The following is a 226,002-nucleotide window of genomic DNA, read 5'->3' on the forward strand; positions in this document are numbered from 1 at the left end:
CTGGTGGGGGGGAAGTAGGCGTTGCCCTTGTCCCACTCGATGGCGGCGAGCTCCGCCAGCGCCGGGGCCGCCTTGTGGATAGGGTTGTCCGCCAGATGGGGGTAGGCGACGTGGCCCTGCACCCCGCGCACCAGCAGATCGCCGGTGATGGAGCCGCGACGGCCGTTCTTCACCACGTCCCCGACCTGGGCGGTGGAGGAGGGTTCGCCGACGATGCACCAGCGGATCTTCTCGTTGCGTGCCTCCAGGGTGTCGATGACGCGTACCGTGCCGTTGATGAAGGGCCCCTCTTCATCCGAGGTGATGAGAAACGCGATGGAGCCCTTGTGGTCCGGGTGCTCGGCCACAAAGCGCTCGGTCGCCACCACCATGGCGGCCAGGGACCCCTTCATGTCGGCGGCGCCCCGGCCATGGAGCATGCCGTCCTTGATGGTCGGCTCGAATGGCGGGGTGTCCCACTTCTCCAGGGGGCCGGCGGGTACCACGTCGGTGTGGCCGGCGAAGCAGAAGAGGGGACCCTCGCTGCCACGGCGTGCCCAGAGGTTGGTGGTGTCCTCAAAGACCATGGGTTCGATGACGAACCCCAGGCGCGCGAGGCGCTCCGCCATCAGGGTCTGGCACCCTTCATCCAGGGGGGTCACGGAGGGGCGGCTGATCAAATCCTTGGCCAGTGTGATGACGTCCGACATCGGTGTTCCTTAACAGAAAAAGTTAACGGGAGAAGAGGGATTGATAGAGGTCTGCCTTGAAGCCCAGGGTCAGGGTACCGTCCTGGTCCAGCAGCGGGCGCTTGATCATGGCCGGGTGGGCCAGCAGCAGGTCACGGGCCTTGGCGGTGTCGAGCCCCTGTTTTTCTGCTTCCGGCAGGGCGCGGAAGGTGGTGCCACGGGTGTTGAGCAGGGCTTCCCAGCCCAGCTTGGCGAGCCAGAGATCGAGCTGTTCCGGGCTCAGACCGTCGGCGCGGTGATCATGAAAGCGGTAATCGATACCCGCCTCCTCCAGCCACTTGCGGGCCTTCTTGATGGTGTCGCAGTTCTTGATGCCATAGAGGGTGGTGGCCATGGGGGATCCTTTGTCTGCGGGCCGGCGGCCCTGAAATCGTGCAAGGGCCCGATTCTGGCATTGTGGCCCCCCCATGGCAACGCTCATGGCCGGATGGGCTGGTTTTACCAGTCAGGCCGAGTGGAGAAGGGAGGGGGCCGCGCGCCAGCACACGCTGGTCTGGGACGGGATGCGCTGCGGCATCAAAGGGGGAGACCGAGGGAGGAGGCCCTTATGCTGCACACCTGGCCGGATAGGACGACAGGGGGCAGGGAGCCTCACAGGGAAGCACACCTGGCCGCTGGGGCCTGGGAAGAAACGGCGGGGGCCAAAAACCAGAACGCGCCTGCTGGTCTGGGCGCGTTCCGGATTCAGGGGGCGGCACTCAGTGCAGGGTGGTCCACTCGTGATCGAAGACCCGTGCCCGCTCCCAGGGGGCATCCGGCAGGCTGGAGGAGAGGCCGGCGTATTTGCCCACGTCATCCATCACGATGGCGGAGAGAATGGGCAGGTGATTTTCGGTGCAATACATGCGGATGCGTTGCAGCAGGGTACGCAGTTCATCCTGGCACTGCTCCAGCCCGGCCTGCCTGGCCAGTTTGGAGTAACGAATGGTGGTGCGTTCCTTTGCAGACTCGACGAGGATGTCCCACAGCTTGCAGTCGCAGGTCGGGGTGCCTGCGGTGGCTTGGTTTGTCATAACTCTCTCCGGTGCGAAATGGTCGCTCTGTGTCGACGGGCATCTTGGCCAGTTCACCCCGGCGGGATGTTGATCCAACGCAAACAAAGTGGCGGTTGTCGGTCAGGGATACCCTGGGGAGCATTCTAGATCCAGTTCCTTGATGTTAAATGTCGTTTTTAATTTTATTTTCGGAATAAAAATCTGCAAACGTTTGCTTTTTCCATCTTTATTGATGGTGATCAAGAGGAAAGGGGAGATCCCCCACTAGATTGCGCTTCTCGATAATCTTGTCAGGAGTGCACATTGGAACTCGTCTTCGTCTTGCTCGTGCTGATCGCCGTGGTCTACGGCATCATCAAGGATTACAACCCGCAGGCGGTGTTGGCGCTGGCGGGCATGGCCCTCTTTGCGGTGGCCTACTGGCTGGGATTGCACCCCATTCTGCCCGCTGACAAGAGCACCGGCTTCGCCCTGTTCGACCTGTTCGAGGTGTTCAAGGGGATCTTCTCCTACCGGGCGGCGGGCCTTGGCCTCACCATCATGGCGGTGGCGGGCTTTGCCACCTACATGTCCCATATCGGCGCCTCCCAGGCCCTGGTGCGGGTGGCGGTCAAACCGGTGGCGGGCATCCAGTCCAGCTACCTGATGCTGGCCATCTGCTACCTGGTGGCGGTCTTCGTCTCCCTGTTCGTCACCTCCGCCACCGGCCTTGGCCTGCTGTTGATGGTCACCATGTACCCTGTGATGCGCAACCTCGGCATCAGCCCGGCTTCCGCCTGCGGCGTCATCGCCACCTCCCAGGCGTTCGAAATCGGCCCGACCCAGACCAACGCCATCTTCTCCGCCGGTCAGTCCGGCATGGATCCCACCAGCTACTTCGTCGATTACCAGATCTGGCTGGTGGCCCCCATGCTGCTGGTGACCATGGTGCTGCACTTCTTCTGGCAGCGGCACTGTGACCGTCAGGAGGGCTGGGATCCGGCCCTGCATCGCGGCGAGCACGCGGAGCTTGACGAAAAAGGGGCGGACGAGGTGGCCGCGCCAACCTGGTACGGCCTGCTGCCCATCATCCCCTTCGTACTGATGATGACCTTCTCCAAGCTCCTGGTGACCAGCATCAGCGTCAGCGTGGAGGTGGCCATGCTGCTGTCGGTCTTTATCGGCATGCTGTGCGAGCTGCTGCGCACCCGCTCGGTGCGCACCGCCTTCGCGGGGCTCTCCAGCTTCCTCGACGGCATGGGCAAGGTGTTCGGCCCCGTGGTGGCGCTCATCGTCTGTGCCGAGCTCTTCGCCGAATCCCTCAAGGCCATCGGCGCCATCGATACCCTGCTGCACTCTGCCAGCAATGCCGGCATCGGCAGCGGCCTGATGACCCTGGTGATGGTGGGGCTCATCATGGTGGCGGCGGTCATCATGGGCTCGGGCAACGCAGCCTTCCTCAGTTTCTCCTCCCTGGCCCCCGCGGTGGCAGCCAAGTTTGGCGTGCCAGCGGTGACCATGCTGCTGCCGATGCAGCTCGCCTCGAGCATCGGCCGCACCGTCTCCCCCATCGCGGCGGTGCTCATCGCCTGTGCGGGCATCGCCAAGGTCTCTCCCTTCGTGGTGGTCAAGCGCACCAGCGTGCCCATGGCGGGGGCCCTGGTGACGGCGCTGCTCCTCAACTATCTGCTGTTCATGTAAAGGCTCTGGTGTAGTAGAGGCGGCGGCCAGTTGATCCACGCTGGCCGACCGCCGTTGACGAGGCGGCGTCGAGTGCCCGCCCACTCTTATCGTTGCAAAAACAGTCTGTGTTTTACGCAGATTGTTCCATGGAGAAGACAATGAACGACCTCACGCGCCCGTTTTCCCTCGATACCTATCTGGCGGATCTCGCCCCGCTCATCAACCTCGACTGCGGCACCCGCACCCCGGCCGGGGTGGCCCGGGTCGCCGACATCATGACCGAGAAATATGAGGCCATCGGCTGGCAGGTGACCCGCCACCAGTTCGCCGCCGAGTGCGGCCCCTGCCTCGAGGCAACCAATGCCCCGGGGGCGGATCACTACGACGTCATGCTGGTGGGCCACATGGACACCGTCTTCCCCGAGGGGACGGCGGCCAAGCGACCGCTGAAAATCGAAGGCAATCAGGCCTTTGGCCCCGGCGTCTCGGACATGAAGAGCGGCCTGCTCTCTACCTGGTATGCCTTGAAAGAGCTGGACCCGGCCGTGCTGGCCAGGCTCAAGGTGCTGGTTTGCTGCAACTGCGACGAGGAGATTGGTTCCCCCTGGTCCAAAGAATGGCTGGTGAAAAAAGCCAAACAGAGCGGCTGCGTGCTGGTGGCCGAGGCGGCCCGCCCGAGCGGGGATCTCATCAGCGCCCGCAAGGGCAATGCCAAGTACCGCATCACCTTCCACGGCAAGGCCTCCCATGCAGGCTCGGCCCTGGCACAAGGGATTTCCGCCATCACGGAGCTGGCCCACTGGGTGCTCGCCATCAACCAGCAGGTCAACATGGAAACCGGCACCACCATGAACGTGGGGGTGGTGCAGGGGGGCACCGGCGTCAACGTGGTGCCCGACTTTGCCGAGGCGATCGTGGATTTGCGCTTCTGGCGCAACGAAGAGGCGCAGGCGGTGCACGACCGGCTCACCTTCATGGCCAACATCCCCTTCCTCGCCGGTTGCCGGGTCGAGGTGGCGCGCCAGAGCTTCAAGCCCGCGATGCGCCCGAGCGGCGACACCGAGGCCCTGATGGCGCTGGTGGAGGCGGCAGGCAGGGAGGAGGGCGTCCCCTTCACCTGGCTGGAGGCCGGTGGCGGCTCGGATGCCAACTTCACCGCCGCCGCAGGCGTGCCGTCCCTCGATGGCTTCGGCCCCATGGGGGGTGGCTTTCACTCGGAGGCGGAATTCCTGCTGCTGGACAGCATCGAGCCGCGCATCCGCCTGCTTAAGCGGGTGCTGGGCAAGCTGGCCAGATAGGCCGGCGTCATAGACAAGCAAAACGGGAGGCCATCGCCTCCCGTTTTTTATGTGTCGCCCTCGTGAGACGTCATTCCTCGTCCTCCTGCAGATAGGCGAGGTGCTCCTGGCGCGCCACCTGCCAGTGGCCGAGTGTCAGCGGCGCCGCAAACCCGGAGCCGTCGGTCACCATGGTGTGGTACTCCCCCTGCTCGCCGCAGGCATCGAAGCCCCGGCTTGCTGCCAGTTGCTGCAATTCGGCCAGGGTGGCCGCATCGAGCCTGCGCCCCACCCACTCGGGGGCCAGCACCCGGGTATCGACGCAGGAGAGGTGGGCGACGATGCCGCGGGTCAGCATGTCCGCCAGCAACGCCTCGCGGGGTTGTTGCCAGAGCGGGGTGTGAACGGTGAGCCCCAGTGGGCGACAGCGCTCGCGGATCCAGTTCGGCGCGCCCCCCACGCTGTCGATGTCGCCGGTGACGACCCCATCGAGTTGCCACTCCTCTTTCAATGCCGCCAGGGCCTGCTCATAACCGAGATCGAAGGGCGCCTCTATGGTGACCAGCCGATGGGGCAGTACGAGGGCCGCCGCCTGACGGCGAACCTGTGACAGGGGATGGGCGAGAAAGCGGGGCGCTGGCGGGGCAAAGGTGATCAGGACCACCACCTGATGGCCCGCTTCCCGGGCGTGGCAGAGGGCCTGCATGGCATCTTTGCCGCCGCTCCAGAGCAGGATGACGCGAGACATGGGGGATTTCCGCTGAATAAAAGAGAGCTCATGCTACCCAGAGTGGGGGGCGATGGCAAAGCGGGGGCCGGGGATGCGGGGATAAAAAAGCGGCTCCCACGGGGGAGCCGCTCGCACTGGATGCCTGTTACAGCAGGATGCTGGTCAGGATGAAGCCCAGGGTACAGGAGGTCACCACCCCGATGAGGCCCGGAATGATGAAGCTGTGGTTGATGATGAACTTGCCGATGCGGGTGGTGCCGGAGCGGTCGAAGCCGATGCAGGCGAGATCGCTCGGGTAGGTCGGCAGCACGAAGTAGCCGTAGCTCGCCGGCAGGAAGGCGATCAGCAGTTTGGGTTCGACCCCCAGCGCCAGCCCCATGGGGGCGATGGCGGTGAGCGCCGCGGCCTGGCTGTTCACCAGCTTGGAGATGAGGAAGAGCACCAGGGCGTAGGTCCAGGGCTGGGCCTGTACCACGTGGGCCAGGGTCTCCTTGAGCAGCGGCATGTGGGCCTGGAAGAAGGTTTCACTCATCCAGGCGACCCCGAATACGGAGAAGATGGCGACCATGCCCGCCTTGAAGACGGCGCCGTTGGCGATCTCCCCCGGCTTGACCTTGCAGCGCATCAGGATGATGGCGCCGGCGATCAGCATCATCATCTGGATCACCAGGTTCATGGAGAGGGGGCCTGTCTTCTCCTTGATGGTGAAGACGGGGCGCAGCGCCTCATCGGCCCCCAGCAGCACCACGGCAGCGATGGCGGCGAAGAAGATCCAGGTGGACCAGTAGGCTTCTTTCGGGAACTTGGTGTTGAGCAGAGTTTCACCACCGCCGTAGATGAAGTCCCGCTGGGCAGGGTCCTTGATCTTGGCCTGGAACTCCTCGTCCTTGTCCAGATCCTTGCCGCGGCGCAGGCTCCACAGGGCCGCCATCATGACCCCCGTGAGCGAAGAGGGGATGGCGACCATCAGGATGTCGAGCAGACCGTAGGCCTGACCCACGCCGTGAGCCGCCGCCAGGATGGAGACCATGGAGACCACGGCCACCGAGACCGGCGAGGCGCAGATGGCCATCTGGGAGGCTACGGACGCCACTGCCATGGGGCGCTCCGGACGGATGTTCTTCTGCAGCGCGATGTCGGCGATGATGGGGAACATGGTGTAGACCACGTGGCCGGTGCCGCACAGGAAGGTGAGGGTCCAGGTAGTGAGCGGCGCCAGCAGGGTGATGTACTGGGGGTGACGGCGCAGCAGACGCTCGGCCACCTGCATCATCAGGTTGAGACCGCCGGCGGTCTGCAGGGTGGCGGCGCAGCCAATGACCGCCAGTATGGTCAGCATCACCTGCACCGGCGGCTCGCCCGGCACCAGGCCGAAGACGAAGGTCAGCAGGAACAGACCAATGCCGCTGATAAGACCCAGCCCCATGCCCCCAAAGCGGGTACCCAGCAGCAAGCAGCCGAGTACCACCAAAAATTCCATCAAGATCATTCCATTACCTCGTGTGTTTTATCCATGTCCCCATCGGCCAGCTGCCCGGGATCCGCTCATTAATTACCCCTGAAGGGTTAATGGATATTTTGTCACCCCTAAAGGGGTAAAAAATTGCGTTGCTTCAACAACCGGCTTTTTTCCGATTTAAGTGCATAAAAACTACGGTTCAGCCCTTGAACAGGGGCCGCGTCCTGGCGCACACCAGATAAATGACGGGAAAGATGGAGGAGATCACAGGGTTGGGCATGCAAAAGGCGGGAATAACGGGGGCGGGAAGAGCGAGGCGGGCATAAAAAAAGCCGACCCCGGGGGTCGGCTTTTGCACGGTGCGAGTGGGCGGGTCGCCTTAGAACTCGGCAGTGCGGGGAGTACGGGGGAAGGGGATCACGTCGCGCACGTTGCCCATGCCGGTCACGTAGACCACCAGGCGCTCGAAGCCCAGACCGAAGCCGGAGTGGGGCACGGTGCCGTAGCGACGCAGATCGCGGTACCACCAGTAGTCTTCCTTGTTCAGACCCATCTCGGCCAGACGGGCATCCAGCACCTCGAGACGCTCTTCACGCTGGGAGCCGCCGATGATCTCGCCGATCCCCGGGGCCAGTACGTCCATGGCGGCAACGGTCTTGCCGTCGTCGTTGAGGCGCATGTAGAAGGCCTTGATGTCCTTCGGGTAGTTCTTCACCACCACCGGGGACTTGAAGTGCTCCTCGGCCAGGTAGCGCTCGTGCTCGGAGGAGAGATCGATGCCCCAGGAGACCGGGAACTCAAAGCTCTTGCCGCAGTTTTGCAGCACGTCGATGGCATCGGTGTAGTCAATCTGGGCGAAGTCGGAGGCGACGAAGCGCTCCAGACGGCCGATGGCGTCCTTGTCCACGTGCTGGGCGAAGAACTCCAGATCGTCGCGGCGCTCGGTCAGCACGGCGTTGAAGACGTACTTCAGCATGGCTTCGGCCAGGGCGGCGTTGTCTTCCAGATCGGCGAAGGCCACTTCCGGCTCCACCATCCAGAACTCGGCCAGGTGGCGGCTGGTGTTGGAGTTTTCGGCGCGGAAGGTCGGGCCGAAGGTGTAGACCTTGGACAGGGCGCAGGCGTAGGTTTCGACGTTCAGCTGGCCGGACACGGTCAGGAAGGTCTCCTTGCCGAAGAAGTCCTTGTCGTAGTCCACCTTGCCTTCGGGGGTGCGCGGCAGGTTTTCCATGTCCAGGGTGGAGACGCGGAACATCTCGCCGGCCCCTTCAGTGTCGGAGGCAGTGATGAGGGGCGCCGCGATCCAGAGGTAGCCCTGTTCGTGGAAGAAGCGGTGAATGGCCTGGGAGAGGCAGTTGCGCACCCGGGTCACGGCACCGACGATGTTGGTGCGGGCACGCAGGTGGCCCTGCTCGCGCAGGTACTCGATGCTGTGGCGCTTGGCAGACATGGGGTAGGTGTCCGGATCTTCGACCCAGCCCACCACCTTGACCTCGGTGGCCTGCAGTTCGAACGCCTGGCCGCTGCCCTGGGACTCGACCACGGTGCCGGTCACTTCGACGGAGCAAGCTGTGGTCAGACGTTGCACTTCATTCTCGTAATTGGCCAGGGTATTGGGGGCGACGGCCTGCACCGGATGGAAGCAGGAGCCATCGGAAACGGCCAAAAATGAGATTCCCGCCTTGGAATCGCGGCGGGTCCGGATCCACCCTTTCACAGTCAGGGTGGTGCCGACCGAATACTTACCGGCCAGCACATCAACTACGGATGCGTGCGTCATCGAAATATTGTCTCCAGCTTGTTCTTGCAGCGCTATTTGCAACACTAGGGGTCTAGCCCGGGCGCAGTTGGCCCACCATGGCAGACTAAGCCGTTCATCTTACCCGCGCAGGTTTGATAAACAAGCAAAAATGTCGGACCCTTGCGGGGATTTCCCCATGCATCGTGCATGGATCATGGCGGCTGGACGGGGGTGAGGGTGAAGGAGCGCAGGCGGGGGCCGGATGGCTGGATACGGGTGTTGCAGGGGCTGGTGATCCTCTGCTGGGGCGGCTTTGTCGCCCTGCTCTCCCTCTATCACTTCGCCCGGCCAGAGGTGGCTTACGGCTTTCTGGTCTATGGGGGCGTCAAGGTGCGCCAGAGCTGGGACCCCCTGCTTACCCCCTGGCTGGAGCGCGGGCTCTGGGGTTGCTGCCTGCTGACCCTGGTGGTGCTGGTGCTGGCCCGTGGCCGCAGCCGCCGGCAGGAAGATGCCCGCCACGTCAATCTCTTCATCCTGCTGCTGATCCTGGTGGCCTGCCTGCTGCTTTACTACCGGGGCTGAGGGCCGTCGCCGTCATCCATCCCCTGAGAGGCGGGGCGCTTGCCTATCTGGCGCTCCACGCTGTCGAGCATCTGGTTGTAGGCGAGCGCCACCCGGCCAATCTCGTCCCCTTCATCCCCCTCCAGCCTGTGGCCGAAGTCGTTGCGATCGGTGGCCTCCTCCATGGAGCGGGTCAGCTGGTTGAGAGGGCGGACTATCCAGGTGCGGATGACCCAGAGGGTGAGCAGGAGTCCCAGCCCGAAGATGAGGGTGAGGCTCAGGGCCGAGGTGAGGATGTTCTGCTCCACCCGGGTAAACAGGGTGTCGAGGGAGTAGTCAAAACGCACCGCTCCCAGTACGGTGTTTTCCGGCACCTGGTGGCAGCTGGTGCAGTCGGTACCGCGAAAATCCTTTCTGGCCAGCAGCGGGCGGGTCACCACCAGCCGGCTGTGCATGCCGTCATGTTCTACCTCCAGGCTCCCCTTGCCCGCCAGCGCCAGGGCATCGTACCTGTCCTTCGGGGCCTCGACGTCACGGCCCGGCCCGTACTGCTTGTTGACCGCCGCCCCGCGCACGATGCGGGCATCTTCCACGTGGGCGTGATCGAGAAACTTGGCGCGCAGGGTGTCGCGGGCGTCCATCTTGCCGGTCAGCATCAGCATGTTGAGGCCGTCGAAGTAGGCCCCGGTCTGCTCGCGGCTCTGTTCCTTGATGAGGGTCAGGATGAGGTCACGCTCGCGCACCGCCTGATAGGCCGCGGAAAACACCAACACCATGGAGAAGATGAAGAGCAGGAAGAAGTTGATCTTGGCAGCAATGGAGAGGCGCATGGGACTGGTACATCTGTTGGGTAAAACCCGCGCAGTCTACTCTCCTCGCCGGACGGGTTTTGGTGTCTTGCTCACATTCTGATGAAAAAGCGCCGAAAGGCCCTGCGTTCTCATGCAGGGCCCGTTCAACCGGACTCAATATTCGCCGCTGGTGATGGCCTCGTGGATGGCGCCGGTCAATACTCGCAGCGCGTCGGACGTGATGACGAAGGGGGGCATCAGGTAGATGAGCTTGCCAAAGGGACGGATCCAGGCGCCCAGCTCCACGAACTTGCGCTGGATTCGCGCCACGTCCACCCGCTCCTTCATCTCCACCACCCCGATGGCGCCGAGCCCCCGCACATCCGCCACCGCCGGGTGCAGGGTCAGCTCCACCAGTTCGGTTTTGAGTTGGTGTTCGATGGCTTGCACCCGCGCCTGCCACGGGGAGGCGAGCAACAACTCGATGGAGGCGTTGGCTACCGCGCAGGCGAGCGGGTTGCCCATGAAGGTGGGGCCGTGCATAAAGACGCCCGCCTTGCCGTCACACACGGTGCGAGCCACATGCTCGGTAGTGAGCGTGGCCGACAGCGTCAGGTAGCCGCCGGTGAGTGCCTTGCCCAGGCACATGATGTCGGGGCTGATCCCCGCCCAGTCGCAGGCAAAGAGCTGGCCGGTGCGGCCAAAGCCGGTGGCGATTTCATCTGCTATGAGCAGTACGCCGAATTCGTCGCACAGGGCGCGCACCCACTGCAGGTAGCGGGGGTGGTAGAAGCGCATGCCGCCTGCCCCCTGGACGATGGGTTCTAGCACGATGGCGGCAATTTCCTCGTGATGATCCGCCACCAGGGTGGCCAGCTCCACCACGCTCTGCTCGTCCCACTGAGCGTGGAAGCGGCAGCTTGGCGCTTCGACGAAATGGTGTTCGGGCAGGAAGCCCTGGTAGAGCTCGTGCATGCCGCCATCCGGGTCGCACACGCTCATGGCGCCGAAGGTGTCGCCGTGATAGCCGCCCCGAAGGGCAACGAATTTGGCGCGGGGCGTCCCTTTGGCATGCCAGTACTGCTGGGCCATCTTGAGGGCCACCTCCACCGCCACCGAGCCGGAATCCGCCAGAAAGACCCGATCCAGCCCCTTCGGGGTGATCTCCACCAGTTTGCGGCAGAGCTCGACCGCCGGGGCATGGGTCAGGCTGCCAAACATCACGTGGGACATCTTGCCGAGCTGGGCGGTGGCGGCAGCGTCCAGTTCCGGCACCTGATAGCCGTGAACGCAGGCCCACCAGGAGCTCATGCCATCCACCAGCTCGCGCCCGTCCGTCAGGGTGAGGGTCACCCCTTTGGCGCTGGCCACTTCATAGCAGGGCAGGGGATGGGTAAGGGAGGTATAGGGGTGCCAGACGTGGTGCAGGTCGAATTCTTGGTTGGTCATTTTGTGTTCTGTTGTCAATTGATTTGATCTGGTCGGTGTTGACAGTCTACGCGTGCTCTCTACACTAGCCAACAATTTCAGCCACTTGGCTTCGCGAACGCCCTGGCGTCGCGCTGTCCAGCTGGCGGGTCTTGCGGCGAACGCTCTCTTGCAGCGCGGCGCAGGATCCCACCAATAACAACCGGAAGCCATGTATGAATGCTCTCACCGCGGGTGCCCACGCCCTTCGTCACGACTGGACCCTGTCCGAGGTTCAGGCTCTCTTTGCCCTGCCATTCAACGATCTGCTGTTCCAGGCCCAGACGGTACACCGCGCCCATTTCGACCCGAACGAGGTGCAGGTAAGCACCCTGCTCTCCATCAAGACCGGGGCCTGCCCGGAAGATTGCAAATATTGTCCCCAGAGCGCTCGCTACCACACCGGGCTCGAGACCGAGCGGCTGATGGAGGTGGAAAAAGTGCTGGAGCGGGCCCGGGAGGCCAAGGCCAACGGCTCGTCCCGCTTCTGCATGGGGGCGGCCTGGCGCAACCCGAAAGAGAAGGACATGCCCTACATCCTGCGCATGATTGAAGAGGTGCGCGGGCTCGGCATGGAGACCTGCATGACGCTCGGGATGCTGACCGCCGATCAGGCGGCGCGTCTCGGGGCTGCGGGGCTCGATTACTACAACCACAACCTCGACACCTCGCCGGAGTTCTACGGCGACATCATCACCACCCGCACCTATCAGGACAGGCTCGACACCCTGGAGCATGTGCGCGGCGCCGGCATGAAGGTCTGCTCCGGCGGCATCGTCGGCATGGGGGAGCAGGCGAAAGACCGTGCGGGCCTCTTGATGGCGCTGGCCAATCTGCCGCGCCACCCGGAGAGCGTGCCCATCAACATGCTGGTCAAGGTGAAGGGGACGCCCCTGGAGAACCAGGAGAACCTGGACCCGTTCGAATTTATCCGCACCATCGCCGTGGCGCGCATCATGATGCCGGCCTCCCACGTGCGCCTCTCCGCCGGGCGGGAGAAGATGAACGAGCAGATGCAGGCCATGTGTTTTATGGCGGGGGCCAACTCCATCTTCTACGGCTGCAAGCTGCTGACCACCCCCAATCCGGACGAGAACAGCGACATGCAGCTCTTCAAGCGCCTCGGCATCCGCCCCGCCCAGCGAGCCCAGAAGCCGGATCAGGTTCAAGAGGAGGAGCTGCTGGCCGAGGTGAACCGCCAGAGCGAGCCGAGCGAACTCTTCTACGATGCCACCCGTTCCCGCGCAGATGTCCTCCGTCCATGATGACGTCCGTTGTTACCGGCCCCTTTGCCCTGGGGGAGGCGCTGGCCGAGCGTGAACAGGCCACCCTGCTGCGCCGACGCACCCCGGTGGATGTGGCGAGCGGCGGGCGGATCCGGGTCGGGGGGCGCGATTACCTCAATGTCTCTGGCAACGACTACCTGGGCCTTGCGGGTCACCCCGCCATCAAGGCCGCCTTCACGGCGGGGGTGGCGCAATATGGCGCAGGGGCAGGCGCCTCGCCCCTGGTGACCGGCTACAGCCGCGCTCACCAGCAGCTGGAAGAGGCCCTTGCCGACTGGCTCGGCGTGGAGGCGGTGCTGCTGTTCAACTGTGGCTTCTCCGCCAATCAGGCGGTGCTCAAGGCCCTGCTCGGCAAGGATCACCTGCTGTGGCAGGACAAGCTCAACCACGCCTCCCTGCAGGAGATGGGGAGCCAGCTCCCCTGCAAGATGAAGCGCTTTTGCCACAACGACATGGCGGCCCTTGAGCGGCTGCTTGAGCCAAACCGGGGCCTGATCGTCTCGGAAGGGGTCTTCAGCATGGACGGGGATCAGGCCCCCTGGGCTGAGCTGGCCACACTCGCATCCCGAAGCGGCAACTGGCTGATGATTGACGATGCCCACGGCCTCGGCGTGCTGGGTGCCGAGGGGCGCGGCACCCTGGCGGCCCAGGGGGTTGCTCCTGCCAGCGTGCACATCCAGATGGGGACCTTCGGCAAGGCGCTCGGGGTGGCCGGCGCCTTTGTGGGGGGCAGTCGCGAGCTGGTGGAGTACCTGGTCAATTTTGCCCGCCACTATGTCTACAGCACCCATATGCCCCCCGCCCAGGCGTGCGCCGTGCGCCAGAGCATCGAGCTGGTACGCGTAGCCGACGAGGCCCGTGCCCATCTGGCTCGCCTTGTCGCCCGGTTCCGGCAGGGGGCGCAGGCGCTCGGCTGGCGGCTTGGGGCAAGCGATACCCCCATCCAGCCGCTGCTGGTGGGGGAGAGCGTCGCTGCCCTGCAACTGGCCGAGCGGCTGCGGGAGTGCGGTGTCTGGGCCGGCGCCATCCGCCCGCCCACGGTGCCGGTCGGCACGGCGCGCCTTCGCATCACCCTGTGCGCCGCCCATGGCGAAGATGACGTGGATCGCCTGCTCGAGGCCCTGGGACCCCGCCCATCCACCGACGAGAGAGGGGGCGCCCATGGTGCATGAGCGTTTCCAGTCGGTGGACAAGGCACAGCTCGCCCGCCGCTTCGGGGCGGCGGCCCGCCACTATGACGCCCACGCCCGCTTCCAGCAGGAGGTGGGGCAGTCGCTGCTGGCGCGCATGGACGAGGGGGGCGTGAAAGAGGTGCGCTCAGGGGCCGGGCTGGATCTGGGCTGCGGCACCGGTTTCTTCCTGCCTGCCCTGGCGCCGCGCTGCGAGACGCTGACCGGGCTGGATCTCGCTCCCGGCATGCTGGCCCAGGCGGCCCTTCGCGGCAGCGGAGCCCGCCTGGTGTGCGGCGATGCGGAGGGGCTGCCCTTTGCCGACCAGAGCCTGGACTGGGTCTTCTCCAGCCTGGCCCTGCAGTGGTGCGAGCGGCCGGCCCAGGCCTTTGCCGAGCTCAACCGGGTGCTCAAACCCGGTGGACAGGTCTTCTTCTCGACCCTGCTTTCGGGGTCACTGTGGCAACTGCGGGAGGCCTGGCGGGCCGTGGATGGTCGTGACCATGTCAATCGCTTCCTGACGTTGCCCCAGTTGCAGCAGGCGGCCCGTGACGGGGGCTTCGAGGCCCCGGCACTCTGCCCGCTGACCTGGTCCCTCGCCTACCCGGCGCTCAGCGGACTGCTGCGCGACCTCAAGGGGATAGGTGCGAGCCAGGTCAACGACGAGCGGTCTGCGGGCCTGGGTCATCGCCAGCGCCTGGTGCGACTGGGGGAGGCCTACGAGCGCCACCGTCAACCGGACGGCCTGCTGGCCGCCAGCTACGAGGTCTGCCTCGGGCGCCTGGTGCGGCGCTGACACAAAAAGACCCGGCGCACCCACCCCTTCAGCGGCAGGACGCGCGCCTGCCTTTCACCATGGATATCGGGGCGCCTCTGCGCCCCTGCACTGCATCGAGGAATCATCATGGGGACATCCTATTTCATCACGGGCACGGACACCGACGTGGGCAAGACCCTGGTGGCCCGCACCCTGTTGCTGGCGCTTGCCGCCAGAGGCATTCGCTGCGCCGGGTACAAACCGGTGTCGGCGGGCTGCACCCGCACCCCGGAGGGGCTTCGCAATCTGGATGCCTTGCTGTTGCAGCGGGCGGCCACGGTTGCGCTGCCCTACGAGCAGGTCAATCCCTATGCCTTCGAGCCGCCCATCGCCCCCCATATCGCCGCCCGTGAGCGAGGGGCGAGCATCCCCTTCGAGGGGCTGTCCGCCGGCTTGCGGGAGATTGAGGGAGCTGGGGCCAATCTCGTCATTGTCGAAGGGGCGGGGGGCTGGTTCCTGCCGCTGGATCATCAGCGTCTGCTCTCGGAGTGGGTCGCCCAGGAGCGGCTGCCGGTGATCCTGGTGGTGGGGGCCAGGCTGGGCTGCCTCAACCATGCCCTGCTCACCGTCAGCGCCATTCGCCAGCAGGGGTTGACCCTGGCGGGCTGGGTCATCAACCGGGTGGATCCGCACATGAGCCGCTACGAGGAGAACCTGGACACCTTGAAAGCCATGTTGCCGGCCCCATTTCTGGGGGAGCTCCCCTTCGTGGACGCGGTGAATGAGGTGGATTTGCACCACTGTCTCGATGTGTCGCCCTTGCTCTGAGGCCAGACATTCAGCAAACATTCATCGAGTCTGTCTATTATCTGGGGCAAGTGTGGCATCGGTCGCCCCTGGGGGGCACCGAACCATGCATCCATATCTCACAAGGAGTCAATATGAAGCGAATTATGCTATTCCTGGTGACCAACCTGGCCGTCATGCTGGTGCTGGGGGTGGTACTCAATATCCTGTTCTCGGTTCTGGGGATCAACAAGTCCAGCATTTCCGGTCTGTTGGTGTTCTGTGCCGTGTTCGGTTTTGGGGGTTCCTTTATCTCCTTGCTGATGTCCAAGTGGATGGCCAAGCGCAGCTATGGCGTCCAGGTCATCGAGCAGCCCCGCAACGAGACCGAGCACTGGCTGGTGAGCACTGTTGCCCGTCAGGCCCGTGAGGCTGGCATCAAGATGCCGGAAGTGGGGATCTACGACTCCCCCGAGATGAACGCCTTTGCCACCGGCGCCCGCCGTGACGACTCCCTCGTCGCCGTCTCCTCCGGTCTGCTCTACAGCATGAGCCGCGACGAGGCGGAAGCCGTGCTGGCCCACGAGGTGAGCCACGTGGCCAACGGCGACATGGTGACCCTGACCCTGATCCAGGGGGTGGTGAACACCTTCGTGATGTTCTTCGCCCGCATCGTGGCCGGCGTCATCAGCAACTTCTTCAGCTCCAACAACGAGGAAGAGAGCAGCAGCACCGGCGGTTTCGCCTACATGATCACCGTGTTCGTGCTGGAGATGGTGTTCGGCGTGCTCGCCTCCATCATCGTCATGTGGTTCAGCCGTCAGCGCGAGTTCCGTGCCGACGCCGGTGCCGCCAAGCTGGCCGGCCGCGACAAGATGATTGCCGCGCTCCAGCGTCTCGCCCGCGGTGCCGAGCCGCAGATGGAGGGTTCCATGATGGCGTTCGGCATCAACGGCAAGCGCTCCATGAGCGAGCTGTTCATGAGCCACCCGCCCATCGAGCAGCGCATCGCCGCCCTGCGTGGCTGATAGCCAGTCATCTAAAGAAAACGGCTGCCCTCGGGCAGCCGTTTTGCATTCCGGGGACGGGGTTTTGCCCCCCGATCACCCTATTTGATCACCAGATCCGTCAGGGGCACGGCGCAGCAGGCGAGGATCTTGCCCTCGGCACGCTCGGCGGCGCTAATGGCGGGGGCATCGGGGTGATCCACCTCGCCCGAGACCAGGGTCTGCTTGCAACTGCCGCAGATGCCGGCACGGCAGCTCCAGGGCAGCTCTACCCCCTGCTTGTTGGCCTGATCCAGCACGGTGCCCTGGTTGTTGCCCGCAAACTCCCGCTCGCCGATACGCAATTGCACCGCCTGATGGGGGCGGGCCACCGAGAGCAGGGCCCCGCCAAAGCTCTCCTGGCGGATGCGCCCGGCCGGTACGCCGAGGGCGGTCAGCCGGTTGGCTGCATCGGCCATGAAGCCGTGGGGGCCGCAGATGAACACCTCCCGCTCCTGCAAACCCCGGATCCGGCCCAGATGATCGTCATTCAGACGGCCGCTGAGCCCCTGCCAGTGTTTGTCAGGCTGGCTCAGGATCAGGGTGAGGGTCATTCCCTGCTGCGCCATGGCGTGTAACTCGCTGGCGGCAGGAATGTCTGCCTCGCTGCGACACAGGTGCATGAAGTGGACGTCACCGAGCTCCCCCCGTAGTGCCAGAGTGCGGGCAATGGAGAGCATGGGGGTGACACCGGATCCCGCCGAGAGCAGCAGCAGCCTGCGCTCGGACCCTAAGTGAAACTCGCCGGCCGGGGGGGCGGCCAGCAACCGGTCGCCCACTTTCAGCTCATGGTGCAGCCAGGGGGAGAGGCGGCCATCGGCCAGCTTCTTGACGCTGATGCTGTAACGCTCGGGCCGCTCCGGCGTGGAGCTCAGAGTGTAGCGGCGCTGAACCCGTGTGTTTTTGATATCGAGGCTGATGGGCAGGTGCTGTCCAGGCAGGTAGTCGGGCAGGGGCTCGCCGTCGGCGGCCTCGAACCAGAAGGTTTCCAGATCCCGGGCCAGGGGTTCCCGGGCGACGCACACCAGCTCCCGTTTTTTCGGGGCCGCGTTGGGGTAGACCGGCGCCCGGGCCCGCTCCAGCACCTCGATCTCGCTGCCCGCGTCAATCCACCCCTCGTTCAGGGCCACCAGATTCTGGCCGAAATAGACCTCACCATCTTCGCCACGGCGGTAGCGGGTGAGGGTGGCCAGCGGCTCTTTCAGGGCATTGAAGCGCTCCGTGCCTGCCTCCACCGTGGTCATGATGCAGCGGCTGCACGGCTTGTCCACCCGAAACTCCACCTCGCCGATGCGGATCCGCTTCCAGCCATCCTCTTCGAAGGGGCGGGTGCCGCTCGCCACCAGGTTGGTACGAAACTGGCTCATCTGGTGCAAGGCATCGGATCTCAGGTTGAGATCCTCAAGGGAAGCCTGGCTGATGAGCAGCAAGGGGTAGCCGTCCGCAAAGCTCACCCGGGTGCCGGTCTTCTCCCGAAAACGATCGGATGCCTCCCCGAGCCAGAGCAGGCGCACCGGCTCCCTCGCCACCCGGCTCAGCCACTCATCGGCGTCGGGCCCGGTGTGCAGGGCGGTAAAGCGATCCCCCCAGACACCGGTGTGCTGAGGGGCGCGACTGAACGCCGCCTCCATGAGGGCAAGGGGGGGCAGACCTGGATAGCGCAGTTGCAGCCCCCCCTCGACGGGGGTGGCCACCACCTGCTGCAACTGGGGATGGGTGCGGGCGGTGATAAAGGTGCCATCCGGTTTGACCACCATGTAGCGGCGATCCCCGGCAAGCCCCTCCTGGGTCACCCGGGCGCGCTCCAGCGGCATGCCTGCCGTCGATTTGATGGGGTAGAGATGTATGCTGGCGAGGGTCGGCATGTCCTGGTCCTTGTGCTGTGGCGATTCCTGTGAAGAGGGGAAGATAACGATTCCTGTCCCGGGCGGCAATCTTCTCCTGCTGCCCACGTCGAGGGCGGCGAGGGGGCTCGGGCAACAGGCCCGAATGGCTGCGGGGTGTGACGGGGATCCGGTTGTGAAGGGGGCGACCCATAAAGCGCAACATTTATTGATCCTGATCCACCATGTCTTACAAAAAACGGCCCATCATCGGGCCAGTTTCCAGTTTCTGACGCTTTCGCTTCTTCCCTCTCCGGCCACCGTCTGCCCAGGCAAAACGGTATCAAGCGCATTCGGATGGGGCCTGTCACACAAAAAGAAGAAAGCAATGTATGAGCAAACAACTGGATATGACCCCACAGCCGGATCTCTCCCAGAAAACGGGAACAGGCCCGGTCCGTACCCGGCTGCCCGTCTGGCGGCCGGCCCTGCCACCTTGCAACCATGCCTGCCCGGCTGGCGAGAACATCCAGGCCTGGCTCGCCCTGGCCGAAGCGGGCCGCTTTGAGGCGGCCTGGCAACGACTCATCGAAGAAAATCCCCTGCCTGCGGTCCACGGGCGGGTCTGTTATCACCCCTGCGAAAGCGCCTGCAACCGTGCCCAGGTGGATGATGCCGTCTCCATCCACGCCATCGAGCGTTTCCTCGGCGACGAGGCGCTGGCCCGTGGCTGGCAGCCTGCGCCCCCCGCACCCGCCAGCGGCAAGAAGGTGCTGGTCATTGGCGCCGGTCCCTCCGGCCTCTCCTGCGCCTGGCACCTCAATCGGCTCGGCCATCAGGTGGAGATCCGCGAAGCGGGGCCGCTGGCGGGCGGCATGCTGCGCTTCGGTATCCCCGCTTACCGTCTGCCTCGCGATGTGCTGGATCGGGAGGTGGCCCGCATCGTGGCGGCCGGGGTGACGCTGACCCTCAACCACAAGGTGGAGGACGTGCTGTGCGAGCGCGACGAGGGGGGCTTTGACGCCGTCTTTATGGCCATCGGCGCCCATCTGGCCAAGCGGGTCGATATTCCGGCCCGGGAGGCGGGCAAGATCCTCGATGCGGTGAGCTTCCTAGAACAGGCGAGTCTGGCCGAAGAGAAAGGACTACCACCGCCCAAACTGGGACGGCGGGTGGCCATCTACGGCGGTGGCAATACCGCCATGGATGCGGCCCGTACCGCTCGTCGCCTCGGTGTGGAAGAGGCGATGATCATCTACCGCCGCGACCGGGACCATATGCCGGCCCACGCTTTTGAAGCCGATGAGGCCGAGGAGGAGGGGATCAAGATCAACTGGCTGCGCACCATCCGCCAGCTCGATAACACCAATATTGAAGTGGAGGTGATGACCCTCGACGAGCATGGCAAGCCGGTGCCCACCGGCCAGTTTGAAACCCTCGAAGCGGACTCCCTCATCCTGGCGCTCGGTCAGGAGGTGGACTTGAGCGTGCTGGAGAGCATCCCCGGCGTGCGGGTCAACAAGGAGGGGGTGGTGCAGGTTGGCGAGAACCTGATGACGGACGTACCGGGTCTGTTTGCCGGCGGCGACATGGTGCCCTCCGAGCGCACCGTCACCATCGCCACCGGCCACGGCAAGAAGGCGGCGCGCCATATGGATGCCTGGCTGCGCGGTCGCCTCTACCACAAGCCGCTCTCCCATTTGCAGGCAGGGAAGCCGCTGGTGGGGCCCGAGCAGTTGCAACTCTGGTTCCAGACCCATGCTCCCGCCAGCAGCCAGCCGGTCAAACCGCCCTCGGCGCGGGATGACTTTGGCGAGATCATCGGCGGGCTGGACGAGACGGCGGCTCGCTACGAGGCGGCGCGCTGCTACTCCTGCGGCAACTGCTTCGAGTGCGACGGCTGTTATGGCAGCTGCCCCGAGCAGGCCATCGCCAAGCTGGGGCCGGGTCTGGGGTATCAGGTGGATGTGGATCGCTGCACCGGTTGCGGCGCCTGCCACGATCAATGCCCCTGCCACGCCATCGAGCTGCGCCAACCGGAGGAGTACCAATGAAACATGAACTGATCATGGTTGACGGCAACGAAGCCGCGGCCCGGGTGGCGTACCAGCTGAGTGAAGTGTGTGCCATCTATCCCATTACCCCGAGCTCGACCATGGCCGAACTGGCCGACGCCTGGGCGGCACAGGGGCAGACCAACTTGTGGGGCAACATCCCCACAGTGGTGGAGATGCAGAGCGAAGGGGGGGCGGCCGGTACGGTACACGGCGCCCTGCAGGCAGGGGCGCTCGCCACCACCTTCACCGCCAGTCAGGGGCTGATGTTGATGTTGCCCAACATGTACAAGATTGCCGGGGAGTTGACCGCTGCTGTGTTCCATGTGGCGGCCCGCTCACTGGCGGCGCAGGGGCTCTCGATTTTTGGCGACCATCAGGATGTGATGGCGGCGCGCAGCACCGGCTTTGCCATGCTCGCCTCCGGCTCGGTGCAGGAGGCGCAGGATCTGGCGCTGGTTGCCCACAGTGTCACCTTGCAATGCCGGGTGCCCTTTATCCACTTCTTCGACGGCTTTCGCACCTCCCACGAGGTGAACAAGATCACTGCGCTGCATAAAGATGAAATTCGGGCGCTTATCGACAACGACTGGGTGCGCGCTCACCGTGCCCGGGCGCTCAACCCGGATCATCCGGTGATGCGTGGCACCGCCCAGAACCCGGATACCTATTTCCAGTCCCGCGAGAGCGTCAACCCCTTCTACGAAGCGGTACCGGCCCGGGTGCAGCAGTGCATGGAGAGCCTCGGCGAGCTTACCGGCCGCCACTACCGGCTGGTGGAGTACCACGGCGCGCTCGATGCCACCGATGTCATCGTGCTGATGGGCTCGGGGGCGGCCACCGCCCGTACTACGGTGGATTGGCTCAACCGGCAGGATCGCAAGACCGGGGTGCTGGTGGTGCGCCTCTATCGCCCCTTCCCGGTACAGGCGCTGCTCGATGCGCTACCGCAGAGCGTGCGGCGCATGGCGGTGCTGGATCGCACCAAGGAGCCGGGGGCAGGGGGAGAGCCGCTGCTGCTGGATGTGCAGAGCGCCCTTATCGACGGTTTGCAGCGCGGCCTTATCAAGCGGCTGCCCTGGCTCAGCGGCGGTCGCTACGGCCTCTCTTCCAAAGAGTTCACCCCCGCCATGTGCGCGGCGGTGTTCGAGGAGCTGGCATCCGATGCGCCGCGTCCGCGCTTTACGGTGGGGATCGTCGATGATGTGTCGGGCCTCAGTCTGGCCTGGCACCCCATAGGCGATCTGGAACCCCCTAGCCGGGTGCGGGCGCTCTTCTTCGGTCTCGGTGCCGACGGCACGGTGGGCGCCAACAAGAACAGCATCAAGATCATCGGCGAGCTGGAGGGGTTCCACGCCCAGGGCTACTTCGTCTACGACTCCAAGAAGTCGGGCTCGCGCACCGTCTCCCACCTGCGCTTTGGCCCCGAGCCCATCGACGCCCCCTGGCTTATCGAGCAGGCGAGCTTTATCGGCTGCCACCAGTGGGGCTTTGCCGAATCGGTCGATCTGCTGGAGCACGCCGCCGAAGGGGCGACCCTGCTGCTCAATGCTCCCTATGAGCCTGACCGGGTCTGGGCCGAACTGCCCGAGCGGCTGCGTGCCCGCATCCGCGCCCTCGATATCCGCCTCTATTGCATCGACGGCGATCGGGTGGCCGAGCGTAACGGCATGGGCAATCGCATCAACACCATCATGCAGACCTGCTTCTTTGCCCTGGCCGGAATCTTGCCGCGGGACGAGGCGATTGCGCTGATCAAGGAGAGCATCGAGAAGAGTTATGCCCGCAAGGGGCCCGAAGTGGTCGAGCGCAACTTCGCGGCGGTGGATGACACTCTGGCTCATCTCCATCAGGTGGCCATCCCGGCCGGTGAGGAGCAGATCAGCGACTATCCGCTGCCGCTGGCACCGGGTGGCAGCGAGTTTGTCCAGCGGGTCACTGGCGAGATGCTGGCGGGGCGCGGCGATCTGATCCCCGTCTCCATGCTGCCGGTGGATGGCACTTACCCCACCGCCACCAGCCGCTTCGAGAAGCGGGATATCGCCCGCGAGATCCCGATTTGGCACTCCGATATCTGCATCCAGTGCGGCAACTGCGTCTTTGTCTGCCCCCATGGGGCGCTGCGGGCCAAGTTCTACCATCAGGACTGGCTGGCGACCGCCCCCGAGGCAGCGCAGTCGGTGCCCGTCACCGCCAAGGGCTTCCCCGACAGCCGCTACACATTGCAACTCTATCCGGAGGATTGCACCGGTTGTGGCCAGTGCGTGCAGGCCTGTCCGGTGCGGGCCGGAGCGGATGCCCGCCATCAAGGCGAGCGCGCCATCACCATGATGGACAAGGCGCCGCATCTGGCTGGTCAGAAGCAGGCGCTGCGCTGGTTCGAGAGTCTGCCGTGGCCTGCTCGCGAGCGGGTGGACTTCTCCACGGTGCGCGGCACCCAGTTCCTCGAACCCCTGTTCGAGTTCTCCGGTGCCTGCGCTGGTTGTGGCGAGACCCCCTACCTCAAGTTGCTGACCCAGCTGTTTGGGGATCGCATGCTGGTGGCCAACGCCACCGGCTGCTCCTCCATCTACGGTGGCAACCTGCCGACCACCCCCTGGGCCAAGAACGGCGAAGGGAAGGGGCCGGCCTGGTCGAACTCATTGTTCGAGGACAACGCCGAGTTTGGCTTTGGTTTTCGCCTCACCGCCGATCAGCATCACGGTCAGGCGGTGGCGGCTTTGCAGGCGATGAAGGGGGAGCTGGGCCCAGAGCTAGTCGAGTCGCTGATCAGCGCCCCCCAGCGGCTGGAGTCTGAGATCCGCGCCCAGCGTACCCGGGTCGCGCAAGTGCGGGAGCGGCTGGAAGAGGTGAAATCCGGCAAAGCTCGCGAACTGCTCTCCTTGATTGATCAGCTGGTGCGCCGCTCGGTCTGGATAGTGGGCGGCGATGGCTGGGCCTACGACATCGGCTCGGCGGGGCTCGATCATGTGCTCGCCTCCGGGCGCGATGTGAACGTGCTGGTGATGGATACCGAGGTCTACTCCAACACCGGTGGCCAGATGTCGAAATCGACGCCGCTCGGCGCCGTCGCCAAGTTCGCGGCGGGAGGCAAGACCCTGGCCAAGAAGGATGTAGCCTTGCAGGCCATCTCCTACGGCAACGTCTATGTTGCCCGCATCGCCTTTGGGGCCAACCCGCAGCAGGCGCTGCAAGCCTTGCGTGAGGCCGAGGCCTATTCGGGCCCGTCGCTGATCATCGCCTACAGCCACTGCATCGCCCACGGCATCGACATGGAGCAGGGATTGGCCCAACAGAAGCGTGCGGTCGATTCGGGCCACTGGCCGCTGATGCGCTACAACCCGGTACTGCGCAGCGCCGGGCAGAACCCCTTCAGCCTCGACAGCCTGCGCCCCTCCATCCCCCTTGCCGAATATCGGCAGCAGGAGACCCGTTATCGGGTGCTGGCCCAGAGCCACCCGGAAGAGGCACAGCGGCTGATGCAGGTGGCGCAACAAGTGGCGTGGCAGAAGTGGGCCACCTACGAGGAGATGGCCACCCGCGAGGCCAGCCATTTCCATCCGCCGGTGTGATCATGGGATGAAACAGGTAAGACAAAGCGGGCCATTGGCCCGCTTCGTTTTCCGGTGCCAAGGGAAGTGGCCGTTGCCGCGCCTTGGGGCGGCCAATAAAAAGCCCGGCGTCGGGCCGGGCTGGCAGGATAAGTTGCTTATCCAGGTATTCGTCGAGGCGTCTAGTGTGGATGTTGTTTGAGGATGTCGTATATCTCCTCTTTCAGTTTAAGTTTCTGTTTTTTCAGATCCTTCACCTCGGAGCTGTAGTCGCTGGCGTGGTGTTTCTCCAGCTTTCTGATCTCCGCATCCAGGTCGTTGTGCAAGTCAAACTTCTTCTGGAAATGGACATCACTGCTCTTCAGTTTCGAGATGAGATCTCTGTACTCCGGAAACATGTAATGAAGCCTCCTTGTTGTCGTTTGATTGTGCCTGCAAGACCAAAGTACCCCTTACTGCCGGGGAGAAACGTGATCCCGATCCAATTCGGGGCCACGGAATTGCTGCATGGGAAGGGTGATTTTTAACTGTTTGAATTACATGATGATTGCCTGCTGACCCTGGGGCAGCAGAGGAAAGAAGCGGGATCCGCTTCACATTCGGGAGAGGGGGGCTGCAACGGGGCGGGCAACAAAAAGGGGCGCGAGGCCCCTGACTGGAAACGGGTGAGCCGTTTACTCTTTTTTCTTTTTCTTCTCGGGCAGGGGCTTGCCGTCTCTGGCGATCACCTTGCCCGCCTCGAAACCGATCTGCGCCGCCAGCTCTTCCAGATCCGGTGCCTTGGCCTCGTTGCCGATGGCGTACTGGTAGTTGGCGATGGAGATCTTCTCCGCCACCGGTGTGCCCGGCACGATGGGTTCACGCCAGCCCTGACCGATGTGGGCCACCAGGGTGCCGTTCATGATGAGCTCGCCGACGATCTCCTGGGTGGGGATGCCCTTGCCGTAGGTGAGGCCCTGCGGGTGCTTCTTGCCGACCAGAGGCTCTTGGCTTGCGGGCATCAGCTTGGTGCGGATCAGCCACTTGGGCGATTTGGTCTTGCCCACCGCCTTGCCGGTCTGGTACTCGTTGATCTTGATGGTCTTGATCATCTGGGCCGTGAACTCCTTGGTCAGGGCCTTCTGGGCTTCGCTGGTCTCGTCGATGACGATGGGGGCCACATACCAGGTCTGGGGAGCCTGCGCCTTGGGGGTCGCCGGGGCGGTTTGCGCCATGGCGAGCGGGCTGAGCAGGATGGCCGTCAACAAGAGTCCGATTTTCTTCATGGTGATTCCGCTTATGTTTCGACAAGAATTTTGTTTTGCCAGCGACGACTGCGCCAGCGCCAGAACATGGCCAGACCGCGCACCCACTCGTCGCAGGCGAGGGCCAGCCAGATGCCTACCAGGCCATAGCCCTGCATGATACCAAGGAAATAGGCCAGGGGAACGGCAATGCCCCACATGGAGACGAGCGCCATGTAGAGCGGGAAACGGGCATCCCCGGTGGCGCGCAGGGCGTTGATCACCACCAGATTGAAGGTGCGACCGGGTTCGAGGATGAGGCTGATGAGGAAGAGCTGCGCCACCTGGGTGATGATGTCGGCGTCGTCGGTGAACAGGCTGATGATGGCGCGGCCGTTGAGGGCGGCGGCGATGGCGATGGCGGTGGTGACGATGAGGCCGAGTTTCAGGCTCTTCATCAGTTGGCGATAGGCTTGATCGAAGCGTCGGGCCCCCGCCAGGTGGCCGATGATGATCTCGTTGCCAAGGCCGATGGAGAGGCCGAACAGCAGGATGAACAGGCAGATCTGGAAGAAGTAGGACTGGGTCGCCAGCGCCTTGTCGCCGAGCAGGCCGACGAAGGCGGTCACCACCATGAACTGCAGCATCCAGGAGAGGTTCTCCCCCGCCGCTGGCAGCCCGATGTGCAGCACCTTGTCCAGCATGGCGCGGCTTGGGCGGACGATCTCGGGCAGACGCAGCCGGATGCCGGTCTTGCGCGCCACCAGCCACACCAGCACCACCACCCCGACAATGCGCCCGGCCACCGTGCTGATGGCGACCCCGGCGACCCCGAGCTGGGGCAGGCCGAACCAGCCATAGAGCAGCAGCAGGTTGCCGACGAAGGTGATGAGGTTGACGATGAGGGTCACGTACATGGCCTGGCGGGTGTGGCCGTGGGCCCGCAGGGTGGCGGCCAGACAGAGGGCCGCCGCCTCCGGCAGCAGGCAAAGCCCGATGATCTGCAGGTAGAGGCTGCCGTCGCTCATCAGGTGGGCAGGCAGGTTCATCAGCGCCAGCATGGTGCCGGCCCCCGCCATGACGCCGACCGCGGCCACCAGTCCCACCAGCAGGTTGAAGCCGATGGCGGTGTGGATGACGACGCGGGCTTTTTCCTTGTCTCCCGCCCCCAGATACTGGGTGATCACCACGCTGGTGCCGATGCTGACGAAGCTGAACAGGGTGATGGCGAGATCGAAGACCTGGTTGCCCACCGCGAGGGCCGCCACCCCCTGATAGGAGACGTGGCCCACCATGAAGGTGTTGAGGGCCCCGGTCAGAAAGTGGAGGGCCAGATCGATGAACAGTGGCCAGGTCAGGGCGAAGAGGGAGCCCGGGCCCGCGTGGGATTGAGTCTGCATGGGATATCCAGGTGCTGGCGATGGCCCTCGTCAGGGCCAACTGGAGGGGCATTTAACACCAAGCGGGGGCGGGGTGCAATCCTGGTCGCAGGAGGAGGGGGCCTGTGACCGGGGGATGTCTCTCAGACCGGCGTGGCGCCGGCCTCCTGCTCGCTGGGGCGGGTGAGGCGCGCCGAGTCGGGCAGGTCGTCATCGTGCGGCCAGCGGGTGAGCAGGGCATCCGTGGTGCTCTCCACCCCCTCGTCGTCCCGGAACACCGGCTCCCGGTAGCAGCGGGTCATGCGCAAGGCCTGGTACATGTCGGGGCAGAGGATGATGCCATCCTCGCCGACCCGGATCCCCGCCTGTTTGAACCACTGGCTCATCTGGCCGTGCCGACCGGCCATCACCATGTGGATGCCGCGCCGCTTGAGCTCCTTGTGCAGCTCTCCCACCATGCTCATCACGCTGATGTCCTGATGGGTGAAGCAGGCCACCGCATCCACCACCAGGCACCTGGGATTGTGGGGATCCTGCACCAGGAGTGCCAGCACCCGCCGCTTGAAGTAGGGGGCGTTGAAGTAGGTGAGCGGGGAGTTGAAGCGGTAGACCAGGATGCCGGGAATCGCCTTGGCCTGCTCGTTGTCCCCCAGGGTGCGCACCACGCCCTCGTCGTCCATGCCGAGCAGCTGGTCGGTGGGGCGCATCACGTTGCGCAGGAACTGGAACAGCCCCAGCAGGACCGCGAGGGTGATGCCCGGAATGACCCCCATGGTGAGCACGCTGACAAAGGTCACCAGGGCGAGCCAGAAGGCGGCGCGATCCGAGTCGCGCAGGGCCCAGAGGCCGCGAAAATCCGTGAGCGACAGGGAGGCCATCACCAGCACCACGCCGAGGGCGGCGGTGGGAATGTATTGCAGCGGCGCCGTCAGGTAGAAGGTGACCAGGGCGATGACGGCGGCGGCGATGATGGAGACCAGCTGGCTTTTGCCGCCGTTGGCGTCGTTCACCGCGGTGCGCGAATCCGCCCCGCTGATGGCAAACCCCTGGGAGGCGGCGGCGGCCAGGTTCGCCATGCCCAGCGCCCTAAACTCCTTGTCCGCATCAATCTCGTAGCCATTCTTGGCGGCGAAGCTGCGGGCGGTGAGCATCATGGAGACGAAGCTCACCATGGCGAGGTTGAGGGCGGGCAGCACCAGCTCACGGATAAGCCCGGGGGGAAAGTCCGGCATCTGGAAGGCGGGCAGCCCCGAGCCGATGGTCCCCAGGGTGGCGATGTCGACACGGCCGAGATTGAACAGCCACACCAGGGCCGCCGTCACCACCATGGCCACCATGGAGGAGGGCCAGGCCGGTCTGTAGCGCTTGGCCAGCAGCAGGGTGAGCAGAGCGGTCAGGCTCATGGCCAGGGTGGGCAGATGGGTCTGGGTAATGTAGCTGGTGCCGTTCAGGATCCGCTCTATCAGGTAGCGCTCGCTGAAGGTGAAGCCGAAGATCTTGGAGAGTTGGCCCACCATGATGGTGATGGCCACCCCGTTGAGCAGCCCCATCAGGATGGGGCGAGAGAGAAAGTCTGCCAGCACCCCCAGTTTGAAGCGGCTGGCGATGAGGCACCAGAAGCCGGTCATGGCGGTCATGGTCATCACCAGTTGCCAGTGACGGGTGGGATCCCCGGCGGCGAGCGGCGTTACCACGGCGGCGATCACAGCGCAGGTGGCAGCATCCGGACCGACGATGAGCTGACGGGAGGTGCCAAAGAGGGCATACACCACCATGGGCAGGATGCAGGAGTAGAGGCCGACGATGGCGCCCACCCCGGCGAGCTCCGAATAGGCGATGGCCACGGGCAGGGCCACGGCCGCGACCGAGAGGCCAGCGCGAAGATCCGGCATCAGCCAGGCCCGCTGGTATTGCAGCAAGGCGGCGAGCCCCGGCAGCCAGCGCTCGAGAGAGAAGAAGTCGCGCATTATTTAACCCATTGAGTTACAAACATCTTTTTCTTAGTGTGCCCAAGGTCGTCGACCCTTTGCAATCCGCTCATGGCCAGTTCACCACAAGGTCAGGCCAGATGCGTTGCCACTCCTTGGCCCTGACCCGTTCGCTAAAGATACGGCTCTCCTGGCGACAGCGCGGATTGGGGCTCACCACCAGGGACCAGTTGGGGGCAAAGCCGTAGGGGGCCAGCCACTCGAACCCGTCATCTGCCAGCAGGCGGACCCCGATGCAGGTGGGCACCTCTACCCAGTGGCTGAGGGCCGAGAGCGAGCTGGCAAAAGGAGGCACCTGCTGGCGCAGATGCATGCGGGCCTGGTTGCGCACCTCCCACTGCTGGCCCGGCATCCTGGCGGCGAGCCAGGCTTCGTGATCGGCCTCCTTCAATCCAGTCGGATCAGCGCTGTCCAGATAGATAAGATCGATGTCGTTGAGCGGGGTGGGCTCGGCCTTGTCATGGAGGTGATCCCAGATTAGGTTGCGCACAAACCCCGCCCCCAGGGCCCAGTCGGGCAGCGCCAGCTCCCGCGCAGCCCGGAGGCAATCCATGCGCGGGTGATCAGCTCGCAGCAGGGCCTCGGTGCAGGCTCGCAGGTGCGCCTCCCGCAGCGGCCCGGCTTCAACCTGCATTGCGGCGCAACCAGACGTCGATGTAGCTGCAGCTCGGCACTATGGTGAGCCCCTCAGAGAGGGCCCAGTCGTAGAAGCGGCGGGCCAGCCTGTCGGCAATCCCCTGTCCGCGCAGCTCGGGGGGAACCTGGGTGCTGTAGGCGTCCACCGTGGTGGCGTCCAGCCGGCGATAGGCAAGGCGGGAGAGCTTGCCGTCCACGGTGCAGACAAACTGCTGCTGATCGGCCTGGTGAAGGATGTCGCTCATCGGGAGTCCTCTCTGGGTGAATGGGAAGATCAGAACATGGCGGACAGGGTTTGCCAACGCCATTCTTTGCGCCCATGGTGGGCTCGCTTACACTGGCCAGCCTGCGAATGGTCGCAAGGCAAGGTATAGAACATTGAGAGAGGATGGATCCGTCATGGCCTTCGCCACCCTGGACGATCTGATAGGCAACACCCCGCTGCTGGCGCTGCGCCGCATCAATCCGCACCCCGGCGTCACCCTGCTGGTGAAGCTGGAGGGCAACAACCCCGCCGGCTCCGTCAAGGACAGGGCGGCGCTGAACCTCATCAGGCAGGCAGAGGCGAGTGGTCACTTAGTGCCAGGAGCCCGGCTCATCGAGGCCACCTCCGGCAATACCGGCATCGCGCTGGCCATGGTGGCGGCGTCCCGGGGTTACCGGATGCGGCTCATCATGCCGAGCAACATGAGCCAGGAGCGGCGCGATGCCATGCAGGCCTACGGCGCCGAGCTGGTGCTGGTGGAAGAGGGCATGGAAGCGGCGCGAGACCTCGCCCTGGTCATGCAGGCGCGGGGGGAGGGGCTGGTGCTCGATCAGTTCAACAACCCCGCCAACCCGGATGCCCACTACCGCTCCACCGGCCCCGAGATCTGGCGCCAGAGCGGCGGGGCGGTCACTCACTTCGTCTCGGCCATGGGCACCACGGGCACCATCATGGGGGTCTCCCGCTACCTCAAGGAGCAGAACCCGGCGGTGGCGGTGATCGGCCTGCAACCGGCCGAGGGGAGCCAGATCCCCGGCATTCGTCGCTGGCCCGAGGCCTACCGGCCCGCCATCTTCGAGCCTGCGCGGGTCGATGGGGTGCTGGATGTGACACTGGAAGAGTCCCTCGTCATGATGCGCCGCCTGGCGCGGGAAGAGGGGATCTGCTGCGGCGTCAGCTCGGGTGGCGCCGTGGCCGGGGCCTTGCGGGTGGCGGCAGAGATCGGGCAGGGGGTGGTGGTGGCGATCATCTGCGATCGGGGGGATCGCTATCTCTCCACTGGGGTCTTCACCCCCGATGCCTGACGGGCAAGGGGCCTGCTACTCCCAGGCCCGCTCCAGCAGGGCCAGCAACTGGTCCCTGTCCGCATCCTTGCGGTTGTAGAGCAGGGCGCCGTCGTTGATGGCGAGATCCCGGATCCCGGGCAGCAGCGTCTTGTCGGTGAGGCCCGCCTCCCGCAGGGTGCGGGGCAGCTTGACCGTCTGCCACAGGGTATCGCGCAGTGCCTGCAACGCCTCGATGGTGGCCTGGGGTCTCCCCTCGGCCGGGGTCGCGGCAAAGCACTCCGGCCCCACCAGGGGCAGCAGCAGGCGGGCGAGCTCGGGGTCGATGCCGGGCCGGTTGTAGTCGAGCACGGTGGGCAGGAAGAGGTTCATGCAGAGGCCATGGGGCAGGTGGCAGCGTGCCCCCAGACTGTGGCCGAGGGCGTGCACCAGCCCCACCATGGAGTTGGAAAACGCCATGCCCGCCAGGGTGGAGCCCTCTGCCAGTTGCAGCCGCAGGCCCTTGTCCGTCGGGTGGGCCAGCACCCTGGGCAGGGCGGTGGCAATCTTCTCCACCGCCATCAGGGCCAGGGCGTCACTGACCGGGTTCTTGCCGTTGCCGATGAAGGCCTCGATGGCGTGGGTCATGGCATCCATGGCGGTGGCGGCGGTGATGGGCAGCGGCAGCCCCAGGGTGAAGCGGGGATCCAGCACCGCCAGCCGGGGCAGCAGGAAGGGGGAGGTGAAGGGCACCTTGCGCCCGCTCCCTTCGTCCTTGATCACCGCCACTAGGGTCACTTCGGAGCCGGTCCCCGCCGTGGTGGGGACCACCGCCAGGGGGTTGAGGGGACGGGTCAGGCAATCCGCTCCGGCATAGTCGAGCAGCCGCTCGCCCCCCAGGGTCGCCAGTATGTTCACCGCCTTGGCGGTGTCGATGACGGAGCCGCCGCCAAGGGCGAGCAGGCTGTCACAGCCCAGCTCCCGGTAGTGGCGGGCGATCCGCTCCACCACGGCGGTGGAGGAGTCCGCCGGGATCTCGTCCCAGATGGCGGCGACCGGCAAGGCCCCTTCGGCCATCACATCGGCCAGCAGGGTGGCGAGCCCGCTGCCGCTGACCCCCTTGTCGGTGAGAAGCAAGGGGCGGCCAGCTCCCAATCCCCTCAAGGCATCCGGCAACTGTTCCAGTGCCAGCTCCCCCGCCATCAGCTTGACCGGGCAGAAAAAATCGTAATAACGGCTCATCCCGTTCTCCTCGTGTTCAACCGGTCAGCAGACCCAGATAGATGTGGCAGGCCCGCGCGAGCTTGCGATGCGGGTCCGGGTAGTGGCGAAGCAGGGGCCGCGCGATGAAGGCGGGCAGGATCAGGCTCTGCAACTGCTCAAGCGCTCGCACCAGGTGCATGGCCGCGTCGAGATCCCCCTCCACCAGCAGCCGGTTTTCGCAAAAGGCCTGGTTGATGCCGAGGCGAAAGCTGAGGGCGCGAAAGGCGACGGCGGGGTGCTTGAAGCGCACCCGCAGGGGGTGGGGGCCGTCATGGGCACAGGTCGAGTGCGCCCTGCCAGCCTCCTCACCGCAGTGCCAGCGCCCCGCGAACTTGTAGAGACTCAGCCCCCGGGTCATGCCGTTTACCTCCAGCCTGATGGTGAGGCCGTCCGGCAGGGGGGCAAGCTCGCGGTGCACCGCCTCGTCGACCCGGGCGGCGCGGCACAGGGTGCGGCCGATGATCCAGAGCAGGCTGCCAATCCAGAGGCGCCTGCCGGTGGCAAGCAGGGCGTCAGGGCGCATGGGAACCTCCGCTGATGGCGGACCAGAAGAGGGCGAAGGCGCTCTCCTGCCAGTGGGGGTCTTCTCCCAGTTCAGGCTGATCGACAAAGAGGGAGGCGCAGGCCAGAAACTGGCCCTGGCACACCTCCAGCATCAGGGCCGGCGGGGCCGACATCAGCTCGCCACTGGCCTGGCCCCGGGCGAGCAGGCTCGGCAGAAAATGCAGGGTCTCCGCCAGGATCTGGCTGCGCAGGGGGCGGGCCAGCAGGGGGGAGTGGAAAAAGCCCAGCACGAACCTGAGCTCACGGGGGTGGGCCTGCATCCAGCCCATGGCCTGGTGCCAGTAGTGGCGGGCCTGCTCCTGGAGCGGCAGGGCGGCATCGGCCTCGGTGATGGCGGCGCCAAGGCGTGTCTTGATGTCCTGGTAGAGGCTCTGGATCAGCACCTCCTTGCTGGGAAAGTGATGAAACAGGGTGCCATTGGCCACCCCGGCCGCCTTGGCGATGCGGGCGGTGGCGGCGCCCTGCAGGCCATCCTCGGCGCACAGGGCCAGGGCGGCATCCAGGATCTGGCGGCGTTTGTCGGTCATGGTCTCTCGCATCTCGCCTCCTAGCGCAGGAACAGGGCCATCATCAACCGCTGGTACCAGCGCCGATAGGGGGGGTGAATGAGGGAGCCTGTGCTGAAGCGCCCGCGGCGCAGCACGGTTTTCGCCTTGGAGAAGGTGAGAAACCCCTCGCGGCCGTGATAGTGGCCCATGCCGGAGGGACCGATGCCGCCGAAGGGGGCATCGTCCGCCGCCACCTGGAACAGACTCTCGTTGATGGCCATGCCCCCGGCGTGGGTCTCCCGGATGAGGCGGCGCTGCAGCGTCTCGTCCAGGCTCATCAGATAGAGCGCCAGGGGGCGGGCCCGGGCCGCCACATAGGCCAGGGCTTCCTCGATGTCGTCATAGGGCACCAGGGGCAGCAGGGGGCCGAAGATCTCCTGCTGCATCACCTGGCAGTGGCCGGGCACCTCGGTCAGCAGGTGGGGCACCAGTTTGCGGGTGGCGTCATCCCGGGCGGGCGTGACGCAGGAGTGGATCTGGGCGCCGGCCTGCCTCGCCTCCTCCAGCCAGGCGATGAGCCGCTCGTACTGGGGGGGGTTGATGATGGCGCCATAATCCGGGCTCTCGAGCCCCTGGGGGTAGAGGCGGCTAAAATGGGCCTGATAGGCCTCGATAAAGGCCTGCTCCTGCCCCCTCGGCAGCAGCACGTAGTCGGGGGCCACGCAGATCTGGCCGGCGTTGAGGCTCTTGCCGAAGATCATCCGCTCCACCGCCAGGGCCAGGGGCATGTCGGGGGCGATGAGACAGGGGCTCTTGCCGCCGAGCTCCAGGGTGAGGGGGGTGAGCTGGGGGGCGGCCGCGGCCATCACCAGCCGACCCACCGCCGTGGAGCCGGTGAAGATGAGATGGTCGAAGGGGAGGGCGCTGAAGGCGGCCGCGATCCCCGCATCCCCCTCGATGACCACCACCTCGTCACCGCCGAGGGCCTCATCGAGCAGGGTGCGCAGCACGGCGTTGGTGTGAGGGGTGAACTCGGAGAGCTTGATCATGGCGCGGTTGCCGGCGGCGAGGGCGCCGATGAGGGGCCCGAGGCTCAGCATCACCGGGAAATTCCAGGGCACCATGATGCCGACCACGCCGAGGGGCTGATAGTGCACCTCGACCCTGGCGGGGGCCAGCAGCAGGCCGGAATGACGGCACTCCGGTTTCATCCACCCCTTGAGCCGTTTCAGGGTGTAGTTGATCTGCATGACGCAGGGGAGCACATCGGCGATCAGGCTGTCGTAGTCGCTGCGCTGGCCGTAGTCCCGGGCCAGGGCCTGACACAGTGCCTGTTTGTGGCGCAGCAGCCCCTGCTTGAGGGCATCAAGTCTGGCGCGGCGGGACGCCAGATCCGGCATGGGGGTGGCCTGGCTGGCCTGCCTGAGCCGATGCAGCTGCTCGGGGAGGGAGAACTTGTCCGGTGAGGCGGGGGTGACGGTGGTGTCCATGGCATGCTCCGCACGAAAAGTGACCGACTGATTAGTCGGTCCAAATCTAGCGATTCGTTGCCGACTTGTAAACTGGGCGAGGGCAGAGGGTGGCTGCCAGTGGGCAGCGTTGCCCGGAACTGTGTCCGGGCTCCCATTTTTGAGGCATCCGGATTGGTCTTCTATCTAATAAGGGGTAATTGTGGGTCACCAACTCGGAGGGAGAACCGCACATGACCAGGGAATTGCATAGCTTGCTGGCCCGGCTGGATGACGTGATCGCGCGCATGCCGGACAGTTTCAATACCTATGAGTTTGCCCAGAAGCTGGCGCTGCAACATCAGCAGGAGTATTTCGCCGCAGGCCACTCCCTGGCGGGCCAGGAGAAGAACCTGCTGCGCCTGCTCCACGAGAAGATTGCCCTGGCGCTGGCGAGCCATGAGGGCGTCATCGAGGGGGCACTGCTGCCCTGCATGACCCCCTGGGGAGAGCGCGCCACCTCACCCCGCTGGCACCGCAAGCACTGACCCGACAACAACATGAAAAGGCCCCGAGGGGCCTTTTCATGTTTGGGGTCGCACCTACTGGACCAGCCTGCGGGCCTGCCAGTAGCGGCTGTTCCAGTAGACGTTGTCGAGGCGAGAGCGGATCACGCCCTTGCTGGTGGAGGCGTGGATGAACTCACCTGCCCCGGTGTAGACCCCGACGTGGTACTGCTGCCAGCCGGTCTTGAAGAAGACCAGGTCCCCGTGCTGGAGACGGTATCTGTCCACCGGGCGGCCGAGGCTCGCTTGGGATTCCGTGGTGCGGGGCAGGGTGAAGCCCAGCACCTGGCTGTAGGCGAGCTGGGTGAAGGCGGAGCAGTCGAGACCGGCGCGGCTGGTACCGCCCATGCGATAGGGCACGCCGCGCCACTGCTGATAGAAGTTGTCGAATGCGCCGCTCTGGCGCACGGGAGGGGGAGGCTCCGGCGTGCTGGAGCAGGCGGCGAGAAGCAGGGCCAGCAGGGGCAGCAGCAAGGTGCGAAACATCTCAACTCCTTGATAGGGCACGGGGTTCATCATAGACGATGATCCTGCCTGGAACCTGAATGACAACGGCATTGACGAGTGGCCGCCTGTGGGGCAGCCACTGGATCACCCCGCCGGTTTGGGGGTAATGAGCGGCGTCAGCAGCTCGGCAATCTTGTAGAAGGTCTGTACCCGGGTGGTGCTGGGGCGCCACACCAGGCCTATCTCCCGATAGGGTTTCTCCCCGGGCAGGGGAATGGCCACCAGGTCCGTGTTGTCGAGGATGCCCGCATCTATGGCCATCTGGGGCAGGAAGGTGGTGCCAAGACCGGCCCCCACCATCTGCACCAGGGTGTGCAGGCTGGTGGCGGCGAACGGGTTGATCTTGCTCTTGTCCCGCAGCCGGCAGGCGCTCACCGCGTGCTCCGTCAGGCAGTGCTCCCGCTCCAGCAGGAAGATGCTCTGGTTGGGCAGCTCCTTGTAGTCGAACGGCATGTGCAGGCCCGCCGCCATGTGGGAGGGCATCACCATGTGGAAGGGATCCTGGCCGACGGTCTTGCTGTGGAAGCCGCCGATCTCAACCGGCAGCGCCAGGATCAGCAGATCGAGCTGCCCCTGCTCCAGCTGCTTGAGCAGATTGGTGGTGGTGTCTTCCCGCAGCAGCAGCTCCAGATCCGGATAGGCCTTGCCGCACACCTGCAGCAGCTTGCTCAGCAGGAAGGGGGCGATGGTGGGGATGCAGCCAAGGCGCACCGTGCCGTGCATGACGCCCCCCTGCTGCTGTCCCAGCTCCATCAGGTCCCGGGCGTCGGAGAGCAGGTTGCGCGCCCGCGCCACGATTTCCATGCCGACCGGCGTCATGATGAAGCTCTTGTGATCCCGCTCCACCAGTTGCAGGTTCATCATGTCCTCCAGGGTCTGGATCCCGGTACTCAGGGTCGACTGGCTGACATGGCAGGCCTTGGCGGCGCGGTTGAAATTCTTGTGCTCGTCCAGAGCGACCAGATACTGGAGCTGCTTCAGGCTGGGCCAACGTTGCATAGGAGAAACCCGATCGATGCTATCTATTTGATTTGATTAATCTACCATCGAGAAGCCCCGTTGTCGTCGACAAATCGGTGCCCCCTGGCAGGCGCACTGCCTCACGCACATGGGTGGCCTGCGCCGATGAGCTGGTCACCCCTCATTGGTCAGGAGCTTATCCCCTTGTGCCGCGCCATTGAAGGGGCGCCGCCATGGGATGTGACGGGGATCGGCCTTCGGGCGGGGCGCCCTGCGCGCAGGAGCGGCCATAAAAAAACGCGCCGGTGGGCGCGTTTTTGCAGAAGGGGGGGGCGGACTATTCGTCGAAGATACCGAAGTGATCCTTGGCGAAGTTGACCCGCTGCTCCACGTTCATCTTGACCTGACCCAGCTTCTCGATGGTCTTGAGGTTGGGCACCAGGCCGCGACCGTTGGCGATCTGGATGGCAAGGCCCGGACGGGCGTTGAGCTCCAGCAGCATGGGGCCGCGGAACTTGTCCAGCACCATGTCGGTCCCGATATAGCCAAGACCGGACATCTCGTAGCAGGAGGCCGCCAGGTTGAGCAGGGTGTCCCAGTGGGGCACCTTCAGATCGTAGAGATCCAGGCCGGTGTCCGGGTGGTGGCGCAGCGGGTTGCCAAACTGCACCGCCCGCAGGGCGCGGCCGGTGCGCAGGCACAGGCCCACCCCCACGGCGCCCTGGTGCAGGTTCGCCTTGCCGTCGGAAGCCGAGGTGGAGAGGCGCATCATGGCCATCACCGGGAACCCCTTGAAGATGATCACCCGGGCATCGGGGACCCCTTCGAAGGAGTAGCCGTCGAACACGTCGTCGAAGTTGATGAGCCCTTCCACCAGCGCCACGTCGGGCTTGCCGCCGAGGGAATAGAGCCCCGCCAGGATGTTGGAGACATGGCGCTCCAGATCCTGGCCGTTGGCGGCGCTGCCGTTGGGCTTGTAGAAGAGGCCGTCCTCCTGGCGCAGGATCACCAGGATCCCCTTGCCGCCGGAGCCGCGGGCCGGCTTGATGCAGAAGCCCGGCCAGTCCTTCACCAGCTCGGTGATGCGAGTCACGTCGTGCTGCTCGCGGATGGTGCCGATGAGTTCAGGCACCGTCACCCCCGCATCCAGCGCGATGCGCTTGGTCTTGAGCTTGTCATCCACCAGCGGATAGAGGCGGCGCGGGTTGTAGCGGCTGATATAGGAGTGGTTACGCTTGTTCATGCCGAGGATGCCTGCCTGGGACAGGCTCCACGGACTGGTGTATTTCTGCCAGAACCACATCTGTTACTTGTCCTTACCCGGGGTGGCACCAGACTTCATCTCGTCCACCAGCGGCTTGAAGCGCTTGAGCTCGCTCAGCTTGTAGCCGGTGTAGTTACCCATCAACAGCACGGTCGCCATCAGCACCAGCTGCAGGCCGAGGAAGTTGAAGGTGAGGTGGCGAATGAGCTCGTTGTCCATGGCCAGGTAGGCGATGACCGCCACCAGCAGGGAGCCGCCACCCTGGCGGAACACCTCTTTGGGACCCTCTTCTTCCCACAGGATGGACATGCGTTCGATGGTCCAGGAGAGGATGATCATCGGGAAGAAGGTGATCTTCATGCCGTCGGTCAGCCCCAGCTTGAAGGCGAACGCCGAGAAGATGCCGATCATCGAGATCACCATGATGATGATCGCCGATATTCGGGCGACCAACAGCAGGTTGAGCCTCGAGAGGTAGGAACGGATCACCAGGCCGGTGCCGACGATCAGCAGGAAGCCGATGAGGCCGGTGACCAGCGAGGTCTGGATGAAGGCGACCGCGATCAGCACCGGCATGAAGGTGCCGGAGGTCTTGATCCCCACGATGACCCGCAGGAACACCACCATCAGCACGCCGATGGGGATGAGCAGCAGACCCTTGAACAGGGCTTGCTCTTCCAGGGGCAGGCTGTGGATGGAGAAGTTCATCATCTCGGATTTTTCGAACTTCTGGGCCAGGGCCACGTTGACCGGTTGCTCCTGCTCGATCATCGAGAAGGTGACGCGGGAGTTGTGACCGCCGGTGACGTCCAGTAGGGCGCCGGAGTTGTACTCCCACAGCAGCAGGTTGGCCGGTTGACCCTGTTCACCGCTTTGCGGGTTGAACAGCTTGTAGTCGGTCGGGCTGTTGAAGACCTGCAGGTAATCCACCAGCTCCTGACGGCGACGGCCATCTTCCAGGCTGAGGGCGTGAACCACCCGGGCCGGGACGTCCGCGTTGTTGAGCAGCTCGGCAATCAGATTGGCGCGGCTCTTGTGGGACTTGAGCAGCTCGGCATTCTGTTCCTGCTTCTCGATCTCCTTGATGATCTCGCGGGTCAGGGTGTAGCCGTCGGCGGAGCGCTCCTGGGCGCGCTCCAGGATCTGCTTCATGGCCGTGGCGTAGGGCTCGCTCTCGATCTGCTTCTCGATGGCGGGCGGCTGCGGGTTGGCGGCGGGCTTGGCATGGGCATCGGCCATCATGTCGACCCGGTAGTAGAGCTCCTGACGGCCGGAGGCGGCGCGGATGGACCACTCGGCGCGGGCATCCCCGTCTTTTTCCACGAACGACAGACCATAGCCCGGGCTCGCGGCGTTCTCGTTCATCAGGGTGAAGCCGGGCTGGGTGCCCGGAATGGCCAGGGAGGCGATCACCGGCTCGCCGGTGGCCTCGAACTCGAGCTTGGCTTCGATGGACCAGATCTGGCGCTTTTCACCCGGCGTGAGCGGGACGTCCAGCGCGATGTGATGATAGAAGGTCATCCCCAGGCCGACGATGTAGAGCAGGGCGACCAGCAGATAGAACGGCTTACGGGAAACCATGGATTATTTCACATCCTTGAGCTTGGGTTTGGGTTGGATATATTCGCGGGCCACGTCGACCACGGCGATGTCTTTGAGGAATTCACGGCCCAGCAGCACGGGGAAGGTCATGTCGCTGCGGTCCTTCAGGGTAAATTCCGCCTTCTCGGTCATGTCGCCGATGCGCACGGCGAGGCGGACCACGGGGCGACGGTCGAGATCGTCGGCGGAAGCCTGACGGACCCGCACGTGACGCACCAGGGGGGCTTCAATCTGGATCTTGTCGTCCATCTCCTGGTGGCTCAGGAAGAAGCGCACCCAGTTCTTGCCGTTGCGCTCGAAGATGGTGATCTCCTGAGCGCTGATGGAGGAGGTGGTGGCGCCGGTGTCGACCCGGGCCTGGAAGGCGTCGTTGGCGGCGTCAACCCAGATCCACTCCGCTTCACCCACCAGCAGCTTGCCATCGACGGTGTGGCCCTGGCTCGGCGCCGGGCACTTCTCGGTGGGAATGGGCATGGCCTTGGGCGGCTCGGGAGGCAGGGTAGCCAGCTTGCTGTCGACTTTCTTCACGGACTCTTTCATGTTGGTGACATCGGTGTTGAGCTGAACCAGCAGGTGCTGTTGCTGCACATACTGCTTCTGTTGCTGTTCCATGGATGTTTGCAGACGTTGCTCGCTCAACGAGATCTCGTTGCGCAGCTCGGCCAGCGTCAGGGTCGGGGCCGGGGGGGCTTTTTCCATACTGACACACCCGCCGAGACTGAGCAGGGAGAGCAGGGTCATTCCTTTTAATTTGCTTTTCATGTCATTCATTTAACTGTGCTTCCTGGAATTGGGTCAGTGTAACTTCCACAGCCGCCATCGGCTAGTCTTTGGCCTTTCTGGCGATCAGTACGGCACGTTTGGGTGCCGGGTATCCTTCGACCGTGAGTGCAGGATTGTGTGGATCCAGATAGTCACTCAGGGACTCGTTAATCATCCAGTCGGTACGACGCTGTTCGTCGGTGCTGGTCATATTCTCGTCGACGATGCGCACATCGGTGAACCCGCAGCGCTCGACCCAGCGTGTGAGGGCCGCGCTCGAGGGGAGGAACCAGACGTTGCGCATCTTGCCGTAGCGATCGGAGGGCATCAGCACCTGGTTTTCGTCGCCGTCCACCACCAGGGTCTCGAGCACCAGCTCCCCATCGTCTTTGAGCTGGTTGCGCAACTGCTCGATGTGCTCGATGGGGGACTTGCGATGATAGAGCACCCCCATGGAGAAGACGGTGTCAAAGGCGCGCAGCGCCGGCAGCTCCTGGATACCGAGGGGCAGCAGGTGGGCGCGCTGGTCGTTGTCCATGAAGTGGCGAATGGCCTCGAACTGGCAGAGGAACAGCGGGCTCGGGTCGATGCCGACCGCCAGTTTCGCCCCTTCCCCCACCATGCGCCAGAGGTGGTAGCCGCTGCCGCAGCCCACGTCCAGCACGTAGCGGCCCTGGAGCGGGCTGATGTGGGGCAGCACCCGATCCCACTTCCAGTCGGAGCGCCACTCGGTGTCGATGTGGATGCCGTGCACATGGAAGGGGCCCTTGCGCCAGGGCATGAGCTGGCGCAACAGGCTCTCGGTCTTCTTGCGCTCACCCTCTCCCAGGCTATCGGAGCCGCCGATGGCGACCCGCTCTTTGAGCTCGATCCGGCCGGGGGCCACGACGGGCAGCTTGGCGAGGGCGCGGTTCCAGCGCGGCAGATCCCCGTGCAGGTTGTCGTGCTGCCAGGCGTGCAGCTGGGCGGGCAGGGTGTGCAGCCAGTGGCTCAACCTGTTCTTGGCGATCAGTTGATAAAAATGGGCGAAATCGATCATGGCTTAGTTGGTGTCGCTGGCTTTGATGGCAATCATGGAGCCGAAGTTGAAGCACTGGAACCAGAGGTCCAGGTGGGTGAAGCCGGCGTCCCGCAGGCGCGCCTGATGGACCGCCAGGGTGTCGGTGCGCATCACGTTCTCAAGGGCGGTGCGCTTCTGGCTGATTTCCAGTTCGCTGTAGCCGTTGGCCCGTTTGAAGTCGAGGTGCAAGTCGATGAGCAGCTCGTTGACCTGCTCGTCATCGAAGCGGAACTTCTCGCTCAGGATGAGGATGCCGCCGGGGCGCAGGCCGTCAAAGATGCGCGCGATGAGGGCGGCCCGCTTCTCGGGGGCGACGAACTGCAGGGTGAAGTTGAGCACCACCACGGAGGCGTTCTCGATGGGGATGTCGCAGATGTCCGCCTCCACCAGCTCCACCGGCACCTCGGACTTGAAGCCCGAGAGGTGAGCGCGGGCCCGCTCGATCATGGGGTGGGAGAGATCCACCGCCGTGATCTGGCAGCCGGGCTGGGTGACGTGGCGGCGCATGGCCTGGGTCGCGGCGCCGAGGGAGCAGCCGAGATCGTAGAGGCGGCTCTGGGGCTGGGCGTAGCGGGCGGCCATCATGCCGATGGCGGAGATGATGTTGCTGTAACCGGGCACCGAGCGCTGGATCATGTCGGGGAAGACGTCGACGACCTGCTCGTCAAAGCAGAAGTCTCCCAGACGGGCAATGGGGGCGGCAAAAATCTGATCGTGCATGCTGACGCAACCTGACAGCCGGTGTGGTGGGCGGCTGTTTTATTCAATTGAATCTTGGGTGGACGGGCATCGAAATGGCGTCGTCACCGGTTGACGAACGGGGTGGCTTGCTCCGGGATCCTTCGGGCTGCCCCTGTTCGCAACGGGCCATGGTCCGGGCCCTCAGGGTGCCGGGCTGGGGTGGGCAACGCATTGCCATGCACCCAGGCCCGGGACCTTACTTGGGGCGCTAGTGTAGAGGAAAGGCGGGCGTTTGTCTTGACGCCAACCCCGGTGGGACCACAAAAAAGCGGCTTTTTTTGGGGATGGAGAAGGGGCGGGGAGGGGGCCGCTCAAAAGGGCAGCACCCCCTGGCGGGCGCGATCGTTTTCTCCCGGCCAGGGGGCCATCTCCTGGCCGAGCAGGCGGCTGATCTGCCGTGCGAGTTCGGGGGCCCGGGCATTGTCGGCGGTGTGGACAAAGAGGTAGAGATCCTTGCCCTCCTGGAGCCATTGTTTCCAATGTGGCAACCATGGTGGCAAAAAAGGGTGATTGTCCTCGATTTGAGGCAAACCAATCAGGCGCACCACCGGGGCACCCCCTGTGGCCAGCAGATGGACCGGCAACCTGGGTTTCTTGCCCTGGGCATCGATCATGGCGGCCGTGGTGGCGGGCACCGAGAAGAGCGGGCGGCTGTCGAGCATGATGCGATTGATGCCCCGCGCCATCAGCATCCGGTTGAGGGCCCGTTCCGCCTCCCCCTTGGCGAAGAAATCGGGGTGGCGCACCTCGAGGGCATAGGTGAAATCCTGGGGCAGCCGCGCGAAGAAGGCATCCAGACGGGCCAGCCCCTCTGGCCCGAAGCGGGCGGGCAGTTGCAGCTTGAGCAGCCCCAGCTTGTCGTGCAGGGGGGTCAGCAGGCGGATAAAGTCGCTGACCTGTTTGTCCGCGCTCACCAGATCGCTCTGGTGGCTGATCTCCTTGGGAAACTTGAAGCTGAAGCGAAAGTGGGCGGGGACCGCATCGGCCCAGCGCCGCACCGTCTCGGGGGTCGGCGAGGCGTAGAAGGTGGTGTTGCCCTCCACGGTGTTGAACACCCGGGCGTAGTGGGCGAGGTGTTCGGCGGGTTTGGCATTCACACCCAGAAGTTGACCGGGCCAGGCCGGATGTGACCACTGGGGCAGGCCCAAATAGAGGCTCATGACGGTTCCTGTCTGCGTGGTGAGGGCTTTTCTCCTCCTTTTTGCGCGAGAACAACAAAAAACAGGGCAAAGGAGGCTGCGGGCCATTTTACCCAAATGGAGGTTTTCCTCTATAATGCCAACCCTTTTGTTTGCCACATTGTCGTAATGCGCGCGACCGAGCCCCCGGGTGGCGATGATCGCGCCCCGGCAGTTGCCAGACAACGACGCTTGCCAACGCCTTCGCCCCCAGTCGTCATCCCCGCCGGGATCGCGGGGACGCGCCGGCATTGGCGGCAAGAGTCCGGCTCGGGGAGCCGGACGACCCGAGACAGATTTCAAACCGGGCAGGAAGCAGGATCTGGCCAGCTGTGAGACAGACGGTGCTTGCCAGTCGTGCCCGGCGACCCAGGATGAACCGTCTCTCTACCATTTCGAAGGAAGAAGTCCATGCGCTCTATCTATTGCGGACAGGTCAATGAGGCCCATGCCGGGCAGACCATTACATTGTGCGGTTGGGTCCATCGTCGTCGTGATCTCGGCGGCCTCATCTTTATCGACATGCGCGACCGCGAGGGCATCGTGCAGGTGTTCTTCGATCCGGACAAGCCGGACGCCTTTGCCCTGGCCTCCGAGCTGCGCGGCGAGTTCTGCATCCAGGTGACCGGTGTGGTGCGTACCCGCCCCGACTCCCAGCGCAACAGCGACATGGCCACCGGTGCCATCGAGGTGTTCGCCCACGAGCTGACCATCATCAACCGTGCCGAGCCGCTGCCCCTTGACTTCAACCAGGTCAACAGCGAAGAGGTGAGCCTCAAGTACCGCTACCTGGACCTGCGTCGCCCCGAGATGGCCAAGTACCTGAAGACCCGTGCCAAGGCCAGTGCCTTCGTGCGCCGCATCATGGACGAGCACGGCTTCCTCGACATCGAGACCCCGATGCTGACCAAGGCGACCCCGGAAGGGGCCCGTGACTACCTGGTGCCGAGCCGCGTGCACAAGGGCAAGTTCTACGCCCTGCCGCAGTCCCCCCAGCTGTTCAAGCAGTTGCTGATGATGTCCGGGTTCGATCGCTACTACCAGATCGTCAAGTGCTTCCGCGACGAAGACCTGCGTGCCGACCGCCAGCCGGAATTCACCCAGATCGACGTGGAGACCTCCTTCATGACCGCGCCCCAGGTGCGTGAAATCATGGAAGAGATGATCCGCAAGCTCTGGCTGCACATCCTGAACGTGGACCTGGGTGACTTCCCCATCATGACCTTCGACGAGGCCATGCGCCGCTTCGGCTCCGACAAGCCGGACCTGCGCCTGCCCATGGAGCTGGTCGATGTGGCCGATCTGCTGACCGAGGTGGAGTTCGCCGTGTTCGCCGGCCCCGCCAAGGATCCGAAAGGCCGTGTGGCGGCCCTGAAGGTACCGGGCGGCGCGGAGCTGTCTCGCAAGCAGATCGACGAGTACACCAAGTTCGTCGGCATCTACGGTGCCAAGGGCCTGGCCTGGATGAAGGTCAACGACGCCGGGAGCGGCATCGAAGGGGTGCAGTCCCCGGTGGCCAAGTTCCTCTCTGATGCCATCGTGCGCGAGATCCTGGCCCGTACCGGCGCGATGGATGGCGACATCATCTTCTTCGGCGCCGACTCCAAGAAAGTGGTGTGCGATGCCATGGGCGCCCTGCGCCTGAAGGTGGGCCGCGATCTGGGCCTGGTGGAGAACGTCTGGAAGCCCCTGTGGGTCATCGACTTCCCCATGTTCGAGGAAGATGGCGAAGGCGGCCTGGCGGCCATGCACCACCCCTTCACCGCCCCGAGCAACCTGGGCCCGGCCGAGCTGAAAGCGAACCCGGTGGGCGCTTACGCCAACGCCTACGACATGGTGATCAACGGCTACGAAGTGGGTGGCGGTTCTGTCCGTATCCACAACAGCGAGATGCAGTCCACCGTGTTCGACATCCTGGGGATCACCCCGGACGAGCAGCGCCTGAAGTTCGGCTTCCTGCTGGATGCCCTGAAATACGGCACCCCGCCCCACGCCGGCCTGGCCTTCGGTCTGGACCGCCTCAGCATGCTGCTGACCGGCACCGACAACATCCGGGATGTCATCGCCTTCCCGAAAACCACGGCGGCCGCCTGTCTGATGACAGACGCCCCGAGCTTTGCCAACCCGGCCCAACTGGGCGAGCTGGCGATTGCGACCACCGTCAAGGGTGACGAATAAGCCGTTATCGGCAACAAAGGCCGCAGCGATGCGGCCTTTCCCGTTTCCCCCTGGGCGCAACCAGTGTTACTGAAATTTCCAACTATAACGGAGAGTCCCTATGGCAGGTCACAGTAAATGGGCCAACATCAAACACCGCAAGGCGGCGCAAGACGCCAAGCGCGGCAAGATCTTCACCAAGCTGATCCGCGAAATCACCACCTCCGCGCGTCTGGGTGATGCCGATCCTGCCAACAACCCCCGCCTGCGTGCGGCGGTGGCGGCAGCCCTGACCAGCAACATGACCCGCGACACCATCAACCGCGCCATCGCCCGTGGGGCCGGCGGCGGTGACGGCGAGCAGCTCGAGACCATCGTGTACGAAGGGTACGGCCCGGCCGGTTCCGCCGTCATGGTGGAGTGCCTGACCGACAACCGCAACCGTACCGTGGCCGAAGTGCGTCACGCCTTCAGCAAGTGCGGCGGCAACCTGGGGACCGACGGCTCCGTGGCCTATCTGTTCACCAAGAAGGGGGTGCTGACCTTCGTGGGCGCCGATGAAGACGCCCTGATGGACGCCGCGCTGGAAGCCGGTGCCGACGACGTGGTGACCGAAGAGGACGGCTCCATCGAGGTGTATACCACCCCGAACGATTTCGGCACCGTGCTGGACGGTCTGGAAGCTGCCGGCTTCAAGCCCGAGAGCGCCGAAGTGACCATGATCCCCTCCACCGAGGCGGAACTGGATGCCGAGACCGCGCCCAAGCTGATGCGCCTCATCGACATGCTGGAAGATCTGGACGATGTGCAGGAGGTGTACCACAACGGCTCCATCTCCGACGAGATCGCCGCGACCCTGTGATTGCCTCTCGGGAACGCTGTGATCCCCAAGGGCAAGGGGAGGGCGACCACAACGGTCCTCTTCCCCTGCTCCGACGAGATTGCCGCGACCCTGTAATTGCCTCTCGGGAACGCTGTGAGACCCAGGGCAGGGGGGAGGGCGACCACAACGGTCCTCTCACCCGGCTCCGACGAGATTGCCGCGACCCTGTTCAGGTTCGCGAACACACAGGTGCGACACCTTGTTTACCTTCGCAAGAACGGCAGCTCGGGCTGCCGTTTTTTTATGTGCCAGACCGCGCACCTCCCCTTGTGGTTCGATTTCCTCTCTTAATGTTCGCTTAAGTTTGCCGTCCTAGGATGACCCCGTATCTGGACCTCCCTGGCTCTTGTCCTGTTTTTCAGGGCCGAGTGTCGGGATGGTCACCACGAAGCCTGCTGGCAGGTTGTTAGTTCCACTGGTTTGTCGGAGTCTCTCTATGCGTCTCACTCTGGGAGTGATGAAGGTCAATCTGTTGCTGGTGCTGCTGTTTGCACTGGTCTTCAACTGGCCCATTTTCCTGCACTTTTATCGCATTCTCAGCGCCCTTGAACACGTCAAGGCGGGGTTTGTCCTCTCCATTCCCCTGGTACTGGTGGCGGCCCTCAACGCGGTGTTCCTGCCCTTTACCTTCCGTTATCTGCTCAAGCCCTTTTTCGCCTTGCTCATCCTGACCGGCTCCCTGGTCAGTTACGCCATGCTCAAGTACGGGGTGATCTTCGACATGGGCATGATGCAGAACATCATCGAGACCAACAGCGGGGAGGCGGGCTCCTACCTCAACGGCTCCGTGGTGCTCTGGTTCCTGCTGACCGGCCTGCTGCCGGTGCTGGTCCTGCTGTGGGTGAAGATTGAGTACCCCCGTCCCTGGTACAAGGGACTGGGTCTACGCCTCGGTTCCATCGCCCTCTCCTTGCTGTTTCTGATGGGGGCTGCCGCCCTCTATTACCAGGATTACGCCTCGGTCGGGCGCAACAACAAGTCCCTCGGCAAGGAGATAGTGCCCGCCAACTATGTGCACGGGCTCTACAAGTACGCCCGGGATGTGGTCTTCGCCACTCCCATTCCCTACCAGCAGATCGGCACCGATGCCAGGGTGATCGGCCAGCATGAGAAGCCGACCCTGATGTTCCTGGTGGTGGGGGAGACGGCCCGCAGCCAGAACTACTCCCTCAACGGCTACAAGAAGGAGACCAACGGCTTCACCGAGAAGGAGGCCAATGTGGTCTCGTTCAGGAACGTGCGCTCCTGCGGCACCGCCACGGCGCTCTCCGTGCCCTGCATGTTCTCGAACATGACCCGGCGCGGCTATGACGAGGCCAGGGCCCAGTCCCAGGATGGCTTGCTGGACGTGCTGCAACATGCCGGGATCTCGGTGCTCTGGAAGGAGAACGACGGCGGCTGCAAGGGGGTGTGCAAAAACGTTCCCACCATCGAGATTGAGCCCAAGGCATTCCCCGCATACTGCTCCGGCAATGCCTGTCATGACGAGGTGCTGTTGCAGGGGCTGGATCAGCAGATCGCCGACATGCAGGGCAAGCAGGGCAGCAAGCTGGTAGCCTTCCACCTGATGGGCAGCCACGGTCCGACCTACTATCGCCGCTACCCGGCCGCCGATCGCGTCTTCCTGCCGGACTGCCCGCGCAGCGACATCGAGAACTGCAGCAACGAAGAGCTGGTGAACACCTATGACAACACCATCCGCTATACCGACAAGGTGCTGGCCCAGCTCATCGACAAGCTCAAGAGCCTGGAGAGCCAGTACAACGTGGGGCTGGTCTATCTGTCGGATCACGGTGAATCCCTCGGCGCCATGGGGCTCTATCTGCACGGCACCCCCTACAAATTCGCACCGGACGATCAGACCCGGGTGCCGCTCCTGACCTGGTTCTCTCCCCAGTTGCAGGCAGACCGTCAGCTCAATCTGGATTGCCTGCAACAGGAGGCAGCCAGCAAGCGCTTCTCCCACGACAACCTGTTCCACTCCATGCTTGGCATCATGGACGTGCAGACCCAGGTCTATGACGGCAAGCTGGATCTGTTCAAGCCGTGCCGGGCGGGGTAAACCTGCGAAAACAGACCATAAAAAAACGGCAGCCACCGGCTGCCGTTTTCGTGTCCGAAGGGGTAGGCCTTACTTTTGCTCCATGATGATCTGCAGCAGATCCCCTTCCAGCAGGGAGCGCTTGACCAGGGCGAAGCCGCCGATGGTGGGCTGGTTCTGGAAGCGCGCCTTCACGATGGGCAGGCCGCGATGGAAACTTGGCAGAGACTGGTGCTCGACACAGCGGCGGATGGCCGGGATCAGGATCTCTTCGGCGGCGGTGATTTCACCGGCGATGAGCACCTTCTGGGGGTTGAACAGGTTGACCGTGATGGCGATGGCGCGCCCCAGGTGCTCCCCTACGTTCTCGATCACGCTGCGGGCCAGCTCGTCACCGGCCACCGCCGCCTTGCACACCTCCTGGATGGTGATGTGCTTCTCTTGCAGCGAACTCAGGTGACCGCGGCTGATGAGTTCCTTCACCTTGTCGACGATGGCCTCGTTGGAGGCGATGGTCTCGAGGCAGCCGAAGTTGCCGCAGTGGCAGCGCTTGCCGAGCGGTTCGACCTGGATGTGGCCTATTTCACCGACGTTGCGGTTCTGGCCGAGAAACACCTTGCCCTTGGTGATGATGCCAGATCCCGTCCCTTGGTGGACACTCACCAAGATGGAGTCCATGCAGTCGCGGGACTCGCCGAAGAAGTGTTCGGCCAGCGCCAGCGAACGGGTGTCGTTGCCCACGTAGCAGGGGAGGTTGAAGTGGTGCTCCAGGAGCTTGGCGAGCCCCAGGTTGCGGATCTGGTAGGTGGGGGTGTAGATGACCATGCCGGATTCCGGGTTGACCAGACCCGGCATGGTCAGCGCGATGCTGATGAGGTTGCGGCTGCGATCCTGATTGGCGTCGATGAAGGCGCCAATCTCCCGCAGCAGCATGTCCACCACGGGTTGCTGCTCGATCTCGGTCACCTGGGTGATGTGTTGATCGAGCTCCTTGCCGTCGAGGTCATACAGGGAGAGCTGCAGGTAGCCGCGACCCAGCTTGGCGGACACAAACTGGAAGCGATGCTTGATGGTGGTCAGGGAGATGGCGCGGCGCCCGCCAGTGGAGGCTTGCGGCGAGGTTTCCCTGATGAGACCGTGCTCGATCAGTTGCCGGGTTATCTTGGTCACGCTGGCCGGGGCCAGCTGACTCAACTCGGCAATTTTGACCCGCGAGATGGGCCCCTGCAGGTCAATGAGGCGATAGACGACCGCACTGTTTACCTGCTTGATAAGATCTACGTTTGCTATTTGTCCGCCAGTCATAGTGTCACTGTGTTGTGTAGTGTCCGTTAACCACGGTCCCGCAGACCGCGAAGGCCTGATCAAAGACGGTGAGGTTGGCAATTTTTCCGACCTGGATACTACCGAGACGCGAGTCCCATCCAATGGCGCGAGCGGGGTAAAGGGTGGCCATTCTCAGTGCTTCGTCGAGCGGCAATCCGACCTGTTTGACCAGATTTTCCACCCCTTCGATCATGGTGAGGGCGGAGCCGCCGAGTGTACCATTCTCATCGACGCACTGACCATCGCGGAAATAGACGGTTGCGCCGCAAAAATCAAATTTCTCAAAGCCTTCCGGTGCACCTGCCGCCGCGGTGGCATCGGTGACCAGCACCAGCCGCTCCCCCAGCATCCTGTGCGCCAGGCGCACGTTGGCCCAGTGTACGTGGTGGCCGTCGACGATGATGCCCGCATAGACATCCTTGCGATCGTAGATGGCACCGACCACGCCGGGCTCGCGACCGTTCAGGGTCGGAGTCATGGCGTTGTAGAGGTGGGTGGCAAAGCGCATGCCGTTGTCAAAGCCCGCCATGGCCTGGTCGTAGTTGGCGGCGGTGTGGCCGGCGGAGACCAGGATGCCGGCTTCCACCAGACGGCGGATGTGCTCGGGCTTGTTGCGCTCCGGCGCCAGGGTGATCTTGGCGATGGCGTCCGCGTTGTCGCAGAAGAAGTCGATCATCTCGTCGGCGGGCTGGCGGATCTGTTCGGCCGGGTGGATCCCCTTGCGCTTGAGGTTGGTATAGGGCCCTTCCAGATGGACGCCAAGCACCTCGTTGGGGTGGGCGGCCATGTAGTCGCGGGTGACGGCGACGGCCTGCTTCATGTCCGCATCCGGGCTGGTGATCAGGGTCGGCAGGAAGCTGGTGGTCCCGGATTTCAGGTTGGCCGCCTGCATGGTGGCCAGGGTGTCCGTGGTGATGTGACCGTTGAACATGACGCCACCGCAGCCGTTGAGCTGCACGTCGATGAAGCCGGCGCTGAGGTTGGCGCCCTGGAGGTCAATCTGCTCGATGCCGGCGGGCAGTTCTGCCTGGCGGGAGATGGCGACAATCTTGTCGCCATCGATGACCACGCCATAACCGGTCAGCACGCAGCTGCCGGTGTAGAGAGTGCAATTAGTCAGAGCGTACATGGGGGCTCCTCAGAGGTGTTTGATGTTGTCGGCTTCCAGTTGCTGGAAGTAGCGCACCGTCTTGACCTTCAACTCCATGGTGGAAGGTTCGTCGCACACCACAATCCCTTTCGGATGCAGTTGCAGGGTGGAGATGGTCCACATGTGGTTGACGCTACCCTCCACGGTGGCCTGCAGGGCCTGGGCCTTGGCGTGACCGACCACCAGGATCAGGATCTCTTCGGCGTCCATCAGGGTGCCGACACCCACGGTCAGGGCCAGCTTGGGCACCTGCTCCATGTCGCCGCCAAAGAAGCGGGAGTTGGCGATGCGGGTGTCTTCGGTCAGGGTCTTGACCCGGGTACGGGAAGCCAGGGAAGAGGCCGGTTCGTTGAAGGCGATGTGGCCGTCATTGCCGACGCCGCCCATGAACAGGTGGATTTTGCCGTAGGACTTGATCTTGTCTTCGTAGCGCTGGCACTCGGCCACCAGATCCTCGGCGTTGCCATTGAGGATGTTGATGTTTTCCGGGCGAATGTCCACGTGATTGAAGAAGTTGTTGTGCATGAAGCTGTGGTAGCTCTCCGGATGTTCCTTGGGCAGCCCCACGTACTCGTCCATGTTGAAGGTGACCACGTTCTGGAAGCTCACCTCGCCGGCTTTATGCAGCTCAATCAGGCGCTTGTAGGTGTTGAGCGGGGTGCCGCCAGTGGGCAGACCCAGCACGAAGGGGCGCTCGGCAGTGGGTTTGAACGCATTGATGCGGTCAACGATGTAACGGGCAGACCAGAGACCCACCTGGCTGGCAGACTTCAACGGGATCAGGCGCATTCTATATACCTCAGTACGGTTGCCGCACAGGGAATGACGGCAAGGGACCAGACACGGATTCAAGTTGTTTTATAGCGTAAATAAAGATTGCGAACTAAGCCACATCTATCGGCTACCTTTATCTCTGTTGAGTGATAATGATCACGAAAGCTGGTTTATTAATTTGCGCAGCGAAATAAAACACATAGACTGCCAATCAAGCCTTGATGGCTTATGCGTCGAACGTGATAAGCACTTAATTTCTAGAAAAACACCAACTAAGGAGAGGAACCGTGAACATTCTCGGTTATTTGCAAAAGATCGGCCGTGCCCTGATGGTGCCGGTAGCGGTATTGCCTGCCGCCGCGATCCTGATGGGGATTGGCTACTGGATTGACCCGAACGGTTGGGGTGGCGGAAGCCCTCTGGCTGCGTTTCTGATCAAGGCGGGCGCCGCCATCATCGACAGTATGCCCATTCTGTTCGCCGTCGGCGTCGCTTACGGCATGTCCAAGGATAAAGACGGTTCCGCCGCGCTGGCCGGTCTGGTCGGCTTCCTGGTGGTCACCACCCTGCTGAGCCCGGGCGCCGTGGCCCAGATCAAGGGTATCCCGGCCGACCAGGTGCCGGCAGCCTTTGCCAAGATCAGCAACCAGTTCGTCGGCATCCTGTGTGGTGTCATCGCTGCCGAGCTCTACAACCGCTTCAGCAGCGTGGAGCTGCACAAGGCGCTGGCTTTCTTCTCCGGTCGTCGTCTGGTGCCGATCGTGACCTCCGTGGTGATGATCGTCGTCTCCTTCATCCTGATGGCCGTCTGGCCGGTCATCTACGGTGGCCTGGTGAGCTTCGGTGAATCCATCGTCAGCATGGGCTCCACCGGTGCCGGCATCTATGCCTTCTTCAACCGTCTGCTGATCCCGGTCGGTCTGCACCACGCCCTGAACTCCGTGTTCTGGTTCGACGTGGCCGGCATCAACGACATCCCGAACTTCCTGGGTGGCCAGTCCTCCATCGACGCCGGCAAGGCTGTCGTGGGCGTGACCGGCATGTATCAGGCCGGCTTCTTCCCCATCATGATGTTCGGTCTGCCGGGTGCCGCACTGGCCATCTACCACAGCGCGAAGAAAGAGAACAAAGAGAAGGTTGCGTCCATCATGATCGCTGCCGCCTTTGCCGCCTTCTTCACCGGGGTGACCGAGCCACTCGAGTTCTCCTTCATGTTCGTGGCGCCGGTACTGTACGTCATCCACGCCCTGCTGACCGGTATCTCCGTGTTCATCGCAGCCTCCATGCAGTGGATTGCCGGTTTCGGCTTCAGCGCCGGTCTGGTGGATATGGTGCTCTCCAGCCGCAACCCGCTGGCGACCCAGTGGTACATGCTGCTGGTACAGGGTCTGGTCTTCTTCGGCCTCTACTACGTGGTCTTCCGCGCCGTGATCGCCAAGTTCAACCTGAAAACCCCGGGTCGTGAAGATGACGAAGCCGTGCCGGTACAGGCTCAAACCACCGACCGCACCGAGCTGGCCAAGCAGTATCTGGAAGTGCTGGGTGGTCAGGAGAACCTGGTGACCATCGATGCCTGCATCACCCGTCTGCGTCTGACCCTGAAAGACCGCAGCATCGTTGACGAGCGCAAGCTCAAAGCCCTGGGCGCGGCCGGTGTGGTCAAGCTCGGTGAGCAGAACCTGCAGGTGATTCTGGGCCCATTGGCCGAGATCATCGCCGGTGAGATGAAAGCCCTGCGTTAATCGAGCGACTCGCTCACCTCAAGTCTAAGTCCATTGTTGACATAACTAAGGGCCCCGCCTCGGGGCCCCATATAAAAAAAGCCAAGAAAATCCAACCTTTACTTCAAATGAGAGCAGCAGTTATGAACTTGAAACATTCTCTGTTAGCCATTGCCATGTCTACCGTTTTCGCCGCTCCCGCACTTGCAGCCGATGCTGCCAGGCAAGCGGTGGTCGACGCCCTCGCCAGCAACCTCGTCGTCAAGTACGAAGTCGTCACCAATGACGGTGCCGGCGCCGGTCTTGACTGCCAGGCGCTGGGCTCCGAGTGGGCGAGCTGCGGCGTTGCCAAGCTGCACCTGACCAATACCGGTGCCGACGTCACCTCCAAGGACTGGAGCATCTATGTCTCCTCCATCCGCCGCATCCAGCGGGTGGACAACGACCAGTTCACCATCACCCACCTGACCGGCGACCTCTATCGTTTGACGCCGACCGAGAAGTTCCAGGGCTTTGCCAAGGACGCCACGGTCGAGGTGCCCCTGGTGGTGGAATACTGGGTATTGTTCGAATCTGACATCATGCCGAACTGGTATGTCGCCAGTGAAGGGGCCGAGCCGAAAGTGCTGGCCAGCATGAGCAACATCGACGATGCCAGCACCTACGAGAAGCCGATGCCTGCCGATGGCTGGAAGCGCACCAAGGATGACAACAACATCCTGATGAACAGCGAGACCCGTTTCGCCGCGAACCAGACCAGCACCCTGCTGCCTGCCGGCAAGATTGACGACCGCATCCTGCCAAGCCCCATGAAGCAGGTGGTCAAGGCCGGCCCGCAAATCGACTTCTCCACCATCAAGCTCAATGCCCTTGACCTGCCAAGCGATCGCGCCGAGGCCCTGAAGGCGCAACTGACCAAGCTGGGTGTTACCCTCTCCGACACCGGCTACCCGGTCACCATCAAGCTCGGCAGCAAGCTCAAGCAGGCCGAAGGCTACGACATGACCATCGGCAAGAAGGGCACCGTCATTCAGGGGCACGACGTTGACGGCGCCTTCTGGGGCGCCCAGTCCCTGATCTCTCTGCTGGGGGTTGACGACAAGCTGGTGAGCCAGATGAGCGTTGAGGATGCGCCGCGCTTTGAATACCGTGGCATGCAGACCGACGTGGCCCGTCACTTCAGAAGCCCGGAGACCATGAAGAAGCTGGTTGACCAGATGTCCGCCATGAAGCTCAACGTGCTGCACCTGGGGCTGACCAACGATGAAGGCTGGCGTCTGGAGATCCCGGGCCTGCCGGAGCTGACCGACGTCGGCAGCCAGCGTTGCCACGACGAGTCCGAAACCAAGTGCCTGATGCCGCAGCTTGGCTCCGGTCCGACCAACGACAACCAGGGCTCCGGTTTCTACAGCAAGGCGGACTACATCGACCTGGTACGCTATGCCAAGGCGCGCGGTGTGACCGTGATCCCCGAGATCAACATGCCGGCCCACGCCCGTGCCGCCGTGGCCTCCATGGAGGCGCGCTACAAGCGTCTGATGAGCGAGGGCAAAGAGGCCGAGGCCAACCAGTTCCGTCTGACTGACCCGGCCGATACCTCCAACGTCACCTCGGTGCAGTTCTACGACAAGATGTCCTTCATCAACCCCTGCCAGCCGGGTGCCGCCACCTTCGTGGCCAAGGTGATGGACGAAGTGGCCCAGATGCACCAGGCCGCCGGCCAGCTGCTGACCGCCTGGCACTACGGTGGTGACGAGGCGAAGAACATCATGCAGGGCGGTGGTTACCAGGATCCGGCCGTCACCAAGAAAGAAGATCTGGTGGCCTGGAAGGGCAACGTCGACTCCAGCAAGCAGGACAAGCCGTTCGGCAAGTCCCCCATGTGCCAGAAGATGATCGACGATGGCAAGATCAAGGACGTGGCCGAGCTGCCGGTCTACTTTGCCAAGGAAGTGAGCGAGATGGTCAAGGGCCACGGCTTCTCCACCCTGCAGGCGTGGGAAGATGGCCTGAAGTACGCCACGGATGCCAGCGTATTCGCCACCGACAAGACCCGGGTCAACTTCTGGGAAACCCTCTACTGGGGTGGTTTCAACGAGGCGATGAAGTGGGCGCACAAGGGCTATGACGTGGTGCTCTCCAACCCGGATTACCTCTACTTCGACTTCCCGAACGAGGTACACCCGGCCGAGCGCGGCTACTACTGGGCAACCCGCTTCAACGACACCCGCAAGGTGTTCGCCTTCGCCCCGGAAAACCTGCCGCAGAACGCCGAGACCTCGGTTGACCGCGACGGCAACGCCTTCGTGGCCAAGGGTGACCAGGATCCGGTCAAGTTCAAGGGGATCTCCGGTCAGCAGTGGAGTGAAACCGTGCGCACCGATGCCCAGTACGAATACATGGTCTATCCGCGCATCTTCTCCGTGGCCGAGCGCGCCTGGCACAAGGGCGGCTTCGAGCTCGATTACGTGAAGGGTCGCGAGTTCTCCGGCACCACCAAGCATGTCAACAAGGCCACCCTGAACAAGGAGTGGAACCAGTTTGCCAACGTGCTGGGCCAGCGCGTGCTGCCCAAACTGGACCAGGCCGGGGTGGAATATCGCCTCTCCGTACCGGGTGCCAAGGTGGTGAACGGTGTGCTGGAAGCGAACGTGGATCTGCCGGGTCTGCCCATCCAGTACAGCCTGGATGGCAAGAGCTGGAGCGCCTACGACGCTGCCGCCAAGCCGACCGTGGATGGCAAGGTCTACCTGCGTACCACCAGCTTCGATGGCAAGCGCACCAGCCGCGTCACCGAGCTGAACTGATAGCTAGCCTTCAATCCATAACGCAAGGTGGGTCGCAAGACCCGCCTTTCCCAAGGTCGATGGCCATCGGGTTTGGGAAAGGTTGACTCTGCGTGTGAACCTTTGTTGTGTGTTTTTTGTCTGTTTTTCATCACTTGAGACCCCGCCCCGTGCGGGGCTTTTTTTGACCAGGATCTCTGCAATTTCTCCCGTTTCGCCGTTTTTGGTGCGCCAATGACCCGAATTGGCCAAATTCAGGTTGAGGCAGGGCGCGTAATGAGGGATCATACCCGGCTTGACGGCGGGGGTATGAGGGTGCCAGCCGGCACAACGTCCGCCAGTGACGCATTTTTGAGGTGAGCCATGAGTCAGGCGAACAGCCCAACTAACTTTATTCGTCAGATCATTGATGAAGATCTGGCCAGCGGTAAGCACAGCAGCGTGCATACCCGTTTCCCGCCGGAGCCGAACGGTTATCTCCATATCGGCCACGCCAAATCCATCTGCCTGAACTTCGGCATCGCCCGCGACTATCAGGGTCAGTGCAACCTGCGTTTCGATGACACCAACCCGGCGAAGGAAGACATCGAGTTCGTGGAGTCCATCAAGCAGGACGTCCAGTGGCTGGGCTTCCAGTGGAGCGGCGAGATCTGCTACTCCTCCGACTATTTCCACAAGCTGCACGGCTACGCCATCGAGCTCATCGAGAAGGGACTGGCCTATGTGGACGAGCTCTCCCCGGACCAGATGCGCGAATACCGCGGCACGCTGACCGCCCCTGGCAAGAACAGCCCGTTCCGCGATCGCAGCGTGGAAGAGAACCTGGCCCTGTTCGCCAAGATGAAAAACGGTGAGATGGCCGAAGGCTCCGCCTGCCTGCGCGCCAAGATCGACATGGCATCCCCCTTCATGGTGATGCGCGATCCCGTCATCTATCGCATCAAGTTTGCCCACCACCACCAGACCGGTGACGAGTGGTGCATCTACCCGATGTATGACTTCACCCACTGCATCTCGGACGCCCTGGAGGGGATCACCCACTCCCTGTGTACCCTGGAGTTCCAGGACAACCGTCGCCTGTATGACTGGGTGCTGGACAACATCAGCATCGACTGTCACCCCCGTCAGTACGAGTTTTCCCGTCTGAACCTCGAATACACCGTCATGTCCAAGCGCAAGCTGAACCTGCTGGTGACCGAGGGGCACGTGAACGGCTGGGACGATCCGCGCATGCTGACCGTCTCCGGTCTGCGCCGCCGTGGTTACACCCCGGCCTCCATCCGCGAGTTCTGCAAGCGCATCGGTGTGACCAAGCAGGACAACATCGTTGAGATGAGCATGCTGGAAGCCTGCATCCGCGACGATCTCAACGAGAACGCCCCGCGCGCCATGGCCGTGCTGCACCCGGTGAAGGTGGTGATCGAGAACCTGGCGGCGGACGAGGTGCTGACGGCGCCAGCGCACCCGAACAAGCCGGAGATGGGGACCCGTGAGCTGCATTTCTCCCGCGAAATCTTCATCGACGAGGCGGACTTCAAAGAGGAAGCCAACAAGCAGTTCAAGCGTCTGGTGCTGGGCAAGGAAGTGCGCCTGCGCAACGCCTACGTCATCAAGTCCGAACGGGTCGAGAAGGATGCGGACGGCAAGGTCACCTGCATCTACTGCTCTTACGACCCCGAGACCCTGGGCAAGGATCCGGCGGACGGCCGCAAGGTGAAAGGGGTGATCCACTGGGTCAGCGCCACTCACTCCCTGCCGGCCGAAGTGCGTCTCTACGACCGTCTGTTCAAGGTGCCGAACCCGGGCGCCGAGGATGACTTCGAAGCGGCTCTGAATCCGGAATCCCTGGTGATCATCGAAGGGGCCCGGGTGGAAGCTTCCCTGAAAGATGCCAAGCCGGAGTTTGCCTACCAGTTCGAGCGTGAAGGTTACTTCTGCGCCGACAACAAGCTCTCCAGCGCCGAGCGCCTGGTGTTCAACCGCACCGTGGCCCTGCGTGACGTCTGGGGCAAGGCCGAGGTCTGATAGAAGAGGGCAGGGGAAACCCTGCCGCTTCTGGTCCGGATTGCGGACACAAAAAAGCCAGCATGATGCTGGCTTTTTTATTGCGCCGACCCGGCCGAATCAATCGTCGTGCTTGCAGTCACCGTTGGCGCAGTGGCCATACAGGTAGAGGCTGTGGTTGGTCAGGCGGATGTTGTGCGCCTTGGCGATGTCGCGCTGGCGCTGTTCGATCACCTCGTCGGAGAACTCGATCACCTTGCCGCAGTCGAGGCAGACCAGGTGGTCGTGGTGCTCCTGGGTGGCCAGCTCGAACACCGACTTGCCCCCTTCGAAATGGTGACGGGTGACGATACCGGCATCATCAAACTGGTTGAGAACGCGATAAACGGTAGCGAGACCAATCTCCTCGCCCTGATCGATCAGCCGTTTGTACAGATCTTCCGCACTGGTGTGCTGGCAGTCCGGCTGTTGCAGGATTTCCAGGATCTTGACACGGGGCAAGGTTATCTTGAGCCCGGCCTTTTTTAACGCTTGGTTGTTGTCTGCCATTTCTATTTATTCGCATTCTCGAAGGTGTGGTTATTCTGATTGACTGCCGCTGTAATGGCAACCACGAACTCGCTTGGCCTGTCATTATAGGTCGTAGCCAAGTTAAAAATAAACCCAGCAATTCAAGGGCTTTAGCTCATCAAGCCCGTCATGGGAATATTCAGGCCCGCTTGCTCGACCAGAGAATGTTGATACTATGTGACTTCTTTATAGTCTGGTCGGATGAGATCCATGGATTGGCTTTTCGGCAATGCCGCCTGGGTGCGCTGCGCCCTCAACGCCTGGCCCCCCTTCTGGGGCGCAGGCATCAAGATAGAAACCCTGAGCCCCGATTTTCGCTTCTGCCGGGTCACTCTCAAGTCCCGCTGGTGGAACAAGAATGCCAACCGGACCCAGTTCGGCGGCAGCATGTTCGCCATGACGGATCCCATCTACCCGTTGATGCTGATGGGCTATTTCAAGAACCGCTACTACGTGTGGGACAAGGCGGGCAGCATCAATTTCATCAAGCCGGGTAAGGGCAAACTGGTGGCGGAGTTCACCCTGAGCGACGCCAAGCTGGCATCGATCGTGGCGGCGACCGAGGGGGGAGACAAGCACTTTCCCGAGTTCGAGGTGCAGGTGCAGGATGGTCAGGGCGAGCTGGTGGCCCAGGTGAAGCGCACCCTCTATGTCAGATCCAAGCCCCAGCACAGGGGTGGCTGAATGCCTGCTGCAGATGCAACAAGGGCCCCGTCGGGGCCCTTGTTGCATGAAGAGGGAGGGAGATCAGATCACTCCAGCTCGCCCAGGCACATCTCTTCGTGCAGCTGTTTGCACCAGCCCTTGACGCGCTCGGCGGTCAGCTCCGGCTGGCGATCTTCGTCGATGCCCAGGCCCACGAAGTGCTTGTCATCCACGAGCGCTTTGGAGGCTTCGAACTCGTAGCTCGCGGTCGGCCAGTGGCCGATGATGATGGCGCCCTTGGCTTCGACGATGTCACGCAGGGTGCCCATGGCGTCGAGGAAGTACTCGGCATAGTCTTCCTGATCGCCGCATCCGAAGATGGCCACCAGCTTGTTGTTGAAGTCGATCTCTTCGAGTTCGGGGAAGAAGTCGTCCCAATCGGCCTGGGCTTCGCCGTAGTACCAAGTCGGGATGCCGAACATCAGCAGATCGAAGCTGTCGATGTCGGCCTTGCTGCTCTTGGCAATGTCACGGACTTCAATCAGTTGTTTGCCCAGTTCTTTCTGGATCATCTTGGCGACAGCTTCGGTATTACCGGTATCGCTGCCGAAAAACAGACCTACACTAGCCATAGTGTTTCGTTACCCGTATCTGGTGTTGATGCTTGACGGTTCAGATTGCGATGCCTGCTGCATGAGCAGACTCGATCTGTTGCTTCAGGATAGATTGGATCAGCTCGGCTCGGCTGACGTTCTGTTGCAGCGCAAGTTGGTTCAGGCGCTCCAGCAACTCGGCTTCCACCTTTAACTCGACCCGTTTCAGCCCGTTCTCACGATCGCGCTTGAGCTGGTTGCGCTTGTTGATCTTGAGCTGGGTCTCGCGGGGGAGTGGATTGGTCTTTGGCCTGCCGGGGCGCTTCTCAGTTGCGAACAGATCCAGTGTTGTTCGATCAGTTTGCTGTTTGGCCATACATCACAGATGAAAAGTAGTTAGCCGATCCCTGAGCCTTCCCAGCCCATTTCGATCAGCCCCTTGGCGACAAAACCCGCGCAACCCAGAAACAGCACTAGCCAGACGATGAAGCGGCCGAAGCGGGGCACATTGCCCCGTTTGAGCACGTCCTGAATGGCCAGACCAATCAGCAGGAAGATGGCCACGAAGAACAGTTTCAGGCCCAGACTCTCGATGAGATCGATGTGTTCACTCAGCATGGATTGCGCGCACTCCTTAAGACGGGCGCACTATATCACAAAGGATTTGAAACTGTTAACCGCCTGTCGACAGGAAATCCACAACCAGTTTGTTGAACAAAACCGGCTTTTCCGCGTGCAGCCAGTGACCCGTGCCGGCGATGACGCGGGCCTTGGCGGCCGGGAACTGGGCCATCGCGGCCCCGGTGTATTCGGGCAGTATATAGTCGGAGTCGCCCCCCTTGATGAAGAGTGTCGCGCCTTCGAAGCGGCGTTCATCGTCGGGCCAGCCCATGATGTTGGCGTAGTTGCGCTCAAGGGCCGGCACGTTGAAACGCCACCCCCATCCAGACTCCCCTTTGGCGAAGGATTTGAGCAGGAACTGGCGCACCCCGGCGATCTCGATGTGCTCGGCCAGCATGGCTTCCGCCTCGCTGCGGCTCTGGGGGGGCGTGGCCAGCGTGGCATTGAGCCCAGCAAACACGTTCTTGTGGCGGGCGTGGGGATAGGCCACCGGGGCGATGTCCGCCACTACCAGCTTGCTGACCATTTGAGGGGCCTGCTTGGCGACCTGCATGGCGACCTTGCCCCCCATGGAGTGACCCACCAGGGCCACCTGTTCAAGTCCAAGATGGTCCAGCAGGGCCAGGATGTCCGCCGCCTGGGCCGGGTAGCTCATCTCGTCCGAGTGAAAGGAGGCGCCGTGATTGCGCAAATCGACGCTGATGACCCGGTATTGTTCACTGAGGGGGCGCGCCAGCAGGCCGAGGTTGTCCAGGCTGCCAAAGAGGCCATGGATCAGCACGACAGTCGGGCCTTCGCCCTGATCCTTGAAGTTCAATCGTGGGTATTGTTGCAAAATGACACCTTATCGGTCGTGGGCTCTATCGCCATAATTTTTAACACACTGAAAGAAAAGGATTTCATTCCTGATGGGGGATTTTTTTGTGGTTTTTTTTCAAAAATATCTCCCCGGGATCGGCTATCAGTGCGGGGGATCACACACTTGGCCCGTCATTATGCCGTATTCTCAAGGAGATTCATGCACATCTGTCCGCCCCTTGCTTGGGCTGCCGGGTCTGCCTATGTATAATCGCCGCATCCGAATTTCGACGAGTCCAGCGCATCCCTATGAAAACCATCGAGCTTGATGACGATCTCTACTTCTTTATCGCGAGCCAGACCCGGCACATCGGCGAGAGTGCGTCCGATATCCTGCGTCGCCTGCTGGAGCAACCCGCCCAGGCCGGCACGGCAACCGTGGCGGCCGCGCCTGCGATGCAACCGCAACCCGTGGCCGATGCCATGGGGCTGGAGGCACTGCTGGATTCCGGCGAGCTTCAGAAAGAAGAGAAGTCCATCAACCGCTTCATGCTGGTATTGAGCACCCTCTATCGGGACAACCCGGAAGGCTTCACCCAGGCGACCGAGATAAAAGGGCGCAAGCGCGTCTATTTCTCCCGTGACCCGGAAGCGCTGCGTGCCAGTGGCAGCACCACCAAGCCCAAGCCGGTACCGGAGACCCCGTTCTGGGTGATCACCAATACCAATACCAGCCGCAAGCAGAACATGGTGGCCCAGCTCATGAACAGCATGGGTTATGACGAGGATCTGACGGCTCGGGTGTGCGGCGCCGTTTAACCCATCAATGACTTCAGGCCTTGCCGGGCAAGGCTCAGCTCAAGGAAAACGCCATGGCACAGCATTCCCACGCCGGTCAGCCGGCTCGTCTTTGCGATCTGACCAACATTCCCCGTCTGGTCAGCGCCTACTACCTCAACAAGCCGGACATGAGCCGCCCTGAGCAGCGGGTCGCCTTCGGCACCTCCGGTCACCGCGGCAGCGCCCTGCACAGCGCCTTCACCGAATCCCACATTCTGGCGGTGACCCAGGCGCTGGTGGAGTACCGCCAGCAGGCCGGTATCACGGGGCCGCTGTTCGTCGGCATGGATACCCATGCCCTGTCCGAATCCGCCTTTGCCAGCGCGGTGGAAGTGCTGGCGGCCAACGGTGTCGAGACCCGCATTCAGGCTGGCCTCGGCTTCACGCCGACCCCGGTCATCTCCCATGCCATCCTGCGTCACAACGCAGGCAAACCCGTGGCGCAGGCGGACGGCGTGGTGATCACCCCGTCCCACAACCCGCCGGAAGACGGTGGCTTCAAATACAACCCGCCCCACGGCGGTCCTGCCGAAGGCGAGATCACCAAGTGGGTGGAAGACCGCGCCAACGCGATCCTGGAAGCGGGCCTGGCCGGCGTGAAGCGGATGCCGTTTGCCGAGGCCCTCAAGAGCCCGTTCGTGGTGGAACACGACTATGTCACCCCTTATGTGGATGATCTCGAAAACGTGCTGGATCTGGCCGCCATCAAGCAGGCTGGCATCAAGATCGGCGTGGATCCGCTGGGTGGCTCCGGCGTCGCCTACTGGGACGTCATCGCCAGGCGCTACGGTCTGGACATCGAGGTGGTGAACTACAAGGTCGACCCGACCTTCTCCTTCATGACCCTGGACAAAGACGGCAAGATCCGGATGGACTGTTCCAGCCCGTTCGCCATGGCGAGCCTGATTGCCCTGAAAGACAAGTTCGACATCGCCCTTGGCAATGACCCTGACTACGACCGTCACGGCATCGTCACCAAGGCGGGCCTGATGAATCCGAACCACTATCTGGCGGTGGCCATCCAATATCTGTTCACCCATAGAACCGGCTGGCCCAAGGGGGCGGCCGTCGGCAAGACGCTGGTCTCCTCTTCCATGATCGACCGGGTGGCCGGCGAGATCGGTCGCACCCTCAAAGAGGTGCCGGTCGGCTTCAAGTGGTTCGTGGACGGTCTCTACAGCGGCGAGTTCGGCTTTGGCGGCGAGGAGAGCGCGGGTGCCTCCTTCCTGCGCAAGGACGGTACCGTCTGGACCACCGACAAGGATGGCTTCATTCTGGCGCTGCTGGCGGCCGAGATCCTGGCGGTGACCGGCAAGGATCCCCAGGCCCACTACGATGCGCTCGAAGCCAGATTCGGCCGTTCCAGCTACCGCCGCATCGATGCCCCGGCCAACAGCGCCCAGAAGGCGGTGCTCTCCAAGCTGGATCCGGCCCTGGTGGAAGCCTCCACCCTGGCTGGTGAGCCCATCCTCGCCAAGCTGACCAAGGCGCCTGGCAACGATGCCGCCATCGGCGGCCTGAAAGTAGTGACCGAGAATGGCTGGTTCGCGGCGCGCCCCTCCGGTACCGAGTCCATCTACAAGATCTACATGGAGAGCTTCAAGGGGGAGGCGCACCTGGACCTCATCCAGCAGGAAGCCCAGCAGATCGTCTCCGCCGCCCTGGCCAAAGCCGGGGTCTGACCCTTACGGCAACAACCCATGTGAAAGAGGAGCCCTGGTGGCTCCTCTTTTTTTGTGTCGGGTTGACTGCGGATCAGCCGTTGTCGACGCTGCCGGTGGCGGCCTTGCGGTTCTGCCAGCGCTTGAGGAAGGGGCGGGCCGGCAGCTTCATCAGGAAGAGAGAGAGCAGGATGATGCCGATGCCGAGCCACTGACGGTCATCCAGGGTTTCTCCCACCATCAGCACACCGCAGGAGACTGCCACCATGGGGTTGGTGAGGGCCAGCATCCCCATCACCTCCGGGCCATGGCGTTTGAGTCCCCAGAGCCAGGCCCAGTAGGCCAGAGCCGTATTGAGGATCACCAGCCAGATAAGCCCGGGAGTGGCGTCAGCCCGGGGCAGGGGCATGGGGCCGGCCAGCCACCAGGCCAGCGGGATCAGCATCAGGCCGCCCAGCAGCAGCTGCCAGGCGGTCAGGGCCAGCAGGTCGTCCACCGGCCAGCGTTGCATCCAGCGGCTCGACTGGCCGATGAGCAAGGTGGCGAGCAGGGCGCACGCCACGCCGACGGGATCCAGATTGGCAGAGGGATTGAGCAGCAAGAGCACCCCGACGAGCCCCATCACCCCCAGCAACAGCCACTTGATCGTCGGTCTGACACCGTCTTGCAGCCAGGCCAGCCCCATCAGGATGAGGGGCAGCGTCGCTCCCAACGTACCCGCCACGGCGCCGGGCAGGCGAAACGCCGCCACGAACAGCAGGGCGAAGAAGGCGGTGATGTTGCAAAACGCCAGCAGGAGCTGCCTGCTCCAGACGAGAGGCGGTCTGCGGGGATGGAGCAACAGCAGCAGCACCCCGGTGGGGAGGGCGCGCCACACGGCCACCCAGTAGGGGGAGTAGTCGGTCAGGTAGAGACTGACGACGGCATAGGTGCTGCCCCAGAGCAGGGGGGCGAGCAGGGCGATCAGCAGCGGCATGGTTATCTCGTAACAAAGTATCTTTAAGTCAAGATACATTAGCCGCGAGTTGGTTTATTATCAAGTATCTTTATGTGAAGATAATGGAGCCCGAATGGAGAGTGATCATGTAGATCAGCTGCTGGCCCAGTGGGCCCGGCAGCGCCCGGACCTCGACTGCTCCCCCATGGGGGTGCTGGGGCGGGTGGCGCGCATGGCGGCGATCGCCGGGCGCGAAGTGAGCGAGACCCTCAAGGAGTGCGGTCTGCTGGGGTCTGATTTCGATATCCTGGCGACCCTGCGTCGGGCCGGCGAGCCGCTGACCCCGACCGCGCTCTACCAGTCCGCCATGCTGAGTTCAGGGGCCATGACGGCCCGGCTCGACAAGCTGGAGCAGCGTGGCCTGATAAGACGTGAAGCCTCCCCGGATGACAGGCGCAGCCTGCTGGTCTGCCTGACGGAGCTGGGGCGGGAGCTGGTTGACCATGCGGTGGAACAGCACGTGGCGAACGAGCGCCGCCTGCTGGCCCCATTGAGCCTGGTCGAACAGGAGCAGCTGGCCGCCCTGCTCAAACGCTGGCTGCTGGAAAACGAATAAAAAAAAACGGGCCTGCGGGCCCGTTTTCGTTGGCATTGAGGCTGACTCAGTAGCCGCCTCTGGCATCCCTGACGGCAAGGCCAAGCTGCCATACCGCCATGGCGTAGTGGGTGCTGTGGTTGTAGCGGGTGATGGCGTAGAAGTTCGGCAAGCCGTACCAGTACTGGTAACCGGTGCCGACATCCAGACGCAGCAGGCTCGCCTCCTTGTGATTGCCAAGGGAGCCGGTGGGAGCCAGCCCGGCACCGCGCAGGGTGGCTACCGGGTAGCGGGTCTGGAAGCCGTGCTCATAGCCCGGCAGCTGTCCCTGGCCGCGTACTGCCACCGGCTGCCCTTTCTCCCAGCCGTGGGCCTTGAAGTAGTTGGCCACGCTGCCGATGGCATCCACCGGATCCCACAGGTTGGTGTGGCCGTTGCCGTTGAAGTCCACCGCGTAGTTGCGAAAACTCGACGGCATGAACTGGCCGTAGCCCATGGCCCCGGCATAGGAGCCCTTGGGTTCGGTGGGATCCATCCCCTCATCCCGGGTCATCACCAGGAAGGCTTCCAGCTCGCCGGTGAAGAAGTCGGCGCGGCGCGGGTAGTCAAATGCCAGGGTCGCCAGGGCGTCGAGAATGCGGGTCTTGCCCATCACCCGACCCCAGCGGGTTTCCACCCCGATGATGCCGACGATGATCTCGGGTGGCACCCCGTAGATCTGCTGCGCCCGGTTGAGTTCACTCTCGTATTCACGCCAGAAGTTGACGCCGTTCTGAACGTTGTCCGGGGTGATGAACTTGGCGCGGTAGCGGTTCCAGGCGCCGGTCGGACCGGTGGGCGGTCTGGTGGTGGGGGCCTGGGCGTCCATCAGCTTGATGATCCAGTCATAACGCTCGGCCTGGGCCAGTACCCGGTGCAGCTCGGCGCTGTCGAAGCCGTGCTTTTGCACCATCCGCTGCACGAAGTTGTCCACGTTGGAACGATTGGCGAAGTCCCCCTTGCTGACCCCGGGCTGGCTCACCTGCCCGTAGAAGGGTTTGCTCGGCGGCGTCTGGTTGATGAAGGCGCTGTTGGGTTGGGGTTTGACCACGGGCTTGGGCGCCGGCGTGCTGCTGCAGCCGTAGATCAGGGGAAACAGGGAGAGGACACAGACAAGGCGACGCATAGGGTTCTCGTGAGCCTGAAAAAGAGTGCCGTCATGGTAAAACATTGGCGTGCAGGCGCAAGTGCTCCGTGCAGGCGCGCCCCCCGGGATCCCGTCAGCGCAGGGTGTGGTAGCCGCTCCAGATCCGGGTCAGGGTCGTGATGGCGCAGAGCAGGGCGAAACCGTAGGCCAGTGGCACGAAGGCGGCGGGCCAGAGGCATATGATCACGAAGAGGGCGATGGTTTCGCTCCCCTCGGTGAGCCCGCCCAGATAGTAGAGGGATTTGTGGTGGTAGACGGGGCTCTCGATGCCCCGCTTGCCCGCCATGATGGCAAAGGCCAGAAAGCTCGATCCCGTGCCCATGAAGGCGAACAGCAGGGTGGCGGCGGCCAGGGCGTTGGCCGGGTCGGCGAGGGCAAAGCCCAGCACCACGGCGGCGTAGAAGATGAAATCCAGCGTGATGTCGAGAAACCCGCCGCAGTCGGTGATGCCCGTTTCCCGCGCCACGGCGCCATCCAGCCCGTCCAGCAGCCGGTTGAGCAGAATCGCCGCCAACGCCCATTGATAGCAGCCAAAGGCCAGCAGCGGCAGCGCCAGCATGCCGATGAGAAAGCCGGCGAGGCTCACCTGGTTGGCGCTCACCCCGGCCCGGCACAGGGGGCGGGCGAGTGCGGCGAGGGGGCGGCGGATAACCGGGATCAGGTGGCGATCAAACAAGGTGGTGCTCCTCTTCTGGGATGGCTGGGGGGATCAGCTGCAAGATGGTGCCCGGCGCATCCTCTTCGTCGTGGGTCACCAGCAGCGCGGGGATGGCCTGCGTGCGCAGGCGCTCGAACACCAGGGTTCTGAATGCCGCCCGCAGCGGCTTGTCGAGGCGGGAGAAGGGTTCGTCCAGCAGCAATGCCCTGGGCTCGGCCAGCAGGGCACGCAGCAGGCTGACGCGGGCTTTCTGGCCGCCGGAGAGCGCCCCGGGCAGCTTGTCCGCCTGAGCCTCCAGCCCGACCTCGGCCAGCGCCTCGCGGGCCCGGGTCTGCCTTGCCGCCATCCCCTTGAGATGCGCCGGCATGCCGAACATCAGATTTTCGGCCACCGTCAGGTGGGCAAACAGCAGGTCATCCTGAAACAGGATGCCGACGCCCCTCTCCCGGGGGGGGAGCGGGGTGAGGCGATGTGCGCCGAGCAGGATGTCCCCGGTCAGCCGGATGGGCCCCCCGGGTGGCAGCACTCCCGCCAGGGCCGCCAGCAGGGAGCTCTTGCCACAGCCGCTCGGTCCCATCAGGGTGAGCACCTCGCCCGGGGCCACCCTGAGGGGGGGGAGCGTCAGCAGGGGGGCACCGTCGAGGAAGAGGGTGAGTGTGGAGGTGTGCAGCATCGGGTCAGGGCCTCAGGGCGGGGTTGATGCGCCGCGGCAGCCAGAGCGCCAGGGCATAGATGAAAAGGGGCAGCAGCAGTTGCAGCAGGCCGTAGAGCCCCGCCAGCCGCCGGTTGAGGCCGCTGCCGATAGCCACCGCCTCCGTGGTGATGGTGACGACCCGCCCGCCCCCGAACAGCAGGGTCGGCAGGTATTGGGCCAGGCTCACCGCCGCCCCGACACCGAAGGCGAACAACAGGGGACGGGCGAGCAGGGGGCCCTTGACTCGCCACCAGGCCCCCCAGGGGCTGGCCCCGAGCGTGAGGGCCACCCGGGTGAGGCGCTCGTCGAACTGGCGATAGGGGCCGTGCAGGCAGAGATAGACGTATGGAAAGACGAAGATCAACTGGCTCCAGAGTACCCAGCCAGGGCCTATGCCAGTGAATCCCAGCCCGTCGGTCTGAAGGCGCAATCCAAACAGCAGGCTGGCCTGGGGCAGCAGCAGAGGCAGGCAGACAAGCCAGAGGGTGCGTGTGGCGCGGCGCGCAGGCAACGCCTCGAGATAGAGCACCGCCAGCAGCAGGGAGAGCGCGGCGCAGAGCAGGGCCAGCCACAGACTCTGCCACAGCAGCGGGCCCAGGCTCGGCAGCAGAGCCTGCCAGTGGTGGCTGCTCCATTCACTCGGCCAGAGGGCGGGAAAAGACCAGCGCCGGGTCAGGGACCAGAGCAGCAGGGCGGCGAGCACCAGCAGATTGGTGAGGAGCAGCCCCCACACGCCGATGCGGGCAATGAGTGCGGGCCAGGGCGAGGCGGGGGCGCGTCGCCCATCCAGCCAGCGTGCCTTGCCGAGGGTGAGGTGGGCCCGCTCCAGCAGCCTGAGGGCGCCAAGCAGCAGCAGGTTGAGGGCGAGCAGCAAGAGGGCGCCGCTGGCACTGGCGCCGCGCCAGGCGGGGTCGGCATCCTGATACCAGAGCCAGAGTCGCACCGCCAGGGGCGGCGGGGCATCCGGCCCCAGCAGCAGGGCGAGATCCACCACCGCCAGACCATAGGCGGCCACCGCGTAGAGGGGCAGGCGCAGGGCGGGCCAGAGGGCGGGCAGCAGCAGGCGCCACCAGATCCGGGGGGCACTGAAGCCGAGGCTGGCCCCCAGCCACTGCTGGCGCGCCACTTTGGCGGGATCCAGTGCCGCCAGCGCCATCAGCAGCAGGAAGGGGGTCTCCTTGAGGATGAGCACCACGATGAGGCCAAGGCCCCAGGGATCCTTGAGGGTTTGCCAGTCCGGGGGCAGATGGGTGAGGTCAAGCAGGGGGGCGACGAGGCGCAGCAGCCAGCCGGAAGGAGCAATCAGAAAGGCGATGCCGATGGCAAAGGCGACGTGGGGAAGCGCCAGCAGGGGGGAGAGCAGGCGGCGCAGCCAGCGCATCCAGGGACGCCCGTCCCCCTGGGCGAGCAGCAGGGCGGTGGCGCCGAGGGCCCCCAGTGTGGAGGTGCCCGCTACCCAGAGGCTCAATCCTGCGGAGTGCCAGAGTCCGGGCTGGGGGAGCAAGAGGGCGAGGTTGGCGGGGGAGAGCCCCTCGATGACCAGCAACAGCAGGCCCCCGGCGAGCGGGATCCCCAGCATCAAAAAGGGCAGCAGGAGGAGAAGAGGGGCGCGCGCCTGCATGATGGATCAGTGGCCGTAGCGCTCGGCCCAGGCCGCTTCCAGCCGTGTCTGCCAGCTGGGGTGGGGCTCTGCCACCCCCTTGAAGCGCAATGCCGGACGGGTCTGGCCTAGCAGCGCCTCCTGGCGCAGCACGCTGGGATCCCCCCAGAAGGCGGGGTCGCTCTTGCGTGCCTGGGCGGCGGGGCTCAGCAGGAAGTTGACCACCACCTTGGCCCCGGCCCGGGCGGAGGCATTGAAGGGGATGGCGAGGAAATGGCTGTTGGTGAGCGCCCCTTTTTCCATGGCGATGGCCTGGACGGAGGGGGGCAGGGTGCCGTTTTGCACCGAACTCTGGGCTTCCCCCGGGTTGAAGCTGATGGCCATGGCCAGCTCGCCGTCATCGAGCAACTGCCTGGTTTCGGCGGCGCCGGTGGGGAAGAGCCTGCCCTTTCGCCAGAGCGCGAGGTGAAGCTGGTCGAGCCAGGCCCAGAGCGGGGCGGTGATGCGAAGGAAGTCGGCATCGGTCGCCTCCCGATAGAGGGGCGCCGGATCTGGTGTCAGCTCCAGCAGGATCTGCTTGAGAAAGCTAGAGCCGTGAAACTGGGGAGGTTTGGGGTAGGTGAAGCGGCCGGGGTGAGCCTTGGTCCAGGCCAGCAGGGCGGCCGCCGAGGTGGGAGGAACGTCTACCTGGTCGCCATCCACCATCAGATTGAGCTGGCCTATGCCCCAGGGGGCCTCCAGCCCCTCGACCGGCACGGTGAAGTCTTCACTCACCGGCAGGGCGGTGTCCACCAGGGCCATGTTGGGCAGCTCGTCGGTAAAGGGGGCCCCCAGCAGCCCCTGCTCCTTGAGCGCCTTGAAGTTCTCGCCGTTGACCCAGAGCAGGTCGATGGGGCCGTTCGACGTCTTGCCAGCCTGCTTGCCGGCCAGCAACTGGCTCACGCTCTGGGCGATGTCATCCACCTTCACCTGCACCAGCTCGACCTGGTACTGGCGAGCGATCTCCTGCCTGGCCCACACCAGGTAGGCGTTGATCTCGGGGCTGCCCCCCCAGGCGTTGAAGTAGACAGTTTGTCCCCTGGCGGCCAGCAGGGTCTGCTGCCACGATGCGTCATTGGCGTGGAGCGGGGAGGCCAGCAGCAGGGGGACAGCGGCCATCAGGGGACGGAGCAGGGCGCGAAGTCGGGTCGTGAACATGATGGTTGCCTCGTCAGAGTCAGGCGCCGCGGCGCCACCGGTGATAACGGGCCAGCAGCGCCAGCAGGCGCCCGGGCTGGCGGGCACGGCGCCAGGCGCCAGCCACGTACTTGTTCCCCTCCATCAGGGTGGGGTAGGGGTGAACGGTGGCGAGGATCTTGCCAAGTCCCAGGCGGTGGCGCATGGCGAGGGCAAACTCGGCGATCCGCTCGCCGGCGTGAGCACCCACTATGGTGGCCCCGAGTATCCTGTCACGGCCCGGCACCGTCAGCACCTCGACAAAGCCCCCGGACTCGCCGTCGGCGATGGCTCTGTCCAGCTCGGCCATCTCGAAGCGGGTCGACTCGAAGGGGATGCCTCGGGCCAGAGCCTCTTTCTGGTTGAGGCCGACCCTGGCTATCTCCGGACTGGTATAGGTGGCCGCCGGCATGACCCTGTAGTCTGCCCGAAAGCGCCTGAACTGGCCAAAGAGGGCGTTGATGGCGGCATACCAGGCCTGATGGGCGGCAAAATGGGTGAACTGGTAGGGGCCGGCAACGTCCCCCACCGCCAGGATGCTGGGGTAGTTGGTGGCGAGGAAGCCGTCGATGGCTAGGGTGCCGCCGGGGGCCAGTTCAACCCCCAGCGCCTCCAGCCCGAAACCGCTCACGTTGGCCTCCCGGCCAAGGGCCAGCAGCAGCTGGTCCCCCTCAACCACCAGCGTCTCGTCCCCCCGGCGCAGGTGCAGCCGGATGGGCAGGTTGGTGTCTTTACCGTCCATATACCCGGCCGAGGTAGCCTGCCAGCCGAGGTGCAGGGTGACACCGTCGTGCTCCAGCTGCGCGGCCAGGGCCCCGGCGACGTCCCTATCTTCCCGGGGCAGCAGCTGAGGGCCTTGCTCCACCAGGGTGACGGGGATACCGAGCAGGGCCAGGCTCTGGGCCAGCTCGCAGCCGATGGGGCCCCCTCCCAGCACCAGCAGATGGCGGGGGGGCTCACGCAGTCGCTGCCAGAGGGTGTCGGAGGTGAGGTAGGGAACCCCGTCCAGCCCCGGCAGTACGGGTACCCGGGGGCGGGCGCCGGTGGCGATCACGATATGACGGCTGGTCAGGCGCTTGCCGTTGACCTCCACCTCCCAGGGGGAGGTGACTCGCACCCGCCCCTGGATGCACTCCACCCCAAGTCCTTCATAGCGCGCCACCGAGTCGTGGGGTTCGACCTCCTCGATGACCCGGGCGACCCGCGCCATCACGGCGGCGAAGTCGGCGCGGCTCTGGCTCGGGGTAAAACCAAGCTCCCCGGCCTTGCGCTGTTCAATGGCGAAGCGGGCGCTTCGGATCAGCGCCTTGGAGGGGACGCAGCCGGTATGGAGGCAATCCCCCCCCATCCTGTGCTGCTCGATGAGGGCCACTCTGGCTTTCACCGCGGCGGCGATGTAGCTGGTGACCAGACCTCCGGCGCCGGCACCTATCACCAGCAGGTTGTAGTCAAAGCGCGCCGGCTTGCGGTAGGGGGCGTGCAATCGGTAGAGGGCGAGACGGCGCTGCAAGGCACGCATCAGCCAGGGCATCAGGCCGAGCAGGGTCAGGGCGGCCAGCAGGCCGGGGGAGAAGAGGTTGCCTGTGCTGGTGAGGGTAGCCAGCTCGCTTCCCGCCAGCACGTAGACGAGGGTGCCCGGCAGCATGCCGAGCTGGCTGACCCAGTAGTAGGTGCTGACTCTGATGGGGGTGAGCCCCATCACCAGGTTGACCAGAAAGAAGGGGAAGAGGGGGATGAGGCGCAGGCTCAGCAGATAGAAGGCCCCCTCCTTTTGCATGCCGGCCTGAACGCTCGTCAGCTTGTCGCCAAAGCGCGTCTCGACCCAGTCCCGCAGCAGGAAGCGGGCGCTGAGAAAGGCCAGGGTGGCGCCGAGGGAGCTGGCAAAGGAGACCAGCAAGAGCCCCCACAGGATGCCGAAGACGGCGCTGCCCGCCAGGGTGAGCAGGGCCGCCCCCGGTAGGGAGAGGGCGGTGGTGAGCACATAGATCACCAGAAACAGCAGGCTGGCTGCGACAACATGGCGGTCGACCCAAAGGGCCAGGCGCGCCTGATGAGCCTGCAACTGGGTGAGGCTCAGATAGTGGTCAAGGTCGAGGGCAAAGAAGGTGCCGAACAGGGCCCCCATCGCCAGCAACAGCAGCAGGCGTGCCCGGTTCATCCCTGCCCCTTGTCGAGGGGGCGCTCGGGTTGCACCGGCAACTGGCAGAACCCCTGGGGAGCGATGTCGAGAGCGGCATTGAACTTGGCGGACATGTTCTGGAAGGCGATGAGGCCGGTGAGCTCCACCAGGGCGTCGTCATCGAACCAGGGCTTGAGGCGGGCGGCCTGCTCGTCGCTCACGCCATCCAGCCCGGTCATGGCCTCGGCATAGTCCAGCACGGCCCGTTCCCGCTCGTCGAACAAGGGGCTGTCGCGCCACCGGGCCAGCGCCTCCACCTTGTCGCTGGAGCCTGCCCGCTTGACGAGGGTCATGGCGTTGATGTCGACACAGAAACGACACCAGTTGAGCTGGGAGACCCGCACCGTCACCAGGGAACGCAGCACGGGGTCGATGGGGGAGCGCTTGCGGTTGATGACGCCGTAGAGGGTGGCGACCGCGGCGAACAGCTTGGGGGAGCGCCCCCAGCACTTGCCCGGGATCAGCACCTGACCGTAGTTGCGTTTCTGCAGCCAGAAGAAGGGGCGGATGAACCAGGCGTAGGCCCGGTCCGGTTTGACCTCAATGCGCATCTTGTTCCTCTTTGAGCTTCTCCATCTTGGGCTTGTAGGCCCCGCCCAGACGCTCGTTCAACCGATTCAGGAAATCAATGATCCGTGCCCGGTTGACCCCCAGATCGCTGCGCCCCTGGCGCGAGGCGGAGCGCATGTCGATACGGGTCTCTTTGGGCCCGGCAAAGACCCGCAGGGCCACGTCATCCTGAAACCCGAACCAGCCGGTGGTGACGACGGCATCGATACCCTCGCTGCCCGGGCGAACCTGCCAACCCAGCTCCGTCATCAGTTCCTCGGCTTCCGCGAGCACTTCGACCGGGGATGCCCGGGTATAGAGAGGACCGGGGTTGCCTGGAAATACTTGCAGGGGCGGGGGGGAGACCGGGAGATCCTCCGGGCTTCTGAGCTGCTCGGCCCACTGGAGCCGTGGCGGATGGTAGGGATCCGTGCTGACGTCGTTGGTGAGGGGGGAGCGCAGCGCCTGGACGAGAAACAGCAGGGGCAACAGCAGGGGAGTTATGCCCCAGATATCCGGCCAGAGGTTGGTGGTGCGGCGATAGCGCCAGGGCAGGCGCAGCAGCAGCACGAGGCTGAGGAGGGCGCTGGCGAGACAGAGGATGAAGCCGAGCCACCAGGGCCAGAGATGGGCGCGGCTGCCAAGGGCCCCGCAAAGGGGCAATAGCCAGGTCAGCAGCGGCCACCACAAAGAGCTGTGCATAAGAGGGATCCACGGGTCAGGATGGAACTATGCCCAGAAGGATAAACTTAATTGCCTGATAACGTTAGTAAATGATCATCAATCCCAGGCGTGCGGCTCAGAGAACCGATGGCCTCGTCGCCCTGGATCAGTTGCGATAGAGCACCTTGATGAGGTGGAAGCCGAACTTGGTGCGCACCGGCCCCAGCACGGTCAGCAGCTCCCCCTTGAACACGGCATCGTCGAAGGACTTGACCATGTCCCCCTTGGAGAACTCTCCCAGATCGCCGCCACGCTTGCCGGAAGGGCAGGTGGAGAAACGCTTGGCCATCTGGCTGAAGTCGGCGCCCTTGGCGAGCTTCTCCTTGATCTCCAGACACTGTTTCTCGGTCTTGACCAGGATGTGCTGGGCACAGGCTTTTTTCATCGGAATGCTCCTCGGCGAGGGGAAAGGGGGCGCAAGATTACTGCAATTGCGCCTCCGCGTCAGCCCCTCGGGCGCGAGACCCGGCTCCGGGGGCCGGCGGCCAGGGGGGCCCTGGCCCGGGATTGCCAGAGGATCTCCAGCCCCAGCAGGGCATAGAGGCTCCAGATGGCCAGGGGGTTGAGCCAGTTGCCTCCCATCTGCAGGGTGGCCAGGGCTGCGCTCACCAGCAGCAGGACTATCCCGGGCAGGCGCCAGTGGACAGGCAGGGGGGCGAGCAGGGCCATGCCCAGCAGCAGGGCCAGGCCAAAGGGCAGATTGAGCGCGGTGAAGGCGAGGGCCTGCTGACCGTTCATGCCGGTCAGCAGGGCCAGCAGGGCGCTGCAGCAGGCCAGGAAGGTGATGAACTCGAGTCGGTCGGCGATGTAGTCAGCCAGTTGTTCGCTACGTAGGTGCATGGGGTCTCTCCTGCGATGATTGGGATCAGTGTGGGACAGGCAGGAGCGCAGGGGCAGCGGGATAAATCGATTGAATTGAACGAAGCTTTAGTGCCATCTATTCAAGTGATTGATTTAAACTTATTTTCCTGTTCAATAGCAGGCAGGATGGGGAAGAGGGCGCGGAGCAAGTCGAGGGGGACGGGTTGACGAAACCCGCCGGATGCGGGGTGTCCGACAAGGGTTGTCGCGACGAGCCGGACCCTGCTGCCAGCCCAAGGCCGCCAGGGGAGATCCGGCGTGGCGGGCAGGTGGTGGCGTTTTGTTCGCCCCTTGCCCGGATTGTGCGCAGTTTGGCTCCTCACACCCGGCTGGCTCCTTGCTGGGCCGAAGCGATCCCCGCACCGGGGGCGGCAGAGCGGCACGCAAAGGGGCTCCGAGCGTGGGATTTCGCCGTCGCGATTATGCTAGGATGAGCGGCACTCGCCCGGGATGAGTCTCGGTATCGTACTAAATAACACAATCTTTAAATCATGTTATTCGGGGAAAATGACGTTTGACAGGATGCTATCCTACTTTTCTCACCGGGAGCACTTCATCCGGGCGATCCCGTCGCCCCGGGCCCGGTCTCTTGCTGCTCGCCCTCGCTCTCTGGCTGATGGCGATGCCCGCCATGGCGGCCAAGTTGACCTACCAGATCAAGGGGGTCAGGGGAGAGCAGAAAGACAACGTCGAGGCCTACCTCAACGCCCTGCCCGTCTATCAGGAACGCCAGTACCGCCCCGCCCGCGCCAAGATCACCGAGAGCGTACAGAAGGCGCTGCAGGTCTATGGCTACTACCAGCCCAAGATCACCCTGAACCGCGACAAGAAGACGCCCGCCAAGGTGGTGATCGAGATTGAGCGGGGGGAACCCGTGATCATCTCGCGCCTCGACATCCTGCTGGAAGGGGATGCGGGGAGCGACGAGGTGTACAGCGAGCTGCTGGACAAGCTGCCCCTGAAGGAGGGAGATCCCCTCAACCACGGCAAATATGAATCCATCAAGGCGGATCTCGGCAGTCTGGGGCTGGCCCGCGGCTATTTTGACGCCAAGATCAGCAAGAGCCAGGTCAAGGTTTTCCCGGAACAGGGCAAGGCGGAGATCTACATCCTGTTTCGCTCTGGCCCGCGCTACCATTTCGGCGAGATCCGCTATGACGCGACGCCGGAGGCACTGCACCTGATCCGCCCGCTCATCAATATCAAGAGCGGCGACCCCTATCTGGCGATCCGTCTGGCGGAGATGTCCCAGGATGTCTCCTCCACCAAGCTGTTCAAGCAGGTGGACATCAAACCCCTGATCAGCCAGGCCGAGGGCAACCGGGTGCCGGTGCAGGTGACCCTCTCCAACCGGGTCGATCACGAGATTGAGACCGGTATCGGTTATGCCACGGACGTGGGGCCGCGCCTGAGTGCCACCTGGGAGAAACCCTGGGTGAACCGCTATGGTCACCGCCTCTCCAGCACCGCCAAGATCTCGGCGCCGGAAGCGGAGCTCAGCTTCGACTACCAGATCCCGGTGGGCAACCCGCTGCGGGATTACTACTCTCTGCAGGCGGGCTATCAATACACCGACAAAAACGACACCCGCTCCGATCTGGCCACCTTCGGGGTGCACCGCTGGACACGCCGACCGGAGAGCTGGGACAGAGACGTCTTTGTGCGCCTGGAGAACGAGCGCTACGTCCAGGGTCAGGACGAGGGGAACAGCCTGCTGCTGATCCCCGGCGTCTCCTGGTCACGGCTGCGGGTGCGCGGCGGTCTGGTGCCGGATTGGGGGGATCGCCAGCAACTGACGATGGAGTTCTCGAGCCCCTACTGGGGGTCCGACATCAGCTTCATGCGGGTGTGGGGGCGCAGCAAGTGGCTGCGCACCCTGGGCGAAGATCACCGTTTCCTGATGCGGGCCGAGCAGGGGGCCATCGTCGGGGATGATTTCTCCCTGGTCCCGCCCTCCCTGCGCTTCTTCACCGGCGGCGATCAGACGGTCCGGGGCTACGGTTACGAGACCATTTCGCCACGGGGGGACGATGGCAAGCTGACCGGCGGACGCTACGCCAGCGTTGGCAGCCTGGAGTACAACTACCGCTTCAGCGAGAAGTGGCTCGGCGCCCTGTTCGTGGACGCCGGGACCGCCACCGTCGACTACAGCGAGGCCTGGAAGATAGGCACCGGGGTCGGGGTGCGCTGGGTCACCCCCATCGGTCAGGTCAGGCTCGATCTGGCGGTGGGCATCTCCGAGGAGGACAAGCCGCTGCGGCTGCACTTCGCACTGGGGCCGGAACTATGACCCGGCAACCAGGCGCATATCCTCTTCTTTCTCTTTTCTGGCCGCTGCGGCTGCTTTCCTTGCAGGGGTCTGCATCGTGATCTGGGTAAAACGCATTTTCTTGTGGCTCATGGGCCTCTTCTTCCTGCTGCTCATCGGCGTCAGCCTGCTGGGCTTCACCCATCAGGGCAACAAGTGGCTGTGGCAACAGGCCAGAGCCGCGCTGCCCTCCCTCAAGGGGGAGCTGGTGGCGGGGCAACTCGGGTATGGCTGGACCTTCGAAGGGGTTGGCTGGCAGGACGAGCTGGTGGATGTCACCGTGGAGCGGGCCGTGCTGGACTGGGATCTGGGCAAGCTCCTGCAGGGCAAGCTCTGGATCAAGACTCTGGCGGTGACTCGCCCCGTGGTCCGGGTGGCGGAGTCCGAGCCGGTGCCGGAAGAGCCGTCGGAGCCCTTCGTCTGGCATCCGTTGCCGCTCAAAATCCAGGTCGACAGCCTCAAGGTTGCCGATCTCGATGTGGCGGTGCCCGGCGTGACGATCACCCTCAAGGATCTGGACATTGGCGCCGCCCTGGATCGCGCCGGGCTCATCGTGCGCGGCCCCGTGCTCGATGGCCTGAACGTGTTGGTGGCACCGTCCCCGGTGGAGGCGGCCAGTGACAAGGGCGCCAAACCGGCGGATGAGAAAAGCGCCACCCTGGCGGCCGGCGAGCGCAAGGCTGTCCCCAGTGACAAGACGCAGGCCGAAAGCAAGCCCGAGCCCATGGTGCTGCCGGCGGTGCGACTGCCTTTCCCCATCCAGCTGGAGGGGCTGAAAGCCACGGCGTTCCGTTATCAGCAAGGTGAGCTGGTGGAGGGGCTTGACAACCTGTTGCTGTCGGCCACCGCCGAGGAGGAGCGTATCGACATCCGGGAGCTCTCCTTGCGCCATGCCATGGCGGATCTGGCCTTGAGTGGTCAGGTGCGCCTGCACGAGGATTACCCCCTCACCCTGACTCTGGATGCCAAGGCGCGTCAAGGGCTGCTGGACGGGGAGCTCAAGGGGGAGCAGGTCAATCTCGTCCTGGACGGTTCTGTGGTCAAGCTTGGGCTGGCACTCAAGGCCAAGGGACCGGTGGGCGCCAATCTCAAAGGATCCCTCGCGGCCCTCGACCCGGATCTGCCCTTCGATCTGGCGCTGGACTGGAAGAGCCTCTCCTGGCCCCTGCACAAGCCTGCCAAGGATGAGCCCAGCTATCGGCTGGACAAGGGCACCCTGAGCGCCAAGGGCAAGCTCTCCGGTTACCAGTTTGCGCTCAACACCGCCGGCAAGGGGACCGATGTGCCCCCCTTCAAGGTGGCGCTCTCGGGTAAGGGGGATCTCAACCAGCTGAGCCGTATCGAGCTGCTGCTGGGGGCCCTCAAGGGGGAGCTCAAGCTCGACGGCAAGCTGGCCTGGAGCAAGGGGGTCCAGTGGCAGGGGACGACCGAATTCAAGGGGATCAACCCGGCGGAGCTGGTGCCCGAGATCAAGGGAGCACTGGCGGGCAAGATCACCAGTCGCTTCGATCTGGATGAGGCGGGCCACTGGCAGCTGGCCCTGCCCGAGCTCAAGGTGGATGGCAAGCTCAACCAGTATCCCCTGGCCTTGCAGGGCAGGCTCAGCGGCAACGACAAGATGGAGTGGACCATCCCGGCCCTGGCGCTGCAAAGCGGCCCCAACCGGCTGCAGGCCAAAGGCTCGCTCACGACCCAGGCCTGGCAGCTGGATGCGGATCTGGATGCGCCCAAGCTTGGGGGTATCTACCCGGGTCTGGGAGGGGACATCAAGGGCCAGGTGCGCGTCACCGGCAACCAGCAGGCGCCGCGCGTGAATGCCGATCTGGTGTCGGGCCGACTCGCCTACGCGGGCACCGTCCTCAAGGAGACCGTCATCAGGGCCAACGCCCTGGTCGGGGAGAAGCCCGCCGGTGAGGTGGCGGTGACGGTGGCGAGCCTGGCGCAGGGGGAGACCAAGCTCTCGCAAATCGCCCTGAACCTGAGCGGCGATCTCGAGCGCCACGGGCTCACCTTGACCATGAAGGGGGATCCGCTGGCGGCAGACCTCAGCCTGAATGGCAGCCTGCGCGGTGACCGCTGGCGTGGCGCCCTTGCCGAGCTGAAGCTCAAGACCCCCCTCAAGCGCTGGGCGCTGACCGCCCCCTGGTCTCTGGACCTGGATCTGCCGAAACAGCAGCTGACCATGGGGGATCTCTGCCTCGCGTCCCAGAAGGCCAGTCTCTGCGTCAAGGGGAGCCGGATAGCCCAGTCCCAGGGCAATCTGGAATTTGCCCTGAACGAATTTGATCTCAAGCGGCTGCGCCCCTGGTTGCCGGACAATTTCCGCTGGCAGGCGGTGCTGTCGGCCGACGGGCGCGCCAGCTGGCGCGGCAACCAGCCGACCCTGCACGCCACCGTGCGCACCACGCCTGGGACCTTCGTCGCCGACGAACTCAAGACCGACTACCAGCGCCTCGAGCTCGGGATCGACTTCGAGCGCCAGCAGGCCGCCATCCGGGTCGATTTCGCCTCCGAGCAGATCGGTAACATCGACACCGATCTGCTGATCCGGGATCCCGCCGGCCGCGGCAACCTCGGCGGTCAACTCAGGTTTGACGATCTGAAGCTGGCGACCTTTGCGCCGCTCATTCCCGAAGTGCGCTCCCTGCAAGGGGTCATCTCGGCGGATGCCCGCTTCGAAGGTACCCTGGCTGCCCCCCTGCTGTATGGCGAGCTGAACCTGAAGGAGGGGGAGGTTCAGACCCACTCCGACATGGTGACCCTCTCCAAGCTGGTGACCCGCCTCAAGATAGAAGGCAACCGGGCCGAACTCGACGGCTCCATGATGGTGGGCAAGGGCCCCCTGGTGCTGGGGGGCTGGCTGAGCTGGGCCCAGCAGCCGGTGACCGGCAGCCTCACCATTCAGGGCAAGGAGCTGGAAGCCCAGTACCCGGGCATGGGCCGGGTCAGAGTGACACCTGACATCGCCATCTCTCTCGGGGAGGAGACCAGGGTGACCGGGCAGGTGGACATCCCCTGGTCGCGCATCCTGGTCAAGAGCCTGCCAGACAGCGCGGTAGCGGTCTCCGATGACGTCACCGTCATCTACGACGATCTGCCGCCGGTCCCCAAGGCGGCACCGCTGCCCATGGAGATCAGGCTCGCCATCCGGCTCGGGGACGATGTCCGCCTCGAAGCCATGGGACTCAAGACCAAGGTGGGAGGGGCCCTCAACATTCGCCAGGATCCCTCCAAGCCGCTCTCGGGCAACGGGCAACTGGAGCTCAGGGACGGGCGCTTCAAGGCCTATGGCCAGAACCTCATCATCAAGGAGGGGCGGATCCTCTTCTCCGGCCCCATTGATCAGCCCTATCTCAACATCGAGACCTATCGGGATCCGGACACCATCGAGGACAACGTGACCGTCGGGGTGCGGGTGACGGGGCCAGCCGCCAAGCCGAAGATCACCGTCTATTCCGAGCCGCAGATGGCGCAGTCCGAACAGCTCTCCTATCTGTTGCGGGGCAAGGGATTGCAGACCAGCGGCGAGGATGGCGGCTTCAACGGCCTGCTGGTGGCGGGGGCCGTGAGCCAGGCGAGCGGCGTGGTCTCCAGCATCGGGGAATCCCTCGGCATGAGCGACGTGGCCCTCGATACCGCAGGCAGTGGCGATGACACCCAGGTGACCCTGTCGGCCTACCTGCTGCCCGGCTTGCAGTTCCAGTACGGGGTCGAGGTGTTCAGCCCCATCGCTGAATTCAAGCTGCGCTACGAGCTGATGCCAAGGCTCTATCTGCAGGCCATGAGCGGGGTGGCCCAGGCGGTGGATATCTTCTATCGCTTCACCCTGTAAGGGGCGCGGATGACAAGACAGATGCCTGGGGAGACGTTTATCCCCCTCTGCCCGACCTGCTGATGACAGCTGTCGCCAGCAGGTTCGGGGTGAGAGCGTGTATATATTGACGGGAAGCTTGGCCTCCCGTTTTTTTGTAGAAGAAGGGGATTTGTGGAAGCCAGAAAAGCGAAAACCCGGCACAAGGCCGGGTTCTCTGAAAGATGGTGGAGGGAGAAGAATTCGAACCTTCGAAGGCAGAGCCGTCAGATTTACAGTCTGATCCCTTTGGCCGCTCGGGAACCCCTCCACGGGGCATGACCTGATTGTGCGCACTTGAATGGTGGAGGGAGAAGGATTCGAACCTTCGAAGGCAGAGCCGTCAGATTTACAGTCTGATCCCTTTGGCCGCTCGGGAACCCCTCCCCAAGTGCGAGGCGCATACTAACAGATCTGTCGCGCTTGTGAACCCCTCTGCCGGGATTTTTAATGCTTAAAGGATCGGGTTGATGGCCGATAAGCAATGAAACCTTCATTTCCAAGATTTATCTCATGCTGCCCAGTGCGATTCGTGACCGCTTGCTCGTGGATGAGGCCCAGTTGGGCCAACGGCTCAACCAGGATCTCCGTGCGGGGGACCGTGCCGACTTCAGGCTGCACCTGGCGCTGCTGACCGATGCGGTGGAAGAACAGCCCTGGTTTGATGCCCCGCCCAAGCCTGCGTCGGGTGAGCTGGATTGGCGCTCCCGTTTCGGTCTGATGCCCCGGGCGTCCCTGCAAGGCGGGGTGGAAGAGATCGATGCCACCAGCCTCAACGAGCGTCTGCAACAGGGTGGGTGCATGACGGATGTGAGACTCTGGCTGGCGCTGCGCTCTCCGCCACTGGTGAGCCGAACGCCCGCGCTGGATCCCGCAGTGTACGACAACCTCTCGGCACTGGGTCGCGAGCGCTGGCAGACCCGCCCTATGGGCGCTGACCCCAGGGAGGAGGCTCCGCTGATGATGCTGCCGCTGCTCGAGGAGCTTGCGCAAGGGGTGGATGCCAGGCTGCGCTGGCTGGGATGACGGCACGGTAGAATGCAAAAAGGCGGGATAACCCGCCTTTTGCTTTATGAGTGGTGAACCTTGTCAGGCGTCTGCTTCGTCCGGTTGGGGCACTTCCTTGCCGGCGGCACGACGGGCGATGGGTTTTTCCGTGTGACGGTTGAGCTGGCGTTCCAGCTTCTGGCCCAGGTCCGTGATGGCAGCATAGAGATCCTCGTGCTCTGCCTGCGCAAACAGTTTGCCGTTGGGAATGCCGATAGTGGCTTCGACGATATACATCAAACGCTCTTTGGAGATGATCACATGGGGTGTGATAAGAGGCACCTGAAGACGCTCGAGCTTTTCAAAACGGGATTCAATGCGCTCGCGGATGGCTGGGGTGATGTCGATGATTTTACTGGTCATTTCGATTTTCATAATGGCCCCCTTCGGGTCGTCTTGCTTGTGTCTTCACCTCCAGATTACCCATGTCGCCAAATCAAAATGTGATCCGCGTCACGAAAAATGCCCTTGGGAATCCCGCTGTCCATAAATTGTGAGCTTTTCCCGTTTCATGCCAAAAACCGCTTGAGCTCAGTGAAACAGGCAGGCAGTATCAGCAAATAGGATCGTTTCTGTCCCCCCTCGGCAGCGCCTTGTGTCGACCCGATGTTTGGTTTTTGCCGCATAGTCTCGAATTTTCTCCACCCACATCGCATCATCGCATCGCAAAATCATTGCCATGCGCCGGTGGAGATATGCGCGCAAACGGATATGCTTTTCTGCAGGAGTCGGGGTGGATAACGTGGTTGTAGTGGTTGGAGTCGTAGATGAAGCAGCAAGCCACCCAGATGATGTGGTTTTATGATCGGCAGCATGGGCAATGGAGCCTGTCTGATCATGTCTCTTGTGAACCCTGGGCAGGGGAGGAAGCCCACCCCTGGGCCACCCAACTTGAGCGGGAAGATGAAGCGGGTTTCGCCGATTTTCTTGCAAGACTCCACGATTCCTGCCAGCCAGGCCAGTTCATCGGTCACCTGCGCGATGAGGACGGTAAGGTACACCACGCGCTCTGGTACGGTCAGTATGTGCCTGCACAGGGGCTCTGTTGTGGCTGGCTTGCCCCCCTCGAAATGATGCATCGCGAGATGGATCGCGCCAACTCCCCCGCAGGCGTGACACCGCCGCTTCCCATGTTGCAGGCCCCCTTGCTGGCTAAGCTGGCGCAGGCGCTCTCCGCCAAGACGGGGCTCGATTTTTGCCAGACCCTGGTCAACGAGCTGGCCCATATCCTGGGAGCCACTGCCGTCTGGCTGACGGAGCGGGTGGGCCTTGACCGACTCAGGGTGCTGGCGAGCCACGGCATCGACGTCAAGGAGTACGCCCTCTGTGACATGCCCTGCCAGCAGCTCTATCGGGGCGCCGCCAGTGCGACCCCCATCAGCGAACCCCTGACCGGGTATCCCGACCTGCCCCCGGGCCAGCACTATTACGCCCAGCCGCTGCTCGATCGCAACGGTCAGATCCTGGGTCATCTCGCCCTGCTGTTCCCGAGCCAGACCCGGACCACGGATCTGGACTCCGTCCTGACCATCTTCTCGGTGCGCATGGTGGCCGAGCTGGAGCGCCTGCAGAGCGATGCCTTGATGCGGCTGTCTGCGGTGGCCTTTGAAACTCACGAAGGGATCATCATCACGGATCCCGAGTTCAAGATCCTGCGGGTCAATTACGCCTTCAGCCAGATCACCGGCTTTGACAACCAGGGGGTGATTGGTCTGCATCTTGGCAACGATCTCTGGTCGGGGCTGGGAGGGCTGGGTTACGAGCTCAACGCCCTGGATCGCTGGCAGGGGGAAACCCTGCGCCTGCACGCCGACGGTCACGCCTATCCCCAGTGGGAGATCGTCACGCCGGTGCAGGATGAGAAGGGGGGGATCAGCCACTATGTCATCTTCTTCGAGGATATTTCCGAGCGCAAGGCGGCGGAGCGCCGCATCCAGGATCTCGCCTTCTATGACGAGCTGACAGGCCTGCCCAATCGTCGTCAGCTGCACGAAACCCTGACCCAGGCGTTCACCGATGCAAATCGCAGTCACCTCATAGGGGCCCTGCTGTTCATCGATCTCGACCACTTCAAGACCATCAATGATTCCCTGGGTCACGCCACCGGCGACTGGCTGCTCAAGGAGGTGGCCAGCCGTCTCAAGCGGCTGGTGCGCCAGGGGGATTGTCTGGCCCGTCTCGGCGGCGACGAGTTCGTGTTGTTGCTGCCAGCGCTTTCCATCAGCCCGCCCCAGGCGGAGATGCAGGCCGACCTCATCGCGGAGCGGCTCATCGGGGAGATCGCCGCCCCCTATGATTTCAGAGGCCAGGTGCTGCACATCGGCGCCAGTGTCGGCATCACCCTCTTCCCCGGTCGGGAGCAGGAGGCGGGGGATCTGCTCAAGCAGGCTGACACCGCCATGTATCAGGCGAAATCGGCGGGCCGCAAGACCCGGCGCTTCTTCGATGCCTCCATGCAGTTGCAGGCCGACCGGCGTCTGCACATTCACAACGAGCTGCGCAGTGCCCTCGACAATGGGGAGCTGACTCTCCACTACCAGCCCCAGCACATGGTGGCGGGGGGGGAGATCATCGGTGTCGAGGCGCTGATCCGCTGGCAACCCCCCGGGCGTGCCCTGGTATCGCCCGCCGAGTTCATCCCCATTGCCGAGGAGACGGATCTCATTGTCGACATCGGCAACTGGGTATTGCACGAAGCCTGTACCCAGTACGTCTCCTGGGAGGAGAGCGGGATCCACGTCCCCCAGCTCTCGGTCAACGTGAGCGCCAAACAGTTCCATGCTCCCGACTTCGTCGATCGCATTCACGACGTGCTGGCGGCCACCGGCATGGATCCCGCCTGCCTCAACCTGGAGATCACCGAGTCGGTGGTGCTGGGTCATGCGGAAGACACCATCAGTAAGATGGCGGAACTCAAGACCCTGGGCATCAGCTTTGCCATCGACGACTTCGGGGCGGGGTACTCTTCCCTGAGCTACCTCAAGCGGCTGCCGGCCGATGAGCTCAAGATCGACCGCTCTTTCATCCAGGACATACCCAAGGATGGTGACAACATGGCCATCGTCGAGGCCGTGATCGCCATGGCCCGCCACATGGGGTTCAACGTGACGGCGGAGGGGGTGGAGTCCCGCCAGCAGCTGGAGTTTCTGCAGGCACAGGGCTGCCATTTCTTCCAGGGATACCTCGCCTCCAAGCCGCTCCCTGTTACCTACCTTGAACGCTATGTCAGCCGTCAGGTACGCGGTGATCGCCCCGTCTGCACCGATAAAAATAGTGTGGCGTAGCCCCCGTGCTTAGCGGGTAGAATGAAGGTATGTCACCACCGCACTTTGGCGGTGGTTATGCCTTCAAGGGGAGAATGCCATTCGTGAAAGTCGTGCAGGGAATCATCTTGTCTGCGCTCTGGATGCCGGGGCTGTTGGCTCCTGCCTTCGCGCAGACCATGGAGCAGTCTCTCTATCGCCAGGCCCATGAGGCCGTGCGTGCCAATGACCAGGTCAAATTCAGCCAGCTTCGAGCACGCCTGATCCACTATCCGCTGCTGCCCTATCTGGATTACTACCAGCTTGCGTTCCGTCCCGGGGCGGCAGACTACAACGATGTGACCCGCTTCATCCGCCAGCACGGGGACACCCCCCAGTCCAACCGGCTCGAGCGCAGCTATCTCACCTATCTTGCCCAGAGCCAGCAGTGGTCCCAGTTCCTGCGCTTCTATCCGGCCAAGCCAAGCTCCACCGATCTGCTCTGTCAGCACTATCAGGCCCGCTACTACACGGGGCACCAGAGTGAAGCCCTGCAGGAGGCAGGCAAGCTCTGGTTAAGCGGTCAATCCAGGCCTGATGCCTGCGATCCCCTGTTCCAGCTCTGGCAGCAGGCGGGTCTGCGCACCCAGGAGAAGGTCTGGGAGCGCATGAACCTGGCTTTCGAGGCCCAGAACCCCAACCTCATTCGCCACCTCGGGGCCCAGCTCGGCAGCGGCATGAAGGGGTATGGCGATCAGATGATCGCCCTGTATGACCAACCCGTGCGGGCGATGAATCCGGCCAACTTCACGGCGGCGCCCCCGTCGCGGCATCTGCTCTCCCTGGGGCTGGCCCGCTACGCCAACCAGGAGCCCGACGCGGTTCTGCGCCAGCTGGGGGAGATGACCCGTCGCTTCGGCCTGAACCATGCCGAGGTGAGTCGGGTGGAGAAGGCGGCCGCCCGCCGCCTGTTACTGGACCGCTCTTCTGACCAGCGCGCCTGGCTGGATACGGCCCTGGTGCGGCTCAAGGATCCGGAGCTGGTGGAGCTGCGGGCCCGTCTTGCCATCTGGGAGCAGGATTGGCGCGGTCTCGAAGGCTGGGTCAAGCGGATGCCCATGGGGCTGCAAAAAGAGGATCGCTGGCGTTACTGGATGGCGCGCTCGCTGGAGAAACAGGGGCGGCAGAAACCGGCGCGGGACCTCTATCTCGAGACTGCGAACCTGCGCGGCTTCTACGGCTTCATGGCGGCCCAGCGCACCGGTGTGCCCTATCGCATGAAGAACCAGAGCGTGGCGCACAAGGTGCCGGACTGGCAAAGTGCCAGCCGCCGCTGGCCCTTCCTGCTGCGGGTGCGTGAACTGCTGGCGATGAACGAGATCACGGCGGCCCGCTCTGAGTGGATCCACAACATGGATCGCAACAGCGTGGCCCAGCGCCTGGAGTTTGGCCACATCGCCCTCAACCAGGGCTGGCACGAGCTGGCGATCCTCTCCAGCATCCGTGCCGAGGCCTGGGATGCGCTGGACCTGCGCTTCCCACTGCCCCTCAAGCGCACCTTCTCCCAGATGGCACAAGAGCGCACCATGAACACCAGTCTGCTCTACGCCATCTCCCGTCAGGAGAGCGCACTCTATCCCCTGGCCCAGTCACCGGTCGGGGCGAGGGGGTTGATGCAGCTGATGCCTGCCACCGCGAAAGAGACGGCCGGCAAGCTTGGGGTGCCCTATCGCAACGAGCAGCAACTGTTCGACCCGGCCATGAACATTCGTCTTGGCAGCGCCTACCTCAAGCGCCTGCTGGATGTGTATGACGGCAACCGGATCCTTGCGGCGGCGGCTTACAATGCGGGTCCTGGCCGGGTCAAGCGCTGGCGCGAGCAGAGCGACAACAAGCCGATGGATGTCTGGGTGGAGAGCATCCCCTATCGGGAGACGCGCAACTATGTCCAGAACGTGCTCTCTTTCGATCTCATCTATCAACACAAGCTGCAGCAGCCTTTGCGTTTTATGTCGGAACGCGAGCTGAATCACGCCTATTGAGTTCGGGGGGCAGTCGTTGTGGCGGCGGCCTCCCATTCTTGCCCCAAAATGGTTATCATCCCTTAAGCTTTGTTACAAAAGGAAACCTGCCAGGTGATCGGGCGCCGCGTCTTGGTCTGTCAGGTTCGATACAATGCCCGATAATCACTGACAGGCTTTTCCAACAAAGGAATCGAGAGTGGCAACGATCAAAGATGTGTCTCAGCTGGCGAATGTCTCCATTTCGACAGTGTCTCGAGTGATCAACAACACGGCGCAGGTGGCGCCCGAGAAGCGCGAGGCTGTCCTCGCGGCCATGAAGGAGCTCAGCTTTCGTCCAAACAGCTTCGCCCAGGCCCTGGTGAGCAAGCGCTCCAACTGTATCGGTGTGCTGGTGGGGGATCTGTGTGGCGGCCCCTTCTTCGCCCAGATGATGCGCGGCATCGAAAGCATGGTCGACAAGGCGAACAAGTTCACCATCGTGGTGTCCGGCAACCACGACGCGACCCGTGAGCGGCACGCCATCCAGGCGCTGCTGCAGCGCCAGTGTGATGCCCTTATCCTTCACAGCAAGGCGCTGCCTGACGAAGAGCTCAGCGAGCTGGCGTCGGGCACGACCCCCATCGTCTTCATCAACCGTCAGGTGCCAGGCTGCGAGGATCGCTGCGTCTGGCTGGACAACCAGGCCGGCATCACCACGGCTTGCCAGCATCTGCTGGACGCGGGACATCGCAAGATTGCCTTCGTCACCTCCGATGACGAGGAGTTTGTGGATGGTCAGCAGCGGATGGCCGGCTATCGCTTCGCCCTGCAACGGGCAGGTATCGAGCTGGATCCTGCCCTCATCGGCCGTGCCTATGCCGACGAAAAAGGTGGCTATGTGGCCATGAGCGAGCTGCTGGCGCGCGGCGTCGAGTTCAGCGCTGTGCTTGGTTTCAACGATGCCATGGTGGCGGGGGCCATCTCCTGTCTGCTGGAGCGGGGTTACAAAATACCCCAGCAGGTCTCTGTGGTCGGTTTTGATGACATCCCCTATGCCCGATACATCTATCCCAAGCTCACCACGGTACGTTACCCCATCGAGGAGATGGGAGAGCGGGCCGCTGAGCTGGCCCTGAGGCTGCTGGATCACAAGCCGGTAGAGGGGCTGGCGCTCAAATTCGAAGCCGAACTGGTACGGCGGGAATCTGTGGCCTGAGTCATGAAGTTGGCCCCGTGCGGGTCGACTTTTTTGCAAAACAGTGAAAGCGCTTTCAGAAATCCTTTTCAACTGTGATCCGCTTCAAAGCTTTTTGACCGCGCTGCCACTAGGATAGGCCCACGAATTAGGAGCGTGCGCTCCCGATTTTCCCGCTGTGGGAGGTAACCGGTTAATCCGGCTATTTCCTTCGTTACTTTCGACGGTCATCATTGGATGGCCGTTTTTTTTTGTCAGGATCCGGGTATGACGAACGAATTTGAGTATCAGACGGGTATCGTGGGCGCCGGCTGGCTGGGGTTGCCCCTGGCCAGGGCATTGCAAGAGCAGGGGCAATCTGTCGCGGTGACGGTCAGTACGGCCGAAAAGGCTGAACGGCTGCGAGGGGAGGGCATCGCCGCCTGGCCGCTGTTGCTTACCCCTGACATGGGATCACTGCCTTTTCGTTGTCATGACCTGGTGATCTGCGTGCCCCCCAGCAAGACCGGGGATTACCCGGCATCCGTGGCCAGCCTGTGCCGACAGGCGAGGGCGGCGGGTGTTCAGAGGGTTCTGTTTATCAGCGCGACTTCGGTCTGGGGGGCCGGGCAGGGGGAGGAGGATACGCCCGCTCCAGCTCATGACAGAGGGACGCGGATGCGGGCGGCCGAGCTTGCCGTACTGGAAGGGCATGTTGACTGCGCCATGATCTTGCGCCCGGCCGGACTCTATGGTCCTGACCGACACCCCGGCCGTTTTCTGGCGGGCAAGACGCTGGCCGGGGGAGGCCAGGCTGTGAACCTGGTGCATCTGGACGACGTGGTGGCCGCCTGTGAGCTGATGCTGGCCCGGGGGCAGGATGGGGATGCCTACAATCTGAGTGCCCCCGTCCACCCGCGCCGGGAGCAGCTCTACCCCTTCGCGAGCCGCCTGCTCGGGCTGGTGCCGCCGCAGTTCGTCGAGCCGGCGGGGGAGTTTGCTCCCATCGAAGGTCAGCGCATCTGCCAGCAGCTTGGTTTCGTCTATCGCTGGCCGGATCCGGCCCACTGGTTTGCGGACGGGGCGGCCTTGAAGGGCTGAACGGGTCGTCGCCATCCGGGCCCCGGAGTCGGTCATCTGGCGTGCAAACCAGATACGGCGCGCGCTCCGGGACAATTGAGGTTTGCCAAGGGGGGGATCGCCCCCTATCATGCCGCCATCCATGATAAAGAGAGCGGTAATGATGGAAGAGACCAAGCGCCACCCCGATGGGGAGCTGTTGCTGAGAACCCTGGCAATGCCAGCCGATACCAACCCCAATGGCGATATCTTCGGCGGGTGGATCATGTCCCAGATGGATATAGGTGGGGGCATCATGGCCAAGGAGCTGGCAAAAGGGCGCATCTGTACCGTCTCGGTGGAGGGGATGACCTTCCACAGCCCGGTCAAGGTGGGTGACGTGGTGTGCTGTTACGGTCGCTGCCTCAAGATTGGTCGCAGCTCCATGCGACTCAAGCTGGAGGTCTGGGTCAAGCCGGTATTGCGGGAGAACGAAGCCCAGCGGTACTGCGTGACCGAGGGCGTCTTCACCTATGTGGCCATCGACGATCAGGGCAAATCCCGCCCCGTCCCGGTCTGAGTCTGCTCAGATGAGCCGGGCATTGATGATGGATATTTCCTGCTCAAGCCCGGTTTTTTGCCGTATCATGCGCTCCAGCATCTCTTCCGACCCCACGCACTGCCGGGTGTCGAACAGACAGAGATCACATTGGGGATCCCGCCTGATTTGATAGACGGTGGAAAGCTCCACTTGATGACAGGTTCCCTGTTGATCGTAAAATGTCACGCGGTACTGGTGCTGTCTCGCCATCGTTGAATTCCTTCTGGATGAGTCGGGCCGGACACGAATAATGAGACTAGTCGGCGACCGTGGCCTGTGTGAGGGCCATGTCGTCTTGCAGAGGCAGGTGATTGTTAGCCAATGAAAAATAGTTATCGGATTCTGGGAACGTCCCTGCTGACGTTGGGGCTGGTCGGTTGCTTCGAGGTACCGGATCAAGATCATCTGGTGACTGCGGCAGGTATCATACCTGGCGCAAGCTGTGACAGACCACCTCTGGTGGCGCTCGCCTCCACGGCCTTGCCGAGGGAATTTGGCATCACCGTCTGGAACCTCTACAAGGGACAACGCAAGAACTGGCGGGAAGGGCTGGATGAGTATGCCAAGTCCCAGGATCTGGTGCTGCTGCAAGAGTCGGCGACCCGGCCCGAGATGCTGGACTGGCTGAAGAGAGGCGATTTCCAGTGGCAGCAGTTGCAGGCCTTCACCCAGGGAGGTGTCTCCTTTGGCGTGATGACAGTGGCGAAAACGCCGCAGGCGTTTGTCTGTGGCGTCCGTTCCCCCGAACCCCTGCTGCGTATCCCCAAGTCAGGTCTGGTCAGTCTCTATCCCTTGCAGGGGGATCCTGACGGCGTGCTGGTGGTGAATCTCCATGCGGTCAATTTCGAACTGGGCATGGCGACCTTCCGCGAGCAGCTCAACGATCTGACTGCGTTGATCCATCGCCACCAGGGGCCGGTCATCCTGGGTGGTGATTTCAACACCTGGAGCGACAAGCGCGCGTTCTGGTTGAACAAGCTGGTGGGCGAGCTTGGCCTGCAGGAGGCCATACCTGTGCCTGATCTGCGTCGCACCGCTTTTGGCCGCCCGCTGGATCACCTCTACTATCGCAATCTGGATCTGGTGGAGGTGAGTTCACCGGCTACCGATGCCTCTGACCACAACCCCATTCTGGCGCGCTTTGCGGCCCAGGCCATCACTCCCTGAGTCATCCCTCAGGGGAGAGCGGCGTCGCCGCTGGTTCATGCAGACAAAAAAATACCCCGCATCAAGCGGGGTATTTTTTGGATTGCGACGAGCGATCAGCTGTTGTTCTTCACGAACAGGGTCAACTCCTGACCCGGCTTGAGATAGTCACTCTTGCCGAGCTGGTTCCAGCGCATCACATCGTTGACGGCGACCTGGAAGCGGGCTGCGATGGAGGAGAGGGAATCACCGCGGCGCACCTGATAGACCATGGACTTGTTGCTGCTCTTGCCCTGCTTGGGCCAGACCACCAGCTTCATGCCAGGCTTGAGGGCTGACTTTGCGTTCAGGCCGTTCCACTTGGCCAGGTCGGCGTGGGTGACCCCGTGTGCCTGGCTGATGCTCCACAGGTTGTCACCGGAGCGCACCTGATAGTTCACCTTGCCACCACTGCGGCTGGCGAGCTGCTGTGGCTTGCTCTGGGCAACCTGGGTTGCGCGCCCGCCATTGGGGATGATCAGGCTCTGGCCACGGCGCAGGTTGTTGCCGCGCATGTTGTTGGCCAGCTTGAGCTGTTGCACGGTCACCCCGTGATTCTGGGCGATCCGTGACAGCGTATCACCACTGGTGACCTGATAGGAGCGCACGCCACGGGTACGTTCACGCTGGGGCAGATCGGCCAGGGCCAGCTCCAGGGTGTCGGCGTACTCGACGGGGACCAGCAGGTTGTAAGGGCCCTGTGGCGAGGTCATGCCACGCTTGAGCGCAGGATTGAGCGCCTTGAGCTGGGAGGCGGAAACGCCAGCCAGCTGGGCGGCCACGTTCAAATCAATCTGGCCACCGGTATTAATGGTTCTCAATTGCGGCTTGTTGGCCAGCACTGGCAGGGTGACATTGTATTTGTCCGCATTGCGGATCATGTCGGCCATGGCCAGGATCTTGGGTACATACATCCGGGTTTCGCGGGGCAGGTCCAGCGACCAGTAGTCGGTCGGACGACCAGCCCGCTCGTTGCGGGTGATGGCGTTGCGCACCCGACCTTCACCGGCATTGTAAGCGGCCAGGGTCTGCAGCCAGTCACCGTCGAAGAACCGGTTCAGGTACTCCAGGTAATCCAGTGCGGCATTGGTGGATGCCAGGACATCGCGTCGACCGTCGTACCAGTTGTCGTGGCGCAGGCCGAAATTCTTGCCGGTTGCAGGAACGAATTGCCAAAGACCGACCGCATTGCTGCGGGAGCGGGCATTGGGATCGAACATGCTCTCGATCATGGGGATGGTAATAAGCTCCATTGGCAGCTCACGCCGTTCGATTTCCTCTACCATCAGATACAGGTAGGGCTCAGCCCGGCTGGCAATGGTCGCCATATGCTTATCATTGCGCAACAACCAATCACGCTGTTGGCGAACCCGGGCATTATCGTGCGAGTCCAGCTGCATATCATCGCTGATACGCACCCACAGGTTATCAGTGTCATCCAGCTCTTCTATCTGTTCGTCGCCGAACAGCATCCGCGAAGAGTGTTTTTTGTACGTTTTCTTGCTGACTTGGGGGGATTTGATCGGCTCGATTGCCGTTACCGCCCGGTCATCCTGATGGCTCAGGTTTTGACAGCCGCTGAGAAACAGCGCTGCCAATAAGGCCGTTCGTAGCTTCATCTCGCTCAGGTCATCTGTGGAAAAACAGCTCGCATCTTAAGGGGCAATGCCCCCCTGATCAAGGTTTGTTCAAAAAACGTCCTTCCAGGCCCGCAGAACAGCGAAGGTATCCTCTGGATTTTCCAAGCATTTAAGGGCGTATTTCTCAGCAGAAAATTTTACCGAGTCCTGCTCGCAGCGCAGAAAAACATTGAAATTCCGCTCATCTCCCAGCCGGGAGGGGAGACTCGGGAGGCCCTGCTGACGCAGTTTGCTGATCACGCCGATCTGCCGCTGGATCGCCAGGTTGTCGGGCTCGACCGCATGGGCGAAACGCAGGTTGGAGAGCGTGTATTCATGGGCACAATAAAGGAGGGTCTCATCGGGCAATGCCGCGAGCCGTTGCAGGGAAGTGTGCATCTGTGCCGGGGTCCCTTCGAACAGACGGCCGCAACCGGCGCTGAAGAGGGTATCGCCACAAAACAGCATGCCCTGGCCGTAATAGGCGATGTGCCCCAGGGTATGACCGGGTACATGGAGGACATCCAGACTCAGGCCATGCCAGTTGATTTGATCCCCATCGTCGAGCCACTGGCCGTGATGGTCCGGCATGGGGTCATGCTTGGGGCCATAGAGGCGAGCGTGGGGGAAGTGTTGCAGCAGCTCGGGTACGCCCCCGACGTGATCGCGGTGGTGATGGGTCAGGAGGATGGCATCCAGCACCAGATCCAGCGCAGCCAGCCGTTCCAGCACGGGAGCGGCCTCGCCCGGATCGACGACCAGGCAGTGATTTTCATGACGGATCAACCAGATGTAGTTGTCGCTGAAGGTGGGAACTGTGATGACGGTATACATGGGTCGAGGTCTCTTGTGTTCTCTTTAAGGAAGGGATCTTATATAACTGGATGGCATTCGCCCCCGAGTTGGTCCCATTATGCAGCTGGCACGTACCGAACAACAGATCGCGCTTCCGACCAGTTGGTCCGCACTGCCCATGGGGGACTGGGTGGCCGCCGAGCTTCAGGAGCGCCTCGACAACTGGTGCCCCCACCTCTTTGGTTATCACTTGCTCAAGATAGGAGCCCTGAGCGCCGAACTCTCCTGCGGTTGTTCCACCATTCGCCATCAAATCGGTGTCGCCCCCGGCGGACGGGTGCTGGACATCCAGGGGGATCCGCTCGCCTTGCCGGTGCGATCGGGGAGCGTGGATGCCTGCCTGCTGGCTCACTGCCTCGATTTCTCGCCGGATCCTCATCAGGTGCTGCGGGAGGCAGAACGGGTGCTGACCGACGATGGCTGGCTCATTGTCAGCGGTTACAACCCGCTCAGCCTGGTGGGGCTGGGTCACTATCTGCCCTTCATGCGGCGGCATCTGCCCTGGTCTGCCCGCATGTTCACGCCCGCACGGGTGACCGACTGGCTACAACTGCTCGGCTGCGAGGTGATGTTCGACGAGCGGTTCGGTTTCTCCTTCATGGGTAGGCAGAGCAAGATCGGCTGGTGGCGGGAGAGTCTGGGGCGGGACTATTGCCGCTCTCTGGCGTCTGTTTACGTGATTGCCGCCCGCAAGCGGCGTTTTCCCGTCACACCGGTGCGTCGCCGCTGGCGGCTGCCGGAGTCGATGGCCGCGCCAGGAATGGCGCGCCAGGGCGGCTAGCGGGCATCAGGGCTGGTAGCCGCTGTCTTCAGCAAGCTGCTTGCCACTGGCGGCCTCACGGGCAAGCTCGTCACAGCGTTCGTTTTCCGGGTGGCCCGAGTGTCCTTTCACCCAGAGCCATTCGATCTGGTGACGGGCCACTTCCGCATCCAGGGCCTGCCAGAGATCGACGTTCTTGACCGGCTGACGGTTGGCGGTCATCCAGCCCTTCTTCTTCCAGCCGATGATCCATTGGGTGATCCCCTGGCGCACATACTGGCTGTCGGTGGTGAGCCGCACCTGGCAGGGTTCGTTCAGGGTCCGCAGCCCCATGATGGCAGCCATCAGCTCCATCCGGTTATTGGTGGTCAATCGAAAACCGGCGGAGATCTCCTTGCGATGCTTGCCATAGACCATGACGGCACCATAGCCGCCGGGGCCCGGGTTGCCTAAGCAGGAGCCATCCGTGAATAAATCAATCTGTTTCAACATGAGCAATCAATCTGTTTTAGCGAGAGGCTTGGGGTAAACTAGCGAGTAAAACCGAAGTTTGACATGGATTTGATCATGAGCACACCCCAACTGAATCGCCAGATCATTCTGGATACCGAAACCACCGGCATGAACACCGCGGGCGGCCCTGTCTATCTTGGGCACCGCATCATCGAGATCGGCTGTGTGGAGGTGATCAACCGCAAACTCACCGGCAACCATTTCCACGTCTACATCAAGCCGGATCGGCTGGTGGATCCCGAGGCTATCGCCGTGCACGGCATCACGGATGCCTTCCTGGCGGACAAGCCCTCTTTTAGCCAGATAGCGGACGATTTCATCGAGTTCATTCGCGGCGCCGAGCTCATCGCCCACAACGCCCCCTTTGACGTGAGCTTCATGGACTATGAGTTCAGCAAGCTCGGTCTGAACTTCAAGACGGCGGATATCTGCGGCATCACGGATACCCTGGCGATGGCGCGGGATCTCTTCCCGGGCAAGCGCAACAACCTGGACGTGTTGTGCGATCGCTACGGCATCGACAACTCTCACCGTACCCTGCACGGCGCCTTGCTCGATGCGGAGATCCTGGCGGACGTCTACCTCCTGATGACGGGTGGCCAGACCAAACTCAATCTGGCGAGCGAAACCAGCGAGAGCGAGACCAGCCAGGATACCGGCATTCGTCGTCTGGAGAGCAATCGCCCGCCGCTCAGGGTGGTGCGCGCGAGCGACGAGGTGGCGGCTGTCCATGAAGCGAGGCTGGATCTGGTACAGAAAAAAGGAGGTGCCTGCCTGTGGCGGCAATGAGATCGCTTTGGGGGCTGCTGCTGCTGGCCTCCCTCCCGGCCGCGGCCAACGAGGTGTTTGCGCCTTCCGACATTCCTCTGCTCGACAACCGCTTTCGCATCGATTACGGCGTGAAGGAGATCACCTTCATCATCAAGCGCAAGCCGGGGACGCCCTCGGTGATCCTGGTGCGACCCGATGGCAGCAAGCTCTATGTGGGCAAGGTCAAGCCGCCCGACGTGGGCTGGTTGCCCCTCAAGGATCAGGATCTCATCACCATCCGCGACCCCATGCCCGGCCCCTGGCAGGCGATCGGGGAGGTGGACCCCGACAATCGGGTGCGCCTGCTCACCGACATCCAGGTCGAGAGCGAGCCGCTGCCGGCCCGCCTCTATCAGGGTGAGCGGGTCAAACTGCAATCCCGTCTGCTGATCGATGGCGCGGCGCCTGGGGCGGGTTACTACCTCACCGATCTGGGCATGACCGTCAAGCTGCAGCAGTTCAACGATGCCAGCCAGAGCGGCGATCCCGTGTTCGAGGAGACCCTGGGACGCTACATGGATGATGGCAAGGGGGTGGACGAAGTGCCGGGGGACGGTATCTTGACCGCCGAGGCGGTACTGGACGTCCCTGCGGGAAAATATCGAGCCCTCTTCAGCACCGGCAATGAGGTCTTCTCACGAGCCCAGTCACAGCAGGTGCTGCTCTACCCCTGGCCGGTCAGCTATTCCCTGAATCCCCCCTCCGGGGAGGGGGGAGCCAAGCTCTCCCTGGTCATCGATGTGGATGAACTGGATCCCGCCTCCGTGGTCATCCAGGGCAAGGCCATTGACGGCGGGGGCAGTAGCATGACGTTCAACGAGGTGGCGACAGCGCCGCGTTTTGGCGTGGATCTCTCCGCCCTCAAGGCGGCAGGGCAGTACAAGGTGGAGGCCACCCTCTTTGGAACAACCCGGCTCGGTCGCGAGGTGCAACTGCAATTGCCGGCCAAGTCGTTCACCATAGCACCGCCTCCCCCCCCTCCCGCACCCTCTGCGGCCATGCCCGCATCCGCCGCCACCCCCGACCGGTTCGAGGAGCGGGAGAGTCCGGTCTGGCTGCCCTGGGCGCTGGGGGGAGGTGGCGTGTTGCTGCTCTTGCTGGGGGCCGGTGGTTTCATTCTGCTGCAAAAGCGCCGCACCCTGCACAAGGCGATGGCGGCGCAGAAGGCGCAACTTGAAGAGACGCCAGCAACCCCCAAACTGGATCTCAATCTGCCGGAGCAATAATTCCGCGCACATTGCAAAGAAGCCGCCCAATGGGCGGCTTCTTCATGGTGGCAAGTGGATGGGGTGAATCCGATATCAGTGAGCGCCGATATAGATGTCTTTGTACTGCTCGCGAATATCGAGGAATTTCTCCAGATTGGCCAGCATCAGGTCCACCAGGAGGGGGTCGAAGTGCTCTCCTTTCTCCTCCTTGATCAGCGCCAGCACCTGATCCAGCGGCCAGGCCTGCTTGTAGCAACGATCCGAGCCCAGGGCATCGAACACATCCGCCAGGGCGACGATGCGTCCTTCCAGCGGAATGTCCTCTCCCTTCAATCCGCGGGGATAGCCGCTGCCATTCCACTTCTCGTGATGGTTGCCCGCGATGGTGGCGCCTATCTGGAACAGGGCCAGGTCACTGCCGGAGAGCATGTCCTGCCCAAGCTGGGCGTGGGTTTTCATGATCTCCCACTCCTCGGGAGTGAGTTTGCCCGGTTTGTGCAAGATGGCGTCCGGGATCCCCACCTTGCCGATGTCGTGCAGGGGAGAGGCACGCTTGATGAGCTCGCACCTGTCCTCATTCATGCCGAGCAGCTTGCAGAACAGTTCGGTGTAGAGGGCCACCCGCTTGACGTGCAAGCCGGACTCTTTCGAGCGGCTCTCCACCAGTTCGCCGATGCGATAGATGATCTCTCGCTGGTTGTCACCGATCACCTCGTTGAGCCGGATATTCTCCAGCGCCACTATGATGTTTTCGGTGAACAGGCTCAGCAGCCCGGTGTCCATCTGGCTGAGCGGGCGAGTGGTCTCGATGTGGAACAGCAGGTGATGACGGGCATTCTGGCAATAGAGCACCATCTGGTTGCCATCGTAGACATTGGCTCCCTTGGTCATGGCACAGCGCAGGATTTCCGGCGCATCGACGAGGCGCAGCATGGGACCATCGCTGAGCAGAGGCTCGAGCACCTGATCCCGCACCTCATACGCCAGGTGCTTCACATCGTAAATCTGGGACTCTTCCAGATTGAGCAGGGCACTGAGCTGGGTCTGGGCTCCTTCGACGAACTGGCGCAGGGCACGCTGCTCGAAGATCCCCTTGGACGCCTCGATGACCTTCTCCAGCCCCTGTCGATTGCTCTCAAGGGTTCGGATGTCCCGGTAAGAACGCAGGCTGGCGCGCAACAGGGTGCGCAGTTTCTGGGAGGTAAGTTCGGTCTTGTCCTTGTAGTCGTTGATGTCGTAGTTGGTCACCACGTCATCTTCCGGGGCCTGACCGGGCTGACCGGTTCGCAGTACGATGCGCACCATCTTGTTTTGCAGCTCGTCGCGCACGAACTTGACCACCTCGAGACCGGCATGATCGACCTCCATGACGACGTCGAGCAGCAGCAGGGCGACATCCGGGGTGAGGGCGAGCAAGGCTTTGGCTTCAGCCGCAGAGTAGGCGTGCAGAAAATCGATCGGCTTGCCGTCGAATTCAAACTTGTTCAGGGTGATTTTGGTGATGCGATGCACTTCGGGTTCATCGTCCACTATCATCACCTTCCAGCCGGCGGGACGCGGTGCTGATTGGGGAAGATCTTCATCATCAATAATCAGGATTTGATCATCCATTATGCAATCCTGTGTGTGATCCTGTGCTTACCTTAACCGCTTCATTCAATATAGGAAACGGATTGATATCCAAAATATGATCCAGTCGGTTTCTCTTTCTTCGTATCGAATGCCATCCACCAGCCCTTTCATGAAAAACGCCTCCACAAGGGAGGCGTTCTGGCATCAGAGGCATCAAGCTGCCCTGTGATAAGCGGAGGCTTCAAACAGTGCCTTGTTGGCCACCAGGTCGACGGGATCGAAGTCATCGACGTTGATGGTGCGAAGGCGACTCTCCTCGGCGCGCCGCAGCAGGTCCGCTTCGGCCTGGTTGATGACACCGAGGCTCAGGCCCGCCTCTGCCACCTTGTCGAGCTGGGTGAAGGGGCGTTTGCTCCCTTCGGCTTTGCACACCTTGTCAAACAGCGGCTCTGCGGTCAGCACATCGTCCAGCGCCTGTTCCAGCAGCCCGAAGGGGTTGCCCTCCTCGCGCGTCAGATATTGGCCCTCGGCCAGACGGCTGCGCGTGGCACTTGGCACCTGGAGCAGGCGGGCCACCTGGCTGTCGAGCTTGTCGGAGGGACGCTTCAGGTCGCGACCAAGGGGTAGCACGATGGCGCGCAGGGCCAGACCAATCCAGCGATTCGGGAAGTTGCGCAGCAACTCGTCGATCGCTTCCTGAGCCTTGAACAGGGCGTCTTGCAGTGCCCAGTGCAGCAGCGGCAGGTCGGCCTGCTGGCGTCCTTCATCCTGATAGCGCTTGAGGGCGCTGGAGGCCAGATAGAGCTGGCTCAGCACATCGCCAAGGCGGGCAGACACCCGCTCCTTGCGCTTGAGCTCGCCACCCAGGGTGCCCATCGCCATGTCTGACAGGAAGGCAAGGTTGGCGGAGAGGCGAGAGAGCTGCTGATAGTAGCCCTTGGTCTGATCCTTGTAGGGCGCGGCGGCGAAGCGGGCACCGGTCAGCCCCAGCCAGAAGCTGCGCACCAGGTTGCTGATGGCAAAGCCCACGTGGCTGAACATCGCCTTGTCGAAATCTTTCAGCGCCTGCTCTTTGTCGGGGTGGCTGGCGGCCAGCATCTCCGGCAACACGTAGGGGTGGCAACGGATGGCTCCCTGACCGTAAATGATCATGCTGCGGGTCAGGATATTGGCTCCTTCGACGGTCACGGCGATGGGCGCACCCTGATAACCACGGGCCAGATAGTTGTTCGGCCCCATGCAGATGGCCTTGCCGCCATGGATGTCCATGGCATCGATGATGCACTTCTGGGCGCGGTCGGTGAGGTGGTACTTGACGATGGCGGAGATGACCGAGGGTTTTTCACCGAGATCGATGCCGGTGACCGTCAGTTTGGCGGCGGCGCCCATGATGTAGGCGTTGCCACCCAGGCGTGCCAGCGGCTCTTCAATCCCTTCCATCTTGCCAATCGGCAGCTTGAACTGGCGACGGATGCGGCTGTAGGCACCGGTGGCCAGGGCCAGCATCTTGACGCCGCCCGTGCTGTTGGAAGGCAGGGTGATGCCGCGACCGACGGAGAGACACTCCACCAGCATACGCCAGCCCTGACCGGCCATGGCCGGACCGCCGATGATGAAGTCGAGCGGGACGAACACGTCCTTGCCGCGGGTCGGGCCGTTCTGGAACGGCACGTTGAGCGGGAAGTGGCGACGGCCGATGTCGACCCCCTTGATGTGGGTCGGAATGAGGGCGCAGGTGATGCCGAGCTCTTCTTCCTCACCCAGCAGGTGGTCAGGGTCACGCAGCTTGAAGGCGAGGCCGAGTACGGTGGCGATGGGAGCCAGGGTAATGTAGCGCTTGTTCCAGGTCAGGCGCATGCCGAGCACTTCTTCCCCTTCCCACTCGCCTTTGCAGACGATGCCGAAGTCGGGAATCGAGCCCGCATCAGAACCCGCTTCCGGGCTGGTCAGGGCGAAACAGGGGATCTCCTTGCCGACAGCCAGACGGGGCAGGTAGTAATCCTTCTGCTCGTCAGTACCGTAGTGTTGCAGCAATTCACCCGGCCCTAAGGAGTTGGGAACGCCGACGGTGGAGGCGAGCACGGCGCTGGCGCCGCACAGCTTTTGCAGCACGCAGGACTGGGCGTAGGCGGAGAACTCCAGCCCGCCATATTTCTTCTTGATGATCATGGCGAAGAACTTGTTGTCCTTCAGGTATTGCCACACCTCGGGAGAGAGATCGGCACGCTCGTGGGTCACTTCCCAGTCGTTGACCATGCGGCACACTTCTTCAACCGGACCGTCCATGAAGGCCTGCTCTTCGGCAGACAGCGTGCTGACCGGAATGGCGTGCAGCTTCTTCCAGTCCGGGTTGCCGGCAAACAGATCCGCTTCCCACCAGGTCGTCCCCGCTTCGATGGCTTCCTTCTCGGTTCGGGACATCTCCGGCATGATGGACTTGTAGATCTTGAACAGCGGCTTGGTCAGCTGGTTGCGGCGAAACTCCACCAGATTGAGGGGCAGGGCTATCACCGCGAACAGCGCCCACACCAGCAGGGGCACATGGCCATAGAAGGTGCCGGCGACCAGGGCGGCGGCCGTGGCAAGCGTGGCGGTGAACAGGGACGCACGGCGATAGGCCATGGCGCCGATCACCAGGATCACCCCGAGCAGAGTGAGGGTCGTCGTCATTGTTTGCTCCTTGCATGAATTGCCGAGGTTGGGAAATTGGCGTTAACTGATCCAGAGGTCTGACCTGTTGGATGTGGCCCCTGTTGTAATTCATACGCACAAACTTATCAAGCTGTTTACAAGCCCGTTACCTTGGCTCTGTGATCGGCATAACGCGCTGCCCGCCCCATCTTGGCGGGCGGGGGGCGACGATTGGACTGGCTTGTGCGACAATGCCGCCACCCTATGTTGGACGACGAGATTTCAAGAACCATGTACCAAGAACTGATCCGCAACGAGTTGACCGAAGCTGCCAGCGTGCTTCAGGCGTTCCTGGCAGATGAGCAAAATCTGAAAAACATCGAGGCGGCGGCCAAGCTGCTCGCCGACTCCTTCAAGCAGGAAGGCAAGGTACTCTCCTGCGGCAACGGCGGCTCCCACTGCGATGCCATGCACTTTGCCGAGGAGCTGACCGGTCGTTATCGCGAGAACCGCCCAGGCTATGCCGGCATCGCCATCTCCGATCCCAGCCACCTCTCCTGCGTCTCCAACGACTTTGGCTATGACTATGTCTTCTCTCGCTATGTGGAGGCCGTCGGCCGCCGTGGTGACGTGCTGCTCGGCATCTCCACCAGCGGCAACTCCGGCAACATCCTCAAAGCCATCGAGGCGGCCCGTGCCAAAGGGATGAAGGTGATTGCCCTGACCGGCAAGGACGGCGGCAAGATGGCTGGCCTGGCCGATGTGGAGATCCGTGTGCCGCACTTCGGTTATGCCGACCGCATCCAGGAAGTGCACATCAAGGTGATCCACATCCTGATCCAGCTGGTTGAAAAAGAGATGGCCAAGTAATCAACGATCCGGGATTGAGAGGGGGGGGGATGGGTGACCATACCGGCCCTCTCGTCCAGCCGTGACGGTTGATTGACGAAACCAGAGTCAAGACATTCAGGGAGTGGATGGTATATGTGCGAACTGCTCGGCATGAGTGCCAATGTGCCGACCGACATCTGCTTCAGCTTTACCGGGCTGATGCTGCGGGGCGGCAAGACCGGTCCCCACAAGGATGGCTGGGGGATCACCTTCTATGAGGGGCGGGGTTTTCGCACCTTCAAGGATCCCGAACCCAGCGCCCAGTCTCCCATCGCCAAGCTGGTCCAGGCACTGCCCATCAAGAGCCGTGCCGTGGTCAGCCATATCCGGCAGGCGAACCGGGGGTGTGTCTCCCTGGAAAACACCCACCCCTTTACCCGCGAACTGTGGGGCCGTTACTGGACCTTTGCCCACAATGGCCAATTGACCGGTTACAAGAAGCTGCCCACGGGGCGGCACCGTCCGGTCGGCGACACCGACAGCGAGCACGCCTTCTGCTGGTTGCTCGACAGGCTGGAGCACAAGTACCCCAAACGGCCGGCAAATTTCCCCGCCATGTTCCGCTACCTCGCGACCCTGTGCGACGAGCTGCGCGGGCTCGGGGTGTTCAACATGCTGCTGTCGGACGGGGAGTTCGTGATGACCTATTGCAGCAACAACCTTTACTGGTTGACGCGCAGGGCTCCCTTTGGCGAAGCCCGTCTGCTGGATGAGGATGTGGCCATCGACTTTCAGAGTGAAACCACGCCGAACGATGTGGTGACCCTGATCGCTACCCGGCCGCTCACCGGCAACGAGAATTGGGTGAAGATGGTGCCCGGGGAGTTCTGCCTGTTCAGGCTGGGCGAGCTGGAATATGGCAATGCGGCCAACTTGTTGAACCAGAAATAAAAAATACCAGGGTAGATATCTACCCTGGTTCTTCGCAGCAGCCATACAGGCAAAAAGGGATGAGAGAGGTGTTGCTGAGCCGCATCATTCTCATGGGTTGCATTGTTACTTTAATGTTAATTTTGTGACAACCTTTATCTCTCTCCATTCTGACTGACATACCGATAACTTGAAGCTGCTCACATTCTGGTGACGCAAGAGCATCCGGAGCGATACGGGCATGCCCGAAGGGCGGGTGACAGCGGGGCTGTGGGTCCGCTATATTGTGGTCTGTTTGAATACCATCATAGGGAAGAGAAGATGGAGTGGCTGGATCAGAAAGTGCTGCGACAACTGGCAGATGACATCGGTCACGAGATGATGCCGGTCGTCATCTCGGTGTTTGTCGAAGAGGTAGGCGAGCAGTTGGCCCAATTAAGACCGCTTTTTGAGCAGCGGGACTGGTCAGCCCTGGCGCGTGTTGCCCACAGCATGAAATCGTCCTGTGGCAGCTATGGCGCCAAACCCAGCTATCAGCAGGTGATGGATCTGGAGTCCGCCTGTCGCCGGGAAGATGAGCAAGAGGCCGGCAGACTGCTGGCTGAGCTGGAGCACTCCCTGCCCCAGGTCTTCACCCATCTGGCCCAGTTTCACTGATCCAGAAGGGTATCAGCCCGCCATGTCGCGCTCGCCAAGCCTGCTCAGGATCACGGTGTCGAGTGCCAGCCGCAGCTTGAGGCGGTCGTGGCGGTGGGGGAGGGCCGCTTCACCCAGCTCGGCCCGAACGAGGCAGTGCTGCAGCTCGGGTACCTGGGGGCCCTCGGGAGCCAGAATGGCATCGATCCGGCCGCTGCCTATCCGCTCTTCCAGCCAACGATGCTGACTGGGCAGTGACAACTGGCCTGCCGGACCCTCTTCGTCCACCAGATTGCTGATGAAGACGACGATGGCGCGGCTGCTGCGGATCGCCTCCGCAATCTCGCGCAGCAGCAGAGGAGGCATGATGGAGGTGAGGAAGCTGCCCGGCCCCAGGATGATCATGTCGGCCTGGCTCAGCGCCTCGACCGCTTCGCGCGTGGCGGGCACTACCGGTTTCAGGCTCAGGGCCCGTGGCGGTGTGGTGAGCTGATCGATGGAGACCTCTCCCAGGATCTGATCGCCACAGACGGTGTGGGCGCACAGATCGGTGGGATGCTCGGACATGGGCAGCAGATTGGGTTCAATTTCCAGCATGTCGCTGATGAGCCGGATGGCATCCAGGGGGCGCACGCAGAGGTTGTCGAGGGCCAGCAGCATCAGGTTGCCGAGGTTGTAGCCCGCGAGCTCGCCGCGGCCGGTAAAGCGGTGCTCGAACAGCTGGCTACCGATGCTGGGGGTGGTCACCAGCTGGTTGAGGCAGTTGCGCAGATCCCCCCAGGCGATGCACTCCTGGCTTTTGCGCAGGCGTCCGGTGGAGCCGCCATCATCCGTGGTGGTGACGATGCCCGTCAGCCGGGATCCCAAGAACGACAGGGAAGAGAGCACCCGGCCCATACCGTGCCCGCCGCCGATGGCGACAACCCGGTCGAAGTCATTGATATTTTTCTGCCACATGCAGTGATCCCGTGGGAGGCCAGTGAGCACCATTCTAGTCTCCATGGCCAGGTAATTGTTTGATAAGGGTATGATTTTTGCTTGATGCCAGCATCCCGTACCCCTAGGAGACGATGTTGAACTTCCTGACGGCTCACTCGCTTGCCGAGACGACCCCACTGGCCGCCCAACAAGTTACAGAGCGGTTGCATGCCCAGTCATCCCATGTTCCATCGCTGTTGCTGGTCTATTTTACCCAAGCACACGAGGCGGCGGAACTGCGCCGTGCGCTCAAGGCACGTTTTCCCGATACCCGGCTGATCGGTTGCAGCTCCTGTGGCGGTATCCTGACCCAGGATGGGCATCATGGTCGGCATGGCTGGAGCCTGTCGGTCGCCGCCCTTTATGATGACAAGGGGGCATATGGCGTGGCTGGCCAGATGGGGGATCAACCGGATGTGCGGGCATTGCTGCGCCGCGCCATCGCCGATGGTGGCCGACCGGGAGAGCTGCCGCAGCTCGTGTTGCTGCACACCAGCCCGGGGCTGGAGGAGGCTGTGCTCGCGGGGATCGACGCTGAGTTTGGCGCGACCGTTCCCGTCGTCGGCGGGTCGGCGGCAGACGACGGCGTGGCCGGGCAGTGGCAGCTGTGCTGGGACGAAGGGGAGGGATCACAAGGGTGCGTGTTGGCGGTGCTTTACCCCGACTGCCAACTGGCGTTCCAGTTTCACTCAGGCTATGTACCCACCGAGTGTCGCGGCATCATTACCGGGATAGACGGGCGGGAGGTGCTGACCATCGATCACGAGCCGGCGGCCCGGGTCTATGGTCGCTGGACCGAGCGTGCGACGCCCTGGCCGGTGGGCACCATCCTCAGGGAGACGACGCTCTCGCCACTGGCCCGTCAGGTCGGCATGCTCGATGACCTGCCCTACTACAAGCTCTCCCATCCCGAGGCGGTGACGGCGCGGGAGGGGCTGCGCCTCTTTACCGAAACCCGACTGGGAGAGCGGCTGCTGCTCATGTACAGCAGCCAGGAAGGGTTGTTGCAGCGCAGCCTGAATGCGGTGAATATCGAGCCTGAATATGGCATGGCGAGCAATATGCGCCCCTTTGGCGCCCTGGTGGTGTTTTGTGCCGGTTGTCGGCTGGCACTGGGGGACAGGCTGGGGGACATCGTCAGTCAATTCAGTCAGAGGCTGGGTGAGATCCCCTTCATCACGCCCTTTACCTTCGGTGAACAGGGACGATTACCCCATGGTGAGCTGGCACACGGCAACCTCATGGTGTCGAGCGTAATCTTCCTCGAGAGCTGACACTGTGCTGGATTCAAGATGATAGGCAATAGCGAACTCGAAACCCTGGGCGACAAACTGCAAACCACGCTGGTGGAGCTGATGCGTTGCCGGGAGCGGGAGGCCAGATATCGGGAGGAGTCCCAAGCCCTGCTGTGCGGGGTGGCGACCCTGGCACAGGCCCAGAGTCTGGAGCAGGTACTGGAGAGTCTCATTCTTGCTCTCAAGCCCTTTATCGGATTTGAGCAGGCGGACGTGGTCGCCTGGGAGGCCGTGAGGGGCAGCACCCATCTGAGCACCCAGCCGGACGAGGTGGGCCGGACCTGGTCGCTGACACCGCTCTTCTCCAGGGCCATCGAGGGAGAGACCCTTGTCATCTATGATCCCGCCCAACTGCCTGAGCTGGCGCCGCTGGCGGGGGCGCCGGGCTGGGCCAGCGTCATGATGACAGGCTTGCAGGGACCGGGGTTTTCCGGTGTGCTCATCTGCCGGCACAGCGTGGCGGGCACCTTCGATCTCAAGAGCAAGGCGGCGATGCAGCGTTGTCGCCCGCTCATCTCCCAGGCCCTGGTCAACATCGCCTATCGGGCTCGCCTGCAAGAACAGGTTGACCTCAAGACCCTGGCCCTGCAGGCCAGCGAACAGCGTTTTCGCAGTTTTGCCGCCATGGCCTCCGACTGGTTCTGGGAGACCGATCCCCAGCACAGGCTCAGCTATGTCTCTGCCCCTGGCTATCAGGGGGAGGTGTTGGCCCGCCAGACGGGGAGAAGCCTCTATGATTTTGCCCACGACAAGCAGGACACGGCCTGGAGCCACTACCGGCACCTGATCGCCCACCATCTGCCGGTGCGGGGAATGCGGGCCCAGGTGATGCTGGCGGGCGGGCCTTGCTGGATGGAGATCAATGCGGAGCCTTGCCATGATGCCGGTGGCCGCTTCCTCGGCTATCGGGGCACGGCGCGGGAGATAGGTAGCCAGATCCGCCGCGAGCAGGAGCTGGCGCGGGCGCGGGACGATGCCGAGACGGCCAACCGTGCCAAATCCCAGTTCCTCGCCATGATGACCCACGAGATCCGCTCTCCCATGAACGCCGTGCTGGGAATGCTGGATCTGCTGCAGCACGGCCGGCTCGACACTCCGCAACAGACCCTCATCGGCCATGCCACCCACTCTGCGCATCTGTTGCAGACCATCATCGACGATGTGCTCGATTTCTCGAAAATAGAGTCACATACCCTGACGCTGCACTGTGAACCCTTTCAGCCAGCCGAGCTGTGCCGTGCCCTGGTGGAGCCCTTACAGGCACAGGCCAGTGCCAAGGGCATCACACTGCACTGGCACCTGGATGAGACGCTCCCCGAACGCCTTCAAGGGGATGCCGTCCGCCTCTCCCAGGTGATAGGCAACCTGCTTGGCAATGCCGTGAAGTTCACCTCCGCCGGCAGCGTGCGTCTGGCGTTGACCTGGGAGGAGGAAAAGTTGGGGGTCATGGTCAGCGACACGGGGATCGGCATCTCCACCGAGGATCAGGCGTTGCTGTTCGAACCCTTCTATCAGGTCGACAGTTCGGCAACCCGCCGCTTCTCCGGCTCGGGGCTCGGACTGGCCATCTGCAGGCGGCTGGTGCAGCTGATGGGGGGAGATATTTGCGTGCAGAGCACGCCTGGGCTGGGAAGCTGCTTCTGGTTCGAGCTGCCCGGGATGGCCTCTCCCTGTGCTCCGGCCGCCGCCCCCGGCAGTGAAGAGTGCGCCAGACTGGAGCTGGATGTGCTGGTGGTGGAAGACAGTCCGGTCAATCAGCTGGTGGTATCCCTGATGCTGCAGAAGCTGGTGTGCAGGGTGAGGCTGGCAGGCAATGGTCTGGAGGCCCTGGCACAGGTGGCGAAGCAGCAGCCGGACCTTGTCCTGATGGATATGCGGATGCCGCAGATGGATGGGTTGGAGGCGACCCGGCGCCTGCGGGACATGGGGTGCGAGGTGCCCATCGTCGCGCTGACGGCCAATGCCATGATGGAGGACAGGGCCCGCTGCCTTGCTCAGGGCATGAACGATTTTCTGGCCAAACCCATCAGTCTTGCCAGGCTGCGAAGCTGCCTGCTCCGCCATTGCAGGTGATGCCGGCCGATTTTGGGTAAAAAAAATGGTCAACCTGGTGGTTGACCAATTCTTCAGCAAATACTGAAGAGAGCACGGGATAAATCGGGTTGTACGGTTTTATATGAAAAAGTCGTGCCAACTTTTCAAAACCTGTTATTTGCGGCCTGTAGCTGAGTTGTGTGTTATTTATCGCTACCGTGATTGCAAAATGCAATTCTCATTTTTTTCATTATAAGAATGCAGTGCCGAGAATTCGCGTTTTGCAAACCAACCGTTGACTCACTCTTTGACTCACTGTGCGATCAGTCGGCGCAAGAACTGGCGCGCCGCTTCACTGTTTTGTTTGGCAATCAACATCTGTTTTTCATAGATCGGCATGGGCAGGATCTCGAGCCAGCGCTGGCAGAGCCAGGCTGCATCGTCGAACTGCTTGTCCGGATAGAGCTCATCCAGTTCCGGGTATTGTGCAAAGACCTCTCTCAATCGGCTGACCAGCTGGTTGTCGCTGACATCAGAATCCGCACTCGGCCAGTTGGGCAACGGCTCGACCTGGGCGTGCCTGAGGCCTGCGCTATCCGTTTCCATCTCGTGGATGCAGAAGCGTTCAAGGCCGAGCACGGTGACCCCGAGCAAACCGTCGTTGAGGGTATAAAAATCAGTCACCTTGACGCGGGTGCCGACCGGGAGAATCCGTCCGCAGGTGCCCGTGCTGGTGGTCTCTTCCATCACGATGCCAAAGCCACGATCCTCGAGGAAGGACTCCTTGAGCATCTGCAGGTGGCGCGGCTCGAACAGGCGAAGGGGGAGCTTGCCACCGGGCAGAATGTGGGACGGCAAGGGGAACAGTGCCAGTTGTTGAAGTTTCATGTTCCATCCTCCTAATCAGTCATTGCTGAATGTGACAATGCAGTGACCGTGCCAGAGAGAGGTGGCGTGGCGAAGGGGTGAGTCATTTCCCGTGGTTATTTTTAATATCCATTTAAAATCAATCTATTGTGATTTGATGCCACGAACGCAGGCAAGGCAGTGCGAAAGGGATTCAGGTGAGGTGCTAGGGCGCCGAACATACCCCGTGTGCAGAATGAGTCTATTTTCGCATATTGCAAATTTGATTCATGCAAAATGCCTGTTACAGACCCATTGAGCGACTGGAGACAAAGGCCAGGGGATCAGGTGGTGAATTCGGTGTGCTGTGTCATGCCGTCCAGCATCAGGGCGGCTATTTCGTCGTACATCTGCGACCAGGCCTATGCCAGTGCCGGGGTAAAACCACTGCCGAGACGCCGTGCCAGTACCTGGGTCAGCGCCTGTTTGAGCAGCGCAAACTGGTGGGGTTGAACGTTGAATCGCTGGTGACGCCTGCCGAGATCGCGAATGATGAAACCCAGTGCATCCAGCTGGGAGAGGCTGGTGATGACGGTGTTCAGGGTGTCCGACACCTTGGCAACGGGCAGCTCCTGATGTGGGGGAAAGAGGGCCCTGAGTTCGGGGGACAATCTGAACAGCTCTTCATACACCTCCTGGACATAGCTGTTGTTCAGGGCGCTCACCCTGCCCCAGGCTTTCTGGACCAGCTCTATCTGCTCAAAGGTCATGTCGATGTTTCCTTCCCGTGCGATGTCATGAAAATAATAATCCATCTACTCAATAGAGCACCGGGTTCCGCGCCATTTGGGGAAAAGAAGAGGGGGCCAGCAAGGAGGCACGGATGGTGACCCCTTGCTGGCAGGAGGCCGGGACCTCAGTTGCGCTGTTCCAGGTACATGACGGCTGCTTCGACGCGGCTTTGGGCCTCGAGCTTTTTCAGCAGGCTCTTGACGTGGACCTTGACGGTTCCCTCGGAGATATGGAGCACGGAGGCGACCTGCTTGTTGGACAACCCCTTGGCGATTTCACGCATGATCTGCATCTCGCGTCGGGTCAGGCTCTCCAGCTTCTGCTGCAGGTGGTCTAGCTCGTAGATGTTCTCGAGATAGGGACGTAGCGGCTCGCTCAGGATCTGCTTGCCGGTCATCACGTCAGCCAGCTGGGCCAGCAGCATGTCAGGCTCGGTGTCCTTGAGCAGATAGCCGTCCGCGCCTGCCTTGAGCAGGGCAACCACATCCTGGCGGGCGTCAGAGACGGTCAGGATCACCACGCGGGAAGTCACCTCTTCGGCCCGCAGCGCCTTGAGGGTATCGAGACCTGACAACCCCTTCATGTTGAGGTCGAGCAGGATAAGGTCCGGTTCGGACTCCTTGGCCATGGCCACGGCGTCGGTGCCGTTGGAGGCCTCGCCAACCACGTCGATGTTATCTTCCAACTCCAGCAGTTGCACAATTCCCTTGCGCATCAGGGGGTGGTCATCCACGACCAGAACACTGTATTTCATCTCGTCCATCAGGCGTCTCTTGTTAGGCTGGTGGGAAAAGTCAGGTGTACGCGGGTGCCCCCGGAAGGCGGCTCACTGATGGTCAGCTGGCCGTGCAATTTGCTGGCGCGTTCATTCATGATGCTGAGACCGTAGTGATTGACCGCCGAGTTTGCGCCCCTTATTCCGACACCGTCGTCTGCAATCTGAACCTGGATGTTACCATCAGCCAGGGTCTCACAGCTAACGTCAATGCGCCGGGCATTGGCATGCTTGATGGCATTGAGCACTGCCTCACGGATCAGCTGCAGGATGTGAATGTGCTGTCCCGCCTCGAGATCGGTATCCGTCAGTCCGTACTGGAGCCCGATCTCGGCCCGGGTCTGGGGCTTGAGCTGCTCCAGCATGACGCCGATGGCTTCACCCAGGTTGGCATCGCCGATGCTGAGGCGGAAGGTGCCGAGCAGTTCGCGCAACTGGGTATAGGCGTTGCCGAGTCCCTCGTCGATCTGCTGCATGGCCGCTTCGGCCTTGACGGTATCCCCCTTGGCAAAGGAGCGCTTGAGCAGGGTGGACTGGATCTTCAGGTAGGAGAGCGCCTGGGCCAGGGAGTCGTGCAGCTCCCTGGCGATGACAGCCCGCTCTTCCATCAGCAGCAGGCGCTGGTGTTGCAGCAGGGTCTGATCCTTGTGCAGCACCTGGGCCAGCAGCATGGAGAAGTTCTTCATCAGCCGCTCGTCGACGGGATGGTCGCTTATCATGTCGAGCCGGCCGTACTCCTCCTCGTCCATCTGCAGGTAGAAGCTCACCATGGCCTCGAGATCGCCGGGCCACCCCTTGCGCCCCGTGATGTAGACCGGCATGGCATTGTGCTCGAAGCGGGTCAGCCGGATGTAGTCGATGTGCTGGTGGGCGGCGGCCCGCTCCAGCAGTTTTTGCAGGGTGCGGCGGCTGAGCGGCGCCGCGTGCAGTTTCTGGGCGGTGGAATAAAGGAAGGAGAGGGTGTCGTTGGCCTGTTGCAGCTTGGCGGTCTTCTCCTCCACCTTGCTCTCCAGCTCCCGGTAGAGCTTGCCGAGCTCCGCGGCCATGGTGGCAAACGCCCCCGACAGCTCCCCCAGCTCGTTTTCACAGTGGGGGGGCAGGGTCAGATCGAACTCCTGGCGCTGGATCTGGCGGGCGCAATAGACCAGCTGATTGAGCGGCGCCACCACCTGCTGGCGCGTGAAGCGCACCGTGCACCAGGCGATGGTGATGATGGCGAGCAGGCCGAGTCCCTCGGCCAGGGCCAGCATGCGCACCTTGAACTCCACGTGGTACTGCATCTGGTTGACGAAGTCGTCGATGGCGGCGACGAACTGCTCCGTGTTGTCGGTGTAGCGGCTGGGGGTGGCGTTCTCGATGTGCTCGCGCATCCTCTGCCATTGCAGCAGCACCTCGCCGTAGGTGCGGCGCAGGGAGGCGGGCGTGATCCAGCGCTGGGTCTCCTGCAGCTCGGGGGCATTGAGGGTCTGCTCGAACTGGGCGAGCCGGCCGAGCACGACCTGATCCTTCTCGATTTCATAGGCCATCCGGTAGGCCTGCATGCGCAATGAGCCCGACAGGTTGATGGCTTTGGCGTCCGGCACCGAATAGAAGAGGGTGACCATGGCCACCAGGGCGATCAGGCTGGCCATGAACAGGATCAGCACCATGGCGCGACCGATGGCGCTGCTGACCGACTGCACTCTGAACCATTTTCCCATGCCGACTGGCTCCCCTTACACCGATAAAGACCCCACAAAGTAGCATGGGAGTGTACTCCAAGTTGTGCTAGCATCGAAAAACTAGATGAACTCCGAGCGGTTTTGCCTAAGTCATTGAGATAGGGGGAGATCGCCGTCAGCCGATGTTCGAGCTGAAAGGGTCAGGAAAGAAATGCCCTGGCCTCCCGTATTTGGAAAGGTGTTTATGTTGCCACTTGAAGATGGTTTTTCCCGTCGCTTTTACTATTTGCGCCTGTCGGTCACCGACGTGTGCAATTTTCGTTGTACCTACTGCCTGCCGGACGGCTATCGCCCCTCGGAGGTGCGCAAGTCCTTTCTCTCCCTGGAGGAGATCCGCCGCGTCGTCTCCGGCTTTGCCGCCATGGGGACGCGCAAGGTGCGTCTGACCGGTGGCGAGCCCTCCCTGCGCCGCGACTTCACCGCCATCATAGAGACGGTCGCCAGTACGCCCGGCATCGAGAAGGTGGCCATGACCACCAACGGCTACCGCCTGAAGGAGCGGGCCCGGGAGTGGTTCGATGCGGGCCTCAATGCCCTCAACGTCAGCGTCGACAGCCTGGATCCCAGGCAGTTTCACCAGATCACCGGCGAGAACAAACTGACCGAGGTGATGGCGGGGATAGATGCCGCGCTGGCCGCCGGCTTCAAGTCGGTCAAGATCAATGCGGTCTTGCTCAAGGGGCTCAACGACCACCAGCTGGATGCTTTCCTTGCCTGGATCCGGGACAAACCCATCGAACTGCGTTTCATCGAGCTGATGCAGACCGGTGAGATGGACACCCTGTTTCGCGATCACCACACCAGCGGGGATCTCATCAAGCAGCGACTGCTGGAGACAGGCTGGGTGCAGCAACTGCGAGGCCTGGACGACGGTCCTGCCCAGGTGTTCATGCACCCGGCGTCGCAGGGGGGGGTGGGGCTCATCATGCCCTACAGCAAGGACTTCTGCGCCGGCTGCAACCGGCTGCGGGTCTCCTCCGTGGGCAAGCTGCACCTGTGCCTCTTTGGTGACAACGGGGTGGAGTTGCGGGATCTGCTGACGGCCGACGACCAGCAGGAGGCGCTGCAGTGGCGGATCCGCCAGGCGCTGACCGGCAAGGCCGCCACCCACCGCCTGCACGACGGCAATGCGGGCATGACCCCCCACCTGGCCTCCATCGGCGGCTGACCCCGATCGCCAGGCCCAAATGGCCAGCGATTAATTAGCAATCCTCACATAGGGGTAATTTGCCTTGCCCCTGTCTTGCCTAATTGCGCCAAGGGTTTGATCCAGCGCAAGAATCCCCCCTGTTTATCCCCCTGGTGGTATATCCCCTGACTTGTCAGGGCCGCAATATACACCCACGCTTATAATTGGCATTGAAAATGCCAGTCACGGGATCCGCGCGGGGGCATTCGTCCCCGAAAAGAGGAGTCGATATGACCGACGGGGTCAACTTGTCACGCAGAGGCCTGTTTCGGGGACGCCTGAGCGCCCCCAAGGCTGGGATCCAGTTGCCCTGGTCCGTCTCCTGGGACGAGTTCGTGGCCGGCTGTACCCGCTGCGGCGACTGTCTGGCGGCCTGTCCGGAGCAGATCCTGATCAAGGGAGACGGGGGCTTCCCCACGGTGGATTTTCACCGCGGCGAGTGCACCTTCTGCACCGAGTGTGTGAGCGCCTGCCAGGCGCCGGTGTTCAGGCCGACAACCCAGACACCCTGGGAGTATGTGGCCCATATCGAGGCGGGCTGTCTGGCCACTGCCCAGGTGTTCTGCCAGCGCTGTCAGGACAGCTGCGAGCAGCAGGCCATCCGCTTTTCCCCCCGGCTGGGGCGCGTACCCACCCCCGGCATCCATGCCGAGTCGTGCAACGGCTGCGGGGCCTGCGTAGCGGATTGCCCAGTGGGCAGTATCAGCATCGGTCTGTCTCGTGGCGAGGCTTCGCGATGACCCAAGAGACGAACAAGTTGGAAAACGGTGATATGACGCGAGAAGAGTTCCATGTATCCAGCCTGGTGGTGCTGACCCAGCCCGATCTGCGCCACGCCCTGGCAGAGCGGATTGCGACCCTGGACGGGGCCGAGATCCACGCCGTCAGCGAGGAGGGCAAGCTGGTGGTGACCTTGGAGGGGCCGAGCCAGCGCCCCATCATGGCGGCCATCGACACCATTCAGGGGTTGCCCGGGGTGCTCTCTGCGGCCCTGATCTACCACCAGTTCGATGAAATGGACGCCGAAGATGGGGAATAAGGCGTCATGTGGCAGAAGCGCAAGAGTCGTTCGCTGACCGCCACGGGTAATACACGGGATGCCGGGTCTGTTGTCTGCGTTCGATGAACGAAAAGCCCAGAGCAAAGGAATAAAGCGCCATGGAGCTGAGCCAGCGCGGCTCGTCACAATGGCTGTCATTGATGTGATTAAGCAATGCGAGGATATGTCATGAAGCTGAGTCGACGCGACTTTATGAAGGCCAATGCGGTGGCGGCAGCCGCTGCCGTGGCCGGTGTCAGTGCCCCCACTCTGGCGGCGAACCTGATCACCAGTACCGACAAGACCGCCATCACCTGGGACAAGGCACCGTGCCGCTTCTGCGGGACCGGCTGTTCCGTGCTGGTGGGCTCCCAGGCTGGCCGCGTCGTGGCGACCCAGGGGGATCCCGATGCACCGGTCAACCGTGGCCTGAACTGCATCAAGGGCTACTTCCTCTCCAAGATCATGTACGGGGAGGATCGCCTGACCCAGCCCATGCTGCGCATGACGAACGGCAAGTTCGACAAGAACGGCAACTTCGCCCCCATCAGTTGGGATCAGGCCTTCGACATCATGGCCGAGAAGTTCAAGGCGACCCTGAAAGAGAAGGGCCCGACCGCCGTCGGCATGTTCGGCTCCGGCCAGTGGACCGTCTGGGAAGGCTATGCCGCCGCCAAGCTGATGAAGGCAGGCCTGCGCTCCAACAACCTGGATCCCAATGCCCGTCACTGCATGGCCTCCGCGGTAGTGGGCTTCATGCGTACCTTCGGCATGGATGAACCCATGGGCTGCTACGACGACATCGAGCAGGCCGACGCCTTCGTGCTGTGGGGCTCCAACATGGCCGAGATGCACCCCATCCTCTGGTCGCGCATCTCCGATCGCCGTCTGTCCCACCAGGATGTGCAGGTGCACGTGCTCTCCACCTTCGAGCACCGCAGCTTCGAGCTGGCGGACAACGGGCTGGTGTTCACCCCCCAGACCGATCTGGCGATCCTCAACTACATCGCCAACTACATCATCCAGAACGACAAGGTGAACTGGGAGTTCGTCAACAAGCACACCCAGTTCCGCAAAGGGGTGACCGACATCGGTTACGGCCTGCGTCCCACCAACCCGCTGCAGCAAAAGGCCAAGAACCCGGACAGCGGCGACTCCACCCCCATGAGCTTCGACGACTTCGCCAAGTTCGTGGCGGATTACGATCTGGAGTCCGTCTCCAAGCTCTCCGGCGTGCCCAAGGACAAGCTCGAGAAGCTGGCCCAGATCTATGCGGATCCGGACAAGAAGGTGGTCTCTTACTGGACCATGGGGTTCAACCAGCACACCCGTGGCGTCTGGGCCAACAACCTCTGCTACAACATCCACCTGCTGACCGGCAAGATCTCCCAGCCGGGCTCCGGCCCCTTCTCCCTGACCGGCCAGCCCTCCGCCTGTGGTACCGCCCGTGAAGTGGGTACCTTCGCCCACCGTCTGCCGGCGGACATGGTGGTCACGGATCCCAAACACCGCGCCATCGCCGAGAAGATCTGGAAGCTGCCGGAAGGCACCATCCCGGAGCAGGTGGGCTACCACGCCGTGCTGCAAAACCGCATGCTCAAGGATGGCAAGCTCAACGCCTACTGGGTGATGTGCAACAACAACATGCAGGCCGGCCCGAACATGAACGAAGAGGCGCTGCCCGGTTATCGCAACCCGGCCAACTTCATCGTGGTCTCCGACCCTTATCCGACCGTGACCGCCCAGGCGGCCGACCTCATCCTGCCCACCGCCATGTGGGTGGAGAAAGAGGGGGCCTATGGCAACGCCGAACGTCGCACCCAGTTCTGGCACCAGCAGGTGAAGGCACCGGAAGGGGCCAAGTCCGACCTGTGGCAGCTGATGGAGTTCTCCAAACGCTTCACCGTGGAAGAGGTGTGGCCGGCTGAGTTGATTGCCAAGATGCCGGAAGTGAAGGGCAAGACCCTGTTCGACGTGCTCTATGCCAACGGCCAGGTGAACCAGTTCCCGAAAGAGCAGAGCAAGGGGGCCCTGAACGACGAGGCCGAGCACTTTGGTTTCTACGTCCAGAAGGGGCTGTTCGAGGAGTACGCCTCCTTCGGTCGCGGCCATGGCCACGACCTGGCGCCGTTCGATCAGTATCACGAAGCCCGTGGCCTGCGCTGGCCGGTGGTGGACGGCAAGGAGACCCTGTGGCGCTATCGCGAAGGGTTCGACCCTTACGTGAAGGCGGGGGAGGGGGTGCGCTTCTACGGCAAGCCCGATGGCAAGGCGGTGATCTTCGCGCTGCCCTATGAGCCGGCTGCCGAAGCTCCGGACAAAGAGTACGACATGTGGCTCTCCACCGGTCGCGTGCTGGAGCACTGGCACACCGGCACCATGACCCGTCGCGTGCCCGAGCTCTATCGCGCCTTCCCGGATGCGGTGCTGTTCATGCACCCGGAAGATGCCAAGGCCCGTGGCGTGCGCCGTGGTGAAGAGGTGATCGTCTCCTCCCGCCGGGGCGAGGTGAAGACCCGGGTCGAGACCCGCGGCCGCAACCGTCCGCCCAAGGGACTGGTGTTCATGCCCTTCTTCGATGCGAGCCAGCTGGTCAACAAGCTGACCCTGGACGCCACGGATCCGCTCTCCAAGGAGACGGATTACAAGAAGTGCGCCGTCAAGGTCATGAAGGCCTGAGGCGGGGGAGCGCGAGATGAGTCGTAGTCGGCGCCAGTTTCTGGCCGACATGGCCAAGGGGGTCTGCGGTGTGGGCCTGCTTGGCGTGGGGCTCGGCGGCGTGGCGCGCCAGCAGGTGCAGGCTTTGCCTGCCCAGGCGCTGCGCCCGCCGGCCGCCCTCGACGAGGCCGAGTTTCTCGGCGCCTGCGTGCGCTGCGGGCTCTGCGTCGAGGCATGCCCCTACGACACCCTCAAGCTCGCCCGGCTGTTTGAACCCGTGACCACCGGCACCCCCTACTTCAAGGCGCGCGCCGTTCCGTGCGAGATGTGTGACGACATCCCCTGCGTGGCGGCCTGCCCGAGCGGGGCGCTGGATCGGGCCATGACCGATATCGATCAGGCGCGGATGGGGGTGGCGGTGCTCATCGATCACGAGACCTGCCTCAACTACCTGGGGCTGCGCTGCGACGTTTGCTACCGGGTCTGCCCCCTCATCGACAAGGCCATTACCTTGGAGCTGCAGCACAACCCGCGCACAGGCAAGCACGCCATGTTCCTGCCCACGGTGCACAGCGATCTCTGCACCGGCTGCGGCAAGTGCGAGCACGCCTGCGTGCTGGAGGAGGCGGCCATCAAGGTGGTGCCTCGCCAGCTTGCCAAGGGGGAGCTGGGTCACCACTACCGGCTCGGCTGGGAAGAGAAGGCGAAGGCGGGCAAATCGCTCATCGGCGACAGGCTCACCCTGCCGACCCGCAAACCGGAGGGTCTATGAGTCGGTATCCAGGGGCCGAGGCCACGGCCAGGCTGGGGTGGTGGCGTGCCCACCGCTTCCTGCTGCTGCGCCGGCTTTGCCAGTTCGGGGTGCTGGGGCTGTTCCTGCTGGGGCCGCTCGCGGGCATCTGGATCCTCAAGGGCAACCTCTCCAGCTCCCTGCTGCTGGAGACGGTGCCCCTCACGGATCCCCTGACCCTGTTGCAGTCGGTGGCGGCGGGCCAGTGGCCCATCCCCACCCTGTGGCTCGGGGCCGGGCTGGTGCTCGCGGGTTACTGGCTGGTCGGGGGGCGGGTGTTCTGCTCCTGGGTCTGTCCAGTCAACCTGGTCACCGATGTCGCCGCCTGGCTCAGGGGGCGGCTCGGGCTCAAGGGCAATGGTCAGTTCAACCGCGCTACCCGCTACTGGCTGCTGGCCATGGTGCTGGTGGCGCCGGCCATCACAGGCGTGCTGGTGTGGGAGCTGGTCAATCCGGTGTCGCTCACCCTGCGGGGCCTGCTGTTTGGCATGGGGGCGGGCTGGGGCCTGCTGGCGGTGCTGTTCCTGTTCGACCTTTTTGTGGTGGAGCGGGGCTGGTGCGGCCACCTCTGTCCGGTGGGGGCCTTCTATGCCCTGGTCAACCGGGTCGGGTTCATCAAGATTGCAGCCTCGGGGCGCGAGCGGTGCAGCAACTGCATGGATTGTTATGCGGTCTGCCCGGAGCGTCCCATCCTGCGCGGCCCCGTTCACGGTGCCAGGCGTGGTCACGGGCCCTTGATTGCGGCTCAGGAGTGTACCAACTGCGGCCGTTGCATCGATGTCTGCGCGGAGCAAGTTTTTGAAATCACTGTAGGTTTTGCCGTCAAGGCAGAGAAAACGTCGGAGAACACATAATGAAGAAGCTGATTGGAGCAATGCTGGCCTGCCTGATGGCGGGTTCCTTGATGGCGGCCGTCCCCGAGATCACCAACAGCACGGGGGGCATCAAGTCGGAGCGGGGAAGCACGGATCTGGTGACGGATGCCGACGCGGCCCCTCTGAAGAACTTTCGCAAGGATGGCGACCTCTACGATCGCCAGTACATGCACCAGCCCCCGCTGATCCCCCACGACACCCGCAACTATGAAGTGGACAACAAGGTCAACAAGTGCCTGGCCTGTCACAGCTTCAAGAACGCCAGTGCCATGAAGGCCCCCAAGATAAGCCCCACCCACTTCGAGACCCGCGACGGCATGACCCTGGGCGAAGTCTCGCCGCGCCGCTACTTCTGTCTGCAGTGCCACGTGCCGCAAGCGGACGCCAAGCCGCTGGTGAACAATACCTTCAAACCGGTTGAAGCGCTGAACTGAGGAGCCCATAGATGAAATTACCCGGCTTTGTGAAGCGTCTGTGGACCACCTTCAAGTCACCGTCGAAGGCGGCCCTCTGGGTCATCCTGCTGATGGGCTTCTTCGGTGGCGTCATCTTCTGGGGCGGGTTCAACACCGCCATGGAAGCGTCCAACACCGAGGCCTTCTGCACCGGTTGCCACGAGATGAAGGACAACGTGTTCGTGGAGTACCGCGACACCATCCACTACGCCAACCGCTCCGGCGTGCGGGCCAGCTGCCCGGATTGCCACGTACCCCACGAGTGGACCTACAAGATCATCCGCAAGGTGCAGGCCTCCAAGGAGCTGTGGGGCATGATCACCGGCAAGGTGGATACCCGCGAGAAGTTTGAATCCCACCGGCGGGAGATGGCCGAGCGGGAGTGGCAGCGGATGAAGGAGACGGATTCGCGCGAGTGCCGCAACTGCCACAACTTCGAGTACATGGACTTCTCCCTGCAAGGGCGTCGGGCCGCCCAGATGCACTCCACCAACCTGGCAAGCGGGGCCAACACCTGCATCGACTGCCACAAGGGGATTGCGCACCAACTGCCTGACATGAAAGGGGTGCCAGGCTTCTGATGGGAAGGCCGCCGGATCCTCGGGATCCGGCGGCCTTCGAGATTAATGGGCAATGATGCCCCCCAGCCAGACATCTTTTGATAGAATCCCTTCCCGGCAACGCGGCGCCCACCGGCTCCTTTCATGGCTGGCACCACGGTGCGGCGCGTTCACCTCATCCTCTCGTGGTCAATGATTGACAGGAATGGCCCCAATGGCACCCAAACACAGCGAATTCATCCCTCTCAAGATCGCCGTCCTGACGGTTTCCGACAGTCGCACCGCTGCCGATGACAGCTCGGGGGACTATCTGGTCGAGGCCCTGACCCAGACCGGCCACGTGCTGGCCGACCGGGCGCTCTGCCCCGACAACCTGTTTCGCATCCGCGCCCAGGTGAGCGACTGGATTGCCGACGAGGGAGTCCAGGTGGTGCTCATCAATGGCGGCACCGGCTTCAACGAGCAGAACCGGGTGCCCGAGGCGGTCGGCGTGCTGTTCGAGCGCACGGTGCAGGGCTTTGGCGAGATGTTCCGCCAGCTCTCGTTTGCCGAGATAAAAGGCTCCGCCATGCAGAGCCGTGCCCTGGCAGGGCTCGCCAATCGCACCCTGATCTGCTGCCTACCCGGCTCCACCGGCGCCTGCCGTCTGGGCTGGGAACAGCTTATCCGGGATCAGCTCGACGCCCGTACCCGGCCGTGCAACTTCGTGACCCATCTGTGATCCCGGGAGTAAACCCGGATCATCCATCTTATTTTTCGATAGGGGCATAGATGAACCTGACCCATCTCAACCAGAGCGGCGAGGCCCACATGGTAGATGTCACCGACAAGCAGGTGACCGAACGCGAGGCCCGCGCCGAGGCTTTCGTGACCATGGCCCCCGAGACCCTGGCGTTGATCCTGAGCGGTCAGCACCACAAGGGGGACGTGTTCGCCACCGCCCGCATCGCCGGCATCATGGCGGCCAAGAAGACCGCCGATCTTATCCCACTCTGCCATCCGCTGGCCTTGACCAAAGTCGAGGTGGAGATAGTGCCGCTGGCCGAGCAGAATCGGGTGCATATCCGCACCCTGTGCAAGCTCTCGGGCAAGACCGGGGTGGAGATGGAGGCGCTCACCGCCGCCTCGGTGGCGGCCCTGACCATCTACGACATGTGCAAGGCGGTGCAAAAGGACATGGTTATCGAGCAGGTGCGTCTGGTGGAGAAAAAGGGCGGTAAATCCGGTCATTTCCAACTGGGTGAGACCAAAGGAGAGCAGGCATGATCAAGGTTCTGTTTTTTGCGCAGGTGCGTGAGCTGGTCGGCTGCGACGAGCTGAGCCTGCCTTGCGACTACGCCAGTGCCGATGCCCTTCGCGCCGCCTTGAGCGAGCGGGGTGACAAGTGGGCGCTGGCGCTCGAATCCGGCAAGCTCCTGGTGGCGGTCAACCAGACCCTGGTGCCGCTGGATACCCCCCTCCATGACGGGGATGAGGTCGCCTTCTTCCCGCCGGTGACCGGAGGTTGAGCCATGAGCGACGTAGCCATCACAGATCGCATTCTGGTGCAGCGGGCTGACTTCTCGCTGGCCGACGAATATGCCCGCCTCGCTGCCCGGCAGAACACAGGCGCGATTGTCAGCTTTGTCGGCAAGGTACGCGACTTCAATCAGGGGGAGCATGTGAAGGGGCTGGCCCTCGAACACTACCCCGGCATGACCGAGAAGGCGCTGGCGAACATAGTGGCCGAGGCCCGCGGGCGCTGGCCGCTGCAGGAGTGCACCCTCATTCACCGCATCGGCGAGCTGCTGCTCGGGGATCAGATCGTGCTGGTGGTGGTGAGCAGCGCCCACCGTGAGGCGGCTTTCGAGGCCTGCCACTTCATCATGGATTTCTTGAAGACCCGGGCGCCGTTCTGGAAAAAAGAGCTGACCGCCGACGGGGTGCAACGCTGGGTCGAGGCCAGGGCGAGCGATGACGCCGCCCTGGCCCGCTGGCAACAAGGGGAGTGAGCCTCGGGCTCGCGTCAATCGATCCGGCCGTGCCGGAACATAAGGAGCAAAGGAATGAAAAGATGGGTATCCCTGTTGGTGCTGGGCGCCGGCGCCATGTACAGCGGTGCTGTGCTGGCTGACGAGGTCAAGGTGGCGGTGGCTGCCAACTTCAAGGGCACCATAGAGCGCATCGGCAAGGAGTTCACCGCCAAGACCGGCCACAGCGTCGTCATCAGTTCGGCGGCCACCGGCGTGCTCTATACCCAGATCACCCACGGTGCGCCCTTCGATCTCTTCCTTTCGGCCGACGTGGCGACCCCTCAAAAGCTGGAGTCGGAAGGCAAGGGGAGCGAACGCTTCACCTATGCCATCGGTCAGCTCGGCCTCTGGCAGAAGGGGGGGCCTGCTCCTGATGAGGCCACCTTGCGCTACTGGCAGGGGGAGCTGGCCATCGCCAACCCCAAGACAGCGCCCTATGGCGCCGCCGCCATGGCGACCCTGGCTCACCTCAAGATCGATCCCAAGCAGTATCGGGTGCTGACCGGCACCAACATCAGCCAGACCTGGCAGTTCGTCGACACCGGCAATGCGAAGCTGGGCTTTGTCGCCTGGGCCAATCTGGTGGAGGCGGGCAAGACCGGCGAAGCCTGGGCGGTGCCGGCCAGCTTCTATCCCCCCATCGAGCAGCAGGCCCTGGTGCTGAAGAAAGGGGCGGCGGTGGATGCCCTGGTCGCCTGGCTCAAGGGGCCGGGACAGGCGCAGATCAAGGCGGCGGGTTACGCCCTGCCGCAGTAAGCGCCCGGCGTCTGCCGGCCAGCTCCGTGCTGGCCAGATCCGGTGCCTGACGTGTCCCAAGGCGGCGCCCGTCATGACGGCGCCCTGTTTTTTATCGACACCCGAGAGGGGACCCTATGAGTGAAGGGGATCTGCTGGCGGTCTGGCTGACCCTGAAACTGGCGGCCAGCACCACTGCCATCCTGCTGCTGCTGTCGCCGCCGCTCGCCTGGTGGCTGTCTCGCAGCCAGCACCGGCTGCGCCCTCTGGTGGAGGCCATGGTGGCCCTGCCGCTGGTGCTGCCGCCCACCGTGCTCGGTTTCTATCTGCTGCTGGCCTTCTCCCCGGAGTACGGCCTCGGTGACTGGTGGCGGGAGACCTTCGGGGCCCAGCTCGCCTTCAGTTTCCTCGGCCTGCTCATCGCCTCCGTCATCTATTCGCTCCCCTTCGTGGTACAACCCCTCACCTCCGCCTTCGTCAACATGGGCAACAAGGAGCTGGAGGCTGCCGCCACCCTGGGGATGGGCCCGTTTGAGCGCTTCTTTCGCATCATCCTGCCCATGACGTTGCCCAGCTTCGTGATGGCGGCAGCGCTGGGCTTTGCCCACACCCTGGGGGAGTTCGGGGTGGTGCTGATGATTGGCGGCAACATTCCCGGGGAGACCCAGCTGCTCTCCATCGCCCTGTTTGATCACGTGGAGGCGATGGATTACCAGAATGCCCATATTCTGGCAGGCGGCCTGATGAGCTTCTCCCTGGTGATGCTGGTGCTGGTCTACGGCGTGCTGCAACGCCGGCAACGGAGGCTGTTCGGATGAACCTCTACCTCAAGGCCAGACGTGATTTCGGCCCCTTCACCCTGGCGTGTGATCTGGCGCTGCCCCCCAGCCGCATCCTCGGCCTGTTCGGTCCTTCGGGCTGTGGCAAGAGCACCCTGCTGCGCATCATCGCCGGGCTCGACAGGGCCCCGGGCGATGCCCTGCGCTGGCAGGGGCGCGAGCTTGCAGCCCTGCCCCCCGAGGCGCGGCGCATCGGGCTGGTGTTTCAGGATGCTCGTCTCTTCCCCCACCTGAGCGTGCTCGGCAACCTGCAACTGGCGGCTCGCAAGGGGAGGGGGCGCTGGCAGCCAGAGGATCTGGCTGCGCGCCTCGGCTTTGCCGAGCTGCTGGGGCAACCGGCCCACGGCCTCTCCGGCGGGCAGCGTCAGCGGGTGGCACTGGCCAGGGCCTTGCTGGCCGAGCCCGACTTGCTGCTGCTGGATGAACCCTTCTCGGCGCTGGACAGGCGCAGCCGCATCCATCAGGCCCACGTGCTCAAGGGCTTGCAGCAGGAGAGCGGCATCCCCATGATCTTCGTCAGCCACGCCATGGAGGAGGTGAGCCTGCTCTGCGATGGACTGGTGCTGCTGGCAGAGGGACGGGTGGAGGCCCAGGGCACCCCCGAGGAGATCTTCGCCCGCACCGACCTGTCGCTGGCCAGTCGCGACGACGTCGGGGTCATGCTATCGGCGAGCCTGTCCTACTACGACGAGCACGAGCAGATGGCGACCCTGCGACTCGGGGAGCAGACCCTGATGGTGACCATGGAGCATGCCCCCGATGAAGCAGGCCCCTTGCAGATCAAGGTGGCGGCGCGGGATCTGGTGATCGCCACCGAGCCCATCGTGCACTCCAGCCTCTCCAACTGCCTCGAGACCCGGCTGCTGGAGGTGCGGGAGGTGCGACCGGGGCAGACCCTGTTGCAGTTGGCTCTCGGGCAGCAGATACTGCTGGCCCGGATCACCAGCCGCTCCGCGCAGCGGCTCGCCCTGACGCCGGCCATGCGCCTCTACGCCTACATCAAGGCGGTGAGCCTGGTGGGAGAGGGGTAGACAGGGGACCGGAGTACGGATTGGCTGGTCATGAGTGGCCGGCATGGCGTCGAGAAAGGGGGGACGGGTGCGTCGCAATCAGGTAATGAAATCCCATGGCTTGGCCCTGCGCAGTGCGGGGGAGGGGCCCTTGCTGCTCTTGCTGCACGGGCTGGGCTCTTCCAGCCTCGACTGGCAGGCGCAGATCGAGCGTTTTTCCGAGCGCTACCGGGTGGTGGCCATCGACTTGCGCGGCCACGGCCAGAGCATGCAGGAGGGGCCCTTTGACGTGCCCACCCTGGCGGCGGATGTGGCCCGCTGGCTCGACGAACAGCCCGAGCCTGCCTGGGTAGTGGGGTTGTCGCTCGGTGCCATGGTGGCGCTGGAGCTGGCGCTGCAACTGCCCCACAAGGTGCAGGGGTTGGTGCTGGTCAACGGCTTCAGCGAATTTCTGCTGGAGACGCCAAAGGAGCAGGAGCGCTATGCCATGCGCCTCAAGTGGCTGCGCTGGTTCGGCATGCGGCCGCTGGCGTGGTGGCTCGGTCGCGAGCTCTTTCCCGGCCCCGATCTCGCCCAGGTGCGCCACACCTTCCGGGGGCGCTTCGTGCGCAACAAAAAGAAGACCTACAAGGCGCTGCTGGAGGCGCTGCCCGGCTGGTCGGTGCGGGCTCGTCTCGGCACCCTCTGGCAGCCGGTGGCCATCATCTCCACCAGTCACGACTATCTGCCCCTGGCGCGGCGGGTGGAGCAGTTCGCCTCCCTGCCCAATGCCACCATCCACACCCCGGATGGTCACCACGCCTGGCCGGCGGAAGATCCTGCCGGGTTCAATCATTTGCTTCACCGGATTTTAGAAACCCATTAGACTTGTCGCCTTTTGACCTTGATCCCCCGTGTATGTATTGGTCCGATCGCCTTGCCAGTGGCAGATGGCAAGGCAATCGGACCCATCTTGCCCTATTGAACAGGTATTTCCTCATGTCTGAAGTAATGAAAATGGCCATCGACGATGGTTCAACCAACGTCAAGGTGAGCTGGATTGAGAACAAGGTGCTCAAGACCATCATCTCCCCCAACTCCTTTCGCAAGGATTGGAAGAGTGCCGCCTTGCGCAAGGACAAGAAGATCTACAACTACGAGATAGGCAACACCAAGTACACCTACGACGCCACCTCCGACAAGTCCCTGGCCACCACCCACGTGGAGTACCAGTACGACGATCTCAACCTGCTCTCCGTGCACCATGCCCTGTTGCAGACCGGCGTGACCCCCTGCGATGTGGCCATCACCGTGACCCTGCCCATCACCGAGTTCTACAACCCGGATGACTGCCAGCGCAATGAAGAGAAGATCGAGAAGAAGCGCCGCAACCTGATGCGGGCCATCAGCCTCAACAAGGGTGAGCTGTTCAACATCGTCAGCGTGGAGGTGATGCCGGAAAGCCTGCCGGCGGCGCTCTCCCGCCTGATTGGCTCGGGCTGCAACGAGTTCACCAAGACGCTGGTGATCGACTGCGGTGGCACCACCCTGGACATGGGGATCATCGTCGGCGAGTTTGACGACGTTTCCGATGTGTATGGCAACAACGAGATCGGCGTCTCCATGGTAACCGACGCGACCCGCAAGGCGCTGGCGGCGGCAGACAGCGATTCGAGCTATCTGGTGGCCAACGAATTCATCAAGCGCCGCCACGACATGAGCTTCGTGCGGGACGTGGTCAACGACGAGAGCCAGATCCCGAAGATCCTCGAGAAGATGCAGAACAAGATCGACGAGCTCGGCTCCCAGGTGGCTCACGAGGCGAAGAAGTTCGCCAAGAACCCGAACCGGATCTATCTGGTCGGTGGCGGCGCGTCCCTGATCGTCGATGCCATCAAGGCTGCCTACCCGACCCTGGGTGAGCGGGTGGAGCTGCTGGACGATGCCCAGTCCGCCCTGGCGCGGGAGATCTGCCTCTACACCACAGAAGAGGAAGAGGTGTACCGTGAGGCGCCCGTGATGGCCGAGGTCGGCGATGAGTAGTCAACTCAAGCGCATGACCTTCTCCATCTTCATGGATCCGGGTGCGCTGGAGTCTGATCGCTATGCGGCCGGGATCTTGCAAAGCTGGTATCAGCGGGCGCGCAAGATCCAGGACGATGTGGAGGAGTTCGACTTCTCCAAGAGCCGTTTTCACAAGGACATCTACCTCTGCGGCATGTTCCTGTACGTGCTGGCACCGAACCTGTGCAAGGGGATGGCCAATGCCTTCGGCCCGGAGCAGGTGAACCTCTCGACCCTGCGCCATGTCTTCGCCAGTTGCGGCTTCGATCTGGGGGAAGGGAGTGCGCCCGTGGCGACCGATACCCTGATCGATGAAATCGTGGCCAGGCTGGCTCCCCAGCTGGGGCAGGGGGACAACCGGGGGCTGGCGGATGAAATCGTTCAACGTCTGGGTCAGCAGGCGGCTGCGCCACTTCCGGACAGCCTGGTGGACGAGATTGTAAGCCGCATCGGCGAGCAGCAGCCCACCGGGCTCTGGGACGAGCTGAAGCAGGGGTTGCCGGCCCCGCTCGATCACGATTTGCTGGCAGAGGCCATCGCGGGCAAGCTGCCGACGGCGGGGGGAGAGGCGGATCTGGCCCCCCTTGCGGGCAGCATCCAGCTGCTCTCCCGCCAGCTGGAGGAGCAGTCCCGGCTCATTCGCGAGCAGCACCGCCTGATCCAGCGCCTGGCCAGCCAGCCCGCCCGGGGGGCTGGCTCGTCCGAGCTGGCCGAGCCCCTCATCGAAGATCTCTCGAATCAGGTGGCGAGCATGAAGAAGGTCAAGGCGAAGGGGATCTTCTAGGCCCTTTGTGACAACCCGCAGCCCAATGAAAAAAGCCGAACCCCGGGGTTCGGCTTTTTTGTGGGCGCAGCTCAGGGCCTTGAGCAGACCGGGCAGTCGGGGCGTTTGGGCAGTTTCAGCTCGCGAAAGCTGCCACCCAGACCGTCGATCACCAGCAGGCGGCCGCTGTAGCTTTTGCCCATGCCCGCCAGCAGCTTGATGGCTTCGAGCGCCTGCAGGCTGCCCACCAGTCCCACCACGGGGGCCAGTACCCCCGCCTCGACACAGGTGAGGGCCTGATCGCCAAAGAGGGCGCTGAGACAGGCGTAGCAGGGTTCATCCTCCTGCCAGGTGAAGCTGCAGAGCTGCCCTTCCAGCCGGATGGCGGCGCCGCTGACCAGGGGCACCTTGTGCTGGCGGGCACGCTGGTTGAGGAGGTTTCGGATGGCGACGTTGTCGGTGCAGTCGAGCACCAGCTGATGGCCTGGCAGCAGGGCATCGAGCAGCGCCTCGTCGGCGAGGGCGGCGTGGGTCTCCACCTCGAGCCAGGGGTTGAGGGCGTGCAGGGACGTCGCCGCGGACTCCACCTTGAGCTGGCCGATGCGCGCGTCGCTGTGCAGCACCTGGCGCTGCAAATTGGAGAGCTCCACCCGATCGAAATCCACCAGGGTGAGGTGGCCGACCCCGGCCACCGCCAGATACTGGCTGGCGGCGCAGCCGAGGCCCCCGGCGCCGATGACCAGCACGCGGGATTGCTTGAGCGCCTCCTGTCCCTCGAAGTCGAAGGATTTGAGCACGATCTGGCGGTTGTAGCGAAGGAGTTCTGCGTCGCTCAGGATCTCGCTCACAGCAGCAGCCCCGAGAAGGGCTCGACGGTGACCGTCTCACCGGCGGCCACCTTGCCGCGCTCCTGCTCGAGCACGATGTAGCAGTTGGCCCGGGACAGGGAGCTGAACACCCCGGAGTCCTGGGAGCCGGTGCTGCGTACCTCGAGACCATTCGGGCCCACGCTCAATATGCCGCGCTGGAAGTCCTGGCGCCCCGGGCTCTTCTTGAGCGGCTCTGTCGCCAGGGCCTGGAGGGGGTGCGGGCGTGCAAACTGCTGACCGGCGAGTCTGGCCAGAGCCGGTTGCACCAGCTGATCGAAGGTGACCATGGCGGAGACCGGGTTGCCCGGCAGACCGAAGAACCAGGCGTTTGGCAACCGGCCAAAGGCGAAGGGTTTGCCCGGCTTGATGGCGAGCTTCCAGAAGCCAATTTCCCCGAGCTCTTCGAGCAGTTGCTTGGTGAAGTCCGCTTCCCCCACCGAGACTCCCCCGGTGGTGATCAGGGCATCGGCCTCGCGGTCGGCCTGCAAGAAGGCGGCGCGCAGGGCAGCCGGATCGTCGGGGATGATGCCAAGGTCCAGGCACTCACAGCCCATGCGGCTCAGCATCGCCTTGACCCCGTAGCGGTTGGAGTCGTAAATGTCTCCGTGCTGGAGCGGGGTGCCCAGAGGCTTGAGCTCGTCCCCTGTGCTGAAGATGGCGACCTTGAGGGGACGGCGCACCGTGACGTTCGCGATGCCAAGGGAGGCGAGCAGCGGCAGCTCCCTGGGGCTCAGGCGAAGGCCGCTTTCGAGCACCTGGGCACCCTGCGCCAGATCCTCGCCGCGGCGACGGATGTTCTGGCCAGCAACGGGGCGGGTCAGGAAAGTGATCCCGTTGTCGCCGGCTTGCGTTTCTTCCTGCATCACCACAGCGTCTGCACCCGGGGGCACAGGGGCCCCGGTCATGATGCGGATGCAGTGGCCGGCGGGCCACTCCCCCTCATAGGGCTGGCCCGCAAAGGCCTTGCCCGCCACGGGGAGCGGCACCCCGGCGGCGAGATCCGCCAGGCGCACGGCATAGCCGTCCATGGCGGCGTTGTCGAAGGGGGGGACGAAGAGGGGGGAGCTTATCTCCTCGGCCAGGATCCGATCCAGCGCCTGGGGCAGGGGCAACTGCTCCGTCTCGCAGCAGCAGGTGAGTTGTTCCAGCATCCCTTGCAGGGCCTTGTCCAAGGGGAGGAGTGCACCGGTATCGAATCCCATCATCATGACCTCTCTGGTGTGTAGGGGGCGGATTATCCCAAAAATCCGCTCCGATGGGCAGACCGAAGGTGCGGTAATGGGGGGCAGATGCCCCGGTGTGATCGGATTCTGGGGCGCTATCCCGTTGAATTACCTCCTGATGGGTAACCAGGGCGAGGCTTGCGCGGGATGGCAGGTGGGGAAGAGGCGGCATGGCCGTGCGCCTTGCCCCCGAATGGGCAGGCCGGTGCGGACAAAACGGGGTGGTTTGGCATAAAGTCGGGCACCGGGCTTGAGTTAGACAGAATTATGACAATAATCGCCCTGTAAGATTGCGCCGCGGCACCATGCCGCAGGCCAGCACAGTCCCTGAGCGTGGGAGAGAAACACGATGACGAGCTTAAGCCAGGAAGCCCTGTTAGTCAGGGCGGCGCTCGAGGCCGAGGGCCTTGAGACACCTCTGGTGGCCAATGAATTGAGCGGCCAGCAGAAAAAGGAAAAAATCGAAGGTCATATGCGCGCCATCATGGAGACGCTGGGACTGGATCTGGCCGACGACAGTCTGGCCGAGACCCCGCACCGCATTGCCAAGATGTACGTGAACGAGATCTTCTCCGGCCTCGACTATGCCACCTTCCCCAAGGTGACGGTGATCGAGAACAAGATGAAGGTGGACGAGATGATCATGGTGCGGGACATCAGCCTCACCAGCACCTGCGAGCACCACTTCGTCACCATAGACGGCTTTGCCCACGTAGCCTACATTCCCCGCGGCAAGGTGATTGGCCTGTCGAAGATCAACCGCATCGTGCAGTTCTTCGCCCGTCGTCCCCAGGTACAGGAGCGGCTGACCCAGCAGATCCTGCTGGCGTTGCAGACCCTGCTTGGCACCAGGGACGTGGCCATCAGCATCAAGGCGACCCACTTCTGCGTGAAGGCCCGTGGCGTGATGGACTCCACCTCCTACACCACCACTACCTCCCTGGGCGGCGTCTTCAAGACCCAGCCCGACACCCGCGCCGAGTTCCTCGGTGGTCTGAAAGGGTAGTGCTCCCGGGGCCTGTCGCCGACAGGCCCCGTCTCCTTTCCCTCACTTTTTTTGAAAAATACCTAAAGTTGTGACCGTGCCGGTCGCTATGGCTCTGTGTGTTGTCGGACGGTCTGGTTGACGCCGACACCCCCAGGCCCGCCCTTGTGCGCGCCAACAGGGACGAGATGTACTGCCAAGGAGGGTAGTGAAGGCGCAGGCCAGGCCTGCGCCCAGCAATGCCACTTGTTTTCCCCCATGCAGGACATGCCATGAACACCATGACGATAGGCAAAAAACTTACCGTCGGCTTTGCCGTACTCGGCCTGATGATGGCCTTTATCGGCGGCTTCTCGCTGTTTGAATTCAGCAAGATGAACCGCGCCGCCATCGGCTTTACCGACAGTATCCTGCCCGCCGTCGTGCGCACCAGCACCCTCGGCGAGACCATCAATGCCCTGCGCCGCTACGAACTGGATGTCTTCCTGGTGGCGGACGATGCCCAGCAGAGGGCCCGCTATCGCAACGAGAGCGAGAAGAGCCTGCAAGAGGCTGCGCGCCAGATAGTGGCCCACGATGGCACCATCTGGGCGGAGGATCGGGAGGAGCGCCGCGCCTTTGACATCGTCAAGGCGGACTGGGAGCGATATGTCGCCCTGCACCAGCGCATCCGGCAGATGCAGGACTCGGGACAGATGGCCGAAGCCCAGCACCTCTTCATGGGGGAGGGGGTTACCCTCTATACCAATCTGACCAAGTCGGTGGGTGAGCTTATCCGCATCAACCACGGCTACTCCGTGGGCTCCCGTGCCGAGGTGGTGGACGCCTTTGACAGCGCCAAACTGAGCGTGACCCTGGCCCTGGTGATCGGCCTGGCCCTGGTTGTCGCCCTCTCGGTGGTGCTGACCCGCCAGATCCGCGACCCGCTCATCATGCTGGCCCGTCAGGCCCAGCGCATCGCGAGCGGGGATCTCGGTCGGGGCGAGCTGCAGGAGTGGGTCCGCGGCAACCGCTTCAACCGCGACGAGCTGGGTCAGCTGGGGTCGGCCATCGACCGGATGCAGGGGGCACTGGCAGAGCTGGTGAGTGAAATCTCCGGCTCGGTGAGCCAGCTCAGCAGCGCGGTAGAGGAGGTGAGCGCCATCTCCGAGCAGTCCGCCAAAGGCATGGCAAGCCAGCAGGGAGAGGTCTCTCAGGTCGCCACCGCCATGAACGAGATGCAGTCCACCGTCAATGAGGTGGCTCGCAACACCACGGACGCCATGGGGGCGGCCAAGCAGGCTTCCCGCACCTCCACCCAGGGCAACCAGGTGGTGCGCAGCGCCATCGGCAGCATAGAGCAGGTCTCCCGCCAGATAGAGCAGGCCGGGAGCGTGGTGCAGCAACTGGAGACCGACAGCGCCAGCATCAGCATGGTGCTGGACGTGATTCGCGGCATCGCCGAGCAGACCAACCTGCTGGCCCTCAACGCGGCCATCGAAGCGGCCCGGGCTGGCGAGCAGGGCCGTGGCTTTGCGGTGGTGGCGGACGAGGTGCGCAGTCTGGCCCAGCGCACCCAGGCGTCCACCGCCGAGATCAGCAAGATGATCGAAGTGCTTCAGGAGCGCACCGCCGAGGCGGGCAGCGCCATGCAGCTGAGCCGTCAGCAGATGCAGGAGAGCGTGGAGCTGGCGCGGGAAGCGGGGAGCAGCATCGACAGCATCAATGGCGCCGTCACCCAGATAACCGACATGAACACCCTGATCGCCACCGCCACCGAGCAGCAGAACGCGGTCACCGAGGAGCTCAATCGCAGCATCGTCAAGATCCACACCGCCGCCGACGAGAATGCCCAGGGGGCGCAGCAGACCGCCCAGGCCTGTGTCGAGCTGAGCAAGCTGGCCAATACCCTGCACCATATGACCCAGCGCTTCACCCTCTGAGTCTTGCTGCCACCCGGCACAGCGCAGAAGGCCCCGCCAATCGGCGGGGCCTTGTTGTTTGTCATCGCCCCCCCTGTGCCCGTTTCAACCGGCCCGCCTGCCCCGTCACCTACCGGATGGGGGGATGACAGGCCGGATGTTCGAATTCGCTCACAAATCGGCGATTAATTTCATGCGGGGCCGTTTACGACCTGTTTGCGAGCCCGCATAATGCCTCTGTTTTGGCTCAAGAGACCCACCATCCGCCATGTTCCGTTCCATCAAGTATCAAGTCATGTTCTTTGCGGGTTGCATCCTGCTGACCACCGTCCTCAGCGTGGTGGGTTACAGCTATGTTTCCCTGGCCAGCATGCAGGAGAAGATCCAGCAGGAGAGCCACGATGCGGCCCACCAGCAGGCCAGGCAGTGGCTGCTGACCCTGGCGGATGGTCAGGCGAGCGAGGTGGCACGCTCCTTCGAACTGGCGCTGGATGCGGCCGAAACCCTGGCGGCACTGCTGGCGGGCAATGTCCATCAGTCCGAGCCTCTCGATCGGGACGAGGTCACGGCCCTGCTCAAGGACATCGGGGATCGCAACCCGGATTTCCTCAGCATCTACAGTGGCTGGGAGGCGGATCGTTTCGACGGTCAGGATGCGCTCCATACCGGTGATGGCCGGCATAGCCAGGCATCGGGCAACTTCGCCCCCTACTGGAGCCGCGGCCCGGCCGGTTTTGACCTCAAACCCCTGGGGGATTTCTACAGCAAGACGCCGAGCGCGACCGGGATCCGGGCCTCCGAGTGGTATCTCTGCCCGCAGGAGAGCAAGGCAAGCTGCGTCGTCGACCCCTCCGTCTACCAGGTCAACGGTCAGCCCACCCTGCTCACCTCCTTCGTGGTGCCTGTGCTGAACGGGGATCAATACCTCGGCATGGTGGGCATCGACTACTCCCTCAACTACCTGCAACGGCTGGCCGCTGACATCAGCCGACGGGTATTCGACGGGCAGGGCAGGGTGCGCATTATCAGCCCCATGGGCATCATCGCCGCCGACTCCCGCGATGGCGACGGGGTAGGGCAGCGCTTGCAGGATCCATCCTTGCTGGCCCAGTTGCAACGCGGCGAGAGGGGCAGCGACGAGCATGCCGATGGCTTGAGGGTCTTCGCACCCATCAGCCTCAACAAGGTCACACAGGCCTGGGGGATCGCCATCGAGGTGCCGGGCAGCGCCCTCTATGCCGAGTACGAGCGGATGGCGCAGGCCCGTGCCGAGGCCTTTGGCAAGGGGGTCTGGACCCAGCTGATGGTGGGCATCCTGGTGGCGGGTATAGGTCTGGTCGGACTCGCTTTCGCGGCAGGGTCCATCTCCCGGCCGGTGCAGGAGACGGCTCGCATGGTGGTGCGTCTCTCCAGCGCCGGAGGGGATCTGACCCAGCGGCTGACCCAGCACCGGCGCGATGAGACCGGGGTGCTGGCGGAGGGGATCAACCAGTTCGTCGCGACCGTGCAGGGCATAGTGACCGACACCGCCACCAGCGTGCACGAGTTGCAGCAGGCGGCGGTGAACTCGGCCAGGCAGGCCCAGCAGGGGCTGGCGAACAGCCATCACCAGCTGGAGCAGGTCGAGCTGGTGGCCACGGCCATCCATGAAATGTCATCAACCGCAGACTCCGTCTCCAGCAGCGCCCAGATCACGGCCCAGGCGGTGGATGAGACCCGTCATGCGGTGCACAAGGGTCAGCAGGTGGTGAGCGCCTCTGCCAACGGCATCCGCCAGTTGAGTGCCCAGGTCAGCGAGGTGTCGGACAGGATCACCGCCTTGCAGCAGCAGGGGGTGCAGATTGGCAGCATCCTGGATGTGATCCGGACCATCTCTGAGCAGACCAACCTGCTGGCGCTAAACGCAGCCATCGAGGCGGCACGGGCCGGTGAACATGGTCGCGGTTTCGCCGTGGTGGCCGACGAGGTGCGTACCCTGGCATCCAAGACCCGGGCCTCGACCCAGGAGATCCAGCTGATGATAGACAGGCTGCGGGATACCACGCGCGCCGCGGTCGACACCATGACAGAGGGACGCCAGTTGAGCAGCCTGGCGCTGCGTGATGCCGAGCAGGCGGTAAGCGAGCTGGCGACCATAGTGCAGGCCGCCGACCGTATCCAGGACATGGCGACCCAGATTGCGAGCGCCGCCGAGCAGCAATCCAAGGTGAGCGAGGAGATTAACCAGAACGTCAGCAACATCCACGAGCTGGCGAGCGCCTCCACCCGGGTGGCCCGGGAGCAGGATGCCCAGAGCAAGCAGATGCACGGGTTGACCGAGATGGTCATGAGCAAGCTGGGACGCTTCCACTACTGATGGCGTTCTGATACGCACAACAAGGCCCCGCCAATCGGCGGGGCCTTGTTGTTGATGGCGGGTGTGTTGATGTCAGGGTCGATTAGCGCCGCGTCATCGGCCGATGGCAGACTGCTTGCCCGATCATGTGGCGCAACCGGACTATCTCGCCGTCATCGTCGATGGCCATATGGCGCTCAGGGAGGGCAGGCTGCCAGCCTGCGCGTCAGCTCAGGCCGACAATCTCCCCGTCATCGTCGATGTCCATATGGTGTTCAGGGAGGGCAGGCTGCCAGCCTGCGCGTCAGCTCAGGCCGACGATGTCGCCGTCATCGTTGATGTCGATATGGCGATAGGCCGGCAGGCTGCCCAGGCCCGGCATGGTCATGATGGGGCCTGCCAGGGCATAGACGAAGCCTGCCCCCGCGCAGAGTTTCACCTCCTCAATGGGCACCTCGAAGTCCGTCGGCACGCCCTTCCTGGCCGGGTCATGGCTGATGGAGAGCGGCGTCTTGGCCATGCAGACGGGCAGGTGATCCTGGCCCTCTGCCGAGAGTCTGGCCAGTTGCTGGCGCGCCTTGTCCGAGAGGGTGACGCCCCGGCCACCATAGCCGCATTCCACCAGGGTGGCGAGCTTGGCGGCAAGGCTCATCTCATCGGGGTAGAGCAGCCTGACCTCACTGGGCTGCTTGCTGGCCGCCACCACGGCGTGAGCCAGATCCGCCGCACCCGCGCCACCGTCAGTGAAGGCCCGGGAGAGGGCGACCCCACAAGCACCGGCCTGGCGCGCCGCCGCCTCCAGCAGGGCCAGCTCGGCATCGCTGTCGGTGGGGAAGCGGTTGATGGCGACCACCACGGGCACCCCGTAACGGCGGGCGTTGTGAATATGCCAGGCGAGGTTGGCGCACCCCGCTGTCAGGGTGGGCAGATCTTCCCCTTGCAGGCTGGCCGGCAGCGGCTGGCCCGGCCGGATGTCGAGCAGGCCGCTGTTGGCCTTGAGGCCGCGCACCGTGGCTACCAACACCACGCAGGCGGGGGCGAGGCCGGACTGGCGATACTTGATGTTGAAGAACTTCTCCAGCCCCATGTCGGAGCCAAAACCCGCCTCGGTCACCACATAGTCGGCAAGACCCAGCGCCATGCGATCGGCGATGACGGAGGAGTTGCCGTGGGCGATGTTGGCAAAGGGGCCGGCGTGGACCAGCACAGGGGTCTGCTCCGTGGTCTGCATCAGGGTGGGTTTGAGGGCGTCTTTGAGCAGCACCGTCATGGCCCCCGCCACTTCCAGCTGCTCGGCGGTGATGGGCTTGCCGCGCAGGTCGAGGGCGAGCTGGATGCGGCCGATACGCGCGCGCAAGTCCTTGAGATCCCTGGCCAGCGCCAGAATGGCCATCAGCTCGGAGGCGGCGGTGATGACGAAGCGATCGGGGCGCTCGACACCATCGGCAGCGCCGCCCTGGCCGAGGGTGAGGTGGCGAAGCGCCCGGTCGTTCATGTCCAGGGTGCGGGGCCAGAGGATGTTGGCCGGGTCGATATCGAGCCGCGCCAGACCGGTTCTGGCGCTGAACTGGTCACCGAGTTTGCGTTCATGGAACAGGCGGGCATCCAGGGCGGCAGAGGCCAGGTTGTGGGCGGCGGTGAGGGCGTGAAAATCCCCGGTGAGGTGCAGGTTCATCTCCTCCATCGGCACCACCTGGGCCATGCCGCCCCCGGCGGCGCCCCCCTTGACCCCGAAGACGGGGCCGAGGCTCGGCTGGCGAATGGTGGCGATGCTGGGCTGGCCGATGTGGTTGAGCCCCATGGAGAGGCCGATCGTGGTGACCGTCTTGCCCTCCCCAAGGGGGGTGGGCGTGATGGCGCTTACCAGCACCAGCTTGCCGGGCTCGCGGGTGGGGGCGTGATGGAGCAGCGCGAGGTCGAGTTTGCCCTTGTAATGGCCGTGGGGGTGGAGATGGGCTGCCGCTATGCCGAGCTGTGCTGCCACCTCGGCAATGGGCAGGCGGGGGGACTGGCGGGAGATCTCGATATCGCTTAGCATCAGCACCTCGTTGGCATGTCAGGTCAAATATGCGGCGAAGTCTAGAGGAATCAACAGGGTAATCCAATGAGCAATACTATTTTATCCGGCAGTCGTGAGCCCCATCAAAGCCCCATCCTGCTGGATCTCAACGCCCTCTATCACCCGCCCAAACGGCCCCTCACCGCCCTTGGCATCGTCAGCGCCTTCATCCCGCTCTTTGGCTACGGTTGGCAGGCGATGACCCAGGATCCCGAGACCCACTTTCGCCACGAGCTCGGCAAGCGCATCAACAAGCACAAGAGCGACGAGGCGAACCTCGCCCTGATGATGCAGTTGGCGGCCATGCTGGATTGCCACTGCCTGCACGTCACCCTGCCCTATGCGCTGGGGGAGGCCGAGCTCGCCGCCTTGCGCCAGCGTCTGCCACGCTGGCAGATGAGCCAGCAGGATCACCTGCTGGTGGCCGAGCTGATGCCCACCCCCTGAGCCCGGGCTCAGGTCTCCCTGTCCCAGTAGTGGGGCGCCAGGTAGCGCTCCTGCACGAACTCGATGAAGCAGCGCACCTTGGCCGACACGAAACGGCGGTGCGGATAGAGGGCATAGAGCCCCACCTGCCCCTTCTCCCACTCCAGCAACAAGGGGACCAGCGCCCCCGAGCGCAGCGCATCCCCCACGATGAAGGTGGGCTGCAAGATGATGCCCTGGTGGTCGCAGGCGGCCCGGGTCAGGGCCACCCCGTTGTTGGCGCGAAGGGGCCCCTGGGGGCGGATGCTGTGCTCCTCCCCATCCCGTTTGAAGACCCAGTCCGGCTGGGTCAGGGTGTAGATGAGGCAGTCGTGCTGCTTGAGATCCTCCGGGGTCTTCGGCCTGCCCCGGCGGGCCAGGTAGTCGGGGCTGGCGCACACCACCATCTTCATCATGGCGAGCGGCTTGGCCACCAGGGAGGAATCCGGCAGGTTGCCGATGCGCAGCGCCAGATCGAACCCCTCCTCCACCAGGGCCACCCGCCGGTCGCTGTACTCAATCTCGAGCTTCAAGTCCGGGTAGCGCTCGCGAAACAGGGGCAGGGCGGGGGAGAGGTGCAGGTAGCCGAAATCCATGGGCACCGAGAGCTTGAGGGTGCCCTGGGGCTGCTGGTTGTTGTGGGTGAGCTGGCTGTGGGTCTCTTCCAGCTCCGCCAGCAGGGCCAGGGAGCGCTGGTAGTAGAACTGGCCCGCCTCGGTGGGGTTGACCTGGCGGGTGGTGCGCGACAACAGCCGGGTGGAGAGGGACTCCTCGAGCTGCTGCATCAGCTTGGAGGTCATGGCGACCGAGATCCCGAGCTGATGGGCGGCCTTGGTGAAGCTCTGGCACTCCACCACCTTGATGAAGGTGCGCATGGCGGCTATCTGATCCATATTCCACTCTCGGTTGATAATTATTTTAATAAATCGATGATTATCTATTCTCGATAGGAGGTTAGCATTTTGTTCACCGTTGTGAACACCCAATGAAGGAACGATCGGAATGAAAATGACCAAGGCCCTGCTGGCCTCCTGCCTGTTTATGGCGGCTCCCCTGATGGCTGCCGATTACGATGTCGATGCAGCGCACACCACAGTCCAGTTCAAGGTGGGCCACCTCGGCTTCTCCGAACTGGTCGGCCGGTTCAACACCTTCAGTGGCACCTTCAGCATGGACGACGCCAACCCGGCGGCGGCCAAGGCCAGCTTCGAAATCTATGCCGCCAGCGTGGATTCCAACCACGAGGCCCGCGACAAACACCTGCGCAGCCCCGACTTCCTGGACGTGAAGCAGTACCCCAAGATGACCTTCGTCAGCACCGGCTATGAAGGCACCAAAGACAAAGGCGTGCTCAAGGGTACCCTGACCCTGCACGGCGTCTCCAAGGACGTGGCCTTCGACCTGGTCCACATCGGCGAAGGCAAGGATCCCTGGGGCGGCTACCGCAGCGGCTTCAACGCCACCACCACCATCAAGCGCAGCGAGTTCGGCGTGAACTACATGGTGCCGAACATCCCTGACGAGATGACCATCAACCTGTTCGTTGAAGGCGTGCGCAAGTAATGGGCGCAGCACTCCTGCTTCAAACCCTGGCGGCTCCTTTAGGGGCCGCTTTGCTGTCGTGGCGCTGGCCGCGGCTGGGCTATCTGTGGGGCGCCCTGGGGATCTGGCTGGTGGGCTGCCTGCTGGGCGGTGCCTATGGCCTGCCGGTCAAGGCGTGGCAGTGGCTGCCGCTGACCCTGCTGGTGCCCGCCCTGACCCAGGGTTCCAACAAGGGGATCGCCCTCGCGCTGTTCGGGGGGCTGGGCGCCCTGGTGTGGTGGCAGGGGCTGGCCTCCGTGCTGGCGAGCGAGCCCGGGATCTGGCTGGCCCTGCTGCCCGCCATCCTCTGGTCTGGCTGGACGAGCTGGCGTGGTGACAGCGAGGAGGGGCTCGGCTTCGCCCTGGCCTTCATCTGGCTGGCGCTGGTCATCGGCATCGATGGCAGCCTGCTCATCGCCCAGCTGACGGGGGCCCTGGCCGCATTTGCCGGATTCCGTGCCCTGCTCGGCGCCTTTGCAGGGGTCAAGGTGACCCCGGCTGCCCTGGGGCTTTCACTCGCCTTCGTGCAGATGCTCGCCTGGCAGTACGTGGAAGTGCCCCTGCTGGTGCTGCTGCCGGTCTGGCTGTTGCCGCTGCTGGAACGTGCCCTGCACGGGCGCCCGGGACTCTCTCGCTGGGGGGGCTTGATCCTGGTGGCGGCCGTTGGTGCCGGAGTGAGTCTGTGGTGGGTATGGCCAGAGGCGTCACTTTACTGATTTCTGCATGAAAAACAGGCTATTACCTTAGAAATTGATGGGCTTGTCAAAGTCTGGACAGATAAAGATTGAGACCCATGGTGCTTTCGGATAAAAAGGATTTTCAATTATCTGGATACACACAGAACCCGGCTATGCCGGGTTCTGTTTGCCTGCTTTCCCGCGGCATGCTAAGGAGGCCACAGTTGCACAGTCAGGGATCTGAGCATCTGTTTTTTCGCCATTTCACCGAACAGGGATGTCTTGGGGATCTCTGCATCCTGCTGGTGACCCACCTGCTTCCCGACAGACCCGACTTCATCCAGGTGCTCGATCGGGTGGGCCGGGTCGGCGCCATCCTGCCCAAACCCAAGTCCGTGCACGGGCCGACGCTGGCCTGGGCCCAGCAGCACTACCCCGTGCTGCCCCTCAATCGCCACTGGACCTCGGATCCCGGTGAGGTGATCGCCCAGATTGCCCCTCTGGTGATGTCTCACGAGCGGCTCATCATCCTCGACATCGGCGGCTACTTTGCCAAGAGCCAGGCGGTACTGGCCGAGCACTTTGGCGCCCGCTTCATCGGGGTGGTGGAGATGACCGAGAACGGCCATCAGCGCTACGAACAGGAGTCCCTGGCGGCCCCCGTCATCTCGGTGGCCCGCAGCCCCCTCAAGCAGGCGGAAGATATCCAGATCGGCCTGAGCGTGGTCTACTCCGCGGAGTCCCTGGCGCGTACACTGAGGCGTACCTTCAATGTCTGCCAGGCCGCCCTGTTCGGCTATGGCAAGGTGGGGCGCAGCATCGCCCGGGAACTGCGCTGTCGCAACCTGCATCTGGAGCTGGTGGAGACGGATGCCCTGCGCCAGGTGGAGGCGCTCTCCCACGGCTTCAAGCTGGTGAACAAGGCCGAGGCCCTGGGCCGCGCCGAGCTGGTGATCTGCTCCACCGGCAACGGCTCCCTCGACATCACCGATATGCAGGCCCTGCGCCCCGGCGCCATGCTGGCCTCGGTCACCTCCGCCGACGACGAATTCGCCTTCAGCCTCGCCCAGCTGCCCTGGCCGAGCGAGGAGGTGTGTCCCCATGTGCTGGCCCTGACCCGGCCGGACGGCAGCACCATCTTTTTGCTCAACCGGGGGGAGGCGGTCAACTTCGTCCACGGTGCCGTCATCGGCGAATATGTCTACCTGGTGCTGGCGGAGATCATCGAAGGGGTGCACCAACTGGCCCATCAGGCATCCACCCCGGGCCTTCACGAACTGCCCCAGGCCACCATGCAGCGCATCGCTCGCCACTGGTTGACCGATTTTCACGGAGTCACCCCATGACAGACACCCATTTGCCCCTCGCGAAACCGCGCATCGAAATCCGTTACTGTACCCTCTGCCGCTGGATGCTGCGGGCCGCCTGGCTCGCCCAGGAGCTGCTCTCCACCTTCGACGGCGAACTGGGAGAGGTGGCCCTGGTGCCCGCCAGCAAGGGGGAGTTTCGCATCCTGGTGGACGGAGTGCTGGTGTGGGACAGGGTGGCCGACGAGGGCTTCCCCGAGGCCAAGGAGATCAAGCAGCGGGTGCGGGATGTCATCGCCCCGGAGCGGGATCTCGGCCATGCGGATCGCAAACCCGCAGCCGAGTAGGCGGCATCACCCATGATGTGAAAGAGGGAGGCGCAGGCCTCCCTCTTTCGTTGCGGCCCCCGGTCAACGGTCGCCAGATGTGGCCAGCGCTTCCCCGGCTGGGAGGCCGATATAGCGGGCCCGCTTGTGGGGCTTGATGCGGCTCACGTCCACCCACACCAGGCCGTCGATGCAGTGGTTGAAGTCCGGGTCGATGCCAAAGTCCATGAACTGCACGCCCCCCGGCTCGCACAGCTCGGCGTACTGCTTGTAGAGGGTGGGAATGGCGCAGCCCAGGTTGTCGAGCCCGGCCTTGAGCACCTTGAGGTCATCCCCGTAATCGCGCCCCTCGAACAGCGTCGGCGTGGTGGGATAGGGGCGGCGGGAAGGGGCGAGGGCAAGGGTGGGGGCGAAGTGCTGGCGATAGAAGCTCACCAGCAGATCCTTGGCCGCCGGCGGCAGGCTGCCGGAGAGGGTGACGGGCCCGAACAGGTAGCGGTATTGGGGATAGCGGGCCAGATAGGCCCCGATGCCGAACCAGAGGTAATCGAGCCCCCGCTTGCCCCAGTAGGCGGGCTGGATGAAGCTGCGGCCAAGCTCGATGGCCTGTTCCAGCCGGGGCAGCAGCTTCTCTTCGAAGCCGAACAGGGTGTGGCTGTAGAGGCCATCCAGCCCCTTGCTGGCCAGCCGTTCGGCCACCGGGGCGAAACGGTAGGCGCCGATGATGTCGAGGCGGGCCGGATCCCAGAGGATGAGGTGGTGATAGTCATCGTCGAAGGCATCGAGATCCCGCCGCTTGCCCGAGCCTTCCCCCACCGCCCGAAAGGCAATCTCCCGCAGGCGCCCCAGCTCACGCAGGATCACAGAGTGGCTCTGCTCGTGGCGGCGATAGAGCAGGATACGCTGGCCGTCCGGGGTCTGGCCGAGCAGCTCGCACCCGTCGATGGCCTGTTTCAGCAGGCGGCGATCCTCCGGCAGGGCGATGGGGGCCTCGGTCTGCAACCGTCCCGCCTTGCCCCGAGCGATTCGGTAGAGGTGGCCGCGCACCAGCCGGGCCGCCGTCTTGGCCGGCAGGTCCTGAAAACTGGCGAGGGGAATGCGCGCCCCTATGGTCACCGGCAGCGTCTGCCCCTGCTGGCGAAACAGCTGGCGTACCAGCAGCAGGGCGGAGGCGGGCTTGTTGAGCCAGGAGGCGAGATAGAACCAGAGGCTGTTGCGCCCTCCCAGGTGAATGGGCACCAGGGGCGTTCGGCTGCGTTGGGCCAGCTTGATGAAGCCGGCCTGCCAGGGGCCATCCTTCACCCCCTTGGGGCCGAGGCGGGAGACCTCGCCTGCGGGGAAGATAACCAGGGCCCCGTCGGCGGCGAGGTGTTCATTCATGGCGAGGATGGCCTGCCTGTCGGTCTTGCCCCCCAGGTTGTCCACCGGCAATAGCAATGGGCGCAGCGGCGCGAGCTGGGCCAGCACCTGGTTGGCCACTATCTTGACGTCGGGGCGGATGCGCCCGATGAGGCGCAGCAGGGCCAGTCCGTCCAGGGAGCCGATGGGGTGGTTGGCGACAAGAATGACCCGGCCGCTGGCGGGAATGTGCTCGAGCTCGGCCTCGCTCACCCGGTAGTCGAAGTGGAGCTCGGTGAGGGCCTGCTCGATGAAGTCCAGACCGCGCAGGTGGGGATGGCACGCGGCAAAGCGGGTGAAGGCCTCCTCGTGCAGCAACCAACTCAGCCCCTGCCTCATCAGGGGACGGAGGAGGGGCTGGCTGGCGAGGCGGGGCAGGTGCTGCTCCAACAGGGTATCGACGTCGAACATGGGCAAGGCTCCGCTGAACTTTGCCCCAGCTTGACGCCCCTGCGTGCCTTTCGTGTGTCGGTTGGGTGACGGTTTGATGACGGGGCGAGCCCCGTCCTTGCTCCCTTACTCTGCCCGCCAGGCAGAGGTGAGGCGCACCAGCGCCACCAGGGTGGCGACCGCTTTTTCCATGGATTGCAGGGGGATGAACTCGTGCTTGCCGTGGAAGTTGTGGCCGCCGGTGAACAGGTTCGGGCAGGGCAGCCCCATGAAGGAGAGCCGGGCGCCGTCGGTGCCGCCGCGAATGGGTTTGATCTTGGGCACCACGTCGGCGGCCTCCATGGCGGCTTTGGCCAGCTCGACGATGTGGGGATGGGGCGCTATCTGGCTGCGCATGTTGCGGTAGTTGTCCGCTATTTCCAGGGTGATGCGCGCCTTGGGGGCGTCCAGCTGCAGGGAGGCGACCCGCTCCTTGAGCTGGGCCTTGCGGGCGGCGAAGCAGTCATCGTCGAAGTCGCGGATGAGGTAGTGCAGGGTGGTCTCCTCCACCGTGCCCTCCATCCGGGCCAGGTGGAAGAAGCCCTCATACCCCTGAGTGCACTCCGGGGTCTGCTCGGCGGGCATGGCGGCATGGAAGCGGGCGGCCAGGGTCTGGCTGTTGATCATGCTGCCCTTGGCGGTGCCGGGGTGGACGTTGTTGCCTGTGATGCGCACCGTAGCGCTGGCGGCGTTGAAGTTCTCGCATTCGAGCTCGCCGAGTTCGCCGCCATCCACCGTGTAGGCCCACTTGGCCGGGAAGCGGTCCAGCGGGAAGCGGTCGGCACCGCGCCCTATCTCCTCGTCCGGGGTAAAGCCGACCCAGACATCGCCACGGGGGATCTCGGGGTGAGCCTGCAGGTATTCCACGGCGGTGAGGATCTCGGCGATGCCCGCCTTGTCGTCGGCCCCCAGCAGGGTGGTGCCGTCGGTGGTGATGAGATCCTGCCCCAGGTAGTTTTTCAGGAAGCGGTACTGGCGGATGGCCAGCACCTCGTCCCCTTTGCCAAGGCAGATATCGCCCCCCTGATAGTTCTCGACTATCTGGGGAACGACGCACTCGGCCTCGTAATCGGCGGTATCCATGTGGGCGATGAGCCCGATGGCGGGGGCATCCGGCTGGTTGCCCGGCAGGCAGGCGGTGAGGTAGCCATGCTCGTCCAGGGTGACCTGGCTCAGCCCCATCTGCGTCATTTCGTCGCACAGGGCCCGGGCGAAGAGGCGCTGTCCCTCGCTGCTGGGGCAGGCAGGATTGGTCGCATCGGAGCGGGTATGAAAGGTGAGGTAGTGGAGAAAGCGCGAAAGCAGGGTGTTCATGGGCAAGCCTCGGGTCACGAAAGAGGAGTCATTGTGGCCAAGACGGCGGCGCCGCTTATTGCGTCAGCGCAGTTTTTGATGACTTTGTGGGTGAGAGGAGGGCCATCGAAGCGGAGGGGCAGGGATCATTGCTCGGTAGTTTGCATAAAAATTCCAAAATAAAAACTGGTTAAGCAATTGCGAAAAAGCTGAATTTCCCCTCGGCCCAGCGCTGGCAAGGGGTGACCCAAAAAGCGTGACGTGTTGGTTATTTTCATCGCCTCGCCCACGCACTCCCATCCCCCGCCATCCCAGAGCCCGCCTTGCTGGCAGCGAGATTTTGCCCCCTGATGAAAACCCGTTTTTTAACACGATTTTTTATTGTCACTGGCTGCGGTAAGTGTGTACACTCCGCGCCGATCCGAGGGCAACCCTGCGCAGGCCGTGTCCGCCAGACCCGCAGGATCATGACGCCTATAGGGCGAGGCACGCAGAAACGACAGACACTGCTGGGGAATGGTTTCTTTAATACCGGTTAGGCTCCGGTATCAGGGAGAACAACGGACTCTCATCTTTCAGCTGACCGAGTGGGCTTCGGGCTCATCATCTCCCTTGTCATGGGCGGTCACTGGCGTTGAGCGGGTCGTAGTGGTTGTCGTCCATCAACACGATGCGTGCTGACGTCTTCCCTTCTCTTCCTTGAAACCCTCTCCTGTCCGTCGGGATGGCTGCCGAATGATGAACAAACGGCGTGGCTGATGCCGATTGTCATCAAAGTACCGCGGTACGCCGGCAAGGTGTTACCGCATACCGTTGAGCTTGATGTAAAGCCACCAGCCCCACATCAAGACTCGTTACTTCCCAAGATCCACCAGGCAGCCTTGGCTTGCCGCGATGTGCAATGAACAGGATGTGGCGGAGCATGCTCCGTTGCGGGTCCAACGTCAGCAGGCCGCTCTGGCTTGCCGCATTTTGCAATCAATGGTCTGGATGTGATTGAGGGTAACGAAGGCGGCCCACGGCCGCTCATTTGCGAGGCATAGCCCATGACTAACTGGTCCAGCAAGGACTCCTTGAAGGTCTACAACGTTCCCTACTGGGGTGCGGGTTTTTTCAATATCAATGACGCCGGTCATGTGACCGTCTCTCCCGACAAGTCTCGCCCCGAGGCTCAGATCGTGCTGTCCGAGGCCATCGAGCAACTGCGCCAGTCCGGGCTGACCACGCCGGTGTTGCTGCGTTTCCCCGACATCCTCAAGAGCCGGGTCGATGCGCTGTTCAACGCCTTCGGTCAGGCCATCGAAAAGTCAGGCTATGAAGGGGATTACCTGTGTGTTTACCCGATCAAGGTAAACCAGCAGCGCCGCGTCATCGAGACCATCAGTCAGTCCTACAGCGACAAGCCCCGGCTTGGGCTGGAAGCGGGCTCCAAGCCCGAGTTGCTGGCCGTGCTGTCCCATCATCATGAGCAAGGGTCCGTGATCGTCTGCAACGGTTACAAGGACCGCGAATACATCCGCCACGCCCTCCTGGGCAACCTGATGGGCCACAAGGTCTACATCGTGGTGGAGAAGCCCTCCGAGCTGGAAATGGTGCTCGACGAGTCAGCTCGTCTCAACATCAAGCCCAACATCGGGGTGCGCGCCCGTCTGGCGTCCACCGGCTCCGGCATGTGGGAATCGAGCGGCGGTTCCATGTCCAAGTTCGGTCTCTCCGCCTCCCAGATCCTGGCGCTGGTGGAGCGTCTGCGCAGCCTCGGCAAGCTGGATTGCCTGCAACTGCTGCACTTCCACCTGGGCTCCCAGATCGCCAACATCCGCGACATCCAGGGCGGCATCCGCGAGTGCGGCCGCTTCTACGCCGAGCTGTGCCGTCTTGGTGCCAAGGTCGAGGTGGTGGACGTGGGCGGCGGCCTGGGTGTGGACTACGAGGGCACCCGTTCCCAGAGCCACTGCTCCGCGAACTACAGCCTCTCCGAGTACGCCAACAACGTGGTCTGGGGCATCGGCGATGTGTGCCGCGAGTTCGACCTGCCGCACCCGACCATCATCAGCGAGTCCGGCCGTGCCCTGACTGCACACCACGCCGTGCTGGTAACCAACATCATTGGTGCCGAAGGGGTGGAGGTGAACGACATCAGCGCCCCGGACGAAGACGCGCCCACCATTTTGCAGAATATGTGGAAAGGGTGGCTGGACCTGCGCGGGGAAGATCCCTCCCTGCTGGAGATCTTCCACGACTCCGTGGCGGATCTCGGTGACGTCAACGCCCAGTACACCATGGGCCTCTTGAACCTGGAGCAACGCGCCTGGGCCGAGATGCTGCACCAGAACACCTGTCTGGCGCTCAAGGAGCTGCTGAACCCAGTCAACCGCAACCACCGCGCCCTGGCCGACGAGCTCTCCGAGAAACTGGCGGACAAGTGCTTTGCCAACTTCTCCCTGTTCCAGTCCCTGCCGGATGCCTGGGGTATCGGTCAGGTGTTCCCGGTGATGCCGCTGGCCGGCCTCGAGCGTCCGCTTACCCGCCGCGGCATCCTGATGGACATCACCTGCGACTCCGACGGTCAGGTGGAGCACTACGTCGACGGTCTGGGGGTGGAAAGCACTCTGCCGATGCCGGTCTACGGTGAAGACGAAGAGTGCCACGTCGGCTTCTTCCTGGTGGGTGCCTATCAGGAGATCCTGGGGGATCTGCACAACCTGTTCGGTGACACCCACTGCGCGGAAGTGTGGCTGGATGAAGAAGGCAAGATGGACATCCGCAACGTGGTGCGTGGCGACACCGTCGACCAGTTGCTGCGTTACGTCAACATCGACCCGTCCGTGATCCGCGAGAACTACCAGCGCATCGTCTCCCACCCGGCGTTGGACGACGAGACCCGCAAGGCCCTGCTCGACGAGCTGGAGCTGGGTCTGCAAGGCTACGCCTACCTGGAAGACGAATAAGCCAGCGGCTTGTTCTCCGTCGGTCAAATGACGGACATGAAAAACGGCGCCTTCGGGCGCCGTTTTTGTTGTGCTGTTGCCTGGCTGGGGCCGGTTGGGGGGCTCGGTCACCCTGGCTGGCGGCATCCAGCCCCGGCCAGATCCGGCCACTGCCCGCTTCTACCTGTCACCTCCCTTGATCCAGGTCAAGGGGGACTTAGGTCCCTTATTTTACGGTCAAGGGTGATGTTGGTGAATGACACATAAGGATGTGCGTATGGAACTCAAGAGGGACCCGAGATGCTATACCGACGTCTGTATCGACGGTAAGTGGTATCACTACGATCACTGCAGCACTCACGTTTATATGCTGATGGGTGGCGCCGCCCCCAGCCTGCAGCTTGCCCATGAACCCGGCAGCGAAGAGGAGCTGGTGGAGATGCTCCGCCAGCACCCCCAACGCTGACTGCCCGCGGGCCATCGGGGGTATCGTCCCGGCGGCCCGCCTTGCTCAGCCCGCCTTGCGGCCCAGGATCTTATTGCCCATCTCCAGCAAGGCCGTTGCCGCCGCATAGGCCTCGTCTGACTTGCCTATCTCGTCCGCTACGTAGAGAAAGCCGGATCTGTACTTCTCCACCGCCTCGCGGGGAGTGGCCGCGTCGATGAAATCCTCTTCCACCTCGAACCCTTGTGTCAGCAGCGCCTCCTTCTCCGTGAGGAAGGTGGGGGAGGCCATGTCGACATAGGTATATTGCTGACGGCGGGAGGCGGGGACGCTGAAGAACTGGTATCTGGCCATGGATGTGGCTCCTCTGAACGGGTGATCTGCCATGGGGGCGCTCGATGCGCCCGGCAAGATAAAGGGGCATTCGAGTCTTGCAGCAGACTACCTTGAGTCGTGAAGGGACGCAATCGGGCTGGTGATGACCCTGGCGACATGGGCGCAGCGCCTCACCTGCTTGTCAGACAAGCACATCTTCCAGCACCTGTTGGGGAGTCTCGGGAGCGCAGTGGACAAGCAGTTGCTCCCCGGTCATGGGGCGCCCGAGCAGGTAGCCCTGCAAGGTGTCGCAGCCCAGCTCGGTCAGCAGGTCCCGCTGCTCCGGGGTTTCCACCCCCTCTGCCACGATGCGCATCTCCAGGGCCTGACCCAGGGCGATGATGGCGGCGATGATGGTGGCATCGTCGCCTCCCCGCTCCAGGGTGGTGACAAAGCCCCGGTCAATCTTGAGCTCGTTGGCGGGGAAGCGCTTGAGGTAGAGCAGGCTGGAGTAGCCGGTGCCGAAGTCGTCGATGGAGATGCCAAGGCCGAGCTCGGCCAGACGGTTGAGGATGGCGAGGCTCTCCTCGGCCTTCTGCATGGCGGTGGATTCGGTGATCTCCAGGGTCAGGTGACGGGCCTCGAGCCGATGGCGGGCGAGGGCGCCCTGCACCTCCTCCAGCAGCCCGGGGCTGGCGAGCTGGATGGTGGAGAGATTGACCGCCACGCTCCAGTCGTGATGACCCGCCGCCCGCCAGGCGCTCATCTGGCGGCACGCCTCGTCGATCACCCAGTTGCCGATGGGGATGATGAGCCTGCTCTTCTCCGCCAGCGGCAGGAAGCTGGCCGGCGAGACGGCACCATGCTCCGGGTGCTGCCAGCGCAGCAGGGCCTCGGCGCCGACCACCTGGCCGCTGCGGGCACAGTATTTGGGCTGGTAGTGCAGGGCCAGCTCCCCCCGCTCCAGGGCGTGTTGCAGCTCCTTGTGCAGCAGGAACTGCTGGTGGGCGTTGGCGTTCATGGCGCTGTCGAAGTAGTAGTAGTCGTTGCGCCCCTGCTCCTTGGCGTAATACATGGCGGCATCGGCGTTGAGGGTCAGCTCGTGCAGGCTGGTGCCATCCTGGGGATAGACGGCAATGCCGATACTGGCGGTGATGTGCAGGCTGTGGTGCTCCCACTCATAGGGCTGGGCCAGGGTGGTCAGCAGCCGCTCGGCAAAGGCCGTGGTCAGGCTCACATCCCCCGGCGCCAGTGCCAGCACGAACTCGTCCCCGCCAAAGCGCGAGGCGGTGTCGCTGGTTCCGAGCAGGCCGGTGATGCGCTGGGCCACCTCGGCCAGCAGCAGATCCCCGGTGTGGTGGCCGTGGGCATCGTTGATGATCTTGAAGCCGTCGAGATCGAGAAACAGCAGGGAGAAGCTGCGCTGGCTGTGCTGACACTCCTGGATGCGCTGCTCCAGCCGGTCGGCAAACAGCAGCCGGTTGGGCAGCCGGGTCAGGCTGTCATGGAGCGCCAGCTTGAGCAGCTCGTCGTGGGCCTGATGCAGGGAGGTGGAGAGCTTGGCGGCGTGGGCATCCAGCATGGAGAGCACGAAGGCGATGGCGAACACCGCCAGGGTCACTATGATGACCACGGTTGCCAGCCACTGGGTATTGAGACCGGTGTAGAGGGCCCCGCACAGGCTCTCTGCGGGGAACTGGGCCGCCGCCATGCCGGTGTAGTGCATGCCCATGATGGCGGCCCCCATCACCAGGGAGGCGAGGGCCTTGCTGAAGAAGGCGCGGGGCGAGCTGTTGCGCAGGCGAAACCCTATCCAGAGCGCGGCACCCGAGGCGAATAGCGCGATGAGGATGGAGAGGATGAAGAGCCCAGGCAGGTAGTGGATGCCGGGCGCTATCTTCATGGCCGCCATGCCGATGTAGTGCATGGTGGCGATGCCGGCACCCATCAGTACGGCCCCGAACAGGATCTGGTGCCAGGGGAGCTGGGGACGACTCACCAGCCAGAGCGCAAAGGCCGAGGAGCCGATGGCCGCCACCAGGGAGAGACCGGTGAGGGTCAGATCGTATCCCAGCGCGATGGGCAGGTTGAAGGCGAGCATGCCGATAAAATGCATGGACCAGATGCCGAGGCCCATGGTGAAGGCTCCCCCCGCGAGCCAGAGCACGGCGGCCCGTCCCCGGCTCTGGCTCACCCGGCTGGTCATGGTCAGCGCCGTATAGGAGGCGAGCACCGCCACCAGGATGGAGAAGAACACCAGATCCTGGCTGTAATAACTGTCGAGCATGGGGTGGGTTGGGGTCACGTTCATTTACTCTGGGGTACATCAGGGCCTGAGCCTGGGCCGGGTCAGGGGAAATCGGGTGGCAGATTGTACACCAGGCGTCCCTGTCGTGAGCCAGAGATACGTACCAAAATGGCCCCCGGATCAGAGCAAAAACTCTGTCTTTTCTGGCATTGGCCGCCATCCTGTGACCGATAAACCGGCACATCCCCATTTTATCCCGTCTGAACAACAAGATAGGGGAGCATGGGGCGCTTGCCACGGCGCTGGTGGGCCCGTGGCGAAGGCGTGTGGAATGCGCACAAGGCGCCTGTGCGATAAAGGCGCGCAGCCCCTGTCGTCCTTTCACGATAGCCGCAGGCCAGGCGCTCAAGGAGTCAGCACAAGCCTGCATCCTCCGGGTCTTGGTTGACCCGGTACATCTGTTATCATCTTCCCCCTGTTTTCTTATCTCGTTGACTCTGCTGGAGAAACCATGTCTCGAACCCTCTATTTGCTGCGCCATGGTCAGACCCGTTACAACGCCGAATTGCGGTTGCAGGGGCGTTGCAACTCCGAGCTGACCCCCAGGGGAGAAGCCCAGGCCCTCGCCATGGGGGCCCGTCTGGCCAAGCTCCTGACCGAGCCCACCGACTGGACGATCTACGCCAGCCCCCTCGGCCGGGCACGGCAGACGGCGGAGCGGGTGTGTCAGCAGCTTGGCTTGGACCAGGGGCGCATCATCTGGGACGAGCGGCTGGTGGAGCTGGGGATGGGGGAGTGGGAGAGTCGCCGGGTGCCCGAGCTGCTGGCGGCCCACCCCGAGCTGGATCTGGAGGAACCGGACTGGTATCTGCGGGCCCCCCATGGCGAGAGTTTTGAGAGCATTCAGCGCCGGGCCCGGCAATGGCTTGAGGACGAGCAGATTGCCGAGCAGGCCATCGTTGTTTCTCACGGTCTCTTTGGCGCCATGCTGCGCGGCGCCTATGTGGATCTGGACTACACCACCACCTGGCTGCAGGAGCTGCCGCAGGATGCCTTCTTCAAACTCAGTGGCGGTTGCATAGAACGGATTGCCTGCTGACCACACGAAGGCGGCCCGCCGTGGGGGCCGCTTTGAGTGCTGGGGATTATTCTCTCTTCAGCCTGGATAGCTTTCGATAGAGTGCATCGCGCTTCTCTACCTGATTGGCGCCATAGTGAAGCTCGCGATGGCAGTTAGGGCAGAGCGCCACCGTGTTGTTGATGGTATCCGAGCCTCCGTCAGCCAAAGTGCGCAGGTGATGCACCTCTAGAAAGGGTTCTCCGGTAGCCGTGATAAACGGGGCCTGTGCATCACAACACTCACACTGCGAGTCTGCGACGACGAGTACCCAGGCTTTGACGTGTGGGTCCCTCACATAACTTGTTGTGGTCAGGTAGCGCTGGGATGGCTCTTCTATACCGGGGGGATGAGGAGAGATGGGTTTCTCCTTGTATTGGATGACCTGATGTTCGAATTCTGCTTGTCCGCTAAACGGTTGTCCGTCTAACTCACAGATCAGGCGTTCAATAATAGACGCATTCTGTGCCCCTACATTCTTGGCCGGTTTTAGCCCAGAAACCCAAGCTCTGCCCATCAACACGCAGACGTAAGAGATATTTTGCATCCGATATTCAAACGACTTATCGGACCGTTGGAATCGAGCCGCTAACTCTGCGTAATAGTGCTTTTTGACAAAGGTAGTGCCTTCCAACTCCTTCTTGTACATCTCCAGATAGGCGGTCACCGTCGCCCTTAACTCTTCTTCTGTCCATGTGTTGCGCAAAGCCGACTCGTCCGAGTTGTATTTCATTGCAAGAAGGTTAACTCAATCGAAGCCGAAGTTCAGTAGAAAGGTTAATAAACTCTCATATTATCAATACATTGATGATGCCAAGCAGTAGTTGGGTCTTCTTGGTTTCTTTCAGTTGGGCCATCAGGACAAAAGGCTTTGCGGGCCAAGGCACAGTCTCTGCCAAGGGAACAGGGTATGATGGTGCGGCAATCACCATGACAGGGAGCAAGCATGATCAGCCATATCGACCATCTGGTATTGACGGTCAGCGACATTGAGCGGGCGGTGGCGTTTTACAGCGGCGCCTTCAAGATGGAGCCCATCACCTTCGGGGCGGGGCGCCGGGCGCTGCGCTTTGGCAACCAGAAGATCAATCTGCAACTGCTGGGGGAGGAGGCGCGCAACCGGGCGCAGGTGGGGTCGGGGGATCTCTGCCTCATCACCCGCTGGCCCCTGGATCAGGTGATGGCCCAGCTGGCGAGCCTGGGGGTCGAAATCGTGGAGGGGCCAGTGATGAAAAGCGGTGCCTGTGGTCCCATCGAATCGGTCTATTGCCTGGACCCGGATCAGAACCTCATCGAGATCAGCCGCTATTGCTGAGCTCTTGGCACCTTGCGATTTGTGTCATTGCTCCCTGGTGCGCCCCTTGCGCAGCAGAGGGATCACGGTGAGCACCATGCCGGTGAAGAGCAGCAGATAGCCCAGAGGCAGCAGGGCAAAGGGCTCGTGCAGGAAGCCCTGGGCATCGAGGGTGGAGCCCAGCAGGTTGAAGGCCAGGAAGCAGCCGAGCCCGGCCAGGATCAGCAGGGCGCCTATGGTCGTTGTCATCTCGTTCTCCTCGTTCGCGTATGGAAGAGGGGTGAGGGTGTCATGGCTGGGTGAAGCGAGCGTGAAGTGGTATCGGGCATGCAACCTGCGTCGCCCAGGTTAAAGCAACAGCTATGCAGATAACACAACAGGGCAGCCATGGGCTGCCCTGTTGATTTGGGGGATGTCACGGGAAATGGCGTGACTAGCAGACCCCTTGCGCCAGCATGGCGTCAGCCACCTTGACGAAGCCGGCAATATTGGCACCGCTTTCGTAGTTCACATGACCATCATCCTGACCGTAACGGACACAGGTGGCATGGATACTGGTCATGATCCCCTTGAGGCGGGCGTCCACCTCCTCCCGGGTCCAGGAGAGGCGCTGGGCATTCTGGCTCATCTCGAGGCCCGAGGTGGCAACCCCGCCGGCGTTGGCCGCCTTGCCCGGGGCGAACAGCACCTTTGCTTCGTGGAAGAGGCGGATAGCGGCAGCGCTGGAGGGCATGTTGGCTCCCTCGGCCACCAGCTGCACGCCGTTGGCAATAAGCTGCGCCGCATCTTCGGCATCCAGCTCGTTCTGGGTGGCGCAGGGGAGGGCGACGTCGGTCGCCAGGTGCCAGGGGGTACGGCCGCTGAAGAACTCGAGCCCGAGCTCATGGGCGTAATCGGCGACCCGCTTGCGCTGCTCGTTTTTAAGCGCCATCAGGCGGGCCAGCTTCTCGGGGGTGAAGCCGTCCGGATCATAGACGGTGCCGCCGGAGTCGGAGGCGGTGATGACGCGTGCGCCGAGGGCCATCGCCTTCTCGATGGCGTATTGGGCCACGTTGCCCGAGCCCGACACCGAGACCCGCAGGCCATCGAGGGACTGGCCGCGATGGGCCAGCATGGCGTCGACAAAGTAGAGCAGGCCGTAGCCGGTGGCTTCCGGACGAATGAGGCTGCCGCCAAAGGAGAGTCCCTTGCCGGTGAAGACGCACTCGGCGCTGTTGGTGAGCTTCTTCATCATGCCCGCCATGTAGCTCACCTCGCGCCCGCCCACCCCGATGTCGCCCGCCGGCACGTCGGTGTTGGCCCCCAGGTGGCGATAGAGCTCCAGCATCAGGGCCTGGCAGAAGCGCATCACTTCTCCTTCGCTCTTGCCCTTGGGATCGAAATCGCTGCCCCCTTTGCCGCCGCCCATGGGCAGGGTGGTGAGGGCGTTCTTGAAGGTCTGCTCGAAGGCGAGGAATTTCAGCACCGAGAGATCCACCGAGGGGTGGAAGCGCATGCCGCCCTTGAAGGGGCCGATGGCGGAGCTGTGCTGCACCCGGTAGCCGCGGTTCACCTGCACCTGGCCCTGGTCATCCACCCAGCTCACCCGAAACTGCACCAGGCGCTCGGGTTCCACCAGTCGCTCCAGCAGGCCGTGTTGCAGGTAACGGGGGTGGCGTTCCACATAGGGCCAGATGGAGGCGATCACCTCGCTCACGGCCTGGATAAACTCGGGCTGGTGAGGGTTGCGGCTGGCGACCTGGGCCAGGAAGGCCTCCTGGGAGAGGGAATGACTCATCTTTAACTCCTGTCGTGAATGATGAAAGTGGCGTCCTGCCAGAGAGGGGACCATGCCCGTCTTCAGGGTTCGCGGGGCTCAAGGGGCCCGTTGTTGCGCCCCGATGGGGGTGTCATTTCCCGTCGTCGGCGGGTCAGAGCAGATAATTCGCGATGACCAAAATCTTTTTATGCATTTTTTCTGGATAAATATCAAGCGTTAGATCATCTGGCTATCTGCCGAAGGCCGCACCCTATCTTCGGCGGCGGGGGCCCGGCCCATGAAGTGAGCACCATGAAGTGAAAAGAGGCGGGGAGTGCGCGGTGCAGCCCAATCAGGGCCGCGGCGTCACCGCACGCTGGATAATGGGGGGCCTGCTGCTGCATCAGGGGCTGCACCCCCTGTGAGCCAGCGGCCAGGGTGCGACGGGGCCGGGCGCGGGCCCGTGCAATGTGCTACTGTAGCGGCGTTTTTTGCCGAACATGCAGGGCGCAGGCCCTTATTTCATGGAGTTGTATGCAGACGAACCCGACCACAGCGCGGCTGATCCAGCCAGCCATTCTCAAGGCCCATCCGACCGGGGAGGTGACCCATGCTGGCCGATGAATCCATGCGCCTGAACAAATACATCAGCGAGAGCGGCATCTGCTCACGTCGTGAGGCCGATCGTTTCATCGAGCAGGGCAACGTCTTCATCAACGGCAAGCGGGCCGGAGTGGGGGATCAGGTGTTTGCCGGGGATCTGGTCAAGGTCAACGGCCAGGTGATCGAGCCGCGCGAGGCCGACAGCCTGGTCTTCATCGCCCTCAACAAGCCGGTGGGCATCGTCAGCACCACGGAGGCGGGGGAGAAGGACAACATCGTCGACTTCGTCAACCACAGCACCCGCATCTTCCCCATAGGGCGACTCGACAAGGACTCCCAGGGGCTCATCTTCCTCACCAACCACGGGGATCTGGTGAACAAGATCCTGCGGGCGGGCAACGATCACGAGAAAGAGTACCTGGTGACCGTGGACAAGCCGGTGACCGACGAGTTCGTCCGGGGCATGGCGGCCGGGGTGCCCATCCTCGGCACCGTCACCAAGAAGTGCAAGGTGAAGCGAGAGGCGCCCTTCGTGTTTCGCATCACCCTGGTGCAGGGGCTCAACCGCCAGATCCGCCGTATGTGCGAGCACTTCGGCTTCGAGGTGACCAAGCTCGAGCGCATCCGCATCATGAACGTCAGCCTCAAGGGGCTGCCGGTAGGGGAGTGGCGCGATCTCACCGACGACGAGCTGATCGAGCTGTTCAAGCTGATTGAGGACTCCTCCTCCGAGGCCAAACCGGCCAAGGGGGCTCAGGTTGCCAAGCCCAAGGCGGCTGCGGCCGGCACCCCGGCCCAGGGCAAGAAGCCGCGGCGCAGCGACGATCACGAGATTGGCGGGCGGCCCAATGTGCCGGGCCCCGAGGCCTTCGAGAAGAAGAGCCCCGCAGGCAAGGGCGGGGCGGGCAAAGGGGCTGCAGGTAAAAGCGCGCCCGGCAAGGGGGGCAAACCCGCCCCGGGCAAACCGCGGCCAGGGCAGGGCGGGCGCCAGAAGAAGGGGCGCTGAGCGCCAGGCCTTCCCGCACCCTGATGAACAACACCGGCCAAGGCCGGTGTTGTGCTTTCTGGCCCCCAAGGCCGGTGCTCGCCGGATCAGGCAGGCTTGTGGCCTGCCGTCTGCACAGCCATGGCCTGCTCCGGGGGCAGGCCCATGGCCCCTGGGTAGTGGCGCGGGTTGAGACGCACCACCAGCAGGCTCATCAGGACCAGGGCGCCGAGCTGCCACTGCCAGGCGGCGGCGAAGTCACCGCTTGCATGGTGCAGGCGGGCCGCCACCCAGGGGCCGGTAGCCGCCACCATGAAGCCGACCCCCTGCATCAGGGCGCAGAGGGCGCCCGCCCGGCGTGGGTCGGGCAGGTGATCCAGCGCAATCACCATGATGAGGGAGAAGCTCCCCCCAAGCCCGGCGCCGCACAGCAAACACCAGAGCAGGGGGGCGGTCTGGGGAGCGAGCCAGAGGCCGCCAAAGCCTGCCATCTGCATGGCGATGGCCAGCGCCATCCAGGGGCGGCGGTCCAGCCGACCGGCTGCCAGCAGGGGCAGGCCAAGGCCGCTCGCGGTCTGGGCCAGTGCGAGCCAGGCCACCAGCTCGCCCCCTTGCTGGGCGCTCCAGCCCGCCGCCATGTAGGCCGGGGCCAGCCAGGCTACGACGATGCCGTAGCCGCTGTTGATGATGCCAAAACAGGCGATGAGCAGCCAGGTGCGGGGCAGGGGGAGCAGCCGCTGCTCCCCGGTGGGGGCGGGCGTGCAGGCCGGGGCGGGCAGGGGCACCCGCCAGGCCAACCAGCCGAGGGCCAGCAGCACCGGCAGGCCCCAGAGCGCCAGCGCCCGAGACCAGTCCAGATACTCGGCAAGGCGCGGGGTGAGCACGGCCCCGAGCGCCCCGCCCCCCATCATGCAGGCGGAGAAGATCCCCATCACCAGGGGCACCTTTTGGGCGAACCCCTCCTTGATGAGGCCGGGCAGTACCCCCTGCACCAGGGCCGAGCCCAGCCCGCACAGGGCGGCGCTGGCGATGAGCAGGGCGCCGCTCGCCAGGTCGACGCGCAGGGCGCTGCCAAGGGCGAGCAGCAGCAGGGCCGTCCCGAGCAGGGGGCGCGGGCCCGTGCGACCCAGGAGCGCCGGGGTGAGCAGCACGCCGACCCCGATAAGCCAGAGGGGCAGCAGGGTGACCCAGGCCAGGGCATCCACCCCCAGGGCCAGCCTCGCGTCGATGCGAGGGGCCAGGGGGCCGATGGCGGTGAGGAAGGGGCGCAGGTTGAGGGCGATGAGGATCACCAGCACCAGCAAGGCGCCGCTGCCCGGGGGGAGGCGGCGCTTATGCATGGGGCAGGGGACCGTAGAGGGTGTCGGCCGCGATGGGGCTCGCCAGCTTGATGAGGGGCAGGGGCGGCGGGCACAGGGGCAGTCGCAGGGCCGCGTAGGCCGCGCGGCTGTCATAGCCGAAGGGGGCGGCATCGTCGTTGTCAAAGGCGTAGTAGACCGCCTGGATGCCGTTCATCACCAGGGCCGACAGGCACATGGGGCAGGGGTGCCCGCTGGCATAGACGATGGCCCCGGCCAGCGGCCCCTGGCGACTCCCTTCCCGCAGCGCTTCCAGCTCCGCGTGACGGGTAGGGTCCCCCGCCTCCAGCATGCGGTTGACGGCGCTCGCCACCAGCCGGTTCTCCCTCACCAGCAGGGCGGCGAAGGGGCGCCCCCCTTGCTGGCGATGGGTCAGGGCCAGGTGCAGGGCCTGCTCCAGCCACTCCTGATGGCTGGGGGCCGAGGCGGCGGTAAGGGAGTTGAGGAGGCGGGCACCGGACTGGGAAGGGGGTGGCATGGTCATATCCTGGCAAAAAGGGGGAGGACAGCAGCCTAGAGGGTCGCCGCATCATTTGGAAATTAAATGATAAAATGACTTCCAGTGGTTTTATAAATGGAGATTGCCCATGGAGCGCCCCCTGCTGGACCCCCAATTGCTGCAGAGCTTCGTCGCCATCGTCGAAACCGGCAGCTTTACCCGCGCCGCCGAGCGTATCCACCTCACCCAGTCCACCCTGAGCCAGCAGATGCGCCGCCTGGAGCAGCAGCTGGGCTGCACCCTGCTCGATCGATCCGGCCGCCAGGTGGTGACCACGGCCCAGGGGGAGACCCTGCTCGGGCTGGCGCGCCGCATCCTGGGGTTGCTGGCCCGGGCGGGGGAGCGGGTGAGCGAGGCGAGCCACCCCCTGCGCCTCGGGGTGCCGGAGGATTTTGCCGCGGGGGCCATGACCCCGGTGCTGGCCGCCTTCGCCCGCGCGCACCCGCAGGTGCGGCTGGAGGTGCAAAGCGATCTCAGCCATGCCCTGTGGCAGGCCTTCGAAGGGGGAGAGCTGGATCTGGCCCTCATCAAGCAGGGGCGCGGCCAGGGGGAGCCCATCGCCCGCTGGCGCGAGCCCCTGGCCTGGGTTGACAGCCGGGAGTGGCCCGCCGCCGGGCGCGACCCCCTGCCTCTGGTGGTGTTTCCAAGCGAGGGGCTCTACCGGCGCCAGATGACCGACGCCCTGGATGCCGAGGGGATCCCCTGGCGCATCGCCTACGTGAGCGGCAGTCTCGCCAGCCTGCAAGGGGCGGTGAGCGCGGGGATCGGGGTCAGCCTGCTGCCGGCGCGCCTGTTGCAACCGGATCAGGTGGTGCTGGCCCATTGGCCTGCAGTGCGCTCGGTGGAGCTGGCTCTGCACCAGGGGCCGGGCACGAGCGAGCCCCTCGCCCGGCTGGGGGAGGCGCTGATCGCGCTCTGTGACGAGGTGATGGGGCCGAGGTAGCCCGGGCGGCCAGGGGTCAGGCCAGGGCCTGTTTTGGTACCACGGCGAGCCAGATTTCCACTTCGCCGCTGCCGGTGGCGGCGTCAAAGCGGGCGCCGTAGCGCTCGAAATCCGGCTGCTGGGCAGATTGATAGTCCGATTGCGCGAGCCATGCCAGGGCCTGGCGCCAGGTGTGCGGCAGGGTCGTGACATGCCCCTGATGCAAGAAGATGGCGTAGGTCTGGGGGGCGATGCGCATGCGGCCAAGCCCGGGAGGCAGCACCTCCAGGGCGGCGACCTCCACCCCGCAGAGGTATTCGCAGTGGGTGTCGGTGGCGGCGCAGATGGCGCCATAGGCGTGCTCCCCGAGCTGCCCCGGCAGGGGAAGCAGGGCGCTGAGGTCGCGCCACTGGCCGGCGAAGTCCCCCTGCTCGAAGGGGTGGTGACGGCGCAACCCCCCGAGGAGCATGGCGCGGCCTTGTTCGATGCGAATGGGTGCTGACATGGTGCCTCCTGCGGGGGCGCTCAGGCCTCCCGACCTTCCTCGAGCTTGCGCTCATAATCCCGGCGAACGATGGCGAGTGCCGCCAGGGCCAGCGCGGGGGCGATGTGGTTGGTTTCCAGCAGTTCGATCAGATCCACCGCGAGCTGGACCTCGGGGGGGGCATTTTCCAGGGACATCTTGGGTTCTCAAGGGCAAGGGTGGTCGCCATTATAGCGCCCGGCGGCGCGAAGACACGCCCCGGCTGCCCGGGGCGGGACGGGTCACATGTGCTGGCGCATCTCCTTGTCCAGCTCCTCGCGCAGGGCCATCAGCTTTTTGGCGTACTGCTGCAACTGCAGATCGTTCTCGCTCACCGGCTGCCACTGGGGCACCGGGGTGGGTTTGCCCTGCTCGTCCATGGCCACGAAGATGATGATGCAGTGGGTGGTCTTGCGCCGCTCCGGGTCGGTGGGATGGCGGCTGTAGACATCCACCGCCAGGTGCATGCTGGTGGTACCGGTGTGGATCACCTTGGCGTGTACCTCCACCAGTTGGCCTATCTGGATGGGGCGCAAGAAGCGGATGCCCCCCACATAGACGGTGACGGCATAGCCGCCACACCAGCCGGCGGCGCAGGCGTAGCCGGCCTGGTCAATCCACTTCATCACCATGCCGCCATGGACTTTGCCGCCAAAGTTGACGTCGGCGGGTTCGGCGAGAAATTGCAGGGTCAGTTCACGGGCGCTCATGGTACTTCCTTATGTCGAGGCAAGGGGGGACTCCTTGGCTGTCCCCCGGGGACAATAGCAGTGGGCGGGGCTGGCACTGATCCAACCAGCGCCTCTTCTTGTCTGCGCCGTCATTCACCTTGAGTTCAGCGCAGGCGGCCCAGCATGACTCATCACGCGAGGGAGGAGGCCCCATGAAACAGATGCTGGAGCAATTGATGGGAGCTGGCAAGGGCTGGCTCAACGACGGTGGTGACACGCGCAAGGCCCAGATGAAGGGCATGGCGCAGGGGGGATTGGCCGCCGGGGCCATGGCGCTGCTGCTTGGCAACAAGAAGATGCGCAAATATGGCACCAAGGTGGCGGCGGTGGGGGGCGCGGCGGCTCTCGGGGGGCTGGCCTACAAACTCTATCAGGACTGGCAGACCCAGCAGTCCACCCCGGCCCAGCCGACCCAGCCCCTGGACACCCTGGAGGGCAAGGCCCTGGATGCCCGCGCCAATCTGCTGGTGCGCGCCATGGTGGCGGCGGCCCGGGCCGACGGCCACATCGATGCCGCCGAGCGCCAGAAGATCCAGGAGTACCTGACCGAACAGGGGGAGCGGGATGCGGCCCGCTGGATTGACGCCGAGCTCTCCCGCCCCCTCGACCCCCATGTCCTGGCGCGAGAAGTGACGGACATGGAGCTGGCGACCGAGGTCTACCTCGCCTCCCTGCTCACCATCGAGGTGGATCACTTCATGGAGCGCGGCTATCTGGACGAGCTGGCGCGGGCCTTGAAGCTGGATGACAACCTCAAGGGGAGCATAGAGCGCCAGGTGGCCCAGCTGGGGGCGCCGGGCTGAGCCCGCATTGCCATCAGGATTGTCCACAAGGCCCCGTCATGGGGCCTTGTCGTTGCCGGGGGCTGTTGATTGCCGTGACGAGCCGATAAGATGCGGGTTCCAAAGGGTGACCGCCGAGCCTCTTTCCTCGCTGGCGACCCTCACTGCAAGGAGCATCAGGTGGACATTCGCAAGGCAACTGAACAGGATATCGACGCCATTCTGGCCCTGAACCGGCAGATAGGTCAGCTCCACTTCGAGCAGGTGCCCGAGGTGTTCTGCCCCCCGTCCCCGGAGGACCGGGCCTTCTTGCTCGGCGCCATAGCCGACGAGGCGCGTCTTTTCTGCGTGGCGGTGGTGGCGGGGGAGGTGGCGGGTTTTCTCACCGCCCGCATCGACCTCAACGAGAGCGTCCCCTTTCTCAGCAAGCTGCCCGTCTGCCGCATCACGACCGTGGTGGTGGATGAGGGGCTGCGCTCCCGGGGCATCGGCCGGGCGCTGATCGCCCACGGGGACCAGTGGGGCAAGGCGCGGGGCGCAAGCCAGTTGCGCCTGGAGGTGATGGCTTTCAACGAGCGGGCCAGGGCCCTCTACGAGCGATTGGGCTTCAAGGCCCAGTCACAGACCATGGCCAGATAAGGCGCACTCGCTTGCAAAAGGGCCCGTTACGGGCCCTTGTCGTGTGAGGCGTCAGGGGGGGCTCTGCCAGGTTTCCCGTTGCCGGGCGATGAGGTCTGCAAGCCGGTTGAGCGCCGCGTCCAGTTGCGGGCTCCAGGGATGGGAGCTGTTGAGGCGCAGGCAGTGGTTGTGCTGGCCCTGGCTGGAGAAGAGGGCCCCGGGGGCGATGGAGACCCCCTGCGCGATGGCGCTGGCATAGAGCGCCCGGCCATCGAGGCGGGCGTCAAATTCGAGCCAGAGAAAGTAGCCCCCGTCCGGGGAGGAGATGCGCGCCTCGGGGAAGAGGCGCATCAGGGCTGCCCGCATCTGCTGCTGGCGCTGGGCCAGGGTGTGGCGCAAACGGCGAAAGTGGGCGTCCACCCCGCCCTGGCGCAGCATGTCGGCCAGCGCCAGCTGACTGGGCACATTGGTCGACAGGGTCGACATCAGTTGCAGCCGCTGGATGCGCTCTGCGTGGCGTTTCGCCACCACCCAGCCGACCCGAAAGCCCGGTGCCAGACACTTGGTCCAGGAGCCGCACAGCAGGCTCTCTCCCCGCGCATCCCAATGGGTGATGGGCCTTGGCCGCTCACGCCCGACATAGAGCTCCGCATAGACGTCATCCTCCACCAGGGGAACCTGATGGCGGTTTAGCAGCCCCATCAGCGCCTGCTTGTGCTCATCCGGCATGGTGTGGCCGAGGGGGTGCTGCACATTGCCCATCAGCCAGCACGCCTTGACGGGGCGCTGGGCGAGGGCCTCCTCCAGCAGGGCGAGATCGATGCCCACCCCGGGGATCACCGGGATCTCCACCACCTTGAGCTTGAGCCGCTCGATGGCCTGCAGGGCGCCGTAGAAGGTGGGGGACTCCACCACCACCCAGTCGCCGGGCTCGGTCAGCACCTGAAGACTGAGGGAGAGCGCCTCCATGGCCCCCGTGGTGATGATGATCTGCTGGGGATCCACCGCCATCCCCTCGCCGGCGTAGCGCCGGGCGATGGCGCGGCGCAGTGCCTCGTTGCCGGGGGGCAGATCTGCCACCGTGCTGAAGGGATCGAGGCGGCGCATGCAACTGCCGAGGGCCCGACCGAGCTGGGGGTGGGGGAAGAGGGTCGGGTCCGCCACCGCCATGCCAAGGGGCACCAGCTCCCGTGACTTGCTCGCCTGCAGCACCTCGAACACCAGATCGTTGATGTCCACCGAGCCGCTGTAGCGGGCCTGCTGGGGCTGACTCTCCCGCCGGGCCGTGCTCGCGGCCTTGACGTAGTAGCCGGACTGGGGCCGCGCCAGAATGAGGCCCCGGCTTTCGAGCAACTGATAGGCCTGGAGCACCGTCATGGGGCTGAGGCCATGGGTCTTGCAGCTCTGGCGGATGGAGGGGATGCGCTCCCCCGGCTGCCAGAGCCCGCTCGTGATCTGCTGTTGCAGCTGGTCTGCCAACTGGCCGTAGCGGGACATGGTGGGCCCAAACTGTTATAGGTGTTTTTCACTATAACTGCATCTGTTATAGGTGTCATGGACCATGGTGTACTTGGCGGGCGAAAACCTGTCCGTTAAATGCAACATAGAGAGTCATGCATGATAAGCCTGGATGATGTGGTCAGCCTCTCCCGAATACAGTTCGGGGCGACGGCGATGTTCCACTTTCTGTTTGTGCCCCTCACCCTGGGGCTGTCCTGGATCCTGGTGATCGCCGAGTCGGCCTACGTGATGACCGGCAAGGTGATCTACAAGGACATCACCCGTTTCTGGGGCAAGCTGTTTGGCATCAACTTCGTGATGGGGGTGACCACCGGGATCACCCTGGAGTTCCAGTTCGGGACCAACTGGGCCTATTACTCCCACTATGTCGGCGATATCTTCGGCACGCCGCTGGCGGTGGAGGGGCTGATGGCCTTCTTCCTCGAGTCCACATTGGTGGGCCTTTTCTTCTTCGGCTGGGACAAGCTCTCCCGCGGTCAGCACCTGCTGGTGACCATGCTGGTGGCGCTCGGCTCCAACCTCTCCGCCCTCTGGATCCTCATCGCCAACGGCTGGATGCAAAACCCGGTCGGCGCCGAGTTCAACCCCATGACCATGCGCATGGAGCTGGTGGACGTGGCCGCGGTCATCTTCAACCCGGTGGCCCAGGTCAAGTTCGTCCACACGGTGGCGGCAGGCTATGTGGCGGCCTCTCTGTTCGTGATGGGGGTGAGCAGCTGGTATCTGCTGCGCGGCATGGAGGTGCGCTTCGCCCTGCGATCCTTTGCCATCGCCTCGGGCTTTGGCCTCGCGGCCATCCTCTCGGTCATCGTGCTCGGGGACGAGTCGGGCTATCGCTCGGGGGAGGTGCAGAAGGTCAAGCTCGCCGCCATCGAGGCGGAGTGGGAGACGGATCCCGCCCCGGCTTCTTTCACCCTGTTCGGCCTGCCGGATTAGCGTGCCGAGACCACCCACGCGGCCATCAAGATCCCCTATCTGATGGGCATCATCGCCACCCGCTCCCTGGATGAGCAGGTAACGGGCCTCAAAGATCTGAAAGCGCAGCACGAGGCGCGCATTCGCAGCGGCATGTTGGCCCACGAGGCGCTCGAAGCGATGCGGGCAGATGGCAGCAACCAGGCGGCCCGCGCCACCTTCGAGCGCCACCGCAGCGATCTGGGCTATGGCCTCTTGCTCACCCCCTATGCCAAGGAGATTGGCAAGGCGGACGAGGGGGCCATCGCCAAGGCGGTGGAGGACTCCATCCCCCAGGTGGCGCCGCTGTTCTGGCGCTTTCGCCTGATGGTGGGCATCGGCGTGGCGCTGCTGGCGCTCTTTGCCGCCGCCTTCCTGCAGCTGTGCCGGGGCAGGCTGGTGCAATCCCCGCGGCTGCTCAGGGCCCTGCTCTGGTCTATTCCGCTGCCCTGGATTGCCATCGAGGCGGGCTGGTTCGTGGCCGAGTTCGGTCGCCAGCCCTGGACCATCAGCGACGTGCTGCCGGTGTCGGCCTCCGTCTCCCTGCTGCAACCGGGGCAGCTCTGGTTCAGCCTCATCGCCATCTTCCTCATCTACAGCAGCCTGCTGGTGGTGGAGTTGTTCTTGTTGCGTCATGTGATCCGCAAAGGGCCTGCCAGCCTGCAGACGGGTCGTTATCAAGGTGAAGTGTTGCAAAACGGGAGTCCTGCCTGATGGATTACGAAACCCTGAAAGTGATCTGGTGGGGGCTGGTGCTCTTCCTGCTGGTCGGCTTCGTGGTGATGGATGGCTTCGATCTCGGGGTCGGCATGCTGCTGCCCGTGGTCGGCAAGACGGATGACGAGCGGCGGGTGCTGCTCAACAGCGTGGGGCCGGTGTGGGAGGGCAACCAGGTGTGGCTCATCGCCGGTGCCGGCACCCTGTTTGCCGCCTGGCCCCTGGTCTATGCCGCCGCCTTCTCGGCACTTTACGTGCCCTTCATGTTCCTGCTGTTCGGTCTCTTTTTGCGCCCGGTGGGCTTTGACTATCGCAGCAAGCTGCCGGACCCGGTCTGGCGCCGCTGGTGGGATCGCGCCCTGGTGGTGGGCGGTCTGCTGCCGACCCTGGTGTTTGGTGCCACCCTTGGCCTGGTGTTGCAAGGGCTGCCGTTTCGCTTCGATGCGGCCCTTCGTATCCACTATGGCGCCTTTGCGTTCCACTGGCCGCTGCTGTTGACCGCCATGGGAACGGCGCTGGCGCTGCTCTTGCTGCACGGTGCCAGCTTCCTGCAGTGCAAGACCCTGGGGGCCATAGCGGCGCGCAGCGCCCGCCTCGCCCTCTGGCTCGGCCCCCTGGCGAGCGCCCTCTTTGCCCTTGGCGGCGTCTGGCTTGGAGAGATGGCGGGGTATCGCATCACGGCCATCGGCGATCTCAACGGCGCCCTCACTCCGCTGATGAAAGAGGTGGTGGCGGTGCCGGCGGGCTGGCTTGGCAACTTTGTCGCCCATCCGGTGCTCTGGGCCGTGCCTGTGCTCGGGCTCCTGCTGCCCCTGGTGTGCGCGCTGGCAAGCCGCCTCGGCAAGTCCGGGCTGGCGCTCGTGGCCAGCGGCGGTGCCTGCGCCGCCATGATGCTGACCGTGGCCATCGCGCTCTTCCCCTTCGTGCTGCCCTCGTCCCTGGATCCGGCCAGCAGCCTGACCCTGTGGGACAGCACCTCCAGCGAGCGCACCCTGCTTATCATGCTGGGGATCGTCGGGGTACTGATGCCGGTCAACATCGGCTACACCCTCTGGGTCTATCGGGTGGTGCGCGGCAGGGTCAGCGCCGAACAGGTGCGCCAGCACGGCCACAGCCTCTACTAATCCGCTTCAACACAAGGATCAACGCGATATGTGGTATTTCACCTGGTTGCTGGGGCTGGGGTTCGCCTTGCTCTGCGGGCTGGTCAACCTGCTCTGGCTGGAGGCGCGCTGGGCTGCCGATGAGGATCTCAAGGAGCCCTGAGCCTCGCATCTTGCCCATGAAAAAGGCCGACACAGGGTGTCGGCCTTTTGCTTGCCCGGGGTCAGGCAAGGGCGGCGCGGCGCTCGCCCGCTTCGCTGACATGGGTGAGGCCGTAGGCCAGCAGGACGATGAGGGCGCCAATCCAGGGGGTGTGCATCAGGCCGAGGTGCTCCACCACGAAACCGCCGACCACGGAGCCCAGCGCAATGCCGACGTTGAAGGCGGCGATGTTGAGGCCGGAGGCCACATCCACGGCATTGGGGGTGTGGCGCTCGGCCTGTTTCACCACCAGTACCTGCAGACCCGGCACGTTGCCAAAGGCGAAGGCGCCCCACACCAGCACGGTCAGTACCGCCAGCACCGGGTGCGGTGCGGTGAAGGTGAGCACCAGCAGCACCACGGCGAGCCCGGCGAACAGCAGCTTCAGCGCGGGCAATGGGCCCATCCGGTCAGCGAGCTTGCCGCCCCAGATATTGCCGACGGCGACCGATACCCCGTACACCAGCAGAATGAGGCTGACCGCGCCGGCGCTAAAGCCGCTCACCTGTTGCAGGATGGGGGCGAGGAAGGTAAACGCCGTGAAGGCACCGCCGTAACCGAGCGCCGTCTTGGCGTAGACCAGCAACAAGGGCTTCCTGGTGAGCACCGAGAGCTGCTCGCGAACGCTGGAGGCGGCCCCCTTCGGCAGGTTCCCCGGTACCAGCAGCATGCTGCCCACCATGGCGACGAGGCCGAGCAGGCTCACCACCAGGAAGGTCTCGCGCCAGCCGAAGACCTGACCAATCCAGGTGCCAAGCGGGACGCCGGTCACCAGGGCGACCGTGAGGCCGCTGAACATGATGGCGATGGCGCTGGCCGCCTTCTCTTTGGCCACGAGACCCGTGGCGATGGTGCTGCCTACCGAGAAGAAGACCCCGTGGGCCAGCCCGGTGAGGATGCGGGCCACAATCAGGCTCTCGTACCCGGGGGCCTGCCAGGCCAGCAGGTTGCCGACGGTGAAGAGGGCCATCAGCCCCACCAGCAGCCACTTGCGCGGCAGCTTGCCGGTAAGCGCCGTGAGCACGGGGGCGCCGATGGCCACCCCAAGGGCATAGAGGCTGACCAGGAGGCCTGCCGAGGGGAGCGAGACATTGAGCTGCTCGGCGATGGTGGGGATGAGCCCCACGATCACGAATTCGGTGGTGCCTATGGCAAAGGCACTTAAAGTGAGGGCAAATAACGCCAGTGGCATAACAACTCCTTGGATTGGGACTCCCGACGGGAGAATGGCGCCAGTATGCCGAGGGTGTTTGTTGGTAAAAATGACGGCAACGTCAAATTACTTTTGCCAAATCAGCAGCAATGGGGCCGTGAAATGGGGTTCCGGGAGTGGGCGAGGCCGCGAGACACACACGGCCATGCAGCACAAGTGAATGCAGAGGCAAAGCCTGTAGAGGCAAGGCGTATAGAGGCAAGGCGTATAGAGGAAGCTGGGGACAAAAAGGCAGGGGCACAAAGAGGAAAGGGCAAGGGAAGGTGGCAGTCGCGCCCGGTATTGAGACAAAAAAACGGGAGGCACAGTGCCTCCCGCTCAGGTTCTCGTCGATGGTGTCGGGTTTTCTTTGCTCCCTTCTCCCCTTGCGGGAGAAGGGCTGGGGATGAGGGGGCTATCTGGTTGAAGGCCTGATGACCTGAATAGAAGAGCCTGCCCTCACCCTCTCCCATAGGGAGAGGGGATAGCCCGTGGTTGCAGTCTGTTCGTGAGGGTCGCCGCTATCCACCGCCAAATCGAGAGGCCATGGTTTAATCCCAATTCGGCGCAAAGTCCGGGTTGGCGCAGCGCTCACCCCGATCCAGGGTGGCGATGGCGGCCATCTCATCGCGACTGAGTTGCACCTTCAGCGCAGCCAGGTTGGCGGCCAGATTCTCCCGTTTGGTAGAGCTCGGGATCACCGTCATGCACTGGGCCAGCAGCCAGGCCAGGGACACCTGGGCTGCCGAGACGCCGTGGCGCTTGCCGATCTCCATCAGCAGCGGCTCGGTGAGCACCTTGCCATAGGCGAGTGGCATATAGGCGGTGATGGCGATGCCGTGGGCCTGGCAGAACTCCACCACCTTGCGGTTTTGCAGCAGGGGGTGGATCTCCACCTGCTGGTGGGCGATGGCGCCCGGCCCCAAAATCTTGATGGCTTCTTTAAGCTGGGCCACGGTGAAGTTGGAGACCCCGATCTCCCGGGTCAGGCCCCGGGCTTTGGCCTCGGCGAGCTGCTCCAGATAGACCGCCATCGGCACCTCATCCTGGGGGGAGGGCCAGTGAATGAGCGCCAGATCCAGATAGTCGGTGCCGAGTTTTTCCAGGCTCACTTCCAGGCTCGGGATCACCTTGCCCGGACCGAACTCGCTGGTCCACACCTTGGTGGTCAGGTAAATATCCTGGCGGGGCACGCCACTCTCGCTCATCAACTGGCCGACTTCGGCCTCGTTGTCATAGATCTGGGCGGTGTCGATATGGCGGTAGCCAAGTTCCAGCCCCTGGAGCAGGGAGTCGCGAAGTGGCTGATCTTTCAGGCGGAAGGTTCCAAGACCCAGGTTGGGCATCTTCATCATCAAATTCCTCAGGTTAGTGTTTCTACGCTCAAATGATGGGCTTTGCCTGCGCCGAGGGCGGAGGCAGTCAGGCGCGCCGGTAGCGGCTCACGACCCGGTTGGCAAACCAGGGGGAGGCGAGGCTGGCAAAGGCGATGTAGTGGGGCTGCTGCTGGTGGGCGAGCAGGGCGGCTTCACTCTCCCACTCCTCGTACAGCATCCAGCTATGGGGGCTCTCCAGGCTCTGGTGCAACTGGTAGCGAAGGCACCCCGGCTCTTGCAGGGTAGCGGCGATCAGCGGCTCGAGGGCAGCGCGAAACTGGGCGGCGAATTCGGGTTTGGCGTCAAGCTGGGCAATCACGATCAGGGGGGATGGCATCTGAACCTCCTCGTTAAGACGGGGGTCAGTATGCCCGCCCCAGACTGGGGGATACAGGGCAGCAGTCGCAAAACACTATTGAGGTGAGTGCAGCAATGTGGCCTCCCCATGGCTGGTCGTGGTGCAGGTGGGCCAGGGGAGGGCGGAGTATTATCAGGCGCTGGCCGGTTCGGACCAGACCGCAAATTCATTGCCGCTGGGCTCGACAAAGTGAAAGCGGCGGCCACCGGGAAAATCGAACAGGGGGCGCACTATGGTGCCCCCTGCGCCGACTACCTTGCTCTGGGTCGCCTCGATATCGGCGCTGTAGAACACCAGGAGCGCCCCGCCCTGAGCACTCTGGCTGCACAGTTCGGTGCGGTAGAAGCCGCCATCCAGCCCTTCCCCTTCGAAGGCGCAATAATCGGGGCCGTAGTCGGCAAACTGCCAGCCAAAGGCGGCGCTGAAGAAGGCCTTGGTGGCGGCGAGATCCCTGGCCGCAAACTCCACATAGTTCAGTTTTTCATGGGCCCTGGTCATAAGGCGCTCCTTGTCGATATCGGTGGTTATTTCGGTTGCCAGCGCTTTTGCGTGGGGCTTGTGGAGTGGGGCAAGGCGTCCCAGGGGGTCAGCTTGAGCTGCTTGCGCCTAAACCAGAACCAGGTCCCCATCAGCAGACCGAGCCCGATGCCAAACAGCAGGCTCTGGCGCAGGGCAAACCCCGGGCTCACCTCATCCTGCCAGCCGAGGCACCACATCAACACCCCCCAGATAGCGCCGATGGGGAGTCCCAGGGCAAGAACGTTGATCAGAAAGCGTTCGTAGTGGGGCGGCCTGATGGTGAACCCCGCCTTTCGCAGCAGCCAGATGATCGGCGGGTTGTAGTTGAGCGTTTGCACGCCCTTCTCGGCCAGCTCCCGATGGGCGGCGGCCAGCCTGTTGTCGAATGTCATGGATCGTCCCTGTCATAGTGTGGCGCCATACGGTGCCGGTTGGCGGCATTGTACTGGCAAGGGCGCAGATAAAACAGGTGGTGCGTCACGATACGAAGCGACGCCTGTCTTGCCAACTCCCGGCCATTGCACCTATAAAGACCCATTACTCTTGCCAGGATGACAACAATGAAGACCCATTCCGATGAATTGACCCTGTTTGTGGCGGTGGTGGAGGCGGGCAGCTTTCGCCAGGCGGCGGAGAATCTCGGCATGGATAATTCCGTGGTGAGCCGCGGCATCAAGCGCCTCGAAGAGAAGCTCGCCACCGTGCTCCTCAACCGCACCACGAGGCGGGTCAGCCTGACCGAGGAGGGGAGCTGGTTCTATCAGCGGGCGGTGAAGATCCTGACCGAGATGAGTGAGGCGGAAGGGTTGCTGCTGATGCGCCGGGAGCAGCCGGAGGGCATATTGCGGGTGGACGCCGCCACCCCCTTCATCCTGCATAGATTGGTGCCCATCATCGGCGAGTTTCGCCGCCGCTACCCCGCCATCGAGCTGCAACTGCACAGCTCCGAGGGCTTCATCAACCTGATGGAGCGGCGGGTGGACATGGCCATTCGCATCGGCGAGCTGACGGACTCCTCCCTGCGGGCCCTGCCCCTTGGTCGCTCCAGGCTGCGGCTGCTGGCCTCCCCCGACTATCTGAAGGCACGCGGTACCCCGCGCCAGCCGGCTGACTTGCTGGCTGGCCACGAGCTGCTCGGTTTTTTGCACCCCGATCACCTCAATCATTGGCCCCTATTGAGCGAGGAGCAGGGGGACCGATTCGCCATCACCCCGACCCTGCGGGCCAGCAGCGGGGAAACCTTGCGTCAGCTGGCGCTGGCGGGGCAGGGGATCGTCTGCCTGTCGGACTTCATGACGGGGGATGACAGGGCGAGCGGGGCGCTGGTGGAGGTGCTGGCCCGCAGCAACAGCGGCGCTTCGCGCCCCATCCATGCGGTCTTCTACTCCGATGCCCAGCGGGACATCCGGCTGCGGGTCTGGCTCGATTTCCTGAAAGAGCAGCTCGGTGCTGAGGCGTTGTAGGGGGTATGCCGACAGTTCAAACCCCCTCCACGAGGGGGAGGGGGCATTTTCTTCCACCCCTTGGCAAGGGGAGGGCTGGGGTCGGGGGCGGTCAGAACAGTCGTGCTCGCCAATAAAAAGAGGCCGACATCGCTGTCGGCCTCTTTGCTTTTTTCATCTCAAGGACGCGTCGGTTACCCCATCACTCCTCTTCGGCCCAGCGGCGTGAGCGTTCCACCGCCTTCTTCCAGCCGCTGTAGCGCTTGGCGCGATCGTCGCGGTCCATCTGCGGAATGAACTCGCGGTCCACGCTGAACTTGTCTTCCAGCTCTTCGGAGCTCTTCCAGAAGCCCACGGCGAGGCCGGCCAGGAAGGCGGCGCCCATGGCGGTGGTCTCGATGCGGGTCGGACGCACCACAGGGGTGTGCATCATGTCAGCCTGGAACTGCATCAGGAAGTCGTTGGCCACGGCGCCGCCATCCACCTTCAGGGCTGCCAGCTTGATGCCGGAGTCCTGCTGCATGGCATCCAGCACGTCGCGGCTCTGGTAGGCGATGGATTCCAGCGCCGCACGGATGATGTGGTTGCGGTTGGCGCCACGGGTCAGGCCGACCATGGTGCCGCGAGCATACGGATCCCAGTAGGGGGCGCCCAGGCCCACGAAGGCCGGCACCAGGTAGACGCCGTTGGTGTCGCCTACCTTGCTCGCGAAGTAGTCGGTATCGCGGGCATCGTGGATGATCTTGAGCTCATCGCGCAGCCACTGGATGGTGGCGCCACCCATAAATACCGCACCCTCGAGGGCATAATTCACTTCCCCTTTCGGGCCGATGGCGACCGTGGTCAGCAGGCCGTTGCTGGAGCGAACCGGCTCGGTGCCGGTGTTCATCAGCATGAAGCAGCCGGTACCGTAGGTGTTCTTGGCCATCCCTTTTTCGAAGCAAAGCTGGCCGAACAGGGCGGACTGCTGGTCACCGGCGATACCGGCGATGGGGATGCGGGCGCCGCCGCCACGGGTGGTGTAGCCATAGACCTCGGAGGAGGGTTTGACTTGCGGCAGCATGGAGGCGGGGATGCCCAGCTCGTCCAGCATGCGCTCATCCCACTTCAGGTCGCGGATGTTGTAGAGCATGGTGCGCGAGGCGTTGGTCGGGTCGGTGACGTGCACCTCGCCGTTGGTCATCTTCCACACCAGCCAGGTGTCGATGGTGCCGAACAGCAGCTCGCCGTTCATTGCCTTCTCCCGGGCACCTTCCACGTTGTCCAGGATCCACTTCACCTTGGTACCGGAGAAGTAGGCATCCAGCACCAGGCCGGTGTTTTCGCGAACGTACTCTTCCAGGCCGCGGGCCTTGAGCTCTTCGCAGATGGCCGCGGTGCGGCGGCACTGCCAGACGATGGCGTTGTAGATGGGCTTGCCGGTGGCCTTTTCCCAGACGACGGTGGTTTCACGCTGGTTGGTGATGCCGATGGCGGCGATCTGCTCGCTGTGCAGGCCGCTCTTGGCCAGCACTTCGGTGAAGACGGAGGACTGGGTCGCCCAGATCTCCATGGGGTCGTGCTCGACCCAGCCCGCTTTCGGGTAGTGCTGGGTGAATTCGCGCTGGGAGGTCGCGACGATGTTGGCGTCCTGATCGAAGACAATGGCACGGGAGGAGGTGGTGCCCTGGTCCAGCGCAACGACAAATTTCTTTTCAGCAGACATGATGTTCTCCACGTTTTTATTTTCCACGTTGTTACACGTTGGGGAGGGCCGCTCTCAGGCGGCGGCCTCTTCTTTGTTAGACAGCTTGGCGGCTTCTTCGGTGGCGACGCGGTTGCCCGGGACGCAGGGAGCCAGCACTTTCACATACAGGGCGGTACCGATTTGGGCGCCGACGATGGGGCCAAGGATGGGGACCCAGAAGTAGGGGTTGTCACGACCACCGGTCAGGGCCACGTCACCCCAGCCAGCCACGAAGGCGAACAGTTTGGGGCCGAAATCACGGGCCGGGTTCATGGCAAAGCCGGTCAAGGGGCCGAGTGAGGCGCCGATCACCGCGATCAGGATGCCGATGAGCAGGGCGGCGGCGAAGCCTTTGGGGGCGCCGTTGTTGTTGTCACCCAGTGCCATGATGCCCAGCATCAGGACGGCGGTGATCACCATCTCGACCGCGAAAGCCTGCATGTTGGAGAGCAGGGCATTGGGGTAGGTGGAGAAGATGCCTGCGGTGCCGAGGCTCTCGACGCTGCCGCGCACCACGTTGTGGGTTAGCTCCCACTGGGTGAACAGGTTGCTGTAGAGGGCGTAGACCAGGGCGGCGGAGGCGAATGCCCCGGCTATCTGGGCGATGATGAAGGGCACCACCTTGCGCTTGTCAAAGCCGCAGAAGGTCATCAGCGCCAGGGTCACGGCAGGGTTGAGGTGGGCACCGGAGATGCCACCGGTGACATAGATGGCGATGGCGACACCCAGGCCCCAGGTAATGGAGATTTCCCATTGCCCGAAGTTGGCGCCAGCCAGCACCAGGGCGGCCACACAGCCGACGCCGAAGAAGATCAGCAGGCCGGTGCCGATAAACTCGGCGAGGCACTCGCCAAGCAGGGTATTGGGTCTTTGTATGCTCATAGTTGTTATTCCTTATATCCACCCACAGTAGGTTTGATGTTCCGTTTTGTTATCTTTCATTCCCATTCATTGCGCCCGAAAACGTTTCTTCTTGTTTTTTGAGCTTGCGCAAACGTTATGCTCGTTTGCGCTCGTTCTTGGACGAGAGAGAAAATAAACCTTCTGCGTCAATTCACCATACCCCCGCCACCGGAAATGTGGGCAAGATCCCATTCATTGCTAAGAAAATGTGACGAAAAGCAACAGTTGTCGGCCATATTACTCCTTAGTGAGTAGCCAAAAGCCACGCCATGCGTGGGCTGACCCTGGATGCGCGTTCACTCACTGCGTCACAATTTTTGTAATAAAACTGCAATAATTTAGCGCTCATCACAGATTAAATGTTCACAAATGAGCACAATAGGCTCGCTTGCGAATTAAGACGCGTCTGATCGCCGGCATGAGCGGGGCGTCCTCAACCGCCCAGAACAACAATAAAAGGAAGCAGAACATGCTTAGTCTCTTCAGGCCTGCACCCCATATCGACCGGCTGCCGGCCGACAAGGTGGATCCCTTCTACAAACGCATGCGTTGGCAGGTGTTCTTCGGGATCTTCTTCGGGTATGCGGGTTACTACCTGGTACGGAAAAACTTCAGTCTGGCGATGCCCTACCTCATCGAGCAGGGCTTCTCCCGCGGGGATCTGGGTCTGGCCCTCTCCGGCGTCTCCATCGCCTACGGTCTCTCTAAATTCCTGATGGGGAACGTGTCGGACAGATCCAACGCGCGCTACTTCCTCTCCGCCGGTCTGCTGCTCTCGGCAGGCATCATGTTCATGATGGGGACCATGCACTGGGCTACCTCCAGCATTGGCATCATGTTCGTGCTCCTGTTCCTGAACGGCTGGGCACAGGGCATGGGCTGGCCCCCCTGCGGCCGTACCATGGTGCACTGGTGGTCGCAGAAGGAGCGGGGCGAGATCGTCTCGGTCTGGAACGTGGCCCACAACGTGGACGGCGGCATGATAGGCCCCCTGTTCATCCTCGGCATGGGTTGGTTCAACGACTGGCGCAGCGCCTTCTATGTGCCTGCGGCGGCGGCGGCGGCCATCGCGGTGATCGCCTTCTTCGTGATGCGCGATACCCCGCAATCGGTCGGTCTGCCCCCCATCGAGGAGTACAAGAACGACTACCCGAAGGATTACAACGAAAGCCACGAGCAGGAGTTCTCCGCCAAGGAGATCTTCATGAAGTACGTGCTGCACAACAAGCTGCTCTGGTACATCGCCATCGCCAACGCCTTCGTCTACCTCATCCGTTACGGCGTGCTGGACTGGGCGCCCACCTATCTGAAAGAGGCCAAGGACTTCAGCGTGGATCACTCCTCCTGGGCCTACTTCCTCTATGAGTGGGCGGGGATCCCGGGCACCCTGCTGTGCGGCTGGATCTCCGACAAGATGTTCAACGGCCGCCGTGCCCCGGCAGGCATCCTGTTCATGGTGCTGGTGACCCTCTCCGTGTTGGTCTACTGGTTCAACCCGGCGGGCAACCCGACCATCGACATGATGGCCCTGGTCGCCATCGGCTTCCTCATCTATGGCCCCGTCATGCTGATCGGCCTCTACGCCCTGGAGCTGGCGCCCAAGAAGGCGGCCGGTACCGCGGCGGGCTTCACCGGCCTGTTCGGTTATCTGGGTGGCGCGGTCGCGGCCAACGCCATGCTGGGCTACACCGTTGACCACTTCGGCTGGGACGGCGGCTTCATGGTGCTCACCGTCTCTTGCGTGCTCTCCATCATCCTGCTGGCCATGACCCTCAAGCACGAGAACGAGTCGATTGCCGCCAAGGCGGCTGCCCATAAGGCATAAAACGTGATCCTGACCTTATCGATTGGAAAAGGGATCAGGTACACTGCCAAAGGCCCCGCACCTGCCGGGGCCTTTTTTCGTCTCATCTGCGGAGTGCAAGCGTGAAGCAAACCCAACGACATCTGGAGATCCTGGACGTCCTGACCCGGCAGGGTTTCGTCTCGACCGACGATCTGGTGACCCATTTTGACGTCAGCCCCCAGACCATTCGCCGGGATCTCAACGATCTCGCCGAACAGAACAAGATCCGGCGCCATCACGGCGGGGCCTCACTGCATTCGAGCACCGTCAACACCGCCTACAGCGCCCGCAAGGTGATGCAGCTCAAGGAGAAGGAGCGCATCGCCCGGGAAGTTGCCGCCAACATCCCCGACGGCTCGTCGCTCTTTATCGACATCGGCACCACCACCGAGGCCATCGCCCGGGCCCTGCTCGACCACCGGGAGCTGCGCGTGGTCACCAACAACCTGAACGTCGCCAGCATCCTGACCGCCAAGGATGACTTCACCGTCATCATCGCCGGCGGCGAAATTCGCAACCGGGATGGCGGCATTGTCGGGGAGGCGACCCGCGACTTCATCGGCCAGTTTCGCATGGACTACGGCGTCATCGGCATCTCGGGCATCGACAGCGACGGCTCCCTGCTCGATTTCGACTATCACGAGGTGAAGATCGCCCAGGCCATCATCGCCCACTCCCGCCAGGTGTTCCTGGCCGCCGACCACACCAAGTTTGGCCGCAACGCCATGGTCAACCTCGGCAACCTCAACCAGATCCACGCCCTGTTCACGGATCAGGAGCCGCCGGAGAAGCTGATGCGACTGATGTCCCAGCATCAGATCGCCTGCCATATCTGCTGAGCTTCCCCGCACAGGCATCAGGCCGCCTCGGGGCGGCCGCTTTTTTTTCTGCCCCCCCCCCCGGCCTGCGGCGTCTCCCTTGCGGCGCCTAAGAGGCCAGTTCCTGGCGCTGACACACCTTCTTTGACCCCTGATGTTGCCCCCGCACTCGGGCGCCAGGTTTGCACCGACGCTAGACGCCTGCGAGGAATTCACGCCATCGCCTTCATCACCTTGCTTCATGGGCGCCCCCATCCGGGACTCTTTGTTCTCTTCCCTGCCCGAAATGGCTGTTTCCGACATGCCGTAGCCTTGCCAGGCCGTCACCGACTGGCAGCATTTTTAGCATTGTGAAAACAATCGCGATCACATTTCTCTCACTAAATGTTCGTTTATTGGTTTTTCATGTTCTAATATGAGCGAAATCAAACATTGCTGTCATGGCAAACACAAAATAAGAAAGTAGGTGAACATGAGCGAACATTATGATCTGGTCGTCGTCGGCGGCGGCATCAACGGGGTCGGCATCGCGGCAGATGCGGCGGGGCGGGGGCTGAAGGTGGCGCTGTTCGAAGCGAGCGATCTCGCCTCTGCCACCTCGTCAAACTCCAGCAAGCTGATCCACGGCGGCCTGCGCTATCTCGAACATTACGAATTCCGGCTGGTGAAAGAGGCGCTGGCGGAGCGGGAGGTGCTGCTTGGCATGGCGCCCCACATCGCCCGTCCCATGCGTTTTCGCCTGCCGCACCGACCGCACCTGCGCCCGGCCTGGATGATCCGTGCCGGCCTCTTTCTCTATGACAACCTGGCCAAGCGCGACAAGCTCAAGGGGAGCTGCGGTCTGCGCTTCCTGCCGCAGGACGGTCTCAAGAGCGGTATCCACAAGGGCTTTGAATACTCGGACGCCTGGGTCGACGACGCCCGCCTGGTGGTGCTCAATGCCATGCTGGCGCGGGACAAGGGTGCCGATGTGCAGACCCGCACCCGCTGCGTCAAGGCGGTGCGCGGTTCCAAGCACTGGACCCTGACGCTCGAGCGGGAAGGGGGCGAGCAGTTCACCGTCAGCTGCCGCGGTCTGGTCAATGCGGCGGGCCCCTGGGTCAAGACCTTCTATGACGAGAGCCTGCACGAGAAGTCCCCCCGCGGCATTCGCCTCATCAAGGGGAGCCACATGATAGTGCCGCGCATCCATGAGCGCGAAGAGGCCTACATCCTGCAAAACGAGGACAACCGCATCGTCTTCGTCATCCCCTACCAGCAGGACTATTCCCTCATCGGCACCACGGACGTGGAGCACAAGGGCAGCCCGCGGGAAGCCAAGATCAGCGATGCCGAGATCAACTACCTGTGCAAGGTGGTCAATGCCCACTTCACCAGGCAGATAAGCCCGGCAGACGTGGTGTGGACCTATGCCGGGGTGCGCCCCCTGTGTGACGACGAGTCCGATTCACCCCAGGCGGTGACCCGGGATTACACGCTCGAGCTCAGTGGTGAATCCGACGGCGCGCCGCTGTTGTCGGTGTTTGGCGGCAAGCTCACCACCTACCGCAAGCTGGCCCAGGCCGCCTGCAACAAGCTCAAGCCCTGGTTCAGCCAGATGGGAGAGGACTGGACCGCCTCCTGCCGGCTGCCCGGTGGCGAGTTCGACTGCTCGGTGCGTGAACTGGCGCGTGCCTTTGCGCTGGAGTTCGACTGGCTCGATGATCGCAGCGCCCTGCGCATCGCCGAGGCCTATGGCGCCCATGCCCGCCTCTGGCTGAAGGAGGAGCGCGGTCAGCACTTTGGCGCCGGGCTGTATGAATCCGAAGTACGCTATCTCATCGCGCGCGAATGGGCCCACTCCCTGGAGGACATACTGTGGCGCCGCAGCAAGCTGGGGCTGCGCCTGTCCGAATCCGAACAGCAGCAGCTCGGCGCCTGGCTGCTCGAACACCACCACGCCCTGCCCAAGGCCAGCTGATGACCCACGGCGGGCGGCCTTTGCCGTCCGCCGTCAAACTGCAATAAACCCCTGCTATAACAATTACCTGCATCCTACACACCATAACAACGAGACCTCTTGATGAAGCAACCTCACCGTACCCTGATAGCCCTTGGCCTCGGGGCCGCCCTGGCGCTGCCCGCACTGGCGGCCGACGAAGGCAAAATCGTGATCGCCCACCGTGGTGCCTCCGGTTACCTGCCGGAACACACCCTGGAATCCAAGGCCCTAGCCTATGGCATGGGGGCCGACTATCTGGAGCAGGACCTGGTGATGACCAAGGATGACCAGCTGGTGGTGATGCACGATCACTTCCTCGATGGCATCACGGACGTGGCCGAGCGCTTCCCCGGCCGGGCCCGCCCGGACGGACGCTACTATGTGGTGGATTTCACCCTGGACGAGGTGCGCTCCCTGCGCATGACCGAGCCGTTCCAGCTGGTGGACGGCAAGCAGGTGCCGGTCTATCCGGCGCGCTTCCCGCTGTGGAAGTCCAGCTTCAGGATCCATACCTTCCAGGAAGAGATCGAGATGATCCAGGGGCTCAACAAGAGCACCGGCAAGCACATCGGCATCTACCCGGAGATCAAGGCTCCCTGGCTGTTCCGCCACGAGGGCAAGGACATCTCCAGGGCGGTGCTGAACGTGCTCAAGGAGTACGGCTACACCAGCAAGAGCGACAAGGTCTATCTGCAGTGCTTCGATGCCAACGAGCTCAAGCGCATCAACGGCGAGCTGATGCCCGCCATGGGTATGGACTTGAAGTTGGTGCAGCTGATGGCCGAGACCGACTGGAACGAGACCATGGTCTATGACGCCAAGGGCAAGGCGACCCCCTATGACTACGACTGGATGTTCAAGCCGGGTGCCATGAAGACCATCGCCACCTATGCCGAGGGAATCGGTCCCTGGAAACCCATGGTGGTGACCGAGCCGGGCACTCCCGGCAAGCCGGTCTTCACCGGCATGGTGAAAGAGGCCCACGCCGCCGGCCTCAAGGTGCATCCTTATACCTTCCGTCAGGATGAGGGGCAGATCCCGGTCTATGCGAAAGACTTCACCGACCTGCTCAACATCTTCCTCTACCAAGCCGATGTGGATGGGGTATTCAGCGACTTCCCCGACAAGGCGGTCGAGGCTATCAAGGCTCACGGCAAATAATAAAAGAAGAGCAACACGGGAATGCAAGCGGGGCCAGGTGTCCCGCTTTTTTGTGCCCGGCATTATCGCCGGGATGAGGGGCCATGAGAGGGGGCAGAGAGATGATATTGAAATGGATGGGTGTAATCTAAAGTTTACGATTTGGGGCTGATCTGGCCTCGCGAGTCGCTACTTTTGAGTTGTTTCACTCTGCTTCCTTGGTCATTTATCCATCTATCAGCGTGCTAAGACGCTAGTTTCACTTGATTGTTTGTTTTTCCTTGGTAAGGTGGGGGCGGTTGCGTAACAAAGTGCTGACTTGTGTAAACATAAATGAACGATCGGCGCCCTTGGCTTGAAACAGTAGAGAGAATGAGAAAATGCAAAGAGATCCCCTGAACAACATCCATATCCAGTCCGAACAAGTGATGATCACGCCTGCCCAGCTCAAGGAGAAACTGCCCATCTCCGATCGCGCGCTGGCATTCGTGCAAGGGGCCCGCAATACCATCGCCGACATCATCCACCGTCGCGATCACCGCTTGCTGGTGATCTGTGGTCCCTGCTCCATCCACGACATGGACGCCGCCAAAGAGTACGCAACCAGACTCAAAGCGCTGCATGACGCCTATCAGGACTCTCTCTACATTGTCATGCGGGTCTACTTTGAGAAGCCACGCACCACGGTCGGCTGGAAGGGCTTTATCAACGATCCGAACCTGGACGGCACCTTTGACGTGGAGCTGGGTCTGCACCGCGCCCGCGAGCTGCTCTGCTGGCTGGCCGAGCTGGAGTTGCCGCTGGCGACCGAGGCGCTCGACCCCATCAGCCCGCAATACCTGGCGGAGCTCTTCTCTTGGTCGGCCATCGGTGCCCGCACCACCGAATCCCAGACCCACAGGGAGATGGCGTCCGGCCTCTCCATGCCGGTCGGCTTCAAGAACGGCACCGACGGCAACCTCGGCACCGCCATCAATGCGCTGCAGGCCGCTTCCAGTCCTCATGCCTTCATGGGGATCAACCAGCAGGGTCAGGTCGCGCTGCTGCAGACCCAGGGCAACCCGGATGGTCACGTGATCCTGCGCGGCGGCAAGCACCCGAACTACGACTCGGTCAATGTATCGCTGGCGGAAGAGGCGCTGGAGAAGGCGGGCCTGCTGCCCGGTCTGGTGGTGGATTGCAGCCACGGCAACTCCAGCAAGGATCACCGGCTGCAGCCCAAGGTGGCCGACAACGTCATTCACCAGATCCAGGAGGGCAACCGCTCCATCATCGGGGTGATGCTCGAATCCAACCTGTTCGAAGGCAACCAGTCCAGCGAGCAGCCCAAGTGCGAGATGCGCTACGGCGTCTCCATCACCGATGCCTGCATCGACTGGGAGACCACGGATGCGCTGCTGGCCCGCTGCCACAGCCAGCTGGCGGCACCACTTTTGGCCAGAACATCGGCATAAGCCGTGGTATCTTGTTGTAACTGATTGAACCATCGAGGTATCACTGCCCACGCAGTGATACCTTGTTGCCTCTTGAATGACAGGGCGTCGCTGCGGGCGGCGCCAGCAGGGACTGGACATGGCGAAAGAGTTGAATGCCCTCAGGGACAAGATAGATGCGGTGGACAAGCAGCTGATTGATCTGCTGGCCGCTCGTCTCGCCCTGGTGGGGGAAGTGGGGGAAGTGAAAAGCCGGCACGGCTTGCCCATCTATGCACCGGATCGGGAGGCGAGCATGCTGGCCCGCCGCCGCGCCGAGGCCGAGGTACTGGGGGTGCCGGGGGACCTTATCGAGGACGTGCTGCGCCGGGTGATGCGCGAGTCCTATATTCTGGAGTCCGCCAGCGACAAGGAGCACCACTTCAAGTGCATGAAGCCTGAGCTCGGCAAAGTGGTGATCATCGGTGGCCAGGGACAGCTTGGCCGCCTGTTCGGCAACCTGTTCAGCCTCTCGGGCTACCGGGTCGAAACCCTGGGTCAGGCCGATTGGCCACGCGCCGACGAGATCCTGCATGGCGCCGGGCTGGTGATGGTGGCGGTGCCCATCGACGTCACCTGCCAGGTGATCGACCGGCTCGGCAACCTGCCTGAGAACTGCCTGCTGGTGGACGTGACCAGCGTCAAGAGTGAACCGCTTGCCCATATGCTGGCAGTACATCAGGGGCCTGTGCTGGGGCTGCACCCCATGTTCGGACCGGACGTGGCGAGCCTCGCCAAGCAGGTGATCGTCTGCTGTCAGGGACGCGAACCCGCCGCCAGCCAGTGGCTGCTGGAGCAGATGACCATCTGGGGGGCGCGTTTGCAGCAGGTGGAGGCCAGGGCCCACGACGAGGCGATGACCTTCATTCAGGCGCTGCGCCACTTTGCCACCTTTGCCTACGGCTGGCATCTCTCCCGCGAGCAGGCCAACATCGACCGCCTGCTTGCCTTAAGCTCTCCCATCTACCGGCTGGAGCTGGCCATGGTGGGACGGCTGTTCGCCCAGGATCCCCATCTCTACGCCGACATCATATTGTCGTCGCCCCAGAACCTCGCGATGATCCGCCGCTACTACCAGAACTTCGGCGAGGCGCTGGGCCTGCTGGAGCGGGGAGACAGGGAGGGCTTCATCGAGGCCTTCAGCCAGGTCTCCGGCTTCTTCGGCGAGCGGGCGGAGGAGTTCCTGCGCGAGAGCCGCACCCTGCTGGCCCAGGCCAACGATCGTCGTCATCACGGCTGATGCACAAAGACATCCATACAAAAGGGGCCTGATGGCCCCTTTTTCATGTTGTTTGTGCTGCACCGATAACCAGGGTAGATGAAAACAGAGGTCAGGGTGTGAAATCGCCCTGTTTCATGCGGCAGGCGGTTGACGCAAGTCGGCGTCATGCCAGCCCAGCGGCAGGGTGAGCAGCTGATCGATCAGCTCCCGGCGGTCGGATTTCTCCAGATAGGCGAGGTAGAGCGGGCGGCTCAGGGATTGGCCCCCTTCCACCAGATGAAGCTGCCCCTGCTCCAGGAAGGGGCTCACCATGCGCCTTGGCAGGTAGGCGGCGCCGCCGTTGGCCAGCACGAATTGCAGGGCCATGCTGGCGGAGCTTGAATGCAGAACTGGGGTCTTCTGCAGGCTCTGCAATCGGCTCGATGGCGGTTCGAAGCTGGTGCCCCAGTCGAGATGAATGTGGGGCATCTGCATCAGGCTGTCGGCGTTTGCGGCCGGCTCCCGGCTCACCAGTTCGAACACCAGCTCGCCGATGGGGTGCAGGGCAATCTCGTCGATCTTGGTCGGCTCGGAGAGCAGGGCGAGATCGAGGGAGCGCTCCAGCAACTGGCGACAGAGGTGCTCGCGGGAGGCGGTTTCGAGGCGCACCGCGAGGCCGGGGGCCAGGGCATAGACATGGTTGAGCCAGTCGTTGAAGTCGAGCTCCCAGAAGACGGCGGGGGCGCCGATGGCAAGCTGCTGGCTGAAACCGGGGGAGAGGGCCACGTCCTGCTTGGCGCGCCCCAAAGTATGCAGAATGGCGTCTGCGTAGGGCAGCAGACGCTCACCGGAGGCAGTCAGGCGGATGTTGTTGCGATGACGGGCAAACAGGCTGACCCCGAGTTGCTGCTCGAGCTGGCGGATCCGGAAGCTCACCGCCGACTGGGTCAGGTAGAGATTTTCAGCCGCCCGGCCAAAGTGCCGGGTCTTGCTGACCTCGATGAAGGTCCGAAGCAGCTCGGTATCCATTAATCGAGGGACTCGTCGCTGCCGCCACCGCCGCCTTCAAAGCTGCCACCCGCATCTTCATTGGCGCCGCCTGCGACGGTGCACAGACGGTGCACGCGCTTGGGACCAATCACCTTCAGGTATTTGAACCACACCTTGGCGTGGGGGTTGTTGCCGGCTGCGCCGGATTTGACCTGTTCGATAAAGGCACTTTCTACGTCATCGCGCGGGGCCAGGTTGCCCTGATAGAGCGCCAGCATCACGGTGCCATATTTTTCCAGACTGTCCGCTTCGGCCACGGTGAATTCGCCACTGCGACGCAGGCCACGGGGAAAATGTTTGAAGTCGTTGAAACGCTTGTCTGATTCGAAGCTCATAGTGCTCTTGTTCTGGTTAGTTTGACCTTTGCGGGCAAGTATCATCAGGCCGTCGCAGAGTGCAAAATCAATTTTCTTACTATGTTAATAAATATCTTTTATCGAACAGGGTTTGTCGCATCCCGAGGGGGCATTTTGCGGTGCGCTGCACAAAAAAGCCTGAAAAATAGTGGAGTTATGTCAGATTTTGTACAGGAAAAACCGCTCAAGAACGGGCTCGGAAGCTAAAAATAAGGCGCCGTATGGCGCCTTTTTATCATCATGACTGAGCTGAACCCGAGTGCGCGGCACTCACTCAATCATGGCTGGCTGTGCCAGGTTGTCGGCACGCCACAGACGATAGCGCACCTCGTACTCCTGGGGCACATAGATGACGAAGGGCAGCTTGGAGTTGTAGTTCACGAAGAAGCCCTGACCGTAGATCTGGACGAAACTCTCCTTCTTCTGGCCGTCTGGGCAGGCCATCAGGGTGCTGACGGGGCCGGTGACCTGGCCCAGGGTCAGGTAGTTGTAACCCCAGCCCTTGACGCTGTGCTGTTCCAGATTGCCCGCGAAGCGGGGCAGGTTGCAGTCGACCAGCATCTTCTTGCCGACTTGCAGCTCGACCATCATGTCGGCTTCGTTCTCGACTTCCGGCAGACGGATCACGACACGTTCCTGGTTCACTTCGGCGGCGGGGAACATGCTGATATCAAATTTTTTCGGTTCGGCGGCGAAGGCATGGCCACCCAATAACAAGGCGCCCAGCAGGCTAAAACGCAACACGGTTTTCATCTGTACCTCTTGGGATTGGTTCAACGCCGCTAGACTAACCGCTCTGCCGGTTTCATGCCAGCGCTGCGGCGTGCAAAACCGCCCTGAACAGGCATCACATGACGCAATTTGATGCTTTTTTGACGGTCAGGGTCACCCTGGCGCTTCTTGCATCGTGTCAAACAGGGGGCCGGGTGGCCCCCATGTCCAGGCTGTCACCTCACCAGCAGGACCTGTTTCGCCCAGGCGCGGGGGGCGCGCTGGGCGACGGAGCCGCTGGTGATGTCCAGGTAGGCGACGCCCTGAAGGGCCGGCACCGGGGTGGAGGACCAGAGATAGACATAGCCGTCGTTCACCTCCTTGCCATCCCCGGCCATGGCGCGGGGGAAGATGGTTTCGTTCAATGCCGGTTTGTAACAGGCGGACTCCAGAATGCTGGCGAGCTCCTTGATGGTGGGCAGGCGCCAGTCGTGATGACCACCAAAGCCATACAGGGCATGGCTCGGTTCGGTGCGGATCCGTTCCGCCGTCTGCAGTGCCTGTTGCCAGTAGAGGCGGGTGGGTTCCCCCTCGCAGCTCTGGTTGCGCCAGGTCTGGCCGAGCTGGCAGCGCATCCAGGTCAGACCGGTGCCCCTGTCGGTGACGGTGCCGTTGCCGTGATCCTGGAAACGGGCGGTGGGGCTGGTACGGGGCAGGGCGTCGTCGCAGATGGCGATGGCCAGTGCCAGGGGGCTGCACAGGGTGAGCAGCAGGGTCAGAAGATACTTGTTCATCGGGTTACCTCGGCCACAAGGCGCAGTTGTATGGCATTGATTTCATTTTCGTTCTGGACGCCATAGGGGTAATCGGTGCCCGCATCCTCCCCCAGGAACTGAGGGCTGATGACGGCGATGGGGACGCTCTCGAGGCGCCGGGATGGGGTCAGGGTCTGGGTCCAGTAGCTGCCATCGAAGTCGCCGCTCGAGGGACCGACGTCGGGGAAGTAGCGCACATCCAGGGTGACGAGCTGGCCATCCTGGCGGGCGAGGGAGCCGTAGTGTTGCAGGCTGCCTAGCTCCTGGGCCGTGGGCAGGCGCCAGTGCCCTATGCCGCAGAGTCGTTGTCCATTTAGCCATTGGCGATACTGCTCGGTGGAGCAGATAGCTTCCCCCTCGGGGCAGGCATAATCCAGCTCCGCCTGACTGGGGTGATAGTTGCCAAACTCCCAGGCGAAGACTTTGTGCAGATCCCGCGGACTGTCCGGATCATCGAGCTTCTTCTCCCAGACGAGGCCGGTATTGAGATCCTCCACGCACTCCCACTCGTCGGCATTGTCCGCCAGGGGTTGCCCCTTGCCGTCCAGCTTGCGATAGCGCAGGGGCGCCTGGCCCAGGCTCGCCTCCTGGCCCGGGTGATCCGCAGGCTCCTGGGTCAGCAGGTAATCCACCCCGTCCGTGTAGGTGGTGACGCCGCTGGCGGTCACCAACGCCCTAGGTTGCTGCTGCATCAGCACGGCGGCGAGTCTGGCCTGCTGGCTCAGTAGCTCGGGGCTGGCGGCAAAGTGCCGGGCGAGCTCGGGCAGCAGGGTGACCAGCCCCTGCCAGATCTGCAGGCGGCGTTCGCTGGCGGCCAAGGTGGGCAGGGTGGCCTCGTCATCGAAGGCGGCGAGGGCCAGCTCGGCGAGGGCGCGGTTGAAGTCGCCCAGCTGCGCCAGTGCCGCCAGATCTGGGCCGGGGTGAAGGGGGGCCAGGGCGAGCAGCACGTCCGTCAGGGCCTGAGCCGGTGGCAGCCCGTCCGAGATACGCGTCTGCAGCAGGGTGCTGAGGGGGCTGGGGGTGAGGTGCTGGTTGTCCTGGCGCGCCGCCGGGTGGGCCAGGGGCAGGGCGGCGGGATCCGCCGGAATGAACAGCAGAGGAGTGGTGAGCAGATCAGGGTGGCGCCGGGTCAGGGAGTGGGCACCGGCCTCGCCGCTGACGGCGGGCTCATTGGCTTCGCAGCCGTCGTTCTGGTTCAGGTTGATGCACAGGGTGCCCGCAGCGGGCAGGCTGACCGTCAGGCGGTAGTCCGGCGCGGTCAGGGGAGCCTCGTCCGAACCGCCGCCACAGGCGCTGAGCAGGGGGGCCAGCAGGCAGACGATCGGGGTCATTCTCATGGTCATGGTGTGTCCTTGGAGGGGCCTTGGCCCCTCTCTTCTTTATATAGGGAGAGTCAGAGGCGACGCAGACGGCGCCACAGGGCCAGCGGCAGCAGCCAGAGCAGGGGGAAGGCACCCCCGCCACTGCTGTCCGAGGTATCGAAGCGGATGATGCCGTCATCCGGCACGGGCACGGTGTTGCCGCACTGGGCGCCGGTACGCTGACTGATGCTCCACCCGTTCAGGAAACCCTGATTGCCCGGTTTGCTGTCCACCACCTCCAGGGTCCAGCGACCGGCCAGGGGTTCTCCTTCGAAGGCGCTGAAGGGTTGCAGGGACTGCAACTCGGTGGGGAAGACCCCTTTCAGGCTCGGCAGGGGGCTGTAACCCTTGTCCCAGATCTGGACCCGGGTGCCGGCGGGGGAGCTGAGCCAGATCTCCAGCTCATCCAGCGCCTCGTGCTGCAGATCCAGGCTCAGTTGCAGCCTGTCGCTCACACGGGCATCGCTCTTCTCCAGCAGCAGGCTGGTTTCGCTCAAGCCGCGCACCTCCTCGCTCTGGGCATCGTTCAGTCGCTGTGACCGACCACTGGCCCGGCTGATGACGGGGGTGCCGATGGGCAGGGTCAGGGATTGCTGCCACTGGCGCTCGGTGGGGCTGGTACCGCTCATGGCGAGATTCACCGAGAGGCTCGCCTCGTCGCCGCAGGCGAGCGGGCTCTGGGCCAGCAGGCGCAGGGTGGTGGTCATGCTGGCACCGGCGGCCAGAGTCGCTGGTTGCCAGTTGTCAGGATCGGCCTGCAACCCGGTTGGCAGGGTGAGGGCCAGCTCGTTGAGGGTCACCTCCCCCTTGCCCGGGTTGTTGAGGGTCAGCTGCACCGACTGGCGCTGCCCCAGCGGGATGGCGCTCCCCTCGGCTAGGGCGATATTGACGGGAGCTTGCAGCAGCCCGTGCTGGCGAAATGCCTGCTCCAGCAGACGGGCATAGGCTCGCGTCGGGTAGAGACGGGCGGCGGTATCCACGGTGATCCGGGCCAGTTGCGGCATTCGAATGGCCGGCCCCAGGCCGAAGTGGGATTCGATGATGACGCGATCAAACTCGTCCCTGGCCGCCTCGCCGTGCTCGGCTACCGCCGTCAGCAGGGCCTGGAACAGCGGGGTGCCCCAGAGCTGATCCCCGTTGCTGCCGTTGATGGTGCGGTGGGCGGGGTAGCGGTAGTCCGGATGGTAGCGGGCGCGCAGATCGTCGAGCTGGCGTGGGGTGCGGTCGGTGAAGCGGGCATCCCAGTTGAACACCATGGCGGGTTCGAACTGGCGACCGGCTTCGCTGCGCTGACGATGACTGGCGGCCAGGTAGTCGCCAAAGCCCTCGCCGATGGCTCCCCAGTCACCCTCTTCCCCGAGATCCGGCAGGATGTGGTGCTGCACCCCGTGGCCGAACTCGTGCCAGATGACCATGGGATCCTCGGCATCGGGCACGCCGCTGCGACCCAGCTCCAGCCTGCGTTCGAACGGATCGTAGAGGGAGTTGTCCTGATAGCCCGCGTCCGTATCGATGTCGAGCGCCCCGGGGATGAGATCGGTGAAGCCGAGCGCCTTGAGGTGGCGCTGGGCGAGATCCAGATGGTAGTAGGCGTTGATGTCCGCAAAGCCGCGATCGTCCCGGGTCAGGCGAAAACCCTGCACGTCACTGCTGCTGTAGGGGGCCGATTCGGGGGCCATGACATCCACCACCCTGGCATGGGGGCCGCTCAGGCGATACTGCCCGGCTTGCAGGCTCACCGGCAGGGGAACCGGATCCTGATAGGCGGCCTCTGCCAGCACCAGCGCGTCGTGCCAGACCAGGCTGGCGTCCTGCAGGCGGGTGCGGGGATCGGGGTCGAACACCCGGGCCTGAACCTGCATATCGCCTGCGTCGGCGACATGCAGAGGGCGGGTGGTTGCCTGATCCCCGAGACGGCCAAGCTCCTGCTCCCCGTCGCAACGGGCAAACAGCTGCACCTGGCTGGCCTTGCCATTGCCTGCCTTGTGTTCACGCACCCGCTGGCGCAGGGCTGGCACCAGGGTATCGCCGTCTCACCAGTACCAGGTTTCGACCGGTCCCAGCGTCTCTATCTGGTTGCCGTCGGTGCGCAGGGTGGCGAGCAGGGGATCCAGGGTGCCGCTGGCATCGCAGCCGGGCGCTGTGCTCTGCAAGGGGCGCAGGTTGTGATAGAGGCGCCAGGGGCGGCCGTCCCCGTCGACACTGACGGCGGCCTGGGTGGCGGCCACCGGCAGGCCGTTCACCAGCTGGCGAAAGCTGTAATGGTGGCCGAGCAGGCTGGCCCTGTCGTAGTCGGGGGCGAGGAGCACACCGAGGCGCTGCTCGAGCCAGCGCTTCGGCGTCGTGGTCAAGGGTTGTTCATCGACAAACTGCAGATCGGTCGCCAGCAGCGGCGATGAGATCAGGGTTGCCGCCAGCCAGAGGGCCAGGGAAGAGGGTTTCATGGTTCACTCCAGAAAAAGAGGACAAGGGGTCAGTGGTTGACGCCCGCCAGGGTGAGCAGGAAGGCATACTTCTGCGCCGCACGCAGCGCCGCCGTTCGGGGGGCGCCCAGGTGGCCGCCGTCGAGTTCGGTGCGCAGCAGATAGGGGCCTGTTCCCGTGCTATGGGATCGCAGGCGGGCTATCCACTTGAGGGGTTCCCAGTAGGGCACCTGACTGTCGTGCAGGCCGCCCGTCACATAGACGGGGGGATAAGGGGCCTTGTGCAGGTTGTCGTAGGGGCTCAGGCGGCGCATCGCGGCATAGTCACTCGGGATGGCCGGATTGCCCCACTCGGCGTACTCCTGCCGGGTGAGGGGCAGTTCGGGATCCTGCATGGTGCCCAGCAGGTCGACGAAGGGAACTTGCAGCACGGCCCCGGCGAAACGGGTGGGCGCCTGGTTGAGTGCCGCTGCCACCAGCAGGCCGCCGGCGCTGCCGCCCATGGCAAACAGCCGGGCGGGATCGATGGCGGGATCCCGTGCCAGGGCATCGGCCACGGCGAGAAAATCATCCACGCTGTGCTGTTTGTCCCGGCCACGACCCTCCCGGTACCAGGATTCGCCGAGCAAACCGCCCCCGCGCACATGGGCGATGGCGTAGACAAAGCCGCGATCCAGCAGGCTCAGCACCCGGGGCTGGTAGTAGGGACGCATGGGGGTGCCGTAGGCCCCATAGCCGTAGAGCAGCAGTGCCCTGGGGTGGGTAATGCCCTTGCGCCAGACCAGGGAGACAGGCACCTTGATCCCATCCTTGCCCGCGATCCAGCGTCGCTCGCTCTGATAGGGGGAGGTGTCCCTGCTCTCGGGTGTCCCCTCCCAGGCGCCGGAGGCGAGATCCAGCCAGCGCTGGTGAGGTGGCTCGGCCATCCCCTGGCGGCGAATGAGCACCTTGTCGCTGGCCGGTTCCTGGCTGCCCTGGATCCAGGCCGTGCCTGCGCCATCGGTGAGCGGCAGGCTGTGGATCAACGCACCTTTGGCGTCCAGCACATCGAGCCAGTCATCCCCTTCCTTGCGGTATTGCAGCACGGTGTGCCGGGCAAAGAGGCGCCACTTCTCGAGTTCCCGGCCCTCGCCGGACCAGAGCCGTTGCCACTCTCCCTTCGCCACCAGGCTCAGGTCGGCCACCTGATAGAGGCCGAGGGCGCCGTCCCGGTTGCTCTTGAGCAGCACCCTGTCCCCCTGGGTATCCAGGTAGTATTCGAGGCCGCGCTCGCGCCCCTTGAGCAGGTCGGCCCGACCCGCGTCCAGCAGGTATTGCTCCGAGCTGTCGTGGTTGTTGCTTTGCAGCACCAGGTGGCGGCGATCCGTGGTGCGATAGAGGCCGAGCAGCCAGGCGGGATCGCGCTCCTCATACACCAGGGTCTCCTTGCCATCCTGCCAGGCCAGTAGTTGCCAGGGGCGCAGGGTCTGGTGCTCGTTGGCGAGGGTGTAGAGGGTCTTGCCATCCAGACTCCAGAGCAGATCGCCGGCGCGGTGAGGCAAAGAGGCCAGTGTCTCGCCACTCGCCAGATCCAGCAGGGTGATGCGGTAGTCCCGATCTCCCCTGCGGTCTTCGGCCAGGGCAAGCAGTTGCCCGTCCGGGTGCAGGGCCCAGGCGGCGCGCTCGTAATACCCCTCGGCCGGCTGGCGGGGAGCCAGCCGCTTTCGGGGGGCGGCATTGGCGTCGCTGCGTTGCCACAGGCTGCCGTCCGCCTCCATGCGCCACTGGCTGCCAGCCTGACTCAGCCAGTCGTCCGGCACGGGGTCGCCCCGCTCCCGGCCCTGCCACTCCGTCTGCAGGCGCTGTACCAGTGGCGCCTGGCCGGCGAGCTGCCGCTCGGTCCAGCGGTTCTGCTCGCGCAGCAGTGTCAGGAGGGCGGGATCCTGACGGCTGTCGTCACGCCAGCCACCATAGGGATCGAGGCGGGCTATCTCCCCCTTCATCAGTCGCGGGCGCTCGGGGATGAGGGGCGCGGCCTCCAGGGTTGCCTCAGGCAGGGGGGCGGCGGGGGCCGGCGTGGCCAGCAGGCTGGCCAGGATCAATAGGCTGTGCATCAGATCCCCACGAAGGTGTAGCGCAGGCTGGCACTCAGGGTGCGGCTGCTCTGGGTGAAGAGGGAAGCATCGGTCCCGGCTTCCAGCCCGGCCACATCCTGATAGCGGGTGTAGCGGGTGTCGAACAGGTTGTCGAGCTTGAGGTTGACCTTGAGGGCGTCGGTGACCAGCCAGTCGGCCGTCAGGGCGAAACTGAGCCAGCCGGCACTTTCGAGGCAGTCCCCCTGGCGGCCGGTCAGGCTGTTGCCGCAGGTGGGCACCCGGCTCATGGCGGCGGCATAGTCCGCCTGAATGCCCAGACTCCACTCATTGGCCTGATAGCTCAGACGGGTGTTGCCCTCGAGGGGCGTCAGGGTGCGCAGCGCTTCACCTTTGTTGTCCTCGCCATCGACCCAGCCGAGCTTGGTGGCGAGCTCCCACTCCTGGGTCAGCCAGTAGCTGGCGGCGAGTTCGGCCCCCCAGGTTTCGGCCTTGGCGACGTTGCGATATTGGCGCAGGATGACGCCATCGCTCAGGCGCAGCCCCACCTCGCGCCAGTCGATGAAGTTGTAGTAGCGGTTGTAGAAGAGCGCTGGCTTGATGCTCCAGTTGTCCCCCTCGCCACTCAGCCCCCACTCGATGCTGTGGCTGGTCTCCTCCTTGAGCCCTGTGTTGGCGATGATCTCGAAGGGCGGCAGAGCGAAGTAGTGGGGGATGTTGCCGTACACCTTGTCGTAGGAAGGCGCCCGGAACCCGTTGGCATAGCTGAGCCAGCTGCGCCACTGGTCGTTGAAGCGGTAGCTGGTGGCCAGGCTCGGGGAGAGGTGCCAGCTGTGGTTGCTGTCGTGGCTGCCGTCCAGCGGCGTGAGCCACTGGTGATCCATGCGCAGGGTGGGGGTGAACTGCCACTGGCCCAGGCTGGCCACGTCGCCGAGCCAGACTCCGGCCCTGTCGGTACGGGCGCGGCTGAAGGGGGCGGACTGGCCGGGTTGGGGAATGCCGGCCTCCAGACTCAGCTTCTCCACCGGCCGCTCGTGGGTGGTGCGCTCGAGCTCGATGCCGTAACTGAGCTGATGGGCGAGAGGGCCGGTGGCGAGATCCCGGCGCACATCCAGCTCGGTACCGATCCTGTCTTCGGTGAAGGTGGCGAGTTCCCGTTCGCTGCGATAGCGCGGATAACCGCTCAGCAGATCGTTTTGCAGCAGGCTGCGCTTGTTGGCGGTGTTTTTCGAGTGATTGCCGTAGGCACTCCAGGTTAGACTGTCGGCCAGTATTGTGTCGAGGTTGCTCGCCTCCCAGGCCAGCTTGCCCCCCTGGGTGCGTTGGCTGCCCTGCTCGTGGTACTGGCGCACCTGCCACTTGCCATCGGGCTGGGGCACTTCGCGCGGCCCCTGATCCCGCTCGGCGTTGTCCTCGAAGTAGTCGAGTTCGAGGCGCAGCAGATGATGTTCGTTCAGCTGGATGCGAGAGCTGGTGGAGGCGCTGATGCCATCCAGATCCGCCGGGATGCGGCTCTCGTCGTAGTTGGCGGTCTCATGTCCCTGCCAGCCGGAGAGGCGCAGCAGGTGTTCGGTATCCCGTATCCGGGCGGCGCCGGTGGCGCTCAGCTTCTGCTTGTCACTGCTGCCATCGTGCAGCACCTTGCTGCTGAGATAGGCATCCTGGCCCTGAAGGTAATCTTCCGGCTGCTTGGTGCTGATGACGATGGTGCCGCCGATGGCATCGGAGCCATGGAGGGAGGAACCGGCTCCCTTGGCCACCTCTATCTGTTTGACATCGTCGAGATCGAAGCTGAAGCGGCCCACCTTGTCGTTGAGGTCGTCGGCGCCAAAGCCGTCGCTGACCCGCACCCCGTCCTTGATGATGAGCACCCGGTTGCCGCCCATGCCGCGGATGATGATGTTCTGGGGGCGCCCGGCGGAGCCGGTCACCGAGACGCCGGGTTCGTTCTTGAACACATCGGTGAGCTCGGTGGCAACCTGGCGATCCAGATCCTCTTCCGTGATGACGGTGATGGAACCCGACACGTCGGAGAGCTTCTGCTCGATGCGCTGTCCCTTGACCACGATGGTTTCCCGCCCCTTGAGTTCGGGGTGCATGTCCGTTGTGTCGACCCCGGCGGGATCGCTGGCAGCCAGCGCCGTACCGGACAGCAGCATGAGCCAGTAGTGAAGAAGTCGAATTTTCATATTTGAGAATAATTATCATTTAAGCCTGAGGGCGCGGATTATTGCAGAGGGAGTCAAGTAGATCAATAAATGACAATCATTATCATTTTGTTTTTATGATATTGATCGAATTGAGTTTTTTGAGAGATAAGTCAGTAAGGTGGTGGCATACGTTTGCGAATGACGCCATGGGAAACGGGAAGACGGGCGTGGTGCGGGCAAGAAAAAGCCCGCCATAGGGGCGGGCTCAAGGAGGTGGGCTGGCGCTGATCAGGGGGCGCGATAGAAGCGATTGAGCTCGTTCATCACCTGGAGCAGGGTGCCCATGTCCGGGGTGCCGTGCTTGATGGGGCGATAGGTGTCGCGGTCCAGCAGCTCGAAGTCCCCCTGCTTGTTGAACTGGGTGATGGTGTTGCCCTGATAGATGGCGAAGTCATTCTGATCCCCCGCCAGCAGCCAGGTGCGTGTACTGGCTTCGAACAGGTTGCTCCCCGTGCTGTAGTCACGATAGGGGTTGCGTACACCCAGCATGTTCTTCATCAGGGTCGGTACCAGATCCAGGTGGCTGCTCGCCTGCGCCTGGGGCGCAGGTTCGGCACCAGGCCAGGCCAGCACCAGGGGGACCTGCACCTGATAGGTCGAGTAATTGCTGCCATAGCCCCAGCTGTTGCTCTGGGTCTCGTTGAACTCCTGACCGTGGTTGGAGGTGATCACGACGATGGTCTGATCATCAAGCCCCTGCAATTGCAGTTGGGTCAGCATCTGCTCCAGCAGTTGATCGGTATAGAAGACCGCGTTCTTGTAGCGGTTCTCCAGCTTCTGCAGGTTCTCGGGCCGATAGGCAGTGGCCGGGTTGAAGCGGGTCAACTCGGGCTGGAAGGGGCCCTTGATGCTGGCGGGCACCTGATAATCCCCCGGGCTAGAGAGATAGACCAGAGAGAACCAGGGTCTGTCCGCGGTGCGCGTGCCAAGCCACTGCTGCCAGTCGTCGATGAGCCTGCGGTCATCGGTCTGGCGGGAGACGAAGACCTGTTTGCGCAGACCCGCAAGCAGACTCTGGCGATACTGCTTGGCATCTTCCAGTGCACCGAACAGGCCGAACTGGTAGTCCTGACGCAGCATCTCGTCGAACAGCACAGGGGGGAGCTTGTCGGCCCGGATGTCCCCGTAATAGTGGCCGGGCAGCCCGTAGAAGAGGCTGAACATCCCCATGGCTTCATCATTGCCACCACTCATGTGCTGGCGGAAATTGAAGTGGTTGTCCGCGTAGCGTTGCAGATTGGGCATGTTGATGTTGTTGAGCATGTCGGCTCGCAGGGAGTCGACCACCACCACCAGCAGGTTCTTGTGATCGCTGGGTGCGCTCACGCTGAGGGGGCGCAAGGGATAGAGCAGACGGTGCTCAGCGCTTCCCTGATCTTCGGCCTTCTTCTCATACTGCTCGAGGTCGAGCCAGCCATGCTTGGCCAGGAAGCTCCTGGCGGTCATGGGGTAGGAGAGGGGGAAGTTGGCCCGCTGCATGGTGATGGGTTGATACAGGGTCGCATCCGCCCAGCTGTTGACCAGATGGGTCAGGATGAAGCAGACCAGCAGGGCCAGCCCCACCTGATTGCCGTACTGGCGGCGTTTGCGCTTGTTGATCTTGCGCCACACATAGGCCGACAGCAGCAGTTGCAGCAGGAAGATGGCGGGCACCGCCACGAAGATGATGCTCCAGATAGAGCCCTCTTCGGTCTGCGCCTGATCCAGCAGCAGTTGCCACACCTGGCCATTCAAGTGGAACTTGAACAGCTGGAACACCTGGGTGTCGATAAGCAGCAGCACCAGCGCCAGGGTGGCGATGATGGATGAAATGAAGCGCAGCGGCTTCTCCCTGGGCAGGATGAAGCTCAAGGGGAAGATGGTCAGCAGATAGGTGACGAAGCTCAGGAACGAGAAATGACCTATCCAGCTGATGACGAGATAGGTCACGCCGAGCGTAGTCGACGGCCAGCTGATGGCGCCCAGGTAACGGGTCGAGATCAGCATGGCCAGGATGATGTTGAAGAAGGAGAACCAATGCCCCCAGGTGATCAGGCGAGAGACATTATCGCGATAGGGGTTGCCGGTTTCGACCATAATGATCCATCTGCTTGAAAAACATCAAAGAATGCGAAGAAACTCAGTGCGCATCGTGGCGATGGCCCACCGAGGCGGTGAGTGCCTGGATGAACTTCTCGGTGATCGCCTGGCGCTGGGCCGGGGCCATGCCGTTGATGATGTTGGTGGTCAGGTTGCCAAGGACCATCAGACTGAGATCCACCGGTGCCTTGTGTTTCTCCAGGGCGGTGATCAGGTCGTTCATCAGGGCGTCAAACTGCTCGTTATTGTACTTTGATACGATGGGCATAATCTTGGGTTCACCTCGGTTCAAAGCGCCTTATAATACTTCACCCTTTCGGCTAACACTATGGCTTTGTGACATGAGTCTCGATATCGACAAGATCATTCTTCACTCCCTGCGGGCGGGCAACGATGGCCAGCCCCACGCCGATACCCGCAGCCAGACCCTGCCTGCCGACGAGGCGGTACAAGGGCTGATGGCGGAGCTGCATCGCATCTACAACGGCAAGGGGGGAAAGGGCTTTGGCTTCTTCGCCGATCCCGAGGCCGCCGTCGCCGAGCTGGCGGAGGGGGAAGACGCCCCCAAGCAGCCTTCCCCCGCCTTTCGCATCGCCCTGGAGCAGCTGCTGGCGGAGCAGACCGAGTTCGTCCCCTTTTCCGTCAACCTGACCCAGATGCTGGTCAAGCAGCTGGTGGAGCATGCCCTGGACGAGCAGGGGGTGTTGCTGATTGCCAAGTACAACTATGTGGGGGTGGATTACCTGATGATCGCCCTGCTGGAAGGCAAGGAGAGCGTCACCGTGAGCGAGGCGCTGGAGCTGCGCCACATCCAGTACCTGGATATCGGCAAACTCAATCTGGTGGCCCGCATCGATCTCACCGAGTGGAAAACCCAAGGGGATTCGCGTCGTTATATCACCTTCAGCAAGGGCCGGGTCGGTCGCAAGCTGGGGGATTTCTTCATGGATCTGCTGGGGGCCCGGGAGGGCATGGATGCCAAGATCCAGAACAAGGGGTTGCTGCAGGCGGTGGACGATTACTGCGACAGCCGCCAGCTCGAACCGGCCGAGCGCAATGACTACAAGAAGCAGGTCTTCAAATATTGCACCGAGCAGGCCAGCGCCGGCGAGGAGATCGAGATCAAGGAGCTGTCGGCGGAATTGCCCGGTGATGGGGACCTCGATTTTTACAGCTTCATCGGTCAGGAGTACGAGCTGGAGGAGCGCTTCCCGGCGGACCGTTCCACCCTGCGGGGCTTGACCAAGTTTGTGGGCTCCGGTGGCGGCCTGACTCTGAGCTTCGAGCAGAAGTTGCTCAACAGCCGGGTCTTTTACGATCCCCAGACCGACACCCTGACCATCAGGGGAGTCCCGCCCAATCTCAAGGATCAATTGCTGCGCCAGTCGTAATGTGATCCAGCCGTCATTTTTTGCAAAAAGGCACCGGAGTCCGCTCCGGTGCCTTTTTATTTAAGGGGGTGATGTAGATGGAAACCACCTCAGTACTTTTGTTAACACATTGAACAAAATATCGGGAATGAAAGGGTTTTCAGTGGGGTGAAATCCCTTTCAATGACGTAAATTGATTTCCTTTCTGTAATTTAATTTCCATATCTTGGCAAAAATATGGGGATATCCCTTCCTAAGTCGCTGAAATAAGAAAATGTTTTCATAACTTTCTGGAAGAAAATACGTAATTGCATTTCAAAAATGCGAGGCGTGTCATGTGAGGCATTGACTGCTTGGGATAATATGCATCTGCACACAATGCTCTTACAGCGCGGAACTAATACAAGGAAAGGCTCATGAAAAAGAAATTGCTGTCATCCCTGATCGGTCTGGCTACCCTTGGCGTGGCCTGCTCTGCCACTGCTGCCATTGATGAAGGTCAGCTGACCATCTGGATCAACGGTGACAAGGGCTACAACGGCCTGGCCGAAGTCGGCAAGAAGTTTGAAGCCGAAACCGGCATCAAGGTCACCGTCGCCCACCCGGATCAGGTTGAAGTCAAATTCCAGCAAGCCGCCGCCACCGGCAACGGCCCGGACATCTTCTTCTGGGCTCACGACCGTTACGGTGAGTGGGTCAAGTCCGGTCTGCTGGTTCCCGTGACCCCGAATACCGCCACCAAGGCCAAGTTCGAGCAATTCGCCTGGGATGCCATGACCGTCGATGGCAAGACCTATGGCTACCCGGTCGCGGTAGAAGCCGTCAGCCTGATTTACAACAAGGATCTGTTGCCCAACCCGCCGAAGACCTTCGAAGAGATCGCCAAGATCGACGAAGACCTGAAGAAAAATGGCAAGCGCGCCATCATGTGGGCCTATGACACCCCCTACTTCAGCTACCCCCTGGTGGCTGCCAACGGTGGTTACGCCTTCAAGAAGACCGCCACCGGCTATGACGTCAAAGACACCGGCGTGAACAACGCAGGTGCCAAGGCCGGCGTCGGCTACATCTCCGAGATGATCAAATCCGGTCACCTGGAGAAGGGCATTGACTACGGTGTGATGGACGCCAAGTTCAACAAGGGCGAAGTGGCCATGATGATCAACGGTCCCTGGGCCTGGAGCAACCTGGACAAGAGCGGCATCAAGTATGGCGTAGCCCAGCTGCCGACCCTGAAAGGCAAGCCCGCCAAGGCCTTCGTTGGCGTACTGGGTGCCACCATCAACGCCGCCAGCCCGAACAAGGATCTGGCCATCGAGTTCCTCGAGAACTACCTGCTGACCGATGCCGGTCTGGCGCCGATGAACGCCGACAAGCCGCTGGGTGCCGTGGCCCTGAAGTCCTTCCAGAAGACCCTGGAAGCCGACCCCAACATCAAGGCCACCATGCTGAACGCCCAGAACGGCGAACCGATGCCGTCCGTGCCCGAGATGAGCCGTTTCTGGTCCTCCTTCGAAACCGCCCTCAAGAACGTCACTTCTGGCCGTCAGGGTGTTGACGAAGCCCTGGATACCGCTGCCAAGCGTATCGTCCAGTAAGCATGCACTACCCGGGAGGCCTTCGGGCCTCCCACTCTCTCAATCTCTCTTGGCGCAATAAAGGTTAATTGGCATGGAAGTAGTACCTTCTATCGAATCCTATGCCGGTCCGAAGAAAGACAAGTACGTCTGGCTGAAATGGACCATGGCGGCACTGATCGCAGTGCTTAATGGTTATGCGGCCGTGATGATGTATGCCAGCGGCGAGTGGGTATTTGCCCTGCTCGATCTGGTGGTCGTCTCCGTCGGTCTCTATGTCTTCATGAACAAGAAGACCTATGCCCACCGTTATATTTTCCCCGGTGTGGCAGGCATGGTTGTTTTTATCATCTTCCCTCTTGCCTACACGATCGGCATCGCCTTCACCAACTATTCGGGATCCAACTTGCTCTCCCTTGAGCAGGCACGGGATTACCATCTGAAAAAAACCTACAAGGTGACCGGCGGTGAATTCGATTTCACCCTCCTGGGTGGTGAGAACAATCAGTTTCAGCTGCTGCTGAAACAGGACGACCAATCCTTTATCAGTCAACCCCTTACCTTGCTGAACAACAAGGCGCTTACCCTGGCCGTCCGTGAAGGACGGGTCCGTGACGAGCCCCAGGTTGTTCAGTTGCAACCCCTGGCCGGGGAGGCGACCGACAAGGCGGCACCCATTCGTGCCATCGTCGATCACCGCACCCACCTGAGTGCCCTGGATGTGGTACTGCCCGAAGGCAATATCCATCTGACCCTGAGCAGCCTGCGCAAGTTCGCCGCCCAGAAACAGCTCTATACCCAGCTGGTCGACGGCGCCGTGCTCAAGTCCGGCGTCATGATCAAGGACAGCAACCTGCTGCGTGACAACCAGAGCGGCGAGCTGATGCAGCCCAACGGTGACACCGGCTTCTACCAGTACATCGATGCGGAAGGTCACTTCGTCGGCAAGGGCATTGCCCCCGGTTTCGTGGTGAGCGTGGGTTGGAAAAACTTCATGCGCATCATGACGGACCCGGGTATCCAGAGTCCCTTCATGCAGATCTTCGTCTGGACCGTGATCTTCTCCGCCTGTTCGGTGGCGTTCACCCTGGCGATTGGCATGGTGTTGGCGTGTCTGGTGCAGTGGGAGCAGCTCAGGGGGCGTGGTTTCTACCGGGTCATGCTGATCCTGCCCTATGCGATACCGGCGTTCATCTCCATCCTGGTGTTCAAGGGCTTGTTCAACCAGAACTTCGGTGAAATCAACCTGTTCCTGGAAGCGGCCTTCGGCATCAAGCCGGACTGGTACACCAATCCCTTCCTGGCCAAGGTGATGATCCTCATCGTCAACACCTGGCTCGGTTACCCCTACATGATGATCCTCTGCATGGGCCTGCTCAAGGCGATTCCGGAAGATCTCTACGAGGCGTCTGCCATGGACGGGGCGGGGCCGGTACAGAACTTCTTCAAGATCACCGTACCGCTCTTGATGAAGCCGCTGACACCGCTGTTGATTGCATCCTTTGCCTTCAACTTCAACAACTTCGTACTTATCCAGTTGTTGACGAACGGGGCGCCGGACATCATCGGGGCCACCACGCCGGCCGGGACCACCGACTTGCTGGTGAGCTACACCTACCGGATCGCGTTCCAGGGCTCGGGTGGTCAGGACTACGGTCTGGCCAGTGCCATCGCCACCGCCATCTTCCTCATCGTGGGTGCGCTGGCCTTGCTCAACCTGAAATTGTCCAAAGCCGACAAGCAACTGTAAGGAGGCTTCAACATGGCAATCGTACAACCCAAATCAGTCAAATACCGGGTGTGGGCAACCCACCTGGTGATGTGGGGCTTCCTGGCACTGATCATCTTCCCGCTGATCATGGTCATCGCCATCTCGTTCCGTAACGGCAACTTCTCGGTGGGGGAGATCATCCCCACCAATCCGACCCTGGATCACTGGAAGCTGGCGCTCGGAATGTCCATCACCAACGCCGATGGCAGCATCACGCCGCCGCCGTTCCCGGTGCTGACCTGGCTGTGGAACTCCATCAAGGTGGCGGGCATCACCGCCCTGATGATAGTGGTGCTCTCCACCACCTGTGCCTACGCCTTCGCCCGTCTGCGGTTCCGTGGCAAGTCCACCATCCTGCAGGGCATGCTGATCTTCCAGATGTTCCCGGCGGTGCTGGCACTGGTGGCCATCTACGCGCTCTTCAACAAGATCGGTGACTACATCCCCTGGCTGGGTCTCAACACCCACGGCGGCCTGATCCTGGCCTACATGGGGGGCATTGCCCTGCACGTCTGGACCATCAAGGGCTACTTCGAGACCATCGACTCTTCCCTGGAGGAGGCGGCGGCCATCGATGGCGCTACTCCGTGGCAGGCGTTCCGCCTGATCCTGCTGCCCCTGTCGGTGCCCATTCTGGCGGTGGTGTTCATCCTAGCCTTCATCGGCTCCATCACCGAGGTGCCCATGGCCTCCATCCTGTTGCAGGATGTGAACAATCTGACCCTGGCGGTCGGGGCCCAGCAGTACCTCTATCCGCAGAACTACCTGTGGGGTGACTTCGCCGCAGCCGCCGTGCTGTCAGGCTTCCCCATCACGGTCGTCTTCCTGCTCGCCCAGCGCTGGCTGGTGGGCGGTCTGACCGCAGGCGGCGTGAAAGGTTAACGGTTCATGGCCGGGGGAGCTGGCTCCCCCCGTCATCACGATTTGCAAAGATTCAAGAGCGGAGCTCGACATGGCTGAAGTAGTACTCAACAACGTTCGCAAAAATTACGACCCGGCTGTCCACAAGGACACCCTGCGCAGCATCAACCTCGACATCAAGGAAGGGGAGTTCATCGTCTTCGTCGGCCCGTCCGGCTGCGGCAAGTCCACCCTGCTTCGGATGATCGCGGGTCTGGAAGACATCACCAGCGGCGAGCTGACCATCGGCGGGCGCTACATGAACGACGTGCCGCCGGTGGAGCGCAACGTGGGCATGGTGTTCCAGTCCTACGCCCTCTACCCGCACATGAACATCTACGAGAACATGGCTTTTGGCCTCAAGCTCAAGAAGATGGACAAGGAGAACATCCACAAGCGGGTGATGCGCGCCGCCGAGACCCTGGGTCTCGAGCCTTTGCTGGACAGAAAGCCCAAGGCCCTTTCTGGCGGTCAGCGTCAGCGGGTGGCCATCGGCCGCTCCATCGTGCAGCAGCCGCAGGTGTTCCTGTTTGACGAACCGCTGTCGAACCTCGACGCCGCCTTGCGGGTCAAGATGCGTATCGAGATCGCCAAGCTGCACAAGGAGCTCAACTCCACCATCATCTACGTGACCCACGACCAGGTGGAGGCCATGACGCTGGCCAACCGCATCGTGGTGCTGAGCCCGCTCAAGGGCGAGGCGGCCACCAACCTGGAGCAGTTCGGCACCCCCCTCGAGCTCTACCACAACCCGGACAACAAGTTCGTGGCGGGCTTCATCGGCTCCCCCAAGATGAACTTCCTGGCGGGCGAGCTGGTGGAGATCGGCGAGCAGGAGTGCGTGGTCAAGCTCACCTCCGGCGATACCGTGCGTGCCCGGGTGGATGCCCGTCGCGGCGCGGTGGGTGACAAGGTGGAGCTGGGCATTCGCCCCGAGCACCTGGTGCCGCTGGGTCATGCCCATGCCGACAGCCGCGTGAGCGGCGTGGTGCAGGTAGCCGAACACCTGGGGGCAGAATCCTTCGTCTACATGGACGTGGATGGTCACGACTTCACCGTCAAGGCGAGCTCCGACATCGACGTGGCCACCGGCCAGGAGTACAGCGTCGGCATCCCGGCCGAAGCCTGCTACCTGTTCGATGCCAAAGAACAGGCGTTCCCGCGCACGGCCAAATATATCCGCGCCTGAGAGGGCGAGAGTGCCAGGTTTTCCTTTCTATACGTTCAATGCCTTTTGCCGGTCGCAAGACCGGCTTTTTATTGCCCGTCATCCGAAGCCCGGGTTCCGGCCAGCGGGTGCGGCTGGCCGGGGCCCGTCACTGCCCGTGCTTGTCTGACTCGAGGGCGGCGGTGACGTCCGGCACGAAGTGCTGGCTGGTGAGCGGCGGGCGCTCATAGCCTTCGGTCTTGATGGGGGGCAGGGTGATGGGCTCGTAGTGGATCGCCTCGTAGGGCACCTTGCCAAGGAGGTGGGAGATGCAGTTGAGGCGGGCGCGGCGTTTGTCGTCGGCGTCCACCACGAACCAGGGGCAATCCTCGGTATCCGTGTAGGTGAACATGTCATCCTTGGCGCGGGAATACTCCACCCAGCGGGAGCGTGACTGCAGATCCATGGGGCTGAACTTCCAGCGTTTGATGGGGGTGTTGATGCGCTCCTTGAAGCGTTTCTCCTGCTCTTCGTCGCTGACCGAGAACCAGTATTTGATGAGGGTGATGCCGGAGCGGATCAACATCCGCTCGAATTCGGGGCAGGCACGCAGGAATTCGCGATACTCGTCGTCGCTGCAAAAGCCCATCACCCGTTCGACCCCGGCCCGGTTGTACCAGGAGCGATCAAACAGCACCATCTCGCCCGCCGAGGGCAGGTGCGCCACGTAGCGCTGGAAGTACCACTGGGTACGCTCCCGATCCGAGGGGGCGGGCAGGGCGGTGACCCGGCAGACCCGGGGGTTGAGGGGTTCGGTGATCGCCTTGATGACGCCCCCCTTGCCCGCGGCGTCGCGCCCCTCGAACAGCACCACCACTTTGAGCCCCTCCTGCTTGACCCACTCCTGCAACTTGACCAGCTCCTCCTGCAGGTGGGCGAGGTGATGTTCGTAGGTCTTCTTGTCCAGACGGGGGCGTTTCTTGCTCTTTTCCTTGGCCATCATCCTCTCCTTGGTGACTCCTCGTTGTGAGTCTCTCCAGCTTGCACCAGGCGGGCACCCCTGCCAAGGGTGGCGTGTTACACTGCCGCCTCATCAGCCGCTGGCAACAGAAAAACAGGAAAGCCAGTTTCATCGCCGCTGGCAACAGGAGAAAACATGAAGCAGTTTATGGAGATAGCGGGCCGCCGCATGGCCTATCTGGACGAGGGGCAGGGTCCGGCACTGCTCTTTGGCCACAGCTACCTGTGGGACAGTGCCATGTGGGCACCGCAAATCGAGGCCCTCAAGGGGCAGTATCGCTGCATCGTGCCCGAGCTTTGGGGTCACGGGGATTCCGATGTGCTGCCCGAGGGGCCCTGCACCCTGGCGACCCTGGCCCGGGATCACCTGGCGCTGCTCGATGCCCTTGGCATCGACGAGTGCGTGCTGGTGGGGCTCTCCATCGGTGGCATGTGGGGCGTGGAGCTGGCGCGCATGGCGCCTGCTCGCCTCAAGGGCCTGGTGCTGATGGACAGCTTCGTCGGCCTTGAACCCCAGATCACCTGCGAGCGCTATCTCGGCATGCTGGCGATGATCGAGCAGGTCGGCGCCGTTCCTGCGCCCATCGCCGATCAGGTGGCGCCGCTCTTCTTCGCCCATCAACCGGACGCGGCCCTGATGGCCGGTTTCAAGGCCCGGCTGGCCCAATGGCCCGCCGACAAGGTGGCGAGCCTGGTGGCGGTGGGGCGCAGCTTCGTGACCCGGGAGGATCGCATCGACTGGCTCGAAGAGATGAGGCTGCCCGCACTGGTGATGACGGGGTGCGAGGACAAGGCTCGCCCTGTGCTGGAGGGGTATCTGATGGCCGAGGTGCTGGGGTGCCCGTTCAGGGAGATCCCGGGGGCTGGTCACATCTCGACCTTGGAGAACCCCGCGTTCATCAACCAGGCGCTCGCCGAATTTCTCGCCGAAGTGGCAGGGTGACGCTGCGCCGGATAGCCGTAAAAAAGGAGCCATGGGCTCCTTTTTTGTTGTCCAGTCCGGATGGGGCTACCAGATGTAGCCCACCCCGAAGCCTGCATAGAGTTCTCCCTGATGCTGGACGATGGGGCTGTCCGCAATGTCGTCGTCGTAGCGCTCGTAGTTGATGCCAAAGCCGCCAATCCAGTTGGCGCTGAAGCGATAGCTGCCGATGAGGGAGACCATGGGGGAGAGGGTGGTGCCCGTGTTCCACGCCGGCCTGTCCGCCCTCGCTTCGTCTTGCGAGACACCGCCGAAGTAGTAGTTGGCGAGGTTGTGGCTGCGCAGCATCACGCCGGCTCCCGGCATCAGCAGCAGGGGGCCGCGGATGATGGGGAAGTTGGCCCACAGCATCAGCTCCTGACCGTTGCTGGTACCGGTCACATCCGTGGTGGCCCGCACGCTCCAGAGGGCGTAGGGAGTGATGAGATCGGCCCCAACACCGGCCTCGAACTGCCCCTTGCGCTTCTCCATGCCATGGAGGAAGGGATCGTCGTCCGGGTCCAGGTTGCCAAAGCGCATCCGGCCGAAGGCATAGGTCGAGAGGTTGCCATCCCGGCTCAGGTAGTAGCGGGCCCGATCCCCCAGATACATCAGGTTGTCACCAAAATAGAGGGCCCCCGGGATGGGCATCAGGGTATCGTCCTGGTGCTGGTAACGGGCCTGACCGCCGATGACGGCCCCGCCCAGCACCAGCCCCTTGGGAATGGGGCTGTCAGGGCTGTCGCTGGAGAAGGCGCTGAGGGCCCCGATATCGAGGTCTGCCCGGACGGGAGAACAGAACAGCAGTGCCAGAAAGGCACCCAGAGAGGCATGGCGCAGGGCAGGGAGTGGGGGCATGACAGATCCTTGTCGGTGGGTGGGCGTGGGAACGAATCAGACCGGCGTAGCAAGTCAAACGGATGTCGGTTTTCAATTAAACCCGACAAGGCAAGCATGAGCCAGCGTCACGGAGGTGCTGCTGGTGGCCGGTATCTGGAAGGGGCGAGACCCGGCCTCGCCCCTTGCCAGGGTCAGGGGGCGGGGCGGGGGAGATCTTCCCGCTTGGGCCAGGCGTTGAGCACCGCTTTGACCAGTGTGGCGAGGGGAATGGCGAAGAAGACGCCCCAAAAGCCCCACAGACCGCCAAACACCAGCACGGCGATGATGATGGCTACCGGGTGCAGGTTGACCGCCTCGGAGAAGAGCAGGGGGACCAGCAGGTTGCCGTCTAGGGCCTGGATCACGAAATAGGCCACCATCAGCCAGGCGAAGTCGGGGGTCAGCCCCCACTGGAACAGGGCCACCATGGCCACCGGCACGGTCACCGCGGCGGCGCCGATATAGGGGATGAGCACGGAGAAGCCCACCGCGACCGCCAGCAGGGCGGAGTAGCGCAATCCCATCAGGGCGAAGGGCACATAGGTGGCGATGCCGACGATGACGATCTCGATCACCTTGCCGCGGATGTAGTTGATGATCTGGTCGTTCATCTCCACCCAGACCCGGTTCACCAGGGTGCGGTTGCGGGGCAGGAAGCGGCGCAGGCCTCCCATCAGCACCTGTTTGTCCTTGAGCATGAAGAAGACCATCAGGGGCACCAGGATGGCGTAGATGAGGATGGCCACCACGTTGATGAGGGAACTCAAAGAGGCGCTCACCAGTTGTTCACCGCCGGTCAGGATGCGCTGGCGAATGTTGTCGATGATGGTCTCCACCAGGCTGACGTCGATGATCTCGGGGTATTTTTCCGGCAGGGTGCGGACATAGTCCTGGGCATGGGCCAGCATGGCGGGCGCCTCCTTGGCCAGGTTGACCCCCTGGCTCACCAGTGTCGGGATGAGGCCCAGCAGCATCAGGGTCGTTACCGTGATGAACAGCAGCAGGACCAGGCTGGTGGCGACGGTGCGAGAAAGGCCGCCCCGTTGCAGGCGACTCACCGGCCACTCCAGCAGATAGGCCATCACCAGGGCCACCAGCAGCGGTGCCAGCAGATCCCCAAACAGCCAGAGCACGGCAAAGCAGAAGACCAGCAGCAGGAAGAGGGTGACGGCATCGGGGTCGGAAAAACGGGTCTGATACCAGCGCTTCAATACATCTAACATCGAGGCTTCCTTGAATGGCGGCTCACGGGGTGGGTGGCATGGGCTCGGGGGCGAGCAGGGCGTCCCGGGGGGGACGGGCAACGACGAGCAGCAGGGAGAGGCGGGCAGCTGACTCTTCCCGGGTCTGGACATGGTGACCCTGACGGCGCAGATAGGCGGGAATGTCCTGCCGGGAGCCTGCATCCCCGAGCTGGATGCACACGGATTGACCGGGCCGGGCCTGGCGCAACCAGAGCTTGAGCCGGATGAGGGGCTCGGGACAACGCCAGGGGGTCAGGTCGAGCTGTTCCATGAGAACTCCATCGCGTGCGTGGCGGTCATTATGGCCGTGATGAGAGGATGAAACAACGCTTGTGGGCCTTGAATGGCAAGGGTATTCTGCCGATGCCCGCTGGGGTCTGATTGGAGATAGAGATAACGTGGCACGTTTTTCCCCCCTGATAGCATCGCTTCCCCTGTTGGTCACCCTGATGGGGGCGACCTTCCACGCCCAGGGGAGCAACCAGTTGCCCGACATCGGTACCGCCGGGGTCGCCGCACTGCCCATCGAGCAGGAGGTGCGCTATGGCAACGCCTTCATGCGTTTTGCCCGGGCGGGCCTGCCCATCATCGATGACCCCGTGCTCAACGAATACATCGACGATCTGGGCCAGCGGCTGCTGACCAATGCCGACGGGGTGCGCTTCCCGTTCACCTTCTTCCTCATCAACGATCCCAGCATCAACGCGGCGGCCTTCCTCGGTGGCCGGGTCAAGGTGCACACCGGCCTCTTCCTCTACGCCGAGAGCGAGAGCGAGCTGGCCTCGGTACTGGCCCACGAAATCACCCACGTAACCCAGCGTCACATCGCCCGTTACATGGAGGCACAGGCGAGCAGCTCCGCCATGACCCTGGCCGGCCTGGTGGGCTCCATTGCACTCGCGGTGATCAACCCCACCGCCGGCATCGCGGCCTTGCAGACCACGCTTGGTTTGTCGATGCAGTCGGCCATCAACTACACCCGGGACAACGAATACGAGGCGGATCGCATCGGCATGAAGACGCTGTATGACGCCGGGTTCGATCCCATGGGCATGGCCAACTTCTTCCAGAAGCTGGCGGCGGAGTACCGCTATGCCAGCAAGCCGCCGGAGATGCTGCTGACTCACCCCCTGCCGGAGACCCGGATCAGCGAAGCCCGTGCCCGGGCCGGGAGCTATGGTGCGCGCGCCCTGCCGCCGAGCCTGGACTTCTGGCTGGCCAAGGTGCGCATCCAGGTGCGCTATGGCACCGAGACGCCCCAGGCGCTGCTCACCTACTTCGACAGCCGCCTGCAGAAGGGGGATTACCCCCTCAAGGATGCCGCCATCTATGGCAAGGCGCTGGCCCTGTTGCAGCTCAAGCGCACCGACGAGGCCGACACCCTGATGCAGGAGCTGGCGACCCGTCACCCGGAGGATCTCTTCGTGGTGGATGCCCTGACCGACATCGATCTCGCCAAGGGGCGCAGCGCCCAGGCCATCGCCAGACTGGAGCGTTTCCGCACCCGGATGCCGGACAACGAGGTGGTGGTGGTGAACCTCGGCAACGCCTATCTGGAGGGGGGCAACTACAAGAAATCCATCGCCATCCTGGACCCTTATGCCCGGGAGCACGACGAGAACAGCCTGGCCTGGAGCCTGCTGTCGGACGCCTACCGCAAGGCGGGCAGAATGACGGACCTGCACATGGCGCGGGCTGAGACCCTTTCCCTGCGCGGGGACTACCAGGCGGCCATCGATGAACTGATCGTGGCCCGGGGCACCACCAGTGACAAGCTGACCCTGGCCCGCATCGAGGCGCGCATCACCCAGCTGGAGCGGGCCAAGAAGGATCTGGACAGCCTCAAGGGCTGAGTCCGGAGCGGGTTGATGGCAGGCGGGGTGCTCCTTTGGGGGCACCCCGCCTTGTTTTGCAGGCTAAAATAGGGCCTTTCATCGGTTTCAACGCATCTTGATGATGAAGAAATGAGAATGATGGATGGCTCTGCTATGGGGCGCTCGCCACGCGGCGTTTTATCTCGACGAGCTTCTGTTCGTCCAGCTCCCCCACCAGGGTCTCCAGCAGCGTGCCCCTGGCATCGAGCAGATAGCTGGTGGGCAGCGCCCCGGGCCTTGGGAACGGGAGGCGGGCGTCGTCATCCGGGATCATCAGGGGAACCCTGATGGCGTGGCGCCGTGCCAGCTCGGTCAGTTCGGCGGGGGAGGCGGGGTCATAGTTGATGGCGATCACCCGGATCCGCCCTTCCTGGTGCAATGTTGCCAGCAGGGGCATCTCCCGCAGGCAGGGGGCGCACCAGGGGGCGAAGTAGTTGACCAGCAGCGGCTTGCCACCGAGATCCGCGAGGCTGACCTTCTTTCCCGCGCCGTCGGTGAAGTCGGGTGCCGGGCTGCAGGCCCCCAGCAGGGTTGCCACAATCAGCCAACAGATCCGTTTCATTTCCATAGCCTTCCCGCTTACCCTGACCATCCGTTTCCCCTACAATAGCGCCATTTCTTGTCCCATCTTGCGATTAATCAGGGAGTTATCATGAGCGAGACCCAAATCTACCACAATCCGCGCTGCTCCAAGAGCCGTGAAACCCTGGCCTTGCTGGAACAGCATGGGGTCGCCCCCGAGGTGGTGCTCTATCTGGAGCAGGCACCGAGCGAGGCACAGATCCGCACCCTCCTGAGTCAGCTTGGCTTCACGGATCCCCGGCAGCTGATGCGCACCAAGGAGGATCTCTACAAGGAGCTGGGGCTCGGCGAGGTGAGCGGCGATGACCTCATTCGTGCCATGCACCAGCACCCCAAGCTCATCGAGCGCCCCATCGTCATCAGAAACGGGCAGGCCCGCATCGGTCGTCCGCCCGAGCAGGTGCTGGAGATCCTCAAGTGAGCACCCGCTTCGCCCGTCTGCTTACCCTGGCCGGTTTTTTCGGCCTGCTGGCCTGGGTGCTGCTCTGGCACCTCTGGCTCTCGCCCCACCCGGATCTCGCCCCCTGGCTGTTGCCGGTGATCTGGACGGTGCCGCTGCTCTTCCCCCTCAAGGGCATAGTGCAGGGCAATCCCTACACCCACGCCTGGGGCAACTTCGTGCTGATGCCCTACTTCCTGCACGCCCTGACCCTGATCACCACGGATGAGGGGGAGCGGTGGCTGGCGGTAGTGGAGCTGGTGCTCACCACCCTGGCGTTTGTGGGCACCATCTATTATGCCCGCCTGCGCGGCCGCGAGCTGGGGCTGAGTATCCGCAAGAAGGAAGGCTGAGCCCCTCCCTGTCCGCCTGCTGGCGGGCAGGGTATGTGTCTGAAACCGACGCAAGCCAGCGAATGGCATCTGGCGGTATCGCCCCGAAGTGGCTTGCTTATCTCCTTGATTAATTTATGGATATTGATCGCTGATTGGCAGGGAAGCGCCTCTGTTGACAGATTTGCCACCTGGCTTGCCAGCCTCAGTCAGCCCCTGTTATGCAAAAAGGGGTATGCTTGTGTTTTCACCAGACTCGAGTGATCCATATGACAATCCTGCGTTCCCCCCTGTTGCACAAGACCCTGCTGGCCCTGACCGTCTCCCTCTCCGTCAGCTCCCTCGCCGATGCCTGTACCCGCGCCGTCTATCAGGGGGAGGGAGCGCTGGTGGTGACCGGTCGTACCATGGACTGGCGCAGCGCCATGCCGACCAATCTCTGGGCGCTGCCCCGTGGCATCGCGCGGGAAGGGGAGGCCGGTGCGCACTCCATGACGTGGACGTCGCGTTACGGCTCCGTGGTGGCGGCAGGCTTCGATGCGGGCACCGCCGACGGCATGAACGAGAAGGGGCTGGTGGCCAACCTCCTCTATCTGACCGAGTCCGAGTATGTGACCCCGAGCGACAAGGATCCGCGCAAGACCCTCTCCATCTCGCTCTGGGCCCAGTATGCGCTGGACAACTTCGCCACCGTGGCCGAGGCGGTCGAGGCCCTGTCGAAGGACGAGTTCTATGTGGTGACCACCCTGACCCCGGATGGCAAGCCGGGCCAGCTGCACCTCTCCCTCTCCGATGCGAGCGGCGATTCCGCCATCTTCCAGTACGTGGGGGGCAAGCTGCAGATCTACCACGACCGCAGCTATCAGGTGATGACCAACTCGCCGACCTTTGACAAGCAACTGGCTCTCAACGACTACTGGGAGGAGATTGGCGGTCTCACCATGCTGCCCGGCACCAACCGCTCGGCGGATCGTTTTGCCCGCGCCTCCTTCTACATCAAGACCCTGCCAAAGACCGACCAGGCCAACGAGGCGGTGGCCGGGGTGATGAGCGTGATGCGCAACGTCTCGGTACCCATGGGGATCAGCACCCCGGATCAGCCCAACATCTCCACTACCCTGTGGCGCAGCGTGGCGGATCAGCAGCATCGCCGCTATTTCTTCGAGCTGACCCATCTGCCCAACACCTTCTGGGTGAGCATGGACAAGCTGGATCTCGCCGCGGGGGCCCCGGTGCGCAAGTTGCCCCTGACCGAGCAGCAGCTCTATGCGGGGGAGACGGCGGAGAAATTCGTCCCGGCCAAGGCGTTTCGCTTCCTGCCGGCCAGCCCCAAGGCCTGAGCGTTCCCCCGATGACAACGCCCCGCTCGGGGCGTTTTTTTATGGCGGGGATGAGGTGGCAGTGCGATGGGCGGCGATCTGCGCCTCGCAAAAGCGCATCAGCTCCGGGTAGAAGTGCAGGAAGGCGTGCTCGTCCTCGGTCCAGCGAGCCTGATCCAGGGCGTCGAGCGCCTCCCCGAGCGGCACGGGGCGGCGCAGCCGACGACCGATGCCGTTGAGGGCCGCCCCCACCCCTTCCCGGTACTGGTAGGAGGCCAGCCAGTCCTGCTCGGCCATGCGCCGCAGGGCCATCGGCAGGCCCTGTGGCAGGCTGTGATGATCCAGGAGAAGTTGACCATAGCTCTGCGCCAGAAAGTGGGGCAGGGGGGCTGCGCTGAACCTCTGCCAGTGCTGGCTGAGCCAGTGATCGTAGAGCATGTCCACCACAATGCCGCCGAAGCGGCGCCAGGGGGGGGCGAAGCTCGTCACGGCGGCCCGATGGGCCGGGTGGGCATCGGTGAAGGCGTCTATCTTGCGGTGCAGCCAGATCCCCTCGTCGAAGTGGTCAGCCAGACCCGTCGGCAGCGGGCCCTTGATGAAGTCCCCCAGCAGGTTGCCGGTGAGGGAGCTGCCGGTATGGGCCGCCAGATGGAGGTGGGCGAGAAAATTCATGGGATGGGGCTCGCGTGCCTGGGCGTGAACGGGTGATCCGAGCCTAACGAATCGTGGCCGAATTGACCATGGGCAGGATGTTTCATCCCCAAGTCCCCTTGCCGGGCAAATTTGAGGCGTGGTAAGGTGCTTGCCATCTTTGTCACAGGACGCGACAAATCACCATGATGCGCAAAGCCAGAGGCTTTTTTCTGGCCTTCTACTTCAAGCCTTTCTATCTCTCCGAGTGGTTCGACGAATAAGTCGAGGCCCCGGAGCAGTTCATTGACGCCCATGGCGGCGTAATCCCGTTCATCTGCAATTTGCCGTTTGTTGGCCATCGCTTGCCTCTGCCTGCGATGCCTTGACCGCGCCTGTGCGCTTTTTATGTAATGGAGTACTCACGATGAAGACCACACTGACCCTGTCAGCCCTTGTTGCTGCCTGTCTGCTCGCCACCCCCGTCACCGCCAAGGAGTGGAAGACGGTACGCTTTGGCGTGGAGGGGGCCTATCCACCCTTCTCATGGACCGATGCGTCCGGAGAGATCAAGGGATTTGACATCGATCTTGCCAACGCCCTGTGCCAGCAGATGGCCGTCAGGTGCGAACTGGTGGCCCAGGATTGGGACGGCATGATCCCGGCCCTGCTGTCGCGCAAGTACGACGCCATCATCGCTGCCATGTCGATCACCGACGAGCGGCGCAAGAAGGTCGACTTCACCGAGAAATATGCCCACATTCCCAACCGCTTCGTGGCGGCCAGGGGCACCGAACTGACGCTGACGCCGGAAGGGATGGCGAGCAAGCGCATCGGCGTGCAGCGGGCCACCACCCACGACAAGTACCTGACCGACAACTTCGGCTCCAGCGTCACCATAGTGCGTTACGGCAGTGCCGATGAAGCCTACCTCGACCTGAAGGCGGGACGGGTGCTGGCCCTGCTGGCCGACGCCTCGGCTATCGAACAGGGGTTGCTTGGCAAGGAAGGGGGCGACAAGTTCGACTATGTGGGGCCGGCCCTGACCGACCGTCAATGGTTTGGCGACGGCATGGGGATCGCGGTGCGCGAGGGGGATCAGGATCTCAGGGCCAGGCTGAACGACGCCATCAAGGCCCTGTGCGCCAACGGCAAGTATCAGGAGATCAACCGGAAGTACTTCAAGTACGATATCTATGGCGGTTGATGGGTAACAGTCGGAGGGAGCCTGCTCCCTCCTTTTTCATGCAGCAAGGAGAGACCCCATGTTGACCCTGATCGAGGGTGCGCAGATCCATAGTCCGGCCCCACTCGGCCAGCAGGATCTGCTGGTGGCGGATGGCCGCATCGCCTGGATGGGCAAGGGACTGACGGTTCCGGCCGACTGGCCACTGACGCGGGTGGACGCTGGCGGCCGCTATCTGGTGCCCGGACTGGTGGACCCGCTCGCCCATATCACCGGAGGCGGCGGCGAGGGAGGCTTCGGCTTTCGCACGCCGGAGCTCTCGGCAAGGGCAGCTCTGGCGGCGGGGGTCACCACGCTCGTGGCGGCCCTCGGCACCGACAGCCTGACCCGCAGCCCGGCCCAGGTGCTGGGGAAGGTGCGCGAGTTTCGCGCCGCCGGGGTGAGCGCCTTCATGTACACCGGCTCCTACCACCTGCCGGTCAAGACCCTCACCGGCACGGTGGAGTCGGACATCATGCTGATCCCCGAGGTGCTGGGGGTGGGGGAGGTGGCCATCAGCGATCACAGGTCCAGCGCCCCCACCCACGACGAGCTGGCGCGGCTGGCGAGCGAGGCGCGGGTGGCCGGGCTGTTGTCGGGTAAAAGTGGCGTCAGCTTCTTTCACCTGGGGGATGGCCGGGGGGGGCTGGCGCCCCTGCGGGCGTTGCGGGACGGCACCGACATCCCGCAACGCCAGCTCTACCCCACCCACTGCAACCGCAACCCCTGGCTCTTTGCCGAGGCCATCGAGTGGGGTCGGGCAGGCGGCTGGGTCGACCTCACCACGTCGAGCTTCCCGGATCTGCTGGATGACGGGGAGCGGCTCGCGGCCGACGCCCTGGTGGCGTTGCTGGCGGCGGGCGTGCCCGTGGATCGCATCAGCTTCAGCTCGGATGCCAACGCCAGTCTGCCGCGCTTTGACGGCGAGGGGCGGCTCATCGAGCTGCGCTGTGGCCAGATAGGGAGCCTGTGGCAGGAGGTGGTGGCGGCCTGCTGCAAGGGGGTGGCACTGGAGACGGCACTGGCGGTAGTGACGGCCAATCCGGCCAGGGCGCTGGGGCTTGCGAGCAAGGGTACCCTAGGGGTAGGGCAGGATGCGGATCTGCTGCTGATCGATCCTGATACGTTCGCCATCGAGCGGGTGATGAGTGGGGGCCGGTGGCGCACCTAAATACCGGCGCCTGTCATCCAGCCTGCTCAGTTCATCAACAAAAAGCCCGGCAGCAGTGCCGGGCTTTGTCGTGCCATGGGGCTCAGATGGCCAGGAACCCCAGGATCAGAATGGGGCCGAGCAGGCTCAGGATAAAGCCGGAGACGATGGCCACCGGCACCACCTGGATGCCGCCGGATTTCTGGATGACTGGCAGGGTGAAGTCCAGCGCCGTGGCGCCGCCGTAGCCGATGGCGGCGCTGGGGTGGCGGCGCATCAGCACCGGGATGATGAGGATGGCGATAAGCTCGCGCCCCAGATCGTTGATGAAGGCGGCGGAGCCCAGCACCGGGCCCAGCTTGTCCGCTACCAGGATGCCGGAGAGCGAATACCAGCCAAAACTGGAACTCATCGCGAGGCCATGGGCAGAGGGCATGCCGAGCAGCTGGGCGGCCAGCAGGCTGCCGAGCCAGCTGCTGAGGATGACGGTGAGCGCGATCTTCATGCCCCAGGGGTTGAGCAGGATCTGGCGCAGGCGCATGCCGGAGTTGCGCATCTGGATGCCGATGAGCAAGAGCAGCAGCATCAGGGCCCACTCGCTCAACTTGTCGATGGGCAGGGCGCGCAGGTCCACCACCAGCCCCAGCAAGACGCCCCCCAACACCACGAAACAGAGCTGGAGGGATTCCCACAACAGGTGCAGCTTGCTCGGCATCTTGCCGTCACTGGCCTCGTGGGTGGGGGGGCTGCGTTTGTCCAGCCACCACAGGGCCAGCAGGTTGCAGAGGGTAATGGCTGCGAGCATCACCCCTGCCACCTTGAAGATCACTGCCAGGTTGCTGCCCAGGTTCTCCACATAGGCCAGCCCCAGCCCCATCAGGAACAGGATGAGGTAGACCATCTTGCCCAGGGACTGGTTGACCAGCTTGATCAGACGGGCGGAAGAGAGGGGAACCAGATAGCCGATCACGAGCGGCAGCAGGATCAGCAACACATTGAGCAACATCGGGGCCTCGATCACAAAACGTGGAAAAACGGCACCTTATCACGACTTGTTGCACCTGTGTCACGGATCTGTGCATCAGCATGGCCCATACGGGACTTTTTTATCATATTGTTGTGTTTTTTGATGACAGTCAGCTGTGCACGCAAACAGAGAAAGAGGGGCACATCACCTGAAAAATCAATTTCATCCCCATGAAATGACGAGAGAAGGGGAATCTGCCTGGGTGAATAAAGTCCTTTTGGGTGACATCTGGCGGATATGGTGAAATATGCTTGCTACCAGTGCGCTGCGGGTATAAAAGAGCGGTAGGGAAGGTGCGACAAAAAATGGATTTTATGCAGACAAAGTGCTGAAAAATACTCAATAGGCCAATAAAAATACAGATAAAACACCAAATACCTCGGTTCTGTATTGTTTTTTCACTACCTCAATGATATTTTCGCTGAAGGTTGCCATCGGTTAACGTTTTGTTAAATGGACGGTGGTGGAGTCACGCCGAAGCGGCGTCTAGGGACAGACAAGGTTGTAATGGATGAGCGACGTTGCCGCACTGGAAGTTCGTGATCTGCACAAGTATTTTGGCACCCACGAAGTGCTCAAGGGCATCGATATGACGGCCCACAAGGGGGATGTGATCTCCCTCATCGGCTCCTCGGGTTCGGGGAAGTCGACCTTTCTACGCTGTATCAATCTGCTTGAAACCCCCTCATCGGGCAGCGTCTCCCTCCATGGGGAGCTGATCCGGATGAAAACCAGCCGTTCCGGCGAACGCCTGCCGGAAGACATGCGCCAGGTGGAGCGTATCCGCAGCCGGCTGGCCATGGTGTTTCAAAGCTTCAATCTCTGGTCCCACATGACCATCATGCAGAACATCATCGAAGTGCCCATCCAGGTGCTCAAGGTGCCCCGTGCCGAGGCCATCGCCAAGGCGGAGCACCTGCTCAACCGGGTGGGGCTGTGGGAGCGTCGCGACTATTATCCCGGTCATCTCTCCGGCGGTCAGCAGCAGCGGGCCGCCATCGCCCGGGCGCTGGCGGTGGAGCCCGAGGTGATGCTGTTTGACGAGCCTACCTCGGCCCTCGACCCTGAACTGGTGGGGGAGGTCCTTGGCCTGATGCGCGAGCTGGCGGAAGAGGGGCGTACCATGATGGTGGTGACCCACGAGATGTCCTTCGCCCGCGACGTGTCGAACAAGGTGATGTTCCTGCACCAGGGGCGCGTGGAGGAGGAGGGCAATCCCAAGGAGATCTTCGCCCATCCCAAGTCGGAGCGATTCAAGCAATTCATCTCGTCCATCTATTGATGGACGGGATTCAATTTCAACCATCCGTACTTTCAACGATCGACGTGTTTATCAAGGAGAGATACATGAACAAGCTGATGCTGGCGACTGCCGTGATGACGGCCCTGTGTTCCGGTAGCCTTATGGCCAAGGAGTGGAAAGAGGTCCGGATCGGGGTGGAAGGGGCCTATCCCCCCTTCTCCTGGACCGAGCCGAGCGGCGAGGTGAAAGGCTTCGACATCGACATCGCCAACGCCCTGTGCGAAGAGATGAAGGTGAAGTGCACCCTGATCAAGCAGGACTGGGACGGCATCATTCCGGCGCTGCTGTCGCGCAAGTATGACGCCATCATCGCCACCATGGACATCACCGAAGAGCGCAAGAAGAAGGTGGACTTCACCCAGAAGTACCAGCACATCCCGGCGCGCTTCGCCGCCAAGAAAGGGACCGAGATCCAGCTCGACAAGGCCTTCATGGACGGCAAGACCATCGCCGTGCAGCGTGCCACCTCCATGGACACCTACATCACCGACAACTTCCCCAACGCCACCATCAAGCGCTACGGCACTGCGGATGAAGCCTACCTCGATCTGAAATCCGGCCGTGTCGACTACGTGATGGCCGACTCCGCCGCCATCAGCGACGGCCTGCTGAAGAAGGAAGGGGGCGATGCCTTCGAGTTCATCGGCCCGAAACTGACCGATCCCAAGTGGTTTGGCGAGGGTGCCGGCATCGCGGTGCGCAAGGCCGACAAGGATCTGAAAGAGAAATTCAATGCCGCCATCCTGGCCCTGCGTGCCAATGGCAAGTACAAGGAAATCAACGACAAGTACTTCGACTTCGACGTGTACGGCGAGTAAGCCGACGTCAGGCGAACAACGACAGGTTGATCCCGTCAGTAGTCATCGGGCCCGTTGCCTTCCGCTGGGAGTGACGGGCCCGATTGCGATGGAGCTGCATTGCATATGTTTGATTTGAAAGGATACGAAACCTCTCTGCTGGAGGGGGCCTGGATCACCCTGGAGGTGGCGCTTGCCTCCCTGCTGCTGGCCCTGGTGCTCGGCATGCTGGGGGCCTTGGCCAAGCTCTCTCCCTACAAGTGGGCACGCGGCATCGCGGCGGCCTACACCACCGTCATTCGCGGCATCCCGGATCTGGTGCTGATGATGCTGCTCTTCTTCGGCGGCCAGGTGCTCATCAACGGGATCTGCACCTGGGTCAACGAGGCCTACAACAACCACCTGCTGGCGAGCAACCCGAACCAGGAGTGGGTCTCCCTGCTGCCCGATTACATCGACATCAGCCCGTTTGCGGCCGGGGTCGCTACCATCGGCTTCATCTTCGGCGCCTACATGACCGAGACCTTCCGCGGCGCCATCCTGGCGGTGGACAAGGGGGAGCTCGAGGCGGCCCGTGCCTTCGGCATGCGGGCAAGCCAGGTCTTTGTGCGGATCCTCTTTCCCCAGATGATGCGCCACGCCCTGCCCGGGTTTGGCAACAACTGGCTGGTGCTGCTGAAAACCACGGCCCTGGTCTCCATCATCGGGCTCGATGACATGGTGCGAAAGGCGTCGCTCGCGGCGGGCTCGACCCAGCAGCCTTTCACCTTCTACATGGCGGTGGCGCTGATCTTCCTGGTCTTCACCGCAGTCTCTACCTCGGCGCTCAAGTGGGCCGAGCGTCACTACGCCATCAAGACGAGGTAAGCCATGGATTTCTCGATCATTCTCAAGGAGTGGCCCACCTACTGGGAGGGTCTCTATACCACCATCTGGCTGGTGGCCGCCTCGCTCATGCTGGGGCTCATGCTGGCGGTGCCCATGGGCATACTGCGCAACAGCCGCAACTGGTTGATCAAGGGGCCAATCTGGGCCTATATCTACTTCTTTCGCGGCACCCCGCTCCTGGTGCAGCTCTTCATCATCTACTACGGTGCCGCCCAGTGGGAGTGGCTCAAGAACAGTGCGGCCTGGACCCTCTTCTCGGAAGCCTGGTTCTGTGCCCTGCTGGCGTTCACTCTCAACACCGGCGCCTACACCGCCGAGATAGTGCGTGGCGCCGTGATGAACATGCCAAAGGGGCAGATAGAAGCGGCAAGCGCCTTCGGCATGACCCGCTGGCAGACCCTCACCCGCATCATCCTGCCCAACTCGTTTCGCCGTGCGCTGCCGGCCTACAGCAACGAGGTGATCTTCATGCTGCAGGGGTCGGCGGTGGCGGGCATCATCACCATCGTCGATCTGACGGGGGCCGCGCGGATCATCAACTCCCGCTACTACAGCCCGTTCGAGGCGTTCCTGACCGCAGGTCTGCTCTACATGCTGCTCACCTTCGTCATCGTCTGGTTGTTCAAGAAGTGGGAAGCCCGCTGGCATGCCCACCTGCGCCCGCGCAGCGTCTGACTGCCAGCAGAGAAAAAGCCCGCAACTGCGCAATGCTGATCAGTTAAGGATCCATTGACCGATCCTTCTGCTGTAGGACAATCCGGAACCAATCACTGGTTCCGGATTTTTTATGTCTATTGCAAACGATCTGAACGATGTTGTTGAGGCATCTGGCGACATGCTGGCTCGGCTGGCCATTTTTGCCGACCATATTCCCGACGAATGGATTACTGCCGCTGCCGCCTTGTCTGAAAAGGCCACTATCCGCCGACGCCGCTTACCTTCTGATATGGTCTTGTGGCTCGTCGTGGGGATGGCCTTTTTCCGCAATGAGCCCATCTCCGAGGTCGCTCGGCGCCTCAACATCTGTGCAGAAGGGTTGGCCAATGATGCCTTGCTCGCGGACAGTGCCCTGTCTCAGGCCCGTCAGCGACTCGGCAAACAGCCGCTCGAGTGGCTGTTCAAACAGTGCGCCGATGTGTGGGGGCGGGAACGTTATCCTGAAGACCATTGGCACGGTTTACAGGTCTTTGCCATCGATGGGGCCCTGTTCCGAACCCAGGATATGTCTGAACTCAGAGCACATTTCGGCTCGGGTAACACCTCAACCAACCGGCAGACACCCTACCCGATGCTGCGGTTGGTCACGCTCATGAATGTCCGCTCGCATGTCATTGCCAACGCGGCCATCAGCCCGTACCGCAAAGGGGAAATCCCCCTGGCCAGCGAGTTCATTCACTCATTGCCGGACAAGTCAGTGACCCTGCTGGATAAAGGCTTCTTCGGTGCCGACCTGTTGCTGCGTATTCAGGCCGAAGACACCGACCGTCACTGGCTCATCCCGGAACGCAAGGGGCTGGTATACACGGAACTTGAGCGCTATGGCGACGGTGACCGTCTGTTGCAAATGACGGTCTCGCCTCAGGCTAGCAAGAAAAACCCGGCGTTGCCGACACACTGGCAAGTTCGCGCAGTGACCTATGAGGTGGCAGGCAAGGAGAAAACGGTCTTTACCTCCCTGCCCGTGGCGCAATTCAGTGCAGCTCAGGTGGCGACCCTGTACCACGAGCGCTGGGAAATCGAGCTGGGATACCGGGATATCAAAAGCGCGATGCAGCACAACGCCATCACGCTGAGAAGCAAGAAAGTGGACTTGGTCTATCAGGAGCTGTGGGGATTGCTGCTTGGATACAATCTGGTCAGGCGGGAGGCCAGCCAGGCCGCCGTAGCCCATCAGCGAGCGCCCAATGAGGTGAGCTTTAAGTTTGCCTGTCAGTTCATCGCGAACCAGATGGCAGTGATGGCGGGCGCGTTATCGCCAGCCCATACGCCACGGAGGTTGGCGGAGTTGCGGGGCTGCATAGGCGTCATGTTCATAGAAAAACGCCCCAGGCCATCGAGACCCAGGGCGGTGAAGATATCAAAGACCCGTTTTCCGGTAAATCGCAATGCGGCTCCGCTTAAGTGAACAGCATTGCCGCAACTGCGGGCTTCTTTTATGGACCACGGGCAGGCTCAGCGCCCCAGGTACTCCCTGTCGAAGAAGGTGTTGACCCAGTAGGGGCGATAGACGGCGAGCAGGGTCATGGTCATGCCGTTGAGGAGCGCCTCGGGGAAGAGCAGCAGCGGCCAGATGGAGAGGTAGTCGGCGCTGATGGTGTGCCAGGAGTAGGTGCCGCTCACCCCCATCAGCAGGGCGCTGGCGATCACCTTGGCCGAGATGCTCAGCGCCCCCCCGAGAAATGCCGCCACGAACAGGTAGACGAAGAGGTGGCGAGGCAGCCAGGCCCAGCTCCCCAGAAACAGCAGCCAGCTGGTGGCCACCGGCAGGGCAACGCCGATGAGGGCCTGCCAGCCGATGTCGGCCAGGGGGATGACCCCGAAGTAAGCGAGGAGCAGCAGGGTGAGGCAGGGGGCGAGCAGGGCGAGGCGCCAGCCCAGCAACAGGGTCAGGCTGGTGAGGCCGAGAAAGTGGATCTCGAGCCCCTCGTGCAACCCGGCCCGCAAGGTCCACAGCGGTACCAGCACGATGGCGCCGCCGAGGCAAAGATGCTGATAGAGCGGGTGGGCGCCAAGGGTGCGCAGCAGGGAGGCGTTCAGACTGAAGGCGAGCAGCACCAGCCAGAGCAGGAGGGCGGCGACTTGTCCTTCACTCATGAGCGGTTCCCCCGGATGCGGCTGTCGTTGATGGCGCCGTGGCGAATGCCGGCGCAATGAAAAGAGGCCGCCCTCTGCCGGGCGGCCTCCTGTCTCAATACTTCACGTTGGGGTGATACTTGCCAAGGATGCCCTGGACCCTGTCCATGGTCTCCTTGCTGGGGGGCTTGATGCCGACCAGATCGTAGGTATCTCCCAGCACGTCCCACTTGTGCTTGCCAAGTTCGTGGTAGGGCAGCAGCTCCACCTTCTCGACGCACTCCCCCAGCTCGGCGATGAACTGGCCGAGTCCTTCTGCGCTCTCGTCATCGTCGGACCAGGTGGGCACCACCACGTAGCGGATCCACATGGTCTGACCGCGGGAGGCCAGGTAGCGGGCGAACTCCAGGGTGTACTTGTTGCTGACGTGGGTGAGGGGAATGTGCTTCTCGTCGTTGATCTGCTTGATGTCGAGCAGCACCAGATCGGTGTTGTCCAGCACCCGGTCGAGCAGCTCGTCGTAGTGACGCACGAAACCGTTGGTGTCGAGGCAGGTGTGGATCCCCTGGGCCTTGCAGGCGGTGAACAGTTCGGCGATGAACTCCTGCTGCAGCATGGCCTCGCCGCCGGAGGCGGTCACGCCACCGCCGGAGGCATTCATGAAGTGGCGATAGCTGGTGAGATCCTTCATCAGCTCGGGCACGGTGACCTCGCGGCCGCCCTGGGTGTCCCAGGTGTCCCGGTTGTGACAATACTTGCAGCGCATCAGGCAGCCCTGCATGAACACGATGAAGCGGATGCCGGGGCCGTCGACGGTCCCGCAGGTCTCGACGGAATGGATCCGGCCAATGATGTCGGTAGTGCCGGTGTCGCTGGCTTCAACGGTCGGGATCCGCTGCGTGCCGGGGGTGGCAGGTCCCTTGGATTCAACGGCGGGGATCCGGTTAATGACTGACATAGACGACTCCAATGGTGCGGACAAGGTTCGAGCGGTCGTTATTTTATGACAGAAAGCCCTATAAATCCTACCAGTTTAGCCCGCAGGGGTGGCACCCAGCAGGCTCTCCAGTGCCTTGACGGGGAGCGGCCGGCTGGTGAGGAAGCCTTGATAATGCTGGCATCCCAGGGCCTTGAGCACGGCGAGCTGCTCCTCTTCCTCCACCCCTTCGGCGGTGACGGTGAAACGAAACACCCGGGCGAGATCCAGGATGGCCTTGACGATGGCCTTGTCCTGTTCGCTGTGGACCAGGGTCTGGATGAAGCTTCTGTCGAGCTTCACCTCGTCGGCGGGCAGATCCCGCAGATAGGCCAGGGACGAGTAGCCCGTGCCGAAGTCGTCGATGGAGATGAGCAGGCCGAGGGCCTTGAGCTGGCGGATCCTGGCGATACTCTCCAGCCGGTTTTCCAGCACCACGGACTCGGTGATCTCCAGCAGCAGGCGCGACGGGGGCACCCCGGTGTCCCGCAGTATGTACTCCACCTGCTGCACGAAACCGGCGGTGTGGAACTGGCGGGCGCTGACGTTGACCGACAGATGGGGGATGGCGAGACCGTTGTTGAGCCAGAAGCTGTACTGGGCGCAGGCGGTCTTCATCACCCAGTAGCCTATCTCCTGGATCAGGGTGGTCTCCTCGGCGATGGGGATGAACTCCCCGGGTGGCACCATGGTGCCGTCGGCCTTCTGCCAGCGCAGCAGCGCCTCTATGCCCGAGAGCGTGCCGTTGTCGACCCGGTATTGGGGCTGGTAGTGCAGCACCAGCTCGTTGTTGCGCAGGGCATCGCGCAGCTGGTTGTTGAGAGAAAGCTTGCTCTTCTCTTTTTCCGCCATGGCTTCACTGAAGAAGATATGGTTGCCCTGGCCCGCGCGCTTGGCCATGTGGACGGCGGTATCGGCCTGCTGCATCAGGACAAGGTGATCCTTGTCGTCATCGCTGAACAGGCTGATCCCCACGGAGGCGCTGCAGTGCAGCTTGTGATCGCCGATGTCGAAGGGGGCACGGAAGATCCCCATCAGCTCCCGGGCAAAGTGCTCCGCCAGGATCTTGGCGGTGATATAGCCCTGGCCCAGTGCCGTGAAGAGCAGGGCAAATTCGTCACCCGAGGTGCGGGCGAGCACCAGGTTCTCCTGGGGCAGGGACTTGAGTCGCACCACCACGGCCTGGAGCAGCAGATCGCCGCAGGCGTGACCGAGGGAGTCGTTGATGGATTTGAAGTTGTCCAGATCCAGCAGCAGCAGGGCCCCCCACTGACCACTCGGGGCCTGCAGGGTGCGCTGCATGATGTCGGTCAGGCTGCGCCTGTTGTAGAGATCGCACAGGTCGTCGTAGTAGGCGAGGCGCTCGATGTGGCGGGCGGTCTCCTTCTCCTGGGTGATGTCGTGGAAGCTGCAGACGAAGTGGCTGATCTCCTCCTCCTCGTCCTTGACCCCGCTCACCATGAGCCGCACCGGGAAGAGGTGTCCCCCCCTGTGCAGGCATTGTTCCTCCCCGAGCCAGTATCCCTGCCGGTTGACCGCCGCGATCACCTCCTCCTTGAGGGTGTCGCCATAGTAGGTGGGCCTCAGGGCGTCGATGTGCAGGCCCAGCATCTCCTCGCTGGCAAAGCCGGTGATGCGGCTGAAGGAGGCATTGACCTTGAGGATGATGCCCCCGTGATCCATCACCAGCAGGCCGTCGTGGGTGTTGAAGGCCACTTCGGCCAGGCGCAGGGCATCGTCATTGGCCAGGCGCTGCAACTCGCTGGCGGCCCGCTCGCGCTGTTCGTAGAGGACGTCCAGCAGGGGCGCGGGATCGGCCAGGGGGGTGGCGAGCAGCAGGGTGAGCTGCCCCAGGGGGAGACCATTTGGCCCCGGGAAGGGGATGCCGACATAGGCCTTGGCGTCGAGGGCCAGCAGCTGGCTGGACTGGGGATAGCGCAGGGCCAGATCTTCCACGTAGAGGCTCTGCCCGTGCTGGAAGATCTCCCGGCCCGGGCCGATGTCCATGGGCATGGGTTTGACGACGGCGAAGGCATCCCCCTCCACCACGCAGCGGGGAATGAGCCAGAGATCCTGGCCGCGAGGCTGAAACTCGCCGATCCAGCCCCTGTGGGCACCGCTCAGGCCCATGGCCCAGCGCAGCAGGGCGCGGCAGTAATCGTTGCCGGTCAGGTTGGCAAGCCCCGGGGGAGGCGCGAGGTCCGGGGCGTCGGTCGCCACGGGGTCCGGCTGCCAGTGGCCGAGCAAACGGGCGCAATGACGCACCAGTTGCAGGGTGTCATCGCTGATGAGGGTGCTCTCGGCATACTCCAGGCTGAGCACGCCGATGAGCTTCTCCTGCTCCAGCAAGGCGCCGTCCAGGCGGGAGCAGACATTGGCATCGGCCAGATAGTAGTGCTGGCTCAACATGGGCTGGTGGGCCGCCTCCGAGAAGCTCAGGGCGCCCCGGGCGCGCAGGGCCCGGATGTAGCGGCTGTCTCCGCGAATGGCACCGAGCGCGTCCACCCCCAGGGTGAACACCGGGGTCAGCTGCTCGCCGCCAAGGGCGCCATGGGCCTGGTAGTGCCAGAGGATCAGGCGATCGGCCCCCAGGCACTCCTTGAGGCTCTCCAGCATGGCGTCATACTGCTGCTGGCTGGCCATCTGGCTCAGGCGCGGCAGTTGCAGGGACAGGCTGGCGGCGCTCTCCTGGGACTGGGTCTGCAGGCAGATGAGCCAGAAGGCGTCCTGCTCGTGGGAGAGGGAAATGTGCCAGAGGAGGGCGTCAAAGCGCAGCACCAGCTTGCCCCCCTTGCCGCTGGCCAGCCGCTGCTCGATGGGTTGGCGCAGGGCGTCCGGCAATTGGGCCGGCCAGGCACTGCGGGGCTCGTCGAGCCAGTGGAGCGGCGTCTGCATCACATCGGTCAGGGCGACCAGCCGTTGACTACGGGTATCCAGGCGGAAAAACAGGGGCGCCTGGCTGGCGGTCGGAAGATGGCTGAGCGCGGTAGACGACATGAACTGACACTATCCTGTTGAGCAATTGTCGGAGGGCAAGAATACTGCAAATCCGTGGCAAACAAAATTTCATTGAATTCTAAATTAGATAAGTCTAATTTATTGGCCATTTCCTGTTGAGTGGAGTCTTGCAGATGAAACGGATCCTGATTGTGGGTGGTGTGGCCGGGGGGGCGTCCGCCGCCGCCCGTGCCCGCCGTTTGAGCGAAGAGGCGGAGATTGTGATGTTCGAGCGGGGCGAGTTCGTGAGCTTCGCCAACTGCGGTCTGCCTTATCATATCGGGGGGGATATCCCGGATCGGGATGCCCTGCTGCTGCAAACACCGCAAAGCTTCAAGCGCCGGTTCAACGTGGATGTGCGGGTGTTTCACGACGTCATCGAGATAGACAGGGCCGGCAAGAGCCTGCTGGTGCGCAACCTGCTGAGCGGCGAAGAGCGGCGCGAAGCCTACGACGTGCTGCTGCTGAGCCCGGGTGCGGCCCCCATCCGGCCTCCGTTCCCCGGCATTGACAGCCCGGGTGTGCACACCTTGCGCAATATTCCCGACATGGACCGCATTCTGGCGGCGCTGGCGCACGATCAGCCGCGCCACGTCACCGTGGTGGGAGGCGGTTTCATCGGGCTTGAGATGATGGAGGCGTTGCACCAGCGCAAGCTGGACGTCACCTTGCTGGAGCTCTCCGATCAGGTGATGGCGCCGGTGGATAAAGAGATGGCCAACATGCTCCATGCCCGTATCCGGGAGGAGGGCATCGATCTGCGCCTGCGCACCGGCCTCTCGGCCATCGAGAGCCTGGATGTGCTGGCGGAAAAAACCGCTGCCGTGGCCACAGAACAAAGGGGTGGATTACGCCTGACCTTGAGTGATGGCACCCGGCTCGATACCGGGCTGCTGATCCTCGCCATCGGCGTCAAGCCCGAGACGCTGCTCGCCGCCAAGGCGGGGCTGGAGCTGGGACCGCGGGGCGGCATCAAGGTGGATGCGGGCATGCGCACCTCGGATCCCTGCATCTTCGCGGTGGGGGATGCGGTGGAGGAGATCGATTTTGTCACCGGCGAGTCCGTGCTGATCCCGCTGGCGGGCCCCGCCAACCGCCAGGGGCGCATCGCCGCCGACAACATGCTGGGGCGAAGCGAAACCTACAAGAAGACGCAAGGGACCGCCATCTGCAAGCTGTTCGATCTGGCGGTGGCGAGCACGGGGCTGAACGAGAGGCGGCTGGTGCAGCTGGGGCTGCCGTTCGAGAAGGTCTATGTCCACCCGGGCAGCCACGCCGGTTACTACCCCGGTGCCCACCCGGTCAGCCTCAAGCTGCTGTTTGCCCCCGATGGCAAGATTTACGGCGCCCAGGCCATCGGCAAGGACGGGGTAGACAAGCGCATCGACGTGCTGGCGGTGGCCCAGCGCGCCGGTCTCACCGTGTTTGATCTGCAGGATCTGGAGCTCACCTATGCACCGCCCTTCGGCTCGGCCAAGGATGTGATCAACATGGCGGGCTTTGTGGCAAGCAACCACTTGAAGGGGGATACCCTGCTCTGCCACGCAGCCGAGGTCGAGGCCCGTCACCCCAATCAGCAGGTGCTGGACGTGCGCAATGGCCCCGAACTCGACAAGCTTGGTCGCATCCCGGGCGCCTTGCACATCCCCCTCGATGAGCTGCGCGGCCGCCTCCATGAGCTGCCCAGGGATAAAGAGCTGCTCATCAGCTGCCAGGTGGGTTTGCGCGGTCACGTGGCCTGTCGCCTGCTGAGCCAGCACGGCTTCAAGGTGAAGAACCTCTCCGGCGGCTTCAAGACCTGGCAGATGGCGGTAATGGAGTAACTCGTCACAGCCACAAGCGAGCGCCGACCCCAGGGTCGGCGCTGTTGCATCTGGCGGAGGCTGCCGGCGTTTTAACTGCAATGAGTTTTGTGTCAAGCGAGCCTGATCCCTTATCCTGTTGGCTATTGCGCTGCACTGGCAGCGAGCCAATCAGGGATGACATTTTATGCGCCGCGTCGACTCTCACCCTCGCTTCTCTTGTTCCTCACCGCAACAGACGGCCGTCCCCGGGCGCCGCTGGTCGGCCCTGCTGCTGGCGGGGCTCACTGCGCTGCTGCTGGCCGGTTGTGGCCCCGACAAGCCTGCCAGCCAGGTACCGACCACCGAATCCACTGCCCGGCAGGAGGCAGGGGAGCCGAGTTCAGTCGTGCAAGCCAATGCACGCCAATACCGCGATGCCCCGGCGCTGGCCCTGGTCTTCTCCGGCCCCTTGGTGCCCAAGGCAAACTGGCAGAGCTGGCTTTCTGTGAGTGAAGGGGGCAAGCAGGTGCAGGGGGAGTGGATCCTCGCCGACGATGGTCGCACCCTCTATTTCCCGAACGTGCAACCCGACAAACGCTACGAGGTGAGCCTCAAGGCGGGGCTGGGCCCATCCCCCCAGAGCTGGACTCTCAAGACCCGGCCGCTGGAGGCGGGGGCGTCGTTTACCGCGAGCGGCATGGTATTGCCGCTGCGCGACGAGCTGCGCCTGCCCATCAGCGCGGTCA

204 protein-coding genes, 2 tRNA genes, 2 pseudogenes and 1 riboswitch (2 of these 209 cut by a window edge) are annotated in these 226,002 nt (G+C 63.2%); of the genes and pseudogenes, 103 read left to right on the forward strand and 105 right to left on the reverse strand.

All coding sequences use genetic code 11. From position 1 onward, the window contains the following. The 3 genes from dapE to C3F36_RS18105 all read right to left on the reverse strand — a co-directional run. Positions 1-689: the 5' portion of a succinyl-diaminopimelate desuccinylase gene (gene dapE, locus C3F36_RS18095; protein WP_104455617.1), read on the reverse strand. Its footprint begins 439 nt before the window's first position; the window shows 689 of its 1,128 coding nt (coding positions 1-689); the start codon lies at positions 687-689; its stop codon lies off the left edge, out of view. A 22-nt stretch (positions 690-711) separates the two neighbouring features. Beyond that, entirely contained in the window at positions 712-1,062 is a 351-nt protein-coding gene (locus tag C3F36_RS18100) for an ArsC family reductase (protein ID WP_039039874.1), read from the reverse strand. Between the two features lie 364 nt (positions 1,063-1,426). After that, on the reverse strand, positions 1,427-1,741 hold the full coding sequence (locus C3F36_RS18105; RefSeq protein WP_010674057.1) for a hypothetical protein: 315 nt from the start codon (positions 1,739-1,741) through the stop codon (positions 1,427-1,429). Positions 1,742-2,026: 285 nt separating this feature from the next. Here C3F36_RS18105 and dcuC point away from each other — a divergent pair, with 285 nt between their 5' ends. Continuing rightward, a complete protein-coding gene (gene dcuC, locus C3F36_RS18110) occupies positions 2,027-3,403 on the forward strand; it encodes a C4-dicarboxylate transporter DcuC (RefSeq protein ID WP_069652810.1) in 1,377 nt (458 codons plus the stop codon). 140 nt (positions 3,404-3,543) lie between these two features. Continuing rightward, complete coding sequence (locus C3F36_RS18115) at positions 3,544-4,683, forward strand: M20 family metallopeptidase (RefSeq protein WP_104455618.1); 1,140 nt, start codon at positions 3,544-3,546, stop codon at positions 4,681-4,683. A gap of 70 nt (positions 4,684-4,753) precedes the next feature. Here C3F36_RS18115 and C3F36_RS18120 read toward each other — a convergent pair whose 3' ends face one another. The 3 genes from C3F36_RS18120 to asnS form a co-directional block, all read right to left on the reverse strand. Continuing rightward, positions 4,754-5,410, reverse strand: coding sequence for a hypothetical protein (locus C3F36_RS18120; RefSeq protein WP_104455619.1), 657 nt, complete (start codon positions 5,408-5,410; stop codon positions 4,754-4,756). 127 nt (positions 5,411-5,537) lie between these two features. Continuing rightward, positions 5,538-6,881 carry an anaerobic C4-dicarboxylate transporter gene (locus C3F36_RS18125; RefSeq protein ID WP_039039870.1) on the reverse strand — a complete coding sequence of 448 codons (1,344 nt, stop codon included), beginning with the start codon at positions 6,879-6,881 and terminating at the stop codon, positions 5,538-5,540. A gap of 349 nt (positions 6,882-7,230) precedes the next feature. After that, positions 7,231-8,631: an asparagine--tRNA ligase gene (gene asnS / locus C3F36_RS18130; protein ID WP_039039869.1), complete on the reverse strand. Its 1,401-nt coding sequence runs from the start codon at positions 8,629-8,631 to the stop codon at positions 7,231-7,233. Positions 8,632-8,871: 240 nt separating this feature from the next. On the opposite strand from asnS, the gene C3F36_RS18135 reads away from it, so the two are divergent. Next, the gene (locus tag C3F36_RS18135; protein ID WP_010674063.1) at positions 8,872-9,174 is read left to right on the forward strand and encodes a hypothetical protein; all 303 of its coding nucleotides are present in this window, start codon (positions 8,872-8,874) and stop codon (positions 9,172-9,174) included. Here C3F36_RS18135 and C3F36_RS18140 read toward each other — a convergent pair. Then, a complete protein-coding gene (locus C3F36_RS18140) occupies positions 9,162-9,983 on the reverse strand; it encodes a HAMP domain-containing protein (RefSeq protein ID WP_104455620.1) in 822 nt (273 codons plus the stop codon). The two genes, C3F36_RS18135 and C3F36_RS18140, sit on opposite strands and share 13 nt — an antisense overlap. A gap of 135 nt (positions 9,984-10,118) precedes the next feature. Beyond that, the gene (gene bioA, locus C3F36_RS18145; protein WP_199769617.1) at positions 10,119-11,393 is read right to left on the reverse strand and encodes an adenosylmethionine--8-amino-7-oxononanoate transaminase; all 1,275 of its coding nucleotides are present in this window, start codon (positions 11,391-11,393) and stop codon (positions 10,119-10,121) included. Between the two features lie 194 nt (positions 11,394-11,587). On the opposite strand from bioA, the gene bioB reads away from it, so the two are divergent. From bioB to htpX, 5 genes are all read left to right on the forward strand, one after another. Further along, positions 11,588-12,676 (forward strand): biotin synthase BioB, encoded by a 1,089-nt coding sequence (gene bioB, locus C3F36_RS18150; protein WP_104455622.1) that lies wholly within the window; start codon positions 11,588-11,590, stop codon positions 12,674-12,676. Continuing rightward, complete coding sequence (gene bioF / locus C3F36_RS18155; RefSeq protein ID WP_104455623.1) at positions 12,673-13,869, forward strand: 8-amino-7-oxononanoate synthase; 1,197 nt, start codon at positions 12,673-12,675, stop codon at positions 13,867-13,869. The genes bioB and bioF overlap by 4 nt, the downstream gene beginning before the upstream one ends. Beyond that, positions 13,859-14,662: a malonyl-ACP O-methyltransferase BioC gene (gene bioC, locus C3F36_RS18160; RefSeq protein WP_041212694.1), complete on the forward strand. Its 804-nt coding sequence runs from the start codon at positions 13,859-13,861 to the stop codon at positions 14,660-14,662. The genes bioF and bioC overlap by 11 nt, the downstream gene beginning before the upstream one ends. Positions 14,663-14,770: 108 nt before the next feature. After that, positions 14,771-15,451 (forward strand): dethiobiotin synthase, encoded by a 681-nt coding sequence (gene bioD, locus C3F36_RS18165; RefSeq protein WP_104455624.1) that lies wholly within the window; start codon positions 14,771-14,773, stop codon positions 15,449-15,451. 113 nt (positions 15,452-15,564) lie between these two features. Then, positions 15,565-16,437, forward strand: a complete 873-nt coding sequence (htpX, locus tag C3F36_RS18170) for a protease HtpX (RefSeq protein ID WP_010674070.1) — start codon at positions 15,565-15,567, stop codon at positions 16,435-16,437. A gap of 80 nt (positions 16,438-16,517) precedes the next feature. Here htpX and C3F36_RS18175 read toward each other — a convergent pair whose 3' ends face one another. Further along, a complete protein-coding gene (locus tag C3F36_RS18175; protein WP_104455625.1) occupies positions 16,518-18,320 on the reverse strand; it encodes a hybrid-cluster NAD(P)-dependent oxidoreductase in 1,803 nt (600 codons plus the stop codon). A 350-nt stretch (positions 18,321-18,670) separates the two neighbouring features. Between C3F36_RS18175 and C3F36_RS18180 the strand changes: the two genes are divergently transcribed. Beyond that, on the forward strand, positions 18,671-20,332 hold the full coding sequence (locus C3F36_RS18180; protein ID WP_104455626.1) for an NAD(P)-binding protein: 1,662 nt from the start codon (positions 18,671-18,673) through the stop codon (positions 20,330-20,332). After that, a complete protein-coding gene (nifJ, locus tag C3F36_RS18185; protein WP_104455627.1) occupies positions 20,329-23,904 on the forward strand; it encodes a pyruvate:ferredoxin (flavodoxin) oxidoreductase in 3,576 nt (1,191 codons plus the stop codon). Before C3F36_RS18180 ends, nifJ begins: the two co-directional genes overlap by 4 nt. A 161-nt stretch (positions 23,905-24,065) precedes the next feature. Here the strand turns inward: nifJ and C3F36_RS18190 are convergent, their stop codons facing one another. The 6 genes from C3F36_RS18190 to C3F36_RS18215 all read right to left on the reverse strand — a co-directional run bounded on the left by C3F36_RS18190 (position 24,066) and on the right by C3F36_RS18215 (position 29,354). Next, positions 24,066-24,281 carry a YdcH family protein gene (locus C3F36_RS18190; protein ID WP_005313020.1) on the reverse strand — a complete coding sequence of 72 codons (216 nt, stop codon included), beginning with the start codon at positions 24,279-24,281 and terminating at the stop codon, positions 24,066-24,068. A 276-nt stretch (positions 24,282-24,557) separates the two neighbouring features. Then, entirely contained in the window at positions 24,558-25,148 is a 591-nt protein-coding gene (locus tag C3F36_RS18195; protein WP_039039859.1) for a hypothetical protein, read from the reverse strand. An 11-nt stretch (positions 25,149-25,159) separates the two neighbouring features. Further along, positions 25,160-26,506, reverse strand: a complete 1,347-nt coding sequence (locus C3F36_RS18200; RefSeq protein ID WP_104455628.1) for an MATE family efflux transporter — start codon at positions 26,504-26,506, stop codon at positions 25,160-25,162. A gap of 122 nt (positions 26,507-26,628) precedes the next feature. Continuing rightward, on the reverse strand, positions 26,629-28,452 hold the full coding sequence (locus tag C3F36_RS18205; RefSeq protein ID WP_039039857.1) for a SulP family inorganic anion transporter: 1,824 nt from the start codon (positions 28,450-28,452) through the stop codon (positions 26,629-26,631). Positions 28,453-28,522: 70 nt separating this feature from the next. Next, a complete protein-coding gene (locus tag C3F36_RS18210; protein ID WP_104455629.1) occupies positions 28,523-29,107 on the reverse strand; it encodes a nucleotidyltransferase family protein in 585 nt (194 codons plus the stop codon). Then, positions 29,097-29,354: a GNAT family N-acetyltransferase gene (locus C3F36_RS18215; RefSeq protein WP_039039855.1), complete on the reverse strand. Its 258-nt coding sequence runs from the start codon at positions 29,352-29,354 to the stop codon at positions 29,097-29,099. The genes C3F36_RS18210 and C3F36_RS18215 overlap by 11 nt, the downstream gene beginning before the upstream one ends. Positions 29,355-29,508: 154 nt before the next feature. Between C3F36_RS18215 and cysM the strand changes: the two genes are divergently transcribed. Next, positions 29,509-30,399 (forward strand): cysteine synthase CysM, encoded by an 891-nt coding sequence (gene cysM / locus C3F36_RS18220; RefSeq protein ID WP_104455630.1) that lies wholly within the window; start codon positions 29,509-29,511, stop codon positions 30,397-30,399. Positions 30,400-30,414: 15 nt separating this feature from the next. Here cysM and C3F36_RS18225 read toward each other — a convergent pair whose 3' ends face one another. The 4 genes from C3F36_RS18225 to C3F36_RS18240 are packed head-to-tail and all read right to left on the reverse strand — an operon-like array spanning position 30,415 to position 34,162. After that, the gene (locus tag C3F36_RS18225) at positions 30,415-31,599 is read right to left on the reverse strand and encodes an iron-containing alcohol dehydrogenase (RefSeq protein ID WP_104455631.1); all 1,185 of its coding nucleotides are present in this window, start codon (positions 31,597-31,599) and stop codon (positions 30,415-30,417) included. A gap of 16 nt (positions 31,600-31,615) precedes the next feature. Beyond that, the gene (locus C3F36_RS18230; RefSeq protein WP_104455632.1) at positions 31,616-32,143 is read right to left on the reverse strand and encodes a hypothetical protein; all 528 of its coding nucleotides are present in this window, start codon (positions 32,141-32,143) and stop codon (positions 31,616-31,618) included. After that, on the reverse strand, positions 32,133-32,723 hold the full coding sequence (locus C3F36_RS18235) for a TetR/AcrR family transcriptional regulator (protein WP_104455633.1): 591 nt from the start codon (positions 32,721-32,723) through the stop codon (positions 32,133-32,135). The genes C3F36_RS18230 and C3F36_RS18235 overlap by 11 nt, the downstream gene beginning before the upstream one ends. 8 nt (positions 32,724-32,731) lie before the next feature. Continuing rightward, the gene (locus C3F36_RS18240; RefSeq protein ID WP_104455634.1) at positions 32,732-34,162 is read right to left on the reverse strand and encodes a coniferyl aldehyde dehydrogenase; all 1,431 of its coding nucleotides are present in this window, start codon (positions 34,160-34,162) and stop codon (positions 32,732-32,734) included. A 212-nt stretch (positions 34,163-34,374) separates the two neighbouring features. On the opposite strand from C3F36_RS18240, the gene C3F36_RS18245 reads away from it, so the two are divergent. Continuing rightward, positions 34,375-34,668, forward strand: a complete 294-nt coding sequence (locus tag C3F36_RS18245) for a hypothetical protein (protein WP_010674084.1) — start codon at positions 34,375-34,377, stop codon at positions 34,666-34,668. A gap of 54 nt (positions 34,669-34,722) precedes the next feature. On the opposite strand, the gene C3F36_RS18250 is transcribed toward C3F36_RS18245, so the two are convergent. The 8 genes from C3F36_RS18250 to C3F36_RS18285 form a co-directional block, all read right to left on the reverse strand. Beyond that, positions 34,723-35,172, reverse strand: coding sequence for a C40 family peptidase (locus C3F36_RS18250; RefSeq protein WP_029314241.1), 450 nt, complete (start codon positions 35,170-35,172; stop codon positions 34,723-34,725). A gap of 105 nt (positions 35,173-35,277) precedes the next feature. Further along, positions 35,278-36,192 carry a hydrogen peroxide-inducible genes activator gene (locus C3F36_RS18255; protein WP_010674086.1) on the reverse strand — a complete coding sequence of 305 codons (915 nt, stop codon included), beginning with the start codon at positions 36,190-36,192 and terminating at the stop codon, positions 35,278-35,280. 298 nt (positions 36,193-36,490) lie between these two features. Then, positions 36,491-37,456 carry an alpha-L-glutamate ligase-like protein gene (locus C3F36_RS18260; RefSeq protein ID WP_039039849.1) on the reverse strand — a complete coding sequence of 322 codons (966 nt, stop codon included), beginning with the start codon at positions 37,454-37,456 and terminating at the stop codon, positions 36,491-36,493. 3 nt (positions 37,457-37,459) lie between these two features. After that, entirely contained in the window at positions 37,460-38,998 is a 1,539-nt protein-coding gene (locus tag C3F36_RS18265; protein ID WP_041215543.1) for an inactive transglutaminase family protein, read from the reverse strand. Positions 38,999-39,001: 3 nt separating this feature from the next. Continuing rightward, entirely contained in the window at positions 39,002-39,790 is a 789-nt protein-coding gene (locus C3F36_RS18270) for an ATP-dependent zinc protease family protein (RefSeq protein ID WP_039039848.1), read from the reverse strand. Positions 39,791-39,842: 52 nt separating this feature from the next. Next, positions 39,843-40,820, reverse strand: a complete 978-nt coding sequence (cmoB, locus tag C3F36_RS18275) for a tRNA 5-methoxyuridine(34)/uridine 5-oxyacetic acid(34) synthase CmoB (RefSeq protein ID WP_042017353.1) — start codon at positions 40,818-40,820, stop codon at positions 39,843-39,845. A 3-nt stretch (positions 40,821-40,823) separates the two neighbouring features. After that, the gene (cmoA, locus tag C3F36_RS18280) at positions 40,824-41,561 is read right to left on the reverse strand and encodes a carboxy-S-adenosyl-L-methionine synthase CmoA (RefSeq protein WP_010674091.1); all 738 of its coding nucleotides are present in this window, start codon (positions 41,559-41,561) and stop codon (positions 40,824-40,826) included. A 332-nt stretch (positions 41,562-41,893) separates the two neighbouring features. Next, on the reverse strand, positions 41,894-42,742 hold the full coding sequence (locus C3F36_RS18285) for a DUF72 domain-containing protein (protein WP_104455635.1): 849 nt from the start codon (positions 42,740-42,742) through the stop codon (positions 41,894-41,896). A gap of 429 nt (positions 42,743-43,171) precedes the next feature. Between C3F36_RS18285 and aspS the strand changes: the two genes are divergently transcribed. The 3 genes from aspS to C3F36_RS18305 all read left to right on the forward strand — a co-directional run bounded on the left by aspS (position 43,172) and on the right by C3F36_RS18305 (position 47,862). Next, positions 43,172-44,938: an aspartate--tRNA ligase gene (gene aspS, locus C3F36_RS18295; RefSeq protein ID WP_104455636.1), complete on the forward strand. Its 1,767-nt coding sequence runs from the start codon at positions 43,172-43,174 to the stop codon at positions 44,936-44,938. 100 nt (positions 44,939-45,038) lie between these two features. Next, positions 45,039-45,779 (forward strand): YebC/PmpR family DNA-binding transcriptional regulator, encoded by a 741-nt coding sequence (locus tag C3F36_RS18300; protein ID WP_104455637.1) that lies wholly within the window; start codon positions 45,039-45,041, stop codon positions 45,777-45,779. Between the two features lie 457 nt (positions 45,780-46,236). Next, complete coding sequence (locus C3F36_RS18305) at positions 46,237-47,862, forward strand: phosphoethanolamine transferase (protein ID WP_041212708.1); 1,626 nt, start codon at positions 46,237-46,239, stop codon at positions 47,860-47,862. Positions 47,863-47,931: 69 nt separating this feature from the next. Here the strand turns inward: C3F36_RS18305 and nagC are convergent, their stop codons facing one another. Genes nagC through nagB form a run of 3 tightly spaced genes read right to left on the reverse strand, consistent with a single transcriptional unit; the run spans position 47,932 to position 51,106 of the window. Next, positions 47,932-49,146, reverse strand: a complete 1,215-nt coding sequence (gene nagC / locus C3F36_RS18310; protein WP_010674096.1) for a DNA-binding transcriptional regulator NagC — start codon at positions 49,144-49,146, stop codon at positions 47,932-47,934. A gap of 4 nt (positions 49,147-49,150) precedes the next feature. Continuing rightward, positions 49,151-50,296 (reverse strand): N-acetylglucosamine-6-phosphate deacetylase, encoded by a 1,146-nt coding sequence (gene nagA, locus C3F36_RS18315; RefSeq protein WP_039039842.1) that lies wholly within the window; start codon positions 50,294-50,296, stop codon positions 49,151-49,153. 9 nt (positions 50,297-50,305) lie between these two features. Next, positions 50,306-51,106, reverse strand: coding sequence for a glucosamine-6-phosphate deaminase (gene nagB, locus C3F36_RS18320; protein ID WP_010674098.1), 801 nt, complete (start codon positions 51,104-51,106; stop codon positions 50,306-50,308). Positions 51,107-51,378: 272 nt separating this feature from the next. On the opposite strand from nagB, the gene nagE reads away from it, so the two are divergent. From nagE to glnS, 3 genes are all read left to right on the forward strand, one after another. After that, positions 51,379-52,833: an N-acetylglucosamine-specific PTS transporter subunit IIBC gene (nagE, locus tag C3F36_RS18325; protein ID WP_104455638.1), complete on the forward strand. Its 1,455-nt coding sequence runs from the start codon at positions 51,379-51,381 to the stop codon at positions 52,831-52,833. A 122-nt stretch (positions 52,834-52,955) separates the two neighbouring features. Then, entirely contained in the window at positions 52,956-55,619 is a 2,664-nt protein-coding gene (locus C3F36_RS18330) for a beta-N-acetylhexosaminidase (protein WP_104455639.1), read from the forward strand. Positions 55,620-55,961: 342 nt separating this feature from the next. Further along, complete coding sequence (gene glnS / locus C3F36_RS18335; RefSeq protein WP_104455640.1) at positions 55,962-57,623, forward strand: glutamine--tRNA ligase; 1,662 nt, start codon at positions 55,962-55,964, stop codon at positions 57,621-57,623. Positions 57,624-57,722: 99 nt separating this feature from the next. Here the strand turns inward: glnS and fur are convergent, their stop codons facing one another. Further along, positions 57,723-58,151 carry a ferric iron uptake transcriptional regulator gene (fur, locus tag C3F36_RS18340; protein WP_010674102.1) on the reverse strand — a complete coding sequence of 143 codons (429 nt, stop codon included), beginning with the start codon at positions 58,149-58,151 and terminating at the stop codon, positions 57,723-57,725. Between the two features lie 231 nt (positions 58,152-58,382). Here fur and C3F36_RS18345 point away from each other — a divergent pair, with 231 nt between their 5' ends. Beyond that, positions 58,383-58,856 carry a DUF4442 domain-containing protein gene (locus C3F36_RS18345; RefSeq protein WP_042878128.1) on the forward strand — a complete coding sequence of 158 codons (474 nt, stop codon included), beginning with the start codon at positions 58,383-58,385 and terminating at the stop codon, positions 58,854-58,856. Between the two features lie 68 nt (positions 58,857-58,924). Here the strand turns inward: C3F36_RS18345 and fldA are convergent, their stop codons facing one another. Genes fldA through C3F36_RS18365 form a run of 4 tightly spaced genes read right to left on the reverse strand, consistent with a single transcriptional unit; the run spans position 58,925 to position 60,848 of the window. Beyond that, positions 58,925-59,449, reverse strand: a complete 525-nt coding sequence (gene fldA, locus C3F36_RS18350; protein ID WP_010674104.1) for a flavodoxin FldA — start codon at positions 59,447-59,449, stop codon at positions 58,925-58,927. Between the two features lie 40 nt (positions 59,450-59,489). Next, the gene (gene ybfE / locus C3F36_RS18355; protein ID WP_005325670.1) at positions 59,490-59,786 is read right to left on the reverse strand and encodes a LexA regulated protein; all 297 of its coding nucleotides are present in this window, start codon (positions 59,784-59,786) and stop codon (positions 59,490-59,492) included. 20 nt (positions 59,787-59,806) lie between these two features. Further along, entirely contained in the window at positions 59,807-60,028 is a 222-nt protein-coding gene (locus C3F36_RS18360) for a DUF2788 domain-containing protein (RefSeq protein WP_010674106.1), read from the reverse strand. 55 nt (positions 60,029-60,083) lie between these two features. Beyond that, entirely contained in the window at positions 60,084-60,848 is a 765-nt protein-coding gene (locus C3F36_RS18365; RefSeq protein WP_039039837.1) for an alpha/beta fold hydrolase, read from the reverse strand. A 290-nt stretch (positions 60,849-61,138) separates the two neighbouring features. Between C3F36_RS18365 and seqA the strand changes: the two genes are divergently transcribed. After that, positions 61,139-61,648, forward strand: coding sequence for a replication initiation negative regulator SeqA (seqA, locus tag C3F36_RS18370; protein ID WP_010674108.1), 510 nt, complete (start codon positions 61,139-61,141; stop codon positions 61,646-61,648). Between the two features lie 53 nt (positions 61,649-61,701). Then, the gene (gene pgm, locus C3F36_RS18375; protein ID WP_010674109.1) at positions 61,702-63,351 is read left to right on the forward strand and encodes a phosphoglucomutase (alpha-D-glucose-1,6-bisphosphate-dependent); all 1,650 of its coding nucleotides are present in this window, start codon (positions 61,702-61,704) and stop codon (positions 63,349-63,351) included. Between the two features lie 73 nt (positions 63,352-63,424). Here pgm and C3F36_RS18380 read toward each other — a convergent pair whose 3' ends face one another. Then, positions 63,425-64,306, reverse strand: coding sequence for a DMT family transporter (locus C3F36_RS18380; RefSeq protein WP_104455641.1), 882 nt, complete (start codon positions 64,304-64,306; stop codon positions 63,425-63,427). 94 nt (positions 64,307-64,400) lie between these two features. Between C3F36_RS18380 and C3F36_RS18385 the strand changes: the two genes are divergently transcribed. Continuing rightward, positions 64,401-64,883: a MarR family winged helix-turn-helix transcriptional regulator gene (locus C3F36_RS18385; RefSeq protein ID WP_104455642.1), complete on the forward strand. Its 483-nt coding sequence runs from the start codon at positions 64,401-64,403 to the stop codon at positions 64,881-64,883. A gap of 46 nt (positions 64,884-64,929) precedes the next feature. Here C3F36_RS18385 and mltB read toward each other — a convergent pair whose 3' ends face one another. From mltB to C3F36_RS18435, 10 genes are all read right to left on the reverse strand, one after another. Continuing rightward, positions 64,930-66,027: a lytic murein transglycosylase B gene (gene mltB, locus C3F36_RS18390; protein ID WP_041212714.1), complete on the reverse strand. Its 1,098-nt coding sequence runs from the start codon at positions 66,025-66,027 to the stop codon at positions 64,930-64,932. Positions 66,028-66,121: 94 nt separating this feature from the next. Beyond that, the gene (locus C3F36_RS18395) at positions 66,122-66,724 is read right to left on the reverse strand and encodes a CDP-alcohol phosphatidyltransferase family protein (protein ID WP_104455643.1); all 603 of its coding nucleotides are present in this window, start codon (positions 66,722-66,724) and stop codon (positions 66,122-66,124) included. Then, on the reverse strand, positions 66,717-67,379 hold the full coding sequence (locus C3F36_RS18400; RefSeq protein ID WP_102983941.1) for an ATP-binding cassette domain-containing protein: 663 nt from the start codon (positions 67,377-67,379) through the stop codon (positions 66,717-66,719). Before C3F36_RS18400 ends, C3F36_RS18395 begins: the two co-directional genes overlap by 8 nt. A gap of 4 nt (positions 67,380-67,383) precedes the next feature. Next, positions 67,384-69,021: an ABC transporter permease gene (locus C3F36_RS18405; protein WP_104455644.1), complete on the reverse strand. Its 1,638-nt coding sequence runs from the start codon at positions 69,019-69,021 to the stop codon at positions 67,384-67,386. A gap of 6 nt (positions 69,022-69,027) precedes the next feature. Then, on the reverse strand, positions 69,028-70,197 hold the full coding sequence (locus tag C3F36_RS18410) for an ABC transporter substrate-binding protein (RefSeq protein ID WP_104456083.1): 1,170 nt from the start codon (positions 70,195-70,197) through the stop codon (positions 69,028-69,030). Between the two features lie 19 nt (positions 70,198-70,216). Continuing rightward, entirely contained in the window at positions 70,217-72,373 is a 2,157-nt protein-coding gene (locus C3F36_RS18415) for an FAD-dependent oxidoreductase (protein WP_104455645.1), read from the reverse strand. After that, on the reverse strand, positions 72,370-72,945 hold the full coding sequence (locus tag C3F36_RS18420; RefSeq protein ID WP_104455646.1) for a carboxymuconolactone decarboxylase family protein: 576 nt from the start codon (positions 72,943-72,945) through the stop codon (positions 72,370-72,372). Before C3F36_RS18420 ends, C3F36_RS18415 begins: the two co-directional genes overlap by 4 nt. Continuing rightward, positions 72,935-73,645 carry a DUF1499 domain-containing protein gene (locus C3F36_RS18425; protein WP_102948200.1) on the reverse strand — a complete coding sequence of 237 codons (711 nt, stop codon included), beginning with the start codon at positions 73,643-73,645 and terminating at the stop codon, positions 72,935-72,937. Before C3F36_RS18425 ends, C3F36_RS18420 begins: the two co-directional genes overlap by 11 nt. Before the next feature lie 127 nt (positions 73,646-73,772). Then, positions 73,773-74,051, reverse strand: a complete 279-nt coding sequence (locus tag C3F36_RS18430; protein ID WP_039039827.1) for a peptidylprolyl isomerase — start codon at positions 74,049-74,051, stop codon at positions 73,773-73,775. A 59-nt stretch (positions 74,052-74,110) separates the two neighbouring features. Beyond that, a complete protein-coding gene (locus C3F36_RS18435; RefSeq protein WP_104455647.1) occupies positions 74,111-74,506 on the reverse strand; it encodes a hypothetical protein in 396 nt (131 codons plus the stop codon). A gap of 535 nt (positions 74,507-75,041) precedes the next feature. On the opposite strand from C3F36_RS18435, the gene tamA reads away from it, so the two are divergent. Further along, complete coding sequence (tamA, locus tag C3F36_RS18440) at positions 75,042-76,817, forward strand: autotransporter assembly complex protein TamA (protein WP_104455648.1); 1,776 nt, start codon at positions 75,042-75,044, stop codon at positions 76,815-76,817. Positions 76,818-76,893: 76 nt separating this feature from the next. Continuing rightward, entirely contained in the window at positions 76,894-80,667 is a 3,774-nt protein-coding gene (gene tamB / locus C3F36_RS18445) for an autotransporter assembly complex protein TamB (protein WP_104455649.1), read from the forward strand. A 204-nt stretch (positions 80,668-80,871) separates the two neighbouring features. On the opposite strand, the gene C3F36_RS18450 is transcribed toward tamB, so the two are convergent. Both C3F36_RS18450 and C3F36_RS18455 read right to left on the reverse strand, forming a co-directional pair. Beyond that, positions 80,872-80,956, reverse strand: a tRNA-Tyr gene (locus tag C3F36_RS18450). A gap of 31 nt (positions 80,957-80,987) precedes the next feature. Then, positions 80,988-81,072, reverse strand: a tRNA-Tyr gene (locus tag C3F36_RS18455). 126 nt (positions 81,073-81,198) lie between these two features. Between C3F36_RS18455 and C3F36_RS18460 the strand changes: the two genes are divergently transcribed. Continuing rightward, on the forward strand, positions 81,199-81,711 hold the full coding sequence (locus C3F36_RS18460) for a VC2046/SO_2500 family protein (protein WP_104455650.1): 513 nt from the start codon (positions 81,199-81,201) through the stop codon (positions 81,709-81,711). A 63-nt stretch (positions 81,712-81,774) separates the two neighbouring features. Here the strand turns inward: C3F36_RS18460 and hpf are convergent, their stop codons facing one another. Then, entirely contained in the window at positions 81,775-82,107 is a 333-nt protein-coding gene (gene hpf / locus C3F36_RS18465; RefSeq protein ID WP_010674126.1) for a ribosome hibernation-promoting factor, HPF/YfiA family, read from the reverse strand. Positions 82,108-82,499: 392 nt separating this feature from the next. On the opposite strand from hpf, the gene C3F36_RS18470 reads away from it, so the two are divergent. The 5 genes from C3F36_RS18470 (at position 82,500) to yciA (ending at position 89,790) form a co-directional block, all read left to right on the forward strand. Further along, positions 82,500-85,016, forward strand: coding sequence for a putative bifunctional diguanylate cyclase/phosphodiesterase (locus C3F36_RS18470; protein WP_104455651.1), 2,517 nt, complete (start codon positions 82,500-82,502; stop codon positions 85,014-85,016). Between the two features lie 83 nt (positions 85,017-85,099). Further along, positions 85,100-87,016, forward strand: a complete 1,917-nt coding sequence (locus C3F36_RS18475) for a transglycosylase SLT domain-containing protein (RefSeq protein WP_104456084.1) — start codon at positions 85,100-85,102, stop codon at positions 87,014-87,016. 178 nt (positions 87,017-87,194) lie between these two features. Then, positions 87,195-88,193, forward strand: a complete 999-nt coding sequence (locus tag C3F36_RS18480; RefSeq protein WP_039038828.1) for a LacI family DNA-binding transcriptional regulator — start codon at positions 87,195-87,197, stop codon at positions 88,191-88,193. A 246-nt stretch (positions 88,194-88,439) separates the two neighbouring features. Next, a complete protein-coding gene (locus C3F36_RS18485; protein WP_104455652.1) occupies positions 88,440-89,252 on the forward strand; it encodes an NAD-dependent epimerase/dehydratase family protein in 813 nt (270 codons plus the stop codon). A 139-nt stretch (positions 89,253-89,391) separates the two neighbouring features. Next, entirely contained in the window at positions 89,392-89,790 is a 399-nt protein-coding gene (gene yciA, locus C3F36_RS18490; protein ID WP_029314261.1) for an acyl-CoA thioester hydrolase YciA, read from the forward strand. A gap of 6 nt (positions 89,791-89,796) precedes the next feature. Here yciA and C3F36_RS18495 read toward each other — a convergent pair whose 3' ends face one another. Continuing rightward, positions 89,797-90,021, reverse strand: a complete 225-nt coding sequence (locus tag C3F36_RS18495; protein WP_010674132.1) for a hypothetical protein — start codon at positions 90,019-90,021, stop codon at positions 89,797-89,799. Between the two features lie 111 nt (positions 90,022-90,132). Here C3F36_RS18495 and C3F36_RS18500 point away from each other — a divergent pair, with 111 nt between their 5' ends. Further along, entirely contained in the window at positions 90,133-90,978 is an 846-nt protein-coding gene (locus tag C3F36_RS18500) for an endonuclease/exonuclease/phosphatase family protein (protein WP_029314263.1), read from the forward strand. A 95-nt stretch (positions 90,979-91,073) separates the two neighbouring features. On the opposite strand, the gene C3F36_RS18505 is transcribed toward C3F36_RS18500, so the two are convergent. Then, positions 91,074-92,324, reverse strand: a complete 1,251-nt coding sequence (locus C3F36_RS18505; RefSeq protein WP_010674134.1) for a LysM peptidoglycan-binding domain-containing protein — start codon at positions 92,322-92,324, stop codon at positions 91,074-91,076. Here C3F36_RS18505 and C3F36_RS23880 point away from each other — a divergent pair, their 5' ends adjacent. Next, a complete protein-coding gene (locus tag C3F36_RS23880; RefSeq protein WP_010674135.1) occupies positions 92,325-92,597 on the forward strand; it encodes a hypothetical protein in 273 nt (90 codons plus the stop codon). Positions 92,598-92,684: 87 nt separating this feature from the next. Here the strand turns inward: C3F36_RS23880 and gloB are convergent, their stop codons facing one another. After that, positions 92,685-93,449, reverse strand: coding sequence for a hydroxyacylglutathione hydrolase (gene gloB / locus C3F36_RS18510; RefSeq protein ID WP_104455653.1), 765 nt, complete (start codon positions 93,447-93,449; stop codon positions 92,685-92,687). Between the two features lie 79 nt (positions 93,450-93,528). On the opposite strand from gloB, the gene C3F36_RS18515 reads away from it, so the two are divergent. Next, the gene (locus tag C3F36_RS18515) at positions 93,529-94,251 is read left to right on the forward strand and encodes a class I SAM-dependent methyltransferase (RefSeq protein WP_104455654.1); all 723 of its coding nucleotides are present in this window, start codon (positions 93,529-93,531) and stop codon (positions 94,249-94,251) included. 6 nt (positions 94,252-94,257) lie between these two features. On the opposite strand, the gene rnhA is transcribed toward C3F36_RS18515, so the two are convergent. Further along, a complete protein-coding gene (gene rnhA / locus C3F36_RS18520) occupies positions 94,258-94,722 on the reverse strand; it encodes a ribonuclease HI (protein ID WP_010674138.1) in 465 nt (154 codons plus the stop codon). Positions 94,723-94,797: 75 nt separating this feature from the next. Here rnhA and dnaQ point away from each other — a divergent pair, with 75 nt between their 5' ends. Together dnaQ and C3F36_RS18530 are read left to right on the forward strand one after the other, a co-directional pair. Next, the gene (dnaQ, locus tag C3F36_RS18525; RefSeq protein ID WP_041212726.1) at positions 94,798-95,532 is read left to right on the forward strand and encodes a DNA polymerase III subunit epsilon; all 735 of its coding nucleotides are present in this window, start codon (positions 94,798-94,800) and stop codon (positions 95,530-95,532) included. Next, entirely contained in the window at positions 95,529-96,779 is a 1,251-nt protein-coding gene (locus C3F36_RS18530) for a TIGR03503 family protein (RefSeq protein WP_042865207.1), read from the forward strand. Before dnaQ ends, C3F36_RS18530 begins: the two co-directional genes overlap by 4 nt. Before the next feature lie 75 nt (positions 96,780-96,854). On the opposite strand, the gene C3F36_RS18535 is transcribed toward C3F36_RS18530, so the two are convergent. Both C3F36_RS18535 and fadE read right to left on the reverse strand, forming a co-directional pair. After that, positions 96,855-98,372 (reverse strand): HD domain-containing phosphohydrolase, encoded by a 1,518-nt coding sequence (locus C3F36_RS18535; protein ID WP_104455655.1) that lies wholly within the window; start codon positions 98,370-98,372, stop codon positions 96,855-96,857. Between the two features lie 174 nt (positions 98,373-98,546). Beyond that, positions 98,547-101,003, reverse strand: coding sequence for an acyl-CoA dehydrogenase FadE (fadE, locus tag C3F36_RS18540; RefSeq protein ID WP_053288599.1), 2,457 nt, complete (start codon positions 101,001-101,003; stop codon positions 98,547-98,549). 252 nt (positions 101,004-101,255) lie between these two features. Between fadE and lpcA the strand changes: the two genes are divergently transcribed. The 3 genes from lpcA to C3F36_RS18555 all read left to right on the forward strand — a co-directional run bounded on the left by lpcA (position 101,256) and on the right by C3F36_RS18555 (position 103,382). Beyond that, on the forward strand, positions 101,256-101,834 hold the full coding sequence (gene lpcA / locus C3F36_RS18545; protein WP_039038837.1) for a D-sedoheptulose 7-phosphate isomerase: 579 nt from the start codon (positions 101,256-101,258) through the stop codon (positions 101,832-101,834). 114 nt (positions 101,835-101,948) lie between these two features. Beyond that, complete coding sequence (locus tag C3F36_RS18550) at positions 101,949-102,746, forward strand: class II glutamine amidotransferase (RefSeq protein ID WP_043154215.1); 798 nt, start codon at positions 101,949-101,951, stop codon at positions 102,744-102,746. Positions 102,747-103,046: 300 nt separating this feature from the next. Continuing rightward, the gene (locus C3F36_RS18555) at positions 103,047-103,382 is read left to right on the forward strand and encodes an Hpt domain-containing protein (protein WP_039038838.1); all 336 of its coding nucleotides are present in this window, start codon (positions 103,047-103,049) and stop codon (positions 103,380-103,382) included. A gap of 12 nt (positions 103,383-103,394) precedes the next feature. On the opposite strand, the gene C3F36_RS18560 is transcribed toward C3F36_RS18555, so the two are convergent. After that, complete coding sequence (locus tag C3F36_RS18560) at positions 103,395-104,318, reverse strand: gluconeogenesis factor YvcK family protein (RefSeq protein ID WP_104456085.1); 924 nt, start codon at positions 104,316-104,318, stop codon at positions 103,395-103,397. 113 nt (positions 104,319-104,431) lie between these two features. Between C3F36_RS18560 and C3F36_RS18565 the strand changes: the two genes are divergently transcribed. Beyond that, a complete protein-coding gene (locus tag C3F36_RS18565; RefSeq protein WP_104455656.1) occupies positions 104,432-105,613 on the forward strand; it encodes an FIST signal transduction protein in 1,182 nt (393 codons plus the stop codon). 18 nt (positions 105,614-105,631) lie between these two features. Further along, on the forward strand, positions 105,632-107,707 hold the full coding sequence (locus C3F36_RS18570) for an ATP-binding protein (RefSeq protein WP_199769618.1): 2,076 nt from the start codon (positions 105,632-105,634) through the stop codon (positions 107,705-107,707). A gap of 273 nt (positions 107,708-107,980) precedes the next feature. Here the strand turns inward: C3F36_RS18570 and C3F36_RS18575 are convergent, their stop codons facing one another. From C3F36_RS18575 to narQ, 4 genes are all read right to left on the reverse strand, one after another. Continuing rightward, a complete protein-coding gene (locus C3F36_RS18575) occupies positions 107,981-108,556 on the reverse strand; it encodes an LON peptidase substrate-binding domain-containing protein (RefSeq protein WP_010674148.1) in 576 nt (191 codons plus the stop codon). Between the two features lie 380 nt (positions 108,557-108,936). Next, on the reverse strand, positions 108,937-109,284 hold the full coding sequence (locus C3F36_RS18580; protein ID WP_104456087.1) for a globin domain-containing protein: 348 nt from the start codon (positions 109,282-109,284) through the stop codon (positions 108,937-108,939). A 146-nt stretch (positions 109,285-109,430) separates the two neighbouring features. Further along, entirely contained in the window at positions 109,431-110,069 is a 639-nt protein-coding gene (narL, locus tag C3F36_RS18585) for a two-component system response regulator NarL (protein WP_039038841.1), read from the reverse strand. Beyond that, positions 110,069-111,781 carry a nitrate/nitrite two-component system sensor histidine kinase NarQ gene (gene narQ, locus C3F36_RS18590; RefSeq protein ID WP_104455657.1) on the reverse strand — a complete coding sequence of 571 codons (1,713 nt, stop codon included), beginning with the start codon at positions 111,779-111,781 and terminating at the stop codon, positions 110,069-110,071. Before narQ ends, narL begins: the two co-directional genes overlap by 1 nt. Positions 111,782-111,859: 78 nt before the next feature. Further along, positions 111,860-111,999: riboswitch (molybdenum cofactor riboswitch) on the forward strand. On the opposite strand from narQ, the gene moaA reads away from it, so the two are divergent. From moaA to C3F36_RS18680, 18 genes are all read left to right on the forward strand, one after another. After that, a complete protein-coding gene (moaA, locus tag C3F36_RS18595) occupies positions 111,987-112,970 on the forward strand; it encodes a GTP 3',8-cyclase MoaA (RefSeq protein WP_052815761.1) in 984 nt (327 codons plus the stop codon). It overlaps the preceding riboswitch by 13 nt. A 251-nt stretch (positions 112,971-113,221) precedes the next feature. Continuing rightward, positions 113,222-113,731, forward strand: a complete 510-nt coding sequence (gene napF, locus C3F36_RS18600; RefSeq protein WP_041212734.1) for a ferredoxin-type protein NapF — start codon at positions 113,222-113,224, stop codon at positions 113,729-113,731. After that, a complete protein-coding gene (locus C3F36_RS18605; RefSeq protein WP_010674154.1) occupies positions 113,728-114,030 on the forward strand; it encodes a chaperone NapD in 303 nt (100 codons plus the stop codon). The genes napF and C3F36_RS18605 overlap by 4 nt, the downstream gene beginning before the upstream one ends. 189 nt (positions 114,031-114,219) lie before the next feature. Then, the gene (gene napA, locus C3F36_RS18610) at positions 114,220-116,709 is read left to right on the forward strand and encodes a nitrate reductase catalytic subunit NapA (protein WP_041212735.1); all 2,490 of its coding nucleotides are present in this window, start codon (positions 114,220-114,222) and stop codon (positions 116,707-116,709) included. Between the two features lie 16 nt (positions 116,710-116,725). After that, a complete protein-coding gene (gene napG, locus C3F36_RS18615; RefSeq protein WP_049636342.1) occupies positions 116,726-117,460 on the forward strand; it encodes a ferredoxin-type protein NapG in 735 nt (244 codons plus the stop codon). Further along, entirely contained in the window at positions 117,457-118,332 is an 876-nt protein-coding gene (gene napH, locus C3F36_RS18620; protein WP_049636341.1) for a quinol dehydrogenase ferredoxin subunit NapH, read from the forward strand. Before napG ends, napH begins: the two co-directional genes overlap by 4 nt. Continuing rightward, entirely contained in the window at positions 118,332-118,787 is a 456-nt protein-coding gene (locus C3F36_RS18625; RefSeq protein WP_041212738.1) for a nitrate reductase cytochrome c-type subunit, read from the forward strand. The genes napH and C3F36_RS18625 overlap by 1 nt, the downstream gene beginning before the upstream one ends. 11 nt (positions 118,788-118,798) lie before the next feature. Next, positions 118,799-119,389 carry a cytochrome c3 family protein gene (locus C3F36_RS18630; RefSeq protein ID WP_010674159.1) on the forward strand — a complete coding sequence of 197 codons (591 nt, stop codon included), beginning with the start codon at positions 118,799-118,801 and terminating at the stop codon, positions 119,387-119,389. A 193-nt stretch (positions 119,390-119,582) separates the two neighbouring features. Continuing rightward, positions 119,583-120,089 carry a molybdenum cofactor biosynthesis protein B gene (gene moaB, locus C3F36_RS18635; RefSeq protein ID WP_039038846.1) on the forward strand — a complete coding sequence of 169 codons (507 nt, stop codon included), beginning with the start codon at positions 119,583-119,585 and terminating at the stop codon, positions 120,087-120,089. A 50-nt stretch (positions 120,090-120,139) separates the two neighbouring features. Continuing rightward, positions 120,140-120,634: a cyclic pyranopterin monophosphate synthase MoaC gene (gene moaC / locus C3F36_RS18640; protein ID WP_104455658.1), complete on the forward strand. Its 495-nt coding sequence runs from the start codon at positions 120,140-120,142 to the stop codon at positions 120,632-120,634. After that, the gene (gene moaD / locus C3F36_RS18645; RefSeq protein ID WP_010674162.1) at positions 120,631-120,876 is read left to right on the forward strand and encodes a molybdopterin synthase sulfur carrier subunit; all 246 of its coding nucleotides are present in this window, start codon (positions 120,631-120,633) and stop codon (positions 120,874-120,876) included. Before moaC ends, moaD begins: the two co-directional genes overlap by 4 nt. Positions 120,877-120,879: 3 nt before the next feature. Further along, on the forward strand, positions 120,880-121,359 hold the full coding sequence (gene moaE, locus C3F36_RS18650; RefSeq protein WP_104455659.1) for a molybdopterin synthase catalytic subunit MoaE: 480 nt from the start codon (positions 120,880-120,882) through the stop codon (positions 121,357-121,359). 54 nt (positions 121,360-121,413) lie between these two features. Further along, a complete protein-coding gene (modA, locus tag C3F36_RS18655; protein ID WP_104455660.1) occupies positions 121,414-122,136 on the forward strand; it encodes a molybdate ABC transporter substrate-binding protein in 723 nt (240 codons plus the stop codon). A 116-nt stretch (positions 122,137-122,252) separates the two neighbouring features. Then, the gene (modB, locus tag C3F36_RS18660; RefSeq protein ID WP_104455661.1) at positions 122,253-122,933 is read left to right on the forward strand and encodes a molybdate ABC transporter permease subunit; all 681 of its coding nucleotides are present in this window, start codon (positions 122,253-122,255) and stop codon (positions 122,931-122,933) included. Continuing rightward, a complete protein-coding gene (gene modC, locus C3F36_RS18665) occupies positions 122,930-123,985 on the forward strand; it encodes a molybdenum ABC transporter ATP-binding protein (RefSeq protein ID WP_104455662.1) in 1,056 nt (351 codons plus the stop codon). The genes modB and modC overlap by 4 nt, the downstream gene beginning before the upstream one ends. Before the next feature lie 67 nt (positions 123,986-124,052). After that, complete coding sequence (locus tag C3F36_RS18670) at positions 124,053-124,829, forward strand: alpha/beta fold hydrolase (RefSeq protein WP_042017457.1); 777 nt, start codon at positions 124,053-124,055, stop codon at positions 124,827-124,829. Positions 124,830-124,942: 113 nt separating this feature from the next. Continuing rightward, complete coding sequence (gene parM, locus C3F36_RS18675) at positions 124,943-125,986, forward strand: plasmid segregation protein ParM domain-containing protein (RefSeq protein ID WP_223302530.1); 1,044 nt, start codon at positions 124,943-124,945, stop codon at positions 125,984-125,986. Beyond that, entirely contained in the window at positions 125,979-126,791 is an 813-nt protein-coding gene (locus tag C3F36_RS18680) for a hypothetical protein (protein WP_233759668.1), read from the forward strand. The genes parM and C3F36_RS18680 overlap by 8 nt, the downstream gene beginning before the upstream one ends. 71 nt (positions 126,792-126,862) lie before the next feature. On the opposite strand, the gene moeB is transcribed toward C3F36_RS18680, so the two are convergent. Beyond that, positions 126,863-127,618 carry a molybdopterin-synthase adenylyltransferase MoeB gene (gene moeB / locus C3F36_RS18685; RefSeq protein ID WP_104455663.1) on the reverse strand — a complete coding sequence of 252 codons (756 nt, stop codon included), beginning with the start codon at positions 127,616-127,618 and terminating at the stop codon, positions 126,863-126,865. Continuing rightward, positions 127,615-128,841 carry a molybdopterin molybdotransferase MoeA gene (gene moeA / locus C3F36_RS18690; RefSeq protein WP_104456089.1) on the reverse strand — a complete coding sequence of 409 codons (1,227 nt, stop codon included), beginning with the start codon at positions 128,839-128,841 and terminating at the stop codon, positions 127,615-127,617. Before moeA ends, moeB begins: the two co-directional genes overlap by 4 nt. Positions 128,842-129,211: 370 nt before the next feature. Between moeA and folE the strand changes: the two genes are divergently transcribed. The 3 genes from folE (at position 129,212) to C3F36_RS18705 (ending at position 134,104) form a co-directional block, all read left to right on the forward strand. Continuing rightward, entirely contained in the window at positions 129,212-129,868 is a 657-nt protein-coding gene (gene folE / locus C3F36_RS18695) for a GTP cyclohydrolase I FolE (protein ID WP_010674171.1), read from the forward strand. A gap of 251 nt (positions 129,869-130,119) precedes the next feature. Next, entirely contained in the window at positions 130,120-131,769 is a 1,650-nt protein-coding gene (locus C3F36_RS18700) for a methyl-accepting chemotaxis protein (protein ID WP_104455664.1), read from the forward strand. Between the two features lie 247 nt (positions 131,770-132,016). Next, complete coding sequence (locus C3F36_RS18705; RefSeq protein ID WP_104455665.1) at positions 132,017-134,104, forward strand: methyl-accepting chemotaxis protein; 2,088 nt, start codon at positions 132,017-132,019, stop codon at positions 134,102-134,104. 283 nt (positions 134,105-134,387) lie between these two features. On the opposite strand, the gene C3F36_RS18710 is transcribed toward C3F36_RS18705, so the two are convergent. Beyond that, positions 134,388-136,121 (reverse strand): formate--tetrahydrofolate ligase, encoded by a 1,734-nt coding sequence (locus tag C3F36_RS18710; protein ID WP_104455666.1) that lies wholly within the window; start codon positions 136,119-136,121, stop codon positions 134,388-134,390. Between the two features lie 66 nt (positions 136,122-136,187). Between C3F36_RS18710 and C3F36_RS18715 the strand changes: the two genes are divergently transcribed. Further along, positions 136,188-136,589: a hypothetical protein gene (locus C3F36_RS18715; RefSeq protein WP_010674174.1), complete on the forward strand. Its 402-nt coding sequence runs from the start codon at positions 136,188-136,190 to the stop codon at positions 136,587-136,589. 8 nt (positions 136,590-136,597) lie between these two features. Here C3F36_RS18715 and C3F36_RS18720 read toward each other — a convergent pair whose 3' ends face one another. Beyond that, positions 136,598-137,500 carry a LysR family transcriptional regulator gene (locus C3F36_RS18720; RefSeq protein ID WP_039038856.1) on the reverse strand — a complete coding sequence of 301 codons (903 nt, stop codon included), beginning with the start codon at positions 137,498-137,500 and terminating at the stop codon, positions 136,598-136,600. Positions 137,501-137,609: 109 nt separating this feature from the next. On the opposite strand from C3F36_RS18720, the gene C3F36_RS18725 reads away from it, so the two are divergent. The 4 genes from C3F36_RS18725 to C3F36_RS18740 all read left to right on the forward strand — a co-directional run bounded on the left by C3F36_RS18725 (position 137,610) and on the right by C3F36_RS18740 (position 140,519). Beyond that, complete coding sequence (locus tag C3F36_RS18725) at positions 137,610-138,170, forward strand: YceI family protein (RefSeq protein WP_104455667.1); 561 nt, start codon at positions 137,610-137,612, stop codon at positions 138,168-138,170. Beyond that, positions 138,170-138,904 (forward strand): hypothetical protein, encoded by a 735-nt coding sequence (locus tag C3F36_RS18730; RefSeq protein ID WP_104455668.1) that lies wholly within the window; start codon positions 138,170-138,172, stop codon positions 138,902-138,904. The genes C3F36_RS18725 and C3F36_RS18730 overlap by 1 nt, the downstream gene beginning before the upstream one ends. Before the next feature lie 185 nt (positions 138,905-139,089). Further along, positions 139,090-140,211, forward strand: a complete 1,122-nt coding sequence (locus C3F36_RS18735; protein WP_104455669.1) for an adenosylhomocysteinase — start codon at positions 139,090-139,092, stop codon at positions 140,209-140,211. Beyond that, on the forward strand, positions 140,208-140,519 hold the full coding sequence (locus tag C3F36_RS18740; protein ID WP_010674179.1) for a SelT/SelW/SelH family protein: 312 nt from the start codon (positions 140,208-140,210) through the stop codon (positions 140,517-140,519). The genes C3F36_RS18735 and C3F36_RS18740 overlap by 4 nt, the downstream gene beginning before the upstream one ends. Positions 140,520-140,582: 63 nt before the next feature. Here the strand turns inward: C3F36_RS18740 and C3F36_RS18745 are convergent, their stop codons facing one another. Together C3F36_RS18745 and pepT are read right to left on the reverse strand one after the other, a co-directional pair. Then, on the reverse strand, positions 140,583-142,307 hold the full coding sequence (locus C3F36_RS18745; protein ID WP_104455670.1) for a lysophospholipid acyltransferase family protein: 1,725 nt from the start codon (positions 142,305-142,307) through the stop codon (positions 140,583-140,585). 105 nt (positions 142,308-142,412) lie between these two features. Next, positions 142,413-143,639: a peptidase T gene (gene pepT / locus C3F36_RS18750; RefSeq protein ID WP_104455671.1), complete on the reverse strand. Its 1,227-nt coding sequence runs from the start codon at positions 143,637-143,639 to the stop codon at positions 142,413-142,415. Between the two features lie 1,025 nt (positions 143,640-144,664). Here pepT and speA point away from each other — a divergent pair. Continuing rightward, positions 144,665-146,566, forward strand: coding sequence for a biosynthetic arginine decarboxylase (gene speA, locus C3F36_RS18760; protein ID WP_041212753.1), 1,902 nt, complete (start codon positions 144,665-144,667; stop codon positions 146,564-146,566). Between the two features lie 256 nt (positions 146,567-146,822). Continuing rightward, the gene (locus C3F36_RS18765) at positions 146,823-147,011 is read left to right on the forward strand and encodes a hypothetical protein (protein WP_010674183.1); all 189 of its coding nucleotides are present in this window, start codon (positions 146,823-146,825) and stop codon (positions 147,009-147,011) included. A gap of 45 nt (positions 147,012-147,056) precedes the next feature. On the opposite strand, the gene C3F36_RS18770 is transcribed toward C3F36_RS18765, so the two are convergent. Together C3F36_RS18770 and C3F36_RS18775 are read right to left on the reverse strand one after the other, a co-directional pair. Then, positions 147,057-147,344, reverse strand: a complete 288-nt coding sequence (locus C3F36_RS18770) for a hypothetical protein (protein WP_049636330.1) — start codon at positions 147,342-147,344, stop codon at positions 147,057-147,059. A 163-nt stretch (positions 147,345-147,507) separates the two neighbouring features. Next, positions 147,508-149,616 (reverse strand): putative bifunctional diguanylate cyclase/phosphodiesterase, encoded by a 2,109-nt coding sequence (locus C3F36_RS18775; RefSeq protein ID WP_233759669.1) that lies wholly within the window; start codon positions 149,614-149,616, stop codon positions 147,508-147,510. A 448-nt stretch (positions 149,617-150,064) separates the two neighbouring features. Here C3F36_RS18775 and C3F36_RS18780 point away from each other — a divergent pair, with 448 nt between their 5' ends. Then, the gene (locus C3F36_RS18780; protein WP_104455673.1) at positions 150,065-150,652 is read left to right on the forward strand and encodes a histidine phosphatase family protein; all 588 of its coding nucleotides are present in this window, start codon (positions 150,065-150,067) and stop codon (positions 150,650-150,652) included. 46 nt (positions 150,653-150,698) lie between these two features. On the opposite strand, the gene C3F36_RS18785 is transcribed toward C3F36_RS18780, so the two are convergent. Beyond that, a complete protein-coding gene (locus C3F36_RS18785) occupies positions 150,699-151,403 on the reverse strand; it encodes an HNH endonuclease (RefSeq protein ID WP_104455674.1) in 705 nt (234 codons plus the stop codon). A 213-nt stretch (positions 151,404-151,616) separates the two neighbouring features. Here C3F36_RS18785 and C3F36_RS18790 point away from each other — a divergent pair, with 213 nt between their 5' ends. Further along, on the forward strand, positions 151,617-151,985 hold the full coding sequence (locus C3F36_RS18790; protein ID WP_104455675.1) for a VOC family protein: 369 nt from the start codon (positions 151,617-151,619) through the stop codon (positions 151,983-151,985). Positions 151,986-152,009: 24 nt separating this feature from the next. Here C3F36_RS18790 and C3F36_RS18795 read toward each other — a convergent pair whose 3' ends face one another. Continuing rightward, positions 152,010-152,213 carry a DUF3955 domain-containing protein gene (locus C3F36_RS18795; protein WP_104455676.1) on the reverse strand — a complete coding sequence of 68 codons (204 nt, stop codon included), beginning with the start codon at positions 152,211-152,213 and terminating at the stop codon, positions 152,010-152,012. A 184-nt stretch (positions 152,214-152,397) separates the two neighbouring features. Next, on the reverse strand, positions 152,398-153,741 hold the full coding sequence (gene gdhA / locus C3F36_RS18800; protein WP_103243404.1) for an NADP-specific glutamate dehydrogenase: 1,344 nt from the start codon (positions 153,739-153,741) through the stop codon (positions 152,398-152,400). Positions 153,742-154,312: 571 nt separating this feature from the next. On the opposite strand from gdhA, the gene rluF reads away from it, so the two are divergent. Beyond that, a complete protein-coding gene (rluF, locus tag C3F36_RS18805; RefSeq protein ID WP_042865226.1) occupies positions 154,313-155,311 on the forward strand; it encodes a 23S rRNA pseudouridine(2604) synthase RluF in 999 nt (332 codons plus the stop codon). An 86-nt stretch (positions 155,312-155,397) separates the two neighbouring features. Here the strand turns inward: rluF and C3F36_RS18810 are convergent, their stop codons facing one another. Then, positions 155,398-156,630, reverse strand: coding sequence for an MFS transporter (locus C3F36_RS18810; RefSeq protein ID WP_104455677.1), 1,233 nt, complete (start codon positions 156,628-156,630; stop codon positions 155,398-155,400). Beyond that, the gene (locus C3F36_RS18815) at positions 156,623-157,132 is read right to left on the reverse strand and encodes a nucleoside deaminase (protein ID WP_104455678.1); all 510 of its coding nucleotides are present in this window, start codon (positions 157,130-157,132) and stop codon (positions 156,623-156,625) included. The genes C3F36_RS18810 and C3F36_RS18815 overlap by 8 nt, the downstream gene beginning before the upstream one ends. A gap of 115 nt (positions 157,133-157,247) precedes the next feature. Here C3F36_RS18815 and C3F36_RS18820 point away from each other — a divergent pair, with 115 nt between their 5' ends. Next, positions 157,248-158,090 carry a LysR family transcriptional regulator gene (locus tag C3F36_RS18820; protein WP_029314296.1) on the forward strand — a complete coding sequence of 281 codons (843 nt, stop codon included), beginning with the start codon at positions 157,248-157,250 and terminating at the stop codon, positions 158,088-158,090. A 16-nt stretch (positions 158,091-158,106) separates the two neighbouring features. Here C3F36_RS18820 and C3F36_RS18825 read toward each other — a convergent pair whose 3' ends face one another. From C3F36_RS18825 to C3F36_RS18835, 3 genes are all read right to left on the reverse strand, one after another. Further along, on the reverse strand, positions 158,107-158,574 hold the full coding sequence (locus tag C3F36_RS18825) for a GyrI-like domain-containing protein (protein WP_049636793.1): 468 nt from the start codon (positions 158,572-158,574) through the stop codon (positions 158,107-158,109). Positions 158,575-158,594: 20 nt separating this feature from the next. Next, the gene (gene rsmS / locus C3F36_RS18830) at positions 158,595-158,750 is read right to left on the reverse strand and encodes a pleiotropic regulatory protein RsmS (protein WP_010674200.1); all 156 of its coding nucleotides are present in this window, start codon (positions 158,748-158,750) and stop codon (positions 158,595-158,597) included. Positions 158,751-158,834: 84 nt separating this feature from the next. Then, positions 158,835-159,302, reverse strand: a complete 468-nt coding sequence (locus tag C3F36_RS18835; RefSeq protein ID WP_049636794.1) for an acyl-CoA thioesterase — start codon at positions 159,300-159,302, stop codon at positions 158,835-158,837. A gap of 173 nt (positions 159,303-159,475) precedes the next feature. Between C3F36_RS18835 and C3F36_RS18840 the strand changes: the two genes are divergently transcribed. Continuing rightward, positions 159,476-160,126 (forward strand): tellurite resistance TerB family protein, encoded by a 651-nt coding sequence (locus tag C3F36_RS18840; RefSeq protein WP_042015902.1) that lies wholly within the window; start codon positions 159,476-159,478, stop codon positions 160,124-160,126. 159 nt (positions 160,127-160,285) lie between these two features. Beyond that, positions 160,286-160,744: a GNAT family N-acetyltransferase gene (locus C3F36_RS18845; protein ID WP_010674203.1), complete on the forward strand. Its 459-nt coding sequence runs from the start codon at positions 160,286-160,288 to the stop codon at positions 160,742-160,744. 51 nt (positions 160,745-160,795) lie between these two features. On the opposite strand, the gene C3F36_RS18850 is transcribed toward C3F36_RS18845, so the two are convergent. Continuing rightward, entirely contained in the window at positions 160,796-162,220 is a 1,425-nt protein-coding gene (locus C3F36_RS18850; RefSeq protein WP_104455679.1) for an aminotransferase-like domain-containing protein, read from the reverse strand. A 120-nt stretch (positions 162,221-162,340) separates the two neighbouring features. Here C3F36_RS18850 and C3F36_RS18855 point away from each other — a divergent pair. The 3 genes and pseudogenes from C3F36_RS18855 to C3F36_RS18865 all read left to right on the forward strand — a co-directional run bounded on the left by C3F36_RS18855 (position 162,341) and on the right by C3F36_RS18865 (position 165,181). Next, positions 162,341-163,912: pseudogene (locus C3F36_RS18855) on the forward strand (cytochrome ubiquinol oxidase subunit I). Then, positions 163,912-165,039, forward strand: coding sequence for a cytochrome d ubiquinol oxidase subunit II (cydB, locus tag C3F36_RS18860; RefSeq protein ID WP_104455680.1), 1,128 nt, complete (start codon positions 163,912-163,914; stop codon positions 165,037-165,039). Before C3F36_RS18855 ends, cydB begins: the two are co-directional and overlap by 1 nt. A gap of 28 nt (positions 165,040-165,067) precedes the next feature. Next, positions 165,068-165,181, forward strand: a complete 114-nt coding sequence (locus tag C3F36_RS18865; RefSeq protein WP_010674207.1) for a CydX/CbdX family cytochrome bd oxidase small subunit — start codon at positions 165,068-165,070, stop codon at positions 165,179-165,181. A gap of 61 nt (positions 165,182-165,242) precedes the next feature. On the opposite strand, the gene C3F36_RS18870 is transcribed toward C3F36_RS18865, so the two are convergent. The 5 genes from C3F36_RS18870 to C3F36_RS18890 all read right to left on the reverse strand — a co-directional run bounded on the left by C3F36_RS18870 (position 165,243) and on the right by C3F36_RS18890 (position 169,057). Continuing rightward, on the reverse strand, positions 165,243-166,412 hold the full coding sequence (locus C3F36_RS18870) for an MFS transporter (protein WP_042865230.1): 1,170 nt from the start codon (positions 166,410-166,412) through the stop codon (positions 165,243-165,245). Positions 166,413-166,963: 551 nt separating this feature from the next. Next, entirely contained in the window at positions 166,964-167,767 is an 804-nt protein-coding gene (dkgB, locus tag C3F36_RS18875; protein WP_104455681.1) for a 2,5-didehydrogluconate reductase DkgB, read from the reverse strand. 67 nt (positions 167,768-167,834) lie between these two features. Beyond that, positions 167,835-168,125 carry a putative quinol monooxygenase gene (locus C3F36_RS18880; RefSeq protein ID WP_041212774.1) on the reverse strand — a complete coding sequence of 97 codons (291 nt, stop codon included), beginning with the start codon at positions 168,123-168,125 and terminating at the stop codon, positions 167,835-167,837. Between the two features lie 153 nt (positions 168,126-168,278). Then, a complete protein-coding gene (locus tag C3F36_RS18885; protein ID WP_104455682.1) occupies positions 168,279-168,644 on the reverse strand; it encodes a VOC family protein in 366 nt (121 codons plus the stop codon). A gap of 26 nt (positions 168,645-168,670) precedes the next feature. Beyond that, entirely contained in the window at positions 168,671-169,057 is a 387-nt protein-coding gene (locus C3F36_RS18890) for a DUF6404 family protein (protein ID WP_010674227.1), read from the reverse strand. A 168-nt stretch (positions 169,058-169,225) separates the two neighbouring features. On the opposite strand from C3F36_RS18890, the gene C3F36_RS18895 reads away from it, so the two are divergent. Further along, a complete protein-coding gene (locus C3F36_RS18895) occupies positions 169,226-170,128 on the forward strand; it encodes a LysR family transcriptional regulator (RefSeq protein WP_041212776.1) in 903 nt (300 codons plus the stop codon). Positions 170,129-170,309: 181 nt separating this feature from the next. Here the strand turns inward: C3F36_RS18895 and glpK are convergent, their stop codons facing one another. After that, positions 170,310-171,812, reverse strand: coding sequence for a glycerol kinase GlpK (gene glpK, locus C3F36_RS18900; protein ID WP_010674229.1), 1,503 nt, complete (start codon positions 171,810-171,812; stop codon positions 170,310-170,312). A gap of 54 nt (positions 171,813-171,866) precedes the next feature. Further along, entirely contained in the window at positions 171,867-172,715 is an 849-nt protein-coding gene (locus C3F36_RS18905) for an MIP/aquaporin family protein (RefSeq protein WP_039038615.1), read from the reverse strand. A gap of 490 nt (positions 172,716-173,205) precedes the next feature. Here C3F36_RS18905 and glpT point away from each other — a divergent pair, with 490 nt between their 5' ends. The 6 genes from glpT (at position 173,206) to tyrA (ending at position 181,233) form a co-directional block, all read left to right on the forward strand. Continuing rightward, complete coding sequence (gene glpT / locus C3F36_RS18910) at positions 173,206-174,561, forward strand: glycerol-3-phosphate transporter (protein ID WP_104455683.1); 1,356 nt, start codon at positions 173,206-173,208, stop codon at positions 174,559-174,561. A gap of 101 nt (positions 174,562-174,662) precedes the next feature. Further along, positions 174,663-175,421 (forward strand): DeoR/GlpR family transcriptional regulator, encoded by a 759-nt coding sequence (locus C3F36_RS18915; protein ID WP_010674233.1) that lies wholly within the window; start codon positions 174,663-174,665, stop codon positions 175,419-175,421. A 451-nt stretch (positions 175,422-175,872) separates the two neighbouring features. Continuing rightward, positions 175,873-177,360, forward strand: coding sequence for a glycerol-3-phosphate dehydrogenase (glpD, locus tag C3F36_RS18920; protein ID WP_104455684.1), 1,488 nt, complete (start codon positions 175,873-175,875; stop codon positions 177,358-177,360). Between the two features lie 102 nt (positions 177,361-177,462). After that, on the forward strand, positions 177,463-178,542 hold the full coding sequence (gene glpQ / locus C3F36_RS18925; RefSeq protein ID WP_104455685.1) for a glycerophosphodiester phosphodiesterase: 1,080 nt from the start codon (positions 177,463-177,465) through the stop codon (positions 178,540-178,542). 359 nt (positions 178,543-178,901) lie between these two features. Then, positions 178,902-179,975 carry a 3-deoxy-7-phosphoheptulonate synthase gene (locus tag C3F36_RS18930; protein WP_010674236.1) on the forward strand — a complete coding sequence of 358 codons (1,074 nt, stop codon included), beginning with the start codon at positions 178,902-178,904 and terminating at the stop codon, positions 179,973-179,975. A gap of 118 nt (positions 179,976-180,093) precedes the next feature. Continuing rightward, positions 180,094-181,233 (forward strand): bifunctional chorismate mutase/prephenate dehydrogenase, encoded by a 1,140-nt coding sequence (gene tyrA / locus C3F36_RS18935; RefSeq protein ID WP_104455686.1) that lies wholly within the window; start codon positions 180,094-180,096, stop codon positions 181,231-181,233. Between the two features lie 114 nt (positions 181,234-181,347). On the opposite strand, the gene hdfR is transcribed toward tyrA, so the two are convergent. From hdfR to C3F36_RS18985, 10 genes and pseudogenes are all read right to left on the reverse strand, one after another. Further along, positions 181,348-182,223, reverse strand: coding sequence for an HTH-type transcriptional regulator HdfR (gene hdfR / locus C3F36_RS18940; RefSeq protein WP_053288564.1), 876 nt, complete (start codon positions 182,221-182,223; stop codon positions 181,348-181,350). Then, positions 182,223-182,579, reverse strand: a complete 357-nt coding sequence (locus C3F36_RS18945; RefSeq protein WP_010674239.1) for a DUF413 domain-containing protein — start codon at positions 182,577-182,579, stop codon at positions 182,223-182,225. Before C3F36_RS18945 ends, hdfR begins: the two co-directional genes overlap by 1 nt. Positions 182,580-182,870: 291 nt before the next feature. After that, a complete protein-coding gene (gene eco, locus C3F36_RS18950) occupies positions 182,871-183,353 on the reverse strand; it encodes a serine protease inhibitor ecotin (protein ID WP_010674240.1) in 483 nt (160 codons plus the stop codon). A gap of 194 nt (positions 183,354-183,547) precedes the next feature. Next, positions 183,548-184,105 carry an Lcl C-terminal domain-containing protein gene (locus C3F36_RS18955; protein WP_043155288.1) on the reverse strand — a complete coding sequence of 186 codons (558 nt, stop codon included), beginning with the start codon at positions 184,103-184,105 and terminating at the stop codon, positions 183,548-183,550. Further along, complete coding sequence (locus C3F36_RS18960) at positions 184,102-185,469, reverse strand: Lcl C-terminal domain-containing protein (protein WP_103858821.1); 1,368 nt, start codon at positions 185,467-185,469, stop codon at positions 184,102-184,104. Before C3F36_RS18960 ends, C3F36_RS18955 begins: the two co-directional genes overlap by 4 nt. Before the next feature lie 50 nt (positions 185,470-185,519). Continuing rightward, positions 185,520-187,931, reverse strand: a pseudogene (locus C3F36_RS18965) (proprotein convertase P-domain-containing protein). Between the two features lie 29 nt (positions 187,932-187,960). Then, a complete protein-coding gene (locus C3F36_RS18970; RefSeq protein WP_104455687.1) occupies positions 187,961-190,003 on the reverse strand; it encodes a prolyl oligopeptidase family serine peptidase in 2,043 nt (680 codons plus the stop codon). After that, positions 190,003-192,141 (reverse strand): TonB-dependent hemoglobin/transferrin/lactoferrin family receptor, encoded by a 2,139-nt coding sequence (locus C3F36_RS18975; RefSeq protein ID WP_373369074.1) that lies wholly within the window; start codon positions 192,139-192,141, stop codon positions 190,003-190,005. The genes C3F36_RS18970 and C3F36_RS18975 overlap by 1 nt, the downstream gene beginning before the upstream one ends. 279 nt (positions 192,142-192,420) lie before the next feature. After that, a complete protein-coding gene (locus C3F36_RS18980; RefSeq protein ID WP_104455689.1) occupies positions 192,421-194,268 on the reverse strand; it encodes a DUF3413 domain-containing protein in 1,848 nt (615 codons plus the stop codon). Positions 194,269-194,311: 43 nt separating this feature from the next. Further along, positions 194,312-194,539 (reverse strand): YejL family protein, encoded by a 228-nt coding sequence (locus tag C3F36_RS18985; protein WP_039038627.1) that lies wholly within the window; start codon positions 194,537-194,539, stop codon positions 194,312-194,314. Between the two features lie 73 nt (positions 194,540-194,612). Here C3F36_RS18985 and yejK point away from each other — a divergent pair, with 73 nt between their 5' ends. From yejK to C3F36_RS19010, 5 genes are all read left to right on the forward strand, one after another. Further along, the gene (yejK, locus tag C3F36_RS18990) at positions 194,613-195,662 is read left to right on the forward strand and encodes a nucleoid-associated protein YejK (protein ID WP_039038628.1); all 1,050 of its coding nucleotides are present in this window, start codon (positions 194,613-194,615) and stop codon (positions 195,660-195,662) included. Between the two features lie 395 nt (positions 195,663-196,057). Beyond that, a complete protein-coding gene (gene malE / locus C3F36_RS18995) occupies positions 196,058-197,239 on the forward strand; it encodes a maltose/maltodextrin ABC transporter substrate-binding protein MalE (RefSeq protein ID WP_102948252.1) in 1,182 nt (393 codons plus the stop codon). Positions 197,240-197,312: 73 nt separating this feature from the next. After that, complete coding sequence (gene malF / locus C3F36_RS19000; protein WP_104455690.1) at positions 197,313-198,968, forward strand: maltose ABC transporter permease MalF; 1,656 nt, start codon at positions 197,313-197,315, stop codon at positions 198,966-198,968. A gap of 12 nt (positions 198,969-198,980) precedes the next feature. Then, the gene (malG, locus tag C3F36_RS19005) at positions 198,981-199,871 is read left to right on the forward strand and encodes a maltose ABC transporter permease MalG (protein ID WP_010674251.1); all 891 of its coding nucleotides are present in this window, start codon (positions 198,981-198,983) and stop codon (positions 199,869-199,871) included. A 70-nt stretch (positions 199,872-199,941) separates the two neighbouring features. After that, positions 199,942-201,078: an ABC transporter ATP-binding protein gene (locus tag C3F36_RS19010; protein WP_103259862.1), complete on the forward strand. Its 1,137-nt coding sequence runs from the start codon at positions 199,942-199,944 to the stop codon at positions 201,076-201,078. 127 nt (positions 201,079-201,205) lie between these two features. Here C3F36_RS19010 and ppk2 read toward each other — a convergent pair whose 3' ends face one another. Further along, positions 201,206-202,036, reverse strand: a complete 831-nt coding sequence (ppk2, locus tag C3F36_RS19015) for a polyphosphate kinase 2 (RefSeq protein WP_010674253.1) — start codon at positions 202,034-202,036, stop codon at positions 201,206-201,208. A 156-nt stretch (positions 202,037-202,192) separates the two neighbouring features. Between ppk2 and C3F36_RS19020 the strand changes: the two genes are divergently transcribed. Further along, positions 202,193-202,999, forward strand: coding sequence for an alpha/beta fold hydrolase (locus tag C3F36_RS19020; protein WP_041212789.1), 807 nt, complete (start codon positions 202,193-202,195; stop codon positions 202,997-202,999). 66 nt (positions 203,000-203,065) lie between these two features. On the opposite strand, the gene C3F36_RS19025 is transcribed toward C3F36_RS19020, so the two are convergent. From C3F36_RS19025 to C3F36_RS19035, 3 genes are all read right to left on the reverse strand, one after another. Further along, entirely contained in the window at positions 203,066-203,875 is an 810-nt protein-coding gene (locus C3F36_RS19025; RefSeq protein WP_232092701.1) for a MipA/OmpV family protein, read from the reverse strand. A 173-nt stretch (positions 203,876-204,048) separates the two neighbouring features. Continuing rightward, complete coding sequence (locus C3F36_RS19030; protein WP_029314318.1) at positions 204,049-205,119, reverse strand: AI-2E family transporter; 1,071 nt, start codon at positions 205,117-205,119, stop codon at positions 204,049-204,051. A gap of 22 nt (positions 205,120-205,141) precedes the next feature. Beyond that, positions 205,142-205,411, reverse strand: a complete 270-nt coding sequence (locus tag C3F36_RS19035) for a sulfurtransferase TusA family protein (protein WP_042880621.1) — start codon at positions 205,409-205,411, stop codon at positions 205,142-205,144. Positions 205,412-205,538: 127 nt separating this feature from the next. Here C3F36_RS19035 and C3F36_RS19040 point away from each other — a divergent pair, with 127 nt between their 5' ends. Next, positions 205,539-206,993: a beta-barrel assembly-enhancing protease gene (locus tag C3F36_RS19040; RefSeq protein WP_223918331.1), complete on the forward strand. Its 1,455-nt coding sequence runs from the start codon at positions 205,539-205,541 to the stop codon at positions 206,991-206,993. 133 nt (positions 206,994-207,126) lie between these two features. Here C3F36_RS19040 and C3F36_RS19045 read toward each other — a convergent pair whose 3' ends face one another. After that, a complete protein-coding gene (locus tag C3F36_RS19045; RefSeq protein ID WP_104455691.1) occupies positions 207,127-207,606 on the reverse strand; it encodes a TlpA family protein disulfide reductase in 480 nt (159 codons plus the stop codon). A gap of 60 nt (positions 207,607-207,666) precedes the next feature. On the opposite strand from C3F36_RS19045, the gene arsC reads away from it, so the two are divergent. From arsC to C3F36_RS19060, 3 genes are all read left to right on the forward strand, one after another. Further along, complete coding sequence (gene arsC, locus C3F36_RS19050) at positions 207,667-208,017, forward strand: arsenate reductase (glutaredoxin) (protein ID WP_104452738.1); 351 nt, start codon at positions 207,667-207,669, stop codon at positions 208,015-208,017. Then, the gene (locus C3F36_RS19055) at positions 208,014-208,388 is read left to right on the forward strand and encodes a DUF2069 domain-containing protein (protein WP_043155315.1); all 375 of its coding nucleotides are present in this window, start codon (positions 208,014-208,016) and stop codon (positions 208,386-208,388) included. Before arsC ends, C3F36_RS19055 begins: the two co-directional genes overlap by 4 nt. Before the next feature lie 248 nt (positions 208,389-208,636). Beyond that, positions 208,637-209,707 (forward strand): linear amide C-N hydrolase, encoded by a 1,071-nt coding sequence (locus tag C3F36_RS19060; protein WP_104452739.1) that lies wholly within the window; start codon positions 208,637-208,639, stop codon positions 209,705-209,707. 39 nt (positions 209,708-209,746) lie between these two features. Here the strand turns inward: C3F36_RS19060 and C3F36_RS19065 are convergent, their stop codons facing one another. Together C3F36_RS19065 and C3F36_RS19070 are read right to left on the reverse strand one after the other, a co-directional pair. Further along, positions 209,747-210,358, reverse strand: a complete 612-nt coding sequence (locus tag C3F36_RS19065; RefSeq protein ID WP_104455692.1) for an acyl carrier protein phosphodiesterase — start codon at positions 210,356-210,358, stop codon at positions 209,747-209,749. After that, entirely contained in the window at positions 210,355-210,678 is a 324-nt protein-coding gene (locus tag C3F36_RS19070) for a hypothetical protein (RefSeq protein WP_104455693.1), read from the reverse strand. The genes C3F36_RS19065 and C3F36_RS19070 overlap by 4 nt, the downstream gene beginning before the upstream one ends. Positions 210,679-210,743: 65 nt before the next feature. On the opposite strand from C3F36_RS19070, the gene C3F36_RS19075 reads away from it, so the two are divergent. Together C3F36_RS19075 and iadA are read left to right on the forward strand one after the other, a co-directional pair. Further along, on the forward strand, positions 210,744-211,523 hold the full coding sequence (locus C3F36_RS19075; RefSeq protein ID WP_104455694.1) for an ABC transporter substrate-binding protein: 780 nt from the start codon (positions 210,744-210,746) through the stop codon (positions 211,521-211,523). Positions 211,524-211,581: 58 nt separating this feature from the next. Then, positions 211,582-212,712, forward strand: coding sequence for a beta-aspartyl-peptidase (gene iadA / locus C3F36_RS19080; RefSeq protein WP_103261798.1), 1,131 nt, complete (start codon positions 211,582-211,584; stop codon positions 212,710-212,712). An 82-nt stretch (positions 212,713-212,794) separates the two neighbouring features. On the opposite strand, the gene C3F36_RS19085 is transcribed toward iadA, so the two are convergent. Beyond that, complete coding sequence (locus C3F36_RS19085; RefSeq protein ID WP_104456090.1) at positions 212,795-213,697, reverse strand: lysine exporter LysO family protein; 903 nt, start codon at positions 213,695-213,697, stop codon at positions 212,795-212,797. 532 nt (positions 213,698-214,229) lie between these two features. Here C3F36_RS19085 and C3F36_RS19090 point away from each other — a divergent pair. The 5 genes from C3F36_RS19090 (at position 214,230) to C3F36_RS19110 (ending at position 218,831) form a co-directional block, all read left to right on the forward strand. Further along, a complete protein-coding gene (locus C3F36_RS19090; RefSeq protein ID WP_010674267.1) occupies positions 214,230-215,000 on the forward strand; it encodes an ABC transporter ATP-binding protein in 771 nt (256 codons plus the stop codon). Between the two features lie 65 nt (positions 215,001-215,065). Next, positions 215,066-215,839, forward strand: a complete 774-nt coding sequence (locus C3F36_RS19095) for an ABC transporter substrate-binding protein (protein ID WP_010674268.1) — start codon at positions 215,066-215,068, stop codon at positions 215,837-215,839. Between the two features lie 105 nt (positions 215,840-215,944). Next, on the forward strand, positions 215,945-216,685 hold the full coding sequence (locus C3F36_RS19100; RefSeq protein WP_010674269.1) for an ABC transporter permease: 741 nt from the start codon (positions 215,945-215,947) through the stop codon (positions 216,683-216,685). 3 nt (positions 216,686-216,688) lie between these two features. Next, a complete protein-coding gene (locus tag C3F36_RS19105) occupies positions 216,689-217,381 on the forward strand; it encodes an ABC transporter permease (RefSeq protein WP_043156313.1) in 693 nt (230 codons plus the stop codon). A gap of 112 nt (positions 217,382-217,493) precedes the next feature. After that, positions 217,494-218,831 (forward strand): IS4-like element ISAeme15 family transposase, encoded by a 1,338-nt coding sequence (locus C3F36_RS19110; RefSeq protein ID WP_104455695.1) that lies wholly within the window; start codon positions 217,494-217,496, stop codon positions 218,829-218,831. Between the two features lie 47 nt (positions 218,832-218,878). Here C3F36_RS19110 and C3F36_RS19115 read toward each other — a convergent pair whose 3' ends face one another. From C3F36_RS19115 to C3F36_RS19125, 3 genes are all read right to left on the reverse strand, one after another. Beyond that, positions 218,879-219,520: an energy-coupling factor ABC transporter permease gene (locus C3F36_RS19115; RefSeq protein WP_104455696.1), complete on the reverse strand. Its 642-nt coding sequence runs from the start codon at positions 219,518-219,520 to the stop codon at positions 218,879-218,881. A 94-nt stretch (positions 219,521-219,614) separates the two neighbouring features. Continuing rightward, positions 219,615-220,457, reverse strand: a complete 843-nt coding sequence (gene pflA / locus C3F36_RS19120; RefSeq protein ID WP_010674272.1) for a pyruvate formate lyase 1-activating protein — start codon at positions 220,455-220,457, stop codon at positions 219,615-219,617. Between the two features lie 75 nt (positions 220,458-220,532). Then, entirely contained in the window at positions 220,533-223,472 is a 2,940-nt protein-coding gene (locus tag C3F36_RS19125; RefSeq protein WP_104455697.1) for a sensor domain-containing phosphodiesterase, read from the reverse strand. A gap of 134 nt (positions 223,473-223,606) precedes the next feature. On the opposite strand from C3F36_RS19125, the gene C3F36_RS19130 reads away from it, so the two are divergent. Continuing rightward, positions 223,607-225,295 carry an FAD-dependent oxidoreductase gene (locus C3F36_RS19130; RefSeq protein WP_104455698.1) on the forward strand — a complete coding sequence of 563 codons (1,689 nt, stop codon included), beginning with the start codon at positions 223,607-223,609 and terminating at the stop codon, positions 225,293-225,295. Between the two features lie 166 nt (positions 225,296-225,461). Continuing rightward, a protein-coding gene (locus C3F36_RS19135) for an alpha-2-macroglobulin family protein (RefSeq protein ID WP_104455699.1) crosses the window boundary here: on the forward strand, positions 225,462-226,002 show its beginning. Its footprint extends 4,349 nt past the window's final position; the window shows 541 of its 4,890 coding nt (coding positions 1-541); it begins with the start codon at positions 225,462-225,464; its stop codon lies beyond the right edge, outside the window.

The sequence above is a fragment of the Aeromonas sp. ASNIH2 genome (assembly GCF_002934795.1).
GTDB lineage: Bacteria > Pseudomonadota > Gammaproteobacteria > Enterobacterales > Aeromonadaceae > Aeromonas > Aeromonas caviae.

Excerpts from the sequence above, each read along its gene's own strand:
- C3F36_RS18100 (WP_039039874.1), bottom strand. The coding sequence starts at position 1,062 with ATGGCCACCACCCTCTATGGCATCAAGAACTGCGACACCATCAAGAAG.
- C3F36_RS18105 (WP_010674057.1), bottom strand. The coding sequence starts at position 1,741 with ATGACAAACCAAGCCACCGCAGGCACCCCGACCTGCGACTGCAAGCTG.
- C3F36_RS18115 (WP_104455618.1), top strand. The coding sequence starts at position 3,544 with ATGAACGACCTCACGCGCCCGTTTTCCCTCGATACCTATCTGGCGGAT.
- C3F36_RS18120 (WP_104455619.1), bottom strand. The coding sequence starts at position 5,410 with ATGTCTCGCGTCATCCTGCTCTGGAGCGGCGGCAAAGATGCCATGCAG.
- C3F36_RS18125 (WP_039039870.1), bottom strand. The coding sequence starts at position 6,881 with ATGATCTTGATGGAATTTTTGGTGGTACTCGGCTGCTTGCTGCTGGGT.
- asnS (WP_039039869.1), bottom strand. The coding sequence starts at position 8,631 with ATGACGCACGCATCCGTAGTTGATGTGCTGGCCGGTAAGTATTCGGTC.
- C3F36_RS18140 (WP_104455620.1), bottom strand. The coding sequence starts at position 9,983 with ATGCGCCTCTCCATTGCTGCCAAGATCAACTTCTTCCTGCTCTTCATC.
- bioA (WP_199769617.1), bottom strand. The coding sequence starts at position 11,393 with ATGACCAACCAAGAATTCGACCTGCACCACGTCTGGCACCCCTATACC.
- bioB (WP_104455622.1), top strand. The coding sequence starts at position 11,588 with ATGAATGCTCTCACCGCGGGTGCCCACGCCCTTCGTCACGACTGGACC.
- bioF (WP_104455623.1), top strand. The coding sequence starts at position 12,673 with ATGATGACGTCCGTTGTTACCGGCCCCTTTGCCCTGGGGGAGGCGCTG.
- bioC (WP_041212694.1), top strand. The coding sequence starts at position 13,859 with ATGGTGCATGAGCGTTTCCAGTCGGTGGACAAGGCACAGCTCGCCCGC.
- bioD (WP_104455624.1), top strand. The coding sequence starts at position 14,771 with ATGGGGACATCCTATTTCATCACGGGCACGGACACCGACGTGGGCAAG.
- htpX (WP_010674070.1), top strand. The coding sequence starts at position 15,565 with ATGAAGCGAATTATGCTATTCCTGGTGACCAACCTGGCCGTCATGCTG.
- C3F36_RS18175 (WP_104455625.1), bottom strand. The coding sequence starts at position 18,320 with ATGCCGACCCTCGCCAGCATACATCTCTACCCCATCAAATCGACGGCA.
- C3F36_RS18180 (WP_104455626.1), top strand. The coding sequence starts at position 18,671 with ATGAGCAAACAACTGGATATGACCCCACAGCCGGATCTCTCCCAGAAA.
- nifJ (WP_104455627.1), top strand. The coding sequence starts at position 20,329 with ATGAAACATGAACTGATCATGGTTGACGGCAACGAAGCCGCGGCCCGG.
- C3F36_RS18190 (WP_005313020.1), bottom strand. The coding sequence starts at position 24,281 with ATGTTTCCGGAGTACAGAGATCTCATCTCGAAACTGAAGAGCAGTGAT.
- C3F36_RS18195 (WP_039039859.1), bottom strand. The coding sequence starts at position 25,148 with ATGAAGAAAATCGGACTCTTGTTGACGGCCATCCTGCTCAGCCCGCTC.
- C3F36_RS18200 (WP_104455628.1), bottom strand. The coding sequence starts at position 26,506 with ATGCAGACTCAATCCCACGCGGGCCCGGGCTCCCTCTTCGCCCTGACC.
- C3F36_RS18205 (WP_039039857.1), bottom strand. The coding sequence starts at position 28,452 with ATGCGCGACTTCTTCTCTCTCGAGCGCTGGCTGCCGGGGCTCGCCGCC.
- C3F36_RS18210 (WP_104455629.1), bottom strand. The coding sequence starts at position 29,107 with ATGCAGGTTGAAGCCGGGCCGCTGCGGGAGGCGCACCTGCGAGCCTGC.
- C3F36_RS18215 (WP_039039855.1), bottom strand. The coding sequence starts at position 29,354 with ATGAGCGACATCCTTCACCAGGCCGATCAGCAGCAGTTTGTCTGCACC.
- cysM (WP_104455630.1), top strand. The coding sequence starts at position 29,509 with ATGGCCTTCGCCACCCTGGACGATCTGATAGGCAACACCCCGCTGCTG.
- C3F36_RS18225 (WP_104455631.1), bottom strand. The coding sequence starts at position 31,599 with ATGAGCCGTTATTACGATTTTTTCTGCCCGGTCAAGCTGATGGCGGGG.
- C3F36_RS18230 (WP_104455632.1), bottom strand. The coding sequence starts at position 32,143 with ATGCGCCCTGACGCCCTGCTTGCCACCGGCAGGCGCCTCTGGATTGGC.
- C3F36_RS18235 (WP_104455633.1), bottom strand. The coding sequence starts at position 32,723 with ATGCGAGAGACCATGACCGACAAACGCCGCCAGATCCTGGATGCCGCC.
- C3F36_RS18240 (WP_104455634.1), bottom strand. The coding sequence starts at position 34,162 with ATGGACACCACCGTCACCCCCGCCTCACCGGACAAGTTCTCCCTCCCC.
- C3F36_RS18245 (WP_010674084.1), top strand. The coding sequence starts at position 34,375 with ATGACCAGGGAATTGCATAGCTTGCTGGCCCGGCTGGATGACGTGATC.
- C3F36_RS18250 (WP_029314241.1), bottom strand. The coding sequence starts at position 35,172 with ATGTTTCGCACCTTGCTGCTGCCCCTGCTGGCCCTGCTTCTCGCCGCC.
- C3F36_RS18255 (WP_010674086.1), bottom strand. The coding sequence starts at position 36,192 with ATGCAACGTTGGCCCAGCCTGAAGCAGCTCCAGTATCTGGTCGCTCTG.
- C3F36_RS18260 (WP_039039849.1), bottom strand. The coding sequence starts at position 37,456 with ATGTGGTTCTGGCAGAAATACACCAGTCCGTGGAGCCTGTCCCAGGCA.
- C3F36_RS18265 (WP_041215543.1), bottom strand. The coding sequence starts at position 38,998 with ATGGTTTCCCGTAAGCCGTTCTATCTGCTGGTCGCCCTGCTCTACATC.
- C3F36_RS18270 (WP_039039848.1), bottom strand. The coding sequence starts at position 39,790 with ATGAATGACATGAAAAGCAAATTAAAAGGAATGACCCTGCTCTCCCTG.
- cmoB (WP_042017353.1), bottom strand. The coding sequence starts at position 40,820 with ATGATCGATTTCGCCCATTTTTATCAACTGATCGCCAAGAACAGGTTG.
- cmoA (WP_010674091.1), bottom strand. The coding sequence starts at position 41,561 with ATGCACGATCAGATTTTTGCCGCCCCCATTGCCCGTCTGGGAGACTTC.
- C3F36_RS18285 (WP_104455635.1), bottom strand. The coding sequence starts at position 42,742 with ATGAGCCTCTATTTGGGCCTGCCCCAGTGGTCACATCCGGCCTGGCCC.
- aspS (WP_104455636.1), top strand. The coding sequence starts at position 43,172 with ATGCGCTCTATCTATTGCGGACAGGTCAATGAGGCCCATGCCGGGCAG.
- C3F36_RS18300 (WP_104455637.1), top strand. The coding sequence starts at position 45,039 with ATGGCAGGTCACAGTAAATGGGCCAACATCAAACACCGCAAGGCGGCG.
- C3F36_RS18305 (WP_041212708.1), top strand. The coding sequence starts at position 46,237 with ATGCGTCTCACTCTGGGAGTGATGAAGGTCAATCTGTTGCTGGTGCTG.
- nagC (WP_010674096.1), bottom strand. The coding sequence starts at position 49,146 with ATGACTGGCGGACAAATAGCAAACGTAGATCTTATCAAGCAGGTAAAC.
- nagA (WP_039039842.1), bottom strand. The coding sequence starts at position 50,296 with ATGTACGCTCTGACTAATTGCACTCTCTACACCGGCAGCTGCGTGCTG.
- nagB (WP_010674098.1), bottom strand. The coding sequence starts at position 51,106 with ATGCGCCTGATCCCGTTGAAGTCTGCCAGCCAGGTGGGTCTCTGGTCT.
- C3F36_RS18330 (WP_104455639.1), top strand. The coding sequence starts at position 52,956 with ATGAACTTGAAACATTCTCTGTTAGCCATTGCCATGTCTACCGTTTTC.
- glnS (WP_104455640.1), top strand. The coding sequence starts at position 55,962 with ATGAGTCAGGCGAACAGCCCAACTAACTTTATTCGTCAGATCATTGAT.
- fur (WP_010674102.1), bottom strand. The coding sequence starts at position 58,151 with ATGGCAGACAACAACCAAGCGTTAAAAAAGGCCGGGCTCAAGATAACC.
- C3F36_RS18345 (WP_042878128.1), top strand. The coding sequence starts at position 58,383 with ATGGATTGGCTTTTCGGCAATGCCGCCTGGGTGCGCTGCGCCCTCAAC.
- fldA (WP_010674104.1), bottom strand. The coding sequence starts at position 59,449 with ATGGCTAGTGTAGGTCTGTTTTTCGGCAGCGATACCGGTAATACCGAA.
- ybfE (WP_005325670.1), bottom strand. The coding sequence starts at position 59,786 with ATGGCCAAACAGCAAACTGATCGAACAACACTGGATCTGTTCGCAACT.
- C3F36_RS18360 (WP_010674106.1), bottom strand. The coding sequence starts at position 60,028 with ATGCTGAGTGAACACATCGATCTCATCGAGAGTCTGGGCCTGAAACTG.
- seqA (WP_010674108.1), top strand. The coding sequence starts at position 61,139 with ATGAAAACCATCGAGCTTGATGACGATCTCTACTTCTTTATCGCGAGC.
- pgm (WP_010674109.1), top strand. The coding sequence starts at position 61,702 with ATGGCACAGCATTCCCACGCCGGTCAGCCGGCTCGTCTTTGCGATCTG.
- C3F36_RS18380 (WP_104455641.1), bottom strand. The coding sequence starts at position 64,306 with ATGCCGCTGCTGATCGCCCTGCTCGCCCCCCTGCTCTGGGGCAGCACC.
- C3F36_RS18385 (WP_104455642.1), top strand. The coding sequence starts at position 64,401 with ATGGAGAGTGATCATGTAGATCAGCTGCTGGCCCAGTGGGCCCGGCAG.
- mltB (WP_041212714.1), bottom strand. The coding sequence starts at position 66,027 with ATGCGTCGCCTTGTCTGTGTCCTCTCCCTGTTTCCCCTGATCTACGGC.
- C3F36_RS18400 (WP_102983941.1), bottom strand. The coding sequence starts at position 67,379 with ATGCTGCACACCTCCACACTCACCCTCTTCCTCGACGGTGCCCCCCTG.
- C3F36_RS18405 (WP_104455644.1), bottom strand. The coding sequence starts at position 69,021 with ATGCAGGCGCGCGCCCCTCTTCTCCTCCTGCTGCCCTTTTTGATGCTG.
- C3F36_RS18410 (WP_104456083.1), bottom strand. The coding sequence starts at position 70,197 with ATGTTCACGACCCGACTTCGCGCCCTGCTCCGTCCCCTGATGGCCGCT.
- C3F36_RS18415 (WP_104455645.1), bottom strand. The coding sequence starts at position 72,373 with ATGAACCGGGCACGCCTGCTGCTGTTGCTGGCGATGGGGGCCCTGTTC.
- C3F36_RS18420 (WP_104455646.1), bottom strand. The coding sequence starts at position 72,945 with ATGCGCATTGAGGTCAAACCGGACCGGGCCTACGCCTGGTTCATCCGC.
- C3F36_RS18425 (WP_102948200.1), bottom strand. The coding sequence starts at position 73,645 with ATGCACAGCTCTTTGTGGTGGCCGCTGCTGACCTGGCTATTGCCCCTT.
- C3F36_RS18430 (WP_039039827.1), bottom strand. The coding sequence starts at position 74,051 with ATGAAAAAAGCCTGTGCCCAGCACATCCTGGTCAAGACCGAGAAACAG.
- C3F36_RS18435 (WP_104455647.1), bottom strand. The coding sequence starts at position 74,506 with ATGCACCTACGTAGCGAACAACTGGCTGACTACATCGCCGACCGACTC.
- C3F36_RS18460 (WP_104455650.1), top strand. The coding sequence starts at position 81,199 with ATGCTGCCCAGTGCGATTCGTGACCGCTTGCTCGTGGATGAGGCCCAG.
- hpf (WP_010674126.1), bottom strand. The coding sequence starts at position 82,107 with ATGAAAATCGAAATGACCAGTAAAATCATCGACATCACCCCAGCCATC.
- C3F36_RS18470 (WP_104455651.1), top strand. The coding sequence starts at position 82,500 with ATGAAGCAGCAAGCCACCCAGATGATGTGGTTTTATGATCGGCAGCAT.
- C3F36_RS18485 (WP_104455652.1), top strand. The coding sequence starts at position 88,440 with ATGACGAACGAATTTGAGTATCAGACGGGTATCGTGGGCGCCGGCTGG.
- yciA (WP_029314261.1), top strand. The coding sequence starts at position 89,392 with ATGATGGAAGAGACCAAGCGCCACCCCGATGGGGAGCTGTTGCTGAGA.
- C3F36_RS18495 (WP_010674132.1), bottom strand. The coding sequence starts at position 90,021 with ATGGCGAGACAGCACCAGTACCGCGTGACATTTTACGATCAACAGGGA.
- C3F36_RS18500 (WP_029314263.1), top strand. The coding sequence starts at position 90,133 with ATGAAAAATAGTTATCGGATTCTGGGAACGTCCCTGCTGACGTTGGGG.
- C3F36_RS18505 (WP_010674134.1), bottom strand. The coding sequence starts at position 92,324 with ATGGCGACCATTGCCAGCCGGGCTGAGCCCTACCTGTATCTGATGGTA.
- C3F36_RS23880 (WP_010674135.1), top strand. The coding sequence starts at position 92,325 with ATGCTTATCATTGCGCAACAACCAATCACGCTGTTGGCGAACCCGGGC.
- gloB (WP_104455653.1), bottom strand. The coding sequence starts at position 93,449 with ATGTATACCGTCATCACAGTTCCCACCTTCAGCGACAACTACATCTGG.
- C3F36_RS18515 (WP_104455654.1), top strand. The coding sequence starts at position 93,529 with ATGCAGCTGGCACGTACCGAACAACAGATCGCGCTTCCGACCAGTTGG.
- rnhA (WP_010674138.1), bottom strand. The coding sequence starts at position 94,722 with ATGTTGAAACAGATTGATTTATTCACGGATGGCTCCTGCTTAGGCAAC.
- dnaQ (WP_041212726.1), top strand. The coding sequence starts at position 94,798 with ATGAGCACACCCCAACTGAATCGCCAGATCATTCTGGATACCGAAACC.
- C3F36_RS18530 (WP_042865207.1), top strand. The coding sequence starts at position 95,529 with ATGAGATCGCTTTGGGGGCTGCTGCTGCTGGCCTCCCTCCCGGCCGCG.
- C3F36_RS18535 (WP_104455655.1), bottom strand. The coding sequence starts at position 98,372 with ATGGATGATCAAATCCTGATTATTGATGATGAAGATCTTCCCCAATCA.
- fadE (WP_053288599.1), bottom strand. The coding sequence starts at position 101,003 with ATGACGACGACCCTCACTCTGCTCGGGGTGATCCTGGTGATCGGCGCC.
- lpcA (WP_039038837.1), top strand. The coding sequence starts at position 101,256 with ATGTACCAAGAACTGATCCGCAACGAGTTGACCGAAGCTGCCAGCGTG.
- C3F36_RS18550 (WP_043154215.1), top strand. The coding sequence starts at position 101,949 with ATGTGCGAACTGCTCGGCATGAGTGCCAATGTGCCGACCGACATCTGC.
- C3F36_RS18555 (WP_039038838.1), top strand. The coding sequence starts at position 103,047 with ATGGAGTGGCTGGATCAGAAAGTGCTGCGACAACTGGCAGATGACATC.
- C3F36_RS18560 (WP_104456085.1), bottom strand. The coding sequence starts at position 104,318 with ATGTGGCAGAAAAATATCAATGACTTCGACCGGGTTGTCGCCATCGGC.
- C3F36_RS18565 (WP_104455656.1), top strand. The coding sequence starts at position 104,432 with ATGTTGAACTTCCTGACGGCTCACTCGCTTGCCGAGACGACCCCACTG.
- C3F36_RS18570 (WP_199769618.1), top strand. The coding sequence starts at position 105,632 with ATGATAGGCAATAGCGAACTCGAAACCCTGGGCGACAAACTGCAAACC.
- C3F36_RS18575 (WP_010674148.1), bottom strand. The coding sequence starts at position 108,556 with ATGAAACTTCAACAACTGGCACTGTTCCCCTTGCCGTCCCACATTCTG.
- C3F36_RS18580 (WP_104456087.1), bottom strand. The coding sequence starts at position 109,284 with ATGACCTTTGAGCAGATAGAGCTGGTCCAGAAAGCCTGGGGCAGGGTG.
- narL (WP_039038841.1), bottom strand. The coding sequence starts at position 110,069 with ATGGACGAGATGAAATACAGTGTTCTGGTCGTGGATGACCACCCCCTG.
- narQ (WP_104455657.1), bottom strand. The coding sequence starts at position 111,781 with ATGGGAAAATGGTTCAGAGTGCAGTCGGTCAGCAGCGCCATCGGTCGC.
- moaA (WP_052815761.1), top strand. The coding sequence starts at position 111,987 with ATGTTGCCACTTGAAGATGGTTTTTCCCGTCGCTTTTACTATTTGCGC.
- napF (WP_041212734.1), top strand. The coding sequence starts at position 113,222 with ATGACCGACGGGGTCAACTTGTCACGCAGAGGCCTGTTTCGGGGACGC.
- C3F36_RS18605 (WP_010674154.1), top strand. The coding sequence starts at position 113,728 with ATGACCCAAGAGACGAACAAGTTGGAAAACGGTGATATGACGCGAGAA.
- napA (WP_041212735.1), top strand. The coding sequence starts at position 114,220 with ATGAAGCTGAGTCGACGCGACTTTATGAAGGCCAATGCGGTGGCGGCA.
- napG (WP_049636342.1), top strand. The coding sequence starts at position 116,726 with ATGAGTCGTAGTCGGCGCCAGTTTCTGGCCGACATGGCCAAGGGGGTC.
- napH (WP_049636341.1), top strand. The coding sequence starts at position 117,457 with ATGAGTCGGTATCCAGGGGCCGAGGCCACGGCCAGGCTGGGGTGGTGG.
- C3F36_RS18625 (WP_041212738.1), top strand. The coding sequence starts at position 118,332 with ATGAAGAAGCTGATTGGAGCAATGCTGGCCTGCCTGATGGCGGGTTCC.
- C3F36_RS18630 (WP_010674159.1), top strand. The coding sequence starts at position 118,799 with ATGAAATTACCCGGCTTTGTGAAGCGTCTGTGGACCACCTTCAAGTCA.
- moaB (WP_039038846.1), top strand. The coding sequence starts at position 119,583 with ATGGCACCCAAACACAGCGAATTCATCCCTCTCAAGATCGCCGTCCTG.
- moaC (WP_104455658.1), top strand. The coding sequence starts at position 120,140 with ATGAACCTGACCCATCTCAACCAGAGCGGCGAGGCCCACATGGTAGAT.
- moaD (WP_010674162.1), top strand. The coding sequence starts at position 120,631 with ATGATCAAGGTTCTGTTTTTTGCGCAGGTGCGTGAGCTGGTCGGCTGC.
- moaE (WP_104455659.1), top strand. The coding sequence starts at position 120,880 with ATGAGCGACGTAGCCATCACAGATCGCATTCTGGTGCAGCGGGCTGAC.
- modA (WP_104455660.1), top strand. The coding sequence starts at position 121,414 with ATGAAAAGATGGGTATCCCTGTTGGTGCTGGGCGCCGGCGCCATGTAC.
- modB (WP_104455661.1), top strand. The coding sequence starts at position 122,253 with ATGAGTGAAGGGGATCTGCTGGCGGTCTGGCTGACCCTGAAACTGGCG.
- modC (WP_104455662.1), top strand. The coding sequence starts at position 122,930 with ATGAACCTCTACCTCAAGGCCAGACGTGATTTCGGCCCCTTCACCCTG.
- parM (WP_223302530.1), top strand. The coding sequence starts at position 124,943 with ATGTCTGAAGTAATGAAAATGGCCATCGACGATGGTTCAACCAACGTC.
- C3F36_RS18680 (WP_233759668.1), top strand. The coding sequence starts at position 125,979 with ATGAGTAGTCAACTCAAGCGCATGACCTTCTCCATCTTCATGGATCCG.
- moeA (WP_104456089.1), bottom strand. The coding sequence starts at position 128,841 with ATGGGATTCGATACCGGTGCACTCCTCCCCTTGGACAAGGCCCTGCAA.
- folE (WP_010674171.1), top strand. The coding sequence starts at position 129,212 with ATGACGAGCTTAAGCCAGGAAGCCCTGTTAGTCAGGGCGGCGCTCGAG.
- C3F36_RS18700 (WP_104455664.1), top strand. The coding sequence starts at position 130,120 with ATGAACACCATGACGATAGGCAAAAAACTTACCGTCGGCTTTGCCGTA.
- C3F36_RS18705 (WP_104455665.1), top strand. The coding sequence starts at position 132,017 with ATGTTCCGTTCCATCAAGTATCAAGTCATGTTCTTTGCGGGTTGCATC.
- C3F36_RS18710 (WP_104455666.1), bottom strand. The coding sequence starts at position 136,121 with ATGCTAAGCGATATCGAGATCTCCCGCCAGTCCCCCCGCCTGCCCATT.
- C3F36_RS18715 (WP_010674174.1), top strand. The coding sequence starts at position 136,188 with ATGAGCAATACTATTTTATCCGGCAGTCGTGAGCCCCATCAAAGCCCC.
- C3F36_RS18720 (WP_039038856.1), bottom strand. The coding sequence starts at position 137,500 with ATGGATCAGATAGCCGCCATGCGCACCTTCATCAAGGTGGTGGAGTGC.
- C3F36_RS18725 (WP_104455667.1), top strand. The coding sequence starts at position 137,610 with ATGAAAATGACCAAGGCCCTGCTGGCCTCCTGCCTGTTTATGGCGGCT.
- C3F36_RS18730 (WP_104455668.1), top strand. The coding sequence starts at position 138,170 with ATGGGCGCAGCACTCCTGCTTCAAACCCTGGCGGCTCCTTTAGGGGCC.
- C3F36_RS18740 (WP_010674179.1), top strand. The coding sequence starts at position 140,208 with ATGACAGACACCCATTTGCCCCTCGCGAAACCGCGCATCGAAATCCGT.
- C3F36_RS18745 (WP_104455670.1), bottom strand. The coding sequence starts at position 142,307 with ATGTTCGACGTCGATACCCTGTTGGAGCAGCACCTGCCCCGCCTCGCC.
- pepT (WP_104455671.1), bottom strand. The coding sequence starts at position 143,639 with ATGAACACCCTGCTTTCGCGCTTTCTCCACTACCTCACCTTTCATACC.
- speA (WP_041212753.1), top strand. The coding sequence starts at position 144,665 with ATGACTAACTGGTCCAGCAAGGACTCCTTGAAGGTCTACAACGTTCCC.
- C3F36_RS18765 (WP_010674183.1), top strand. The coding sequence starts at position 146,823 with ATGGAACTCAAGAGGGACCCGAGATGCTATACCGACGTCTGTATCGAC.
- C3F36_RS18770 (WP_049636330.1), bottom strand. The coding sequence starts at position 147,344 with ATGGCCAGATACCAGTTCTTCAGCGTCCCCGCCTCCCGCCGTCAGCAA.
- C3F36_RS18775 (WP_233759669.1), bottom strand. The coding sequence starts at position 149,616 with ATGAACGTGACCCCAACCCACCCCATGCTCGACAGTTATTACAGCCAG.
- C3F36_RS18780 (WP_104455673.1), top strand. The coding sequence starts at position 150,065 with ATGTCTCGAACCCTCTATTTGCTGCGCCATGGTCAGACCCGTTACAAC.
- C3F36_RS18785 (WP_104455674.1), bottom strand. The coding sequence starts at position 151,403 with ATGAAATACAACTCGGACGAGTCGGCTTTGCGCAACACATGGACAGAA.
- C3F36_RS18790 (WP_104455675.1), top strand. The coding sequence starts at position 151,617 with ATGATCAGCCATATCGACCATCTGGTATTGACGGTCAGCGACATTGAG.
- C3F36_RS18795 (WP_104455676.1), bottom strand. The coding sequence starts at position 152,213 with ATGACAACGACCATAGGCGCCCTGCTGATCCTGGCCGGGCTCGGCTGC.
- gdhA (WP_103243404.1), bottom strand. The coding sequence starts at position 153,741 with ATGAGTCATTCCCTCTCCCAGGAGGCCTTCCTGGCCCAGGTCGCCAGC.
- rluF (WP_042865226.1), top strand. The coding sequence starts at position 154,313 with ATGCTGGCCGATGAATCCATGCGCCTGAACAAATACATCAGCGAGAGC.
- C3F36_RS18810 (WP_104455677.1), bottom strand. The coding sequence starts at position 156,630 with ATGCATAAGCGCCGCCTCCCCCCGGGCAGCGGCGCCTTGCTGGTGCTG.
- C3F36_RS18815 (WP_104455678.1), bottom strand. The coding sequence starts at position 157,132 with ATGACCATGCCACCCCCTTCCCAGTCCGGTGCCCGCCTCCTCAACTCC.
- C3F36_RS18825 (WP_049636793.1), bottom strand. The coding sequence starts at position 158,574 with ATGTCAGCACCCATTCGCATCGAACAAGGCCGCGCCATGCTCCTCGGG.
- rsmS (WP_010674200.1), bottom strand. The coding sequence starts at position 158,750 with ATGTCCCTGGAAAATGCCCCCCCCGAGGTCCAGCTCGCGGTGGATCTG.
- C3F36_RS18835 (WP_049636794.1), bottom strand. The coding sequence starts at position 159,302 with ATGAGCGCCCGTGAACTGACCCTGCAATTTCTCGCCGAACCCGCCGAC.
- C3F36_RS18840 (WP_042015902.1), top strand. The coding sequence starts at position 159,476 with ATGAAACAGATGCTGGAGCAATTGATGGGAGCTGGCAAGGGCTGGCTC.
- C3F36_RS18850 (WP_104455679.1), bottom strand. The coding sequence starts at position 162,220 with ATGTCCCGCTACGGCCAGTTGGCAGACCAGCTGCAACAGCAGATCACG.
- cydB (WP_104455680.1), top strand. The coding sequence starts at position 163,912 with ATGGATTACGAAACCCTGAAAGTGATCTGGTGGGGGCTGGTGCTCTTC.
- C3F36_RS18865 (WP_010674207.1), top strand. The coding sequence starts at position 165,068 with ATGTGGTATTTCACCTGGTTGCTGGGGCTGGGGTTCGCCTTGCTCTGC.
- C3F36_RS18870 (WP_042865230.1), bottom strand. The coding sequence starts at position 166,412 with ATGCCACTGGCGTTATTTGCCCTCACTTTAAGTGCCTTTGCCATAGGC.
- dkgB (WP_104455681.1), bottom strand. The coding sequence starts at position 167,767 with ATGATGAAGATGCCCAACCTGGGTCTTGGAACCTTCCGCCTGAAAGAT.
- C3F36_RS18880 (WP_041212774.1), bottom strand. The coding sequence starts at position 168,125 with ATGCCATCCCCCCTGATCGTGATTGCCCAGCTTGACGCCAAACCCGAA.
- C3F36_RS18885 (WP_104455682.1), bottom strand. The coding sequence starts at position 168,644 with ATGACCAGGGCCCATGAAAAACTGAACTATGTGGAGTTTGCGGCCAGG.
- C3F36_RS18890 (WP_010674227.1), bottom strand. The coding sequence starts at position 169,057 with ATGACATTCGACAACAGGCTGGCCGCCGCCCATCGGGAGCTGGCCGAG.
- C3F36_RS18895 (WP_041212776.1), top strand. The coding sequence starts at position 169,226 with ATGAAGACCCATTCCGATGAATTGACCCTGTTTGTGGCGGTGGTGGAG.
- glpK (WP_010674229.1), bottom strand. The coding sequence starts at position 171,812 with ATGTCTGCTGAAAAGAAATTTGTCGTTGCGCTGGACCAGGGCACCACC.
- C3F36_RS18905 (WP_039038615.1), bottom strand. The coding sequence starts at position 172,715 with ATGAGCATACAAAGACCCAATACCCTGCTTGGCGAGTGCCTCGCCGAG.
- glpT (WP_104455683.1), top strand. The coding sequence starts at position 173,206 with ATGCTTAGTCTCTTCAGGCCTGCACCCCATATCGACCGGCTGCCGGCC.
- glpD (WP_104455684.1), top strand. The coding sequence starts at position 175,873 with ATGAGCGAACATTATGATCTGGTCGTCGTCGGCGGCGGCATCAACGGG.
- glpQ (WP_104455685.1), top strand. The coding sequence starts at position 177,463 with ATGAAGCAACCTCACCGTACCCTGATAGCCCTTGGCCTCGGGGCCGCC.
- C3F36_RS18930 (WP_010674236.1), top strand. The coding sequence starts at position 178,902 with ATGCAAAGAGATCCCCTGAACAACATCCATATCCAGTCCGAACAAGTG.
- tyrA (WP_104455686.1), top strand. The coding sequence starts at position 180,094 with ATGGCGAAAGAGTTGAATGCCCTCAGGGACAAGATAGATGCGGTGGAC.
- hdfR (WP_053288564.1), bottom strand. The coding sequence starts at position 182,223 with ATGGATACCGAGCTGCTTCGGACCTTCATCGAGGTCAGCAAGACCCGG.
- C3F36_RS18945 (WP_010674239.1), bottom strand. The coding sequence starts at position 182,579 with ATGAGCTTCGAATCAGACAAGCGTTTCAACGACTTCAAACATTTTCCC.
- eco (WP_010674240.1), bottom strand. The coding sequence starts at position 183,353 with ATGAAAACCGTGTTGCGTTTTAGCCTGCTGGGCGCCTTGTTATTGGGT.
- C3F36_RS18955 (WP_043155288.1), bottom strand. The coding sequence starts at position 184,105 with ATGAACAAGTATCTTCTGACCCTGCTGCTCACCCTGTGCAGCCCCCTG.
- C3F36_RS18960 (WP_103858821.1), bottom strand. The coding sequence starts at position 185,469 with ATGACCATGAGAATGACCCCGATCGTCTGCCTGCTGGCCCCCCTGCTC.
- C3F36_RS18970 (WP_104455687.1), bottom strand. The coding sequence starts at position 190,003 with ATGCACAGCCTATTGATCCTGGCCAGCCTGCTGGCCACGCCGGCCCCC.
- C3F36_RS18975 (WP_373369074.1), bottom strand. The coding sequence starts at position 192,141 with ATGCTGCTGTCCGGTACGGCGCTGGCTGCCAGCGATCCCGCCGGGGTC.
- C3F36_RS18980 (WP_104455689.1), bottom strand. The coding sequence starts at position 194,268 with ATGGTCGAAACCGGCAACCCCTATCGCGATAATGTCTCTCGCCTGATC.
- C3F36_RS18985 (WP_039038627.1), bottom strand. The coding sequence starts at position 194,539 with ATGCCCATCGTATCAAAGTACAATAACGAGCAGTTTGACGCCCTGATG.
- yejK (WP_039038628.1), top strand. The coding sequence starts at position 194,613 with ATGAGTCTCGATATCGACAAGATCATTCTTCACTCCCTGCGGGCGGGC.
- malE (WP_102948252.1), top strand. The coding sequence starts at position 196,058 with ATGAAAAAGAAATTGCTGTCATCCCTGATCGGTCTGGCTACCCTTGGC.
- malF (WP_104455690.1), top strand. The coding sequence starts at position 197,313 with ATGGAAGTAGTACCTTCTATCGAATCCTATGCCGGTCCGAAGAAAGAC.
- malG (WP_010674251.1), top strand. The coding sequence starts at position 198,981 with ATGGCAATCGTACAACCCAAATCAGTCAAATACCGGGTGTGGGCAACC.
- C3F36_RS19010 (WP_103259862.1), top strand. The coding sequence starts at position 199,942 with ATGGCTGAAGTAGTACTCAACAACGTTCGCAAAAATTACGACCCGGCT.
- ppk2 (WP_010674253.1), bottom strand. The coding sequence starts at position 202,036 with ATGGCCAAGGAAAAGAGCAAGAAACGCCCCCGTCTGGACAAGAAGACC.
- C3F36_RS19020 (WP_041212789.1), top strand. The coding sequence starts at position 202,193 with ATGAAGCAGTTTATGGAGATAGCGGGCCGCCGCATGGCCTATCTGGAC.
- C3F36_RS19025 (WP_232092701.1), bottom strand. The coding sequence starts at position 203,875 with ATGCCCCCACTCCCTGCCCTGCGCCATGCCTCTCTGGGTGCCTTTCTG.
- C3F36_RS19030 (WP_029314318.1), bottom strand. The coding sequence starts at position 205,119 with ATGTTAGATGTATTGAAGCGCTGGTATCAGACCCGTTTTTCCGACCCC.
- C3F36_RS19035 (WP_042880621.1), bottom strand. The coding sequence starts at position 205,411 with ATGGAACAGCTCGACCTGACCCCCTGGCGTTGTCCCGAGCCCCTCATC.
- C3F36_RS19045 (WP_104455691.1), bottom strand. The coding sequence starts at position 207,606 with ATGGTCAGGGTAAGCGGGAAGGCTATGGAAATGAAACGGATCTGTTGG.
- arsC (WP_104452738.1), top strand. The coding sequence starts at position 207,667 with ATGAGCGAGACCCAAATCTACCACAATCCGCGCTGCTCCAAGAGCCGT.
- C3F36_RS19060 (WP_104452739.1), top strand. The coding sequence starts at position 208,637 with ATGACAATCCTGCGTTCCCCCCTGTTGCACAAGACCCTGCTGGCCCTG.
- C3F36_RS19065 (WP_104455692.1), bottom strand. The coding sequence starts at position 210,358 with ATGAATTTTCTCGCCCACCTCCATCTGGCGGCCCATACCGGCAGCTCC.
- C3F36_RS19070 (WP_104455693.1), bottom strand. The coding sequence starts at position 210,678 with ATGGCCAACAAACGGCAAATTGCAGATGAACGGGATTACGCCGCCATG.
- C3F36_RS19075 (WP_104455694.1), top strand. The coding sequence starts at position 210,744 with ATGAAGACCACACTGACCCTGTCAGCCCTTGTTGCTGCCTGTCTGCTC.
- iadA (WP_103261798.1), top strand. The coding sequence starts at position 211,582 with ATGTTGACCCTGATCGAGGGTGCGCAGATCCATAGTCCGGCCCCACTC.
- C3F36_RS19085 (WP_104456090.1), bottom strand. The coding sequence starts at position 213,697 with ATGTTGCTCAATGTGTTGCTGATCCTGCTGCCGCTCGTGATCGGCTAT.
- C3F36_RS19090 (WP_010674267.1), top strand. The coding sequence starts at position 214,230 with ATGAGCGACGTTGCCGCACTGGAAGTTCGTGATCTGCACAAGTATTTT.
- C3F36_RS19095 (WP_010674268.1), top strand. The coding sequence starts at position 215,066 with ATGAACAAGCTGATGCTGGCGACTGCCGTGATGACGGCCCTGTGTTCC.
- C3F36_RS19100 (WP_010674269.1), top strand. The coding sequence starts at position 215,945 with ATGTTTGATTTGAAAGGATACGAAACCTCTCTGCTGGAGGGGGCCTGG.
- C3F36_RS19105 (WP_043156313.1), top strand. The coding sequence starts at position 216,689 with ATGGATTTCTCGATCATTCTCAAGGAGTGGCCCACCTACTGGGAGGGT.
- C3F36_RS19110 (WP_104455695.1), top strand. The coding sequence starts at position 217,494 with ATGTCTATTGCAAACGATCTGAACGATGTTGTTGAGGCATCTGGCGAC.
- C3F36_RS19115 (WP_104455696.1), bottom strand. The coding sequence starts at position 219,520 with ATGAGTGAAGGACAAGTCGCCGCCCTCCTGCTCTGGCTGGTGCTGCTC.
- pflA (WP_010674272.1), bottom strand. The coding sequence starts at position 220,457 with ATGTCAGTCATTAACCGGATCCCCGCCGTTGAATCCAAGGGACCTGCC.
- C3F36_RS19125 (WP_104455697.1), bottom strand. The coding sequence starts at position 223,472 with ATGTCGTCTACCGCGCTCAGCCATCTTCCGACCGCCAGCCAGGCGCCC.
- C3F36_RS19130 (WP_104455698.1), top strand. The coding sequence starts at position 223,607 with ATGAAACGGATCCTGATTGTGGGTGGTGTGGCCGGGGGGGCGTCCGCC.